Consider the following 230,686-nt stretch of genomic DNA (forward strand, 5'->3'; position numbering starts at 1 on the left):
ACTTGCATGTGTAAAGCATGCCGCCAGCGTTCAATCTGAGCCAGGATCAAACTCTTCAGTTTAATCTCTGTTTTGTCATCCGCTTTCGCAGACAACGTGTCGCTCACTCAAAATACTGACCGTTACTCATTGCTGAGCAACGTATTTCTTTTGTGTGAACATTTGATAATTTAAGCATTCAGCAACCGCTGACGCGGCTGCCGGCACTTCATCAAACGCCCACACTTATCGACTGTTGATTGTTAAAGAACTGTGTTCGGTACTGCCTTGCTGCGTTTGCGAATCGTTGTGTTCGTCAGCAGCAGAGAAGCGAGATTATGCAGTGTTTCGTTTAATCCGTCAACTCTCGTTTTCGCAGACACACAACAGATTTCAAATCTTGCCAAGATAACCATCTGATTCGCTTGGCTTTTTTGTGTGCTGCAAAAGCAGGACGCGAACTATAGCAAACCGGCAGGCGCCGTGCAAGCCCGTAAATTATTCGCCGTACTCGGCTTTCACGGCCAGCGCCCGCCGCAGCGCCGTCTCCGGATCGAGCCCCGCCATCAACAGGTTGATGATTTCCTGCTTGTCCGCGGCCCTCACCTGCGCGCATGCGGGACGATGGGAGCTGTAGTAAGCATACCAGGCCACATCGGCCGGCCGTTCCTGGCGCGGCTTGAAGCGCTTCGGCACGGCGGCGCGCGCTGTCGCGGCATAGACAGCCAGTTTCGCGTCGATACCCGACCAGTCGAAATCGGCTGCCGCGCGCCGTTCGGCATCCCAATCGCCGCGATACGCTGCCCTCGGCCGCATGGTCGCCCCGCTCACGGCGAGGCAGGCCAGGTCCGGACAGGCGTTCGCCTTGCAGAAAGCCTCGACAAACAAGAGCTTCACGCCGATCCCGACCGGCACTTCGCGCCCGAGCGTCGCATCCTTCGGATACATCGCGCGTCCCAGGGTCAACAAGTCGGCATAGGCGATCGGCTGGCCGCCGGCGGACTTCGCGTGCCGAACCAGCGCTTCGACCAGGCGCACGCCGACCTCGACATCGGTCAGGGTAAAGGTGAAGGCCTCCACTTCAGTTCCAGCGCCCGGCCGCGCCGCCGACGCTGTAGCGGCCCGCGCCCAGCAGCGCCAGCGCGAGTGCGCCGCCCAGGTACATGCCCTGCAGTTCGAGCTGCCAGCCGCCCTGCTGGTTCACCATGAAAAACTGGCTCGTATGCACCAGCAGCAGGGCGACGATCATATTGATGACCAGGACCAGCGCCGCCGCCCGGGTGAAGACACCGAACAGGATCAGCAGCGGCGCGATGACTTCGCCGACGTAGACGCCGTAGGCGAATACCGCCGGCAGGCCGGCCTTCTCCACCATGCCGACAATGAAGCCGATGCCGCCCATCAGTTTGGACACGCCATGGAACAGGATCAGGACGGCGAGGATGACGCGCAGGACCAGCTTGCCCAGGTCCTCGTAGTGGTGCAGCGAGACGTTTGTGTTTTCCATGATGGCTCCCTTGTTCAGTCAACGGTGCGGTTGCGTACATACAGTATGCACGCGGATGAGTTCATGCAGCGCCACCGACGGCGCTTCCCATGTCGAGCTGCCGGCCGAGCCAGCGCTGGAAGTCGGCGATCATTGCCCCGTCCAGCGCATGGCCGGCGGCATATTCGCTGTAAGCCAGCGGCACGCCGAGCCCGGTCAGCAGTTCACGCGACTGCTGCGCGAAGTGGAGGCCCAGCGTCTGGTCGTGCACGCCATGGCTGACGAAGGCCTCGAGCCTGGCAAGCGCCGGCCCGTGCTGCACCTGGGGCAGCACTTCGGCCAGGATGCGGCCGCTCAGCACACCGAAGCCGGCGACGCTCGCGGGCGCCGTCAGCCCCACGCTGGCGCTCATGATGCCGCCCTGACTGAAGCCGGCGATCCAGATCCGCGCGGGATCGACGCCATGGTCGTCCGGCAGGCGGCCGATAAACTCGAGCAGCAGCGCGCGGGAGCGTTCGGCCTGCGCGGCGTCGATGACCGGTCCGGACGGCGTGAAGCGCACCTGGAACCAGCCGAAGCGCCCCGGCGCCATGACCAGCGGTCCGCGCAGCAGGACGACGGTCAAGCGCGGATCCATCTGCCGGGCCAGTTCGATGAAGCCGGTTTCGTTCGAACCGACGCCGTGCAGGAGCAGCAGGCAAGGCGCTTGCGCGCTTGCCGCCGGCGCCGGACGGATACGGTATGCCAGGCCAGATACCGGCTCGGTCAATACTTCATTCAATGTGTCGCTCATCCTGTTCTCCTCATTCGAAGGCATAGGCGTCCATCGCCAGCACGCCATGCTCGAAGCTGGCGTGCAGCTGGGTCGTGCGCGCATCCGGTCCGGCCGCGCCCATCGCCACGAACAGCGGCAGCAGGTGTTCTTCGGTCGGATGATTCTGCGCCGCGAACGGCGCGATGCGGCGATAGTCCAGCAGCGCGGCGCCATCGCCGCTTTCCAGGCGCGCCTTCATCCACGCTTCGAATTCGCCGACCCAGTGCGGCACCGGGGCATCGATGCCCTGGCCGCGGAATTCGTACAGATTATGCGTGAGCGATCCCGAGCCGACCAGCAGCACGCCTTCGCTGCGCAGCGCGGCCAGCGCGCGCCCGATGCGCTCATGCTCGGCCGGACTCGCGCCATGCACGATCGACAGCTGCGCGACCGGGATGTCCGCCTCCGGATACATCAGCGTCAGCGGCACCCATGCACCGTGGTCGAGTCCGCGCTGGGGGCTGCGGCCGACCGGAATGCCCTCGGCTTCGAGCAGCGCGGCGGCGCGCTCGGCAAGCTCGGGGGCGCCCGGCGCCGGATAGCGCATCTCGAACAGCGCACGCGGGAAACCACCGAAGTCGTGGATGGTCTCGGGGTGCTGCGCCAGGCTAACCGCGGGACCTCCCCTGGTTTCCCAGTGGGCCGAGACGAGCAGGATGGCCTTCGGGCGCGCCAAGGATGCGCCGAGCGTTTGCAGGAAACGGCGCGCCGGACTGTCCTGCAGCGCCAGCATCGGCGAGCCATGCGAAAGAAAGATGGTGGGAAGTGAAGACATGTCGAAGCCTCCTTGATGAACATGCCCCATCTTATTACCTGCAGCGGTCGAAATAAACAGCCACCAAAGCGTTTAACTGTCTCGAAAATCGGAACAATCCACGCTCACTGCTCCCAGGGCGGCGCTGCAAACGCCTCGACCAGGAAATCGATCAGCAGGCGCACCTTCGGCGCGACGAATTTGCGCGACGGGTAGACCGCATGGATGCCCAGCTCCAGCGAGCGGTATTCGGGCAGGATCTCCCGCAAGGTCCCTGCGGCCAGGTCGGCGCCGACGATAAAGCTCGGCTGGAGGATGATCCCCTGGTGCTGCAGGGCGGCCGCGCGGCAGGTATCGCCGCTGTTGGTGCGCATGCGCGGCGCCACCTTCACCGACACCTCGCCGTCCGGCCCCGTGAAGCTCCAGTTCTCACCCGCCGAAAACAGGCTGTACGAAATCACGTCGTGATGCAGCAGGTCTTCCGGATGGCGCGGGGCGCCGCGCGCCTGCAGGTACTGCGGCGAGGCGCACAGCACCATCCGGGTGGACGCCAGCTTGCGGCCGACCAGCGAAGACGCCGGCAGCTGGCCGATGCGCACCGCCAGATCGAAGCCTTCCTCGACCAGGTCCGCGACGCGGTCGGACAGGGTGATGTCGATCGACAGCTTCGGATGCCGCGCCAGGAAGACCGGCCACAGCGGCGCCAGGTGCATCAGTCCGAAACTCACCGGCACGTTCACCTTCAGCAGGCCGGTCGCCTCGCCGCTGCGCGAAGCCGCTTCGGCCTCGGCCTCCGAAAGCCTGTCCAGCAGCTCGCGGCAGCGCGTGTAGAAGATCTCGCCCTCGGTGGTCGGCGACAGCTTGCGCGTGGTCCGGTGCAGCAGACGGACGCCGAGCCGCTCTTCCAGCTCGCCCACGTAGCGCGACACCGCGGCCTTGGACATGTCCAGCGCCCGCGTCGCGCCGACGAAGCTGCCCGCCTCGACGACGGCGGCGAATACCCTCATTTCCTGGAACCGGTCCATTGCCCTCCCTTGCTATACTCAAGCCCATGACCCCTCGCATCCTCTCCGCTTTCACGCCGGCCGGCAAGCTGCGCGCCGCCGTCAACCTCGGCAATCCGATCCTCGCCAGCAAAGGCGAAGACGGCGGCGTGCGCGGCGTCTCGGTCGACCTGGCCGGCGAATTCGCGCGCCTGCTGGGGGTGGAACTGGAACTCGTGGTGGTGGATGCGGCGGGCAAGTCGGTCGACGTGGTCGCCGCCGAACAGGCGGACATCGGCTTCTTCGCCATCGATCCGGTGCGCGGCGCGAACATCGCCTTCAGTGCGCCCTATGTGCTGATCGAGGGCTGCTACCTGGTCAAGGACGATTCGCCGATCAGGGCCAACGAGCAAGTCGACCAGGCCGCCAACCGCGTCGTGGTCGGCAAGGGCAGCGCCTACGACCTGTACCTGACGCGCAGCCTGCAGCATGCGCGGATCGAACGCTCGCCGACCTCGCCGACCGTGGTCGACACCTTCCTGGCACTGGGCGCGGAGGTCGCGGCGGGCGTCAGGCAGCAGCTGGAAGCGGATGCGCGGCGCTTCGGCGGCCTGCGCCTGCTCGATGGCCGCTTCATGGTCATCCAGCAGGCCATGGGTACGCCGAAGAGCCGCGGCGGGGAAGCCGCCGCCTTCCTGGCCGACTTCGTCGAGCGCATGAAGGCGAGCGGCTTCGTCGCCGACGCCCTCGCCCGCCACGGCATCGAGGGAGCGTCGGTGGCGCCGGCCGCCGCCTGAGGCTACAGCGCTTCCTTGACGTGCGGGATGCCGTGGTCCTCGTAGACCGAATACACGGCCGCCAGCATGTTCTGCAGTTCCGGCGAGCGGTCCATGTAGCGCACGCTGAACAGGATCGGCGAGAACGCGTGCTTGTCCTCCAGCGTCCGGTAGAAGACATTCCGGTGCCGCATCCCCTGCACGCTCTCGGGCACGATCGAGATGCCCTGCCCGGCGGCCACCAGGCCGATCGCGATCTGCAGTTCGCGCACCTCCGTCACGTGGTCGGGCGTCAGGTTGGCCTCGTTGAAGGCCGCCAGCACCTGGTCGGCAAAGCTCGGGCGCGGCGCCTTCGGATACACCAGCAGCGGCTCGTGGATCAGCTCCGTCAGCCGGATCCCGCCCTCCCTTTCCCCCAGCCGGTGGCCGGCTGACAGCGCCACCACCATCCTTTCCTCGCGCAGCAGGATGCGGCGGATGCTCGGGTCCTCGCTCTTCAGGCGCCCGAAGCCGACGTCGATCCGGCCTTCCTTCAGCGCCTTCAGCTGATCGACCGTCGTCATCTCCTGCAGCGTGACCTCGACTTCCGGATGCTGCTCGCGGTAGCGCCGGATGATGTCCGGCAGCAGGCCGTACAGGGTCGAGGCGACGAAGCCGACCGACAGCGTGCGCTCCAGCTTCCCGACCCGCTGGGTCATCGCCTTCAGGTCGCGCACCTGGTCGAGCAAGGGCCTGGCATGCGCCAGGAAGAACTGGCCGGCCTCGGTCAGGCGCAGGGGCCGCGACCCCTTTTCGATCAGCTCGACCCCCAGGGTTTCTTCCAGTTGCTGCATCTGGCGGCTCAGCGGCGGCTGGGCGATGTGCAGGCGCTCGGCCGCCCGCGTGAAGTTTCTTTCTTCCGCTACCGCAACGAAGTAACGAAGATGTCTCAGCTCCATATCTATACCTTTTGAGTATTGAGGTGATACCAAAACGGTGTTGGACGACCGTCGTTTGGGGGAATATCGTGTTATCACCGTAACGCATTATATGCAGAAAATATGATTCAACATATCGAAACCTTTCTGGTCGACGTGCCGACGATCCGGCCCCACAAGCTGTCCGTCGCGACCATGAATACGCAGACCCTGGTGCTGGTACGGGTCCGCTGCGCAGACGGCATCCAGGGCTGGGGCGAAGCCACCACGATCGGCGGCCTGAACTACGGCGAAGAGAGCCCGGAAAGCATCAAGGTCAACATCGACACCCATATCGCTCCGCTGCTGATCGGCATGGACGCGACCCGGCCGGCCAAAGCCATGGCGAAGATCCGCAAGATCATCCAGGGCAACCGCTTCGCCAAGTGCGCGCTCGAGACCGCCCTGCTGGATGCCCAGGCGCGCCGCCTGAACGTCCCGCTGTCGGAACTGCTGGGCGGCCGGGTGCGCGACGCGCTGCCGGTGGCCTGGACCCTGGCCAGCGGCGACACCGCCAAGGACATCGCGGAAGCCGAGCACATGCTGGAGATCCGGCGCCACCGCATCTTCAAGCTGAAGATCGGCCTGCGCAGCGTCGACGACGACGTCCGGCACGTACTGGAAATCAAGCGTGCGCTCGGCGACCGCGCCAGCGTGCGGGTCGACGTCAACCAGGCCTGGAACGAATCGGACTCGGTGCGCGGCATCGCCCGGCTCGAAGACGGCGGCATCGACCTGATCGAGCAGCCGGTCAAGGCGTACAACACCGCCGCGCTGGCCCGCCTCAAGCAGCGCTTCGACGTCGCCATCATGGCCGACGAAGCCCTGCACGGCCCCGACGATGCGATGGCGCTGGCGCGCACCGACGCCGCCGACGTCTTCGCGGTCAAGATCGCCCAGTCCGGCGGCCTGCTGCCGGCGCTGGAAGTCGCGACCGTCGCCCGCCTGGCCGGCGTCGGCCTGTACGGCGGGACCATGCTCGAAGGCGGCATCGGCACCGCGGCCACCGCCCACGTCTGCGCGACCTTCGCCGAGCTGGCCTGGGACACCGAACTGTTCGGCCCCCTGCTGCTGACCCAGGAAGTGCTGCGCGAACCCCTGGTCTACCGCGACTTCATGCTCGAAGTGCCGAGCGGTCCGGGCCTGGGCGTCGAAATCGATACCGACAAGCTGCGCAGTCTGCAGCGTCAATAAGGCAGGGCTAGTAAAGGAAACCACCATGTTGTTCCATGTACGAATGAACGTCAATTTGCCGGTATCGATGCCGGCCGACCAGGCGGCGCGCCTGAAGCAGGACGAGAAGGCTCTCGCCCAGCAGCTGCAATACGATGGCAAGTGGCGCCACCTGTGGCGCATCGCCGGGCAGTACGCCAACGTCAGCATCTTCGACGTCGACAGCGTCGACGAGCTGCACACGCTGCTGACCTCTCTTCCGCTGTTCCCCTACATGCAGATCGAAGTGATGCCGCTGTGCCGCCATCCGTCCTCGATCCGCAGCACCGACCAATAAGCCAACACAAAGGAGACCTGAAATGAATCACGCAGATATCGAAACCCTGGCCAAAAACTGGGTCGTGGACGCCGCCGACCGCCCCGCCAACCCGCGCGTGCAGCAAGTCGTGCTGCGCCTGCTGGGCGACCTTTGCAAGGCGATCGAAGACCTCGACATCAGCCCGACCGAATTCTGGCACGGCGTCTCGTACATGTCGGCCGCCGGCGCCGCCGGCGAACTGGGCCTGCTGGCCGCCGGCCTGGGCCTGGAGCGCTTCCTCGACATCCGCGCCGACGAGGCCGAGCAGAAGGCCGGCCTGGAAGGCGGCACGCCGCGCACCATCGAAGGCCCGCTGTACGTGGCCGGCGCACCGGAAAGCGTGGGCTTCGCCCGCCTCGACGACGGCAGCGAAGAAGACAAGGGCGAAGTCCTGTTCATGCAGGGCACCGTGTTCGACCAGGACGGCAAGCCGATGCCGGGCGCCAAGGTCGAGGTCTGGCACGCCAACCTGCTGGGCAACTACTCCTTCTTCGACCAGACCCAGTCGCCGTTCAACCTGCGCCGCAGCATCGTCACCGACGACCAGGGCCGCTACCAGTTCCGCTCGATCATCCCGGTCGGCTACGGTTGCCCGCCGGACGGCACCACCCAGGCGCTGCTGAACCAACTGGGCCGCCACGGCCAGCGCCCGGCGCACATCCACTTCTTCGTCAGCGCGCCGGGTCACCGCAAGCTGACCACCCAGATCAATATCGACGGCGACGAATACCTGTGGGACGACTTCGCCTTCGCCAGCCGCGAAGGCCTGGTGCCGCCGATCGCCCGCATCGACGATCCGGCCCAGCTCGACGCCAAGCGCGTCGCCAAGCCCTTCGCCTCGATCGACTTCGACTTCCGCCTGTACCGCGAGACCGAAGCCGCGCCGAGCACCCTGGTCGACCGCGTGCGCGCCGCCGCCTGAGGAGCCATCATGACGACCATCCCCATCGTTCCGGTCGACGCCTTCAAGCCGAAAAGCCTCGACGACTACCTGGTCGAGGATGCGGCCACCGGCGACCACCGCCTGCACCGCAGCGCCTTCACCGACGAGGCCCTGTTCGAACTCGAGATGAAGCACATCTTCGAGGGCAACTGGGTCTACCTGGCGCACGAGAGCCAGGTCGCGAATGTCAACGATTACTACACGACCCACATCGGCCGCCAGCCGGTGTTCATCGCCCGTAACCGCAACGGCGAACTGAACGCCTTCGTGAATGCCTGCAGCCACCGCGGCGCCCAGCTGTGCCGCCACAAGCGCGGCAACAAGGCGAGCTTCACCTGCCCCTTCCACGGCTGGACCTTCAACAACAGCGGCAAGCTGCTGAAGGTGAAGGACCCCGCGGAGGCCGGCTATCCGGAGTGCTTCAACAAGGAAGGCTCGCACGACCTCAAGAAGCTGGCGCGCTTCGGCAGCTACAAGGGCTTCCTGTTCGGCAGCCTGAACCCGGACGTGGCGCCGCTCGAGGAATTCCTGGGCGAGGCCGGCAAGATCATCGACATGATCGTCAACCAGTCGCCCGAAGGCCTGGAAGTGCTGCGCGGCTCCTCGACCTACACCTACGAGGGCAACTGGAAGCTGCAGGCCGAGAACGGCGCCGACGGCTACCACGTGACCGCGGTGCACTGGAACTACGCGGCCACCACCAACCGCCGCAAGGAAGAGCACTCGCACGGCGAGGACAAGATCCGCGCCATGGACGCCGGCAACTGGGGACGCCAGGGCGGCGGCTTCTACGCCTTCGAGCAGGGCCACATGCTGCTGTGGTCGCAGTGGGCGAATCCCGAAGACCGGCCGAACTTTGCACGCCATGCGGAATACGCCGAGAAGTACGGCAAGCCGACCGCCGACTGGATGGTGGGACGCTCGCGCAACCTGTGCCTGTACCCGAACGTCTACCTGATGGACCAGTTCAGCTCCCAGATCCGCGTGTTGCGCCCGCTGGCGGTCGACAAGACCGAGGTGACGATCTACTGCATCGCACCGAAAGGCGAGTCGGCGGAGGCGCGCGCCCACCGCATCCGCCAGTACGAGGACTTCTTCAACGTCAGCGGCATGGCGACGCCGGACGACCTGGAAGAATTCCGCGCCTGCCAGCAGGGCTACCAGGGCGGGGCCATGCAGTGGAACGATATGTGCCGCGGCGCCGGCCACTGGATCCAGGGCGCGGACGAGGCGGCCAAGGACATCGGCCTGGCGCCCGTGATGAGCGGCGTACGCACCGAGGACGAAGGCCTGTACACGGTGCAACACCGCTACTGGCTGGACGTGATGAAGCAGGCCTTCGCGCACAAGCAGGCATCGGCAGCACAAGCACAAGCGCAGGGAGAAACGAAATGAACGCCGCCGTGAACGTGATCGCGATGCAGGACATCCTCGCCTTCCTCTACCGTGAGGCGCGCCTGCTGGACGACGAGCAGTGGGACGACTGGCTGGAGTGCTACGCGCCGGACGCGCGCTTCTGGATGCCGTCCTGGGACGACGACGGCACCCTGGTGCAGGACCCTGAGCGCGAGATCTCGCTGATCTTCTATCCGAGCCGCCAGGGACTGGAAGACCGCGTGTTCCGCATCAAGACCGAGCGCTCCAGCGCGACCATTCCGGACACCCGCACCAGCCACAACATCGCCAACGTCGAGCTGGAAAAGGTCGAGGGGGCGGTCCACACGGTGCGCTTCAACTGGCACACGCTGAGCCACCGTTACCACACGAATTACAGCTATTTCGGCATGTCGCGCTACGTGATCGATTTTTCCGGTCCGCAGCCGAAGATCCTGGACAAGTATGTCGTACTGAAGAACGACTACATCAACCAGGTCATCGACATCTATCACATTTAAGTACAGGAAGCAGGAGCCGGTCATGAGCCATACGATCGCACTGCAGTTCGAAGACGGCGTCACGCGCTTCATCAGCTGCAATCCCAACGAAAAACTGTCCGACGCGGCATACCGCCAGAAGGTCAACATCCCCCTGGACTGCCGCGACGGCGCCTGCGGCACCTGCCGCGGCCACTGCGAGTCCGGGCAATACGATATGCCGCCCGACAGCTACATCGAGGATGCGCTGGAAGAGAAGGACGCGGCCGCCGGCTATGTCCTGGCCTGTCAGATGCGTCCCACCTCGGACTGCGTGGTCCGCATCCCGGCGACCTCCGCCGCCTGCAAGACCGGCGTGAACGACTTCCCCGGCAAGCTCGCCGGGGTCGAGCAGCTGTCGTCCTCGACCATCCGCTTCTCGGTGGCGCTGGACGACCCCGAGCAGCTGGACTTCCTGCCGGGCCAGTACGTGAACGTGACGGTGCCCGGCACCGACCAGACCCGCTCCTACTCGTTCAGCTCCGCCCCCGGCGCCCCGCATGCCAGCTTCGTGGTGCGCAACGTGCCGAACGGCCTGATGAGCAGCTGGCTGAGCGGCCAGGCGCAGCCGGGCCAGCCGATCTCCTTCACGGGTCCCTACGGCAGCTTCTACCTGCGCCCCGTGCAGCGTCCGGTCCTGATGCTGGCGGGCGGCACCGGCATCGCGCCCTTCCTGGCCATGCTGGACGTGCTTGCCGCTAAGGGCTTCGCCCATCCGGTGCGCCTGGTGTACGCGGTCACCCACGACCACGACCTGGTCGGGCTGGAGCAGCTGGATCGCATCGCGGCCAGCCATCCGCAGTTCGAGTACGTGACCTGCGTGTCGAGCGAGGCCAGCAGCCATCCGCGCAAGGGCTACGCCACCGCCCACGTCGATCCGGCCTGGATGAACGGCGGCGACGTCGACGTCTACCTGTGCGGCCCGGTGCCGATGGTCGAGGCGGTGCGCGGCTGGCTGGGCAGCACCGGCATGAGTCCCCACAGCTTCCTCTTCGAGAAGTTTTCCGCCACCAGCACAGCAGGAGCCGCAGCATGATCCATCCCGACCGCTTCAAGAATCAGGTGATGATCGTCACCGGCGCCGCCCAGGGCATCGGGCGCGGCGTGGCGCTGGCCGCCGCGCGCGAAGGCGCCCAGCTGGTGCTGGCCGACCGCTCGGCGCTGGTGCACGAGGTGGCCGAGGAAGCCGCTGCCTTCGGCGCCCAGGTGGTGACGGTCGAAGCCGACCTCGAAACCTGGGCCGGCGCCGCCGCCGTCGTCGAGCGTGCGCTCGATGACTACGGCCGCGTCGATATCCTGGTCAACAATGTCGGCGGCACGATCTGGGCCAAGCCCTACCAGGAATACGAAGAGGCGCAGATCGAAGCCGAGATCCGGCGCTCGCTGTTCCCGACGCTGTGGTGCTGCCGCGCCGTGCTGCCGGCCATGATCGAGCGCCGAAGCGGGGCCATCGTCAACGTCTCCTCGATCGCCACGCGCGGCATCTACCGCATCCCCTACTCGGCGGCGAAAGGCGGCGTCAACGCGCTGACCGCCAGCCTGGCGATGGAGCACGCCGGCGACGGCATCCGCGTGAATGCGGTCGCCACCGGCGGCACCGAAGCGCCGCCGCGGCGGGTAGCACGTAATCCGGCGCCGCTGAGCGAACAGGAACAGGTGTGGTACCAGGGCATCGTCGACCAGACCAGGGCGTCGAGCCTGATGCAGCGCTACGGCAGCATCGACGAGCAGGTTGCCGCGATCCTGTTCCTGGCCTCCGGCGAGGCTTCGTACATCACCGGTACCGTGCTGCCTGTCGGTGGCGGCGACCAGGGTTGAGGAGACGACATGCCATTTGTACGCATCAATGACGCACGCCTGCACTACCGTACCGACGGCGATCCGGCGCGCCCCTGCCTGGTGTTCTCGAACTCCCTCGGCACCGACCTGGGCATGTGGGACGCCCAGGCGGCGGCCCTTGCCCGCGACTTTTTCGTGCTGCGCTACGACACCCGCGGCCATGGCGAGTCGGAACGGGGCCGGGCCCCGCTCGGCCTCGCCGACCTTGGACGTGACGTCGTCGGCCTGCTGGATGCGCTCGGAATCGACGAAGCCCATTTCTGCGGCATTTCGATGGGCGGCCTGACCGGGCAGTGGCTGGGCATCCACCAGCCCGGGCGCATCGGCAAGCTGGTGCTGGCGAATACCGCCGCCTGCATCGGCACGGCCGAGGGCTGGAACGCACGCGCCGAACTGGTGCGGCGCGAAGGCATGGCGGGCGTGGCCGACGGCGCCGCGGCGCGCTGGTTCACGCCGGCCTTCATCGAGCGCGCACCGCGGCTGGTGGACAGCATGACGGCAAGCCTGCGCGCGCAGGACCCCGAGGGCTATGCGCGCTGCTGCGAGGCGCTGGCGCAGGCGGACCTGCGCGCGGCGGTGAGCGCGATTCCGGTGCCGACGCTGGTCGTGGCCGGCGCCCAGGATCCGGTCACGACCGTCGCGGATGGGGAGTGGTTGTGCCGCCAGATCCCCGGCGCGCGGCTCGAGACCGTGCCGGCATCCCATATCTCGAACGTCGAAGCCGAATCGGCATTCACGCGCGTCCTTTCGGCCTTCCTGGGCGCCTGAACCGGCGCCCTGTCATCAAACCCCTTGACGCGGCAGCGAGGCGCACAGCCTCCTTGCCGCTTTTTTTGCGCGTGCTTCAGAAGCTGTGGCGCAAGCCCGTCATCACGCCGTTCTGGACCTTGCCCGGCGCGGTCGTGCCGCCGGCGTCGAGCGCCACCGCCGCGGCGCCATGGTTGTCCATGCGCCCCACGCCCGCGTAGACGGCGCTGCGCTTCGACAGCGCATACATCAGGCGCGCCACCAGCATGTTCGTATCGTCCGCCGAACCCTTGAGGTTGCGGCGCGCCGCCTGCGCATCCAGCGTCAGGCGCCCCGTCAGCGGCACGCTCGCGCCCAGGTAGTAGAGATCGGACTCACTGACGCCGGCGGCGGCGAAGGTCTTGCGATCGATGACGCCGGCGCCCAGCTTGACCGTGCCCAGCAGGGCATAGCCGTTGACGGTCGCCCGGCGGTCGTAGTTGTCGCTGCTGGTGAGGCCGCCGGCGGCGCCCGTGTTCCCGTACAGCTTGTCGTAGGTCGCGTTGATGCCGATACCGTTTCCGTCATAGCCGAGCAGCGCGGTGGTCTGGCGGCAGGCCCTGGCATTGCCCGGCACTTCGCCGGCGCAGCCGGTAGCCGACGGGCCGCCCGCCGCCGAGCCGTCGCGCCCGAAGCTCCAGGTTGCGCCGACACTGAACCCATGGAAGCTGCCGAGATAGCCGATGGCGTTGTCGCTGCGGGCGTTCGGCAGGTAAAGGTCGATGCTGTTGATCGAAAACAGGTTCGGCCCGAGCACGTCGCTTTTCGCCGTCGCCAGGTAAGTCATGTTCAGGATGCGGCCCAGCTGCAGCGTACCCCATTGCCCGCGCAGCCCGATCCAGGCCTGGCGCCCGAAGACGCGGCCGCCCTGCCCCAGCACGCCGGTGTCGGGGTTGAAGCCGCTCTCCAGCGTGAACACCGCCGCCAGCCCGCCGCCCAGGTCTTCGCTGCCGCGAAAGCCGATGCGCGAGGGCAGGCTGCCGGTCAGCGAAGGCATCTTCGTCACCGAGTGGCCGGCGGCATCGACCTTGCTCATGTGCGCCAGCGCCGCATCGACCAGGCCGTACACCGTTACCTGGCTCTGGGCCCGGGCGCCGCCGGCCGCGAAAGCCGATGCCAGCGCCATCGCGATTGCCGTGCCGCGCACACTGTTTGCTGCATTGTTCATCCATGTCTCCTTGTGACTGTTCAGGCTTCGGACGGATCGGCCAGCGCGCCTTTGCCGATGGCGGGCACGGCGGAGGCGGACTTGCCATGACTGATCAGGGCGACCGATACCGCGGCGATGAGCGCCGGGATCGCCATCGCAATGAAGTTCTGCTGCAGCGGCAGCGCCATGCCGACCAGGGTGCCGATCACGATCGGCGCCAGGATCGCGCCGCTGCGGCCGACGCCGGACGCCCAGCCGATGCCGGTGGAGCGGATCGCGGTCGGGTAGAACTGGCCGGCGTAGGCATAGGTGACGATCTGGGTGCCGATGGTCGACGCGCCCGCCAGGCCGACCAGCAGGAACAGCACCGGGGTCGGCACCGGGTAACCGAGCAGCGAGATCGACACCGCGGCCAGCGCATACATCCCGACCAGCACGTGCTTGATGTGGAAGCGGTCGGCCAGCCAGCCGCCGCCCACCGCGCCGATCACCGCGCCGAAGTTCAGCACCAGCACGAAGGTCAGCGCCGAGCCAAGGCTGTAGCCGGCGCCGGCCATCAGCTTGGCGAGCCAGGAGCTGAGCGCGTACACCATGAACAGGCACATGAAGAAGGCGATCCAGAACATGGCGGTCGAGAAGCCGCGGCCTTCCTGGAACAGCTTGCCGATCGGCGCGCCCTCGGCGCGGTCGGCCTGCGCGACCTCGAAGCGGTCGCCCGGCGCCGCACGGTAGCCGGGCTCCATGCGCGCCAGGGTCTGCTGCAGTTCCGCGAAGCGCTGCCGCTTGACCAGGAAGGGCATCGATTCCGGCAGGTTTTTCAGGATGAAGGGAATCAGCAGCACCGGCACGCCGGCCGCCAGGAACACCGACTGCCAGCCATGGTGCTCGATCAGGCCCTTGCCCAGCAGCGCCGCCAGCATCCCGCCCACCGCGTAGCCGCTGAACATCAGCGTCACCATGGTGGCGCGGATCTTCTTCGGCGAGTACTCGGTCATCTGGGCCACCACGTTCGGCATCACCCCGCCGATGCCGAGCCCCGCCAGGAAGCGCATGAGGCCGAATACATAGGGGTCGCTGCTCATGCCGGCGCCCGCGGTGAACACGCTGAACAGCGCCAGGCAGATGACGATGGCGAGGCGCCGGCCGATACGATCGGCGATGGTGCCGAGGAAGATCGCGCCGAACATCATGCCGAACAGCGCCGAGCTGACCATGAAGCCGGCATTCTGGGCGGTGACGCCCATCTCCTTCATGATCGAAGGCAGCGCGATGCCGGCCACCGCGAGGTCGTAGCCGTCGCAGATGATGATGAGGGCGCACCAGGCCAGAATGCCGGCGTGGAAGCGGTTGAACCTGGCCCCGTCGGCCAGTTTGTGAATGTCGATCTGTCGCATGCTTGCTGTCTCCTTGTGGTTGATGTTTTAGGTCTTGTGCAGGATCCGGTAGGCCGCCAGCCCGATGACGATGCCCCAGAAGGCAGCGCCCAGGCCGAGGAAGCTCATGCCCGAGGCCGTGGCGAGGAAGGTGATGAGGGAGGCTTCGCGGTGGTCCTCGGCCGCCATCACGCCGGCCAGGTTGGTGCCGATCGCGCCCAGCAGCGCCAGGCCGGCGAGGCAGGCGATCAGTTCCGCGGGCAGGGCCGCGAACAGCATCACGATCGAGCCGCCGAACAGGCCCGCCACCAGGTAGAACAGGCCGTTGGCGATGCCGGCCACGTAGCGCCGGCCCGGATCCTCGTGGGCGTCGCGGCCCGTGCACATGGCCGCCGTGATGGCGGCGATGGCGATCGTGATGCCGCCCGCGAAGGCCACCAGCAGCGACACCAGGCTGCTGGCCACGATCACCGGGCGCACCGGCGTCGCGTAGCCGGAAGTCCTCAGCACCGCGATGCCCGGCAGGTACTGGCCGGTCAGGGTGACCAGGACCAGCGGCAGCGCCAGGCTGAAGGTCGAGCGCCAGCTCCAGGCCGGCGCGATGAAATGCGGGACCACGAGTTCGACTTGCATCGCGGAGAAATGGGTCGCGCCGAGCAGCCAGGCGAGCAGCGCACCCGCGGCCATCAGCAGCACCACGCTGTAGCGCGGCAGGCAGCGCTTGAACACCAGGTAGGCCGCGATCATGCCGAAGGCCAGCGCGGGCAGCGAGCCGGCGGCCCTGAAGGCGTTCAGCCCGAACGGAACCAGGATCCCGGCCATCATGCCGCTGGCGATGCCCTTGGGGACATGGGCCATGATGCGCTCGAGGGAACCCGACAGGCCGATCAGCAGCAGGATCAGCGCCGCGCTGAGGTAGGCGCCCACGGCCTCGTTCAGCGAGAGCCCGGGAAACAGCGTGATCAGGAGCGCCGTCCCCGGCGCCGACCAGGCGGTGATGATGGGCGTGCGCAAGCGCCAGCTGAGGAAGATGCCGGCTGCGGCCGCGCCGATCGAGATGCCCCAGACCCAGGACGCGAACATGGCGTTCGGCATATGGGCCGCCTGGGCCGCCTGGAAGAAGATCGCGAGCGGTCCGGCGAAGGACACCAGGACCGCGAGGAAGCCGGCGGCCACCGCCGTCAGCGACCAGTCCGACCACGGCCGGCCAGGCGTCCGCCCGATGGCAACAGGGTGATGCATATTGTCTCCACTCTTGTAATGTCGCTGTCCGGCTGATGCCGGCTTCTGCGTCATTGCAGAGTAGATAAGACCCACGGTGGCGTCCAACACCGAATTGGTATCCCGTCAATACCCAGGAGGTATCAGGCAAAGCTATACTGGATCCTTTTGACCGAAGCAGCGATGAACACCAACCCAGCACTGGAGGCGATCGAGCGTCTCGACCGGATCGCCGTACGCCACGACATCGAACACGAGGGACGCGTCATCCGCTGGCGCGAATTCGGGACCGGCGAGCCGCTGGTGCTGCTGCACGGCGGCCACGGCTCGTGGATGCACTGGATCAGGAACATCGAGGCGCTGTCCGCCTCGCACCGCGTGCTGGCGCCCGACCTGCCCGGCTATGGGGATTCCGACGCCCTGTCCACGGAGCTCGACTTCGACGGCCTGCTCGATACGCTGCAGGGCTCGCTCGGCAAGCTGCTCGGTCCCGGCGCGCGCTTCGACCTGGCGGGGTTTTCCTTCGGCGGCGTGGTCGCCGGTTGCCTGGCGCAGCGGCACCGGGGCGTGCGCAGGCTGGCCCTGCTGGGCGCGGTCGGCCATGGCCTGCGCCGCCGCCAGAGCGCCGCCATGCTGGCCTGGCAAGGCATCGCCGATGAAGAAACCGTGCTCGCGCACATGCGCCACAACATGGGCGTGCTGATGCTGCACGGCCCCATCGATCCGCTCGCGCTCGAGGTCCACTACCGCTCCTGCCTGCGCACGCGTTTCCACAGCAAGAAGACCTCGCTCGGTCCTGCCCTGGGCAAGGCCCTGGAACAGCTGGCGATCCCGGTGCTGATGGTATGGGGCGAACACGACACGACCGGCGATCCGGCCGAAGTCGGCCCCATGTGGCAGGCCGGCCGCGCCGAACGCCCCTTCGAGATCATCCCCGCAGCCGGGCATTGGGTGCAGTACGAGGCGGCGGATGCGATCAACCGCCGCCTGCTCGACTGGTTCGCGCCGCGCTGAAAGAAATTACCGGGACAAGACAGCCGGCACGCTGTCCAAGCTTTCTGCAGGCACCTTTGCCAATGCCGACAGAAAGGAAGAGATCATGAAAACCAGGCGTGTTCTTCGCTTGCAGCTTGCCGCCGCGATGGCGATCGCCTCCGGCGCCGCGCCGGCCTGGACCTGCGAGCAGCCGCTCAGCTTTCTTGGAACGATCGTGCCGGCGCAGAGCCCGGCCGACGAGGTGATCGTCATCACCGATGGGACCCGTTATGTGAACGTGACCGGCGGCACGACGGTGCGCTTCCTGTCGAACGGGCAGGCCTTCACCTGGAGTTTCCAGACCGGCGGCGCGCGCATCATGCCATTCGACCTGGGAAGGATCGCCCCACGCGGTTTCCTGAACCACCGCGTGGTGACGTATGTGGCGGATGATCCGCTCTACCTTGGCTGAACGATATCAGCCCAGCAGGCCCCACTCCTGGACGGTCCTGCGTTCGATGATCCGGAAGACGAGGTTTTCGGCCAACAGGACGGCCTTCCCTGAGGACGCCTCATACGCCGGTTCGGCCGTGATCCCGATCATGCAATAACAACAAGACATCAGATCACTTTCTTGATATGTGGGACAGAGCGGTGCCATTTCCCACCGCTGGTTCGCACTTCCGCTACCACGTCCCCATGAACAGGCAGCGACTCGGGCTGTCCTCTGCCCGGCTCGACAAAAAATCTGCGCAACTACGGCTTGCCAAAGTCGATAAGCAGTTGTAGGATGTCTGACGACTTGACGGGAAACCGTCGTAGCACTGACCCACACCCCCATCAATATTGGAGCCGCCATGAATCCGCAAGAGTTGAAACAAGTTATGTCCTCGGGCCTGCTGTCCTTCCCGGTCACCGACTTCGACGCCGAGGGCAACTTCCGTCCCTCGACCTATGCGGAGCGCCTCGAGTGGCTGGCTCCTTACGGCGCCAGCGCCCTGTTCGCGGCAGGCGGCACCGGTGAGTTCTTCTCGCTGACCCCGCAGGAGTTTTCGCAAGTGATCAAGGTTGCCGTCGACACCTGCGAGAATTCGGTGCCCATCCTGGCCGGCGCCGGCGGTCCGACCCGCATGGCCATCCAGTACGCCCAGGAAGCCGAACGCCTTGGCGCCAAAGGCCTGCTGCTGCTGCCGCACTACCTGACCGAAGCCAGCCAGGAAGGCCTGATCTCCCACATCGAACAGGTCTGCAAATCGACCAGCCTCGGCGTGGTCGTCTACAACCGCGCGCAGTGCCAATTGACCCCGGCTTCGCTGGAAATCGTGGCCGACCGCTGCCCGAACCTGATCGGCTTCAAGGACGGCCTCGGCCAGATCGAGCTGATGACCCAGATCTGGCGCCGTCTCGGCGACCGCCTGACCTACCTGGGCGGCCTGCCGACCGCGGAAGTGTATGCATCGGCCTACAAGGCCTTGGGCGTGCCGGTCTACTCCTCGGCCGTCTTCAACTTCATGCCGAAGCTGGCGATGGACTTCTACCACGCGGTCGCCAACGACGACCACGCCGCCTGCAACCGCATGCTCGACGAGTTCTTCCTGCCCTATCTGGAAATCCGCAACCGCAAGCATGGCTACGCGGTCAGCATCGTCAAGGCCGGCGCCCGCCTGGTCGGCCGCGACGCCGGTCCGGTGCGCGCGCCGCTGAGCGACCTGAACCCGGCCGAATGCGACATGCTGCACAAGCTGATCGTTGCGCAAGGCGCGCAATAAGGAGCCCGGCATGACGATTCAAGGTGAAATGATCATCGGCCGCCGCGTCGTGCGCGGCAGCGCCGGCAGCCTGCGCGCCTTCAACCCGGCCACGCGCGCCGAGATGGAACCGGCCTTCGGCCTGGCCACCGCTCTGGAGGTCGAGGCCGCCTGCGCGCTGGCCGAGCAGGCCTTCGATGCCTACCGCAACGTGTCGCTGGAGCGCCGCGCGCGCTTCCTGGAAACCATCGCCGACCGCATCATGGACATCGGCCCGGCGCTGGTGGAGCGCGCCAGCCAGGAATCCGGCCTGCCCGCCGCCCGCATCGAGGGCGAACGCGGCCGCACCTGCAACCAGCTGCGCCTGTTCGCCAAGGTCGTCCGCGACGGCCACTTCCTGGAAGCGACGCTGGACTCCGCCCTGCCCCAGCGCACGCCGCCGCGTCCGGACCTGCGCATGCGCAAGATCGCGCTCGGCCCGGTCGCCGTGTTCGGCGCCTCCAACTTCCCGCTCGCCTTCTCGGTGGCCGGCGGCGATACCGCATCCGCGCTGGCGGCCGGCTGCCCGGTCGTGGTCAAGGCCCACAGCGCCCACCCGGGCACCTCGGAACTGGTCGGCAAGGCCGTGCTTGCCGCCGCCATCGAATGCGACATGCCGGAAGGCGTGTTCTCGATGCTGATCGGCGAAGGCCGCCAGGTCGGCCAGGCCCTGGTCGCCAACCCGGCGATCAAGGCGGTCGGCTTCACCGGCTCGCGCCAGGGCGGCATGGCCCTCGTGCACACGGCGAGCGCACGCAAGGAACCGATCCCGGTGTACGCCGAGATGAGCTCGATCAACCCCTTCTACCTGCTGCCGGGCGCACTGGCGGGCAACACCGCCAAACTGGGCCAGGGCTTCATCGACTCGCTGACCATGGGCGTGGGCCAGTTCTGCACCAACCCGGGCCTGGTGATCGGCCTGGCCGGCGCCGACTTCGACGCCTTCCGCGCCGCCGCCGCGCAGGCGCTGCAGGCCAAGAGCGCCGGCACCATGCTGACCGCCGGCATCCACAAGGCTTATACCAGCGCAATCGAGAAGCGTTCCGGCATCGTCGGCGTGGAACTGGTCGGACAGGGTTCGGCCGAAGGCCAGGGCTGCGCCGCCCAGGGCGCGCTGTACCAGACCAATGCCTCGACCTTCCTCGCGAATCCGGACCTGGAAGAAGAGATCTTCGGCCCGGCCTCGCTGATGATCGCCTGCCGCGACGAAGCCGAACTGCTGGCCGTGACGAATCACGTCGAAGGCCAGCTGACGGCGACCGTGCATGCCTCCGCCGCCGACCGGCTGCTTGCCGCGAAGCTGCTGCCGGTCCTGGAACGCAAGGCCGGCCGCATCCTGTTCAACGGCTACCCGACCGGCGTCGAAGTCTGCCACGCGATGGTGCACGGCGGCCCCTTCCCGGCGACCTCCGATACGCGCTCGACCAGCGTCGGCGCGACCGCGATCGAGCGCTTCCTGCGCCCGGTGTGCTACCAGGACCTGCCGGCGGACCTGCTGCCGGAAGCCCTGCGCGACGACAATCCGCTCGGCCTGACCCGCATGGTCGACGGCCAGCTGCAGGTGGCCGGCTAAGGCCAGTCAACCAGTCTCCAACTATCTTCCTCCAAAAGATAGCTCTTTGCCCGCCTCCCGGCGGGCTTTTTTTGGGCTGTGCCGCAGCGCGCGCCAAAGCCCGCCTGCCGCCAGCCCGGCCAGCAACATCGGCAGGCTGTTCGGCTCGGGCACCGGCGGCGCGCCAATCGGGTCCAGCAGCACGGGCCGGCACAGGTCCTTCGTGCGGCAGGCGTAGCCGAAGATCTGCTGCGCGTCGTTGATGCCGATGGCCACGGCGACGGTCCAGCCCAGCGCGGGATCGAGCAGCGCGTTTATGTCGAGCAGCTTCCCATCCGTGTACAGGAAGCCGTGCCTGGAATCGATGTCGTCGCTGAAGGTCGAGTAGCCGACCACTTGCCCGAGATTGTTGATGTCCCAGGCCCCGGTGTAGCGTCCGCCGAAATCGCCGAGCATGTTCACGACGCCGTTCGTGTAGAGGAACGAGTGGGCGACCTCGGCGGCGTCCACGATGGCGCCGATGATCTGGTCATGGTCATTGATGCCCTCGGCCACGCTGCGCACGCCGCCCAGATCGCCGAGATCGGTCATCACGCCGTCCCGATAGAAAAAAGCGTGCCGCTGCGACTCGTCGCCGCCGAGGTTCGAGGCGCCCACCACATGCCCTGCCTGGTTGATGCCGCTGCCATACGAGAAATTGCCGCCCAAGGTGCCCAGGTCGCGCATTCCGCGATCGTCGGCCAACATGGCGTGGGTCTGCCCGGTGCCGGTGGTCGCCGATCCGGTCACCTGCCCGGCGTTGTTGATGCCGAGCCCAATGCTGGAACTGCCACCGGGAAGCGTGCCGAGGTCGCGCATCGTGCCCTTGGCGTAGACGAAAGCGTGACCGGCGCCGGAAGCCGGCGACGCGTCGCCGGTGACCATGCCCCTGTCGTTCAATGCATAGCCAAAGCTGCGCGTGCCGCCCAGGGTGCCGAGATCGCGCACATCGCCGTTCGTGTAGAGAAAGGCGTGCGAGCCGCCAGGGACCGGCATCACGCCGGTGAGCTGCCCGGCGTTGTTGATGGCGCTGCCGTTGAGCCACTCGGGCAGGATGGTGATGGTGTACAAGGGCCCGGCTTTTGCCGAGAGCGGACTTCCCATGAGCACGGCCAGGAATGGGATGGCGAACCAGGTGCGCAGGTGCATGGCGGTCTCCCGATAAAACCTGCCTGCCATTTTCTTCTCATCGCCGGTGGACCGCCAGCGCTTTCTTTTACCCCCTGGCTGTGCCTTTATAATTTCCGACATGTTCGAGCTTACCCAACTTCGTTGTTTCGTCGCCGTGGCCGAGGAACTGAATTTCAGCCGGGCCGCGGAGCGCCTCGGCATGACGCAGCCGCCGCTGAGCCGCCAGATCCGGCTGCTCGAGCATCACGTCGGCGCCCAACTGCTCGAGCGGAACAGCCGTATGGTCCGCCTGACCAGCGCCGGCAAGTCGTTCTTCAACGAGGCAACGCGCATCCTGCGCATATCGGAAGAAGCGGCGTTCTCGGCGCGCCGCGCCGCCAAGGGCGAACAGGGAACGCTGGCGATCGGCTTCACCTCGGCGTCGGGCTACAGCCTGCTGCCGGAAGTCGTGCAGCGCCTGCGCGAGCGCTCGCCGGGCATCTCGCTGACCCTCAAGGAGCTGGTCAGCACGGCGCAGGTCGAGGCCCTGAACGCCGGGGAGCTCGACCTGGGCCTGATGCGCCCGCATACCGTGAACGGCGAACTCGAAAGCGTGCTGCTGGCGACCGAATCGCTGATGCTGGCGATCCGCGAACGCGACGCCGGCCAGTGGCCGCTCGAGCCCAGCTTCCAGGACCTGCACGGCAAGCCCTTCATCATGTATTCGCCTTACGAAGCGCGTCCCTTCTACCAGATGCTGAGCGAGCGCTTCGCCAGTGCCGGCGTGGCGCCGGAGTTCGTCGAACACATCGGCCAGGTCCACACCATGCTGGCCCTGGTGCGCGCGGGCGTCGGCGTGGCGCTGATCGCCGAAGGCGCGGCGCGGCTGAAATTCGACGGCATCGTGATGCGCAAGATCCCGACCGCGCCGGTGCAGATGGTGTGCGCCTAGCGGCGCGACAACGACAATCCCGTGCTGGACCTGTTCAAGCGCGAGATCATGCCCGGCTTCCACCCTGCCGATCCATTCAATTATTGAATAGGCCGCGTCACTCTTTGGTTTGGTTATGAATCGCTGACGACATATGATTTGTCGAGCAATTCAACAACCATAATCACAGGAGACCCTTGTGGAACAAGCACAAGCCATCAGGACCGCGGCAGCGGCCAAAGTCCAGACCCGCACCCGCTGGACGATCCTCGCCATGCTGTTCGTGATCACCACCATCAACTACGCCGACCGCGCCACGATCTCGATCGCCGCCCCGGGCATCAAGAAGGAACTCGGCCTCGACGCCATCCAGATGGGCTTCGTGTTCTCGGCCTTCGCCTGGTCCTATGTGCTGGCCCAGCTGCCGGGCGGCTGGCTGCTCGACCGCTTCGGTTCGAAGATCACCTACTTCTTCAGCATCTTCCTGTGGTCGGTCTTCACCATGCTGACCGGGACCGCCGGCTTCTTCGCCGGCGGCGCCGCGGTGTTCATGCTGTTCGCGCTGCGCCTGCTGGTCGGCGCCGCCGAAGCGCCCTCCTTCCCCGGCAACAGCCGCATCGCATCAAGCTGGTTCCCGACCAACGAGCGCGGCCTGGCCGCCGCCATCTTCAACTCGGCCCAGTACTTCGCCACCGTGCTGTTCGCGCCGATCATGGGCTGGCTGGTCCACTCCTACGGCTGGCACAGCGTGTTCTTCGTGATGGGCGGCCTGGGCATCGTGATGGCCTTCGTGTGGCTCAAGGTCATCTACGGCCCGAAGGACCACCCCTCGGTCAGCCAGAGCGAACTGAAATACATCCAGGACGGCGGCGCCCTGGTCGACCTCGACGGCGCCTCGAAGGCCCCGGCGCAGGTCAACACCTTCGCCGCCATCAAGGAACTGCTGGGCAACCGCATGCTGCTGGGCGTGTACATCGGCCAGTACGCCATCACCACGCTCACCTACTTCTTCCTGACCTGGTTCCCGGTCTACCTGGTGCAGGAGCGCCACATGACGATCCTGAAGGCCGGCTTCGTGGCGTCGGTGCCGGCGATCGCGGGCTTCCTCGGCGGCGTCGCCGGCGGCTGGCTGTCGGACCGCCTGGCCAAGCGCGGCTACTCGCTGTCGGTGTCGCGCAAGGTGCCGATCGTGCTGGGCATGCTGATGTCGATGAGCATGATCGCCTGTAACTACATCGAGACCGACATGCTGGTCGTGGCCGTGATGTCGCTGGCCTTCTTCGGCAAGGGCGTCGGCGCGCTGGGCTGGGCGGTGGTGTCGGACACCTCGCCGAAGGAAGCCGGCGGCCTGTCGGGCGCCTTGTTCAACACCTTCGGCAACACCGCCGGCATCACCACCCCGATCGTCATCGGCTACATCGTGCAGGCCACCGGCTCCTTCTCCGGCGCGCTGGTCTTCGTCGGCGCCAACGCGGCCCTGGCGATCGCCTGCTACCTGTTCATCGTCGGCGACATCAAGCGCTTCAGCCTCTCCAAATCGCTGATCGCGAAGTAAAGCAATCCTCATAGCTATCAAGGAAGTACACATGACACCCTACGTATCCGGCGCTCCCGTCGTCACCGCGCTGCGCGTCGTTCCCGTGGCTGGCCGGGACAGCATGCTGCTGAACCTCTCCGGCGCCCACGGCCCCTGGTTCACCCGCAATATCGTGATCCTCAAGGACAGCGCCGGCAATACCGGCCTGGGCGAAGTGCCGGGCGGCGAGAAGATCCGCCAGACCATCGAGGACGCCAAGCCGCTCATCGTCGGCAAGACGCTGGGCGAGTACAACAACATCCTGAATGCGATGCGCCGGACCTTCGCCGACCGCGATGCGGGCGGGCGCGGCAACCAGACCTTCGATTTGCGCACCACCATCCACGCCGTCACCGCGGTGGAGTCGGCCCTGCTCGACCTGCTGGGCCAGTTCATGAACGTGCCGGTCGCCGCCCTGCTGGGCGAAGGCCAGCAACGCGACGCCGTCGAGATGCTGGGCTACCTGTTCTACGTGGGCGACCGCAGGAAGACCGATCTGGACTACCGCAGCGAGCCGGACGCCGGCAGCAGCTGGTTCCGCCTGCGCAACGAAGAAGCGCTCACGCCCGAGGCCGTGGTGCGCCTGTGCGAAGCGGCGCGCGAGCGCTACGGCTTCAACGACTTCAAGCTGAAGGGCGGCGTGCTGAGTGCGGACGAAGAGATGGAAGCCATTGTCGCGATGCACGAGCGCTTCCCGGACGCGCGCATCACGCTGGACCCGAACGGCGCCTGGTCGCTGAAGGACGCGATCCGCGTGTGCCGCGACAAGCACGGCGTGCTGGCCTATGCCGAAGACCCCTGCGGCGCGGAGAACGGCTTCTCGGGCCGTGAAGTGATGGCCGAGTTCCGCCGCGCCACCGGCCTGCCGACCGCGACCAACATGATCGCCACCGACTGGCGCCAGATGGCGCACTCGATCCAGCTGCAGTCGGTCGACATCCCGCTGGCCGACCCGCACTTCTGGACCATGCAGGGTTCGGTGCGCGTGGCCCAGCTGTGCGAGATGTTCGGCCTGACCTGGGGCTCGCATTCGAACAACCACTTCGACATCTCGCTGGCGATGTTCACCCACGTCGTCGCCGCCGCGCCCGGCAAGGTCACCGCGATCGACACCCACTGGATCTGGCAGGACGGCCAGCGCCTGACGAAGGAGCCGATGAAGATCGAGGGCGGCAAGATCCGCATTCCGTCGAGGCCGGGCCTGGGTATCGAGATCGACGAGGCCGAGCTGGAAAAGGCGCACCAGGCGTATAAAAACATGGGCCTCGGCGCCCGCGACGACGCCGCCGCGATGCAGTTCCTTATCCCGAACTGGACCTTCGATAACAAGAAGCCCTGCCTGGTGCGCTGAACCGGCCGCCCGACTTCCCGCGCTATGCCTGCCACGGCGTCTTCGCAGCCTGCGAAGACGCCGTACTCACATCTCCTCCGCAATCCCTCAATGTTTTTCCGCATCCAATGAAGAAGCTCACCGTCCGGTTCAGCCTCATGGCGACCCTCGCCCTGTTTTCCGTCATGCTCCTGCTGGGCGCGTTCGCCGGCATCGTCACGCTGCAGCGCGCCGACCAGGCGATGTCGCTGATGCATCGCCTCGGCGCCGAAACGCAGGCCATCAACGACGTCTACAAGGACACCACCCGCACGCGCTCGGCCATGATCCGCGCCTATGCCGAGGCCAAGGAACAGGGCAAGCCGACCTCCACGAGCACGGCGATCGACAGCGCGCTGGCCAGCCACACCCGCTCGACCAGGGCTTTACAGGCCTTCATCGCGGGCGAGCCGGCCGGCGCGACCGGGCTGCAGCTGCGCAAGGACCTGGGCGAGGCCGCCCTGCGCCTGACCGGATCGCTGGACCAGGCCATCGCGGCCCTGAAATCGGACGACACCGCGGCCTATGCCGAGATCAACGCCAGACAATTGACGCCCGAGGGCGCGGCCTTCTCCACCCTGCTGGACAAGTTCCAGAAGCGCCAGACGGCGCTCGCCGAGGGCCTGGTGGCGCAACGCCGCGCCGAGTACGGCCTGGTCCTGTGGCTGGTCGGCGCCGGCATGCTGGTGTCGCTCGCCCTGGTGCTGGGCGCCCACCTGTTCCTGAAGCGCGCCGTCATCGCGCCGCTGGAAGACGCGGTGGAACTGCTGGGCCGGGTGGCGCGCGGCGACCTGACGGCGGACGTGGGTGTCCGCGGCGAGAATGAAATCGGCCGACTGATGCGCAGTATCGCGCAGATGCAGCAGAGCCTGGCCGCCATCGTGTCCAGCGTGCGCAGCAGCGCGCAATCGATCGGGACCACGGCGCGCGAAGTCGCCGACGGCAACGCCGACCTGTCGGCCCGGACCGAAAGCCAGGCCAGCGCGCTGCAGCAGTCCGCCGCGTCCATGGAAGAACTCACCGGCACAGTCCTGCAAACGGCCGGGAACACGCTGCAAGCCAGGGCGCTGGTGGAAGCGGCATCGGAAGCCGCCACCGCGAGCGGCGCCTTCATGCGCCAGATGATCGAGACGATGGGCGCCATCGACGCCTCGTCGCACAAGGTCGCCGACATCATCGAGGTCATCGACGGCATCGCATTCCAGACCAATATCCTGGCCTTGAATGCGGCGGTGGAAGCGGCCCGCGCCGGCGAGCAGGGCCGCGGCTTTGCGGTGGTGGCGGCGGAGGTGCGCACCCTCGCCCATCGCAGCGCCGGCGCGGCCAAGGAAATCAAGCGCCTGATCGATGCCTCGGCCGAGAAGATCGCCTCCGGCGGCCAGCTGGCCAGGGAAGCCGGCAAGTCGACGGGCCACATGGTCGAACGCGTGCACCAGGTCGCCGGCATCGTGGTCGGGATCGCCGACGCCAGCCGCGAGCAGAGCACGGGGATCGCCGAGGTGAACCGGGCGATCTCGCAGATGGACGAGGCGACCCAGCGCAACGCGGCGCTGGTGGAACAGTCGGCCGCCGCCACCGAGGCGATGCAGGCGGAAGCCGATCAGCTGCTGGACGCGGTGAGCGTGTTCAGCCTGGCGGCCCGGCACGGCCGCGACCAGCTGCGGCTGCCCTATCAGCGCGTTGCCTGAGGAGCGGCCACGACCCGCTCCTTGATGATGCCGCGGTACACGAGGAAGGTGGCGATCAGGCTGATGGCGCCGGCGGCCGCCATCCAGAAGCCCGGGGCCGCCTTGTCGCCGGTGGCTTCGATCAGCCAGGTCGACACCAGCGGCGTCATGCCGCCGAACAGCGCCGTCGCCAGGCTGTAGGCCAGCGAGAAGCCGGTGGTGCGCACCTGGACCGGGATGATCTCGGTGAGCGCGACGATGCAGGCGCCGTTGTAGCTGCCGTACAGGAAGGACAGCCAAAGTTCGATCATCACCATGTTGCCGAAGCTCGGGTTGGCGATCAGCCAGGACAGCGCCGGATAGGCGGTGAGCGCCGCCAGCGCCGAGCAGACCGCCATCACCGGCCAGCGTCCGATGCGGTCCGAGAGCGCGCCCATGACCGGCAGCCAGATGAAATTCGAGACCCCGACGCACAGCGTCACCAGCAGGCTCTCGCCGGTGCTCAGCTTGAGCACGCTCTTGCCGAAGGTCGGCGTGTACACCGTGATCAGGTAGAAGGCGACGGTGGTCATCACCACCAGCATGGTGCCGACCGTGACCAGCGGCCAGTTCAGCGCCATGGTGCGCATCATCTGGCGGAAGGTCGGATGGCTTTTCCGCGCCAGGAAGGCCTCGGTCTCCTGCAGCGAACGGCGGATATAGAACACTACCGGGATGATCGAGCAGCCGATGAAGAAGGGAATGCGCCAGCCCCAGTCCGCAATCGCATCCTTGGGCAAGGCGTTATTCAGGCCGTAGCCCAGCGCCGCGGCGAATATGACCGCGACCTGCTGGCTTGCCGACTGCCAGCTGACGTAGAAGCCCTTGTTGCCCGGGATCGCCATCTCCGACAGGTAAACCGAGACGCCGCCCAGTTCCACGCCCGCGGAAAAGCCCTGCAGCAGGCGCCCGACCAGCACCAGCAGCGGCGCCATCAGGCCAATCGTGGCGTAGCCGGGGACGAAGGCGATCAGCGCCGTGCCCGAGGCCATGATCCCGAGCGTCAGCACGAGGCCCTTGCGGCGGCCGATGCGGTCGATGTAGCTGCCCAGGAAGATCGCGCCCAGCGGACGCATGAAGAATCCGGCGCCGAAGGTGGCGAAGGTCATCATCAGCGCGGCGTATTCGCTCGTCGCCGGGAAGAAGGCCTTGGCGATCTGGTGAGCGTAGAAGCCGAACAGGAAGAAATCGTACATCTCGATGAAGTTCCCGCTCGTCACCCGGATGACGGCGCCGAGCTTCGACGGCGCGCGCGCCGGCGCGGATCCGGAATCGGATGTGGATGCCGCGGCGGCGGGCGCCATCTGGTGGACCTTGGCGGTGGATTGGCTGGACATGATGACCTCTCAGGTAAATCTCAGGTAAATCTCGGTAAATCAGTGGGTGGCCGTCACCGGCTCCAGGCCGGTGGCCTCGATCGCGCCCGCGTTGGCGGGCGACGCCAGGTAGCGCAGCAGTTCGCGCGCCGCTTCCGGATGCCTGGCGCCGCGTACCACGGCGCCGGAAAACTCCGTCTTCAGCTGTACTTCCTGCGGCAGCAGGCCGACGATGTCGATGCCTTGCACCGGCTTCAGTTCGCTGCGCTGCTGGCAGCCGAAATCGGCGTCGCCGTGGGCGACGATCTCGCCGACCGGCGTGGCCGGGATCTGCGCCGCCTTGCCTTCCATCTGCTGCCGGATGCCGAGCTTGTCCAGCAGCTGGTGCTTGATGTACTCGCCGCTCGCGCTGTCGGAATACGCCACTTTCTGCGCATGCAGGAAGGCGCTGCGCAGGCCGTCGACGGTGCCGATGTCCGGCTTCGCGCTGCCATGCCGGACCGCGCAGGCGATCGGCGAGTTGGCGAGGATGACCTTGCTGCCGGGTTCGAGCTTGCCCTCGGCCATCAGCTTGTCCAGCGCGTCGCCGACCATGATGACGACGTCGATCGGCTCGCCGCGCGCCAGGCGCGCCGGGATCGCGTTCTTGGTCATGCCCATCGACGGGCCCCATTCGGACACCAGGTGGTTGCCGCTCGTATGCTCATAGGGACCGGCCAGGTCCTTGTAGGCCTGGGCGAAGCCGCCCGAGCTGACGACGCGCAGGTCGGTGGCGTGGGCTGCGGCGCCGGCCAGCGCCAGCGCGCCGATTGCCGCCATGGCTGCGTGTTTGAAGGAAGGTGCTTGCATCGTGTTCTCCTTTGTCTTTGGTCTTTAGAATTTTTCCATCAGGCCGAGCGTCAGGCCCGAGCCGTGCCGGTCGTTGGGGCGCGACGCCGTCAGCCCGGCGGCGTCGCCGCGCCAGGTGGTGTAGTCGGCTTCCGCATAGGCGGTGGTGCGCGGCGCCAGCGTCTTTTCGATGAACAGGAAGGCGCGGTCGAAGCCGTCGTCGCCGAAGCCGGTCGCTTCGCGCCGGACACTGTACAAGGCCGTGGTGACCAGGACGTCGGACCAGGCCTTGCGGCTCACGCCGGCGGACAGCACGCGCTGGTGCACGGTCTTGTTCGGCCCGGTGTCGGCCACGTTGCGGGCGATGTTGGCCTTCAACTGCCAGGCCGCGAGCCGCAGCGCGGCGCCGAGCGTCCAGGCGTCGAGCGGCAAGCCCTCGCGGCTGCGGAACTGCATGGTGGCGCCGGAGACGGCCCAGTCAGGGCGCCGGTAGGCCAGCGCCACGCCGTGACTCGACGAGGCCGCCGCGTCGCCCGGCACTTCGCCGAAGGAATACGCGGCGCGCGCCTGCCAGGGGCCGGCTTCGGTGCTCAGCTTGACGGTGTTGTCGAGGCGGTAGAAATTGTCGGCGTAGCCGCTGGGACCGTATTCGCGGCCGAAGGCGTGCGTGCCGAAGGCGGTATTGCTCAGGCCCGCCACGTTGATGTTCGGGTTGAAGCTGGCGTAACGCTTGCCGAGCGGGTCGACCGGGACCAGGGCATCGGACAGCAGGTTCGCCTGGCGCCCCACCGCCAGCGTGCCGTAGGCGTTGGCAAGGCCGACCAGGGCCTGGCGGTCGAACAGACGGTCCTTCTTGGCCGAGGCGCCGGTGTCGGCGTTGATGCCGCCTTCGAGCCGGAACAGCGCTTTCCAGCCGCCGCCCAGCGACTCCTGGCCCTTGATGCCCCAGCGGCTGGTGTTGTCGATGCCGCTGTTCACGGCGGCCGCATGGTCGGACGAGGGGGTATTGTTGGGGCTCAGGCCCGTGGTGATGCGCAGGCCGGCATCGACGATGCCGTACAGGTCGACGCTGCTCTGGGCAAGGCAGCTTCCGCTCGCGATGAGCGAGGCCGCAAGGACGCTTAATTGGCGCACATTGTCTCCTTTGGTTTTTTATGCGCCAATCATCGGTCAAATTGTATAATCTGAGAATTGCAATTTTTCCGCCGATTATTGCGTCATGCGCATCAATTACGACATTCATGACTTGCAGGCATTTGTCGCGGTCGCCGAACGCGGCAGCTTCCGCCAGGCAGCCAACGACCTGTTCCTGTCGCAGTCCGCGCTCAGCCGGCGGGTCGAGAAGCTGGAGGAAGCCCTGGGCGTGAAGCTGTTCGAGCGCACCACCCGCCGCGTCCAGTTGACCAACGTCGGCCAGACCTTCCTGGTGAACGTGCGTACGGCGCTCGACGGCCTGGAGGACGCGGTGCTGGGCGTGGCCGATCTGGCCGCGCACCGTACCGGCTCCGTCACGCTCGCCTGCGTGCCCTCCGCCGTCTGGCATTTCCTGCCGGACGTGCTGACGCGCTTCAGCGCGCGCTTCCCGCGCATCCGCGTGCGCGTGCATGACGAGAGCGCGCAGGACGTGCTGAACCTGGTGCTGGCCGGCGAAGCGGACTTCGGGATCAACTTCACGGGCGCGGAAAACCCGGAGATCGAGTTCCAGCCGATCTACGTGGAGAACTATGTGATGGCGATGCGGCGCGACCACCCGCTGGCGAAGCGCAAGTCGCTGAGCTGGAAGGAGACGGTCGAGGAACGGTATATCTCGGTCGCCAAGTCGAGCGGCAACCGCAGCGTGATCGACGCCGCCCTGGCCGGGGTCGAGAAGCACCCCCTCATCCTGTGCGAGGTCAACCACGTCTCCGGCGTGCTGGCCCTGGTCGATGCGGGCATGGGCGTGGCCGCGGTACCCGGCCTGTCGGTGCTGCCCGGCGGCCCGGACGGCATCGTCGGCGTGCCGCTGGTGAACCCGGAAATCAAGCGCACGCTCGGACTGATCAGCAAGCGCGGGCACAGCATGCCGCCCGCCGCGCGCACGCTGTTCGAGATGCTGGCGGAAGCGCTGTTGAAGCGGGCTTAGAAAGGAGTAATACAGTGAAGTACCTTGGACAGGCGAGCATCACCAGGCTCGCGCTTGCCAGTACGTGTCTGGTGTTATCGACCCCGGCCGTCTCGGCGGAAGACGGGCCGCAAGCGACCGTCAGCAGCTTCAAGTTGGATGGCGCAGTGCGATTCTGGCTCGAGTCGCTCAGCTGGAACGACCAGCGCAAGGGCGCGTTCGAATTCGACACCGCCCGCCTCGGCTTCAAATACGACGACGGCCGCCTGCTTGCCGCGGGACGCGAGCGCTACTACCACTACACGAGCCGCCAGACCGGCGCCGACAAGGGCGCCGACATGCTGTTCAACGAATACCTGTGGGCGGGCTACCGCTTCGCCGACAAGAGCGAGTTGCACCTCGGACAGGATCGCATGTCCTTCGGTCTGCTGCCCTACGCCTCGCATAATTTCTTCTTCTCGATGGCGTATTACGCCGGCTATGAAGACACCTACGCCACGGGCGTCGGTTACACGCGCAAGGACGGCGGCCTGAGCACGAGCCTGGCCTTTTATCCGTCGGACGGCCGCCATCTGCTGTCGTGGGCCTCGGATACCACGGTGCTGGACGGTCTCGATTCCGTCCGCTACAGCAACCATCTGATGCGTAGCTACGGCCGGGAGGAGAAGGATACGGCGGTCGCCCGCCTTGCCTATGCCTTGCCGCTGGCGGGCGGCAAGGCCGAAATCGGCGCGTCCCTGCTGCGCGGACGCCTGGCCGCGGCCAATCCGGCACTGGCCAGCGGCGTGCGCGATGCCGGGGCCCTGCACTTCTCGGGAGAATTCGGCAGGCTCGGGCTGCAGCTGGAAACGATCCGGTACCGGAACAAATTCGCCGGCAATGGCTCGGCCGCGGGCGCCTGGTCGGGCGCCTGCGACAATGACTGCGTCATCATCGGCGCCTTCGGCTTCACGAACCGCCTGGCAGCCAGGGGAAATATCGACATCGCCAACCTGAGCTACAAGATTCCCGGCTCGCTCGGCCCCTTCACCGATTTCGTGCTCTATAACGACTGGAGCCGCCTGCGCAAATCCGCTGCCGGCTACGCCGACAGCTACCAGAACGTGACCGGCCTGCAGCTCGTTTCAGGAAAATGGGTGGTCCTGCTCGACCTTGCACGCGGCACGAATCAGCCCTACCTGTCGCCGGTTTTCGGCGATGCGCTGGCGGCCGGCGGCGGCGCCAGATCGTCGGGGCGCCGTTTCGATATCACCTTCGGCTACTATTTCTAGGCGATGCGCTGGCCGATGCGCTAGCCGAGCCGCTTGAGGCGCTGGCCGAGGATGCCCCAGCGGCATTCGACGCCGTCGACGCTGCCGCACAGCGCCCAGCCGGTGCCGATCTTCTCGACCGTGACCGGGCTTTCGATTTCGCGCGCCAGCTTCTCGGCCCAGACGCTGGCCGCGCCGCGGCCCTTGAACAGTTCATTGCCTTCGTAGATGACCGTGGCGTCGAACACGGGGGTGGCGAAAATCGTCATTGCTTGGCCCTTGCCTTGTGTAGTTTCTTGTAGCTGTCCATCAGGCGATGATGCCTGTCGAGGCCTTCGAGTTTCATGCTGGTCGGCGTCAGGCCGTGGAAGCGGACGCTGCCGTCCACCGATCCCAGCACCGCATCCATGCGCGGATTGCCGAACATGCGGCGGAAATTCGGCTCGTAATCGCTCAGTTCCATCTCGTCGTCGAGCACCACTTCCAGCACCGCGCTCAAGGCCTGGTAGAACAGGCGGCGCTCGACGGTGTTGTCGTTGTACTGCAGGAAGGCGCCGACCAGTTCCTGCGTTTCCTCGAACTGCTGCAGCGCGAGATTGATCAGCAGCCGCAGTTCGAGCACGGTCAACTGGCCCCAGTCGGTGTTCTCGTCGAACTCGATGCCGATCAGGCTGGCGATGTCGCCGTATTCGTCCAGCTCATTGTTTTCCAGGCGCTCCAGCAATGCGGCCAGGGCGTCGTCGTCGAGGCGGTGCAGGTTCAGAATGTCTTCGCGGAACAGCAGCGACTTGTTGGTGTTATCCCAGACCAGGTCTTCGACCGGATACACCTCCGAATAACCCGGCACCAGGATGCGGCAGGCCGTGGCGCCCAGCTCGTCGTACACGGCCATGTACACTTCCTTGCCCATGTCTTCGAGAATGCCGAGCAGGCTTGCCGCTTCCTCCGCGTTCGCGTTCTCGCCCTGCGCGCTGAAATCCCACTCGACGAAATCGTAGTCGGATTTCGCGCTGAAGAAGCGCCACGACACCACGCCGCTGGAATCGATGAAGTGCTCGACGAAGTTGTACGGCTCGGTCACGGCTTCGCTGGCGAAGGTCGGCGGCGGCAGGTCGTTCAGGCCTTCGAAGCTGCGGCCCTGCAGCAGCTCCGTCAGGCTGCGCTCCAGCGCCACCTCGAAGCTCGGATGGGCGCCGAAGGACGCGAACACGCCGCCGGTGCGCGGATTCATCAGGGTCACGCACATCACCGGATACTGCCCGCCCAGCGAGGCGTCCTTGACCAGCACCGGGAAACCCTGCTCTTCCAGGGCCTGGATGCCGGCCACGATGCCCGGGTATTTCGCCAGCACTTCCTGGGGCACGTCGGGCAGCGCCAGCTCGCCTTCCAGGATCTCGCGCTTGACGGCCCGCTCGAAGATCTCGGACAGGCACTGCACCTGGGCTTCGGCCAGCGTATTCCCGGCGCTCATGCCATTGCTGGCGTAGAGGTTTTCGATCAGGTTGGACGGGAAATACACGGTCTCGCCATCCGACTGCCGCACATAGGGCAGCGCGACGATGCCGCGCTCCACGTTGCCCGAGTTGGTGTCATACAGATGCGAGCCGCGCAGTTCGCCCTCGGGGTCGTAGACCGCCAGGCAGTACTCGTCGAGGATCCCGGGCGGCAGCGCATCGCCAGGCCCGGGCTGGAACCAGCGCTCGTCCGGGTAATGCACGAAAGGCGCGTTGGCGATCTCTTCGCCCCAGTAGGCGCCGGCATAGAAGTGGTTATTGCTGATCCGCTCCAGGTACTCTCCCAGCGCCGAGGCCAGCGCGCTTTCCTTGGTCGCGCCCTTGCCGTTCGTGAAACACATCGGCGAATGCGCATCGCGGATATGCAGCGACCACACATTCGGCACGATATTGCGCCACGACGCGATTTCGATCTTGATGCCCAGGTCCGCCAGCAGGCCGGACATGTTCGCGATGGTCTGCTCCAGCGGCAGGTCCTTGCCGGGGATATAGGTGCGCGTGTCGGCGGAGGGCTGCAGGGTCAGCAGGGCCTGCGCATCGGCGTCCAGGTTCTCGACCTCCTCGATCACGAACTCGGGGCCCTGCTGCACCACTTTCTTGACCGTGCAGCGCTCGATCGAGCGCAGGATGCCCTGGCGGTCCTTCTCGGAGATATCCGGCGGCAGCTCGACCTGGATCTTGAAGATCTGCTGGTAGCGGTTTTCGGGGTCGACGATATTGTTCTGCGAGAGGCGGATATTCTCGGTCGTGATATCTCGTGTATTGCAGTACAACTTCACGAAGTAGGCTGCGCACAGCGCCGACGAGGCCAGGAAGTAGTCGAAAGGGCCCGGCGCCGAGCCGTCGCCCTTGTAGCGGATCGGCTGGTCGGCGATGACCGTGAAGTCGTCGAACTTGGCTTCGAGACGCAGCTTGTCGAGAAAGTTGACTTTAATTTCCATCGAAGAAACTCTTGCTTGATTTAAGTAGCCGCTATTATCCGTTGTTTCGGAGGTGCGGCATAGGCCGGCGTCCGCCGCCGAAATGTGGCAGGATTCTCCAACACTTAGCGTTTGTGCAAGCGGAGCGGAACGAGCCATGAGCCAGATCACCCACCTTGTCGGCAGCCGGACCTATACCTTCGCCGGCCTGCGCGACTTGCTGGCGAAGGCCTCGCCGGCGCGCGCGGGCGACTACCTGGCCGGCGTCGCCGCCGGCAGCGCCGAGGAAAGGGTGGCGGCGCAGATGGCCCTGGCCGACCTGCCGCTCACGACTTTCCTGAACGAGTTGGTGGTCCCATACGAGACGGACGAGGTGACGCGCCTGATCGTCGACGGGCTCGATCCCGTGGCTTTCGCGCGGATCCGCCACCTGACCGTCGGCGCCTTCCGCGACTGGCTGCTGGGCGACGACGCCGACGGGCACGCGCTGGCGGCGATCGCCCCCGGCGTCACGCCCGAAATGGCGGCCGCCGTCTCGAAGATCATGCGGATCCAGGACCTGGTGCTGGTCGCAAGCAAGTGCCGCGTGCTCACGCGCTTTCGCAATACCATCGGCCTGCCCGGCACCCTGTCGACGCGGCTGCAGCCCAACCATCCGCTCGACGACGCTTCCGGCATCGCGGCCAGCCTGTTCGACGGCCTGATGTACGGCAGCGGCGACGCCGTCATCGGCATCAATCCGGCCACCGACAACGTAGAACAGGTGATCACGCTGGTCGGGATGCTCGACGAGATCATCGCCCGCTACGCGATTCCGACCCAGTCCTGCGTGCTCACGCATGTGACCAACACCATGGCCGCCATCGAACGGGGGGCGCCGGTGGATCTCGTGTTCCAGTCGATTGCCGGGACCCAGGCCGCGAACGCCAGCTTCGGCATCGACCTGGCGCTGCTGCGCGAAGCGCGCGAGGCCGCCCTGTCGCTGCGCCGCGGCACGCTGGGCGACAACGTGATGTACTTCGAGACCGGCCAGGGCAGCGCGCTGTCGAGCAACGCCAACCACGGCGTCGACCAGCAGACCGTCGAAGCGCGCGCCTACGCGGTGGCGCGCGCCTTCCAGCCGCTGCTGGTGAATTCGGTGGTCGGTTTCATCGGCCCGGAGTACCTGTACGACGGCAAGCAGATCATCCGCGCCGGCCTCGAAGACCATTTCTGCGCCAAGCTGCTCGGCCTGCCGATGGGCGTCGACGTCTGCTACACCAACCACGCCGAGGCCGACCAGGACGACATGGACGTGCTGCTGACGATGCTGGGCGCGGCCGGCTGCACCTACGTGATGGGCGTTCCCGGCGCGGACGACATCATGCTGAACTACCAGACCACATCCTTCCATGACGCCCTGTACGCGCGCCGCGCGCTCGGCCTGACGCCGGCGCCGGAATTCCACGCCTGGCTGCGCGACATGGGAATCTTTACTGGCGACGGGCCGGCCACGCTGGGGCGCTCGGTGCCGGCGGCGTTCCAGCGCGCGCTGCAGCTTCCCTGAAGGAGACGACATGCAGGACCTGGACCCATGGCAGGCCTTGCGGCAGCTCACCGCCGCCCGCATCGGCCTCGGGCACACCGGCATCAGCCAGCCCACCCGCGCCCAGCTCGAATTCCAGCTGGCGCATGCGCGTGCGCGCGATGCCGTGCACGAGACCCTCGATACCGGGACCCTGCATGCGGCCCTGACGGAAGCGCTGGCGCAGGCCTGGCCGGACCAGCCCGCCCCGCTGCTGCTGCACAGCGCGGCGGCGGACCGCCATGTCTACCTGCAGCGGCCCGATCTCGGGCGCCGCCTGAATGCGCCATCGCGCGAGCGCCTCTGCGCCCTGGGCGACGACACGGCGCAGGAAGCGCCCCCTGACCTGGCGCTGGTGGTCGCGGACGGCCTGTCGGCCCTCGCCATCAGCCGGAACGCCGCGCCCTTCCTGCAGGCGCTGGGGATGCGCCTGGACCGGTCGGCATGGCGGCTCGCGCCCCTGGCGATCGTCGAGCAGGGCCGCGTGGCGATCGGCGACGAGATCGGCGAACTGCTGGGCGCGAAGATGGTGGTGGTCCTGATCGGCGAACGGCCGGGCCTGAGCGCGCCCGACAGCATGGGGCTGTACATCAGCTGGGCGCCGCGGGTCGGGCTGACCGACGAGCGCCGCAACTGTATCTCGAACGTCAGGCCGGCGGGCCTGGGCGTCACTGAAGCGGCCGACAAGCTTTGCTGGCTGCTCGGCGAGGCGCGCCGGCTGCAGCTGACCGGCGTCCGGCTCAAGGATGAGACGGGGGCCGGCAGCCCGCCGCTGGCTGCCGAGCGGCGGCCTTTCCTGCTTTGACGATGCCTCTCCCGGTAGACGCCCGGCCGGCAAACCTCAGTCCATCTCCTCAGTACATCTCCACCGCCGCCGCCTTCACCGCACGCAGCAGCAGGTCGGCGCCCGGCGACAGCAGGTGGTCGCGCTGGCGGATGATGCCGAAGGCGTCCATCTTGCAGGGCAGCTCGATGGGCAGGATGCGCATCACGTTCAGGGAGGCGTAGTACTGGGCCACCTCGAGCGGCATCACGTGCAGCGAATCGGTCTGCTGCAGCAGCGCAGTGATGATCAGGAGCGCCGTGGTGTCGACCACGTTGGCCGGCGGCTCCAGTCCCGCCCTGCGGAACATCATGTCGAAACGGTAGCGCAGGATGCTGCCGTGCGGCGGCAGGATCCAGGGCAGCGGCGCGATGTCCTTCAGCGCCAGCGTCCCGCTTGCCTGGAGCAGCGGATGGCCGGGGCGCACGACCGCGCAGGCCGGCTCCTCGGTCAGCTCTTCGTAGATCAGGCCCGTCGTGTCGATAGTGTCGAAGATGCGGCCGATCATGAAGTCGAGGGTGCCGTGCTGGAGCTTGTCGAGCAGGACGTTGCTGGCCTCGAGCTGCACGCCGATGCGCAGCAGGGGCGCCTCTTCCTTGACCCGCGCGATGGCGCGCGGCAGCAGGGCCATCGCCGGCGTCATGATCACGCCCACCTCGACCTGGCCCGTCAGGCCGGCCTTCAGGGTGACGATGTCGTCGTGCGCCAGCGCCAGGCTGGTGAGCGCCATGCGCGCGTGGCGGATCATGGTCTCGCCGTAGATGGTCGGCTCCATGCCGCGCGGCAGGCGCTCGAACAGCTTCACGTCCAGCATCTCCTCCAGGTCCTTGATCTGCTTGGACGCGGCGGGCTGGGTCATGTGCAGCTCGTCGGCCGCACGGTGGATGTTGCGGTAGTCGTCGAGGGCGATCAGCAGCAGGAGTTGGCGCGTCTTCAGGCGCGCCTTGAGGAACCAGTTGGGGTTGGGCGTATCCATCAATACATCATATCATTCTGGATAGCATCACTTGCACATCGGCGAGGGGTTGGCGGCCGGGCCCTGTGCGGTCTGCGCAACCGGCAGGATGCTGCCGTCCGGCCCGTAGTGCAGCTCCTCGACCGCCACCGAACGGCGGAACTCGCCGCCGCCGGGCAGCTTGCCGTTGTGGTAGAAGATGTAGGACTTGCCGTTGAAGTCGACGATCGCCTGGTGGATGGTCTTGACATTGCTGTTCTGCTCCATGATCACGCCGCCGAAGGACCAGGGTCCGGTCGCACTCGGGCCGCTCATGTACACCGTCTCTTCCGGGAATTTGCGCGAATACGAGAGGTAATACTTGCCGGCGTGCTTGTGCAGGTAGGAGGCTTCGGTAAAGGCTTCCAGGCCCACCGTGTGGATCGGGCCGTCCAGCTCGATCATGTTGGCCTTCAGCTTCGCGTACTTCATCACCGTGTTCCCCCAGTACAGGTAGGCCTGGCCGTCGTCGTCGACGAACACGGCGGGGTCGATGTCGTCCCAGGCGATCGGGGTCTCGCGGGTCATGTCGTTGGTGACCAGGGCAGAGCCGCGCGCATCGACGAAGGGGCCGGTCGGGCTGCTCGACACCGCCACGCCGATCGCCTTGCCGGGAATGGTCTTGTGGTCGACCGTGGTGTAGAGGTAGTACTTGCCGTTGCGCTTCGTGATGTCGCTCGCCCAGGCATCGCGGCCGGCCCAGGCGAAGATCGTGTACGGCACCGGGTCCGGATGCTCGGTCCAGTGCTTCATGTCGCAACTCGAAAAGACGCGCCACTCGTTCATCAGGTAGTCCTTGCCGCCCTCCCTGGCTTCGTCGTGGCCGACATACAGGTAGACGCGGCCATTGTCGACCAGGGCCGCGGGATCGGCAGTATAGATCTTGCTGGTGATGGGATTCGCGGCCTGGGCGAGCGCGCTCACGGCCAGCAGCAGTGTTGGCAAAAGCGCCGGCAAGGCATGTTTCAACATAGGGTCTCCAATTTCTTCATTATTTTGCGCGTCCGCCCATCACCCGCTGCACCACGCAGAAGACGAACAGCAGCGCGCCGATCACGATCCTGGTCCACCACGAACTGAGCGTGCCGTCGAAGGCGATCAGGGTCTGGATCGCGCCCAGCACCAGCACGCCCGACAGGCTGCCTGCGATATAGCCGTAGCCGCCGCTCAGCAGCGTGCCGCCGATGACGACCGCGGCGATCGCATCCAGCTCGATCCCCTGCCCGTGCAGGCCGTAGCCGGACAGCATATAGAAGGAGAACAGCAGGCCGCCCAGGGCCGCGCAGAATCCGCTCAGGGCATACACCGCCACGCGGGTGGCGCCGACATTCAGTCCCATCATCGCCGCCGACTGCTCGTTGCCGCCGACCGCATACACTGCCCTGCCGAAGGCCGTGAAATGGGCCAGCCAGACCGCCAGCAGCAGCACCACCAGCGCGATGATGGCGCCCGGCGACAGGAAGCCGCCCAGGAAGGGCACCTGGGTTTGCGAGAGCGCCACGAAGAAGGGCTGGTCGATGGTGATCGACTGGATGCTGATCAGGTAGCACAGCCCGCGCGCCAAGAACATGCCCGCCAGGGTGACGATGAAGGGCTGCAGCCGGAACAGGTGGATCACCAGGCCCTGCGCGGCCCCGAAACCGGCGCCCATCAACAGCACCGCGGCGATCGCCAGCGCCGGGTGCCAGTGCGCGCTCTGCAGCAGCCAGGCCGTCACCATGGTCGACAGGGCCAGCACCGAGCCCACCGACAGGTCGATGCCGCCCAGCAGGATCACGAAGCCCATGCCGATCGCCAGCACCAGCAGGAAGGCATTATCGATCAGCAGGTTGAAGATCACCTGCAGCGACAGGAAGCCCGGATAGGCCGCGCCGCCGATCCCCAGCATGGCCAGCAACAGGACCACCGTCACCATCGAGGTGAACCAGGGCGCCGACGAGATCCCGCGGGCGCCGCTTGCCATGCCATTCATGCCGGCCTCCTTTTGATGAGCTGCTTAAATTCCCCCGACTGCGAGATGCAGACGACGAACACGACGATGGATTTGACGACCATGTTCACCTCGGGCGGCACGCCCAGCGAGTAGATGGTGTAGGTGAGCGTCTGGATGATCAGCGCGCCGACCATGCTGCCCACCAGGCTGAATTTGCCGCCCGCGAGCGAGGTGCCGCCCAGCGTCACGGCCAGGATCGCATCCAGCTCCAGCAGCAGGCCGGCGTTGTTGGCGTCCGCGCTCTTGATGTTGGAGGTAATCAGCATTCCCGCCAGCCCGGCGCAGGCGCTGCAGAACACGTACACGAAGACGATCAGCGTGGCGGTGCGCAGGCCGGCCAGGCGCGCCGCCACCGGATTGATGCCGACCGCCTGGATGAACAGCCCGAGCGCAGTCTTCTTCATCAGGATCATCGTCAGCGCGAACACCGCCGCCACCACGTACAGCGAGAACGGCAGGCCCGCCAGGTAGCCGCTGCCCAGGAAGAAGAAGGGTTTGTAATAGACGGTGACGATCTGGCCGTCGGTCAGCAGCTGCGCCAGGCCGCGCCCGGCCACCATCAGGATCAGGGTCGCGACGATGGGCTGCAGCTTGACGCCCGCCACCAGCACGCCGTTCCACAGGCCGCACAGCAGCGCCACGCCCAGGCCCGCCGCCAGCGCCATGCCCATCGGCGCGTCGACGGTCGCGCCGCCGATCAGCATCGCCGCGACGGTGCCGGACAGCGCGACCACCGCGCCCACCGAGATGTCGATGCCGCGGGTGGCGATCACCAGCGTCATGCCGAGCGCCGCCAGCATCAGCGGCGCCGCGCGGTTCAGGATATCGACCAGGGCGCCGTACAGGTGACCATCCTTGAGTTCGAGACGGAAGAAGCCCGGCACCAGGATGCTGTCGACGAGCAGCAGCACCAGCAGCGCGGCGACGGGGCGCAGCAGCGGGTGCTGGAGCAGGACGGTCTTCATCGATACGGCGGGTTCTGCTGCCGGCTTGGCGAGCGTGGGATCGACACGTGCGTTCATGCTGCCTCCCCTGCGGCTTCTCCCGCCGTGTCTCCCGCGATCACGCGCAGCACCGAGGTCTCGTCGAGCTCACCGCGCCGGTATTCGCCGCAGGCCCTGCGGTCGCGCATGACGACCATCCGGTCGGACACGCGCAGCACTTCCGGCAGCTCGGACGAAATGAACAGAATCGACATGCCCTTGCGGCACAACTTGCTGACGTAATCCATGATCTCCTGCTTGGCGCGCACGTCGATGCCGCGCGTCGGTTCGTCGAGGATGAGCAGGCCCGGCTCGGTGGCCAGCCAGCGCGCCAGAAGCACCTTCTGCTGGTTGCCGCCCGAGAGCGAGCCGATGGGCGTCTCGATGCTGGCGGTCTTGATGCCCAGCCAGCTGACATAGTCGGTGGCCAGCTGCTGCTGGCGTTTGAGCGGAATCGCGCGCCACAGGCCGAGGCGCGCCTGCAGCGCGAGGATCAGGTTCTCGCGTACCGACAGCGGCAGGATCGCGCCCTCGTGCTTGCGGTCTTCCGAGCAGAAAGCGATGCCCTCGGCGATCGCGTCGCGCGGATTGGCGAAGCCGACCTGCCGGCCGTTCACCTCGATATTGCCGCCGTCCGCCTTGTCGGCGCCGAACAGCAGGCGCGCGGTTTCGGTGCGGCCCGAGCCGAGCAGGCCGGCAAGGCCCAGCAGCTCGCCGCGGTGAAGGTCCAGGTCGACCGGCGCCAGCACGCCCTTGCGCGCGATCCCGCGGGCGCGCAGGAAGACCTCGCCGATCTCGGCCGGCCCGTTTGCCTGCGCGCCGCCGTCCGCATTGTCGGCATCGGCATCGGCCGGCGCGCCGATCATCCTGTTCACCAGACTGAGGCGCGACAGCGCGGCACAGGGATATTCGCCTTCGCGCTCGCCATTGCGCATCACGGTGATGCGGTCCGAGATCGCATACGTCTGGTCGAGGAAGTGCGTGACGAACAGGATCGCCATCCCCTCCTCGCGCAGCCGGCGCAGGACGCCGAACAGGGTCTGCACCTCGGCCTCGTCCAGGCTGGAAGTCGGTTCGTCCAGGATCAGCACCTTCGACTTGCCGAGCAGCGCGCGCGCGATCGCGACCATCTGCTGGATCGCCAGCGGATACTCGCCCAGCGGCCTGGCGACGTCGACGTCGATCTGCAGTCGCTGCAGCAGATCGAGGGCCTGGCTGCGCATCGCGCGCCAGTCGACCATGCCGAAGCGGCGCGGATAGCGGCCGATGAAGATGTTCTCCGCCACCGACAGGTTCGGGCACAGGTTCACTTCCTGGTAGACGGTGCTGATGCCCAGGTTCTGCGCTTCCTGCGTGGAGCGCGGGCGGATTGCCCGGCCGTCCAGCAGGATGCTGCCGCCGTCGGGCTGGTAGACGCCGGTGAGGACCTTGATCAGCGTGGACTTGCCCGCGCCGTTCTGGCCCATCAGCGTGTGGACTTCGCCCGAAAAAAGGCGCAAGCCTGCGTCCGACAGCGCCTTCACCCCCGGGAACTGCTTGTGAATGCCCGTCACCTCGAGGACGGGCGTCCGCATTGTTGAACTGAGGTCGACCATGGCCGACTCAGTATTTGCGGGTCGGGAACACCTTGGCCGCGAGCTCGGCCGGGAACACGCCTTCCTCGACCGTGATGCGCTTGGCGACCGGCTTGCCGGCGGCGACCGCCTGCGCGGTCTGCATCAGGGTCGGGCCGAGCAGCGGATTGCACTCGACGGTCACGTTCAGCTTGCCCTGCTTCATGGCCTCGAACGCGCCGCGCACGCCGTCGATCGAGACGACGACGATGTCCTTGCCCGGCTTCAGGCCGGCCTCCTCGATCGCCTGGATCGCGCCGATGGCCATGTCGTCGTTGTGCGCGAACAGCACGTTGATGTTCTTGCCCTCGGACTTGAGGAAGGCTTCCATCACTTCCTTGCCCTTGGCGCGGGTGAAGTCGCCGGTCTGCGAGCGGATCACCTTCAGCTTCGGATTGCCGGCGATGGCCTCGGCGAAGCCGGTCTTTCGGTCGGTGGCCGGCGCCGAGCCGACGGTGCCCTGCAGCTCCACGATGTTGAGCGGCTTGTCGCCGTTCTTCTTCGCATACTCCAGCAGCCAGCGCCCGGCCCGGCGGCCCTCTTCCACGAAGTCGGAGCCGATGAAGCTGACGTACAGCGAGGGATCGCTGACCTTGACCGCGCGGTCGGTCAGGATCACGGGAATCTTCGCATTCTTCGCTTCGCGGAGCACGGTCTCCCAGCCGGTTTCGACCACCGGCGAGAACGCGATCACGTCGACGCGTTGGGCGATGAAGGAGCGGATCGCCTTGACCTGGTTCTGTTGCTGCTGCTGGGCGTCGGCGAATTTCAGGGTGACGCCGGCCTGTTTGGCGGCGTCCTTGATCGAGGCGGTGTTCGCGGTGCGCCATTCGCTTTCGGCGCCGACCTGGGAGAAGCCGATGGTCAGAGGCTTCGCGGCCTGGACGGGGATGATGACGGCGGCGCATGCGGCGGCTGCGACCGCGGCCAGGAGTGTCCTGCGGGTTGGGAGGGGCATCACTTGTCTCCGGTATTGTTTTGTGTGCCCATGGTATGACGGATGAGGGATGCTCATCCAATCAATTTTTTGGCGGTTGCGATACGCGTTTTGACATCAAAACTCCGAGACCGACGAGCAGGGAGTTAATTACCTGTTAGAAATTCGGTAAAATCGCTGTCCCCGATACCTCGACCGTGAATCGCAGGACCTCTAGCGCAAATGGCAACACAAACACACAAGGGCATGCTTCACCTGATTTGCTCCACCCTGACTTCCTACGGCGCCGGCCGCGGTCCACGGAAGGATGAGCCCATACTCATCAATGACCCTGATTGCAAACTGGCACTCAACTATCTTTTGAGGCATTACGGCATTTTCTTTTTACATCCTGAGCCCGAATATTGCTCGCCACGAGCCAAGGCCGAAAAAGATCCGTCCTTACGCACGCGCGAACACGTGATACCGATAGCGGAACTGATGAAGGTACTCATGCGTAGAGCCGCCGCTGGGCAGGACGTATCGCCTGCCTATCTCGTCAGGTTCCTGAGCAAGTACCTGATCACCTGTCGCATCCACAAAGAGGAAAACAAACGCTTGACCCAAGCCAAGTTTGCAGAGGCAATGCCGCCCGATGCCGTGCTGGCTAACGATGAATTCGAAGTCTGGGCGCGCTACGACCACGCCAAATGCCGGATAGAGCGCGATAAAGCCGACGCTTGGATACGCATTACCAAAAATGGCAAACAAAAGCAGATCGAGCGGCCAGACATGTCTCTGTAGCCGGCCGGACGATCGGCGCAACGAACAAAGGCGGCGACATGGCCGCCGAGCTGTCAGCGCAGCAGACGAAGGCCGTACAGGCCACCCGCCACTGAGCCGGCTTTCGCGACGAATTTAACGTCCAGCTTGGCACTACCGGTCTGTATCAAGGCTGGCGGCAGCGCATAGTCACGGGTGTAGAACTCCTGCGCCTCGTCGCGCGGCAGTTCAAGCTCCGCAATGCGCTCTCCGTTCACGACAATATCGAACTTGCGCCCACCATCCGCCCGCGCAAAGCTGAGCCTCAGGACCCTGGCCTCACGCTTCGGATCGTTCAGCTGGTAGCTGAACCACCGGGTCGCATGCCGCCAATGTCGCCCGGCGTTGACGCCAGCCTCCGCCCCCTCCCCCTTGAAGAAGTGATCCGACTCCGGCTGCTGCTCCCCCGGCGCCACCTGGTCGATGGTCCGCGCATCCAGCGCCAGCCGTTCGGTTTCCCTGGCGGCCGTCTCCGACCGCATGCGCGCGTAATCGCCCGGCGTCGACTGTGGAAAGTAGACCGCATAGCGCGCGTCGTGCAGGCGGAAGAAGGGAATGAACTCGGTCATCGGCCCCGCCCCGCCCTGCACCAGCCCCGGCGCCGTGAAGGTCAGCGGCTTGCCCTTCACCGGCCTGAAGCGCCGCATGAAGTCCTTGCGGTCCGAGACGAAGGTCGGCGCCGACTCCAGCGGGCAGACCTGGCCGGAGGCGATGTGGCCCATGCGCGAATCGTCGGCCAGGAAGTTGAGCTTTTCACCGGCGAAGGGATTGGTCTTCGCTGCCAGCACGATGGGGCCGTGCATGACGGCGTAATAGTTCGATTTGTCCGGCATCTGTTCCAGGTGCGTGCGCATTGGCAGGCTGACCTCGACCCGGTCGCCCTTGCGCCAGGCGCGGGCTATGCTGACGTAATCGCCCGGCTTGCCCGACGCCTTCACCAGGCGGCCGTTCACGCGCAAGACGAGCTTGCCGCCCTCCACCCAGGCCGGATACCGGATTTTCATCGTGAAGCGCGCATCGCCGTCCACGGTGATGCGCGTGTCCGCCTGATCGGGAAAGTTGTTGGCCTGTGTGATTTGCACACCCTTCTCGCGCCACTGCAGCGTCGAGGGGATGAACAGGTTCACGAACAGCGCATCCCTGTCGTGCGCATAGATGAATTCGCCGTACTTGGCGTGGCTCTCGATGCCCGAGCCGACGCAGCACCACATCGCCTGGTCCACCTGCGAATACACGCGGTAGTGATTCGGCCGCATCGGCGTGAAGTAGACGAAGCCGCCCGTGCCCGGATGCTGCGAGCCGAGGATGTGGTTGTAGAGGGCGCGCTCGTAGTAGTCCGCGTACTGCGCCTTCTCGCTGGAGGCGAACAGCATTTCGGTCAGCTTCAGCATGTTATAGGTGTTGCAGGTCTCCGGCCCCTCGACCTCGTTGATCATGGGGCTGAAGTCCTGGGCGTCGTGGAAGTGCTCCTTGACGCTGTTGCCGCCGATGGCGACCGTGCGGTGCTCGACCACCGTCTGCCAGAAGAACTCGGCCGCCTGTTCCATGTCCCGATTGCCCGACAGGTCGGCGATGCGCTTGAAGCCGATCACCTTCGGGATCTGGGTGTTGGCGTGCAGGCCGCTCAGCCTGTCCTCGCTTTTTTCCAGCGGCTGCAGGATCCGCTGGTCGGAGAACTTCAATGCCAGCCCGAGGTAGCGGGCGTCGCCGGTCATCTGGTAAACGTCGGCCAGCACCTCGTTCATGCCGCCATGCTCGCTCTTCAGCATGGTCTGCATCTGCTCGTCGCCGAGCTTAGCCGTCAGCCGCAGCGCCCAGTCGGACAGCTCGACCAGCATGGCGCGCGCGTCCTCGTTGCCGCCGTAGCGCCAGGCGTCGCGCAGGCCGGCGTAGATCTTGTGCAGGTTGTACCAGGGGACCCACTTGCCGTTGACCGAGAAGTTATCGGCATGGAGCTTGCCGGCGGCGACCTCGCGCCAGGCGGCGCGGCCGCCGGGGATGCCGCCCAGGTAGCCGCGCATCTCACCTTCATTGTTCGCCTGCTGCGCACGTTTCAGCTCGGCGACGAAGTAGTCGAGCTGCCGCTTCACCTCGGCGTCGCCGGTCGACGCATACATCAATGCGAGCGCGGACAGGTAGTGGCCGCCCATGTGGCCGTCCAGCCCCGTCGATTCCCAGTTGCCGTAGCTGGGCTGCTTCGGCGCCAGGCCGGCTTCGCGCAGGAAGGGCGCCAGCAGGCGGTCCGGTTCCATCGCCATCAGGTAGTGCAGGTCCGTCGCCTGCGCCTCGAGGAAGGGACTGGGCCCGAGGCGCACGTCGCGCAGCGGGAACAGGTCGGCGGCCTGCGCGGATACTGCGCCGAAAACCAGTAGCAGCGCTGCGATCCGCGTCATGTTCATGGGACTTGCTTGCTGACGTAGCGGTTCAAATCCGCCGGGTCGACGATCGGCCAGCCAGCCTTGTCCCACTTCATCTCGAGCAGCTTCAGCTTCTGCTTGTACTTGTCGGCAGTCTCGTAGGCGTGCAGCACCAGCCAGTCGCGGCCAGAGAAGGTGTAGGCGCTGTTGTGGCCGAGGCCGTGCCAGTCCTTGTCGCCTTCGATCACGAGCGAGCCGCCGCCCTGCGCCATGTCCTTGCCCTGGCGGTCGAGGTAGGGCCCGGTAACCTCCTTCGCCCGCCCCACCACCACGTGATAGGTGCTCTTCGGCCCCTGGCAGCACAGGCCCCAGGACGTGAACAGGTAGTACCAGCCGTTCTTCCTGAAGATGAAGGGGCCTTCGATCTGCGCCGGGCCGGCTTCCTCGTCGGGCGTGAAGGCCGGGCGCTCGCGGCGCGCGATGGTGCGCCATTCCTGCGGTTCGGCGATCTTCGTCCAGCTCGGGTCGAGCTTCACCAGCTTGATGCCGGTCCAGAACGAACCGAAGGCCATCCAGCCGTTGCCCTTGTCGTCCTCGGCGACGTTGGGGTCGATCGCGTTCCACAGGTCGCGGCCCGGCACCGACTGCAGCACCATGCCCTGGTCTTCCCAGCGGTAGTCGGGCGCGCGCGGATCCAGCGTGGCGTTGCTCGTGACGCCGATGCCGGAGGTGTTCTTGCCGAAGCCGGACACCGAGTAGTACAGCAGGTATTTACCCTTGTGGTACTGGATGTCCGGCGCCCAGATATGGTCGTTGAAGGTCGGCGCGGCCTTCTTCGCCCAGCTGGGCTGGCCGGCGAACACGCGGCCTTCGGGTTTCCAGTTCAGCATGTCGGCCGAGCTGTAGAAGCTGATGCCGGGGCCGGTGCTGAACAGGTAGTACTTGTTGCCTTCCTTTGCCATGACTGGGTCGTGGACGCTGACCTGGGCCGCTTGCGCCGCGCCGCACAGCGCGAGCGCGGCCAGGCAGGAGGCGTGTAATGACACGCGCGCCATGTCAGCCCTCCACCGCGAACACCATCACGGCCTTGGCCGGCACCTTGACGGTCAGCTTGCCGCCGGCGGCCTGCGCGCTGAACGGCGCCGGCTTGATGGCCTGCGGCTTGTCGAAGGTGTTGTGCGCGTCCATCGCCTCCGCGGTCAGCACCTGGCCGGCGACCTTGCCGATGGCCTGGCCCGGCACGTCCAGCGTCACATCGGTCGCTTCATGCGGGTTGGTGTTGACCAGGGCGACGTAGACCTTGCCGTCCCTGGCGCGCGCGGCCGAGGCGCTGATGCCGGGGACACCCTTGCCGTTCACGCTGTAGGTCGTGTTGTTGGCCAGGGTGAGCGGCAGCGCGGTCGCGTCCTGGAAGGGCACGTACATCTTGTAGGCGTAGTAGGTCGGCGTCAGCAGCATCCGGTCCTTGTCGGTGATGATCATGGCCTGCAGCACGTTGACCATCTGCGCGATGTTGGTCATGCGGACGCGGTCGGCGTGCGCATGGAAGATGTTGAAGTTGAGGGCCGCGACCACCGCGTCGCGCAGGGTGTTACGCTGGAACAGGAAGCCCGGATTGGTGCCTGGCTCGACGTCGTACCAGGTACCCCATTCGTCGACGTAGAAGCCGATTTTCTTCTGCGGGTCGTTCTTGTCGAGGATGGCGACGTTGCGCTTGATGTGGTCGTCGATGCGCAGGGTATTCGACATGGTCGAGAACCACTCGCTTTCCGGGAAGCCTGTCGCGGCGCCCTTCTTCTCCCATTTGTCGGTCGGCAGCGTGTAGTAGTGGAAGCTGATGCCGTCGGTGCCCTGGCCGGCTTCGCGGCTCAGCGTCTCGGTCCAGCTGCTGTCGTTGTCGTTGCCGCCGCTGGCGATGAATTTCGGGAGCCTTTCCGGCGGCGCCTTCAGGAAGGCCTTGTAATGGTTATAGAGATTGGCGTAGTAGGCCGGCTTCATGTTCCCGCCGCAGCCCCAGGCTTCGTTGCCGATGGCGAAATAGGCGACCTTGAAAGGCTGCGGATGGCCGTTCTTCGCGCGCAGCTCGGCCAGTGTCGACTTGCCTTCCGAGGTCATGTACTCGATCCACTCGGCCATCTCCTGCGGCGTGCCGGTGCCCAGGTTGCCGTTGACGTAGGCGTCCGCACCCAGCAGCTCGACCAGGTCGAAGAACTCGTGGGTGCCGACCGCATTGTTTTCCGGGACGCCTCCCCAATTGGTGTTCACCTTCACCGGACGCTTGCCGCGCGGGCCGATGCCGTCCTTCCAGTGGTACTCGTCGGCGAAGCAGCCGCCCGGCCAGCGCACCAGCGGCACGTGCAGCTCCTTCAGCGCGCCGACCACGTCCTTGCGCCAGCCCTTGGTGTTCGGGATCTTCGATTCCGGACCGACCCACAGGCCCTCGTAGATGCCGGTGCCGAGGTGCTCGGCAAACTGGCCGTAGACGTTCTTGTTGATGACGGCGCCGGGTTTGGACGTGTCGACGGTCAGGCTCACCTGCGCAAGGGCCGGCAACGCGGCGAGCATGGCGAGCGCGAGGATCGAGGGTTTGAACACTTTCATGCGGGTCTCCATTTTTTATTCGATGTCTGGATGGGTGATGCGGGCTGCCAGGATTGGCTGTCAGGTCCAGCCGGCATCCACCACGAAGTCCTGCGCCGTGCACATCCTGCTGTCATCCGCCGCCAGGAACAGCACCATGGCAGCGACATCTTCCGACATCAGCTTGCCCGGCAGGCACTGGGCGCGCCGGATCTCGGCTTCGCCGTGCTCGTCCAGCCACAGCTCGATCTGGCGCTGGGTCATCACCCAGCCGGGCGTGACGGTGTTCACGCGGATGTTGAACGGTCCCAGGTCGCGCGCCAGGCAGCGGGTCAGGCCGGTGACGGCCGCCTTGGTGGCGGCGTAGATCGGGTAGCCCGGGTTCTTGGCGTGGAAGGACATCGAGCTGAAATTGATGACCGAGCCGCCGCCGCGGCGCTTCATGCCTTCCAGCGCCGCCTGGACCGTGAAGAACATCGGGCGCTGGTTGATGGCGATGCGTTCGTCGTAGTAGCCGACGCTGACATCGCCGATCTGGTGGCGCTGGTCGTTGGCGGCATTGTTGACGATCACATCGAAGTCGCCCAGCAGGGACGCCAGCTCGGCCATGGTCTGCTGCAGCGCCGGGATGTCGGTGATGTCGCAGCGGCGGAACAGCGGCGCCGTCTGCCCCGCTTTCAGCGACTGCGAAAGACGCGCCACCAGCGCCTCGCTGGCGTCGACCACGATGTCGACGAAAGCCACCGCCGCGCCCTGCTCCACGAAGGCGGCGACGATCGCTTCGCCGATCCCGCTGCCGCCGCCCGTCACGAATACCCGCTTGCCTTCCAGGCTGCCATACTTGGCCAACTTGCTCATACCCTCTCCCTTCATTTGCCGAGCGCGCCGTCGATGCGCCGCCAGATACCACGCGGATTATCGTCCCGCAGCACCGCCGGCAGCAAGGACTGCGGCAGGTTCTGGTAGCAGACCGGACGCAGGAAACGGTAGATCGCGCCGGTCCCGACCGAAGTGCTGCGGCCGTCGGCGGTGGCCGGGAACGGGCCGCCGTGCACCATCGCGTGCGTCACTTCGACGCCGGTGCCGAAACCGTTGACCAGGATGCGGCCGGCCTTGCGCTCCAGCGTCGGCAGCAGGGTTCGCGCCGCGTCGACGTCGCCGCTGCCGTCGACCATGTGCAGGGCCGCGGTCAGCTGGCCTTCGAGGCGCTCGGCCACGGCGCGCATGTCGGCGACGTCGCGGCAGACCACCAGCAGCGAAGCCGGGCCGAAGATCTCTTCATGCAGTTCGCCGCGCGCCAGGAACTCGCTGCTGGAGACGCGGAACAGCGCGGCGTGGCCCTGGTGCTCTTCGTGCTCCAGGCGCAGCAGGGTCGTCACCGCGTCGTGGCCGTGCAGCGCATCGACGCCGCGGCGGTAGCTCGACGCGATGCCGGCCGAGAGCATGGTGGCCGGCTGGGTCTCGTTCAGCGCGGCGGTGGCGGCGGCGCAGAACTGCTCCAGGCCCTCGCCTTCGATCGCCAGCACCAGGCCGGGGTTGGTGCAGAACTGGCCCACACCCAGCACCAGCGAGGCGGCGAAGTCCTTGCCGATCTGGGCGGCCTGCGACTTCAGCGCTTCCGGCAGCAGGAACACCGGATTGATGCTGCTCATCTCGGCATACACGGGAATCGGCTGCGGACGCTGCGCCGCCACCGCCATCAGCGCGGTGCCGCCGGAACGCGAACCGGTGAAGCCGACCGCCTGGATTGCCGGATGCGCCACCAGGGCCTGGCCGATGCCGTTGCCGGTGCCGGTCAGCAGCGCGAACACGCCGGCCGGCAGGCCGCACTGCTGCACCGCCCTGACCACGGCGCGCGCCACCAGCTCCGAGGTGCCGGGATGGGCCGAGTGGGCCTTCAGCACGACCGGGCAGCCGGCGGCGAAGGCGGAGGCGGTGTCGCCGCCGGCCACCGAGAAGGCCAGCGGAAAGTTGGAGGCCGCGAACACGGCGACCGGGCCGACGCCGATCAGGCGGCTGCGCAGGTCGGCGCGCGGCGGCGTGCGCTGCGGCAGCGCCGGGTCGATGCGCGGATCCTGCCACGAGCCTTCGCGCAGCAGCGCGCCGAACAGGCGCAGCTGGCCCACGGTGCGTCCGCGCTCGCCCTCGATGCGGCCGCGCGGCAGGCCGGTCTCGAGCATCGCGCGCTCGACCAGTTCGTCGCCCAGCGCCAGGATCTGCTCGGCGCAGGCGTCGAGGAAATCGGCGCGCTCGCTGTCCGAGGTGGCGCGGAAGCTGTCGAAGGCGGCGCCGGCCAGCTGGCAGGCGCGGTCGATCTGTTCGTGGTCGACCATGTGGAAGGCCGGTTCCAGGTGCGCGCGCAAGCCCGGGTTCCAGGCCTTGAAGGAGCCGCCCGCGCCCTGCTCGGGCTGGCCGCCGATCAGTGCTTCGCCGGTGATTGTGGTGCTCATAAGGTCTTCACTTTCGCAAACTGGGTGTCGTGCACCGCCAGCCGGTTGCGCAGCGCCGGGCCGAACTGGGGCGAGGCGATCTCGAAGGTCTCGCCGGCCGCGACCTGCACCTTGTCGGCGAAGCTCAGCGTCGCGGTGCCGAAGAAATGGATGTGGATGTCGCCCGGGCGCTTGAACAGCCCGTACTTGAAGTGGTGGTATTCGAGGTTGGCGATGGTATGCGACATGTTCTGCTCGCCGGAGACGAAGGCCTTCTCCCAGCGCACCTTGCCGCCCGCGTCCAGCACGCGCGAGACGCCTTCGACGTGCTGCGGCAGCTCGCCCACCAGCAGGGCCGGGCCGAGGCCGCAGTTGCGCAGCTTCGAGTGCGCCAGGTAGAGGTAGTTCTGGCGCTCGGTCACGTGGTCCGAGAACTCGTTACCGAGCGCGAAGCCGAGGCGCCACGGCTGGCCGTCGTCGCCGATCACGTACAGGCCGGCGATCTCCGGCTCCTCGCCGCCGTCCAGCGAGAAGTCCGGCATCTCGAGGTCCTGGCCGCCGGCGCGCACGATCGAGCCGTCGCCCTTGTAGAACCATTCCGGCTGCACGCCCGGCGTGCCCGCTTCCGGCTTGCCGCCTTCGAGACCGAGGCGGAACATCTTCATGCTGTCGGACAGCGATTCGACCTCGCCGCCGATCTTCTTGTGCATGGCGTCGCGGGTGTCGGCGCTGCCCAGGTGGGTCAGGCCGGTGCCGGTGACATAGCAGTGGGCCGCGTCCGGATGGTCGAGCGGCGCCAGCAGGCGGCCCTCAATGGCGATGGCGTCGAAGGATTCGGCCTCGCCGACGGCGGCGGAGGCGTCGGCCAGTGCAGCCAGGCCGTGGCCGCGGGCGATCGCGGCGCAGGCCAGCTCGAGGGTCGAGGCGAAGCCCTGGATCGGGGTGACGGTGTCGTCGTTCAGGATGCCGACGCGGCGTGCGCCGGCGGCGGTGGTGTACTGGATGAGCAGCATATTCTTTGTCTCCTTCGTTTATGGTGCAACGCAGTGATCAATGCGAGTGTTTTGGCACGGCCGAGCCGCGGCAGCCGACCAGGAAGTCGAAGTCGCAGCCTTCGTCCGCCTGCAGCACGTGGTCGAGGTAGAGCCCCTGGTAGCCGGTCCGTGCAGGCGGCTTGTGGCTTTCGGCGCGGTCCGCCAGGCGGCTCTTGATCTCTTCGTCCGGCACGTCCAGGTGCAGGCGGCCGTTGGCGCAATCGAGCTCGATGAAGTCGCCGTCCCGGACGATGCCCAGCGGGCCGCCGGCCATCGCTTCCGGCGCCACGTGCAGCACCACGGTGCCGTAGGCGGTGCCGCTCATGCGGGCGTCCGAGATGCGCACCATGTCGGTGATGCCGCGCGCCAGCAGCTTGGGCGGCAGGCCCATGTTGCCGACTTCCGCCATGCCCGGATAGCCCTTCGGTCCGCAGTTCTTCATCACCATCACCGAGTTTTCGTCCACCTCCAGGTCGGGGTCGACGATGCGCTGCTTGTAGTGGTCGAAGTCTTCGAACACGACGGCCTTGCCGCGGTGCTGCATCAGGTGCGGCGATGCGGCCGAGGGCTTCAGCACGGCGCCGCGCGGCGACAGGTTGCCGCGCAGGATGCAGATGCCGCCGTCGTCGATCAGCGGGTTGTCCAGCTTGCGGATCACCTCGTCGTTGTAGATCGGCGCATCCTGGTTGTTCTCCCACAGGGTCCTGCCGTTGGCGGTGAGCGCGTCCTTGTGCGGCAGCAGGCCGGCTTCGCCCAGGCGGCGGATCACGCCCGGCAGGCCGCCCGCGTAATAAAACTCTTCCATCAGGTAGCGGCCCGATGGCAGCAGGTCGACGATGGTCGGGGTGCCCTTGCCGATCGCGGTCCAGTCTTCCAGCTCGAGCGGCACGCCGACGCGGCCGGCGATCGCCTTCAGGTGGATCACCGCATTGGTCGAGCCGCCGATCGCGGCGTTCACGCGGATCGCGTTCTCGAAATTCTCGCGCGTCAGGATCTTCGACAGCTTCAGGTCTTCGTTGACCATCTCGACGATGCGCATGCCGGACATGTGGGCCAGCACGTAGCGGCGCGCGTCCACTGCCGGGATCGCGGCGTTGTGCGGCAGCGAGGTGCCCAGGGATTCGGCCATGCAGGCCATGGTCGAGGCGGTGCCCATGGTGTTGCAGGTGCCGGCCGAGCGCGAGTGGCCGGCTTCGGCGGCCAGGAAGTCGTGCATCGTGATCTGGCCGCCCTTGGCCTGCTCGTGCAGCTGCCAGACGGCGGTGCCGGAGCCGATGTCCTTGCCGTTCAGCTTACCGTTCAACATCGGGCCGCCGGTAACCACGATGGTCGGCAGGTCGACGCTGGCGGCGCCCATCAGCAGCGCCGGGGTGGTCTTGTCGCAGCCGACCAGCAGCACCACGCCGTCCATCGGATTGCCGCGGATCGACTCTTCGACGTCCATGCTGGCCAGGTTACGGGTCAGCATGGCGGTCGGGCGCAGGTTCGATTCGCCGTTCGAGAACACCGGGAATTCGACCGGGAAGCCGCCGGCCTCCAGGATACCGCGCTTGACGTGCTCCGCCAGCTTGCGGAAATGGGCGTTGCAGGGGGTGAGTTCGGACCAGGTATTGCAGATGCCGATGATCGGCTTGCCCTGGAATTCGTGATCGGGGATGCCCTGGTTCTTCATCCAGCTCCGGTACATGAAGCCGTTCTTGTCCTGGGTGCCGAACCACGCCGCGGAGCGCAGCGTGGGCTTCTTTTTTGTATCGGACATGGTGTCTTTCCTCCGTGTTATATGGAAGAAAGTCTAAGGTGCTGCCAGATAACTTTCCAATCAATTTTTAGCGCTTATCGATATCGTTTCAGGTATCGATATAGGCGCCGCCAAAGCGCTGTTCGGGCAGGCCGCGCACGTCCAGCGCATGGGCGAACACGCCGCCCGAGCCGGGCGCCGCCGCCAGCGCCTGCGGCGCCAGGCCGGTCGTGGCCGAGCTCACGTACAGTACGTTCAGGGCCGGGCCGCCGAAGGCCGGGCAGGTCGGCTGCGGGGCCGGCAGCGCCAGCACGCGGTCGACGCGGCCGTCGGGCGTGAAGCGCACCACCTGCCCGCCGCCCCAGCGCGCGTTCCACAGGCAGCCTTCGGCGTCGACGGTGGAGCCGTCCGGGTCGCCCGGCGCGGCGTCTGCCGGCGCAAAGACACGCAGGTTCGCCACGCCGCCGCCGTCGGCCGGATCGTAATCGCAGCAGCGGATTTCGCGCGTGGCCGAATCGCAGTAGTACATGGTGCGGCCGTCCGGGCTGAAGCAGATGCTGTTGGCGATGGCGACGTCGCCCAGCGGCAGGCGTTCCAGCCGCAGGTCGCGGTTCAGGCGGTAGAAGCCGCCGATCGGCGCCTTCGGATTCTCGGCCTGGTTGAAGACGCCGAACACGAAGCGGCCCTGGCGGTCCACGCGGCCGTCGTTCAGGCGGGTTCCCGGAAGGTGGGCCTCGACCTCGCAGATGCGCGCCAGTTCGCCGGTCGCCAGGTCGAAGAAGGACAGGCCGGACGCCAGCGCCAGCAGCAGGCGCCCGTCGTCTGGCGTCAGGGCCATCGAGCACAGGCGCTCGGGCAGCGGCCAGCGCTCGAGCAGGCCGCTGCCCGGGTCGTGCGACCACAGCTCGCTGTTTTCGATATCGGTCCACAGCAGGCGTCCGCTGCGCTCGTTCCAGATGATCCCTTCGCCCAGCACATTGCGGCCGTCCACCACCAGTTGCATCATCGTCTTTATGGTTCCACTGAAAATTTGAAGCGCGATTCGGTCGCGTAGGTCCGGCCCGGACGCAGGATCGTGTCCGGGTAGGCAGGCTGGTTCGGCGAATCCGGGAAGTGCTGGGGCTCGATGCAGAAACCGCTGCGCAAGGCGTAGCGGCGGCCGCCCTTCCCCGCCAGCGAGCCGTCCAGGAAGTTCCCGCTGTAGAACTGCACGCCCGGCTCCTGGGTGAACAACTCCAGCACGCGGCCGCTCTCCGGGTCGCGCACCCGCACCGCGCGCCGCATTGCGCCACGACCAGCGCCGCCGTTCAGCACCCAGCAATGGTCGTAGCCGCTGCCGTGGCGCAGCTGTTTGTCCGGCTGGCCGATGCGCTCGCCGATGGGGCGCGGCTGGCGGAAGTCGAAGGGGGTGCCGGTGACCGGGACCAGGGGGCCGAGCGGGATCAGGCCGGCGTCGACCGGCACGAAGCGGTCGGCGTCGATGAGGATCTCGTGCTGCAGGATGCCGACGTCGTCCGGTACCGGGTCGCCGGCGGCGCCGCGCAGGTTGAAGTAGCTGTGCTGGGTCAGGTTGACCGGGGTCGGCCGGTCGGCCGTGGCATGGAAGCGCACCACGATCTCGTTGTCTTCGCTCAGGCTGTAGCGGACGGTGGTATCCAGATTGCCCGGGTAACCCTGCTCGCCATCGGCGCTGCGGTGGCGCAGGACCAGGCTGTCGCCTTCGATGGCGGACGCCCACAACAGCCGGTCGAAGCCGGGCGCGCCGCCGTGCAGGTGGTTCTCGCCATCGTTGCACGCCAGTCGGACCGGTTTGCCGTCGAGGACAAAACGACCCTTGCCGATGCGGTTGCCGTAGCGGCCGATCAGCGCGCCGAAGTACGGGCTGTCCTTCAGGTAGGGCTCGAGCGTGTCGAAGCCGAGCGCGACGTCGTCGAGGCGGCCGTCACGGTCGGGCACGTGGATCGCGCGGATGATGCCGCCGAAATCCAGGATCTTCACGACCATGCCGCTGCCGTTGGACAGCGTGAATTCGCTGACCGGGGCGCCGCCGGGCAAGCTGCCGAAGGGCGCCTGGCTGATTTGCGTGCTCACGTAAGAGCCGCCTCAGAGAGTGGAAGGACGGCCGAACACCGGCATGCCGCCCTCGTCCCAGCGCAGCGGCTTGACGAAGGTGTGGCGGTCGGGATTCCACAGCGGATCGCCGACGATCTCGGTATAGGTGCGCGCGTGGTAGACCAGCATCACGGTATCGCCGTCCTCGGCGTAGGTGAAGCTGTTGTGGCCCGGTCCGTAGATGCCGTGCTCGTAGCAGGTGCGGAATACCGGTTCCCTTGCCTTGGTCCAGGACGCGGGGTCGAGCAGGTCGGCGTCTTCGCTGGCGTAGAGCAGGCCCATGGCGTAGTTCTCGTCGGTCGCGCTGGCCGAGTAGGAAATGAAGATCTTGCCGTTCCGACGCAGCACCGACGGTCCTTCGTTGACCCGGAAGCCGCGGGTCTCCCAGTCGAACTCCGGCTTCGACAGCAGCACCGGCTCGCCGTCGATCTGCCAGGGCGTCTTCATCTTGGCGATGTAGAGGTTGGAATTGCCCTCGATCGCCCTGTCCTTCTGGGCCCACAGGTAGTACAGCTCGCCCTTGTGCTGGAAGGTGGTGGCGTCCAGGCAGAAGCTGTCGATGCCGGTATCGACCTGGCCCATGAACTCCCAGCTGCCCTCCAGCGGATTCGCATTCGTATTGCGGATCGCGTACATGCGGTGCTGGAACAGCTTGTCCTTGATCTCGCGGCTCGGCGCGGCGGCGAAGTAGACGTACCAGGCGCCCATGTTGAAGTGCAGCTCGGGGGCCCAGATCAATTCGCTGTAAGGGCCCGAGTCCGGCTTCACCCAGGCGTCGACCGTGGGCGCCGTGGCCAGGCCCTCGATGGTGGCGGCCCGGCGCAGCTCGATGCGGTCGTATTGCGGGACCGACGCGGTGAAGTAGTAGTAACCGTCCGTGTGCTTGTAGATGTACGGGTCGGCGCGTTGTTCGATGAGGGGAGTAATCAAGGTTTCCATCATTTTTTCCAGGGTGGGCACACCGTGCCCACCAATGCATGCGGTTTATCGGAGTCAGGTGTGCGCGGCCAGGCGCAGTTCTTCCTTCACGGTCCCGTAATAGGCATCGCTGATCCGGTACTTGAACATCAGCGCCCCCATCAGGAAGTGGAAGAAGCCCGGGATCACGGACAGCATCAGCGCGATGCCCTGCAGCGCGAGCTGGCTTTGTTCCTGGTTGGGCTGGTAGCCGAAGTAGCTGAGCAGGATGCCGACCATGCCGCCCGCGACCGCCATGCCGGCCTTCTGCGCCACCGAGATGCCGCCGAAGGCGAAGCCGGAGACGCGCTTGCCGGTCTTGACCTGGCCATAGTCGATGGTCTCGGCGATGGCGGACCAGAACACCGGCGCGTGCAGGTCGACCACCAGCGAGAGCGCGAAGTACAGCGCGAATGCCGTCACGGTATCGCCGGGCTTGACCAGCAAGAAGATCATCACCGACAGGACGGCCACCACCAGCTGGGTGTAGCGGAACAGCTTGACCTTGCAGTAGAACTTGGTGACCCAGGTCGACACCACCATCGCCAGGATCGCCGCCGCGACGCCGGTCGACAGGAAGGCCGAGACCACCGCGGTGTCCCCGTGCAGGTAGTACTTGGCGTAGTAGACCGCGACCGAGCCGCGGATCACGTAGCCGACGGTGCCGGTCACGCAGGCGCCGCACAGGACCAGCCACTGGTCGTTCTTCAGCAGCACGCGGACCTGCTCGCCGAGCGGCTGGCGCACGACCTTGTGCACCACGCGCTCGGTGGTGGTGAAGAAGCAGAACAGGAACAGGACCACGCCCAGCACGGCCATCAGCGCCATCGCCGCCTGGTAGCCGGCGGCCGGGTTGCCGTTGCCCCAGCGGTTCGCCAGCAGCGGCACCACGATCGTCACCATGAAGGCGCCCACCTTGGCCAGGAACAGGCGGTAGCCATTGGCCGACAGGCGTTCCTGCGGGTCGGCGGTCAGGGCGCTGGGCAGCGAAATGTAGGCCACACCCACGCCCGAGGTCATCACGGTCATCAGGATGTAGGTCGAATAGGCCCAGACCATCTTCGCGTGGTAGCTCCAGTCCGGGGTGCTGAACACCATGAACACCGAGATCCCGTAGGGCACGGCGAGCAGCAGCAGCCAGGGGCGGTAGCGTCCCCAGCGCGTGAGGAAGGCGTCGGTCATCTGCCCCACCGCCAGGTCGGAGATCGCGCCGATGATCTTGACGACCACGAACAGCAGCGCCAGGTCGGTCGTCTTCAGGCCGTAGATGTCGGTGTAGAAGAAGGTAATGATCAGCATCATCGACGAGATCACCACATTGAGCGCCATGTCGCCGGCGCCGAAGCCCACCTTTTCGAGGGTGGAGAGTTTCTGGGTTTGGGTTTGCATACGGACTTCCTTCAACGGCAAGGGCGCCGCCCGCTCGTCACCCGCGCGGCACCCTGTCTCCTAGGTCTTTGTTATGTTTTTTACGTCGATCCGGCATGACTTTTTCACATGCTCGGCGGTATCTTAGGAGCTGGACCGAGATTAATCCAATCATATTTCTTGGGGCTTCGATATCGTTTTCCGTATGGGTCCAATCCCGTATCCAGCCGCCCCTTTCTCCCGCCTGTCCCGACACCGTCTTCCCTTTGCGAAACGGGCTTTTGCAGCAGTTCATGGCACGCGGCACCTTGTCGGCCTGCCTGTCAGGCGCCCTGGCTGATACCGAAACTGATATGGAAAACCCAGAAAAAATCATTGGATTGATTATCGGGGGATCTCTACCATGCTTTCAGAGCAATACAGTTTTAGAAGAAAATTCCCATAACTAGAAACACAGGAGATGTATGAAATCGCAACTACCTGCACGTCCTTTGGCCTTGAAGCTGACCGTGACTGCGCTGATGGGCGCCGGGGTGCTCAGCAGCGCCTCGGTGTGGGCGCAAGCCGCGGCCGAAACGACGGCGCTGCCGGAGGCCTCGACCGTGGTCGTCACGGGCGTCAAGGCATCGCTGATCAAGAGCCTGGCGATCAAGCGCACCAGCGACCAGGTCGTGGAATCGGTCGTTGCCGAAGACATCGGCAAGCTGCCCGATAATAACGTCGTCGAAGCGCTGCAGCGCGTGACGGGCATCCAGGTCACCAACCGCGCCGGCGGCGAAGTCGGGACCCTGTCCATCCGTGGCCTCCCCGACGTCGAAACCACCTGGAACGGCCGCAATATCTTTACCGCGTCCGGCACGCAGGTCGCGCTGCAAGACATTCCCTCGACCCTGGTTCGCCAGATCGACGTTTACAAGACGCGCGACGCCAGCCAGTTGGAAACCGGGATTGCAGGCCAGATCGACGTCAAGTCGCTGCGGCCCTTCGATTTCAAGGGTCCGAAAGTATCGCTGTCGGCGCGCGAAACCTATCTCGATCCCGCGAAAAAGGCCAATCCGCAGCTCAGCGCCATGTTCAGCAACCGCTGGCAAACCGGCATCGGCGAAGTCGGCGCCCTGGTGAATCTGGCCGATACCAGGACAAAGTACCGCAATGAAAGCGTGACGCCGGGCGCCATGGTGCCGTTTGCCAGCCCGAACGCCGCCGAAGATGCCCCAGGTTATACGCCCTTGCAGCGCATCTTCGACAACAGTATCTGGACCCCCGGCACCCATACCGGCTTGCCGATGGCAGCGGGTTCGACGCTGAATTTCAACGGCAAGCCTTATCCCTATTACCTGGCGCGTGACGCCGTCTTCCAGAGCGACGTCGAGGGGGAGCGAAAGCGTCCTGCCGCCAATATTGCCCTGCAGTGGAAACCGAACATCGATTCGGTTTATACCTTCGAATCGATGTACAACGGTTATCGTGATAAATCCTTCAACCGCCTGCTGTTCAGCTTCGTCGACTGGTGGGGGGATCTCGGCAGCAACCCTGCGGGGACGATGACGACCTTCCCGGGAACGAACGTCATCAAGTCCCGCCAAGTCAATAACGTCTATGGCTTCAACAGCGGCGACTACACGACGTCGGCAACCGACTCCCGTATTTACGCCCTGAACGGCAAATGGAACCTTGGCGATCGCCTGAAGCTGGACGGCGATCTGTCCTACCAATCCAGCAGCTATCACTCGGAATTCACCGCCACCCGGATCGATCGCGTCGCACCGTCCATCAACGTCGACTTCAATGACGGCGGCAACAACACGGCCTTCCATTTCAACAACGATGCCGACCTGGCCAACCCGGCCAAGTGGAATGTGGCGCAGTTCTACGATAACGCCAACCGCAACCAGGGCAGCGCCACGACGGCCAACCTGACGGGCGTCTTCGATGCCGACTGGGGTGCGCTGCAGACGCTGCACTTCGGCGTGCGCTTCGACGACCGCAAGGCCTCGGAGGCCAACCGGACGCAATCGAGCGCCTTGAACCGCAACCTCGCCTCGCTGGGTCCGGAATACTCCTCCACCAACGCCAACTTCGGCAAGGCCATCTCGGACGTTCCGCGCTCGTGGGTGGAACCGAATGCCTACTACATCCGCGACCATATCGACGACTGGCGCAAGCTCTTCAACTCGGTCGATCCGAACTTCATGACGACGGACCAGCTGAGCCTGCAGAAGACCTTCGAGGTCGATGAAAAGACGACCAACCTCTTCCTGATGGGGAATACCCAAAACGAGCTGTTTGGCCATCGCCTGCGCGGCAACTTCGGCGTGCGCTACGTCAAGGTCAAGACCGACATGACCTTCTACAAGGTTGATGCCAGCACCAAGGCGGTCACGCCGTCCAGTGCCAGCAAATCGACCGGCAAGTTCCTGCCCAGCCTGACCCTGATTTACGACCCATCCAGGGACATCGTGACGCGCTTCAACTATGGTGAAACCCTGCGCCGTCCGAACTTCGGTGACCTGAATCCTGTCCTGCAGCTCGGTGACGACGTGTCGAAGGTCGGTTATGGTTCGGGCGGCGGCGGCAATCCGGACCTGAAACCGACACGCTCCAAGAACTTCGACCTGACGGCCGAGTGGTATTTCCAGAAGGACAGCGCACTCTACGGCACTTTATTCAAGCGCAACATCGACGGACTGGTCGTGGGCTTGCGTCACAGGGTCCACGTCGATCCGGCGAACGACCCGTTCCGCAACTCGACCTCGGGCGGCGACCATACGAACGGCTACGACTACGTGGTCAACTCGCCGGTCAATGCCTCCAACGGCAAGATCAGTGGCGCCGAGCTCGGCTTGATCTACTTCCCGAAGGGGCTGCCGGGCCTGCTGGACGGTCTGGGCTTCCAGGGCAGCTTTACGCACCTCCACTCGTCGCAGAATGTGCCCGACGCCAACGACGCTGGCGTCATCGTCTCCCAGCTCGAGACACCGTTCTTCGGCGTATCCGACAACTCGTACAACGCCACCCTGGCTTACGAAAAGGGTCCGGTCAGCGCACGCTTGTCCTATGTCTGGCGCTCCGGCTTCCTGGCGGGCAATGAAGCCGCCCTGTTTGCAAATCCGATTGGTATCTGGCGTCATCCGGAAAAGAGTATCGACATGCAGATCTCTTACAAGATCAACGAAAACATGACGGTCGATATCAGTGGCGTCAACCTGACCAACGAGATGCAGCAGCAGTACTACCACTTCGGCGACGCGGGTAACGCACAGGTGAGCAATTTCGGTACGGTCCAGATCGGACGTTCGGTCTCGGCTGCCTTGCACTGGAAGATGTAAGCCTCGACGGCCAGGAAGTCCCCGCTGAACGCAAAAGCCCCGGTCTCGGTATGAGAACCGGGGCTTTTGCGTTTCCAGATATACGAAAAATCGATATCCGAAGCCTTCAACAGCTGATTGGCTTTGCGCCACCGCCGACTGCTAATATGAGCTTTCCTGAACGGCCCCGAGCACCCATGACGACGAATGCAAGCCTGAACCACGCCCAGCGCATTCCGCTGGCCGCCGAGATCCATTCACGCCCCTTCCTGAAACTGGAGGCGCCCGAGGCGCTCACCCACCTGGCGATCTTCCCGGCCGGCGAGTCCGGCTCGCGCAGCAGCCACTACCCCAGCCAGCACGCGCTGCTTGCCCAGCTGTGCGGGCACTTCGGGGTGGCGCCGCCGCATGCCGGGGCCAATCACTTCTTCCACGACTTCGGACGCTTCCGCCTGAAGTGGGAATGCCATACCGAGTTCGCCACCTACACCTTCACCGAAAAGCGCGTCCCCGATCCCGGGACGACGGCGGCGGACAGCTTCGACCGCGTGCCGCTCGCGCACCTGCCGCAAGCCTGGATCGCGGCCCTGCGCGGATCGCTGATGGCGGCCGCGCACGTGGTGCTGGAACGCGGCGCCGCCGATCCGGCCACGCTGCAGCAGAACTTCACCGGCATGCTGGCCGGCGCCCGCGTGATGCAGGGCGGCGAGCTGTGGACCGATTTCGCGATCCAGCCCGACGGCTTTTCGCGCTTCGTGCTGCGCGACGTCGACATGCGCGCCCAGCAAGCCGGCCGCCTGGCCCAGCGCGTGCTGGAAATCGAGACCTACCGCATGATGGCGCTGCTCGGCCTGCCCGTCGCGCGCACGGTGGCGGCGGCGCTCGACGACGTCGAGGCCGAACTGGCCACGCTGGCCGAGCGCATGGTGGCGGGCGGCGCCTCCGCCGCCGCCGAGCAGGACCTGCTGGGGCAGATCACCCGCCTGGCGGCGCGCCTGGAAAAGCTGTCGCTGAATAACGGCTACCGGCTGTCGGCATCGAAAGCCTACTACCGGCTGGTCAGGGCGCGCATCGAGGAGCTGCGCGAGACCCGCATCGAGGGCGTGCCGACGGTGGACGAGTTCATGGAACGGCGCCTGACGCCGGCGATGAACACCTGCGAAGCGGTGACGGCGCGCCAGGAAGCGCTCGGGCGCCGCATCGCCAACGTCAACGACCTGCTGCGCACGCGGGTGAGCATCGTGCAGGAGGAGCAGAACCGCCAGATCCTGCAGTCGATGGACCGGCGCACGGCCCAGCAGCTGCGCCTGCAGCAGGCCGTCGAAGGACTGTCGGTCGCGGCAATCTCGTATTACGTGGTCGGTTTGCTGGGCTATGCGGGCAAGGCCGCCAAGGCACTGGGCCTGCCGCTCAATCCCGACCTGGCGACGGGCGCGCTGGTGCCGCTGGTGGCGGCCGCGGTCTGGCTAGGGCTGCGCCGGATGCACAAGCGCATGCACCGGCCCGTGGTCGGCGACCGGCACGCCGAAATCGGGCATGCCGTCCTGCCGCCATGAGATCGGCTGCGCACGCACGGCGCGGTTCGGATCGCGCAGCGGGTCACCCACGATATCGCGGTAGTTGCGCGCGTGGTAGACCAGGATGTCGGTCCGGCCGTCCGGGGTGGTCGTGAACGAATTGTGGCCCGGTCCGTACTGGCCGTTGGCCGCGCTGCTCGCGAAAACCGGCGCACGCGACTTCGTCCACGAGGCCGGATCGAGCAGGTCGGCGCCATCCTGCGCGACCAGCATGCCGAGGGCGTAGTTCGCATCGGTGGCGCTGGCGGAATAGGTCATGAACACGCGGCCATGCTTCAGCAGCACGGCCGGCGCTTCGTTGACGTCGAATCCTGCTTTCTCCCACGCGTACTCCGGCGCGGTCAGCAAGGCCGCCCGGCCGGCGATCGACAACGGCGTATCCATCCGGGCAATGTAGACCGCCGTCATGTGCCTGGCCGCGCCGGGGGGACGCTGCGCCCACGCCAGGTAGCGCTGCCCTTTCGAGGCAAAGGTCGTCGCGTCCAGTGCGAACGACTCCCATCCGGTCCTGAGCTGTCCGCGCTCGACCCACTTTCCTTCCATCGGATTCGCGGCGGCGTTCTCGAGCACGTACAGGCGCACATCGAAAGGCGCGTCGGCGCGGCCGGCGGTGAAGTAGAGATACCATCTGCCCTCGATCCGGTGCAGCTCGGGCGCCCAGATGTTCGCGCTCATCGGCCCATCTAGGTGCTTGCGCCACACGGTTTTCGCTTCGGCTTTGCCAAGGCCGTCGAGATCGCGCGCGCGGCGCAGCTCGATGCGGTCGTATTCGGGGACGGTGGCGGTGAAGTAGTAATAGCCATCGGCGTCCAGCGTGACCTGCGGGTCGGCGCGCCGGGGGACGAGCGGATTGGCGAAGTCCGGGGATGCGGCGGCGGAGAAGCACACGGCCAGCAGGAGCGGCGCGGCGCGGGAGGCAATCGTCATCGGGTGGTCCGGGAAAGAGTGATCGATCCGTCATGGTAGGAAGACGCGGCGGATCCGGCCAATCACTTTTCAGCGGCTTGCGATACCGTTTGAGGCATGGCTGATAAAATGCCGGTTGAAGACAGATCACGAACGGCACAGTGCCGACAGCAGGGAGTGCACATGAGCGACTTTGGGCCAACCGACGAACGATTGCGCAGGGTCGCCACCCGGATGCCGGGCTTTGCCCTCGAACCGATGCGGCTGGTCCGGATGAGCTATCAATTGCAGAAGGGCCTGCGCGACACGACCAACGCGGTCTTGAAGAAGTACGACCTCGTCGACACCAGCTATACCGTGCTCGCGATTCTTTACGGCAGTGCCGACGAAACCTCGACCGCCACGGAGCTGAGCGAGGCCTGCCATGAAAAACCCGCCAACCTGACCCGTGTCTGCGACGAGCTTGTCGCAAGAGACCTGATCCGGCGCAGCCCGAAGCCGGGCGACCGGCGCGCCGTCATGATTTCCCTGAGCGAGCGCGGACGCGCCCTTGTCGAACAGGCCTTGCCCGAGGTATCCGCGAAGCTCGCCGCGATCTACGCCGATTTTCCGGCGTCCGACCTGGAACGAATGGGTGTCCTCTCCTTGCAACTGCTCGGCAGGCTGAACGACCAGGCCTGAGCCGGACGCCAATGCCCGGCAGGCAGCGTCATCAGTTTTATCTATCGCGGACATCACCAACAACCATTGGACGAATTTGCTGCGACGCAGCAACATAGCTCCTGTCTCCTCTATTCTCCTCCAAGAATAGATTCAGCCCGCTCCTGCAGCGGGCTTTTTTTTTGCGCGCGCTGGCTCCGGGCGCGCATGGTCCAAGCCACCCTTTCCCTGTAATTGCACGCGCTATTACAAATGGTTTCGACTGAAACGTTTACAAACTTTCGCGTGCGCGCCTCAGCAAGTAGTCTAATGGGCTCGGCAGCAGTCAGCGTTCTTGGCGGCATCATCACGGCCGGCCGATCGCACAATTTCACACGGAGTCTTCCTTGTCCGAATCAAAAGTTCCCCAACCGGAGACGGTCATCAAAATCATCGGCGTAGGCGGTGCGGGCGGCAACGCCATCAGCCATATGGCCTCCTCCGGACTGTCCTCCTTCGAATTCATCTGCGCGAATACGGACGCGCAAGCACTGTCGAACACCCAGGCCGAGAAACGAATCCAGCTTGGCGAAAGCGGTCTTGGCGCCGGCAGCGACCCGATCGTCGGCCGCGAAAGCGCGACGCGCGAGCGCAGCCTCATCGCCGATGTGCTGAAGGGCGCCGACATGGTCTTCATCACCGCCGGCATGGGCGGCGGCACCGGCACCGGCGCCGCACCCGTGGTCGCCGAAGTGGCGCGCGAGCTGGGCATCCTGACCGTCGGCGTGGTGTCGAAGCCCTTCGATTTCGAAGGTCCGCGGCGCATGCGCGTGGCCGAGGAAGGCATCGCGACGCTGGCGCGCTGCGTGGACTCGCTCATCATCGTCCTGAATAGCCGCCTCGAAGAAGTGCTCGGTGAGGACATCACGCAAAAGCAGGCCTTCGCCGCAGCCGACGAGGTGCTGAGCAAGGCGGTGACCGGCATCGCGGAAATCATCACCGTGCCCGGCATGATCAACGTCGATTTCGAGGACGTCCGCACCGTGATGCGCCAGACCGGCATGGCGATGATGGGCACTGCCCAGCACACCGGCGACGACCGCGCCGTCAAGGCGGCCGAAGAGGCCATCTCCTGTCCCCTGCTCGACGGCTCGAACCTGCGCGCCGCGCGCGGGGTGCTGGTCAACATCGCCGCTTCGGAGGAGACGCTGAAACTGCGTGAAACCAAGCTGGTAATGAACACGATCTGCACGCAGACCAACGACGAGGCCATCATCAAGTTCGGCGCGGTCTTCGACGAGTCGCTGGGCGACGCGATGCGCGTGACCGTGGTGGCCACCGGCCTGAACCGCCCCAGCGACTTCGCGCTCGGCTCGCGGCGCACATCGGTGTCGCGGCTGGGAACCCAGGCGCAGTCGGTGCTGCGCCAGAGCGGTTCGCAGGGGCCCGTGCGGCCGGGTACGGCGACGCGGCAGCTGGCCTCCTAGACCGGGTTCACGCCTTGTCCTGCGAGACCGCTGCGCGCACGGTCTCGCGAAACGCGCGCGGCGACCTGCCGTAGCACTGGCGGAAGCGCCGCGTGAAATAGCCCTCGTCGGCGAAGCCGGTCGCGTGGGCGACCTCGGCGATCCGCATCCGGGTGTTGGTCAGCAGCTCCTGCGCCCGCTCCATCCGCCGTTCGGTGACCAGCTCGGTAAAACTCTTGCCGATTTCCTTTTTCAGCAGGTGCGCCAGGTAATTGGGCGACAGATAGGCTGCGGCGGCCGCGTCGGTCAGGCACATTTCCTGGGACAGGTGATCGCGAATGTAGCGCGAGACGCGTAACAACGCATCGCGTCTTCCGCTCGAATTGGTGCGCGCGGTCGCCAGGCGCAGGAGTTCGGTCTCGTGGCGGCGGCAGGTCAGGCCGATCAGCTGCAACAACTTCCCGCGCAGGATTTCCAGCGAACCGAAGCGCCGTTCGCGGTTCTCCGCGATCATCTGGTCGAGCAGGCCAAGCAGATGGTCGCGGTCCCGCCCTTCCTCGACCACGAAATCGAGGTACTCCTGGTACAGGAAGGGCGCCAGCTCCGGCACGCGCGAGACCGGCACGTCTTCCAGGTCAAGCGGATCGACGTCCAGTTCCGGGCGCAGGAAGCGCTGCGCGAAGTTGAGAACGACGAAGCGCGATCCTGCCGGCAGCGGCACCAGGTGCACGCGGTAGGGCAGCACGAAGGTCAGCGTCCCGGGACGCAGCGGACGCACGGAACCGCCGATGGTCTGCTGCGCCGTGCCCTCGAGCGTCACCATGATCTGGAAATAGTCGTGGCGATGCGGTTGCGTCAGCGGCGCCCGCACGTTCTGGTCGCGGATGTCGAACTCGCGGTGCGCGCTGCGTTCCTCCATCGCATAGGTTTGCACCGCGCCCGGCGCCACCACTCTCTGGTCCATGGTATCTCCCTGGAGGCCGCTTACTGGGCTGTCGCCTGTTCGGGCCAGTCGGCGATGTAGGCCTTGAGCATCGCATTCTCGAACTTCTGCAACTCGTTCTGGCTGCGCATCACGTCGTGATACGACACCACGCCGAGCAGCTCCTTCCCGTCGAGCACCGGAATGTAGCGCTGGTGCTGCTCCAGCATCAGGTCGCGCAATTCGTCGATGTCCATGCCGGGCCAGGCCACCGCCGGGCGCTTGACCATCACGTCCGCGGCGCGCAGTTCCGCAACCGGCGGCGTCGGGCCGGTCCGCGATTCGATCTGGCGCCGCGCCAGCACCTGCAGCACCTCGCGGAACGTGATGATTCCCGCCAGCTCGCGGCCGGCCATGACGACGACCGAACCGATGTCTTCCTGCGCCATCGTGATGACGCATGCGGACAGGCGGGTATCGGGGGTCACGGTGAACAGGGCGTGGCCCTTGGATTTCAGTACAGAGGCGACTTCCATGATCGATCACTCCTTCGACGACGATAAACAACGATGAAGCGGCGCGGGCTCAGGCCGGGCATGTTCCCGGTGTGCGCGCCGCCGCCACTGCCGATCCTTCCTTCTTCTGCGTCAGCGGCACGCCGTGGCGCACCGCCGTCATCTCGGCCAGGATCGAGACCGCGATCTCGGCCGGGGTGCGGCTGCCGATGTGCAGCCCGATCGGCCCGTGCAGGCGGCCGATCTCGTCCTGCGACAGGTCGAACAGCGCCAGGCGCTGGCGACGCTGCGCCGTGTGGGCGCGCGAACCCAGCGCGCCGACGTAGAACGCCGGCGACTTGAGCGCCTCGATCAGCGCCATGTCGTCCAGCTTGGGATCGTGGGTCAGCGCCACGACGGCCGTGTGGGCGTCGGGTTGCAGCGCCAGCACCGCGTCGTCGGGCATGCCGGACAGGTATCGCACGCCGGCGGGCAAGGCCTGCGCCGCGTATTCGTCGCGCGGGTCGCACACCAGCACCTGGTAGTCGAGCGCCTGCGCCATCTGGGCGAACGCGCGCGAGAGCTGGCCGGCGCCGATCACCAGCACCCGCCAGCGCGGTCCGAACAGCGTCACCAGGCGGCCGCCGTCGAACTGCATCACGTCGCCGCGGCTGGCATCGGCCAGCGTGACCGCGCCGCTCTCCATGTCGAGGGTGCGCGCCACCAGCCGCTGGGCGGCGGTACGGGCCAGCAGCTCGGCAATCCAGCCGGGATCGCCGAGCGGCTCCGCCACCAGGCGCAGCGTGCCGCCGCAAGGCAGGCCGAAACGCGCCGCCTCCTCCTTGCTCACGCCATAGGTGAGCAGGGCCGGGCGGGCCGGACGGTCGCCGGCGCGCATGCGCGCGATCAGGTCATCCTCGACGCAGCCGCCCGACACCGAGCCCGCCACCAGGCCGTCGTCGCGCAGCGCCAGCAGCGCGCCGGGCGGACGCGGGGCCGAACCCCAGGTGGCGACGACCGTGTACAGGGACACCGCATGACCGGCCCGGCGCCACGCCAGCGCGCTTTCGAATACTTCCATGTCAAGGCTTTCCATCTGCCCGCCCTCCTCTAGTCGACCGCCTTGACCATGTCCTCGATCACCTTCTTGGCGTCGCCGAACACCATCATGGTCTTGTCCATGTAGAACAGCTCGTTATCCAGGCCGGCATAGCCGGATGCCATCGAGCGCTTGTTGACGATGACCGTGCGCGCCTTGTAGGCCTCGAGGATCGGCATGCCGGCGATCGGCGATTTCGGATCCTTGGCGGCCGGGTTCACCACATCGTTGGCCCCCAGCACCAGCACCACGTCGGCCTGGCCGAACTCGCTGTTGACGTCTTCCATTTCGAACACCTGGTCGTAAGGCACTTCGGCCTCGGCCAGCAGGACATTCATATGCCCCGGCATGCGCCCGGCAACCGGATGGATCGCGTACTTGACGCTGACCCCCTTGTGCGCCAGCTTCTCGGTCAGCTCCTTGAGGACGTGCTGTGCGCGCGCCACCGCCAGGCCGTAGCCCGGCACGATGATCACGCTCTCCGCATTGCCCATCACGAAAGCGGCATCGTCGGCCGATCCCGACTTGACCGGCCGCTGCTGGACGCCGCCGGCGACGGCCGCGGCGGCTTCGCCACCGAAGCCGCCCAGGATCACCGAGAAGAAGGAGCGGTTCATTGCCTTGCACATGATGTACGAGAGGATCGCGCCGCTCGAGCCGACCAGCGAGCCGGCGATGATCAGCATCGAGTTGTTCAGCGAGAAGCCGATGCCGGCCGCCGCCCAGCCCGAGTAGGAGTTCAGCATCGACACCACCACCGGCATGTCGGCGCCGCCGATCGGGATGATGATCAGCACCCCCAGCACGAAGGCGATGGCCGTCATCAGCACGAAGGGCATCCAGGCCGGCTGCTCGCCCGGCGCGAGCACGAAGGCCAGCCCGGCGCCGAGCATGACCACCGCCAGCGCCAGGTTGAGCATGTGCTGGCCCGGGTAGCGCACTGGCGCGCCCTGGAACAGGCGGAATTCGTACTTTCCCGACAGCTTGCCGAACGCGATCACCGAGCCGGAGAACGTGACCGCGCCCACGAAGGTGCCGATGAACAGTTCGATGCGGTTGCCCAGCGGGACCGCCGCGGCGTGGCCGGCGATCCCGAAGGCCCAGGGCTCGGCGACCGCCGCCACCGCGATGCACACCGCGGCCAGGCCGATCAGCGAGTGCATCGCCGCCACCAGTTCGGGCATCTTGGTCATCTCGACGCGCCGGGCGAGGGTGGCGCCGATGCCGCCGCCCGCCAGTACGCCCAGCAGCACGAGCCACAGGCCGCGCCCGCTGCCGCCCGCGTCGAGCTGCAGCTTCATCATCAGAACCACGGTCGTGACGGCGGCGATCGCCATCCCGCCCATGCCGAAGGCATTGCCGCGCCGCGCGCTGGCCGGGTGCGACAGTCCCTTGAGCGCCTGAATAAAGCACACCGAAGCAATCAGGTAGAGCATGGTCACCAGGTTCATGCTCACGAAAGCGAGATTGAAGGCCGGGTTCATGCTTTCGCTCCCGCCGCGGCGCCGGCCGGCGCGCCCGCCCCGGCTTCGGTCTTCGCGACTGCCTTCGGCTCCTTCTTGCGGAACATCGCCAGCATGCGCTGGGTTACCAGGAATCCCCCGAACACGTTCACCGCGGCCAGCGTCACGGCCAGCGTGCCCATGGCCTGGCCGAGCGCCCCTTCGGTCAACCCGGCCGCCAGCATGGCGCCGACGATGACGATCGCCGAGATCGCATTCGTGACCGCCATCAGCGGCGTGTGCAGCGCCGGGGTGACGGTCCAGACCACGTGGTAGCCGACGTAGACCGCCAGCACGAAGATGATGAGGTTGATGATCGTGTGACTGATTTCCATGATGGCCTCCTAGTGTGGTTCGACCGTGCCGTCCGCGCACAACAGGCAGGCGGCGACGATGTCGTCGTCGCGGTTCAGGGCGAAGCGCCCTTCCTTGTCGAGCACGAGCTTGAGAAAATCGAGGACATTGCGCGCGTACAGCGAGGAAGCGTCGGCCGCGAGCAGCGCCGCCAGGTTCGGCTCGCCGACGATGTGCACGCCGTACTCGGTCACGGTCCGGTTCAGCTGCGACAGCGCGCAGTTGCCGCCCTGCTCGACCGCCATGTCGACGATCACCGAGCCCGGCTTCATCGATTCGACCATCGCCTGCGTGACCAGCAGGGGCGCCTTGCGTCCCGGGATCAGGGCGGTGGTGATCACGATATCGGCCTGCCTGATGCGTTCAGCCACCAGCGCCGACTGGCGCGCCAGCCAGGACGGCGGCATCGGGCGCGCATAGCCGCCCGCACCTTGCGCGATGTCCCTCTCCTCGTCGGTCTCGAAAGGCACATCGATGAATCTTGCGCCGAGCGACTCGACCTGCTCCTTGACGGCCGGGCGCACGTCGGAGGCTTCGATCACCGCGCCCAGGCGCTTTGCCGTGGCGATCGCCTGCAGGCCGGCCACGCCGGCCCCCATCACCAGCACGCGCGCCGCCTTGACGGTGCCGGCGGCGGTCATCAGCATCGGCATGAAGCGCTGGTACAGGTTGGCGGCCAGCATGACGGCCTTGTAGCCGGCGATGTTCGCCTGGGAGGACAGGACGTCCATCGACTGCGCCCGGGTGGTGCGCGGCGCCGCCTCGAGCGCAAACGCGGTCAGGCGGGCATCGGCCAGGCGCGCGACGTTCTCCTCGTCGAAGCGGCCGAGCATCCCGACCAGCACCGCACCCGGCCGCATCATGCGCAGCTCGGCCGGGCTCGGGGACACCACCGTCAGCACCAGGCCGGCGCCGTAGGCCTCATGCGGCTCGCCTATGCGCGCGCCGGCCTGCCGGTACATCTCGTCGGTGACGCTGCTGGCCAGCCCCGCGTGCGACTCGACCACCACCTCATGTCCGGCGGCCACCAGCTTCTTGACGGTTTCCGGCGTCGCGGCAACACGCCGCTCTCCCGGCCGCGTGGCGGCAGGAATACCTATCATCATGTCTGTCTCCCGATTGTTCGAGCGGTGCTACCGATCGTTGCGCTTATCCTCGCCCCGCAGGAAGTCGAAGTCGCAGCCCTGGTCGGCCTGCAGCACGTGTTCCATGTACAGCTTGGCGTAGCCGCGCGCCGGCTTCGTCGGCGCCGCCTGTCCGGCATTCGCCGCGCGGCGTCGCGCCAGCTCCGCTTCGTCGACCAGCAGGTCGATGCAGCGGTCCTTCACCGACAGCCGGATACGGTCGCCGTTGCGCACCAGGCCGAGCGGCCCGCCCTGGCAGGCTTCCGGCGTCACGTGCAGGACGATGGTGCCGAACGCGGTGCCGCTCATGCGCGCGTCCGAGATGCGCACCATGTCCTTGACGCCGGCGCGCGCCAGCTTCAGTGGAATCGGCAGGTAGCCGGCTTCCGGCATCCCGCTGCCGCTGGTCGGGCCGGCGTTCTGCAGCACCAGGATGTCGTCGGCGCTCACGTCCAGGTCGGGCGAGTCGATGCGGTCGGCCAGGTCCTGCAGCGAGGAGAACACGACCGCCCGTCCTTCCTTCTCGAACAGCTTCTTGTCGGCCGCCGAGCGCTTCAGGATCGCGCCGCCAGGCGCGAGCGACCCGAACAGCGCCACCAGGCCGCCCTCCGGCTCGATCGGCTCTTCGCAGGTGCGGATCACCCGGCGGTCGGTCCACAGCTCGCGCTCGGCGTCCAGGCGCTGTTCCAGCGTTTCGCCGGTGACGGACAGCGTGTCCAGGTGCAGCAGCGGACGCAGTTCGCGCAGCACGGCCGACATGCCGCCGGCGGCGTGGAAGTCTTCCATGTAGTTTTCGCCGGTCGGCTTCAGGTTGACCAGCACCGGTGTGGTGTCGGACAGTTCGTTCAGGCGGCGCAGCGGGATCTTGATGCCGAGCCGGCCGGCGACCGCGGTCAGGTGAATGATGGCGTTGGTCGAGCCGCCCAGCGCCAGCAGCACGCGCAGCGCATTCTCGACCGACTTTTCGGTGATGATCTGCGATGGCCTGATCGGCTTGTGGATCAGCTGCACCGCCAGCGCGCCGCTGGCTTCGGCGGCGCGCAGGCGGTCGGCGTGCACCGCCGGAATCGCCGCGGTGCCGGGCAGCGACATGCCCAGCGTCTCGGCGATGCAGGCCATGGTGCTGGCCGTGCCCATCACCGCGCAGGTGCCGGAGGTGGTGGCCAGGCGACCCTCGACCTGGTCGATCTGCTGGCGGCTGATGCGGTCGCCGCGGAAATCGGCCCAGTAGCGGCGGCAGTCGGTGCAGGCGCCCAGGCGCTCGCCCTGGTGGCGGCCGGTCATCATCGGTCCGGTCACCAGCTGCACCGCAGGCAGGTCGACCGAGGCCGCCCCCATCAGTTGCGCGGGCACGGTCTTGTCGCAGCCGCCGATCAGCACGACCGCATCCATCGGCTGGGCGCGCACCATTTCCTCGACGTCCATCGACATCAGGTTACGGAACATCATGCTGGTCGGATTCAGGTACACCTCGCCCAGGGAAATGGTGGGGAAGTCGATCGGCAGCGCGCCCGCCGCCAGCACCCCGCGCTTGACCGCCTCGACCAGCTCGGGCATCGAGCGGTGGCAGTTGTTGTAGCCGGACGGGCTGGTGGCGATGCCGATGATCGGCTTCTTCAGCAAGTCGGTCGAATAGCCCATCGACTTGAAGAACGAGCGGCGCAGGTAGAGTGCGAAGCCGCGGTCGCCGTAGTTGGTCAGGCCACGCCCCAGTCCATGCTGCTGGTCTTCGGCGCCGGGATTGATCTTTTCATCCATCTTTGTCTCCTTTTACAGCAGCCGGGTCTTGATGAACTTGGGTTCCAGGTAGTCCCTGATCCCGAGCGCGCCGCCTTCGCGACCCATGCCGCTTTCCTTGACGCCGCCGAAGGGCATCTCGGCGCTGGCGATCGCCATGTCGTTGATGCCGACCATGCCGGCCTCGATCGCTTCGCTGGCCAGGGTGGCCGTCTTGAGCGAGCGCGAGAACAGGTAGCTGGCCAGGCCGTAGGGCGTCGAGTTGGCCAGTTCGATGGCCTGGTCGAAGCTCGAGAACGGCGCGATCGGCGCGATCGGCGCGAATGGCTCGTGCTGCATGATGGCCGCGTGCTGCGGTACATCCTTCAGGACGGTCGGGCTGAAGAAGAAGCCCCTGTCCATGCCCGCGGGGCGGCCGCCGCCGGTCATCAGCGTCGCGCCATGGCCGAGCGCGTCCTCGACCAGGCGCGCGGCATTGTCGAAGCCGCGCCGGTTGGCCAGTGGCCCCATCTGGGTGGCCGGGTCGAGGCCCGGGCCCAGCCTGAGCCGGCTGGCCGCGGCCGCGAAGCCTTCGCAGAAGCGTTCATAGAGGCTGTCGTGGACGTAGTAGCGGGTCGGCGATGCGCACACCTGTCCGCAATTGCGGAACTTGAAGGCGGCGCAGGTGCGGATCGCGTGCTCGACGTCGGCGTCCTCGAAGACCAGCACCGGCGCATGGCCGCCCAGCTCCATCGACACCTTCTTGATGCCCTGCGCGGCCAGTTCCAGCAGGCGCCGTCCGACCGGCGTGGAGCCGGTCAGCGAGGCCTTGCGCACCACCGGCGAGCGCAGCAGGTATTCGGAAATGAAACCGGAGTCGCCGGTGACCAGGTTGAGGGCGCCGGCGGGCAGGCCGGCATCGATGCAGGCCTGTACCAGCGCCATGCAGGAGCCGGCAGCTTCGCTGGCGGGCTTGACGATCACGGTGCAGCCGGCCGCCAGCGCCGCCGCAATCTTGCGCGCGGGGAGCAGCGCCGGGAAGTTCCAGGCCGTGAAGGCGGCGACCACGCCGACCGGCTGGTAGCGCACCGCCATCCGCACGTCCGGTTCACGCGCCTCGATCGACTGGCCGTAGATGCGCTTGGCTTCCTCGGCGTACCACTCGAACTGCTCGGCCGCCGCGCCCACTTCCCCTTGCGCCTCGGCCACCGGCTTGCCGGTCTCGGACGACATCAGCACGGCGATCTGCGCGGCGCGGGCGCGCAGGTGCCCGGCCGCGCCGCGCAGGATGGCCGAGCGCTCCCATGGCGAGGTCGCGGCCCAGCTGCGGAAGGCGCGCCGGGCCGCGTCCAGGGCGGCGTCCAGGTCTTCCTGCCGCGCCACCGGAATCACCCCGACCGCCGTCTCGGTGGCAGGATCCAGCACCTCGCGTACGCCGCCGCCGGTGGCGGCGCGCCAGACTCCATCGATGTACAGGCCGTAATCGGCATACAGGCCAAGCTGCTCGCGCTTCATGCGTCGTCTCCTCTTTTCTGGTGACTCCATTAAACCGCGCCGGCCCAGCCGCAACAATGTCGCCAAATGTGAAACTCTGGGACTATCCACCGATCCGCCGGGCACGCGTTCCGCCCGCCGCAAAACGAAAAAGCCGCCTCGAAAGGCGGCCCGGACGGCGACGCGGCAACCGGCGACCGGCTACAGGCCCAGCGTGTGGTAGCGCGCCTGTACCTCGTCCACCCAGTTGCCGACGTTCCAGGAACCATAGGCCCCCATCCCCGCAAGCGGATCCTCGCCGGCATACACCGGCACGTGGACCACCGACAGGCCCGGATGCGCATGCGCCGCGCGCAGCGCCGCCGCCAGCTCCTCGCGCGTGGCGCCGCCCCACAGCGCGCATACGCCCTGCACGCTCGAGCACAGCCGCACGTAGTCGACCGCGACCGAGTCGCTGGTGCGGAACTCGCGCCCGTACTGGGCATGCTGCAGGCTGCTGATCGCGGCCATGCGCCGGTTGTCGAAGATGACGATCATGCCGCGGGTGCCGTGCTCCACCGCGTCGATCAGGGCTTGCGGATTCATCATGAACGAGCCGTCGCCGGTGAAGGCGATCGGATACGCGGGCCGCTGCGCCAGGCCCGCCGCCACCATGCCGCTGGTCGCGAAGCCCATGTAGGAGGCGCCGGTTTCCGTGAAGGTCTGGAACGGCGCGTCGTCCTCGACGATCTGGAAGCCGTTGGCCTGGACGTCGCCGGCGTCGAAGTACTTGACGGCGCCGACTTCCCTGGCGAAGTCGTCCACGGTCTTGATCGCCACCGGCTGGGTCAGCACCGGACGCTGCCAGGCGGCGTCGGCCAGCGGCGGCGCGTCGAAGCGCTGTTTCGAGAACGCCAGCCATTCGGCCTTGCTGGCGGCGCAGGCCTGCAGCCATGGCGCGTGCTGTTCCGGCGGCACCGCGCCCACCGCCTCGGCGAGCTGCCGGACGACCGCGCCGATGTCGCCGATCAGCGCCAGCGTGCGGTTGTAGTGGGTGGCGTCGAGCGGGTCGCCATTGATGTTGACGACCGCCCGGACCTGCGGGTAGCCGGTGCCGGAGCAGTCGGCCTGGCAGACGGCGCGGGTGCCGATGGCGATCAGGAGGTCGGCGTTCTGCATCGCGAAGTTGCCGCTGATCGAGCCCTTGCTGCCGCCGACGTGCATATTCTGCGGATGCCGGTGCGGCAGCACCCCGGTCGAGCCGGGCGACAGCACCACCGCCGCGCCGATGCGCTCCGCCAGCGCCCGCAGCTCGGCTGCGAAACGGCGCGAACCGCCGCCGGCCTTGATGACGATCCGGCGCGCGTCGCGGATCAGCGCGGCGGCCTGTTCCAGGTCCTGGCTGTCGGCCAGCGCCTGGCGCGGCAGCTTCATCCGCTCGGGCAAGGCGGCCAGGTTGAGCGCCAGCGTGGCCGGCTGGGTGTTGATCGGCGCCAGCAGGAAGAAGGGACCGGCCTTGTAGGGGTCGTGCACGGTCTGGGTGCCGCGGCGCAGCGCGTCGCGCAATGCCTCGGGCGTGTGCAGCACGTAGGATTCGCCCAGCAGCGCGGCCATCTGCCCGTAGATGCCCTGGCGGCGGCGCGGAACCTGCTGCATGTTGTAGCCCTCGCCATGGGTGGTCTCGTCGCCATAGATGTGATAGACGCCCACGCCGTTCGACGCGGCCGCCAGCGCGCCGGCCATCGCCTGCAAGCCGCCCGGCCCGATCGAGGTGACCACCGCCGGTGTCTCGCCGTACTGCCAGGCCAGTGCGGTGGCCACGTGGGCCATCGCCACTTCGTTGCGGAAGTTGAAGGTACGCGTCACGCCGGCTTCGTCGTACTGGCGCAGCACCTCGCCGATGTGGGTCGAGCCGTGCCCGAAGATCGCCAGGTACTTGGTGACGCCCTGCTTGAGCAGGCCAAGGACCAGGCCTTCGGCCAGGGTCACCTGCATGCGCGCCGGCAGGGTCCCGGTCGCGAGCGCCGCTTCCAGACCGCCGGCGGCCGCGATGGCCCGGGCGCGCTCGAGGGTCGCGTCGATTTCCGCCAGCCGCGCCGTGCTCGCGCCGCCTACACTGAATGGTTTGTTCATGCTGGTGCCCGCTCCGTAATTTTCAGGGTCTGTTGACGGCCTTTGTGACGCAGCGCCTCCAGCACGCGTTCCGGCGTGGCCGGCAGCGTCCTGATGCGCACGCCGACGGCGTCGTAGATAGCGTTGACGATCGCCGGCGCGGTCGGCACCATGGCCGGCTCGCCAATGCCCTTCACGCCCAGCGGGTTGTTGGGATCGACCTCCTGGATCAGCACCGAGGTCACGTGCGGGACGTCGAGCGCGGTCGGCAGGATGTACTTGGCGAAGCTCGGGGTGGTGGTGACGCCATCCTTCTGGCTGTACTCCTCCATCAGCGCGTGCCCGACCGCCATCACCACGCCGCCTTCGATCTGGCCTTCGACGCCGCGCGGATTGATCACCCGGCCGATGTCGTGCGCGGCCCAGACGCCCAGCACCTGCACCTCGCCGGAATCGGTGTCGACTTCGACCTCGGCGATCTGGGCGCCCCAGACATAGGACTTCCATGGCGTCGCATGGCCGTCGGCCGGATCGAGCGCCGTGTGCTGCGACGAGTACAGGCCGCTGCCGACGATCACGATGCCGTGCTCGAACTTGAGCGCGTGCACCGCCGCCGACATCGTGCACTCGTGGCGATTGTGCGGATCGTCCGCCCAGCAGCGTCCGTGGCGGGCGTGGATGCGCTCCGGCGCCACCTCCCAGCGCCTGGCCATCGCCTCCCTGAACTTGGCCATCGCGTCGCGGCAGGCCAGCGCCACCGCATTCGAGATCATGTAGGTCTGGCGGGTCGCGCCCGCGTGCGCGGCCTCCGGCACGCGCGCCGTGTCGTTGTCGCCCAGCGTGACGTCCTCGGGCGTGACGCCCATCTCGTCGGCGGCGACCTGGCACAGCACCGTCAGGATGCCTTCGCCCAGTTCCGTCACGCCGGTCATCACCTTGACCGTGCCGCCGTCATCCAGTTCGACCCAGGCGGCGGCCCGGTCCATCGCCGCCGTGCGCGCGATGCCGTACCAGCCGCAGGCCATGCCGCGTCCACGCTTCTTCATTGCTCCACCTCCTGCGCCTGCTGTTGCTGGACCTGCGGCCCGGCCGCCCTGGCCTCGTGTTTCGGCAGGCGGGCGCCCAGTTCGCATGGTGCGCGGGCGCCGGCCAGCCCGAGGTCGCGGCGCTGCTGCCCGAGCGCCTCGCGGTGCGGGACGCCCGGCTCCCATTGCGCGGCCTCGGCCGCGCCATCGATGCACTTCAGGAGCGCGACCGAACGGACGATATCCTGCTGCGTGTGCGTGTTGGCGCCGTCGCGCATCGCGTTGACGCGGCGCAGCTCGATCGGATCCATCTTCAGGTGTTCGGCCACCTGGTCGAGCATCGCCTCGGTCGCGAACTCGGACTGGAAGGCGCCAAAGCTGCGGAACGCGCCGCTCGGGGTGTTGTTGGTATAGACGGCGATCGCGTCGACCCAGACATTCGGGATCCGGTATGGACCGGGGCCGAGGATCGAGGCCTTGTTCATCACCGCCGGACTGGACATCGCGTAGGCGCCGCCGTCGGCCAGCATCTTCATTTCGCTGGCGACGATGCGGCCATCCTTCATGACGCCCATCCGATACCGGATCGTGAACGGGTGGCGCTTGGCCGATACGGCGAGCGATTCCTCGCGCGTGAACACCAGCTTGACCGGGCGCCGGGTCTTGATCGCGGCCAGCGCCAGCATGCCCTGGTAGATCATGTCTTCCTTGCCGCCGAAGCCGCCGCCGATCGCGCTCATCACCATGCGCACCTTGTTGATCGGCCGGTTCAGGATCGTGGCAAGCATGTGGCGATGGTGGGTGATGTTCTGGCTCGGCGAATGCACCACGACCGTGCCGTCCGGATCCAGCCAGGCGACGCCCGCCTCCGGCTCGAGGTAGGCGTGCTCGATCGCCTGGGTGCGGAACACGTCTTCGAACACATAGTCGGCCTGCTGGAAGCCCTGCTCGACGTCGCCCTTGCGGATCCTGGTGTGCTTGCACAGGTTGCCCGGGTAGGCCTCGTGTAGCTGCGGTGCGCCCGGACCGATGGCTTCCTCGGGGTCGAACACGCCCGGCAGCGGCGCGATGCGCAGCTTGATCTTCCTGATCGCCGCGCGCGCGATGGCCGGACTCCCGGCCACCACCGCGCAGATCTGTTCGCCGGTATGGCGCACCACGCCGCGCGCCAGCACCGGCTGGTCGTGGTAGAACACGCCGAAGCCGTCCTTGCCTGGCACGTCGTCGCAGGTGATCACGGCTTCCACGCCCGGCATCGCGCGCGCCTCGGACACGTCGAGCAGCTCGATGCGCCCGTGCGGCACGGGGCTCCTCAGCACCTGCATGTGCAGCATGTTCGTGAGCGACATGTCGGCGGCGTACTGCAGCCGGCCGGCGACCTTGGAAGGCGCGTCGAGCCGGCGATAGCTGGCCCCCATGAAGTCGCCCTCGACTTTTTCCTCGTCCAGCGCGGCCGGCGGCCTGCTGCCGTTCAGGACGTCGCGCGCCAGTTCGACCGCCTCGAAGATCTTCTGGTAGCCGGTGCAACGGCAAATATTGCCGGACAGGCCCTCCTTGATCTCGTCCAGGCTGGCGTGGGGATTGCGGCGCAGCGTCGAGGTCGCGGCCATCACCATGCCCGGGATGCAGAAGCCGCATTGCGAGGCGCCGGTGCGATGAAAGGCCTTCTGCAGCACGGTCAGCTCGCCGCTTTCGTGGTCGGCCAGGCCCTCGACGGTGTCGACCTTGCAGCCTTGCGCCTTGGCGGCCGGGGTCAGGCAGCTCTTGATCAGCTTGCCGTCGACGAACATCGAGCAGGTGCCGCATTCGCCGGCCCCGCAGCCTTCCTTGTTGCCGGTCAGGTGCAGCTCGTCGCGCACGAAATCGAGCAGGCGCAAATGCGGCTCGCAGCGCTTTTCGACCAGACGGCCATTGACCGTCATGCTTATTCTTGCTTCATGCATGGGATACCTCCTCGCCGTGTCCGGCATCGCGCGCGACCGCGAAGCCGCACTCCTGCAGGGCGTTGACGATGCCCCGCTCGACAAAGTTGACCAGCACCTCGCGCCGGTATTCGACCCGGCTGCGCGAACGCACATGGTGTTCGGCCATCTGCGCCGCATCCGCGATCAGCTCGGCGCCGATCTCGCGCCCCGCCAGCAGGCGCTCGACTTCCGGCAGGCGCATGGCCACGGGACCGACCGCGCCGATCGCGATCCGCACGTCGTGGAAGCGGACGCCGCTCGCATCCAGCCGCGCCAGCACGGCCAGGCAAACCGTCGAGATCACCAGCGAGCGGCGGTGCCCGACCTTCTCGAACGCGGTGCCGTAGGCGCCCGCGGGCTCGAGCTCGATGTGGCCCAGCAGCTCGCCCGGCGCCATCGCGGTCTTGCCGGGGCCCTGCAGGTAGTCGGCCAGCGCCAGCGTGCGCGACCTCGGCTCGCCCGCCTCGTGGCGCCACAGCGTCACGCTCGCGTTCTGGGTGAGCAGCGGCGGCATCGCGTCGCCGGCCGGCGAGGCGTTCACCAGGTTGCCGCCGACCGTCGCCTGCTCGCGGATCTGGTCGTCCGCGAACCAGATCGCGCAACGGCGCAGCACCGGTGCGTGCTGCAACAGCAGCGGGTGGCGCAGGAACTCGGCGATCGTCGTGTTGGCGCCGATCCGCAGGCGTCCCTGCTCCATCCGCACGCCGGACAGCGGAGCGATGCGGGTGACGTCGACCAGGGCCTCGTAGTGCACGTCGCCGGCCCGCCCCTCGCGCGCCCAGGTGAACAGGTCGGTCCCGCCCGCGATCACCCGGGCCCTGTCGCCGTAGCGCGCCAGGTGCGCGAACGCTTCGTCCAGGCTCGCCGCCGAAATGTAGTTGTCCCAACTAAGCATAGTCTCCGCCATCCTCTCCGTTGCCAGCCCTGTTGCCTGCCTTAGTGCTTCATCGTGACCACGACCTTGATCGCATCGTCGATGCGCTCGCGCGCGTACCGGAGCGCAGTCGGCACCTCGTCCAGCGGGAAGGTGTGCGTGTGGATCAGCTTGGCCGGGAAGCGGTTCATGCCCATCAGCGAGGCGGCGCGGTGGGTGGCGCTCTTGCCCTCGCCGCGGATGCCGAACACGTAGATGTTGTTGCGCACCAGGTAGGCCACGTCCACCGGCACCGGCTGCTGCGGGAAGGCGGCCAGGCAGATGCGTCCGCCGCGCTTGAGCATGCGCGCGGCGTCGTTCATGGCGTTCGGCGCGCCCGAGCATTCGAGCACGTAATGGGCGCCGCCGCCGGTGATTTCGCGCACGCGCTCGACCGCGTCCTCGTGCGTGACGTTGATGGTGTGGTCGGCGCCCAGCTTGCGGCCCATCTCGAGGCGGTTGTCGCGGGTGCCGGTCAGGATCACCTGGTCGGCGCCCAGCGCCTTGGCCACGCCCACCCCCATCAGGCCGATCGGACCGGGGCCGGTGACCACCACCGATTGGCCGGCGATCAGGCCGCCCAGCACATCGAGTCCGTACATCGCGGTGCCGGCGGTGACGATCAGCGTCGCTTCCTCGTCGCTCATGTGGTGCGGCACGTGCACCATGGTGTTGATGTGATTGATCGCGTACTCGGCAAAGCCGCCGTCGGTCGTGAAGCCGTTGGCGCGATGCCCCTTGTCGACCTCGCCGTAGTTCTTGCCGTAGTTGAGGCAGGAGGTGTACATCCCTTCGCGGCAGCGTTCGCAGCGGCCGCAGCCGGCATGCACTTCGACCGCGACCCGGTCGCCGATCTTGTACTCGTCGACGCCGTGCCCCAGCTTGACCACGGTGCCCATGTACTCGTGACCAGGAGTGAAGCCCTTGTTGAACGGCAGCCCGCCCCGGATCTGCGCCGGCGGCCCATGCTTGATGATCTCGAGGTCGGTGGCGCACACCGCGATCGCATCGATACGCACCAGCACCTCGGCGGGACCCGGCTCCGGCACCGGTTTCTCGACCAGGGTCAGTTCGTCGGGGGCGCCGAGCACCCACGCCTTCATCGTTGCCGGAATCTGGTAACGGTCATCGTGCCCGGCCTTCGCCTGGGTCGCTGCGGTTTGCTGGGGCGATTCCAATACTGCTGCCATGATCATGCTCCTCTATTGATGTGAAATGTCGTCTCCGTCCGTCAGGCGCAGCTTCGCATGTCCGGTAACGTCATTAAATCCCGGGCGGCATATCCCCGACAATGCAGGCAAGTGTGCAAGTCTGGGACAATCCACCGATGTGATTCCCGGGTGGCCGTGCCGCGGCGCATGCATTGCACCGGCACGAAAAAAAACCGCCTCGTGTGGAGGCGGCTGTCGAACACGGCGCGGACTCGCCGCCACCGTTCAATGGTGCTGCGCGGCGGAGACGGCGTGGGCCGGCACGGGCTTGGCCGTCACCTGCCCTTCCGGCATCCCGAACAGGACCAGCCCGGCCGCGATGATCACGGCACTGAGCACGGTGAGGATGCTGCCGATCTTGAACAGGTCCTTGAAGCTGAAATAGCCGTACGCATAGGGCAGCACGAACGACGGGCTTTCGGTGACCAGGATGAAGTGGGTGGAGGCCGCGAAGCCGGACGCCATCGCCAGGGCCAGCACCGGGAAGTTGTGCTGCTGCGCATAAGCGATGACGAAGGGTGCATTCACGGCCGCCGAAGCGCCGAAGCTGGAGAAGCCGAGCGAATCGATGGCGACCAGCACCGTGACGGCGAAGGGCTGCAGCCACAGCGGCAGCTCGGCCATCGGTCCGAGCGCGCTCTGCGCCACCCAGGTCGCCAGGCCGCTCTCCTTGGCCGCCATGCCGAGCGTGAAGCCGCCCACCACCAGCAGCAGCGCGCCCCACTCGATCCCCTTCTCGATCGGGCTCCAGGACTCGAAGGCGCCCAGCCGCGGCACCGACAGCAGGCCGAGGATGATGAGCGAGACCAGGGAGATCGGAAGCTTGTTCCAGTCGCCGCTCAGCCAGAGGCCGGCGCCGAGCACGAACACCACCATCGTCGTGACCTCCGCGCTGCTCCAGCGGCCCATCTCGCGCAGCTCCTCCCTGATGCGCTCCTTACCGAAGGGCAGTTCCTTCATTTCGGGCTTGAACATCTTCAGGATCAGGAAATAGGCCACCGCCGTGATCGCCACCGCGATCGGCGTTCCCAGCAGGACCCAGTCGAGGAAGGAAACGTGAATGCCGGCGTTCTTCGTCAGGAAGCTCATCGTGATGATGTTGGCCGTGACGCCCGAGGGCGTGGCGATCCCGCCGAGCGTCGAGCCCAGCATGATCGTCATCATCAGGCCCCGGCCGAAATTGCTCTCGCCCGGCTTCACGTTGGCCGAACGCAGCAGGCCGACGCTGATCGGCAGCATCATCGCGACCACGGCCACGTCGCTGAGGAACATCGAGGCGATGAAGGAGACGCCCATGTAGATCGCGAGGACCGGCTTGACGCAGGTGCCGGACAAGGACAGCAGCAGGTAGGTTACGCGTTTGCCCAGGCCCGAGCGGGTAAATGCCACGGAGAGCGCGAGCACACCGATGAGGAAGGGAACGAAACTGTCGCCGAAGGCCTGGCTCATCGACTTGTTCAGGTCGATGATGCCGACTGCGTGCAAGAGCACCGGCAACATCATCGCCGTGACCGGTACCGGCATGGCTTCCGTGACCCACCACACCACGGCGACGCTCATCACGCCGAGGGTCAGCATCGCCTGGTGCGGCATGCCCTCGGGCGCCGGCAGGAAAAAGGATAAGGCAAGCAGCGCCCACCCCAGCATGAAAAACAGGCATTTGCGGTTCGCTGGGCGGTGCCCGGCTTCACCGCTGAGCGAACTTACTCCGGGCTCCGTTGCAGTCAGCATGTTGTCTCCTAATGTTTTATTTCCTCAGGCAGCGAATTCTTTCTTGAATTCGTGCGTTTCCGGCATCGCATCTGCAGTGCTTTTTATCCGGGGATGCAGCGAATCCAAAGTATCACTGCTGTCGACGCAGTGAACAGGGACAGGATTGTCGAGTATCGGGAGTTTCAGGCTTTTTGGCCGACGCGCTGACCTATGGTGAGTAGAGACATTGCCTACCTTCAGTTTTCTCTGTCTGAAGACAACTTTTACCTTGAAATTCGGACCTCATGGCCGTGGCAGTCGGCGCCGGGCCGCGGTGATGTCAGGATTCGAGGTGGACGGCTGCGCGCACGCTTTCACGGTACTGGCGGGGCGTCGTGCCGAACCATTGCCGGAATCGGCGTGTGAAGTAGCCTTCGTCGGCGAATCCGGATGCGTGGGCGACGTCTGCGATGCGCATTGGCGTATTGGCGAGCAGTTCCTGCGCGCGCTCCATGCGCCGTTCCGTGACCATGTCGGTGAAGGTCTTGCCGACCTCGTTCTTGAGCAAATGCGCCAGGTAGTTCGGAGACAGGAATGCCGCCGCTGCCGCTTCCGTCAGGCTCAGTTCGCGGGACAGGTTGTCGCGAATATAGCGCGCCACGCGCAGCAATGCCTCGCGGCGGCCGGCCGAGCGGGTCTTCTGGCTGGAGAGCTGCAGCAACTGATCGCCATGACGGCGGCAGGTCAGGCCGATCACCTGGAGAAGCATGCCGCGCAGAATTTCAAGCGAGCCAAAACCGCGCCGCGAGTTTTCCTCAATCATTTGCGCGAGCAGTGCCTCGGTATCGGCAAGGTCTTTCCCCTCCAGCAGGAAGTCCGTGTACTCCTGGTACAGGAAAGGCGCCAGCTCCGGCACCCGCGACACCGGGACATCCTCCAGGTCGAGCGGATCGACGTCGAGGTCGGGACGCAGGAAGCGTTGGGAAAAATTGATGACGATAAAACGCGAACCGGCCGGCAATGGCACCAAGTGGACGCGGTAAGGCAGCACGAAGGTCAGCGTGCCGCGCCCGACCGGACGCACCGCGCCGCCGACCGTCTGCTGTGTTTCGCCCTCGAGCGTGACCATGATCTGGAAAAATTCATGGCGATGCGGCCGCGCGAGGGGCGTTCGAACGCTCTGGTCGCGAATATCGAATTCGAGATAATCCGCACGCTCACCCATTGCGTAGGTGTGCACCGTGTCGTTTGCGTGGGGAGATCCGTACGTGTCCGGCATGGATGAGTTCCGAAACGGCAGTGGCGAGCTGGCCTGCTATGCCGGCATTCCTGCGTCCGCTGTGCCGGTAAAGCATGCCTCATCGTTCATGTTAATTCCATATCGATGCTACAACATGTGTGATGGGACTGCAATCCGATCCTTGCAACTATGTGTTTCCACGGCACAGAAACCGAAGCTTACCGTACCGCAGTGTTGCTGGCGCTGCCAGCGCATCTTGACCTTTCTCTGGCATGACGTCCTACGCGCAGACGGCCCAGTGATCCCTTTGCTGCGGCGCACCATCGTGTGACACTGGCGCAAAGGGTCAAAGACTCAGCGCTTACAAGGAGTCGCATATGCTAAGTACGATGTTGGACGCATGGTCGTCCCTCGCCCTCACGCCATTCGTTCCCGCCGCCTCACAGGACGCCGGCGATTTCATTTCAGGCCGTTACGACGGCGACGCCAGATCCCTGCGCTACAAGCTGTTCATCCCCAGCGGCTACGTCGGCGCCCCGCTGCCGCTGCTCGTCATGCTCCATGGCGGCGGGCAGGACGCAAACGACTTCGCCCTCGGCACCGGCATGAACGAATTGGCAGAAGAATATGGATGTATCGTGGCCTATCCCGAACAGTCGTCCGACGCCAACTGGAGCCGATGCTGGAACTGGTTCGACGACGCCCACCATCATCGCGGCCGCGGAGAACCCGCCCTGATCGCCGGCCTTACGCTAAAAGTCATGGCGGACTACGCGGTCGACAAGAGGCGCGTGTACGTTGCCGGCCTGTCCGCGGGAGGCGCGATGGCGATCATCCTCGGCAGGACCTATCCCGAGCTGTTCGCCGCCGTGGGCTGCCATTCCGGCCTGGCCCATGGCAGCGCCACCGATCGTTATGCCGCGGTGCTGGCCATGCGCGACGGCGGCATTCCGCAAGCGCCGGTACATGAAGCGCCCCAGCCCAGCGTGCCGATCATCGTCTTCCATGGTGACCTGGACTTCACCGTGCACCCGAAAAACAGTGCCGCCGTGGTGCAGCAAAGCGTCGACTGCTATTCGGCGCAGATGCCGCACAGGCAGGCAGCGCTGTCGTCATCGACAGAAACCGGCAACGCCGCCGGGCGCGGGTTCACCCGGCACGTTCACAAGGGACACGGCGGGCGCATCCTGGCCGAACACTGGACCGTCCACGGTGTCGGACATGCCTGGTGCGGCGGCAACCGGCGCGGCAGCTATACCGAGCCGACCGGTCCCGATGCCAGCAGGGAAATGCTGCGGTTTTTCCTGCGGCAGCGGAGGAGCGAGAATGCGCCAGGGGTTCGCGCCTGCGGCATGCTTTCCTAGCGGGCGCAGACATGCGCTTGCTGTACCAGGCTCGGGAGTATCCGACAAATGGCTTAAACGAAAGATGACCCTCCTCGATGGAAGATCATCCGGTTTATGCCAGGCTCATGATGCTTTGATGATGCCGATCTCGGCGAGGAGCCCGGCCGCAGTAGCATAGGTCTCTCTCGATGTATCTCTTCCGCGAACCAGGCCTGGACTCTCCGACAAATCATCAGGACCCGAAAAATGCAGGCCCAGCACATCGGCGGGTCGCCTCGTGAAGCGGGCAACACGGTCGAGGGAGGCACCGGAGACGTTTGCTACCAGAACCGCGCTTGGTTTGCCAATTTCGTCCAGCCATCGAAAGAACTTTTCCCGAACTTCCGCTTCGATATGCATCACTTCGATGATGAGATCGCAGTCTTTCAGGTGATGAAACTTCACGGTGGCGGAAAACAGCGCAAGGCGCCTATCGCGCTTGTCTTCAGCCAGCGTCCCGCTCTTCACCGAGGTTTCATAAGCCGAGCGAAGCAGCGCCAGCCCCTGATCAAGCGTATCCCTCTTGTCAAAAACCGTTACCGGGATGTCGGCATTGAGCACGCCTCTGGCGATGCCGATGCCGATGCTGTTCGCGCCGATGATCCCTACGCGTCCAACCGAGCGCATGATGTCATTGGCAGGGTGCTCGCCATGAACTGCGGTTTCGCGTACGGGCCGGATATGCAGGTCGGCGTGGATATGGTGATGATCGCCCGAACCGCCGCCCGTCACGTCATCGCTTGCCGGGACAAGCGCGTGACTGCTTCCCGGGATCGTATTTGCATTATTCATTTTCACTCCAGGATTTGGTTGAGGATGTGGACGCCGCGATCGGCCGACGTCCAATCTCGCGTGCCGTCAGAACTGATTCATGGTGTTGTGTTTTCCTCCGGCCTTCAGCGCCGCTTCCCCGCTGAAATAGTCCTTGTGATCGTCGCCAATGTCCGAACCCGACATATTCTGGTGTTTGACACACGCAATTCCCTCCCGGATTTCCTTGCGCTGCACACCCGCCACATAGCCCAGCATGCCCTGGTCACCGAAATAATCCTTTGCGAGCTTATCCGTCAACAATGCAGCGGTATGGTAGGTCGGCAGCGTAATCAGGTGATGGAAGATGCCGGCTTCGCGCGACGAGTCGGCCTGGAAAGTGCGGATCTTCTCGTCCGCAATTCGCGCCAGCTCCGAATCATCGTATTCAGCGCTCATCAGCTTGCTTCGCTCGTAGGCACCGACATCCTTGCCGTCGGCTTCCATGCCGTCGAACACCTGCTGACGGAAGTTCAAGGTCCAGTTGAACGATGGGCTGTTGTTATAGACCAGCTTTGCGTTTGGAATGGCTCTGCGGATCTCCTTGACCATGCCGCCGATCTGGCCGATATGAGGTTTTTCGGTTTCAATCCATAACAGGTCGGCGCCATTTTCGAGGGAAGTAATGCAGTCCAGGACACAGCGCGCTTCACCCGTTCCCTCCCGGAACTGGAACAGATTGCTCGCAAGGCGCTTGGGGCGCACGAGCTTCCCTCCCCTGTTGATGAGCACGTCGCCATTTTTCGTCGACTCCGGCCTTACTTCTTCAGCGTCCAGAAAGGCGTTGTACTGGTCGCCGAGATCGCCGGGTTCGCGCGTATAAGCGATCTGCTTCGTCAGGCCTGCGCCGAGAGAGTCGGTGCGGGCGACGATCACGCCGTCGTCCACGCCCAATTCGAGAAAGGCGTAACGGACGGCGCGGATCTTGGCAAGGAAGTCTTCGTGCGGTACGGTGACTTTGCCGTCCTGGTGACCACACTGCTTCTCATCGGACACCTGGTTTTCAAGTTGAATACAGCAGGCGCCCGCCTCGATCATTTGTTTGGCCAATAAGTAGGTGGCCTCAGCGTTACCAAAACCGGCATCGATGTCCGCGATGATGGGCACCACGTGGGTTATATGATTGTCGATCTTTTGCTGGATGGCTTCGCGGTCGGCGCCTGAAGCATCATCCAAGCGGCGGAATAGATCGCCGAGCTCGCGCGCATCGGCTTGGCGCAAGAAGGTATACAGCTCCTCGATCAGTGCCGGGACCGCGGTCTTTTCATGCATCGACTGATCCGGCAGCGGGCCAAACTCCGAACGCAGGGCCGCAATCATCCATCCTGACAGGTAGAGGTAGCGACGATCGGTACTGTTGAAATGTTTTTTGATCGAGATGAGTTTTTGTTGACCGATAAATCCGTGCCAACATCCAAGGGACTGCGTGTACTTCGATGGATCGGCGTCATAAGCAGCCATATCTGCACGCATGATCGCGGCGGTATAACGCGCAATGTCGAGGCCAGTCTTGAATCGGTTCTGGGCGCGCATCCGCGCTACAGACTCGGGATTGATTGCGTTCCAGGCACTCCCATATTTTGCTTTCATACTGGAAATTGCTTCGATATCGTTTTGAAACTGAGGCATTTATTACTCCTGATAGGCGAAAAAAAGCGTAGTCGGCACAGGTATCTTGCGCAAACCTTATGCATTAATAATACGCAGCTGTGCTGCGTCGCCCCACGTCAATGCGCGGAGAACAATTGAAAATAATCCCTATTATTTTCAAGGAGTTGAGTCATTCATTGCACAATGCGAAAACGCTTATCGCAGAGCAGCATATTTTATTTGCTGCTTCGCAGCGTGGATTTTGTAATGTGGAATCCGATTTATGCTCGTGAAAAGCAATGTTCTGCCCTTCAGTAAGTTTCTGGAAAAAATCGGATATCGTCGCGCACCTCTACCTTGCAGAGGAGGGCATCGTTAGCGGCGCCAACCGCGTGTGCTCGACAGTCGCTCCGTTGTGATCCAGGCAAGCGACAGGGACGCCGAAGACACGCGTGGCCTAACCCACAATTTCGGACTTCACATGTATAGAAAAGGCATGTCGCAGCTGTCTTGCGCTCGATCAGCCGGCCGGCGTTACCGGAACTGCCCAGTCCAATGGCGCAGGCCATCCGACATCGTGCATTACTGACGGCGCACGAGGTGGACGACCTGTCATGCCTGGCGTTCGCCGGGGGCATGTTGGGCGTCGCGCGGCATGCTGAACCTGTGGGCGCCCGCCTGCGCTGCCGCATCCATGCACGGGACGTCGCATCATCAACCTGTTTCCCGCGCAAGTCACGGCGCTTACGCCTGCCGATACTGCAGCCGATGTGCTGGTCCGCTTATGGGTTGGCCCGACAGCGACCCTGGCGCGCATTAGCGCACGGTTCAACCGCGAACTCTGCATCGCGTCAGCGCGTCGGGTCCGGGTCCAGCTCAAAACTGTTGCATTGCTGGGGTAACCAGAACCCGTCGTGGCGACGATGAAGGCAGCAGGATCGCGGTCATGAAGACATGGGCGCTGTCATTGACACTCCTGCCGCATCATGTCCATGCGATGCTGGCGCATCCCAGGCGACATGCCTTGCATGTTCCGGTCCATCATCGCCTGGCGCGCCTGCTCGTTCGGCGCATCGCGCAGGCTTCGGTACATCGCACACATCGACTCCTTGTCCATGTGCTGCATTCCGCCAGCTGCCTTGCTATCCCCCATCATCGGGCAGCCCGCCTGGCTCGCTGCCATGCCCGCGCCCATCATTCCGCAACCTGCATCGCTACCGGTCATTGCGCTGCCCGCCATCCCGCCCTGTGCGGAAGACGAGCCAGGCACGCCTGGGGCCGCCGCGCTCGCGGACTGCCGCGAGTAATGCCGTGCGGGATCCTGGTCGCTGGGGGGCGTCGCACAGGCGACAAGGCTGGCTGCCGTCATCAGCCCGACAAGACTGCGGATCGACGGGAGAGTTCTGCTTGACATGATTGCGTTCCTTTCTCGAGCACCGGTACCTTGACCTGCGTGCGTGCGTGCGTGCGTGCGTGCGTTAGCGGATTGTTTCATCAGCGCGCCCAGCTGACCGGGTCATCGGTGACGTTCATGTCGGTCCTGGCGCCGCATAATACCGGCGACCCATGCGAGCATTCTTTCGAGCGTCATTCTGGCCTCGTCAAGGTTTTCGCTCAGCTGGCTCGGCTGGCTCGGCAGTCCGGGGCTTTACGACGACCGGGCCGGCGCAAGACCCAGCGTGATGCGAGCAGCAGAAGCCCTCCGCTCCAGAGCAAGCGCGCGGCCGGTTCGGGCACCGGGCTGAGCAGCGCCCACTCGCACGCGTACTGGATATCGGTTCGGCAAGCCAGGGATACGATCTGGCGCTCTTCGTTGATGGCGCTGGCGCCCGTGATCTCCCAGCCATCGGGCTCTACGAGCAGGGTATTCACGTCGACCAGTTTACCGTCGATGTAGATGAAGCCGTGGACCGTATCGCCCCGCCCGGTGGTACCGGAGCCGACGATGTCGCCGCGCTCGTTGATCGACAGCGCGGAGGTGACGTCGCCGCCCAGATTGCCGAGGTCCTGCAATCGGCCATCCTGGTAGACGAAGGCGTGGACGCCGCCCTCGCTCGAAGGGGCCCATTCTCCCACGACCTGGTCGGCATTGTTGATGTCCCAGGCGATACTGTTGGCGCCGCCGATCTCCAGCGCATGCATGGTGCCCTTGCTGTACTCGAAGGCATGCGGACTATTTGTCACGCCCCCGGCGTCGAGCACCCTCGAGGCGCCGACTACATGGCCGGCATCGTTGATGCCGTAAGCGTCGCTGCTGTCGCCGCTGAAAGCGCCAAGGTCCGTCATCTTGCCGTTTGCATACAGGAAAGCACGCGGCTTTAGAGGGTCATTGCCAAAGGATCCCGCCACTTGGCCGCTTGCATTGATGGCGCGACCGATGCTGGGAACGCCGTCCGGCCCGCCAAGGTCCTGGATCTGGCCATTGTGGAATATCGCGGCGCGCGACTGGCCCGGCCCAAACTGGTGCTCGCCGGTGACCTGGCCCGCGTTGTTAATGGCGGACGCGAAATCGCCCGGCGTGCCCAGATAGCGAAAAGCTTCCGGCGCGCCCGGCGTCCACACGGTCGCTAAACGATTGTGGTTGGCGTCGAAGATGTTGCCGGTTATCTGGCCAAGGTCGTTGACGCCGCCGACATGATCGAAGCGCGGAAGCAAAGTCATCTCGTAGGCCAGATGCTGGGCGTCCGCGGCCGGGGCCGCGAGCAGCAGCGGCACGATCAGGAGCGTGAACATTGAATGGCGCAACATGGTCGCTCCCTGTCGTCTGATCATTGGCAGCGCTTGTGCAAAACCTCAAGCCATGCGCAGTCGGCTTTCCCGTATCTCCCAATCTAGCAAATCGCGGAAGTATTGCGAGGTTCATGCGATCTCTTGTCTCGCACGAGCAACTCGACATCGCCACGATCCACGCCATTTTGCTGGATTGAAGACATCAGCGTGAGGACAAGTCGATCACACAGCCAGCTAGAGCCAGCCTTCGTGAGTGCGAGGTACATGATGTCCGTGACCCAGACTTTGTTTGGCTCGGTCGCATCGAATTTGCGCTGCACATGGTTGGACGCCACGACAGCAGGCGCGCCATCGCTCTTGTACTTGCGCTTGGCGCAGCCGGTTCGAGATCGAATTCCTTCGCTGCGCATCAGGCGATCGACCCGGTTGATCCCGCAAGAAAAAAGCCCCTGAAATCAGGGGCTTGGATTAGTTGATTTGCGTGGGCTTGCCAGCTGCTGCCGGGCTGGGAATCATTCCCACTCAATCGTCGCCGGCGGCTTCCCCGAAATATCATAGACAACGCGATTCAAGCCGCGAACCTCGTTGATGATGCGATTCGACACCCGTCCCAGCAGGTCGTGCGGCAGATGCGCCCATTGCGCCGTCATGAAGTCCAGGGTCTGCACCGCGCGCAGCGCCACGACGTACTCGTAGGTGCGCCCGTCGCCCATCACGCCCACCGATTTCACCGGCAGGAACACGGCAAACGCCTGCGACGTCGCCTCGTACCAGTTCACAGGCGCCTTGCCGGCGTCGATGCCCGGCACCATCGGCGCCACGAACGGCGTATTGCGCAGCTCTTCGATGAAGATCGCATCCGCTTCACGCAGCAGGTCCGCATACTCGCGCTTCACTTCGCCGAGGATGCGCACGCCCAGGCCCGGACCCGGGAACGGGTGGCGGTAGACCATGTCGTGCGGCAGGCCCAGGGCCACGCCCAGCTTGCGCACCTCGTCCTTGAACAGTTCGCGCAGCGGCTCCAGCAGCTTCAGGTTCAGGGTTTCCGGCAGGCCGCCCACGTTGTGGTGGCTCTTGATGGTCTGGCCCTTCTTGCCCTTGCCGGCCGATTCGATCACGTCCGGATAGATCGTGCCCTGCGCCAGCCACTTCGCGCTGGTCAGCTTCTGCGACTCGGCCTGGAACACCTCGACGAATTCGCGGCCGATGATCTTGCGCTTCTGCTCCGGATCGGTCACGCCGGCCAGGTGGCCCATGAACTGCTCGGAGGCGTCGATGCGCAGCACCTTCACGCCGAGGTTCTTGGCGAACATGTCCATCACCATCTTGCCCTCGTCCTTGCGCAGAAGGCCGTGGTCGACGAAGACGCAGGTCAGCTGGTCGCCGATGGCGCGGTGGATCAGGGCCGCGGCCACGCTCGAGTCGACGCCGCCGGACAGGCCGAGGATGACCTCGTCGGTGCCGACCTGGGCGCGGATCTTCTCGACCGCTTCGCCGATGTAGTCCGGCATGTTCCAGTCGCTCTTGCAGCCGCAGATCTCGTGCACGAAGCGGCCGATGATGGCTTCGCCCTGGGTCGTGTGGGTGACTTCCGGGTGGAACTGCAGGGCGTAGAAACGGCGCTCTTCGTCGGCCATCGCGGCGACCGGGCAGGAATCCGTCGAGCCCATCAGCTTGAAGCCTTCCGGCATTTCCAGGACCTTGTCGCCGTGGCTCATCCAGACCTTCAGCATGCCGTGGCCTTCGTCGGTGACGAAGTCGTTGATACCGTTCAGCAGCCTGGTATGGCCGCGGGCGCGCACTTCGGCGTAACCGAATTCGCGCACCTTGCCGTTCTCGACCTTGCCGCCCAGCTGGGCCGCCATGGTCTGCATGCCGTAGCAGATGCCGAGCACCGGCACGCCCAGTTCGAACACGGCCTGTGGCGCGCGCGGCGAGTCGCCCTCGAGGGTCGAGTTGTGGCTGCCCGACAGGATCACGCCGGAGGCGCCGTAGTTGCGGACGAAATCGTCGCCGATATCGTAGGGATAGACTTCGGAGAACACGCCGGCATCGCGCACGCGGCGCGCGATCAGCTGGGTAACCTGGGAACCGAAGTCGAGAATGAGGATTTTGGAATGCATAGGGTCTTCTGATGGCGAATACAAAAACGCGGCCTTTAGTATCAACTGCGGGCCGCGTCTTGGGGATCTTTTACTCGGAGCGGTAGTTCGGCGCTTCCTTCGTGATCTGCACGTCGTGCACGTGCGATTCACGCATGCCGGCCGAGGTGATCTCGACGAACTCGGCTTTCGCGCGCAGCTCTTCGATGGTCGCGCAGCCGCAGTAGCCCATCGACTGGCGCACGCCGCCGACCAGCTGGTAGATGATGGCCAGCACGCTGCCCTTGTAGGCGACGCGGCCTTCGATGCCTTCCGGGACGAACTTGTCGGCCTTGCTCGAGGCTTCCTGGAAGTAGCGGTCGGCCGAACCTTCGGCCATCGCGCCCAGCGAACCCATGCCGCGGTAGCCCTTGTAGCTGCGGCCCTGGTACAGGATCACTTCGCCCGGCGCTTCTTCGGTGCCGGCGAACATCGAGCCCATCATGACGGTGTGGGCGCCGGCGGCCAGCGCCTTCGAGATGTCGCCCGAGAAGCGGATGCCGCCGTCGGCGATGCAGGGCACGCCCGTGCCTTCGAGGGCTTCGGCGACGTTCGAGATCGCGGTGATCTGCGGCACGCCGACGCCGGCGACGATACGGGTGGTGCAGATCGAGCCCGGGCCGATGCCGACTTTCACCGCGTCGGCGCCGGCTTCGACCAGCGCACGCGCTGCCGCCGCCGTGGCGATGTTGCCGCCGATGACGTCGACTTGCGGATAGGTGTCCTTGATCCATTTCACGCGGTCCAGGATGCCCTGCGAATGGCCGTGGGCGGTGTCGACCACCAGCACGTCCACGCCAGCCTTCACCAGCAGTTCCACGCGTTCCTTGTCCTTGTCGCCCACGCCCACTGCCGCGCCCACCAGCAGCTTGCCCTGCGCATCCTTGGATGCGTTCGGGTGTTCATGCGACTTCAGGATGTCCTTCACGGTGATCAGGCCGCGCAGTTCGAAGTCGTCGCCCACCACCAGCACGCGCTCGAGGCGGTGCTTGTTCATCAGGCGCTTGGCTTCGTCGAGGTCGGCGTCGTCCTTCACGTAGACCAGCTTTTCGCGCGGGGTCATCTTGCTGCGCACTTCGGCGTCCAGGTCTTCCTCGAAGCGCAGGTCGCGGTTGGTGATGATGCCGACCACCTGCTTGCCTTCCACCACCGGGAAGCCGCTGAAGCCATGCTGGTGCTGGAGCGCGGTCACGTCGCGGATCTTCATCGTCGGCGGCACCGTGATCGGGTCGCGCAGCACGCCGGCCTCGAAACGCTTGACGCGCGCCACTTCGCGAGCCTGGTCGGCGGGACGCAGGTTCTTGTGGATGATGCCGATGCCGCCCTCCTGCGCCATCGCGATTGCGAGGCGGGCTTCGGTCACGGTGTCCATCGCGGCGGACAGCAGCGGAATGTTCAGCGAGATATTCCGGGTCAGCTTGGTGCGCAGGGACGTGTTGGCCGGGAGGATGTTGGAGTAGGCCGGGACGAGCAGCACATCATCGAACGTGAGTGCTTTCTGAAGAAGACGCATAGTTTTATTTCCTATAGGCGCAAAAGCGAATTATACAGAAACTCCAATAAAACTTCTTCAGGCGGCCAAAAAAAGGCCGGAATGGTCTCGAAACCCATCCATTTGGCGAAAAACCACGGCGATTGACAGCGCCTGCGAATCATGGCGAAATCAGGTAAGTGATTACGCAAGGAAATACGATGAAACGACAATGGCCGCGCCTGCTGTGCGCGGGCGCCCTGGCCCTGACCTCCCTCTTCGCCCATGCCCAGTACAGCTGGATCGACGACAAGGGTACGCGCGTGTTCTCGGACCGCCCGCCGCCGCCCGGCACGCCGCCGGCGCGCATCCTGAAGACACCGCGCGGGCTGGAACCGCGCGAACCGCAGCCCGAGCCGGCAGCGCCGGCCGAGAAACAGGCTGCGCCGGACTGGAAGCAGCGCGAGACGGACTACCGGAAGCGCGCCGAGAAACGGAGCAAGGAAGAGGAGGAAGCGCTTGCCGCGAACAAGGCGCGGGCCGCCGAATGCGATACGGCGCGCGTCGAGCTGGCGCGCTTGAATTCAGGCGCGCGCCTGGTGCGCATCGACAAGAACGGCGAGCACGACTACTTGTCGGACGAGGAACGCGCGCAGCGCCAGGAAAAGGCGCGCCGCCGGCTGGCGCAATGCCCTTGATGTAGGGTGGCATCCTATGCCCACGCGTGGGCGCCGGCGATGTGCAGACGTCACGCGTGGGCACGCGGTGCCCACCCTACGCGTTCTGCTTCTTCGCCGCGCGCTTGCGCCGCGAATCCTTCGGATCGGCCACCAGCGGCCGGTAGAGTTCGATGCGGTCGCGGTCGCGCAGCACCGTGTCCAGCGTCTTCTTCTTGCCGTAGATGCCGACCGGCTGGGTCACCAGGTTGATCTCCGGGAAGCGCGCCAGCACGCCGCTGCCTTCGATCGCCTGGCCGATGGTGGCGCCGGGCGCGACGCGCATCGGATGGATGAATTCGTCCTGCGGCGTGGCGTACACGACGTAGACCTGCAGCGCATCCGCCAACTGAGCCATATCAGACGCCATATACCTGCTCGGCACGCTTGCAGAAGGAATCGACCATGGTGTTGGCGATCATGCCGAACACCGGTCCCACGATCTGTTCCAGGATCACGCTCGAGAACTCGTACTGCATGTCGAAGTCGATCTTGCAGGCGTCGGCGCGCAGGGCCTTGAAGGACCACACCGCTTCCAGCATCTTGAAAGGTCCGTCGACCAGGTGCATCTTCATCTGGGTCGGACGCTGGTTGTGGTTGGAGGTGGTAAAGCTCTGCTTCACGCCATGGAAGTTGATTTGCAGGGACGCGGTCAAGTTGTCCTCGGTCCGTTCCAGGAGCTTCACGCCGCTGCACCAGGGAAGAAACTTCGGATAATCTTCAACCTTCGCAACGAGGTCGAACATTTGCTCGGCGCTATAGCCCAAGAAAACTGATTTGTGCACTACTGCCATTTGTCAGCCGTTTGTTATGATGTTGGATTAACAGTAGTTTAACCGACGCGCGCATTTTAGCTATTTCATGAGCATTATTGATAATAAGAAAGCCTTTTTCGACTACTTCATCGAAGACCGCTACGAGGCCGGCCTGGTCCTGCAAGGCTGGGAAATCAAGGCGATCCGCGAGGGCCGCGTCCAGATCAAGGAAGCCTACGTCGTCGTACGCAACGGCGAGCTGTTCCTGTTCGGCGCCCACATCAGCGCCCTGACCGCCACCTCCGCCTGGAGCCATCCGGAAGCCCTTCGCACCCGCAAGCTGCTGCTGCACAAGGCCGAGATCGAGAAGCTGGTCGGCAAGGTCGAGCGCTCCGGCTACACCCTGGTGCCGCTGAACCTGCACTTCAAGGGCGGCCGCGTGAAGTGCGAAGTCGGCCTGGCCAAGGGCAAGAAGCAGCACGACAAGCGCGACACCGAGCGCGACCGCGACGCCAAGCGCGAGATCGAAAAGGCGATGAAGAACAACCGCCGCTGAGCCGCGGACGGGCGCGCGCCGGCCGGGCCGCCGGCGTGCAGGAATCCCAACATTTCCTGGCCCGGCATGTGTGGATGCACTACACTGGCGATCAAAACATTTTTGACACTGCCGCGCATGCACGACCCCGCCAATTCGCCCAGCACCCCTCCGACCGAACCCGGTGTCGTGCCGAGCACGATCGACTTCCCGGTCGTCGGCATCGGCGCTTCGGCCGGCGGATTGCCGGCGCTGCTGCGCTTCTTCGAGAACATGCCGCGCCATACCGGCATGGCCTACGTGGTCATCCTGCACCTCTCGCCCAAGCACAAGAGCTCGGCCGACCAGGTGCTGCAGCGCGCCACCCGCATGCCGGTGCTCCAGGTCCTCAATCCGGTGCAGGTCCGGCCCGACCACGTGTACGTGATCCCGCCCAACCGCCACCTGACGATGGTCGACAGCTACCTCGGCCTGACCGACCTGGAGCGGCCGCGCGGCAGCCACATCGCGATCGACATCTTCTTCCGTACCCTGGCCGAGGTCCACCGCGAGCGCGCGGTGGCGATCGTCATGTCGGGCACCGGTGCCGACGGCGCGGTCGGCCTCACGAGGATCAAGGAACAGGGCGGCCTGACGATCGCGCAGTCGCCGGCCGACGCCGAGCACGAGGACATGCCGGACGCCGCGATCCGCACCGGCGCGGTCGACTTCGTGCTGCCGGTGGTCGACATGCCGCAGAAGCTGATCGAGCTGTGGGAGAACGCGCGCGTCATCGAGATGCCGGCCGTTGGCGACGGCGAGGAGCAGATCGCGCACACGGTGCGTGCGGAGCTTGCGGAACAGGCGGAGGAAGCGCTGCAGCGGGTGATCTCGCTGCTGCTGAACCGCACCGGCCACGACTTCAAGCAGTACAAGCGCGCCACCGTGCTGCGCCGGATCGAGCGCCGCATGCAGGTGCGCGGCGTGCACACCCTGCCCGACTACCGCTCCCTGCTCGAGGGCGACGGACGCGAATGCAGCGCGCTGCTCGACGACATGCTGATCGGCGTGACCAACTTCTTCCGCGACCGCGAAGCCTTCGAAGCCCTCGAGCGCGAGATCATCCCCGAACTGTTCAAGGACAAGGGCCCCCTGGATGAGGTCAGGGTCTGGACGGCGGCCTGCTCCACCGGCGAGGAAGCCTATTCGCTGGCGATGCTGCTGGCCGACCACGCCGCCGACATGCCCCAGCCGCCGCCCTTCCAGGTGTTCGCCTCCGACATCGACAGCGGCGCCATCGCCCAGGCCAGGGCCGGCAACTATCCGTCCTCGATCATCACCGACGTCGCGCCCAGCCACCTGCGCCGCCATTTCACCAAGGACAACGACCGCTACCAGATCCGCAAGCCGATCCGCGACCGCATCCTGTTCGCCGCCCACAACGTGCTGCGCGACCCGCCGTTCTCGCGCCTCGACCTGGTCTCCTGCCGCAATTTGCTGATCTACCTGAACCGCGAGGTCCAGGCGCGCGTGCTGGAAATGTTCCACTTCGCGCTGAAGCCGGGCGGCTACCTGTTCCTGGGCGGCTCCGAGTCCGCCGATTCGGTAGCGGACTACTTCGTCCCGGTGGACAAGAAGAACCGCATCTACCGCGCGCGCCAGACCGCGCGCACGCCGGGCTCGGGCACCCACCTGCCGAGCCATGTCAGCCGCCTGCCGGAATCGATCCAGCGCCCGCCGGTGCGGCGCCAGTTCTCCTACGCCGAGGTGCACCAGCGCGCGCTGGCGCGGTCGGCCCCGCCCTCGGTGGTGCTCGACAAGGATTTGAACATCGTCCACATGACGCAGCAGGCCGGCCAGTTCCTGCGCATGGGCGGCGGCGAACCGTCGCGCAACGTGCTGGCGCTGGTGCTGCCGGCGCTGCGCCTCGAACTGCGCGGCGCGCTGTACCAGGTCCAGCACGGCAGCCCGGCCGTCGAATGCCGCCCGATCCCGGTCGAGATGCACGACCGTGCGCCGGTCATCGGCATGAAGCTGCGCGCCTTCCATGACGACGACAGCGCGGAAGATTTCGTGCTGGTCCTGTTCGACGAAGCGGCGCCGAATGCCGAGCCGGGGACGGCCGGGGCGCCGCGCGACGACCTGGTCCTGACCCAGCTCGAGGCCGAGCTGCAGCGCACCAAGGAGCAGCTGCAGGAAACGATCGAGCATTCCGAGATCTCGACCGAGGAGCTGCGCGCCTCGAACGAGGAACTCCAGGCAATCAACGAAGAGCTGCGCTCCGCCACCGAGGAACTCGAGACCAGCAAGGAAGAGCTGCAGTCGGTGAACGAGGAGCTCATCACCGTCAACTACGAGCTCAAGGTGAAGGTCGAGGAGACCGGCAAGGCCAACGACGACCTGAACAACCTGATCGCCTCGACCGACATCGCCACCATCTTCGTCGACAGCATGCTGCGCATCAAGCGCTTCACGCCGCGCGCGACCGACATCTTCAGCATCATCGCCTCCGACCTCGGGCGCTCGCTGCTGGACCTGACCCACCGGCTCGACTACGAGCAACTGGCCGACGACGTCAACGCCACCTTCGTGACCCTGCGCCCGGTCGAGCGCGAAGTGCGCAGCGACGACGGCAGCTGGTACATCGTGCGCCTGCTGCCCTACCGCACCACCGAGGACCGGATCGAAGGCGCGATCCTGACCTTCTTCGACATCAGCGCACGGCGCCAGGCCGAGGAGCTGGCGCGCGCCAGCGAGGCGCGCATGCGCATGGTGGCTGAAAGCGCCAGCGACTACGCCATCATCACGATGGATGCCGAGGGCCGCGCCACCAGCTGGAACCGGGGCGCCGAACGGATGTTCGGCCACACCGAGACGGAAATGCTGGGCCAGACGCTGGAGCGCCTGTTCACGCCGGAAGACCTGGCGGCCGGTGCGCGCGAGCAGGAGATGGAGCGCGCGCGGAAAGACGGTCGCGCCGAGGACGAGCGCTGGCACCTGCGCAAGGACGGCAGCCGCTTCTACGCCAGCGGCGTCACCAGCCCGCTCGGCGCGAACGCGGAATACGGCTACGCCAAGATCGCCCGCGACGAGACCGAACGCCAGCGCCAGACCAGCGAGCGCGACGAGGCGCTCAGCCACGAACACCAGGAGCGTACCGGCGCCGAGCACGCCGCGGCGATGAAGGACCAGTTCCTGGCCATCATGTCGCACGAGCTGCGCCAGCCGCTCAACATGATCAGCATTAATGCCGACCTCTTGTCGCGCATGGCCGAGGTGCGCGCTGCCGCCACCGCCCTGCGCTGCACCGAAGCGATCCGCACCTCGGTTCTCAGCCAGGCCAAGATCATCGAAGACCTGCTCGACCTGTCGCGCATCCGCACCGGCAAGCTGGCGCTGCACGTGGCGCCGCTCGACGCCGGCAAGACGGTCGGCGCGATCGTCGACGTCGCGCGCGCCGACCCGTCCGCGCGCGGGCTCGAGATCGCGGCCATCGGCCTGGATGCCGGGCTGGTCGTGATGGCGGACGCGGTGCGCTTCGAGCAGGTCGTCATGAACCTGCTCAGCAACGCGGTCAAGTTCACGCCCCAGGGCGGGCGCATCGAAGTCCGGCTCGGCCAGGAAGACGGCGCCCTGCGCCTGGACGTGATCGATACCGGCCAGGGCATCGCCCAGGGCGCCCTGTCGAAGGTGTTCGAGATGTTCGGCCAGCCGAATTCCGTCACCACCCGCGCCAAGGGCGGCCTCGGGATCGGCCTGGCGCTGGTGCGCGAGCTGGTCGCCCTGCACGGCGGCCGCATCGAGGTGCGCTCGGACGGCATCGGCAAGGGCGCCTGCTTCTCGGTCTGGCTGCCGCTGCTGGAACAAGGGCATGGCCAGCCGGCCGGCGCGCCCGCCGAACACCAGCGCGACGTCGCCGGCCTGCGCATCCTGCTGGTCGACGACGTCGAGGACGCGGTACTGGTCATGAAATCGCTGCTGGACATGTACGGCGCCGAGGTGCTGGTCGCGACCAGCGCGCGCCAGGCGCTCGAGATCCTCGCCCGCGCCGAGGTCGACCTGCTGGTCTCGGACATCTCGATGCCCGAGATGGACGGCTATGCGCTGCTGCGCGAAGTGCGCAAGCTGCCGCCCCACGCCGAGCTGCCGGCGGTGGCCGTGACCGGACTGGCGCGCGAGCAGGACATCGCGATGGCGCGCCAGGCGGGCTTCTCGGCCCACCTCGGCAAGCCGCTCTCGGTGGACCGCCTGCTGTCCATCATTCCGGGACTGATGCGGCGCCCCGCGGCGCAGTGAAGGCCGCGTCCGGCGTCCTCCGTCTCAGCGGAAGTACGGCGGGACGTTGGCGGCGATCTGCGCGAATTCCTTGTCGCTCAGCGGCAGCTTCCTGAACGCTTCCCAGGATTCGCGCGGGCGCAGGTTGTCGCCCTGGGCCGCGTCGGTCCCGTACAGCACCCTGCCCGTCCCGACCTGGCGGATGGTGTCCGCCACCAGTTGCGCCAGCTCCGGCCCGATGTCGCGGTCGACGATCGAGGCGACGTCGAACACCAGCTTGCGGGTGCGCGGGTCGCGCCGGGCGACCGCCGCGGCCAGTTCGGCCATCGCCGCGCGCGCCGGCGGATCCTCGTAGCCCGGACCGCTGCCGGCGAAGTGCGCCACCTGCACCGTCACGTCGGGCGCGGCCGGCAGCAGCTGTTCAATGAAGATCTTCGCCTGGCGCGCGCCGTAGGGCCGGCCCTTGCCGATGCTCGCGCGCAGGTGCACCACGATCGCCATGTGCGCCGCGTTGGCGGCGGCGAACACCTCGCGCAGGCGCGCCACATGGGCGGGGTCGTCGAGCTGCACGTCCGAATTCCCGAAGTGGAGCTTGATGCCGCGCGCCGTGCCGGCCTGGCCGCCGCAGCGTTTCAGTTCCCGCAGCGCGTAATCCTTCAGCGGATTGAAGCTGCAGAAGGCGAGCAGGCGGTCCGGATAACGCGCCGCCTGCGCCGCGGTCCAGTCGTTTTCCGCGCGCACCATGCCGGCTTCGTCCGCCACCTGCACGCCCGGCTTGCCGAACTGGTAGGCGATCGACAGCAGGGTCGCCTTGCGGATGCCGGCCGCGTCCAGCAGGGCGATCAGGTCTTTCGCGTCGAGCGGCCGCAGCGTGGTCGCCGGACCGGCGAAGGCGATGTCGCGGGCGCTGAAGATGTGCTGGTGGTAATCGCCGACCGGCGCCTGCGCCGCGCTTTGCACCTGGGCGGCGGCGCCGCACATCATGGCGGCCAGGACAAGACTGCGTGCAAGCGACTGCATGGCGGACTCCGGTCGGGAAAAGTCCAGTCTACCGGGAGCGCCGCCGCTCCGCCAGGCCCGCCAGCAACAGCGCCAGCCAGCTGCCGGCCAGGCCGACCGTGACGCCGCAGGCCAGCCTGAAGGCGCTGCCGAACAGCAGCGGCGCGACCAGGCCCGAGACCAGGGCGAAGGCCATCATCTGGATGAAGGCCAGCATCGACGCGGCCAGGCCGCGGTTGTCCGGGAACAGGCCCAGCGCGCCGACCTGGATCGCCGGCATCGCCACCGCCAGGCCGAAGGTATACACCATCAGCGGCAGCACGGCCCAGGGCACCGCGACCGCGGCGCCGGCCCAGGCGGTATAGCCGACGTTCAGCACGCAGGCGAGCAGCATCAGGCCGAAGCCGATCGCGCGCATGCGGGCGGGCGCGTGGCTGGCGGCACGCTTGCCGCCCCAGGCCGAGCCGATCACCATGCCGCTGATCAGCGGGATGAACATCCAGGCGAAGGCGGTCTCCGGCAGGTGCAGGATCTCCATCACGAAGTTGGCGGCCGAGCCGATGTACAGGGACAGGCCGCCGAAGGCCAAGCCCACCGACAGCGACAGCAGCAGGAACTGCGGATGGCCCAGCACCTTCAGGTAGTTGCGGGCGATGGCGCCGCCGTGGAAGGCATGGCGTTTCTCGGGCGGCAGGCTTTCCGGCAGCAGGCGCCAGCACAGCAGCAGCATCGTCGCGCCGAACAGGGCCAGGAACACGAAGGTGGCGCGCCAGCCGAAGCTCACGTGCAGCCAGCCGCCCAGCACCGGGGCGATGGCCGGCGCCAGGCCGAACACCATCATGATGTGGGACATCATCTTCTGCGCCTGGGCGCCGCTGAAGCGGTCCTGCACGATGGCCTGGCCGATCACCGAGCCGGCGCCGGCCGACAGGCCCTGCAGCGCGCGGAAGGCCAGCAGCCAGCCGAAGCTGGGCGCCAGCGAAGCGCCGACCGAACCGAGGGTGTACAGGGCCAGCGCCACCAGGATCACGGGCCGACGGCCGAAGGAATCGGACAGGGTCCCGTAGAACAGCATCATGAAGGCGAACGTGAACAGGAACACGCTCAGGGTCTGCTGCACCGCGACCGGCCCGACCTCGAAGGCGCGCCCGATCGCGGGAATGGAAGGCAGGTAGGTATCGATCGCCAGCGCACCCACCATACCCAGGCAGGCCAGGATCACCGTCAACAGTCTTTGCATCTACATCGCCTTCCGTTTGCTTGAAAAAACCGAAAGGCGGATTGTAGCGACAAACGCTCAGGGTCGGTACAGGGACATCCCGAAGCGCTCGGTGCGCGGCATCCAGTTGCCCTGGTAGTCGGCCGACACCAGCACCCGCTCGGCGCGGCCGATCAGCAGCTTGCGCGGCACCAGGCCGATCATGCGCGAGTCGGCGCTGTTGTCGCGGTTATCGCCCAGCATCAGGTACTGGCCTTGCGGAATCCGCAGCGGCCCGAAGGTGCGCGGCGCCACCAGGTCCGGCAGCACCTGGATGTGGCGGCGTCCGCCCTTGCCGCCGGCGATCGTCTCGGACAGTTGCAGCGCGCGCAGCGTGGAACCCTGCACCGAGTCCAGCGATTCCGCCACCATGTCGTAGTCGGCGCCCTTGCCGTTGATATACAGGCGCTCGTTGCGCATCTCGACGGTGTCGCCGGGCAGCGCGACCAGGCGCTTGATCAGCAGGGTGCCGTCCTTCGGCGAACGGAAGGTGACGATGTCGCCGCGCGCCGGCTCGCCCATGTGGGCCAGCACCACGTCGGTCAGCGGCACCTTCAGGTCGAAGGCCATGCGGTTGACCAGCACCACGTCGCCTTCCAGCAGGTTCGGATGCATCGACGCCGAGGGAATCGGATTCCAGTCCGCCACGGCCGTACGGAAGACGCCGAACAGGACCAGGAAAGCCAGAAAGCCTTTATTGTTGCGCACGAAGTTCTTCACAGCGGGACTCCTCGGTTTGATGTCATCTGCTTTATACGCCGTATTGATTGGCAGAAGCTTAATAGAAGATTAAAGGGGATGTATGCATGCGGCGCTCGTGTGGGCACGGGCGCTACGAATGTGGCGAACGGGCGGGCTTGACCATGTGCCAGGCGCCGACCAGCACCGGCACGCCCAGCGCGGCCACCGACACCAGGTCCCACCAGCCGTCGCCCAGCAGCCCGGCCACCAGTCCGATCGCGGTCAGGACGCCGAGCAGGATCGGCATGCCCCACAGGGCGCGGAAGGCGGGCGTCATCGGCGCTCTCCTTCGCCGGCCAGCGCCGGCCGCGGCGCGGACTTCGGTGCAGTTGCCGCCTTGGTCCTGGCGGCGCGGCCGCGCTTGAACCACAGGTACAGGCCGCTGCCCAGCACGGCGATCGTCGCCAGGTCGAGCAGCGCCCACAGGAACTTCATGCCGGCGCCACCGTAATCGCCGAAATGCAGCGGCTGCGACAGCAGCAGCGTGCTCAGGTACCAGGGCAGCGTGCGCTGGTCGGTGACCTGGCCGCTGCCGGCGTCGATCAGCACCGGCTTGTACAGGCGCGAGGTCAGCGCCTGGTCGCCGTGCATGTACACGCCGTAATGGTGGGCGCTCGCGAAGGGCGTGCCGGGGAAGGCGATGAAGCCGACCCGCATGCCCGGCTGCAGCGCCTGGGCGCGCGCCACCGACTGCTCCATCGAGGCCAGTGTTTTCAACGGCGGCCGGCCCCGCATCTGCTCTTCCTTGGGCTTGACCATCGCCGCGATCTCGGTCGACTGCCAGTATTGCAGCAGCACGTCGGCCAGCGTGTTGACGACGCCGGTCGCGCCCACTACCAGGGTCCATACCAGGGTCACGATGCCGAGCAGGTTGTGCAGGTCCAGCCATTTCAGGCGCGCGGTGCGGCCGTGGCGGACGTCGCCGAAGGCCAGCTTGCGCATGAAGGGCGCGTACAGCACCACGCCGGAAACGACCGCCACCAGCAGCAGCACGCCCATGAATCCGAGGAAGAGCTTGCCCGCCACGCCGGCGAACAGGTCGACGTGCAGGTGGAACAGGAAAGCCATCAGCGCCCCGCCCTCGATCGGCGGCTCGGCCACGTATTGCGCGGTGCGCGCGTCGATCGCGATCGAGACGAACTGGGGATCGGTCGGATTCGCGCCCATCGTCAGGAACCAGAGCGCCGGCTCATCCAGCTCCTGCGACATGTACATCATGATCTTGTCCGGGTAGCGCGCCTGGCCGGCGGCGATGACCTCGTCGAGACTCGCGCGCGGCGCCGCAACGGCGGCCTGCGCGGCCGGCAGCGTCGGCGCTTGGACCTCGTTGCCCAGCAGCTGGCCGATCTCGTGGTGGTAGATCAGCGGCAGTCCGGTCAGGCAGAGCAGGAGCATGAAGGCGGTGCAGACCAGGCTGCTCCATTTGTGGATCCAGGACCAGCGGCGGAGGGAGACGGGAGACATGGCCCAGATAGTAATAGTTCTCATTTACGAAATCAAGCACGATGGATATAATGAGAATTATTCTCATCAATAGTCGACGCACCATGACCATGAAACTGACCCCGCCCGCCCTCGGCGCCCTGCTGTTCGCCGCCTCCTTCGCCCAGGCCCAGGAGGCCCAGTCCGGCGCGCAGCCGGCCATGCCGACCGTCGTGGTGAGCGCCTCGGCCGACGCTTCGGCCCAGGGCCTGCCGGCGGCCTACGCCGGCGGCCAGGTGGCGCGCGGCGGCCGCCTTGGCCTGCTGGGCAATGTCGACATCATGGACACGCCCTTCAACGGCACCAACTACACCCAGGCCCTGATCCAGGACCAGCAGGCGCGCAGCGTGGCCGACGTGGTCCAGAACGACCCCTCGGTGCGGGTGGCGCGCGGCTTCGGCAACTTCCAGGAACTGTATGTGATCCGCGGCTTTGCCGTGAATTCCGACGACATGGCCTACAACGGCCTGTACGGCCTCCTGCCGCGCCAGTTCGTGGCCTCCGAGCTGCTCGAGCGCGTCGAGATCTTCCGCGGCGCGAACAGCTTCATCAACGGCGCGGCGCCGGGCGGCGGCGGCATCGGCGGCTCGGTCAACCTGGTGCCGAAGCGCGCCCCGAACCGCGACCTGAGCCAGGTGACGGTGGGCGTGGAATCCGGCGGCCAGGCCTACGGCGCCTTCGACGTCGCACGCCGCTTCGGCGACGGCGACCGCGCCGGCATCCGCGTCAACGCCGTGCGCCGCGACGGCGACACCGCGGTGGACCGCGAATCGCGCGAACTGAACGTGCTGTCGGTGGGGATGGACTACCGCGGCGACAACTACCGCCTGTCGGCCGACGTCGGCTTCCAGGAACACCAGCTGGACCGCGCCCGCCCGAGCGTCACGGTCGGCGCCGGCCTCGCCGTCCCGAGCGCGCCGGATGCGAGCCACAATTTCGCCCAGCCCTGGACCCGCTCGCTCGAGCGCGACACCTTCGGCACGCTGCGCTTTGAGGCCGACCTGGCCCCGAACGTGGTCGGATGGGCCGCCTTCGGCGCCCGCAACGGCAGCGAATTCAACGCCCTGACCACGACCACCACCACGGATAATGCCGGCGGCCTGAACATGGGCCGCTTCGACAACCAGCGCAACGACCGCACCCGCACCGGCGAGATCGGCGTGCGCGGCGAGCTGCGCACCGGCCCCGTCAAGCACACGATCAGCGCCAGCGCCTCGGCCTTCGAGATGAAGTCCTTCAACGCCTACGGCCTGAGCGACTTCGCCGGCTGGTCGACCAACCTGTACCGCCCGGTCGACGTGGCCGCGCCCTCGCCCACCTTCTTCACCGGCGGCTCGATGGCGAACCCGCTGCTGACGCACAAGGCGATCCTGGGCAGCTACGCCATCGCCGACACCATGGCGCTGCTGGACGACGCGCTGCGCGTGACGGTCGGCGTACGCCGCCAGCGCATCAAGGACACCAGCTACGACTACAACACCGGCGCACAGAACGCCGGCTACGACGAAAGCGCGAACACCCCGGTGGCCGGCATCGTCTACAAGCCCTTGACAAACCTGTCGCTGTACGCGAACTACGCCGAAGCCCTGCAGCAGGGCCCGACCGCGTCCGGCTTCCCCGTGGTGCCGGTCAACCAGGGCCAGGTCTTCGCGCCCTACACCTCGCGCCAGAAGGAAGTCGGCGTCAAGGTCGACAGCGGCAAGCTGGGCATGAGCGCGGCCGTGTTCACCACGTCGCAGCCGCTGAGCGGCATCCAGGATCGCGTCTTCGGCATCTTCGGCGAGCAGCGCAACCGCGGTCTGGAACTGTCGGTGTTCGGCATGCCGATGCACGGCCTGCGCGTGCTGGGCGGCCTGACCCTGCTGGACGCCGAACAGCGTCGCACCGCCGGCGGCGTCAACCAGGGCAAGGATGCGATCGGCGTGCCGCAGACCCAGCTGAACCTGGGCGCGGAATGGGATATCGCGCGGGTTCCGGGCCTGTCGCTGAACGCGCGCGTGCTGAGCACCTCGAAGCAGTATGCCGACGCCGCCAACACCCAGCGGCTGCCGTCCTGGACCCGTCTCGACCTCGGGGCCAACTACCTGACCCGCGTCATGGACCGCGACCTCACCTTGCGCGCCCGCGTCGACAATGCCTTCGACCGCAACTACTGGGCCTCGGCCGGCGGCTATCCGGGCGCCGGCTACCTGGTGCTGGGGGCGCCGCGTACGGTGAGCGTGTCGGCGACGGTGGATTTCTAAGGCCGGAGCTCGTCCTTCAGCGCGGCCATCGCCATCTTCTCCACCAACCCTGGGGCGAGCAGTTTCATCAGCCGCCCCAGCTTGCCCTTCGCCGTCATCACGACCTCGCGCTTGCGCCGCTCCATCCCGTCGGCGATCAGGCGTGCGCATTCCCGGACCGTCATCGCGCCCTCCTCGCGCAGGCCGCTGCTGCCCGCCTCCCGGCCCAGCGCATTGAAGCCGCGGTAGCGGATCCGGGTATCGACCACGCCCGGATAGGCGATCGTCACCGACACCCCGGCGCCCTTCAGTTCCGCGCGCAGGGCCTCGAAGAAGCCGGTCATCGCGAACTTGCTGGCGCTGTAGGCGGTGCGCCCCGGCACGCCGACCAGGCCGGCCAGCGAAGACACCGCGACGATCCGCCCCCGCGCCGCTTTCAGCCAGGGCAAGGCCGCCTGCGTGCACCACACGCTGCCCCACAGGTTGATGCGCATGAGCTCTTCGTACCAGCCGAGATCCGGCACCTCCTCGAACAGCGCGTGCGCCGAGCGGCCGGCATTGTTGACCAGCATGTCGATGCGGCCGAAGCGCCCGGCCGCGGCGGCGATGAGATGCCGGCACTGCTGCTGGTCGGCGACATCGGTGGGCACCGCCAGCGCCTGCGCGCCGAGGGCCGCGCACTCGCCGGCGACCTGCTCCAGCTTGTCGCGGTCGCGCGCGGCCAGCACCAGCGCGAGGCCCGCCCCGTCGCGGGCGGCCAGCTGGCGCGCGAGCTCGGCGCCGATCCCGTCCGAGCCGCCGGTGATCACCACCACCCGCATCAGCGCTCGGCCTTCACGATCTGCAGCGCGCTGGCGATCAGGCCGCTCATATTGCCCAGGTCGGCCGGTACGATGATGGAGTTGTTGGTCTTGGCCAGGTTGCCGAAGGCGCGCACATACTCTTCGGCCACGCGCAGGTTGACCGCGTCGATGCCACCGGGGCTGCGGATCGCCTCGCCCACCTGGCGCAGGGCGGTCGCGCTGGCGTCGGCCAGGGCCACGATGGCGGTCGCCTCGCCCTGGGCGCGGTTGATCGACGCCTGCTTCTCGCCTTCGGAACGGGCGATCGCCGCCTCGCGCTCGCCGCTGGCGATATTGATCTGTTCCTGGCGCCGGCCTTCGGAGGCGGCGATCAGCGCGCGCTTCTCGCGCTCGGCGGTGATCTGGCGCTGCATCGCGTGCAGGATCTCGGCCGGCGGGGTCAGGTCCTTGATCTCGTAGCGCAGCACCTTCACGCCCCAGTTGGCCGCCGATTCGTCGATCGCGTTCACCACCGTCGTGTTGATGTGGTCGCGCTCCTCGAAGGTTTTATCCAGCTCCATGCGGCCGATCACGGAACGCAGCGTGGTCTGGGCCAGCTGCGTGATGGCCTGGATGTAGTTCGAGGAACCATACGACGCCCGCATGGCGTCGGTCACCTGGAAGTACAGGATGCCGTCCACCTGCAGCTGCGTGTTGTCCTTGGTGATGCAGACCTGGGGCGGCACGTCGAGCGGGATCTCCTTCAGGCTGTGCTTGTAGGCGATGCGGTCGATGAAGGGCACGACGATGTTCAGGCCGGGCGCCAGCGTCGCATGGTACTTGCCGAGCCGCTCGACCACCCAGGCATGCTGCTGGGGCACCACGTTGATGGTCTTGATGACGAACACCAAGGCAATGATGAAGATGACCAGCGCCACGGTACCGAAAGAGAATTCCATGAGCATCCCTTATAGATGAGTTGTTATGTGAAGCAAATCTTATGGATGGGACGCCGCATTGGCCACCACCAGCCGGCTGCCCAGCACCTCGACGATGCGGAACTCCCCGGCCTGCGGCGTCGCGCCCTGGCCCAGCTCGACATCCCACAGCGCGCCGCGGTACATCACGCGCGCGCGGCCGTTGTCCCAGCCCGGCACGGTGACGCGCTGGCCGATGTCCATGTTCACGTTGCGGTCGCGCGAGGCGTCGTGCTTCGCCGGACGGCCGAAGCGCGAGCGGTGCAGCAGCGCGGTCGCCAGCACGCCGATGGCGGCCGCGGCGATGGTCTGCACCGGCCCGCCGGCCCCGGCCAGCGCCACGACCCCGCCGACCGCCAGTCCGATGGCAATCATCAACAGGTAGAAGGTCCCGGTGAACAGCTCCAGGATCACGAGCACGCCGGCTGCCACGAGCCAGCCCATCCAGTCAGCCATGGTTTTCTCCCAAAAAGTCAAAAACCCCCGCCTCCCGGGACGGGTGACGAGGGTCAAACCTGTTCTGTGTCGTATCGATGATAAATGACTTGAATAGACAATTCTCTACATCCAGTCTACCGTTTCTGGACAGAGAGTCAACATCGAGTGCTAAAACCAAGATGGGAGTAGGGTTTTTCACCGATTTTTGATACCATAAGGCAATCTTCCGTTTCCTTCCCGTCTTCTTTCCATGTTGATCGTCGTAAGCCTGCTGCTGGTGACGATGGCTTTGTCCGCCGTCATGCTGCTCGTGCTGTCCTCGCTGCGCGATAGCGGGGCCCGCGGCATCCGCGAATGGTTCGCGGCGAACGCGATGGCGGTGGTGGCGATGCCGCTGTTCGCGGCGCGCGGCGCGCTGCCCGACGTGTGGTCGATCGAGGTCGCGAACACCCTGCTGCTCGGCACCACGGTGACGATGCTGGCCGGCTACCGGCGCCACCTGGCGCTGCCGGTGCCCTGGCGGCGCCTGGGCGCCACCGTCGTGCTGGGCCTGTTCCTGATCCTCGTGCTGCACCATGGCGTCGATTCGGTGGGCGGCCGCGTCGTCGCGATGTCGCTGCTGCACGCGACCCTGTGCCTGGAAATGGGATTGCTGCTGTCGCCGCAGCTGGGGCGCACCAAGCGCCGCTACCCGGTCCTGTTCACCGTCTGCGCCGCCTATGCCAACGCCGGCCTGCAGATCGTGCGTGCGCTGGTCTACGGCGCCCAGCTGGGCGGCGCTTCGATGCCATGGGAAGATGCGATCCTCAGCATGGTCTTCTTCTCGGCGGGCGCCCTGTCGCTGCCGGCGCTGACCCTGGGCGCGGTCATGATGGCGAACGGCGACCTGATCGCCCGCGCCCGGCATGCGGCCGACCACGATCACCTCACCGGGGCCTGCTCGCGCCGCGCCTTCTTCGAGCTGGCCGCGCGCGAGCAGGCGCGCACGCTGCGCCGCCGCAGCCCGCTGTCGCTGCTGCTGTTCGACGTCGACCACTTCAAGCGCATCAACGATACCCACGGCCACGCCACCGGCGACCGCGTGCTGGTCGATATCGTCGAGCGCACCGGCGCGGTGGTGCGCAGCATCGACATCGTCGCCCGCCTGGGCGGCGAGGAATTCGCGGTGCTGCTGCCCGACACCGGCGCCGACACCGCGCTGCCGGTGGCCGAGCGCCTGCGCCACGGCCTGGACCGTTCGGCGGGCGACGGCGGCATCGGCTATACGGTCAGCATCGGCGTCGCCACCCTGCTCGCCGGAGAGACCATCGAAGGCATGCTGTCGCGCGCCGATGCCGCCCTGTACGCGGCCAAGGCCGGCGGACGCAACCTGGTGGTCGACGCCCGCGCGCTGCCGGCGCCGGCGCAAATGGCATAAACGGTATATCGGAAACGACCCATGCCCACGCTCGTCAAATACGCGGCGCTGTTCGCCCTCACGGCGCTGGCCGAAATCGTCGGCTGCTACCTGCCCTGGCTGGTGTTGAAGGCGGGCAGGAGCGCCTGGCTGCTGGTGCCGGCCTGCGTCTCGCTGGCGCTGTTCGCCTGGCTGCTGACCCTGCATCCCAGCGCCGCCGGCCGCACCTATGCGGCCTACGGCGGCATGTACATCGCGGCGGCCCTGCTGTGGCTGCGCTTCGTCGACGGGGTCGCCCTGAGCCGCTACGACCTGCTCGGGGCCGGCCTGGCGCTGGCGGGGATGGCGGTGATCGCGCTGCAGCCGCAGGGCTGAGGCAAAAAGAAAAACCCCCGCGGGCCCGAAAGCCGGCGGGGGTTCCTTGCTCAGGCGCCGATTACATCGCCGCCAGCTTCTTCCAGGTATCGATGACCGAGTCAGGGTTCAGCGACATCGACTCGATGCCCTGCTCCACCAGCCACTGCGCGAAGTCCGGGTTGTCCGAAGGACCCTGACCGCAGATGCCGATGTACTTGCCCTGCGCGCGGCACGCCTTGATCGCCAGCGAGAGCATGGCTTTCACGGCCGGGTCGCGCTCGTCGAAGTCCTTGGCCAGCAGCTCCATGCCGGAGTCGCGGTCCAGGCCCAGGGTCAGCTGGGTCAGGTCGTTCGAGCCGATCGAGAAACCGTCGAAGTACTGCAGGAACTGCTCGGCCAGGATGGCGTTGGACGGCACTTCGCACATCATGATGACGCGCAGGCCGCCTTCGCCCCCACCTTCGCCGCGCTTGAGGCCGTACTTCGCCAGCAGGGCGATGACCTTCTCGGCCTGGCCCAGGGTGCGCACGAAGGGAATCATCAGCTCGACGTTGGTCAGGCCCATCTCTTCGCGCACGCGCTTCATGGCCATGCATTCCATCTCGAAGGACTCGGCGAAGTCCTCGGCCAGGTAGCGCGCCGCGCCGCGGAAGCCCAGCATCGGGTTTTCCTCGTCCGGCTCGTAGCGCGAGCCGCCGATCAGCTTCTTGTACTCGTTCGACTTGAAGTCGGACAGGCGCACGATGACGGGCTTGGGCCAGAACGCGGCGGCGATGGTCGCCACGCCTTCGGCCAGCTTGTCGACGTAGAAGGCTTTCGGCGAAGCGTGGCCGCGCGCAACCGACTCGACCGCCTTCTTCAGGTCGTTGTCGATGTTCGGGTACTCGAGGATGGCCTTCGGGTGCACGCCGATGTTGTTGTTGATGATGAACTCGAGACGCGCCAGGCCGACGCCGCCGTTCGGCACCGACTGGAAGTCGAAGGCCAGCTGCGGGTTGCCGACGTTGAGCATGATCTTGGTCTTCAGCGGCGGCAATTCGCCGCGCACTTCTTCCGACACCTCGGTTTCCAGCAGGCCGTCGTAGATCTTGCCCTCGTCGCCTTCGGCGCAGGACACGGTCACGAAAGTGCCGTCCTTCAGGACATCGGTGGCGTCGCCGCAGCCGACCACCGCCGGCACGCCCAGCTCACGGGCGATGATCGCCGCGTGGCAGGTACGGCCGCCGCGGTTGGTGACGATCGCGGATGCGCGCTTCATGACCGGCTCCCAGTTCGGGTCGGTCATGTCGGCCACCAGCACGTCGCCCGGCTGCACGCGTTCCATCTCGGACGGGTCGTTGATGACGCGGACCGGACCGGCACCGATCTTCTGGCCGATCGCGCGGCCGCTCGTCAATACGGTGCCGGTGCCCTTCAGCTTGAAGCGCTGCTGGGCGTCGCCGGCCTTCTGCTGCGACTTCACGGTTTCCGGCCTAGCCTGCAGGATGTACAGCTTGCCGTCGCGGCCGTCCTTGCCCCACTCGATGTCCATCGGGCGGCCGTAGTGCTTCTCGATGATCACCGCGTATTTCGCCAGCTCGACCACTTCCTCGTCGTTCAGCGAGTAGCGGTTGCGCAGCTCGACCGGCACGTCGACGGTCTGCACCGAACGGCCAGCCTTGGCTTCCTTGGTGAACTCCATCTTGATCAGCTTGGAGCCGATGTTCTTGCGGATGACCGGCTTCTTGCCCAGCTCGAGCATCGGCTTGTGCACGTAGTACTCGTCCGGGTTGACGGCGCCCTGCACCACGGTCTCGCCCAGGCCGTAGCTGGAGGTGATGAAGACCACGTCCTTGAAGCCCGACTCGGTGTCGATGGTGAACATCACGCCGGCCGCGCCGGTGTCCGAACGGACCATGCGCTGCACGCCTGCCGACAGCGCGACCTCGGCGTGGGTGAAGCCCTTGTGCACGCGATAGGAGATGGCGCGGTCGTTGTACAGCGACGCGAACACGTGCTTCATGGCTTCCAGCACGTTGTCGATGCCGACCACGTTCAGGAAGGTCTCCTGCTGGCCGGCGAAGGAAGCGTCCGGCAGGTCCTCGGCGGTGGCCGAGGAACGCACGGCGAACGACACTTCGGTGTCCGAATCGGCGACCAGGCGGTCGTAGAAGGCCTCGATTTCCTGCTGCAGGCGCGGCTGGAACGGGGTCTCGACGATCCACTGGCGGATTTCGGCGCCGGCCGCGGCCAGGGCGCGCACGTCGTCGACGTCCAGGCTTTCCAGTCGCGTGGCGATGCGCTGGCCCAGCGAAGGGCCACCGTCGGCGCTGTGGCGCAGGAAGTCACGGAAGGCGTCGGCCGTGGTGGCGAAGCCGCCCGGCACGCGCACGCCGGCTTCGGCCAGCTGGCTGATCATCTCGCCGAGCGAAGCGTTCTTGCCGCCGACCGACTCGACGTCGGTCATGCGCAGGTTTTCGAAAGAAGCAACGTAGACGCTCTCGCCGCTTGCTGCCGGGTCGTGTGTCTTCAATGCTGCAGTAGACAGGTTAGTCATGATGAAACACCTTTTTTGATGATAGGGAACCTTTCGTGGCTTGTCTGGCCGGCGGGGCTTTCTTGTTATTCTGGCCGCCGTGCAGCACAATCCGTACATCCGTTGCCGAGCATTTTAACCTGCGTTTGTGCATCGCACCGTGCAACGGCTGCAACTTCGTCATCATATTAGCAAAAAGGCACCATGACTCCCTTGAGCACCCCCGTCAATCCGAATGCCGCGCGCACCGTGTTCTTCGTGTCCGACGGCACCGGCATCACCGCCGAAACCTTCGGTCACGCGGTGCTGAGCCAGTTCGAAATGCGGTTCCGGCAGATCCGCCTGCCCTTCATCGATACCATGGAGAAAGCGTACGATGCGGCGCGCCGCATCAACGACGTCGCCCTGTCCGACAACCAGCGCCCGATCGTGTTCTCGACCCTGGTCAAGCACGACCTGTCGGCCGTGATCCGCGCCGCCCAGGGCATGCACATGGACCTGTTCCAGACCTTCGTCGCGCCGCTGGAGCAGGAACTGGGCGTGAAATCGACCCACACCATCGGCCGCATCCACAACGTGGTCGACAGCGAGGAATACAAGAGCCGGATCGAGGCGATCAACTTCTCGCTGGCCCACGACGACGGCCAGTCGCACAAGAACCTGGCCGATGCCGACGTGATCCTGGTCGGCGTGTCGCGCTCGGGCAAGACCCCGACCAGCCTTTATCTTGCAATGCAATATGGAATCAAGGCCGCCAACTATCCGCTGATTCCGGACGACTTCGAGCGCGGCAGGCTGCCCTCGGCCCTGCCGCAGTTCAAGCACAAGCTGTTCGGCCTGACGATCACGCCGGAGCGCCTGGCCGAGATCCGCAACGAGCGGCGCGCCGGCAGCAAATATGCGTCACTGGAAAACTGCCGCTACGAGGTCAACGAGGCAGAGACGCTGATGCGGCGCGAGGGGATCCGCTGGCTGTCGTCGACGACCAAGTCGATCGAGGAGATCTCGACCACGATCCTGCAGGAGATCAAGCCGGATCGGCGGGAGTATTAAGAGAGGGGTCAGAGTCCGGTGTTGGTTTTAGAGGGACTCTGACCCCGGTGGTCAGTGGCGGCTTGACGGCGGCACGCGGCGGCCGCGTAGCGAAGTTGAGCCGCCACTACCCACCGGGGTCAGAGTCCCTTTAAAAGCAACACCGGACTCTGACCCCTCGTTAACCCCTATTAAAAGAAATGCCGCCAGTCTTCCAGCCACCCCGGAAACGCGCTCGCCTCCATCGGGTTGGCAATGTGGTAGCCCTGCGCATAGGTGCAGCCCAGCCCCTGCAGGAAGTCCCAGTCCTGGCGCGTCTCGACGCCGACCGCGACCGACATGCGGTCCAGGCTGTGCGCCAGGCCGAGGCAGGATTTCAGCACCGTGCCGAGCGGGCGCTTCTTCGAGGCGCCGTCGACGAAGGAGCGGTCGATCTTCAGCTCCGAGAACGGAATCCGCGCCAGCAGCTGCAGGTTGGAACGGCCGGTGCCGTAGTCGTCGATCGCCAGGCCGAATCCCATCATGCGCAGGCGCACCAGGCGTTCGATGAAGTCGACATCGAATTTCAGGATCGACGATTCAGTGATCTCGAAGCTCAGGTAATCCGGCAGCACGCCGTGGCGCTTCATGCAGGATTGAACCTGGCGGATGAAGTTCGGATTCGCCAGCGTCTCGGCCGCCAGGTTCAGCGAGATCGAGATCGGGATCCCCTGGTCGTGGTACTGGCGGCAGCGTTCGACCGACAGCTCGATCATGGTCCAGTCGAGGAAATCGATCCGGTTGTTCTGCTCCAGCGCGTCGATGAAGGCGGCCGGGCCCAGCACGCCGTGCTCCGGATGGCGCCAGCGCGCGAAGGTCTCCAGGCCCTTCACCTGGCCGGTGGCCAGCTCGATCTTGGGCTGGAAGAAGGGTTCGAACTGGCGCTGCTGGAGGCCGACGCCGACTTCGGCGAAGCTGAAGGCCGGCGAGCTCGCGCCCGCGCGCGGACGTGCGGGCGGCTGGAAGTTGTCGAGCACGGCCTTGAGCTTGGCGCTGGTGACCGGCTTGGCCACGGTACCCAGCAGGTCGACGCCATAGGCCTGGGCCAGGGTCTCGACCGAGAACAGGACGCCGGCCGGCTGGGCGCCGATCACGATCAGGCGCACGCTCGACTTGAGCGCGGCGATCGCGCGCAGCAGCTCCAGGCCGTCCATGCCGCCCAGGGCCAGGTCGACGACGGCGACGTCGATCTTCGGCGTGAAGCCGGCCTGCAGGGTGCGCAGCGCGGTCGGGCCGTCGGGCACGTCGGTGACGCGGCTGGCGCCGAGCTGGCCGAGCGCCTCGATCAGCGCGCGGCGCTGCACCGGTTCGGCTTCCGCCACCAGAAAATGTAGGTTCTGTAACGCTGACTGCATCGTGTCCATCTTGACTCCCTTGCCCAAACGCAAGAGTAACCCGTGCGGCCGGTGCCGTCTATGCCCGTTGCTGCCGTTGCTGCCGCAACTGCTCGAAAAAACACACTGCGGCGCAGGCGGCGACGTTCAGGGACTCGACCTGGCCGGCGTGCGGCACCGCCACGCGGCGGCTGGCCAGGTTCAGCAGGGTATCGGACACGCCCTGCCCTTCGTGGCCCAGCACCCAGGCCACCGGGCCGGCCAGTTCCACGTCGTACAGGCATTCGGCGGCATAGCCGCTGGTCGCCAGCACCGGGATGGCGGCCCCGCGCACCAGGGCCGCGAGGTCCACGTTCTCGTAGATCTCCAGCACGAAATGGGCGCCCATCGCCGCGCGCAGCACCTTGGGCGACCAGCAGAAGGCGGTGCCCGGGCTGCACCAGACCTGGCGGATCCCGGCTGCGCCGGCGCTGCGCAGGATCGAGCCGACGTTGCCCGGGTCCTGGACGCCGTCCAGCAGCACCGCCGATTCGGCCAGCACTTGCGGCGCCTGCGGCGACGGCGTATCGACCACGAACACCAGGCTGACGCCGTGCTCGACCTGGCTGATGGCGCCGAACAGCGCCTCCGGCAGCGCCGTCACGGGACCGCGCGCCGCTTCGACGCGCTCGACGATGGCGGCGACTTCCGGATTGGCCAGGGCGTCCTCGGACACCACGCAGTGCGCCGGCAGGCCACGCAGGTCCAGCCACGACTGGCACAGGTGCACGCCGTCCAGCAGCGAGCGGCCGGCCTTGCGGCGCGCCTGCGAGCTGGTGGCGAGCTGTTTCAGGTCCTTGTAGAAGGGGTTGTCGCGCGAGCTGACGGTCTTCATGCAAAATCCAGAAGATCAGCCTGCAGCAACGCGCGCACCGGCGCGAAGGAACGGCGGTGCACCGGGCACGGGCCGTGCAGGCGCAGGCGCTCCAGGTGCAGCGCGGTCGAATAGCCCTTGTGCTGGTCGAAGGCGTACTGCGGATAGGCGTCGTGCAGCGCCACCAGGGCGGCGTCGCGCGCGGTCTTGGCCAGGATCGAGGCGGCCGAGATGGCATGCACCTTGTCGTCGCCCTCGACCACGGCGTGGGCGCGGATCGGCGCCATGAGCTGCGGACAGCGGTTGCCGTCGATCAGGGCGATGGTCGGCATGGTGGCCAGCTGCTCGACCGCGCGACGCATCGCCAGCATGGTCGCCTGCAGGATGTTCAGGGTGTCGATCTCGAGGTGCGAGCACTCGGCGACGGCCCAGGCCAGCGCCCGCTCCCTGATGATCGGCGCCAGCTCGTCGCGGCGCGCCTCGGTCAGCTTCTTGGAATCGCGCAGTCCCTCGATCGGCCGTTTCGGGTCGAGGATCACGGCGGCGGCATAGACCGGGCCGGCCAGCGGACCGCGCCCGGCCTCGTCCACGCCGCAGACGATGTCGACGGTGGTGAACGGGCGGCCGCGGGTGGGCAGGCCGGGATAAAAATCGAACTTCTTCTTGCTCATCTCTTCAATCCAATGACTTCGAGGACCGCACGGCTGCTCTCCTCGGCACTGTTGCGCAGCAGGCTGTGGTGCATGTCCAGGAAGCGCTGCTGCAGGCGCGTCCGGTTGGCCTCGTCCGTCAGCTGGAACCAGACCGCATCGGCCAGCTTGTCGGGCGTGGCCGCGTGCTGCAGGAATTCCGGCACCACGAACTCGCGCGCCAGGATGTTCGGCAGCCCGATCCACGGCAGGTAGCCCATGTGACGCATGATCTCCCAGGAGGCGCGCATGACCTTGTACGCGATCACCATCGGCTTCTTGTACAGCGCCACTTCCAGGGTCGCCGTGCCGGAGGCCGCCAGCACCGCGTCCGCCGCGGCGATCGCCGCGTGCGACTGGCCGTCGATCAGCTCGAGGGGGACGTCGGACAGCCCGGCTTTCGCCACCAGGTCCATAAAATACGCCTTCTGGCGTTCGCCCGCCATCGGCGCGATGAAGCGGACGCCCGGGTCGCGCCGGGCCAGCAGCTTCACGGCGCCGGCGAAGGGCTCGGCCAGGTACTTGATCTCGGCCATGCGGCTGCCCGGCATCACGGTCACGAGCTTCGCATCGGCCGGAATGCCGAGCTGGCGGCGCGCGCCTTCGACGTCGGGCGCCAGCGGGATCTGCTCGGCCAGCGGATGGCCGATATAGGTCGCCGGTACGCCGGCCTTGCGGTAGATCTCTTCTTCGAACGGGAAGATCAGCAGCATGTGCGAGACCGCGCGCTGGATCTTCTTGATGCGCCCGCCGCGCCAGGCCCAGATCTGCGGGCCGACGAAGTGCAGGGTCGGAATCCCGGCGGCGCGCAGCTGCTCTTCCAGCCCGAGGTTGAAGCCGGGGTAGTCGGCGCCGATGAAGGCGGCCGGCCGCTCGGCGATCAGGCGGTCGCGCAGGCGGTTCTGGATGCCCTTCAGTTCGCGGTAGCGGGGAATCACTTCGAACAGGCCGCGCACGGTGAGGGTGTCCATCGGCACGCTTGAGACCAGCCCCTGCTCCAGCATGCGCGGTCCGCCGATGCCGCTGAAGCGTACCTCCGGCAGGTGCGCATGCAGGCCCGCCATCAAACGCGCGGCCAGCATGTCGCCGGAGACCTCGCCGGCCACCAGCGACAAGTGGACCGGGGCGCTGTTCTCAGCGGACGATGCCACGGGTGGAGGTAACGAGGAAGTCGAGCATGGCCTGGATCTGCGCGGCGCCCTCGCCGCCCTCGGCCGCCTCCTCCGCCATCTGCGCCTTGGCTTCTTCCAGCGTCTTGCCGGAACGGTAGATGGTCTTGTAGGCCGCGCGGACGGCGTTGATCTGCTCGCGCGTGAAGCCGCGGCGCTTCAGGCCTTCGATGTTCACGCCGTGCGCCTCGGCCGGGTTGCCCGACACCAGCACATAGGGCGGCACGTCCTGGGTCAGGCTGGTGTACATGCCGATGAAGGCGTGCGCGCCGATCTTGCAGAACTGGTGCACGCCGCAGTAGCCCGACAGGATCGCCCAGTCGCCCACGTGGACGTGGCCGGCCAGCTGTGCATTGTTCGAGAAGATCGTGTTGCTGCCGACCTGGCAGTCGTGCGCCAGGTGGACGTAGGCCGAGATCCAGTTGTCGTCGCCCAGGCGGGTCACGCCGGCGTCCTGGGTCGTGCCCAGGTTGAAGGTGACGAACTCGCGGATGGTGTTGCGGTCGCCGACTTCGAGGCGGGTCGGCTCGCCGGCCCACTTCTTGTCCTGCGGCGCCGCGCCCAGCGAGGCGAACTGGAAGATCCGGTTTTCCTTGCCGATCGTGGTGTGCCCTTCGATGACGACGTGCGGGCCGACCACGGTGCCGGCGCCGATCTGCACGTGCGGACCGATGATCGAATACGGGCCGACCTCGACCGAGCTGTCCAGCCGGGCCTTCGGATCGACGATCGCGGTCGAGTGAATCCTGCTCATCACTGCCCCGCGCCCGCTTGACCGGATTCGTTCGCGCGGATCGTGCACATCAGTTCCGCTTCCACCGCAACCTTGCCGTCGACGCTGGCCTGGGCCTTGTACTTCCAGATGCCGCGCGAGCTGCGCAGGATCTCGACGTCCATCTTCAGCTGGTCGCCAGGCCCGACCGGACGCTTGAAGCGGCAATTGTCGATGCCGACGAAGTACACCACCGAGTTCTCGTCCGGCTTCACGTTCATGGTCATGAAGGACAGGATCGCCGCGGTCTGGGCCAGCGCCTCGACCATCAGCACGCCCGGCATCACCGGCTGGTGCGGGAAGTGGCCGTTGAAGAACTCCTCGTTCACGGTGACGTTCTTGATGGCGGTGATGGTCTTGCCCAGTTCATAGTCGACCACGCGGTCGACCAGCAGCAGCGGATAGCGGTGCGGCAGGTATTCCTTGATCTGGGTAATGTTCAGGGTCTTGGAAGTGGTGAGCGATTCAGTCATTTTTGTTCTGTGTTGTCTGTCAGGGTTTTGATTTGCTTTTCCAGCGTGCGGATCTTCTCGCGCATCGAAGACAGGTTGCGCACGATCGCCGCGCTGCGCTCCCACTCCGAATTCTTGGCCAGCGGGTAGAAGCCGGTGTACTGGCCCGGCTCGAGCACCGAGCGCGACACCATGCTGCCCGAGGAAATATGGACATTGTCCGCGATTTCCAGGTGGCCCAGCACCATCGCGGCGCCGCCGAAGGTGCAGTTCTTGCCGATCTTCGCGCTGCCCGCCACGCCCACGCAGCCGGCCATCGCCGTGTTGGCGCCGATATGGCAGTTGTGGCCGATCTGGATCTGGTTGTCGAGCTTGACCCCGTTCTCGATGATGGTGTCGGCCAGCGCGCCGCGGTCGATCGTGGTATTGGCGCCGACGTCGACGTCGTCGCCCAGGATCACGCGCCCGGTCTGCGGAATCTTGATGTAGACGCCGTTCTCGCGCGCGAAGCCGAAGCCGTCGGTGCCGATCACGGATCCCGAATGCAGGATGCCGCGCTTGCCGATCCTGCAGCGCGCGTGGAAGGTCACGTTCGCGAACAGGTGGCAGTCCTCGCCGATCTCGGCGTCGGCGCCGACGAAGCAGCCGGCGTCGATCACGGCGCCCGCCGCGATCGTGGCGCCCGCCTCGACCGTCACATGCGGGCCGATGTGGGCGCCCGGGTCGACGCGCGCGCTCTCGTGCACGCTCGCGGACGGGTGCACGCCCGGCGGCTTCGGCGTTTCTTCCAGCGCGGCGAAGTACTGAGCGACGCGGGCGAAGTAGGCGTAGGGGTTGGTGGTGACGATGCGCGCGCCCTCGTAGGTGGCGGCGACGGTGGCGTCGTCCAGCGGGGCGACGATCAGCGCCGCCGCCCGGCTTTGCGCCGCCAGTGCGCGCAGTTTGCTATTGCTGAGAAAGCTGATGTGCGAAGCGTCGGCGCTGTCGAGGGGTGCGATGCCCTGGACCGCGAGGTCCGGGCTTCCCACCAGCTGTCCACCGAAGCGTTCGACCAATTCACCCAGTCGAGTGCCCATCTGGTCGTTCCGTTAAAAAATGAGAGGTAAAGGCATAATGATACGCCGGCCGGGCGCATCCGTCCGGCCGGCGTTCGATTGAAATCCTGGCGCTTATTTGTCGAGCAGCTTGAGGATCTTGTCGGTGATGTCGATGCGCGGGCTGGACCAGATGGCCTCCTGCAGCACGACGTCGAGGTGTTCCTGCTCGGCCACCTGTTCGATCAGCTTGAAGGCTTTCTGGGCGATCGCCGAGCGCTCTTCGTTCTTCCGCTGCAGCAGGTCTTCATTGAATTCGCGCTGCATGCGCTGGACGTCCTTTTCCATGTCCAGCAGCTCGCGGGTGCGGCGGGTGCGGTCGATGTCGTTCAGCTTCGGCGCATCCTCGTCGAACTTCTCGCGGGCGCTCTTGAAGCGCTTGACCATGTCGTCGACCTGCTTCTGGCGCTTGGAGAATTCGGCCTGGATCTTCTCGTCCGCCGCCTTCGCCAGCCTCGATTCGGTCATCAGCCTTTCGGTGTAGATGAAACCGATCCGGCCGGTCGGCGCCTGGGCCTGCGCCTGCGCACTCGCGTGCAGCAGCGCACCCGCGCAGACGGCGGCCAGCGCCAGGGTCCTTGGCAACGAGACTAACGATTTATTCAACATGATTCTCCGAAATCCTTGTCAGAAGCCGGTGCCCATCTGGAACTGGAAGCGTTCCAGGCGGTCGCCCGGCTTGGCGTTCAAGGGCTTAGCATAACTCAACTTGAGCGGACCCACCGGGGAAATCCACGACAGGCCGATACCCGCCGAGTAGCGCAGCTGGTCGAGGCGCATGCGCTGGCCTTCCTGGTAGACCTGGCCGCCGTCGGCGAAGGTGAACCAGCGCAGCGAGCGGTCGGTGCCGCTGCCCGGGAACGGGAACTGCAGCTCGGCGTTGCCGATCACGCGGCGCGCGCCGCCCAGGGCGTCCAGGGTGAACGGGTCGACCAGGCCCAGCGAGGAACTCTCGTAGCCGCGCACCGAACCGATGCCGCCGCCGTAGAAGTTCTTGAAGACCGGGTAGGCATGGCCCTGCAGGCCGCCGCCGATGTCCAGCTCGCCCTTCAGGGCCAGCGTCATCCAGCGCGTCAGCGGACGGTACCACTGGTGTTCGTAGATGGCGCGGTAGTACTTGGCGTCGCCCAGCAGGTCGATCTCGAGGTTGGCGCGCTGGTAGCGGCCGCGGGTCGGCGTGACGGCGCTGTCGCGCGAATCGCGGCCCCAGGCCACGGTCAGCGGGATCGCGTTGGTGGTCGCGCTGCCGATACCGGTGCCCTTGGTCGCCGGGTCGGCCGCGTTCTGCTTGACGAATTCCTTGTACAGGGTCGGCGAGCTGCTGTCGGTTTCCAGCTTGGTGCGTTCGAGGCCGGCGCCGAAGTACACGGTGTCGGTCTCGGAGAACGGCACGCCGAAGGTCAGGTTGCCGCCCATCTGGCGCACGGTGTAGGAACCGATGTTCAGCGCCGGCGGACGCGAGGTGCGCAGGTAGAGCTGGAAGGCGCGCGACACGCCTTCGTCGGTGAAGTACGGGTTGGTCTGCGCGAACGAGATCGTGCGGTTGTACTTGCTGGTGTTCAGCTCGACGCCGACCGTGTTGCCGCTGCCGGCGAAGTTAGCCTGGGTGACCGAGGCCGTGAAGGTGAACTTCTCGGCCTGCGAGAACGCGCCGCCGATCATGAAGTTACCGGTCGGTTTTTCGGTGACCGCGATGTTGACGTCGACCTGGTCGGTGGTGCCCTGGGATTCCGGGGTCTCGACGGTCACGTCCTTGAAGTAGCCGAGGCGGTCGACGCGGTCGCGCGACAGCTTCACGCGGTTCGGGTCGTACCACGAGCTCTCGAACTGGCGGAATTCGCGGCGGATCACTTCGTCGCGGGTAATGGTATTGCCCGAGATCGTCATGTGGCGCACGTAGGCGCGCTTGCCCGGGTCGACCATGAAGGTGAACGCGACTTCGTGCTTGGCCTGGTTGATGTCCGGGTTGGCGTTGACGTTCGCGAAGGCGTAGCCGAAGCTCGCCAGGCGCTCGGAGATGCGCTTGTTCGAGGCTTCCAGCAGTTCGCCCGAATAAGTCTGGCCCGGACGCAGCAGGATCAGCTGCTTCAGTTCTTCGGCGCGGCCGAAGGTCTCGCCTTCCAGCTTGATGCCGGTGACGGTGTACTTCTCGCCCTCGGTGATGTTGATCGTGAGGTAGATTTCCTTCTTGTCCGGGGTGATCGCGACCTGGGTCGATTCGACCGTCGCTTCCAGGTAGCCGTGGTTGGCGTACCAGGACTTGATCGCTTCCAGGTCGCCGGTCAGCTTCTGCTTGGAATACTGGTCGGCCTTCGAGTACCAGGTGAACCAGCCCGAGGTGTTCAGCTGCAGCAGTTCGCGCAGCTGCTTGTCGGAGAAGGCCTTGTTGCCGATGATGTTGATGCCCTTGATCTTGGCGACATCGCCTTCGTCGACGTTGAACATGATCGTCACGCGGTTGCGCTCGATCGGGGTCACGGTGGTGGTGATCTTCACGCCGTACAGGCCGTGCGACAGGTACTGGCGCTTCAGCTCCTGCTCGGCGCGGTCGACCGATGCCTTGTCGAAGATCTTGGTTTCGCCGACGCCGATTTCCTTCAGCGCCTTGACCAGCATATCCTTCTCGAATTCCTTGGTGCCGGTGAAGTCGACGCTCGAAATCGCCGGACGCTCTTCGACCAGCACCACCAGCACGCCGTTCTCTTCTTCCAGGCGCACGTCCTTGAAGAAGCCGGTTGCATACAGGGCCTTGATCGCTGCGGTGCCCTTGTCGTCGTCGAAGGTTTCGCCGACGCGTACCGGCAGGTAGCTGAACACCGTGCCTGCCTCGGTGCGCTGGATGCCTTCGACCCGGATGTCCTTCACCACGAAAGGAGCCACGGCGGAAGCGTGGCCGGCGCACAGGGCCAGCACGGCGGCGCCGATCAGACTGCGGCGGGAAGGCATGGCGAAGCGGGGCAAGGCAGGACGATCAGAGTGTAATTTCATTGCTTAGGTCAATGGGTCAGTCATTTGGACGAACTTCGTATTCTGCGCCGGGTATCAGAACAGCCGCACCAGGTCGTTGAAGACGGCGAGCGCCATCAGCATGAGCATCAGGCCGAACCCCGCGATCTGCGCGATCTCGCCGATACGTGCGGACAGGGGGCGCCCGGTTAAAACTTCCAGCGAATAATACAGCAATTGGCCGCCATCCAGAACGGGAATTGGTAACAGATTCATTACACCCAGGCTCAGGCTGATGAAGGCCAGCATCTCGATATAGGTCGCAAAGCCGGCGCCGGCGGCCTGTCCGGCGACGCCGGCGATGGTGATCGGACCCGACACGTTCTTCAGCGAGACTTCGCCGGTCAGCATCTTGCCGATCATCTTGAGGGTCGTCACGCTGCCGTCCCAGGCCCGTCCGGCGCCCTTGGCGACGGCCTCGAGCGGACCGGCCTTGACCGTCACCATCTCGGGCGCCTGCGCCACCATCAGCTTGACGATGCCGGCGCCGCTTGCCGGATCGCGCTCCGGCGTGATCGGCAGGCGCAGCAGCTGGCCGGCGCGCAGCACGTCCAGCTGCAGGGTGCGTCCGGCGGCGCCGCGCACGGCCTCGATGAAGTCGATGCCGTCCGTGACCGGCTTGCCGTCGATCGCCACCGCCAGGTCGCCCGGCTGCAGGCCGGCGCGGGCCGCGGCGCCGCCCGGGATCACCTTGTCGACCGCCGGCCGCGGGCGCCACATCTGCATGCCGAGCTGCTTCATCACATCGACGTCGCCGTCCGGATTCAGGCGCGCCATGGCGGCGGCCGGGATCACGGCGCGGTAGCTGCCGCCGCCCTGCCCGTGCAGGGTCAGTTCGGCGTCGCGCTTGTCGAGGGCGGCGCGCACGATCTCCCAGCGCAGGTCGCCCCAGGCCGTTACCGGCTGGCCATTGACCGCGCTGACGCTGTCGCCGCCGCGCACGCCGGCCAGGTAGACCGGGGTGTCCGGCTGCATGGCGCGCAGGCGCGTGCCCGGCTCTTCCTTGCCGGCCATGAACAGGCCCGCCATCAGCAGGATCGCCAGCAGGAAGTTGACTGCCGGCCCGGCGGCGATGATGGCGATGCGCTTCCACACGTTCTGGCGCGTGAACTCGCGCGCTTCCTCGCTGGCGTCGACCGGGGAGGTAGCAGGGTCGCGGCTGTCGACCAGCTTGACGTAGCCGCCCAGCGGCAGCATCGAGACCGCCCATTCGGTCTGGTCGCGGCCGATACGGCGCGACCACACCACCCTGCCCATGCCGATCGAGAAGCGGCGCACCTTGACGCCGCACAGGCGCGCCACGAAGTAGTGGCCCAGTTCGTGGATGATGATCAGCGGTCCCAGGCCAAGCAGGAAACCGATCAGGATATGGGCGAGCATGGCGTCAGGTCCGCGCGAGGGTAGCGACGATCCGGCCGGCGGCCTGGCGCGCATGCGCGTCCTGGGCCAGCACCGCCTCGATGCTGGAGGCGGCGCCGTGCGGCTCCTCGTCCATCACGCGGCGCAGCACGCGGTCGATGTCGCGGAAACCGATGCGGCGATCGAGGAAAGCCTGCACCGCGACTTCGTTGGCGGCGTTCAGCAGCGCCGGTGCGGTGCCGCCCGCGCGCAGGGCGTCGAAGGCCAGGCCCAGGCAGGGGAAGCGTTCCAGGCTGGGCGCGTGGAACTCCAGCGCCGCCATGGCGGTGAGATCGAGCTGCGCCACGCCGGAGGCGATCCGTTTGGGGAAGGCCAGCGCGTGGGCGATCGGGGTGCGCATGTCGGGGTTGCCGAGCTGGGCCAGCACCGAACCGTCCACGTAGGACACCATCGAATGGATCACGCTTTGCGGATGGATCACCACCTCGATCAGTTCGGCAGGCGCGCCGAACAGCCAGTGGGCCTCGATCACTTCCAGGCCCTTGTTCATCATGGTGGCGGAGTCGACCGAGATCTTGCGGCCCATCGACCAGTTCGGGTGCTTGCAGGCTTCTTCCGGCGTCACCTGCTCCAGGGTCGCCACCTCGCGCTTGAGGAAGGGGCCGCCGGAAGCGGTGAGCAGGATCTTGGCCACGCCGGCCGCGCCGGGCTGGCGGGCGTAATGGCTCGGGAGCGACTGGAAGATCGCGTTGTGCTCGCTGTCGATCGGCAGCAGGGTCGCCTTGTGCTCGCGCACCGCGTCCATGAAGAGCTGGCCGGACATCACCAGCGCTTCCTTGTTGGCCAGCAGGACCTTCTTGCCGGCGCGGGCGGCGGCCAGGGTCGGCGCCAGGCCGGCGGCGCCGACGATGGCGGCCATCACGGTGTCGGTGGCGCTGCTCGCCGAAATCTCGCACAGGGCCTGTTCGCCCCAGGAGACGTCGGTCGGCAGGTCGGCGATCAGGCCGGCCAGGCGCGCGGCGGCCTCGGGCGAGCCGACCACGGCGCGCGCCGGGCGGTGAATGCGGCACTGGGCCGCAAGCTCGTCGACGCGGCTGTGCGCGCTCAGCGCGTGGACTTCGTATTTGTCGGGGTGGCGCCCGAGCACGTCGAGGGTCGAGGCGCCGATCGAGCCGGTGGCGCCCAGGATGGTTACGCGTTGCATGGGGAACCTCTTAAAGCCTGGAGCCGATCAAGGCTGCGAGCGGCAAGACAGGGATCAGGGCGTCGATCCGGTCGAGGACGCCACCGTGGCCGGGCAGCAGGTTGCTGCTGTCCTTCATGCCGGCGCGGCGCTTGAGCTGGGATTCGAACAGGTCGCCGACGACGCTGGCGGCGACCATCAGGACCAGGATGGCCAGCAGCGCCGGCCAGCCGAAGCTGGCGGCGACGCGCGCGGCGAAGGTGTCGGCGAAGGCCGCGCCGCCGAAGCGCACCGAGAGTGCGCCCAGCACCAGCACGGCGATGCCGCCGCCGATCGCGCCCTCCCAGGATTTGCCCGGCGAGATCGAGGGCGCCAGCTTGCGCTTGCCGAAGGCCTTGCCGGAGAAATAGGCGCCGATGTCGGCCACCCAGACGATCGCCATCACCGACAGCAGGAACAGGGGCGAGTGCGAGAACAGCACCACGATGGCGACGAAGCAGCCGAAGATCGCGAAGCCGTAGACCAGGCTCAGCAGGGTATTCGAGGGACTGCCCAGCGGCGGCAGGCCGAACTTCAGCGAGGGCGCGAAGCGGGCGATCCACAGCGCCAGGCTGAGCGCGGCCCAGAAGGCGGCATTCATGTGCCCGCTCAGCATCGAGGTGGCGAACACCGCGGTCCAGACCAGGGCGATGATGTGGGCGCTGGCGGTGCCGGGATTGAACAGCCGCACGCATTCCCAGACCGCGGCGCCGAAGAACACCGTCGCCACCACCGCGAACGCCGCGAAGTTATTGAAATACAGGACCGGCAGCAGGACTGCCAGCAGGACGATTGCGGTGATGACGCGGGTTTTCAGCATCAGCTTTTCTTTGCCTTGTTGGCGACCTGCTCGCCGGTGCGGCCGAAGCGGCGTTCCCGGTTCTGGTAGGACGCGATCGCGGTATCGAGGGACTCTGGCGAGAAATCGGGCCAGAACGCGTCGGTGAAATACAGCTCCGAATACGCCAGCTGCCACAACAGGAAATTCGAGATGCGCTCCTCGCCGCCGGTGCGGATGAACAGGTCCGGCTCCGGCGCATAGGCCATCGCCAGGTGCGGCGCCAGCATCTCTTCGGTGTACTCGGTGACGCCCGGATTGGCCGCCACCATCTTGCCGGTCGCCTGCATGATGTCCCAGCGGCCGCCATAGTTGGCGCACACGGTCACGGTCAGGCGGGTATTGTTGGCGGTCTTGCGTTCGGCGTTGGCGATCATGTCCTGCAGCTTGGGATCGAAGCGCGACAGGTCGCCCACCACCTTCAGGCGGATGTTATTGGCGTGCATCTTCGCGACTTCGCGCTCGAGCGCGGTGACGAACAGGCCCATCAGGTAGGACACCTCTTCGGCCGGACGGCGCCAGTTTTCCGAGGAAAAAGCGAACAGCGTCAGGTACTCGACGCCGCGCTCCACGCAGGCCTCGACGATCTTGCGCACGGCATCGACGCCCTTGACGTGACCGGCCACGCGCGGCAGCAGGCGCTTGGTCGCCCAGCGGCCATTGCCGTCCATGATGATGGCGATATGGCGCGGCACCGCCGGCGCGTCGGGAACTGCGGTGGTCGAACTTTTGAAAATCATAAATCTGGCCGGAATCGGCGGTAAAAACGAGGCGCCGGCACGGGCGAACCCGGCCGGCGTGCACGGTAGCAAAGGCAGGCGCAAGGGCGCCCTGCCCGCGGCTTACACCGTCATGATTTCCTTCTCTTTGTCGGCAACGAGCTTGTCGATGTCGACGACGGCTTTGTCGGTCAGCTTCTGGATCTCGTCCTGGGCGCGGCGCTCGTCATCTTCCGAGATGGCCTTGTCCTTGATCAGCTTCTTCAACTGTTCATTGGCGTCGCGGCGCACGTTACGCACGGCGATCTTGGCGTCTTCGGCTTCCGACTTGGCCAGTTTGACCATTTCCTTGCGGCGCTCTTCGGTCAGGGCCGGGGTCGGCACGCGGACCATGTCGCCGAAGGTCGACGGGTTCAGGCCGAGGTCGGAGTCGCGGATCGCTTTCTCGACGGTGCTCAGCATCTTCTTTTCGTAGGGCTGGACACCGATGGTGCGGGCGTCGATCAGCGTCAGGTTGGCAACCATCGGCAGCGCGGTGGGGGAACCGTAGTAATCCACCATCACATGGTCGAGGATGCCGGTGTGGGCGCGGCCGGTGCGGACCTTGGCCAGGTCGGCCTTCAGGGTTTCGATGGACTTGGCCATCTTGTCCTGGGCATTTTTCTTCACGTCAGCGACGGACATGCTGCTCTCCTGTTTTTGCTAAATAACGAATTTTAAACGTGTACCAGTGTACCCTCGTCTTCACCCATGATCACGCGCTTGAGCGCGCCGGGCTTGACGATCGAGAACACCTTGATCGGCAGCTTCTGGTCGCGGCACAGGGCGAACGCGGTGGCGTCCATCACCTGCAGGTGCTTGGCGATCGCTTCATCGAAGGTGATCGACTCGTAGCGCGTAGCGTGCGGATCCTTCTTCGGATCGGCAGTATATACGCCATCGACCTTGGTTGCCTTCAAAACAATCTCGGCCGAGATTTCGGAACCACGCAGCGCGGCTGCGGTGTCGGTGGTGAAGAAGGGATTGCCGGTACCGGCGGCGAACACGACCACCTTGCCTTCCTCGAGGTACTGCAGGGCTTTCGGGCGCACATAGGGCTCGACCACCTGCTCGATGCCGATCGCCGACATCACGCGCGCGGTGATGCCCTGCTGGCGCATGGCGTCGGCCAGGGCCAGCGCATTCATGACGGTGGCCAGCATGCCCATGTAGTCGGCGGTCGCGCGGTCCATGCCCTGCGCGCCCGGCGCCACGCCGCGGAAGATGTTGCCGCCGCCAATCACGACTGCCAGTTCCACGCCCAGCTTCGACACTTCCGCGACGTCGGCGACCATGCGCTCGATGGTGGCGCGGTTGATGCCGAACTGATCGTCGCCCATCAGCGCTTCGCCAGACAGTTTGAGAAGGACTCGTTGGTAGGCGGGTTTGGTCATGAATGGGCTCCTGGATGTTAGATGATTCGAATTCGGGTACAACTGATGCGGCGGCGTCCGGGCTCATGACCTGGACGCCCCTGCAAAAACGGGCCTTTCGGCCCGTCTTCTTTATCTACTGCTGATTACTGCTTGGCTGCGGCCATCTGGGCTGCAACTTCCGCTGCAAAGTCGTCGACTTTCTTCTCGATGCCTTCGCCCACCACGTACATGGTGAATGCCTTGACGCTGGCGTTGTTCGCCTTCAGCATCTGCTCGATGCTCTGCTTGTCGTTCTTCACGAAAGCCTGGTTGAACAGCGACACTTCCTTCAGGTACTTCTGCACCGAGCCGTCGATACGCTTGGCGACGATCTCTTCCGATTGCGGCTGCTTGCCCGCGGCGACAGCGGCGTCCGCGTCTTCCTTGGCTTTCAGCTGGGCAACCGAACGCTCTTTCTCGATCAGTTCGGCCGGCACTTGCTCGGACGACAGGGCGACCGGCTTCATCGCGGCGATGTGCATGGCGACGTCCTTGCCCACTTGCTCGTCGGCGCCGTCGTAGTCGACGATCACGCCGATGCGCGCGCCGTGCAGGTAGGAAGCCAGCTTGCCGGTGGTTTCGAAGCGCTGGAAACGACGCACGGTCATATTCTCGCCGATTTTACCGATCAGTGCCGTACGCACGTCGTCGAAGGTCTTGCCGTCGACCGGCAGGGCGGCCAGGGCAGCGACGTCGGCCGGGTTGTTCTCGGCGACCAGCTTGGCAGCCAGGTTGGCCATGGCCATGAATTCGTCGTTCTTGGCGACGAAGTCGGTTTCGCTGTTGATTTCCACCAGCGCGCCGATGTTGCCGGCAACGTAAGCCGTCACCACGCCTTCGGCGGTGATGCGCGACGCTGCCTTCGAAGCCTTGCCGCCCAGCTTGACGCGCAGGATCTCTTCGGCACGGGCCATGTCGCCTTCGGCTTCGTTCAGTGCCTTCTTGCACTCCATCATCGGGGCATCGGTCTTGGCGCGCAGTTCGCCAACCATCGCTGCAGTAATCGCTGCCATGTCATTTCTCCTAAATAGGTTTGTTCTTGCTGAATCTGCTTGCAAAAAAGGGCGCTCGATACAGGCTCGGCGCCCCTTTTCTTACTCCGACGGGCTCAACACCCGTCAGGCATTATGCTTGCTCGGAAACTTCGACGAAGTCGTCGCCAGCCTTGGCCGCCTCGACGACCTCGTTGGTGGCGTTGGCGCGGCCTTCCAGGATCGCATCGGCGACGCCGCGTGCGTACAGGGTGATGGCCTTCGAGGAGTCGTCGTTACCCGGGATCACGTGGGTGACGCCTTCCGGCGAGTGGTTGGTGTCGACCACGCCGATGACCGGGATGCCCAGCTTGCCGGCTTCGGTGATGGCGCCCTTGTGGTAGCCGACGTCGACGACGAAGATCGCGTCCGGCACGCCGCCCAGGTCCTTGATGCCGCCGATCGACTTCTGCAGCTTTTCCATTTCGCGCGAGAACATCAGGGCTTCTTTCTTCGACATCTTCTCGACGTCGCCCGCTTCGATCATGGCTTCCATGTCCTTCAGGCGCTTGATCGAGGTCTTGATGGTCTTGAAGTTGGTCAGCATGCCGCCCAGCCAGCGCTGGTCGACGTACGGCACACCAGCGCGCTGGGCTTCAGCGGCGATGATGTCGCGGGCCTGGCGCTTGGTGCCGACCAGCAGGATGGTGCCGCGGTTGGCAGCGATCTGCTTGATGGTTTTCATCGCATCCTGGTACATCGCCATGGTTTTTTCCAGGTTGATGATGTGGATCTTGTTGCGATGACCGAAGATGAACGGTGCCATTTTCGGGTTCCAGAAACGGGTCTGGTGGCCGAAGTGAACACCGGCTTCCAGCATTTCGCGCATAGTAACGGACATTTGATTCTCCAGGGTTATGTCTTGAATAACGGCCAGTACACCTGTGACAGGCACCCTTGCAGGCCGCATTCGCGATTCAATAAAAAGAGGTTTTTGACAACCTTTGCTCGATACGAACACGAGCAACCCGAGATTCTAGCGGGATTCGCCCCCGATTTCAAGTTCATACGTGCCGCGCGATCACATATAATGAATAGATATCCAATCGCAGAATCCAGAATCCGCATCACAGGAATATCATGTCCATCACCATCAAGACCCAAGAAGAGATCGAAGGCATGCGCATCGCCGGCCGCCTCGGCGCCGAAGTGCTCGACTACATCACGCCTTTCGTCAAGCCGGGCGTCACCACCGGCGAGCTCGATCGCCTCTGCCACGAATACATGGTCCAGGTACAGGGCACCGTGCCGGCGCCGCTGAACTACGCGCCGCCGGGCTACCCGCCGTTCCCGAAGGCGGTCTGCACCTCGGTCAACGACGTGATCTGCCACGGCATCCCGGGCGACAAGGTGCTGAAGGCCGGCGACGCCGTGAATATCGACGTCACCGTCATCACCAAGGACGGCTACCACGGCGACAACAGCCGCATGTTCCTGCTCGGCGAACCCTCGATCCAGGCGCGCCGCCTGTCGGAAGTCACCTATGAATGCATGTGGCTGGGCATCAGCAAGGTCAAGCCGGGCGCGCACCTGGGCGACATCGGCCACGTGATCCAGCAGCACGCCGAGAAGAACGGCTTTTCGGTGGTGCGCGAATTCTGCGGCCACGGCATCGGCAAGGTGTTCCACGAAGAGCCCCAGGTGCTGCACTACGGCCGTCCGGGCACCGGCGAGGAACTGGTGGCGGGCATGATCTTCACGATCGAACCGATGATCAACGCCGGCAAGCGCGACATCCGCGAGATGCCGGACGGCTGGACCATCAAGACCAAGGACCGCAGCCTGTCGGCCCAGTGGGAGCACATGATCCTGGTGACGGAAACCGGCTACGAAGTGCTGACCACCTCGGCCGGCACGCCGCCGCCGCCGGCGATCGTGCTGAACACGGACGCCATCCCCGCCTGATCCGCACGCCCATGTCCCGCGCCGCCATCGACCAGCCCCACGTCCAGCACCAGGTGCAGCTGCGCCAGCGCCTGAAGGACGAGCGCCAGCACATCATCGACGACTTCCGTGCGAACGGCAAACCCGAGAAACTGCTGCGCGGCCTGCGCCACAGCGTCGACGGGGTGCTGGCCGACGCCTGGCAGGCCGCCGGCCTGCCGGCCGGGACGGCGCTGGTCGGGGTCGGCGGCTACGGCCGCGGCGAGCTTTTCCCCTACTCCGACGTCGACCTCCTGATCCTGCTGGGCGATCCGCCCGATGCGCTGACCCAGGCCAAACTGGAGCAGTTCGTCCAGCTGCTGTGGGACCTCGGCCTGGAAATCGGGCACAGCATCCGCACCGTCGACGAGTGCATGAGCGAGTCGGCGGCCGACATCACCGTGCAGACCAGCCTGCTGGAAGCGCGCCTGGTGAGCGGCAGCCAGCCGCTGTTCGCCGAACTGCAGCGGCGCTACGCCGAGGCGATGGATGCCCAGGCCTTCTTCCACGCCAAGACCGCCGAGATGCGGCTGCGCCACGCCAAGTACGAATTCACGCCCTACAGCCTGGAGCCGAACGTCAAGGAAAGCCCGGGCGCGCTGCGCGACCTGCAGGTGATCCTGTGGGTGGCCAAGGCCGCGGGACTCGGCAACTCCTGGACCCAGCTGGCGATCCGCGGCCTGATCACGCGCCAGGAAGCGCGCCAGCTGATGGAGAAGGAATACGCCTTCAAGGACATCCGCATCCGCCTGCACCTGCAGACCCGGCGCCGCGAAGACCGCCTGGTGTTCGACGTCCAGACCGCGATCGCCGAGACCTTCGGCCTCAGCTCGACCGGCCAGGGACTGGAAGCGCGCCGCGCCAGCGAATACCTGATGCAGCGCTACTACTGGGCCGCGAAGGTCGTGACCCAGATGAACACCATCCTGCTGCAGAACATCGAGGCCCAGCTGTTCCCGCAGGATTCCCGGCCGATGCCGATCAACCCGCGCTTCAACGAAGTCGGCGGCTTCATCGACATCGCGCTGGATGACACCTTCCAGGCCGAGCCGTCGACGGTGCTGGAGATCTTCGTGCTGATGACCGAGCGGCCCGACATCAAGGGCATGACGGCGCGCACCATCCGCGCGCTGTGGCATGCGCGCACCTTGATCGACGAATCCTTCCGCGCCAACCCGGTCCACCGCGCGCTGTTCCTGCGCATCCTGCAGGCGCCCCGCGGCATCGTGCACGCGCTGCGCCGCATGAACGACATGGGCATCCTCGGCCGCTACCTGCCGAACTTCCGCCGCATCATCGGCCAGATGCAGCACGACCTGTTCCACGTCTACACCGTCGACCAGCACATCATGATGGTGGTGCGGAACATGCGCCGCTTCACGATGACGGAGCACGCCCACGAATACCCGTTCTGCAGCCAGCTGATGGCCAACTTCCGCGACCGCTGGCTGCTGTACGTCGCCGCGCTGTTCCACGACATCGCGAAGGGCCGCGGCGGCGACCATTCCGAACTCGGCAAGCAGGACGTGCTGGAGTTCTGCCGCGACCACGGCGTCTCGCAGGGCGATACCGAGCTGGTGGTGTTCCTGGTCGAGCAGCACCTGACCATGTCCCAGGTCGCGCAGAAGCAGGACCTGTCGGATCCGGACGTGGTCAAGGCTTTCGCCGGCCTGGTGCGCGACGAGCGCCACCTGACCGCGCTGTACCTGCTGACCGTCGCGGACATCCGCGGCACCAGCCCGAAAGTGTGGAACGCCTGGAAGGCCAAGCTGCTGGAAGACCTGTACAAGATGACGCTGCGGGTGCTGGGCGGCGAGCCGCACTCGGCCGACCGCGAGCTGCGCGCGCGCCAGCAGGAGGCGCTGGCCACGCTGCGCCTGTTCGGGCTCGGCCCGCAGGCCCACGAAGCGCTGTGGAAGCAGCTCGACATGGCCTACTTCCTGCGCCACGACGCCTCCGACATCGCCTGGCAGACCCGCTCCCTGCACGACAAGCTGGGACGCGACACGCCGGTCGTGAAATCGCGCCTGGCGCCGATCGGCGAAGGCCTGCAGGTGACGGTGTACGTGAAAGACCAGCCCGACCTGTTCGCGCGCATCTGCAGCTATTTCGACCGCAAGAATTTTTCGATCCTGGACGCCAAGATCCACACGACCCGGGACGGCTACGCGCTCGACACCTTCCTGATCACGGACGAGCACTTCGCCAACAGCTACCGCGACATCATCAGCCTGATCGAGCACGAGCTGTGCCAGGTGCTGACGCACCAGGAAGCGCTCAGCCCTCCCCTGCGCGCGCGCCTGTCGCGCATGTCGCGCAGCTTCCCGATCGTGCCGACCGTCGAGCTGCGCCCGGACGAACGCGGCCAGTTCTGGCTGCTGTCGATCGCCGCCAACGACCGCAATGGCCTGCTGTACGCGATCGCCAGCGTCCTGGCGCGCTACCGCATCAACCTGCACACCGCCAAGATCATGACCCTGGGCGAGCGCGTCGAGGACGTGTTCCTGATCGATGGGCAGGCGCTCAACAACCAGCGGGTGCAGGTGCAGCTCGAGACCGAGCTGCTCGACGCGCTGAAAATTTAACCAACGTCGTCCCCGCGAAGGCGGGACCCAAGTTTGTCGGCGTTCACATGGCGCGCGCAGAACCTGGGTCCCGCCTGCGCGGGGACGTCGGCTTTTACGCTTTGAATCATGACCGAACCCGTACGCCTTTCCAAACGCATGTCCGAAATGGGCCTGTCCTCCCGCCGCGAAGCCGATGACTGGATTGCGAAAGGCTGGGTCCGGGTCGACGGCAAGGTCGTCAGCGAACTGGGCAGCAAAGTGCTCCCGCACCAGAAGATCACGGTGGAGCGCCAGGCCGCGGCCGAACAGTCGAAACGCGTGACGGTGCTGATCAACAAGCCGGTCGGCTACGTCAGCGGCCAGGCCGAGGATGGCTACAAGCCGGCCGTGGTCTTGGTCAAACCGGAGAACCGCTGGAAGGACGATCCCTCGCCCGAGCAGTTCCATCCCACCCAGCTGCGCTCCCTGGTGCCGGCCGGGCGCCTCGACATCGATTCGGTCGGCCTGCTGGTGCTGACCCAGGACGGCCGCATTGCGCGCCAGCTGATCGGCGAGGACACGGCGATCGAAAAGGAATACCTGGTGCGCGTGCAGTACACGAAGCCGGGCAAGCTGCCGGACGCCGAGCTGAAGAAGCTGAACCACGGCCTGTGGATGGACGGCAAGCCGCTGCTGCCGGCCAAGGTGCGCTGGCAGAACGAAGACCAGCTCAGCTTCACGCTGAAGGAAGGCCGCAAACGGCAGATCCGGCGCATGTGCGACATGGTCGGGCTGAAGGTGATCGGCCTGAAGCGGGTGCGGATCGGCCGCGTCAAGCTGGGCGACCTGCCGCCGGGGCAGTGGCGCTACCTCGGGGCGGACGAAGGTTTTTGACCTAGGGCGGCCCCCGCCCACCCCAGGTCAATGCGGCCGTGCCTGCATCCGCGTCCACGGATCCAGCACCCGCAACTCGTCCAGCACCGTGCGCGGCCCTTCGATGCTGCCGCCGCTGTCCTGGTCCCATTCGAGCTTGAGCTTGGAGCGGCCCTTGCGCAGGTCGACGCGGGCGTATTCGATCCAGGCGTCTTCGCCGCTGTATTCGTAGGTCGTGATCCAGCCTGCGCCCAACAGCGCCTCGACCGTCTGGCGCAGCGCGAAGGGGGGCAGCCCCTCGATCGTACCGGGCTCCAGCTTGGGATCGCCCAACACGGACAAATACCTGACAAATTGTGAAATCCACGTCATCGCTGCCTCCCAACACGGGTTGACGTGATTTCAGTCTATCAGCGGGATTCCGGCTTTGACGTTAGCTAACGCACCATGCATAAAAAATGCAGGGCGAATGAAAACTCCTGGAAATTCTTTCCATCTGCAATTAATTTGCATTAAATCAGGATCCCGTGCAGCTCCTCCAGGCTCACCGGCTTGGTCAAATGGTGGGTAAAACCGCGGTTGCGGGTCTGGCGCCGGTCCGAATCCTGGCCCCAGCCGGTCAGCGCGATGATGCGCATGCTGGCGAAACGTTCGTCCTGGCGCAGGCGGCGCGCGACCTCGTAGCCGTCCATGCCCGGCATGCCGATGTCGAGCAGGACGCTGGACGGCAGGAAGCTTTCCGCCATCGACAGCGCGGTGCGGCCGTCGTAGACCACGCGCACCTCGGCGCCGTCGGCCTCCAGCAACAGGCCGAGGGTATCGGCGGCGTCGCGGTTGTCGTCCACCACCAGGATGCGCTGGCCGGCGAACGGCGCGTTCGGCCGCGACTGGTCGATGCCGCCGCGCTCCATGCGCGCATCGTCCTGCGGCGCCAGCGGCAGGCGCACCAGGAATTCGCTGCCCATGCCGCTGCCGCCGCTGTGCGCTTCCACGCTCCCGTGGTGCATCTCGACCAGGCTGCGCACCATGGTCAGGCCGATCCCCAGCCCGCCCTGCCCGCGCCCGACCGCACGGTGGGCCTGGGCGAACATGTCGAACACCCGCCCCAGCGATTCCTCGGGGATGCCGATCCCGGTGTCGCGCACCGAGGCCAATACCATCCCATCCTCGCGCCAGACGTCGACCCAGATGCGGCCGCCCGCATCGGTGTACTTGGCGGCGTTGTTCAGCAGGTTGGCGAACACCTGGGTCAGGCGCACGCGGTCGGCCAGCAGCACCAGCGGCTCCTCGGGCAGGGCCACCGCCAGCTGGTGCCCGGCGCGCTCGATCGCCAGCTGGCTGGTCTCGACCGCGCTGTGCACGATCTCGGCGATGGACACGCGTTCCAGCCGCAGGTCGATCTTGCCGCGCGTGATGCGCGAGACTTCCATCAGGTCGTCGACCAGGGTGACGATCTGGCGCACCTGGCGCCCGACCATCTCCACCACGCGATCGGACTGGCGCCGTCCGTCCGGCCGGCGCATCAGCTGTACCGCATTGCTGATCGGCGCCAGCGGATTGCGCAGCTCGTGCGCCAGGGTCGCCAGGAACTCGTCCTTGCGGCGGTCGGCCTCGCGCAGCGCTTCCTCTGCCTGCACGGCGCCGGTGATGTCGAGCGAGATGCCGACATAGCCGCGGTGCTGGCCATCGCCGGAATACCAGGGCGCGGCATGCGATTCGAACCAGCGCGCGCTGCCGTCGCGCGCCGGCACGCGGATCCGCTGGTTGTAGGCGGCGCGTTCGCGGACGCCTTCCGACACCGCGTACAGGTAGGCGTTCATGTCGTCCGGTTGGACGATCGCGCGCCAGCCGCCGGCCTCGCCGGCCGGGCCGCCATCGTCGGGGCCGCGCTGGTTCAGGTACATCAGGTCACCAATCGGGTCGAACTGGTAGATCAGCGCCGGCGAGGCGTCCGCCAGCGCGCGGAACCGCGCCTCGCTCTCGCGCAGCGCATCCTCGGCGCGCTTGCGCACGGTGATGTCGTGGAACAGGATGGCCACGCGCGGCGCGCCGCTGTCGCCGCCGACCGGATACACGAAGAAATCGAACCAGCTGTTCAATGCATCGGCGAAGCACTGCGAGCGGCTGCTGACGCCGGTGCGCGCGACCTGGGCGCAGGCCTCCATCCAGCACGGCTCGTGCTCGGGACGGACCTTCAGCTGTCCCGGCCCGACGTAATGGATGCTGGTCATGCGCACCGCCGCCGGATTCGCCTCCGAATACGCCAGCCCGACCGCGTGTCCGTGCTCGTCGAACTGCACGGTGGCCAGCAGGAAGCCTTCGTCCATGGCCTCGAACAGCATGCGGTAGCGGCGCTCGCTCTCGGCCAGCGCGGCCTGGGTGCGGCGCCGCTCGTCGATGTCGATGTTCATGCCGAACCACTTGCGCAGGCTGCCGTCCGCATGGAACAGCGGCGCGGCGCGCACATTGGTCCAGCGCCAGCCGCCCATCGCCACGTGCACGCGGAATTCCATATTGATCGCGCGCCGCATCGCCAGCGCCGCGCGCCACTCGCGCTGCACGTACTCGCGGTCGTCCGGATGGACGGCGTCGAGCCAGCCGCGGCCCAGCGAGGCCGCCTCGCGCTGCCCCGTGTAGGCGCACCAGCTGGGCGACGGCACGACGAAATTGCCGTCCGCATCGGTCTCCCAGACCGCCTGGCCGAAACCCTCGACCAGGGCACGGAAGCGTTCCTCGCTGTCGGCCAGCCGCGATTCGGCATCCTTCAGTTCGCTGACGTCGAGGATGAAGCAGACGCAGCGCGCATGCACGCCCTCGCCCGAGATGCGGGCCGGCGCATACAATCCCCACCAGCGGCTGCCGTCCTTGCGCACCATCTGCTTGGTGTAGGGGCGCGTGACACCGATCTCGCGCAGCTCGTAGATCGAACGCAGGGTCGCGTCCCAGAATTCCGGCACCGTGATCTTCTTCCAGTGATCGACCACGCGCAGCTCGTCTTCGCTATAGCCGGTCATGCGCTGGTAGGCCTGGTTGACGTCCTGGACGGTGCCGTCGAGGTCGAAATACAGCACCCCGACCGTGCTGATGCTCAGCGTGGCGTCGATCAGGGCCTTGTGCTCGCGCAGCAGGCGCTCGGCGGCGCGGCTTTCCTCGACCTCGCGCTCGAGCGACTCCTTGCTTTCGAGGACGGGACGCAGGCGCTGCTGGAGCTCGCGTTCGAGCCGCTCCGGATCGGGGTTGCGCAGCGCCCCGCGCGTCTGGTGCGCGGCGGCGGCGAAGCCGGCCAGTTCGCGCAGCAGCTGCAGGTCATGGGCGTCGAAGTTCGCGCCGTCGCCGTCGAGCATGGCCATCAGCGCGCCGGCCGGATGGCCGCGCACCCGCCACGGCACGCCGAGAGCTTCGCCGACCCGGGCGCCGGCCGCGCGGACCGACTCGAATTCCAGTTCCGGGCGCGTGAACAGCACCGCGCCGTTCGCGAGCACGCTGGCGCCGCAGGGGCAGGCCTGGATCGGAAAGCGCTTTCCCACGTGGCCTGCCAGACCTCCCGCCACCGCGCACCAGCAGACTTCGTCGCCATCCGGCCCCGGTTCGCGCACCGCGATCACCACCGAACTGGCGCCGCACAGCACGCGCACCGCCTCGGCCACCCGCGGCAGCTGCAGCTCGGGCTCGTCGGCAAGGGACTGGGCCAGGCTGGCCAGCGCGGCGCGCTCGGCGACGGGGTCGCGTTTCTGCAGATGCATCCCGCGCCTCTGTAACAGCGCCGTAATGACGGCGTCGTCGCGGTATCCGACAGCGGTATCTGTGCTGGAATCGGCCATAAGCACCTTTGTGGAAATTCTGTGAGAATTGGTAGTCCACGTGCGAAGCCCAAGATTACTTTACATTCCGATAATCTCCAACGGATTTCTGTCGTGCCCGCGCCCGCCTGTCCGCCGGCAGGCGCGCGGCGCGGCGGCCGCCAGGAATGCGCCGACGCCGCCGTAAGCGGGTGGCATTGTCCACGACAAATGGGAGCGATACCAAGAGAATGAAACAGCGGGATCTTTTCCGCGCCGGAGCGAGCGCATTCTTTCGTTGCAAATAAGCACTCAACGCACCAGGTCCAGCTCCCCGACCGCGCGTTCAAGATCTTCCAGGCGCACCGGCTTCTTCAGGTGGCGGTCGAAGCCGGCCGCCAGCGCGCGCCGTACATCCTCGGCCTGGCCGTAGCCGGTCACCGCGACCAGCCGGATCCCGCCCTGCTCCGCCAGCGCGCGCGCCACCTCGTGGCCCGAGATGTCGGGCAGGTCGATGTCGATGAAGGCCACCTGCGGCAGGCAGCGCCCGGCCAGCCGGATCGCGCTGCGCCCATCGGCCGCGCTGCTCACCGCGCAGCCGCTCGAGCCCAACAGCGCGCACATCATCTCGCGCAAGTCCTCGTTGTCCTCGACCACCAGCACGCGCAGGCCCTCCAGGGACCTTGGCGCGAGCGGCGCGGCGTCAGGCACCGGCGGCGCCTCGGCAGCGAGCGGCAGGCGGATCGTGAAGGTGCTGCCGCATTGCGCGCCGCCGCTGTGCACCGCGACCGTCCCATGCTGCTGCTCGACCAGGGACTTGACCACGGCGAGGCCGATCCCGAGCCCGCCCTTGGTCCGGTTGACCACTTTGCCCTGCACGAACACGTCCCAGATGCGCGGCAGCAGTTCGGCGTCGATGCCCTTGCCATCGTCCGCGACCACCAGTTCCGCCATGCCGTCCCGCTTGCGCGTGCTGACGCGGATATGGCCGCCGGCCTGGGTGTACTTGGCGGCGTTCTCGACCAGGTTGCCGATCACCTGCTGCAGCCGGGTCGGATCGCAGCAGGCCCACACCGGTTCGAGGTCGAGCTCGACGTGATGCTCGGCGGTCGCGCCCTGGGTCTGCAGGGTCAGCGCGGCCTCGCGCACGGCGCCGGCGAGGTCCAGCGGCGTCAGCGCCAGCACCACCTTGCCGCTCAATACGCGGTTCGCGTCGAGCAGCTCGTCGACCAGGTGCGCCAGGTGGCGGCTCTGGCGCCCGATGATCTGGTGCGCGCGCTCGGCGGCGGTCCCGCCCGCGCCCATCTGGATCAGGGCGATGGCGGAGCTGATCGCGCCCAGCGGATTGCGCAGCTCGTGGCCGAGCATGGCCAGGAATTCATCCTTGGCGCGGTTCTGGGCTTCGGCCACGCTGCGCGCGGCCTGCACCTCGGCCAGGTGCTTGCGGCGCCCGGTCTCGGCCTTCTGCAGACGCCGCGAGACCGCGTGCAGCACCTGCTGCAGGCTGTTCAGTTCTGCGATGCGCAGGTCGGCCGGCGGCGGCAGCCAGCCTTCGGCCATGCCCTCGGTGGCGGCGCCAAGGTATTCGGTGGCGGCCAGCAGGCGGCGCGCGAACAGGATCGCCCCGGCCAGCGCCAGCACCACCGCGCACAGCAGGGTCGCGGCGATCAGCGAGACGGCGTGCGCGGCGGTGGTTTCGAGTTCGCCGACCGGCACGGCGATCACGGCGGTCCAGCCGGACAGCGCGGAGCGGGCCAGCACGGCCGCCGTCGGCACGCCATCGTGCCCGACGACGTCGGTGCGGGATGCGCCCGCGCGCACGGCGCGCAGCAGTTCCGGCTGGGCGCGCAGGCCCACCTGGGTGTCCCAGGACTGGTTGCGGGCGAGGGTTGCGCCCTCGCGGTCGAACACCGCCACTTGCCAGCCCGGCGCCACGTCGCGCGGCAGCAGGCTGTTCAGGTGGCGCGCGTCGAACCACTGGTCGAGCAGGACCCGGCGGCCGTCGTCGAGGGTCAGCGGCAGCTCGACCGAGATCACGTACTTGTGGGTGCTGCTGCCGACAATCAGGTTCGACACGGTCGGGCGGTTCCGTTCGAACACGGCGCGCACGCGCTGCAGCGTGCCGGGCGCCGGCGCGGGGATCGGCTGGCCGAGGGGCAGCGCCGTATTGAACAGCTGCCGGCCGTCCTCGCTCAGCACCGCGGTCTCGCGGCGGGTGCCGGCATTGGCGGCGCGCGCCTGCCTGTAGAAGTCCGGGAAATTCGCCTGCGTCAGGCGGCCCGAGGTCTGCAGCGCCTGGCCGGTGGCGATCGCGGCCGTCAATTCCTGGTCCATCGCCAGTACCGAGGCGCGCGCCAGCTCCTGCATGCCGCGCAGCACGGCGTGGCGTTCGGCGTCCAGCAGCAGCTTGATGGCGACGCCGGCGCCGACGATCATCGGCAGGAAGACCGCGGCGGCGAGCAGGCTCAGGTGGGTGCGCACTCTCATGGTGTCGATTGGTCCTTGGTTGAAGGAAGCGTCTTCGAAGCAACGTTCCATTTTATATTCAGCAAGTTTTTTCATGCCGCACGACAGGCGCCAACACGGCGGAGCCTGTCTTGACAGTTGCCGCGGCCTGTTTTTCGAGATTGCGCGATGGGCCGGGCTCGCGTAGCATCCCGGCATTGCTGTGCCCACAAGGCGAGCATCCGAGAATCCGGGAGACCCATGAAAACCGAAACCCTACCCCTACGCTACACACAAACCCGTTCCTTCCTCACCGTCGCTCTGATCGAGCTGTGGGAGCGCTTCGGCTACTACGGCATGCAGGCGCTGATCGTCTATTACATGGTCGAGCGCCTCGGCTTCGAGGACAGCCGCGCCAACCTGGTCTGGAGCGCGGCGGCCGCCCTGATCTACGTGGCCCCGGCAATCGGCGGCTGGATCGGCGACAAGGTGCTGGGCACCAAGCGCTCGATGTACCTCGGCGCCATGGTCCTGACCGTCGGCTACGCGCTGATGGCGGTGCCGACCGAGAGCACCCGCTTCCTGTTCTGCGCCCTCGGCGTGGTGGTGGTCGGCAACGGCCTGTTCAAACCGAATACCGCGAACCTGGTGCGCAAGATCTATGAAGGCGACGATTCCAAGATCGACAGCGCCTTCACCCTGTATTACATGGCGGTGAACGTCGGCTCGACCGTCTCGATGCTGGCCACGCCGTGGATCAAGGATTACGTGAACGCCACCTACGGCAACAACCTGGGCTGGCACGCCGCCTTCGCGGTGTGCAGCGTCGGCCTGGTGCTGGGCCTGCTGAACGTGGCCCTGATGCGCGCCACCATCGCCCACGTCGGCAGCCTGCCGGACGAGCGCCCGCTCCAGGTCGGCAAGCTGCTGGCCGTGCTGGGCGGCGCGGTGGTGGTGGTGTTCGGCTCGGCCGCGATCCTGGAAAACCAGGCCCTGGCCCGCGCCTTCGTCTACGTCGCCGGCCTGGTCGTGCTCGGCATCTTCGTGCACCTGATCCGCAAGAGCGAGCCGAGCGAGCGCGCCGGCCTGATCGCGGCCCTGGTGCTGACCCTGCAGACCGTGTTCTTCTTCATCTTCTACCAGCAGATGTCGACCTCGCTGTCGCTGTTCGCCCTGCGTAACGTCGACCTCGATTTCAGCGTTTTCGGCGCCCACCTGTGGACCTGGTCCCCGGCCCAGTTCCAGGCCCTGAACGCGATCTGGATCATGGTGCTCAGCCCGGTACTGGCCTGGGCCTACTCCTTCGCCGGCCGCACCGGCAAGGACCTGTCGATCGCCGGCAAGTTCGCGCTCGGCTTCGCCGCGGTGGCGGCCGGCTTCTTCGCCTACGGCGTGGCCGGCGTGTTCGCGGTGAACGGCATGACCTCGTCGTGGGTGATGATCGCCGGCTACGGGCTGTACTCGCTGGGCGAGCTGCTGGTGTCGGGCCTGGGCCTGGCGATGGTGGCGCGCTACGTGCCGGCGCGCATGAGCGGCTTCATGATGGGCGCCTACTTCGTCGCCACCGGCATCTCGCAATACCTGGGCGGCGTGGTCGCCAACCTGGCCAGCGTGCCGAAGGACGTGGTCGACCCGGTCCAGACCCTGCCGATCTACACCAGCCTGTTCAACAAGCTGGGCATGGGCGCCGTTGCCTGCACCGTCATTGCGCTGATCGCCCTGCCGCTGATGCGCAAGCTGACCGCGAGCCATCAGTCGCACCAGTAAGCGGCCGGTTCCGGCCACCAGAGCGCGCCCTTGTGGCGCGCTTTTTCGTTGCACGAACGAAACAAGGCCTTTACAGGCATTCTGTTGCACACGGGAAATCTGCTATAGTTCGCAGCACTACCGGGCCCAGCACCAGCCCCGCTTCAACCACCGGCCCGCGCTCCCGGCCCTTACAGTTCCGATCCATGCCAATCTTCGACAAACGCGGATTCGTCCTGCTTGCGTGCGCCCTTGCCTTCCATGCGCGCGCCGAGACGCGCAGCTACAACTTCTCGCCGGTTAACCAGTACAACCTGAAGGTCTCGGCCGGCTTCTGGAATCCGATCATCCGCTACGTGTCGGCGAAGAGCGGCGTGCGCCTGAACCTGAAGCTGGGCCGCACCTCGGCCGACACCACCAGCTACGTGCTGGCGCGCGAGGTCGATTTCGCCTTCACCAATCACCTGTTCAGCCCGGACCGCGAAAAGATGGGCTGGACCGTGTTCGGCCGCCGCGACGCGCCGCCGGTGGCGGGCCAGATCGTGGTGCCGGCCGGCTCTTCGGTGAAGAGCCTGGCCGACCTGGCCGGCGCGACCGTGGTCTTCCCCGGCCCGGAAGCCCTGGTCGCCTACAAGGCGCCCTACGCCGAGCTGCTGCATCGTAAAATCCCGGTCAATGTGGTATTCGCCGGCAATATGGATGCCGCCTTTACCCAGCTGCTCGCCGGCAAGGCCCGCGCGGCCGGTGCGAATTCACAGCTGGTCGGGAACTACAGCGGACGCGAACACAAGGACTTCCGCGTGCTATGGAGTTCGGCGCCATTCAACGACCTGGCGCTGATGGCTTCGCCGCGCGTCCCGGCCGCCGACCTGCGTGCCGTCGCCAAGGCCTTCCTCGGCATGCACCGCGATCCGGAAGGCCGCCGCATCCTCGACGCCGCTTCCGAACTGGTGAGCGCGCCGCAACCGGTCGGCTTCGTGCCGGCCAGCGACGCCGACTACGCCAGCTACCGCGCCTTCTACGCCGGCGCCCCGATCAACCTGCGCTGAACCGCCACGTGCCCACCATGCCCGCGCGCCTGCCGGATTTGCGTCCGCCCCTCCTGCGACTGCTCCCGACCTCGCTGCTGCCGCGTTCCCTGGTCGGCCGCGTGTTCGCCGTGTTCAGCCTGACCATGCTGGTCTTCCTCGGCACCGGCATGGGCCTGTTCTTCCGCTACCAGTTCCTGCAGCACGTCGACGAGACCCAGGATGTCGCCCTCACCCTGATCGAGGTGGCGGCCCAGAACATCGAGGACAGCGTAGTGATCGGCGATTACGACACGGTCCAGCGCACCCTCGGCAAGATGTTGTTCCAGTCGCCGTTCAAGAGCGCCGCCTTCATCGACGTTTCCGGCGGCGCCCTGCGCGTGCAAGCGCCGCCGGTCGAGCGCGCGCCTGCGCCCGGCTGGCTGAGCGCACTGATCGCCTCCAAACTGTACGAGGTCAACCGCGTCGCCAGCGTCGGCGGCCGCGACTACGGCGTGATCCGCCTCGAATTCGACGCCGACAAGATCGCCTCCCAGCTGTGGGCGCTGGCGGTCGAGACCGCGACCTTCGCCTTCGTCGCCTTCGCGCTCGGCCTGGCGCTGATGCGCACGCTCCTGAAACGCTGGTTGGCCAACCTGGGCCGCCTGCGCTCCTTCGAGGACGACGTCGCCGCCGGCCGCATCACCGCCGAAGCGGACCTGCACGCCGACGCCCCGACCGAGATCCAGGAAGCGATCCGCGCCGTCAACCGCGGCGCCGCCAGCCTGCGCGTGCAGTTCGGGCAGCGCATCGATTCGCTGACCAACTCCCTCATGCAGCACAAGAACGCGGTCGACCAGGCCGCCATCGTGAGCGAGGTCGATACCGCCGGGCGCATCCTCGGCGTCAACGAACTGTTCGAGCGCAGCTGCGGCTATTCGCGCGCGCAGGCGCTGGGCCGCGAACTGGCCGAGTTCGGCCGCCCGGCCGGCAACGGCGCGCCCTGGAGCCCGTCGCCGCAGGTCTGGAACGGCGAGGTCGTGGTGCGCGGCCGCGCCGGCCAGCTGCAGTGGTACCGCACCATCGTCCCGATCTTCGACGCCGGCGGCAGCATCGAGCGCTACCTGTGCATCGACATCGACATCACCGCGCGCAAGGAATTCGAGCGCGCGATCGTCGAGAACGCCAAGCGCCAGACCCTGATCGCGGAACTCGGCCGCAAGGCGCTGGCCGCCAACGGCCTCGAGGAGCTGTTCGACGACGCCGTCCAGGCCGCGGCGCACGGCCTCGGCACGCCTTGCGCGGCGCTGTTCGAATCCGGCGCGGACCGCCAGCTCACGCTGCGCACCGGCGCCGGCCGCCTGACCCAGGCCGCCGGCCTGCAGATCGGCTGCCCCGGCGATCCGCTCGCCGGCGTCACCGCCTCGGCCCTGCGGCCCTGGTTCGCACCGCTGGCGGCGATGCATGGCCTGCGCGCCGGCCTGGACGCCGGCGTCGGCAAGTTCGGCGTGCTGGGCGCCTACACCGACCTCCCGCGCCGCTTCGAAGACGAAGATGCGGTGTTCCTGCGCGGGATCGCCAACATCCTGGCCACCGCGGTGGAGCGCCAGGACGCCAGGGATCGCCTGACCTACCTGGCCCAGTACGATTCCCTGACCAACCTGCCGAACCGGCGCCGCCTCGGCGCCTGCCTCGAAGACGCGATCGCCAGGGCCGGCCGCCACGGCCACCGCGCGGCCGTGATGTTCATCGACCTGGACCGCTTCAAGAACGTCAACGACATGCTCGGCCACAGCGTCGGCGACCAGCTGCTGGTGCAGGCGGCGGCGCGCCTGGAAGCCTGCGCGGGCAGCGACAACGTGGTGGCGCGCCTCGGCGGCGACGAGTTCGCGGTGGTGCTGCCTTACCTGGCCAGCAACACCGACGCGACCCACATCGCAGGCCGCATCATCGAGGCGCTGGCCCAGCCCTTCCACCTGCAGGGCCAGCAGCTGTTCGTCTCGGCCAGCATCGGCATCGCCAGCTATCCGGAGAACGGCGCCAGCGCCGAGCAGCTGCTGAAGAGCGCCGACACCGCCATGTACGGCGCCAAGAACGGCGGCCGGAATACCTACCAGTTCTACTCGAAGGCCCTGCACGAAAGCGCGGCGCAGCGCCTGCAGCTCGAGTCGCAGCTGCGCCAGGCGCTGGAACGCGGCGAATTCCTGCTGCACTACCAGCCCAAGCTCGACCTGGCGAGCGGCGCCATCAGCGGCTTCGAAGCCCTGCTGCGCTGGAAGCATCCGCAGCGCGGCCTGGTGCCGCCGCTCGAGTTCATCTCGATCCTCGAAGATACCGGCCTGATCCTGCCGGTCGGCGAATGGGTGATCGCCGAAGTCTGCCGCCAGCTGCGCAGCTGGGAAGCGGCCGGCCTGCCGGCGCCGCCGGTGGCGATCAACCTGTCGGCGCGCCAGCTCCAGCACGCCGACCTGGCCGCCGCCGTCGAGCGCATCGTCGGCGATGCCGGCGTCGATCCGGCCCTGCTCGAATTCGAACTGACCGAATCGATGCTGATGGCCGACCCGGAAGCCGCGGTGACGATCCTGAAACGCATCAAGGCGCTCGGCATGCGCCTGTCGGTGGACGACTTCGGCACCGGCTACTCCAGCCTGGCCTACCTGAAGCGCTTCCCGCTGGACGCGCTGAAGATCGACCGCACCTTCGTGCGCGACCTGCCGGACGACCTTGATGACGCCGCCATCACCAAGGCCGTGATCCGATTGGCGCACAGTCTGAGCCTGAAGGTGGTGGCCGAAGGCGTCGAGAATATTGAACAGCTGCGCGAACTGGAGAACTACGACTGCGACGAGATCCAGGGCTATTACGTGAGCCGTCCGCTGCCGGCGGCGGACTGCGCGGGCCTGCTGCTGCGCGAGCAGCCGGCCGCCGCTTAATTTAGAATAGCGGGATGCCAGAACATCAGAACCCCAGCGCGCTCGCTGCCCGCGCACTCCAGGTAGCCTCCCGTGTCGACGCCATCGAGCCCTTCCGCGTCATGGAAATGGTCAAGCAGGCCGCGGCCATGAGCCGCGCCGGCATCGACGTCATCAGCATGAGCGTCGGCGAGCCCGACTTCACTGCGCCCGAGATGGTCACCAGCGCCGCCATCGAAGCGATCCGCGGCGGCGCCACCCAGTACACCGAATCGCTCGGCCTGCCGGCCTTGCGCGAGGCGATCGCCGGCCACTACGACCGCGCCTACGGCCTGAAGGTCGATCCGCGCCGCATCGTGGTCACCGCCGGCGCCTCGGCCGGCCTGCTGCTGGCCTGCGCCGCCCTGGTGGCCGAAGGCGACGAAGTCCTGATGCCGGATCCCTGCTATCCCTGCAACCGCCACTTCGTCAGCGCCTTCGGCGGCAAGCCGGTGCTCCTGTATTCGAGCGCCGCGGAACGCTACCAGCTCACGGCGGCCCACGTGGCCGAGCATTGGACCGACAGGACCCGCGGCGTGCTGGTGGCCTCGCCCTCGAACCCGACCGGCACGTCGATGACCGTGCCGCAGGCGCGCGAACTGCTGGGCGCCGTGAAGCAGCGCGGCGGCTTCGCCATCGTCGACGAGATCTACCAGGGCCTGTCCTACGACGACAAACCGGTCAGCGCCCTGGCGCTGGACGACAATGTCATCACCGTGAACAGCTTCTCCAAGTACTTCAGCATGACCGGCTGGCGCCTGGGCTGGCTGGTGGTGCCGGAGGCCCTGGTGCCGGTGATCGAGAAGCTGGCCCAGAACCTGTTCATCTGCGCGCCCACGATCGCCCAGCATGCCGCCCTGGCCTGCTTCCGCGACGACGCCATACAGATCTTCGAAGAGCGCCGCCTGGAATTCCAGCGCCGCCGCGACTTCCTGGTGCCGGCCCTGCGCGAACTGGGCTTTGCCGTACCGGTGATGCCGGACGGCGCCTTCTACGTGTACGCGGATATTTCGCACCTGCCGCACCGGCATGCGCGCGACAGCACGGCCTTCGGCAAGGCGGTGCTGGAAGACGCGCATGTGGCGATCGTGCCGGGCGACGACTTCGGCTTCGCGGCGCCGGCGCGGCACGTACGCTTTTCCTACGCCACCAAGTACGAACGCATCGAAGAAGCGGTGCAGCGCCTGGCGCGGCTGCTCGGCAAATAACCCTTCCTCAGGAGCGCTGGACGCCGGCGCCTGAACCGATCAGGGGCAGCAGCGCCTCCAGCCCGACCGGCTTGACCAGGTAATGGTCGAAGCCGGCTTCGATGCCGCGCGCCTGGTCTTCGGCCTGGCCGTAGCCGGTCAGCGCGATCGCCAGCGGCCGGGTGCCCCCCATCGCTCCGCGCACCGCGCGGATCAGTCCCAGGCCATCGAGGCCCGGCAGGCCGATGTCGCACAGGATCACGTCGTAGGGCCGCTCGAGCGCCGCCGCCAGGCCGCTGCGGCCGTCCAGTGCCGTGACCACTTCATGCCCCTCGTCGCGCAGGCAGGCCGCCAGCGTGGCGCAGGTGTCGGGATTGTCTTCCACCAGCAGCACCCGCTTGCGGCCGCCGGTGACGGCCACCCGGGCAGGGCCGCGGTCGACGCTGCGCGCGCCGGAGCGCGGCAGGCGCACCGTGAAGCAGCTGCCCTGGCCGGCGCCGCGGCTCTCCGCCGTCACCGTGCCGGCGTGCATATTGACCAGGTTGCGCACCACGTTCAGGCCCACGCCCAGCCCACCCTCGGAGCGCGCCAGCGAGCGCGGGCCCTGGGTGAACAGGTCGAAGATATAGGGGATGATCTCGGGCGCGATGCCGTTGCCGTTGTCCTCGATCATGACCTCGACCTCGTCGGCGCGGGCGCGGGCCGCCACGCGCAGCATGCCGCCGTCGCCGGTGTACTTGGAGGCATTCGCCAGCAGGTTGGTGAACACCTGGGTCAGGCGCACCTGGTCGCCCTCGACCACCACTGATTCCGGCGGCGACTCCACCTGCAGGGTCTGGCGGCGCTCCTGGATGCAGGGCTGCATGGTCTCGACCGCCTGCTGCAGCACCTCGGCCAACAGCAGCGGCTGGGTTTTCAGGGTGATCTTGCCGCTGCTGATGCGGGCGGCGTCGAGCAGGTCGTCGAGCAGCTTGGCCATGTGCTCGACCTGGCGCCCGATCACGCGCGCCAGCTTGTGCGACTGGGGCGTGGCGTCCGGGCTGCGGCCCAGCAGCGACGCCGCCATGCCGATCGGCGACAGCGGATTGCGCAGCTCGTGCGCCAGCATCGCCAGGAATTCGTTCTGGCGCCGGTTGGCGGCCTCGGCGTCTTCCTGCAGATGCTGGGCCTGGACCGCCGCCACCACCAGGTGCTCGTTGGCCTCGCGCAGCTCGGCGAGCTGCTCCTCGAGGCGCCGCTTGCCGGCGGCGGCGGCGCGCAAGGCGTCGACTTCGCCTTCCAGCATCCGGATGCGGCGCAGCAGGTATTCCTCAGGCAGGGCGGCGTGCAGCGCTTCGTGCGTACTGGCGCGCTGTTGCGAGGCCGTCATGTCGTCGTCTTGCGGTTCCATTTCGTCCTCATCCATACGCCAGCCGTCAGTCGCGCCGCTTGGCGTGCCCGGTCAGCAGACCGTCGTATTCGCTCGGCCGGGCGTCGACCTCGATGCCGGCGTCGGTGATCCGGTATTCGCGCAGGTCGCAGCTGTGGTCGCAGCCGCGCACCTTCACTACCGTCATGATCTTGTGCAGCGCGCCCTCGAGTTCGACAAAGCGCAGGGCCACCACCGCGTCGGTCAGGAAGGACAGCGCACTGGGGCTGAAGCGCAGCCCGGAAAAGTCATCCTCGAAGCCGACCGTGACCAGCGCCGTCACGCCGCGCTTGGCCAGCGCGGACAGGGTCCGGAACACGGCCAGGCGCAGGTCGGCGCGCACCTCGGGGGCAAGGTAGAGCTCGATCTCGGACAGCGAATCGATCACCACCCGGGTGGCGCCGGTGCGCTCGATCGCACACAGCAGCGCGTCCAGCAATTCCTCGACGCTCAGCGACAGCGAACGGCTCTCGACCACCACGACCTGGCCGGACTGCGCCAGCGCGGCCAGTTCGGCATTGCGCAGGCGCGAGGTGCCTTTTTCGAAGAACACGGCGACGCCCTTCTCGCCCAGCGCGGCGCCGGCCAGCAGGAAGCGGGTCGCGAGGATGGTCTTGCCGACCCCGGTCGGGCCGCTCACCAGCATCGTGTGGCCCTGCGGCAAGCCGCCATGCAGCATCGCGTCCAGGCCGGCGGTGCCGGTCGGGATGCGGCGCGGATTGGTGTCGACCGGCGCCCCCGGCAGGCGGTCGTCGGCCAGCGGCGGCAAGATGCGCGGATAGACCCGGATGCCGTCGTCGGTGATGCGCATGGTGTGCAAGCCCGTCATATGGGCCTGGCCGCGCATCTTGTTGATGCGGGCCTTGCGCAGCACCGCGTCATCCTCGCTCGCCTGGATCAGCGTGATCATGCCGTCGGCCACGGTGATGATCGGATTCGCCTCGACGTCGGCCTGCGAATACTCGCCGATCAGGAAGGTCGTGGCCTGCCAGGTCGCCATCCGCGAACCGAGCTCCTGGATGAACTGCTGCAGGTCGGACAGGCCTTCGTTGCCGCTGCGCGCGGCCTGCATCACCGAGCGGAAGGAATCGACGAACACGAGGCCGGGGCCGAAGTCCTCGACCTCGCGCATGATGCGCTCCAGCACGCCGTTGAAATGGCCGGCGCGCAGGTCGTCCGCCAGGTTGACGTAGCGGATGCAGGGGCCGACCTTGGCCATCTCGAAGAAGGAGAACTGCTGCTGGTAGCGCAGCATCTTCAGCGGCGGTTCGCCCAGCACGGTGAAGAACAGCGCGCGCCGTTCGGGACCGGCCAGCGCGAACATGATCTGGTGCGCCAGCGTGGTCTTGCCGCTGCCGGGCGCGCCTGCGATCAGGGTGAAGGAATATTCGGTCAGGCCGCCGCCGAGGAGGACATCGAGGCCGGGAACCCCGGTCGCCAGCATTCCCAGGCGTACTTTGTCGGTCATTTACTTGTGCTCCTGTACATCTTCCGGTCCGTCCTGCTCCGGGGCTGTTGCATGTGCGAGGAGCCGGGCCGTGAGCGCCTCGCCGATCAGCGTCGACAGCTGTCGGGTGAATGTGTTCAGCAATTCCGCGTTGGCGATGTCGGCCATGGCGCGTTCGGCGCCGGCCAGGTCGCGCTCGAGCTCGCTCAGCAGTCCGTCGATCGACTTGCGCGCGGCATTCACGCTCAGCCATTCGTAACGGACCGCCATCGTACGCAAGGCACGGCCAAACAGCGCGCAAAACCCGCTCTCGCCGATCAGGGCCACCAGTTGGCTACTGATCCGGCGCCACGGGCGCAGCCGATCAACGGACGAGCCTGCTTGGCCCGCCGGACCGTCATTGCTGGATGGTTGCCGCTTGTTCTCGTCTCTTTCCATGCAGGTCAACTGGATTTATCTTGTGCGGCACCGCCGAGGCGGCCAAGGCATGTGGACACATTATAAACGGGATCGTGTCATGAAACCTTGTAATGTCGTGACAATATTTTCTTGTCACGTGCGGCGCTGCGGGCTGCTACCATCGGTATTTCCTACAACAAAAATCGAGCCGCATCATGCCAGACCGCCGATTCCATGCCGCCAGCCTGCTGGCAGCGACCCTGATTGCCGCCGTCCCCACCGTCCATGGCGCACCAGCAAGCGCCTCAGCAAGCGCAGCGTCCGCCGCCCCGGCGGTGCGCGAAGCGCCCCTGCGCGCCCACCTGGCCTTCCTCGCCGACGACCTGCTCGAGGGGCGCGGCACCGGCCAGCGCGGCGGCGAACTCACCGTGCGCTACCTGGAGACCCAGGCCGCCGCCATCGGCCTGCAGCCGGCGGCCGGCAAGGGCTACCGCCAGAAGGTCGAGCTGGTTGGCCAGAAGACCCAGCCCGGCAGCGTGCTGCGCTTCGAGGCCGGCGGCAAGACCATCGAGACCGCCTTCGGCAGCGACGCCGTGTACGCCAACGCCGATGGCCAGCCTGAAACGCGCCTGGATGCGCCGGTCGTCTTCGTCGGCTACGGCATCGATGCGCCGGAAGAAGGCTGGAACGATTTCCAGGGTGCCGACGTGAAGGGCAAGCTGCTGGTGGCGATGGTCAATGACCCGCAGCCGACCGGCGCCGAGCCGAACCGCTTCGGCGGCAAATCGCTGACCTGGTACGGCCGCTGGGCCTACAAGTTCGAGGAAGCGCTGCGCCAGGGAGCGGCCGGCATCCTGCTGATCCATACCACGCCCTCCGCGTCCTATCCGTGGAGCGTGCCGGTGAACAGCTTTTCGCACGAGCAGTTCCACCTGGCCGGACCGGGCAACGCCCTGCAGGGCTGGATCAGCGAAGACATGGCGCGCACCCTGTTCAAGGCCGCCGGCCAGGACCTCGACGTCCTGCGCGCCCGCGCCGAGGTCAAGGGCTTCCGGCCGGTGCTGCTGTCCGCCAGCGCCCACGCCCAGGTGAAGAGCACGGTGCGCCAGGTGGCCGAGTACAACGTGGCCGGCATCGTGCCGGGCAGCGACCCGAAGCTGCGCGACGAGGCCGTGATCTATTCGGCGCACTGGGACCACCTCGGCATCGACACCGAAAACGGCCAGCCCGACCACATCTGGAACGGCGCCATCGACAACGGCTCCGGCACCGCCGCCATGCTGGCGATGGCCCAGGCCGCGGTGGGGCATCCGGCGCGCCGCACCCAGATCTTCCTGTGGCCCTGCGCCGAGGAGCAGGGCCTGCTCGGCAGCCTGGCCTACACCCGCGCGCCGCTGTGGCCGCTGGCGAAGACGGCCGCCGACCTGAATCTCGACAGCATGAATTTCGTCGGCCCGACGCGCGACATCGGCGTGCCCGGCGCCGAGCGCAGCTCGCTGTTCGGCACCTCGCGCCAGGTGGCGCAGGCGATGGGGCTGAGCCTGGCCCCGAGCGTGCCGGACCTGGGCGGCGCCTACTTCCGCGCCGACCACTTCAGCTTCGCCAAGGCCGGCGTTCCGGCCTTCAACGTCGGCTCGGCCGTGTTCTCCGGCGACGGCAGCTTCGCCTTCGTCCACGATCCGGCCGCTTCCTCCAGCCGCATGCACGCCTTCACCAAGGACTACCACCAGGTCAGCGACCAGTACGACCCGGCCTGGGACCTGTCGGGCATGGTGCAGCAGGCCCAGTTCACGCTGAACCTGGGCTATGCGGTGGCGAATGCGCCGGCGATGCCCAGCTGGCGCGCGGGTGAGGCCTGGGCTAAAGTAAAACGCTGAGCAACATGAAAACAGTGCCCATCATATTTCCCCGCCCGGCCGCCCTGCCGCTCCTGTTCGCCCTCGCCGCCCTGGCGCCCGGCGCGGTGGCGGCCACCACCGCCGACGCCCGCTTCCAGGCCATCTACCAGCAGGAATGGCAATGGCGCATCGCCCAGCGCCTGGCAGACGACGAGGACCTGCCGAAAGGCGTGCACCCCGAACTGCCGCACGTCGACGCCGCCACCCAGGAAGTCCGGCGGCAGTACTGGGAGGGCGTGCTGAAGCGCCTCGACGGCATCGATCCGGGCGCGCTGTCGAAGCCCGAGCGCATCAACTACGCCGTCTACCGCGCACAGATCCAGGCCCTGCATGAAGCCCAGCGCTTCCGCGAATACGAGCAGCCGGTCAACGCCGACAGCGCCTTCTGGACCGACATCACCTACGCCGCGCGGCGGCCGTTCAAGTCGGCGCAGGAATACCGCGACTACATCGCCGAGCTGCGCGACATGCCGCGCTACTTCCGCGAGCAGCTGGCGAACATGCGCGCCGGCCTGGCGCGCGGCTTCACGCCGCCGCGCGTGACACTCAGCGGGCGCGATGCCCCGCTGGTCTCGGTCGCCGAAGCGAAAGCGCCGCAGGACACCATCTTCTACACGCCCTTCAAGGAGATGCCGGCGGCGATCCCTGCGGACGAACAGGCGCGCCTGCGCGAGGCGGGCGTGGCCGCGATCCGCGACAGCGTGCAGCCGGCCCACGCCGAGGTGCTGGCTTTCGTCCGCAGCGACTACTTCCCGAAGGCGCGCACCGCCTTGGCCGCCGAGAGCCTCCCGGACGGCAAGGCCTACTACCAGTCGAAGATCGTCGAGTACACGACCACCTCGATGACGCCCGAGGAAATCCACCGCATCGGGCTGTCGGAAATGGCGAAGATCCGCGCCGAGATGCAGCAGGCCATGGTCGACGCCGGCTTCAAGGGCGAGCTGCCGGCCTTCCTGGCTTTCCTGCGCAGCGATCCCCGCTTCTATGCAAAGACCCCGGACGAGCTCCTGATGCGCGCGGCCTGGATCGCCAAGAAGTTCGACGCCAAGGCCGGCCAGTTCTTCGGCTACCTGCCGCGCCGCCGCTTCGCGATCGTGCCGGTGCCGCCCGACCAGGCGCCCTACTACACCTCGGCGCGCGGCGGTCCCGGCGTCTACCTGGTGAACACCTACAACCTGCCGGCCCGCGCCCTGTACAGCCTGCCCGCGCTGACCCTGCACGAGTCGGCGCCGGGCCACGCCTTCCAGATGCCGGTGGCGCAGGAACAGAAAGGCGTGCCGCCCTTCCGCAGGGCCTATATTTCGGCCTACGGCGAAGGCTGGGCGCTGTACTCGGAACGCCTGGGCAGCGAGATGGGCATCTACGAGACGCCCTATGAAGTGTTCGGCATGCTGAGCTACCAGGCCTGGCGCGCCGCGCGCCTGGTGGTCGACACCGGCATCCATGCCAAGGGCTGGACCCGCGCGCAGGCGCAAGCCTACATGCACGACAACACCGCCCTGTCCGAGCACGAGATCGAAACCGAAGTCGACCGCTACATCTCCTGGCCGGGCCAGGCCCTGTCGTACTACCTGGGCGAGATGGCGATCATGAACGCGCGCCGGAAGGCCGAGGCGGCGCTCGGGCCGAAGTTCGACATCCGCGCCTTCCACGATACCGTGCTGCAGCTCGGCTCGGTGCCGCTGCCGGTGCTGGAGGCGCGGATCGACGCCTTCATTGCGGAGGGTGGGAAGTCGCCCTACGCGGGCCTGTGAAGCTCAGGCGGCCTCGCCCACCATGCGCCTGAGCACCTGGGCGTAGCCGCGTTCCAGCGGCGCGCCGTGCGCATACGCTCCCTGCTCGCGCAGCCAGCGGTGGAAACGCGGCAGCTGCCAGGCCGGCACCGCCGGCACCAGGTGGTGTTCGAAGTGGTAATTGACGTAGTTCGGCGCCACCGTCAGCCGTTCCCACCACGAGGCCAGCACGGTGCGCGTGTTGCGCCAGATGTCGGCCTCGCGCGTGCCCGGCAGCGCGCCGTGCTCGGCGGCGTTGCGGATGCGGCTGTACAGCATGTAGGTGCTCAGCCAGGCGACGGGCCACACCAGATACACCACCCCATGCCCGGCCGCCGCGCAGGCCGCGAGCATCAGGCCGTTGGCCAAGACGCAGCGCCAGCTGTTGCGCAGCAGCGTGCGCGCACTCAGCACCCGCCGCGCGCCGGCGTCGCCGGCACGGTAGCTGTAACCGCTGCGCTGGTCGGCGCTCGCATACAGCACCACCAGCGCGGCGAAGGCGCGCAAGCCCGAGCGGCCGCTCAGGTCACGCAGCAGCTTGCGCCGCAACGAGGCGCGGCTGACCGGATAGTGTTCGTAGTTCGGCAGGTCCGGATCGGCCGCCGTGCCCGCATTCTGGTGATGGGTGAAGTGATAGCGCCGGTAGATCCCGAGCTCGACGAACATCGGCGCGGCGCACAGCCACTGGCCGAGCCATTCGTTGAGCGCCGCGGTCCTGAACAGCGAACGGTGCGCGGTCTCGTGCATCAGGATGCCGAGGCCGAGCTGGCGGCCGCCCAGGACCAGCAAGGCGACCGCAACCGTCAGCGGATTCGCCCGCCACATCACCAGCCCGAAGCAGGCCGCGATCAGGGCCCAGTTAAAGGCCAGCATGCGCCATCCCGCCAGGTCGGACTTCGCCAGGAAGGGACGGATCTGTTCGCGCGGCAGCGGCTGGCGCCAGTCGAGGGCCATGGCGCGTCCCGTTACTCGAACAGCTTGAGTTTCAGCTGCACCGAAATGCCGCCATACAGCCGGTCCTTGTAGCTCGGGATAATGCCGACATTGACGCCCACGCGCTTGTATTCATAGGTGACGGTCGGGACCACGGCCGGGAACCAGCCGCCTTCGCGCATGTGCGGATAGCCGTTGAAACCGGCGATCGCCGCGCCCAGGCGCAGCGGACCCAGCGCATACGGCTGCCAGATCACGCCGGCATAGTTCGAGTACGCGCGGTCGCTGTTGACGAAGCGGCCGGCGGCGGCGGACAGGGTGTCCGTGAAGCGGTATTCGAGGCCGAGGCCGCGGTTGCCGCCGTTCAGGTCGCGGTTGCGGTTGAAGTGGTAAGTCGCGAAGCCGCTGTCGATCCACAGCTCGCGCTTGGGTACGGCCTCGATCCGGTGGAACAGCGGCTCGCCGGCGGCTGCGTCCTGGGCCCGGGCCGCGCCGATGGCGGAAAACGCCAGCGCCAGCCCGGCGCTAATGACAAGCTTGTTCAATCGTCTGCCTTCGGATCGAGATAGGGGAACATCACTTCGGTGAAGCCGAAGCGGGAAAAATCCTTGATACGCATCGGGTAGAGGATGCCCAGCAGGTGGTCGACCTCGTGCTGCACGACGCGCGCGTGGAAACCGTCGACGTCGCGGCTGATCGTCTTGCCGTATTGATCGACGCCTTCGTAATGCAGGCGCGTATGGCGGGGCACGCTGCCGCGCAGGCCGGGCACCGACAGGCAGCCTTCGAAGCCCTCTTCCATCTCGTCGGACAGCGGCGTCAACACCGGGTTGATCAGCACCGTCTCAGGCACCGCCGGCGCATCCGGGTAGCGCTGGTTACTGCCGAAGCCGAAGATCACCAGCTGCAGGTTGACGCCGATCTGCGGCGCGGCCAGGCCGGCGCCGTCGACCGCGTGCATGGTCTCGAACAGGTCGGCGACCAGGGCATGCAGCGCGGGGGTGTCGAATTCGTCTACCTTCTCGGCCACCCGCAGCAGGCGCGGGTCGCCCATCTTCAGGATTTCGCGGATCGTCATCTCATCACCTTACGGGTTCTGTCCACGCAACTCGGCCAGGAACTCGGCGAAGCCGGCGGCGGTTTCCGGGTGCTTCAGGCCCATCGCCGTGGTCGCCTTCAGGTAACCGAGCTTGGAACCGCAATCATAACGCTGGCCGGCGTAGCGGTAGGCCAGCACGCGTTCGTGCGCCATCAGCGAAGCGATGCCGTCGGTCAGCTGGATCTCGCCGCCGGCGCCGGTGCCGATGTTTTCCAGGTGCTCGAAGATCGAACCGGACAGCACATAGCGGCCGACCACGGCCAGCGTCGACGGCGCCTCGTCCGGCTGCGGCTTCTCGACGATGCCCGAGACCAGTTCGAGATCCGGACGATAGGGGCTGGCGCTGACGATGCCGTACTGGCGCGTATTCGCGCGCGGCACGTCCTGCACCGCCAGCACGCTGCACTTCTCGTAGGTGTACAGGTCGGTCATCTGGGCCAGCACCGGCTTGTGGCCGGGCGCGCTGTCCATGAAGTCGTCGGCCAGCAGCACCGCGAAGGCTTCGTTGCCGACCACCGGACGCGCGCACAGCACGGCATGGCCCAGGCCCAGCGGCTCGGACTGGCGGATGTAGATGCAGTTGACGCTCTTCGGGATCACGCCTCGCACCAGCTTCAGCAGTTCTTCCTTGCCATGCGCCTCCAGCTCGGCCTCGAGCTCGTAGGCCTTGTCGAAGTGGTCCTCGATCGCGCGCTTGTTGCGGCCGGTGATGAAGATCATCTCGGTGATGCCGGCGGCGACCGCCTCCTCGACCGCGTACTGGATCAGCGGCTTGTCGACGATCGGCAGCATCTCCTTCGGCTGCGCCTTGGTGGCCGGCAGGAAGCGGCTGCCCAGGCCGGCGACCGGAAATACGGCCTTCTTGATTCCATTCATCTGTTACTCCAATCTGTTTACTTCGGCAGCAGCGCCAGCAGGCCTGCCTCGTCGAGCACGGCGACGCCGAGACTTTCGGCTTTCTCCAGCTTGCTCCCGGCTTCGGCGCCGGCCACCACATACGAGGTCTTCTTCGACACCGAGCCCGACACCTTGCCGCCCGCGGCTTCGATCAGGGCGCCGGCTTGGTCGCGCGACATGGTCGGCAGCGTGCCGGTCAGGACGAAGGTCTTGCCGGCCAGCGGCCCTTCGTCGCCGGCGGCGGCCTGTTCCGGCAGCAGCGCCAGCAGCTCGCGGCGCAGGTCGGCCAGCGCCTGCACGGTCGCGCGGTGGCCCGGCGCCGCCATCCACTCTTCGAGCGAGGCCACGATGCTGTCCGGCAGGCCGAACACGCTGAAGATCTTCAGGTGCGCGAGCTCGTCGAGCGTGCGACCGTCCGCCAGCAGCTGGCGCGCGCGCGGCTCGGTCAGTTTCGGGATGTCGAGCGCGGCCAGCAGCTTGACCTCGTCGAGGCGCTCGCGCAGCTGGGCTTTCGGCGCATGTTCGCCCTGGGGTTCGACGCCGGCCGCCAGCAGCGCATCGAGCGCGACCTGGTTCTTCGGTTCGGCGAAGAACTCGGCGATCGCCTCGGCCACGGTGCCGCCGATGTCGGGCAGCACGCGCAGCAGCGCGGCCGGCGCGCGGCGCACCAACGCCAGGCTGCCGAGCCAGTCGGCAAGGGTCTTGCCGGTGGATTCGCCGACGTGGCGGATGCCGAGCGCGAACAGCAGTCGCTCGAGCGGCGGCCGCCTGCTGGCGGCGATCGCGGCCAGCAGGTTGTCGGCCCACTTGGTGGCCACCTTGCCGTTCTTGACAGTTTCGGGCGTAGTGCCGTCGCGCTCGTCGGCCAGGCGCTTCATCTGCAGCAGGTCGTCGAGCGTCAGGCGGTACAGGTCGGCCACGCCGTGGATCAGGTTCGCTTCGACCAGGCTGTCGATGTAGCGGTCGCCCAGGCCTTCGATGTCCATCATGCGGCGGCCGGCAAAGTGGCGGATCGCTTCCTTGCGCTGGGCCGCGCAGGTCAGGCCGCCGGAGCAGCGCGCCACCGCCTCGCCCTCTTCGCGCACGACGTGCGAGCCGCACACCGGGCAGGTCTTCGGCAGTTCGTAGGCGGCGGGTTCGGGCTGCGGACGGCGCTCCAGCACCACCGCCAGCACCTCCGGGATCACGTCGCCGGCGCGGCGTACGATCACGGTGTCGCCCACGCGCACGTCCTTGCGGCGCACTTCGTCCTCGTTGTGCAGGGTGGCGTTGGTGACGGTCACGCCGCCGACCGACACCGGCGTCAGGCGCGCCACCGGCGTGATCGCGCCGGTGCGTCCCACCTGCACGTCGATCGCCTGCACGGTCGTCAGCGCTTCCTCGGCCGGGAACTTGTGCGCCAGCGCGAAACGCGGGGCGCGCGAGACGAAGCCGAGCCGCGCCTGGTCGGCGATGCGGTCGACCTTGTAGACCACGCCGTCGATGTTTTCATATGTTTTTTTTCGGGAAACTACGGGCGCCGCGAGCGTTGACGCGCTATTGCGCACCCGATAGTGACCCGTTTCCAAAAGCACTGACCCCTGCATTACGGATAACTTCTTCCAAAGAAATACAACGAAAGGTACGCCAACCGGATCGAACCGCCGAAGGCGGCTCGTTTTGCGAAGCAAAATTCGACCGGAGACAAGCGCCGTATGGCGCGCGTCAGAGCGAACCAACGGCTGTGAACAGATCCACTAGAGCAACGCATTCTATCATCTACTACTTGATGTAAGAAATCATCGAGCAACATCTACAAGCATATTTATTGAGCCCCCGTCCCTATCTTCCCCTCTGATTTAGGTTTTATCATATCGAGCCATTGTTCTTCGGTCAGCACAGTTAATCCGAGTTCTCGCGCCTTTTTCTCTTTAGAACCTGCCCCGGGCCCCGCAATTACTAAATCCGTTTTTTTCGAGATTGAGCCTACTACGTTGGCGCCTAGCGCCTCGGCTTGAGCCTTCGCTTCGCTACGCCCCATGCTTTCTAAGGAACCAGTAAATACTACCGTTTTACCCGACACTGCAGACGATGCTGATGCAGGTGCTATATCTAAAACCGTCACTAATGGGTCTTTATCGCCGATCAGCTTGTTTAGAATTTCTTTATTATGTGGCTCTGCTATAAATCCGAGTATATCATCGACCATGCTGGCTCCTAGACCGTGAATCGAAACTAACTCTTCATAGGCCTCTGACTCAGCTGAAACTGAAGCGTCTTCTAGAGATTGCCTCCAACGCCCGACTGACTTATAGTGTTTTGCAAGGGCATGGGCGGTAGCCTGACCGACCTGATGAATTCCGAGGGAGTAAATAAAGCGATCAAGCGAGATCGACCTCGACCTTTTGATTGACTCAAAAAGTTTTGATGCTGAGATGTCACCCCATCCCGCCCAATCGCTGAGCGATGGGAAATCGCTGCCATTACGTTCTTCCAATGTGAAAATGTCGACAGGCGTCCTTACGACGCTTTTACGGTAGAACAACTCGACATTCTTTTCCCCGAACCCCTCGATATCGAATGCGTTCCTCGACGCAAAATGTCGTAGTCGCTCGATTGCTTGAGCAGAACACACTAGCCCTCCTGTACAGTAGCTATCGGCTTCGTCGGCTTCCCTTATAATGAGACTGTCGCAGACGGGGCAATGGCTGGGGAAACGATACGGCGAACTTTGTTCGGGCCGAAGTTCTCGGACAATAGAGACGATTTGCGGGATCACGTCGCCTGCCCGTTGGACGACAACCGTATCACCTATCCTAACATCTTTTCGCTCAATCTCGTCAGCATTATGCAGTGTTGCGCGTTGAACGATAACTCCACCAACGTTTATCGGTTTCAAGTGAGCGACGGGGGTTACTTTGCCGGAGCGACCTACCTGGCACTCGATATTCTCGACTACCGTTTTCGCTTTTTCTGGCGGAAACTTCCATGCCACTGCCCAGCGAGGCGACCTGCTAACGAATCCTAATCTGCTTTGTAAATCTAAGCGGTTCAACTTTAGGACTGTCCCGTCGATTGAAAACCCAAGCGACGATCGTGTCTGCTCCACCTCCTCATAGTAATCAAATAGATCCTTTAGTGATGCGTCTGTTATTGTGACTAATCTACTCGGTTCGTTTAGCAGAAACCCCCATTGCTTGAACTTGTTACGAGCTTCCCACTGGGTATTTGCGAATGCGTCCGAGACTTCGCCCCAAGTATATGCAAAAAAATGCAGTGGGCGCTCTCTTACGATGGTCGAGTCGAGTAGACGTACGCTCCCTGCCGCCGCGTTCCTAGGATTTGCGAAGACTTTTCCGCCAACGTTTTTCTGTTGCTCATTGAGTTGAAGGAAACCTTGGTCGGTCATGTATATCTCACCTCTGACCTCTAGTACTTCGGGCCAGTCGGTACCTGCTAGCACTTGGGGTATGTCGGCTATTGTCTTGACGTTTTCGGTGATGTCCTCGCCGACTTGGCCATTGCCGCGTGTGGCCGCTGAGATAAGGCGCCCTTGCTCGTACCTAAGTGAACATGACATCCCGTCAATCTTTAATTCGCAGACTACGTCAATTGGAACGTCTGGACTTCTCAGTTCGATAAGGAAGTTACGTAAGCTTTCGACCCATTCCTCGATGTCATTCGTGGTGAAGGCGTTGGCAAGGGATAACATAGCGACGCGGTGGGATACTTTTTTTGCTGTTGCGGCTGGTTCGACGCCGACCTTTTGGGATGGGCTGTCGCTCCGTACGAGCTCCGGGAACCTCGCTTCAATCGCATTGTTGCGATTCCTCAACGCGTCGTATTCAGCGTCTGTCAGCTCAGGATCGTCTGCTTCGTAGTATTTTTGGTCGTGATAAGCAAGCAGCTCTGCGAGCTCTCGTAATTCGCTTACAGCCTCTTCTTCAGTTAATGCGGCCACTGCGCGTTCGTAAAGAGAAGTACGGTCTCTTGCCATTTTTTATTCCTGTTAGCTTTGGTCAGTCTTGGTATTTAGGCGACGTATGCGCTCTCTGATGTTCTGGTTACGTTTTAAACATATAGGGATGCTGGCGATACGAGTCGATAGTCACGTACTAGTACGTGCATTCTTGTTTGTTTGGTTTATCCGGAAATGTCCAAATGTTCGTGGGCATCGAGTAGATCGGGTTCGGTGTCCTGCTGACGTGTCGTGGTGGCGGGAACGAACTGTCGCATATGATACCTTAGACGGTTAACTTCGCCGAATTAGCTAACATATGGCCTAATCCAGCGCACTCAGCATTTCCTACTTTGCGGGGCGTTATCAAACGTCTAACCAAACGCCTTACCTCGGGTATTCGACGTCAAGATGCTTACGCCGAGGCGGTCGGCAACATCGTAAGCCGCATGACCGCATTCGGTCACTTGCTTGACCGGTGCAATGTTGAATTGGTCCGCGTACCTGTTTCCACTCATAATTTCTCCTTAAGCCTAGAATTATGGCTCAGGATTGTCTATGAAACCGTAGTGGATTCAGGACTAGGTATCCAGTGACTCGCTCCACTCACTTCCCAAAACCCAGCTAAGCGCAGACAAACGACCACTTAGCAAACCCCATTCAAAGTCGTTCCAGCCGAGATTTTCCATGTCAAACTTATCTTCAATACGCTTAGCTGCCTTTTTCGCATCAGCTAGGATTTTTTCCTGACCAGGCCGTAGTGCCTCCTCACCTGTCTCAAGCCGGTAAAGCCAGTTCTGGTGACGATTCCACCAAACCTTCTCCCAGAGGTCATTGTATTCGTGAAGAATCGCAGAGTCGTTACGACGAAGAATCATTGGCCAAAAGTCGCCGTCTTCCTCGTCAGAAGGTATCCACTCAACCTTGTCGCCCTCCTCGGTGTAACCAATCCGATGCCCATTCGGACCTGTTTCTCCTGGCTTCACTGGATCAACCGTCTGAGCAGCGTCGCGTTGAATGCCCCGGACAGGGTGCTGGGCCGAAAATTCCTTGTTTAACTCACGCAGTTTTAAAACGAAGTCATGGTCAAATCGAGCGATTTCAATGCCAGCCTCTTGAAGTCGTAGCTCGCCAAGTCCACGAATGGTCTGGTTCGGATCGAGCGTACCGATTACTACCCGCTTCAGCTGACGTGCAATCACCCTATCCGTACATGAAATCTTCGGGTGGTTCCGATGAGTACATGGCTCAAGAGTGGAATACAACGTTGCACCTGTCAGATCCACATCAGCGAGCTTGCGCTCAAGCAACGTATATTCTGCATGCTCACCGCCGTTAAGCTCACCCCGGTAGGCAGTTGCTAACACTATCCCGTCCCGTACTACGACCGCGGCAACCTTTGGCGAAATCTTACCCTCTTCACTTACACACTTGCCGGCAAGTTCAACAGCAAGCTGCATCAAAGCTCGCTCTAGAGACTGACGTACAAAGGTTCCCTCTACCATTTGATTACCCTAGCCCAATCTTTTTCAACCACACAGACGCACCCTCTAGCTGCTGCCAAAACTGCATCAAAGACATTTAGTGGTGGGATTTTACCGTATTGGTGGCGCCGTCACTTTTGTAAGGGAGCACGTCAGGATCGGGACCCCCATTACGAGCGTGCCAAGTAAGCCAATTAGCTTGGGCCAGCTACCTACCGCCAAGCAGTCCGCAGGGGCCAGCGGCAATCCACCGAACTTAAGAGCAGAGGTCATCAGCATGGTTTCTGAGTCATCGATTTGTGCGGCTTTGGTCGCATGAGCCTGGGCCTGGATTTCACGATTCCTGGGCGATGCGAATAGGTCCGGCTGGCGATCAATTGTAGGGCCTGGAGCAGTCGTGCTCCGATGTTGGTGCCGAGCAGCAGCGCGGGCAGCAATGGTTTCAGGATCGAGTGCGCGGCGGCACGGTTGATGCGCCGTGTCGGCGCCAGCGACGCTGCGCGCAGGGCCGATTCCGAGGCCAGGGACTGCAGGTTGTCGCAGACGATTTTCGCCGCGAAATCGTGCATCGCGGCCTGCTGCGACAGGCCGGAGACGTGCTCGAGGTTGAGGCGATGCTTGAGGCGTTTGAAGGCTTCTTCGATACGCCAGCGTTGATGGTAGAGATCGCCGAATTCGGCGCGCGGGAATTCGTCCCGGTCGAGCAAATTGGTCATCAGCACGCGTACCTTGCCGGTGCTGGAGACATGCCGGATCAGGCGCACCGTTTGCGCCGTTGCCGGACATTCGTAGTCGATGGCGTCGCGCCGGTCCGGCGCCGCCAGCGCGACGATCCGCTCGTCCTCGCTTGATCGCAGGAAGTCGCGCACGCATGCGAAGCCGGCGTTGCCGGCCTTCTCGACGCGCATGCAGAAACCGATGCCGTGGGCGTTGAGCGCGGACACCAGCCAGCGTGATGGATAGCCGCGATCCATCAGCAGGACGTCCTTGTCGGACAGGCGGTCGAGGTGCTGGAACAGCATCTGGCGCTCGCCTTCGTGGACGCTGTGCAGGGACGCGGCGAGCATCATCTCGGCGCCGGGCAGGTACAGTCCGAAGGCGATCTGGTCGGTGCTGGCGGCGCGCGACGTGGCTGGCGCGGCGCGCGAAACGCAAGGTCGAGGCGTCGGCGGCGACCAGTCGCCGGCCGTGCCAGCGCGGCACGAAGCCATCGGCGTCGGCGCGCTCGACGAGCCAGTCGTTGAGCGCCGGAATGGCCGTCGTGGACAGCTTCGCGCGGGCCTTGGCGAAGGCCTGTTCGGAGACGTGGTGCACGAGTTGAGCCTGTTCCTTGAGGTGGGCGAAGAATTCGTCGAGCTCGGTCTGGACACCCTTGCGCATGCCGCTGAGCATGACGGCGACCAGCGTCGGCAGCGGCAGCTTGCGTCTGCGAACGAAGGCGTCGCCAGCGTCGGCGTGGCAGGCCAGGTTGCGAAATTGTGGCGAGTGCAGGAACAGGGAAAACGCGGAGAATAAGGACGGTAACGACATGGCGGCCAATGAAGATCAAAACGATCTTCATTGGCCGCCGCCCTGCTCGAGAAACCCCTCGCAACCAGGGCGGCGGCCGCGCGAAGCGGCTGTCGTGTCAAGAACTAATTGAAGCCGGCGGCGGCGGAATGAGCCGGACGCTTAAGTTCGGTGGATTGGGGCCAGCGGCGCCGGCGCTCGTGCATGGCAAGAAGGCCAAAAAGCAGGAGCTTGGCTTGACGAGATGATGTCTTGTTCAGCTAAGGCGACTAGGATGTTATCGGGATTGCAACACTGATAGCAAAGGGACCGCATGGAAAACCGTTCGCGCAGGGCGTCAATGTCGGCCCGAATAGCGGCCGTAGTCTGAGCATTGTCGAGCATGGTGGCCTCCCGAGTGCTAACGTAATACTACGTAAAGCGTAGGGACCTGGGCGCCCTGCTCCTGAATTCTGACATTACTTCTATAATGTCAGCTATTCAAAGCTGAGGTCGCCTCTGGCTATCTGGCATCACTCGGCATCGTAATTTTCTCGATGACCGGCCTTAGACCTTTACCGAACGAAGGCAGCATCGCGCTGCACGAAAGGCTGGGATTCCGCAAGGCCGCCCATTTCTCGGAGGTCGGCATGAAGTTCAGGTGCTGGATCGACGTGGGCTACTGGGAGCTCAGGCTCAGCAAGTAAGAGCACGGGGCACGTTCTCCCCTACCCTACAGCTCTCCGATCACAAGCTTCAGTTGCTGCAGCCGCTCCTGATTGACACAGTAGCAGATCCGCTGCACATCCGACGAGCCCTCAATCAACCCTGCTTCCTTCAAGATTGAGACATGCTGGGAAATCGTCGACGGCGCCAGGGGCAATACATCCGTCAGCTTCCCGAAGTAGCATTCGCCATAATCGATCAGGTGGCGGAGCAGCTGGATACGTGCAGGATGCGCGAGTGCCTTGCACATGCGTGCCAGGTCATCGGCATCGATGTCGGTATCACGCACGCGAGGCGTAGTTGGGGGACAGCAGGACTTTGACATAGATTTGTTCGTTGTTTGACGAACGCAGAATAGACCTCAGGAGATACCTTTGTCAAAAGCTTCGACGTACTGCCCCGGTGGTTCAGTGGCCACCGCTCGAAGGTAGAAGGCAAGCGAAGCCACAGACATGGCTAGCAGCACGAACAGCAGTATCAAAGGACCGCTGTCGTAACGCAGGATTGCTGCCGCAGCGAGCGGCCCAGCCGCCTTCGAGAGGAGCGACGGACCTGCGATCGCGCCGGAGATTGCGCCGTAGTTCTCGCGGCCGAACAGCGCCTGAGGGACCGAACCACGCACGATGGTCAGGATGCCGTTGCTCAAGCCGTAAAGCACGCAGAAAGAGGCCGCCGCCCAGGCCTGCGAACCAAACAGCACGAGGACGAGCAGGGCTGCCGGGAGCATGGAAAACGTCAGCTTGCCGACCGTTTGCGGCGGCGTATTCCGCCCGAGCGTCATCTCTCCAATACGCCCCGCAACCTGCATTGGGCCGATCAACGTGGCCAGCATGACCGCCAGCGTCGCAGATGCGCCCAAGTGGCCGAGCAGTGGGATCAGGTGGACCGACATGGCCGAGAAAATGAATGCATTGGCCGAGAATGCCAGTGCCAGCATCCAGAACGCTTGGTGCCGCAAAGCTTCCGCCAGGGTGTGGCTCCGGGGCGCACCGACTGGATCCCTCAACTTGCTGCGGGCCGGATCGGTGCCTAGCCAGAGATGAAGCGGCACACAGATCAGAAGCTGTATGAGCCCGTACAAAAGGTAGGTGTCGCGCCAGCCGAGCATCGTATGCAGTTTGGCGCTTAATGGCCAGAACACCGTGCTGGCAAAACCGCCGAACAGCGTCAAGGTCGAAATCGCTTTTCTGGAGCCAATCTCGAGCTTGCGGTTGATCGTTGCGAAAGCGGCCTCGTACAGCGTGAGTGCCATCGCGACGCCGATGAGCGTCCAGGCGACATAGTAGGACGCGACACTGGTGCAGCGGCTGAGCCAAACCAGCCCAAGAGTACACAGCAACGAACCTGTCGCCATCACGTAGCGCCCGCCGTAGCGGTCCAGCAGGATGCCCGTTGGCGTAGAAGCCAATCCTGCAACGAGCAAGGCCCATGAAAAGGCGCCGAACACCAGTTCCGGCGCGAGCGCCAGATCACGCTCGATATCGGGGGCCACTATGGTGAAGGCATAGTAAAGCGATCCCCAGGACAGGATCTGGGTGACGGCGAGGATGCCAATGGTCTTCGATGGCTGTTGCACGCGAGGCTCCAGGTTCGCACCGCCGGCTCGCACCGGCGGCAGTTCATTCGATCAGGCGCAGCAGCTCGTCTTGGCCGCCGCACTGCAGCCGCAAGCGTCGGACGGAGACTGTGCTGGAACGCAGCAGCTCGCGGCCTGCGCCGCCGGGACTCCGCAACAGGAAACCACCGGCTCGGATGCAGCATCGTCGTAAGCCAGCCGCGTATTGCACACGCCCGTTTCCGGCAGGTCGAGCTGCACGTCGTCGGCCGCGGCCATATCGCCAACAAGAGCTGCGACCACGGACCGCACCTGCTCGTACCCTGTCGCCATCAAGAAATTAGGGGCGCGGCCATAGCTCATCGCACCGACGGCGTAGTAGCCGGGTTCCGGGTGGGCTAGCTCGTTGTGTCCGTGCGGACGAACGGTGCCGCAGCTGTGCTCGTTCGGATCGATCAGGGGCGCCAGCGCATCGGTGCTCTCGAGCCACGGGTCATGGCGCACGCGCAGTTCGCGGGTCAGCGCGAGGTCGGGTCGCGCCCCGGCCGTGCAGACAATGCGGTCGATCGCGTCGATCATCGGCGCGGCTCCGCCGACCGGCTCTCCGGTCACGCGAATACGGCCGTCGACTTCTTCCAGCTGTTCGATCCGGAAGTTCTGGCACAATTCTAGTCCACCGGAGTCACGCAGGGCCTTCAAGCGCAGCCCGAGCTGGCCGCGTGCCTGCAAGCCATCGGCTTCGCCGCCGCCGAACACCCGGGTCAGGTTGCTGCCGCGGGTTGCCCACACGATGCTGGTTTTCGGAGTTTCCTCGGCTAGTTGCGCGAGCGCGAGCAGACTTCCAGCTGCGGAGTGCCCTGCCCCCACGACCAGCACTCGCCGGCCCGCGAAGCGTTCGCGCGCGCTTCCAAGGACGTCAGGCATGCCGTAGTCAATCCGCGCTGCCAGTGCCGCCTCACCTAACGCGGGGATGCCATCGGCACCCAGGGGATTCTGGTGCGACCAGGTGCCGGTAGCGTCGATCACGGCACTGGCCAGGTACTGCCGTGTCCCGTCCGCCGTTTCTGTGCGGATCAAGAAGGGTGCGGCCTCACGGCGCTTGGTCTTGACCTTGTCGAAGCCGACGCGTGTGACGGCAATGACGCGCTGCCCCAGCAGCAGCTTGGCCGCAATTGCAGGCGTCGCTGCGAGCGGAGCGAGGTAAGCGTCAAGTAGTTCGCCGGCGGTCGGCAGCCCGTCGTCCGGCGGCGCAGTCCAACCGTGCTGCTGCAGGAGGCGGCGGGCCGCCTTGTCGACGTTGTATTGCCAGGGCGAGAACAGGCGCACGTGGCGGTAGGTGGCCAGGTTGGCGCCTACCTCGGAGCCAGCTTCCAGAATGAGCGGCGTCAGGCCTCGCTCGATCAGGTGCGCAGCCGCCGCCAGGCCTACGGGACCGGCTCCGAGCACCGCCACCGGCAGTTGTTGTTCTTCCTTACTATTCATTCTTGCTCTCCTCGTCTAGTCAGGCAAAGTTCTGTTGGGCCGCAGCCAAACCTCGGCATTTCCTATTTCGTCGAATTACGAATGCATGGGCGCAGCGATAAATCCGGACGCGCTCCTCAACCGCTTATTCGTTAATCGACGAATATAGAATATCGTCGTTGTCATCAAACGGTCAAGATGTTTCGATATATTTGGAAGTGTCGTATCAACCAACCGAACAGGTCGAGACCGCCATGACTGACAACAGGGTTTTCAACGTACTATTTCTTTGCACCGGCAACTCCTCGCGCAGCATTATTGCCGAGGCCATTCTCAACGCCACCAGCGCTGGCCGGTTTCGCGCCTACAGCGCAGGAAGCCATCCTGGCAGCTCGGTGCATCCCTTTGCGATCGAACAGATTGAACGGCTCGGCTTCCCCGTCGAGGGCCTGCGCAGCAAAAGCTGGAATGAGTACGCAGTTGCCGATGCTCCGCACATGGACTTCGTGATCACGGTATGCGACAAGGCCGCTGGCGAGGCGTGTCCCCGCTGGCCAGGGCACCCGATCACGGCGCATTGGAGCTTCGAAGATCCAGCAGCATTCGTGGGGAGCGACCAGGAGCATCGCCAAGTCTTTGCCCGCACATGCCGCGAGATCAAGAATCGCCTCGACATCTTTTCGATGCTTCCATTTGCGACCCTGTCGCGCCTGGCGATCCAGAACGAACTGACCGCCATCGGTCGCTCGGACGTCCCGCTCTTGTGAAGGCTTGCCGCCCAGGCATCAATTCCACTATACTGGAATTATCAAATATTTGGATGAGATCATGGATACGAAACCCGCACTTGCCGCGCTTGCCGCCCTCGCCCAGGAATCAAGGCTGGCAACCTTCCGCTTGCTTGTGCAGGCCGGCCCTGCAGGACTTTCAGCAACGAAGATTGCCGAAGCACTCGGCACGCCTCCCTCATCGCTTTCCTTTCATCTGAAAGAACTTACCCACGCCAATCTGGTGATTCCGCGCCAGGAAGGCCGTTTCATCATTTACGCAGCGAACTTCGACACGATGAATCAGTTGCTGGGCTTCCTTACCGAGAACTGCTGTGGCGGCAATCCTTGTTCGCCAACGAATGGCTTGGGATGTGAGCCCATCGCTTCCAGCCAGACAAGCTAATTTCTACGCTTATTTCTTCTCAACCAAAGGTCTACCGTGAACGTACTTTTTCTTTGCACCGGCAATTCGTGCCGCTCGCTCATCAGTGAAGCCGTCTTCAATCATCTGGCGCCCGCCGGCTGGCACGCCATCAGCGCAGGCAGCCAACCGACCGGCAAGTTGAACGACAAGGCGCTCGCCCTGCTCGCCAGCAAAGGCATCTCCACGGAGGGCTATTACAGCAAGTCCTGGGATAAGCTTCCCGTCACTCCTGACCTCGTGGTAACGGTGTGCGCCAGCGCCGCCGGCGAAACCTGCCCGGCCTACCTCGGCCCCGTGCTTCGTACGCATTGGGGTGTCGAAGACCCGAGCCACGTCGTTGGCACCGAAGAGGAAATCGACGCCGCCTTCGAAAAGGCCTACGCGATCCTCCGCGCGCGTATCGAAGCCTTCCTCGCCCTGCCGCTCGAGGAGTTGAAATCCGACCGCGCGAAGTTCAAGACCGAACTCGACCGCATCGGCCATATCGGCGCCTGAACGCCACCTTCCGTTACGTCAGCCGGGCCATTGCCCGGCTTGTCCATGTGCCCGTCGCTCCCTGAAAGACTTCCGTGCTGATCGCATTTCTCATTTTCCTAATAACCCTCACCTTCGTCATCTGGCAGCCTCGCGGCCTCGGTATTGGCTGGAGCGCCGCCGCGGGCGCAGCCGTGGCCCTGCTCGCGGGCGTCATCCACGTCAGCGACATCCCGACCGTCTGGCATATCGTCTGGAATGCCACCGGTGCGTTCGTGGCCGTCATCATCATCAGCCTCCTGCTCGACAAGGCAGGCTTCTTCGAGTGGGCTGCGCTGCACGTGGCGCGTTGGGGCGGCGGCAGCGGCCGGCGCCTGTTTGTGCTTCTTGTCTTGCTGGGCGCGGCCGTGGCCGCGCTGTTCGCCAACGATGGCGCGGCGCTGATCCTGACGCCCATCGTCATCGCCATGCTGGTCGCCTTGCGGTTTTCGCCGAAAGCCACGCTGGCCTTCGTAATGGCGGCCGGTTTCATCGCCGACACTGCCAGCCTGCCGCTGGTCGTGTCGAACCTCGTGAATATCGTCTCGGCCGACTATTTCAATATCGGCTTTGCGCGCTATGCCGCAGTGATGGTGCCAGTCAACCTGGTGTCGGTAGCTGCGACGCTTGCCGCGCTTGTCTGGTTCTTCCGAAAGGACATCCCCGCCGACTACGACCTGGCGCAGCTGAAACGCCCGGAGGAGGCCATCCACGACCGCGCCACCTTCGTCACCGGCTGGTGGGTGCTGGGCATGCTGCTCGTCGGTTTCTTCTGGCTTGACGAAGCCGGCATCCCGATCAGCGCCGTGGCCGCGGTTGGCGCAGTGCTGCTGCTGGCTGTCGCTGCGCGCGGGCACCGGATCTCGACCCGCGAGGTGCTGCGCGGCGCCCCATGGCAGGTCGTCGTGTTCTCGCTAGGGATGTACTTGGTGGTCTACGGACTGCGCAATGCCGGGTTGACGGACTACCTGACCGCCCTGCTCAACCGCTGCGCCGAGCATGGCGTGTGGGGCGCAGCGCTCGGCACCGGCTTCATCACTGCCATCCTGTCGTCGATCATGAATAATATGCCGACCGTGCTAGTGGGCGCGCTGGCAATCGACGCCACCACTGCACAGGGCGTTGTGCGCGAAGCGATGGTGTATGCAAACGTGATTGGCGCTGACCTCGGGCCAAAGATCACGCCCATCGGCAGCCTCGCCACGCTGTTGTGGCTGCACGTGCTGTCGGCAAAGAATATCCAGATCTCCTGGGGCTACTACTTCCGGATCGGTATCCTGCTGACCCTGCCGATCCTTCTGGTGACCCTGAGCGCGCTCGCCCTGCGCCTGAGCTGAGAAAGGACCGAACATGGACAATGCACTGGACGTCACGATCTATCACAACCCCGATTGCGGCACCTCGCGCAACACGCTGGCACTCATCCGCAATGCCGGCATCGAGCCAACCGTGATCGAATACCTGAAGAACCCGCCCGACCGCGCAACACTGGTGGACCTGATTCAGCGCGCAGGCCTGCAGGTTCGCGGCGCCGTACGCGAGAAAGGCACGCCATTCCTGGAGCTCGGCCTGGATAATCCAGGGACGACGGACGAGCAACTGATCGACGCGATGCTCGCGCATACGATTCTCATCAACAGGCCTTTTGTCGTCACGCCGGTTGGTGTCCGTCTGTGCCGTCCGTCGGAAGTCGTGCTGGACATCCTGCCTGTGCCTCAGCGTGCTGCGTTCTCGAAAGAGGACGGCGAAGCTGTCGTCGACGAACAAGGAAGCCGAATCAAATGAGCAAAATCCCGAATCTCCCCAATATCAAGCCGGAGCTGCTGGACCAGCCTACGCTCGAGAAGCTCGCCCCGGTTGGCGACCTGAGCCACCCTCCTCGCATCCTGATGCTATACGGCTCGCTGCGCGAACGCTCTTTCAGCCGCTTCCTGACCGAGGAGGCGGCGCGCATTCTGGAGCAATTCGGCGCAGAGGTGAAGATCTTCGATCCGATGGAACTACCGATGGTCGGCAGCGTACCCGAGACGCATCCGAAAGTGGTCGAGCTGCGCGAGCTGTGCCTGTGGTCTGAAGGCCAGGTCTGGTGCAGCCCCGAGCGCCATGGCGCGATCACCGCGGTGATGAAGAACCAGATCGACTGGATCCCGCTGGAGATGGGTGCGGTCCGGCCGAGCCAGGGCCGCACGCTGGCGGTGATGCAGGTCTGCGGCGGTTCGCAGTCCTTCAACGTAGTGAACACCCTGCGCCTGCTGGGGCGCTGGATGCGCATGTTCACGATCCCGAACCAGTCCTCGGTGCCGATGGCCTACAAGGAATTCGACGACGAAGGCCGCATGCGGCCGTCCGCATACTACGATCGCGTTGTCGACGTGATGGAGGAGCTCTTTAAAATCACGCTGCTGATGCGGGGCCGCACCGATTACCTGACGGACCGCTACAGCGAGCGGAACGAGCGTGCGCTCAACGCGATCAACCGCCAGATCGAAAAAATTTGAACGGCAGGGCTAGCTTGGCGCCGGCAGAGCTCTTACCGGCGGCGAAGCATCACCCTCTTGACCAGCCGGAGACGATAATCGCCATGCCGCACAAGGCGATCGCTGCGCCGGCCCAGTCCATAGTCGACAGCTTCACGCCGTCGACCACGCGTAGCCATACCAGTGCGGTCGCAACGTAGACGCCGCCATATGCCGCATATACGCGACCGCTGGCTGCCGGGTGCAAAGTAAGCAGCCATACGAAGAGCGCTAGGCTTGCTGCAGCCGGGGCCAGTAGCCAGATCGAGCCGTTCTTACGTAACCATAGATATGGCAGAAAACAGCCGACGATTTCTGCAATTGCTGTGGCAATGAATAACAGGCCGGTCTTCCAAATCATTGATATTTCCTTTCGTTTATCTGGACTCTTCAGCCTTGCATGCCCTGTACTAAGCAAGCTCGCAGTGTCCTTTCAGCAAATGTCGAGCCTCGGCAAAGACGCGTAAGCCTCGCCGCAGCACCGTGGTCGGCTTCCAACTGATTTCAGCAGAAATCAGTCATCGATCAGTGCCTGGATTATTGGGCAACTTGCACCGGGATGCTCACTGTCACAGCGGGATACCATCGTTGCGAGTGCTGTTTTCATTGCAAGTAGATCACTTAATTTAGCTTCTACCATAGCGAGCTTCTTTGCTGCCAGGTCGCGGGTACTGGCACAGGCCTGCGAGCCTTCCAGCTTGAGCAGGCTCGCGATTTCATCGAGCGTAAAGCCAAGGAGCTGTGCCCGTTTGATGAATCGAATCCGGCGTACATCCTCGCTGCCATAGGTGCGGTAGCCGCTGTACGGCCGCGCCGGCTCATCGATCAGTCCACTTCGCTGATAGAACCGGACCGTCTCCACATTCACACCGGCGGCGCCTGCCAATCGGCTGATCGTCATTTTCTCTGTCATGCACTTGACTCCGTATATGTGTACGGAGTTTATCCTGTTTTTTGAGTAAAACCTGTTTGGAGCGAGCATGGCAATTGGAACGAAGGGATCGTTGGCTGCAGGAGTGTTGGCGGCACTTGGCGCCTCGGCATGTTGCGCCGGTCCGCTCATCTTCCTGCTGCTCGGCATCGGCGGCGGCTGGGCATCTAGCCTGATAGCGTTCGAGCCCTATAGCCCCTACCTCACCGCGCTGACAGTAGTTTTTTTAGGAGCTGCCTTCTACAACTTGTACCTGCGTCGGCGCGCTTGCGCACCTGGCGACGCCTGCGCCGCTGACCGTGTCCTCAGGAACCAGCGCATCATGCTCTGGCTCGTTGCCTCCCCCATAGTACTACTGCTGACCTTTCCCCTGTACGCCCCACTGTTCTATTAAAAGGATTTCCCGATGCGTATTTCTACATTCGTCGTGTCCGTGTTGCTGAGCGGAGCGGCTTTCGCCGGCACCTCCGAAATGCTTACCCTTAACGTGCAAAACATGACCTGTGCCGGCTGCCCCATCACGGTCAAGAAAGCGCTTGAACAAGTTCCTGGCGTGAGCGAGGTGAAAATCGATTTCGAGCACAAGACGGCTACCGTGCACATGGATACGGACAAAGCCAACGTCTCTATGCTGACCAAAGCGACGGCTGACGCGGGATTCCCTTCGACTGTCAGGAAGTGATGCAATGAGCGAGGCAATTTTAGAGTCGACGCTGACCTGTCCGCACTGCGGGCACAGCAAACGAGAAACCATGCCGACTGATGCATGCCAGTTCTACTACGAGTGCGAAGACTGTGCCGTCGTTCTGCGGCCAAAGGCTGGTGACTGTTGCGTCTTTTGCTCATACGGCACGGTGAAGTGTCCGCCGATTCAACTGGAGCGCCCCTGCTGTGGCTAACGTACGGCTTTTTGAGCTTCGGTATTGCTGAATTGCAGTACTTTCCTGCAGTTCCGAGTTGGTGCGAGTACGAGCGGGGCTTGCACCAGAATCACCATCAGCCGCGGATTCATCCGGTCGGATAGGATTATGTCGGCGACAAGCGAGGATGCCGCGCTAGGAAAGCCGGCCACACCGGCACCAGGTGCATGATCCCGAAAGTGACAAGCACGTTCACCTTTCACGCTGTGCGGCGCCACAGGTATACGGCGAGCTACTAATCGAGCTCGCCGACGTCGCGCGAGATGGCCGCCTTAGGGCATGTCCAGCCCATCGGCGGCGCCTGTGAAGCTGCAAAGTCAGCAGCCATACGAAGACTGCCGGGCTTGCCGCGGCCGCGAAAAATAGCTAGATCGGGCCATTCTTGCGGAGCCGTAAATATGGCCGAAACAGCCAACGATTTCCACCATAGCTGCGGCAATGAACAACAGGCCGATATTCCAGATCATAAATTATCTTTCGTCTACCAGATTCATCACCTTACATACATGCTCGAACTACGTAGCTGCGTCTTTTGATAAGCATTGACTCAGGAGTTTCTACTGAATTCGTGGCGATCCACTCTCATAATTTTTAGGTTGCAACGCACGTTCTACAAGCTCGATCAGAATGTGGATGACCTTAATATGGAGCTCTTGTACACGGTCGGCGTATTGGCCCGCACTGGTGCATATGCAGATGTCGGCATGGTGTTCCAATTGCGACTGAGTGCGTCCAGTCAAACCAATCACCTTCATCCCCTTGGCTCTCGCCGCCTGGGCCGCAAGGACCACTGAAGGGCTGTTGCCGCTCGTACTGATGGCAAAAAGAATATCTCCCGCGCTACCGTTACCCTGGACGAAACGGGCGAAAACCTGCTCATAGCCGTAGTCGTTGGCAACGCAACTGATATAGCTCGGATCACTGATCGCGACTGCCGCCATTGCAGGACGGTCATCACGGAATCGCCCGGATAACTCTTCCGCCAAGTGCATGGCGTCACACATCGAGCCGCCATTTCCACACGAAATCACGCGGCGTCCATGCTCCAACGCTTCGATCAGAAGGCTGGCGCTGGCCTCGATATTGCCTAGTTGCGTAGTGTTATTGATGAGGCGGTCCAGCGCATCGCGTGCCTCGACGAGATTGCCCTTGATGTAGTCGATCATTCCTTCTCCTTCGGTGTTCGATAGACGTTTCGGGTACCGTCAAATCAGCATGTCGATGATAAACAGTAGGATGAAGCCCAGAAAAAACATTGCAGTCTGCACCGGTGTCTCGATTTCCTCGTGAGCCTCGACCAACAGTTCTTCAGTCACCAAATACAGCAATGCGGCCACGCCAAAAGCGAGCATGGCGTCTACATAGACCGGCGTGACGGAACTTAATAGAATTGCGCCGGCTGCAGCACCGATCAGTAGTGCCACAACGAGCATTGCGGTCGTTCGTATGATCATGGACCTGGCTCTTCCCGCGCTGCGAAGCGAGGTCGCACAGGAGACACCCAAGAAAAGCAGCTCGAGTACCAGCCCCACCGTCAGCAGCAACCCCTGTTTTTCTCCTGCCGCAAAGGATAAGCCAATCAGTGTGCCATCCAAACCGACGTCCACACCCATGGCCGTGACCAGGCCGCGCGTACTGCGCTCGCCTTCCGCCTTTTCCGCGCGGTCGCCAATCCATTTCAGCGTCAGCATCAATGCCACGCCGAGCGAGAAGCCAATCAAGGTTGGCCACGGCATCCGGCGATGCATCAGGTCGGGAAGCAGTTCGACCGCGAGAACACTGAACACCGTGCCGGCTGCAAAATGCTGCACACTACTGCGCAAGCCTGCGCTGGGCTCGCGTATGGCCGCGATGACGGAGCCGACCACGATGGCGACAGCCGGAAACGCTGCATACGTCAACACCTTCAGTAGCAGCCCAGTCATGACGAAACCTTAGGAGATTCCGACGACTTCGTGCCAGGAAAGGTGTCGGCATTTCGCTCGGCGTGTGCCGCGGGTTCCGGCCCATCGCTTGTTTTAGGCGTTCCCGGATAGGCCAGCAGGCGCAGCGCATTGATTACGACGAGCAAGGTCGACCCCTCGTGAAAGAGAACCGCGGTGCCGATGTTAAGGCCGAAAATCGTCGCGGGGATCAATACCGCGACTACGCCAAGGCTCACCCAAAGGTTCTGTTTGATCACCCTTCTTGTACGCCTCGATAGCCCGACAGCGAACGGCAACTGGCTGAGGTCATCGCCCATGAGTGCGACGTCGGCCGCCTCGAGCGCGACGTCCGAACCGGCGGCGCCCATGGCGATGCCGACTGTTGCGTTGGCCATTGCCGGGGCGTCGTTGACGCCATCGCCAACCATCGCGACCTTGCCGTGGCGCTCACGCAAGGCCTTGATGGTCTCGACCTTTTGCTCCGGCATCAGGTCGCCTTTGGCCTCGGTCAGGCCAACCGTGCGTGCGACGGCGTCGGCGACCTGCTGGTTGTCACCGGAGATCATCACCAGGCGTTCGATTCCCAGCTCACGTAGCTGGGCCATCACAGCGGTCGCGGCCGGGCGCGGCGTATCCATTACGCCAATCACACCGAGGAATCGGTCCCCTTTTAGCACAACCATCGTGGTCCGGCCTGACTTGACCAGGCTGTCGTTGGCGTCGACTAGCTCAGTTGGCAATTTCATGCCATCCATTTCGCTGAAAAACACCGGCTTGGCGATGTACGTCTTCTCGCCATCGACCACCGCCTCGACACCCCGGCCGGTGATACTGCGGACGTCGTCGGCTTGTACAACCTGGCCGCCAGCCTGCAGCCGTTGCTGTCCGCCTTCCACCAGTGCCGTGGCCAGTGGGTGGTCACTATGCGATTCGACGGCCACGACCACGGATAGCAACTCGGCTTCGCTCGCCCCACCAGCCGTCGTCACATCGGTGAGCTTGGGACGTCCCTCGGTGAGGGTCCCGGTCTTGTCGAAGGCGATCGAACTAAGACTGCCGAGATTTTCCAGGGGACCGCCACCCTTTACCAGGACACCGCTGCGCCCTGCTCTCGCGACGCCGGACAGGACGGCACTCGGCACCGAGATAGCAAGGGCACACGGACTGGCCGCCACCAGCACCGCCATCGCCCGATAAAAACTGTCCGAAAATGATTCGTCGACGACGAGGAATGCGAGCATCAGCAGCGCTACCAGCGTCAGGACGACGGGGACGAAAATGCGTTCGAACTTGTCGGTAAACTGCTGGGTGGGCGAGCGCTGGGCTTCGGCTTCGGCAACCATCTGGACGACCCGCGCCATGGTCGATTGCGACGCCAGTCGCGCCACCATCACTTCGATCGCGCCGGCCCCATTGATGGTACCGGCAAACACCCTGTTGCTTGCGTCCACGCGGTCGAACGCAGCGATCGCCGCCTGCCCATCCTTTACGGCGACTTTATCGACCGGAACGCTTTCACCGGTTACCGGCGCCTGATTCACGCTGGACGTACCCTTCACCACGACGCCATCCGCCGGCAGCCGTTCGTTTGGCTTTACCAGCACGACGTCACCGGGCTTGAGCGTTTCGACCGGAACCTCCTCAGTGCCTTCGCCACGCTTGACCAGAGCTTTCTCGGGTGCGAGTTCCGCCAAGGCTTCGATTGCGCGGCGCGCACGCCCCATGGCGAAGTGTTCCAGCGAGTGGCCGAGGCTGAACAGGAAGAGCAGTAGGCCACCTTCGGCCCATTTACCCAAGGCCGCCGCGCCGACTGCCGCTACCAGCATCAGCGTATCGATTTCAAAACGGCGCTCACGGATGTTCTCGATGGCTTCTTTCGCGGTAAAAAAGCCTCCGCAGAGGTAGGCCCCGACATACAGCGCCAGCGATACCCAATCCGGAGCGGATCCGCTCCGCTCGACCAGCCAGCCCGCCAGGACGAAGACGCCGGCAAGGACAGCAAAAATTAATTCGGTATGTTCGCCAAATATCCCGCCGTGTGAATGCGCATGTCCCGCGTGTCCATCCTGATCGCCATGAGCATGTCCCTTCCCTTCTTTTTCGTCATGCTCATGATCGTGGCCGGCATGGTCGCCATGCTCGTGTCGATGGCCACCATGCGTGGGCAGTTCGGTAGTGCTATTCGATTGAGTGATTTTTTCGGTAGGTGCAGCGTCGCTGGCCAGCGCCGCGCCGAGCGACCGTATCCGTTCTTCCAACGCCTTCTGCGTGATCGCAGAGCGCTCGTACTCGATACGAACAGCCCCAGACGGAGATACTTCCGCTTCCAACACACCTGATATCCGGCGCAACCGATCAGCGAATAGCCTGGCGCTCCGGGCATGCAGCGGCACTGGTGTGCGACCGATGTAATGCGCAAACTGTTCCGTCAAGCGCGCTCCGATCGCGCTCACCAGTTCGCGTAATCTCGACACGTTGATCACTGCGGGATCGTAATGCAGGCAGAGAACAGGTCGCGCATTCTCAAGCGTTTTCATATGGACGTGCTCGACACCCGGGCGCCCCTCAAGCAGACCGATCAGCCGATCAATGCATGGGTCGTTCGGATCGTCTATCTCTGGGAGTACCAAAGGCAGCTCCAGTCGTACTCGCTCGGCAGTTTTCATATCGTCACCTTTTGTCGATGCTAGAAGTATGGCGTCCAGCTGTTGCCCGGTCCGTGCAGAAGCGCACCCAATCGTACTCATGAATTTGGTCGATGCATTACCTCTTTCCAGGCGGCAGGGATGTTTCTAACTACCGCGCTTGAAGTTGGACGTTTACGTTAATGTGCATTCTTCATGACGATAATTTCGGGGGCAATGACGTCTAGCCTGGCTAAACGCGGGAAAGGCAATGAGACTACTGCGAAAACGCGCTCAAGCTGTATGGGCGCTTGGCAACATAACAGTTGCGATTGGACTGGCAGCGCTACCGGGCGCGGCAAGGTCGGCGCCTCCACCCTCTGCGCCACCGATTATTGCCCTCGCGTTCGATGATGCTAGCGGTGGGCTTTGGAAGGCAACGTCCAGATCTCTTGCTTTTAGCCCGGACGAGGGGCGCACATAGAAGCCTGTGGCTCTGCCAGCTACGGCGCAAGGTAATATCGTCTCACTCACGATTTCGGCGGGCCGCGCCAAAACGATCTATGCCGCAGTCGTGGGTTCGGGTGTGTTCCACAGCCACGATGGCGGACGCACTTGGCTGGCGCGCAATCAAGGGCTGTCCAACGGCGACGTTGCGACCTTGGCCGCGCACTCTACCCAAGCCCGAACCGTATATGCCTACGTTGTTGGGAAAGGCATTTTCACTAGCCGGGATGCCGGCGCAAGCTGGAACCTGGTTGATCACGGCCCCGGCGAATCGGTCGCACAACTTGCACACTCGAGAACGCCAGGCGGAACCGGGACCGGATGGATGTTTGCGGCGACACGCAAGGGAGTGCGTCGCGCGATGGATTGTTTTTGTGGATGGCACAAGGCCGGCAAAGTCGAACTGAACTTCCACCTTGTGGCCAGCGATACTGGCTGACGGGAACGTGTGTACGCCGCCGCGCGCGAAGGATTTTTCATTAGCCAGGATGGCGGCGACCATTGGATCCGGATGCGGTCACCAGTTGCACCGATTACCGCGCTCGCCAGCACACCGTCCGGCCGGCTGTACGGGGCCATCAACGGTATATTGATCCGAAGCGAAGACCGCGGCGTCACCTGGGAATTTATTGCCAAGTGACCTGCGCAGGCCGCGTTTCCTTGTATTGAACCTACGTCTGTTACTTTCGCCTTTTCTTGCGTACTGGCCGCACTACTTTTCCGCGGCTGCCGCCGGTTCTGGAGCCGCGCTTGTTGCGGCGTTCAATCCAAAGAAAGAAAATCAGCAATGCCAGCACACCGCACAATGAAACTGCAATCGCAATAAGAATCGTCAGGCCATGAAAATCCGCGTGCGGATCCATACTGTGTTTCCTCTACAGGTTCAGCTGAGTTTCAGGAAGCTTGGTTGTGCGCCGCAAGCAAAGAGCCAGCGACGCACACTCTATATGCCCTTACACCGGTACCCGAACCGGCTCCGCCTTGATGTCCGCCACGTCATCACTTCGGTGCGTCAGCCGGTACAAGAGTGGCAGCACCAGAAGCGTCAGCGCGGTCGACGACAGAATGCCGCCGATAACGACTGTAGCCAGAGGACGCTGCACCTCGGCACCGGTACCGGTGGCCAGAGCCATCGGCACGAACCCCAGTGAAGCGACCAAGGCCGTCATCAATACAGGCCTGAGCCTGGTCAGGGCGCCATGGCGAATCGCCTCCTCAAGTGGCATGCCGCCCTCTCGCAGCGACCGGATGAAGGAGATCATCACCAGGCCGTTGAGCACTGCGACTCCGGACAGCGCGATAAATCCAACCGCTGCCGAGATAGACATCGGGATGCCACGTAGCGTCAAAGCAAGCACACCGCCGGTCAGCGCGAACGGAATGCCCGTAAATACCAGCAACCCATCCTTGACGTTATTAAACATAACGAAGAGAAGCGTGAAGACCAGGAACAGCGCCAGGGGCACCACAACCTGAAGGCGTTGCGTGGCCGACTGCAACTGCTCGAACGTACCGCCCCAGGTCGTCCAGTAGCCGGACGGGATCTTCACGCTCTTTTGAATCGCGGCCTCTGCCTCCGGCACAAAGCTGCCAATGTCGCGGCCCTGCACGTTCGCGCTGACCACCACCCGGCGCTTGCCGTTTTCGCGGCTGATCTGGTTCGGTCCCGGGGCAAACGACAGCGTGGCAACCTCGCCCAGCGGGATGAAGGAAGCTGTTCCGTCGGGTGAACTTGACGGACGCGAGATCGGCAGCCGCTTGAGCGCATCGAGGTCGGCGCGCAGCGTTTCCGGCAGGCGCACCGTAATGTCGAAGCGGCGGTCGCCCTCGAATACGGTTCCCGCTTCACGGCCACCGGTGGCAATGGTGAGCGTTTCCTGGACATCGTTGATGTTCAGGCCGTACCTGGCCGTCTTCTCGCGATCGATCTGGACCGTCAGCATCGGCAGGCCTCCGGTCTGCTCGACCTTGACTTCGGTTGCACCCGGCACGCGTCCGAGCACCTCGGCGATCCGCTGACCCGTGTCGGCGAGTACGTCCATGTCGTCGCCGAACACCTTGACAGCCACGTCGCTGCGCACGCCCGAGATCAGCTCATTGAAGCGGAGCTGGATCGGCTGCGAGAACTCATAGCCATTGCCTGGATACTTCTCGGCCTCTTCCTTGATTGCGGCAATCAGCTCGTTGCGGCTCTTCTTCGGCGCCGGCCACTTGTCTTCGGGCTTAAGCATGACGTAGCCGTCCGAAATATTCTGAGGCATCGGGTCCGATGCGATCTCCGCCGTACCTGTTCGCGCAAAGACCCGGTCGATCTCCGGGAACTTGGCTTTCAGCCCAGCCTCGAGGCGCTTCTGCATGTCCAGCGACTGCGTGAGGCTGGTCGCAGGGATGCGCAGCGACTGCAGTGCGATATCGCCTTCGTTCAGGCTAGGCACGAACTCGCTGCCCAGACGCACCGCCAGCAAACCCGACAGCACGACAAGCACGATTGCGCTCGTGACGACCAGGGCGCCGTTGCCCAGCACTCTCTCGAGCATTGGCGCATAGCCTTGGCGCGCCCAACCCATCAGCCGGTTCTCCTTCTCGGCAACGCGTTTGCCGATGAAGAGCGCGACCGCGGCAGGAACGAAGGTAATCGACAGGATCATCGCGCCGAGCAGCGCCGCCACGACGGCGAAAGCCATCGGGTGGAACATCTTGCCTTCCACGCCGGACAGGGCAAAGATCGGCAGGTAGACGACCATGATGATCAGCTGCCCGAACAACAACGGACGGCGCGATTCGCCAGCCGCCGCGAACACCTCATGGAAGCGCTCACTCAGTGTCAATTCGCGCCGATGGTGTTCCTGGGCGTGGGCCAGGCGGCGCACGCAGTTCTCGACGATGACCACGGCGCCATCGATGATGATGCCGAAGTCCAGTGCGCCAAGGCTCATCAGGTTCGCACTCACCTTGTACGTGACCATGCCGGTAAAGGTGAACAGCATCGCCAATGGGATGACCATCGCGGTAATCAGCGCCGCACGGAAGTTACCGAGGAAAAGGAACAGGATGACGATAACCAGCACCGCACCTTCGAGCAGGTTTTTCTTCACCGTCGCGATCGCCTTGTCGACGAGTACGGTCCGGTCGTACACCGGCACCGCGTGAACGCCCGTCGGCAGTGTGCGGTTGACCTGGACCATCTTGTTCGCAACCGCCTGCGCGACAACCCGGCTGTTCTCGCCGATCAGCATGAACACCGTACCGAGCACGACTTCCCTACCGTTCTCGGTCGCGGCGCCAGTGCGCAGCTCGGCGCCCAGGCCTACCTCGGCGACGTCGCGCACGCGGATCGGCACACCGCGAACGTTGTTCAGTATCGTGTTGCGAATGTCGTCGAGAGTACGCACCTGGCCGGGCGCGCGAATCAGCAGCTGCTCTCCGCTTCGCTCGATATAGCCGGCGCCGACGTTGCCGTTGTTCTGCTCAATGGCCGCGACGACGTCCTTGAGCGTCAGGCCGTAGGAACTCAGCTTCGCAGGATCCGGCGTGATGTGATACTCCTTGGCGAAACCGCCGATGGAGTTGATCTCGGTGACGCCGGGCACCTGGCGCAACTGCGGCTTGATGATCCAGTCCTGGACTTCGCGCAGGTCGGTCGGCGTGTACGGCGTGCCGTCCGGCTTTTTCGCACCCGGTTCACTCTCGACCGTCCACAGATAGATTTCGCCCAGGCCGGTCGAGATCGGTCCCATCATCGGCGAAACACCCTGCGGAAGATTTTCCCTGGCCTCCTGGATGCGCTGGTTGACCAGCTGACGGGCAAAATAGATGTCGGTGCCATCCTTGAAGATTACGGTCACCTGGGACAGGCCGTAGCGCGAGAGCGAACGCGTCTGTTCCAGGCCCGGCAAGCCGGCCATGACGGTTTCGATCGGGAAAGTGACGCGCTGCTCGACCTCGAGCGGCGAATAACCGGACGCCGAGGTGTTGATCTGGACCTGGACGTTGGTGATATCAGGCACTGCGTCGATGGGCAGCTTCTGGTAACTGTAGACGCCGATTGCGGCCATGCCGAACACGCCCAGCATGACAAGCCATCGGTGCTCGATGGCGAAGCGAATAATGCGATCAAACATGGGGCAGCCTCCTGTCAGTCTTCATGCTCGGCGCTGCCCTTGCCCTGCTCAGCTTTCAATACGAAGCTGCCGGTCGTGGCATACTCAGCTCCCGGCTCCAGCCCGGAAACGATCTCGACGAACTTACCGTCGCTGGCGCCCAGGCTCACGTTTTTCTCCTGAAAGCCCTGGGGAACGCGCACGTAGACGATCGATTTGCCATTCTCCGTCTGAACGGCGTCCGCGGCGACTGCCACGGGAACCTCACGCGTGCCGCGTGCCATGTTGACGTTGACGAAGAGTCCCGGACGCCACGCCAGCTTGGGGTTAGGCAGAACCACGCGCGCATTCGCCGAGCGGGTTTCTTCGCCAAGCAGCGCACCAACGTAGCTCACCTTGCCGGTTGCCGAAGAGTCCGATGCGGTCGATTTCACGGTGGCGATTTCGCCAACGCGGATCGCTTCCAGATCCTTTGCCGTCACCACAATGTTGACCCACACCGTGGAGAGGTCGGACAGCAGGAAGACATTGGTATCCTCTTTGACCATTTCCCCTTGCGTGATGTGCTTCTCGACGACGACGCCGTCGAAGGGCGCACGCAGGACATACCGGTTCAGCTGGCCACCCGAATTACCGGCGCCCAGCGCGGTAAGTTTCGAGTTCGCCGTCTGGGCAGCGATTTCCGCTTCGCGAAGAGCCTGTTGAGCCTGCAGGTAATCCTGCTCGGCCGAGATCTTGTCCTCCCACAGCTTCTTTTCGCGCTCGTACGTCACCTTCGCCAGACCGAGGCGCTTTTGCGCCGCCAGCGCGGTGCTGCGCAGATCGGCAAGCTCCGGGCTCGAGATCACGGCCAGTACCTGGCCCTTCCTGACGGTCTGCCCGAGGTCGGCAGAGACAGACTCGGCCACACCTGCCACCCGAGGCACCACGTGTGCCGTCCGGTCTTCATTGAAACGTACTTCGCCAGGCAACTGGACGACGTTGCCGATGGTCGCAGGCGCCGCCTTGGCAGTGGCGACGCCTGCGGTACGAATCTGTTGCTCGGACAGCACGATCAGGCCGCTACTGGCTTCCGCGTGCTCTTCTTTCTTTTCTTCTTTCGAAGCGCCGGCCTGCTCGGTATGCGCTTCCTGCACGCCTTCAGTCTGCCCGTCTTTTTTCCAGAAAATGATGGCGGCGCCGAGCAGAATGCCGACGAGTACGACGCCCAGAATGGACTTCCGGGACTTTTTATCGATATTGAACTTCATGTTGAGATTCCTGTGGAATTACTTGCTCTGGTCCGGCCTGAGCTGGACATAGCGCCCGAGGTCGGCTACCGAGCGGTAGCGATCGGACAGCGCTCGCAAATATTGGGCGCGCGTCTGGAACAGGGTTCGCTGGGCATCGAGCACATCGAGGAAGCTGAATTTGCCGGCCTCGAAGCCTGTTACCGCGGCGTCATAGGTGGTTTGCGCGACTGGAAGGATGTCGGCCGTAATGCTGGCGATTTCCTGCTGCGCCAACTGGGCACGCTGATAGGCCTCGCCTAGCGCCTGGCTCACACGCAGGCGTTCGGCATCAAGATCGCTGCGCGCTTTGTCGGTGCGGCGCAAGGCGGCCAGCATGTTGCCCTGATTACGGTTGAATAGCGGCAGTGGAACCGATACGCCGAGGACGGCCTGGTTATGGCCGATCTGGTTATCGCGCTGGCTGCCAACGGTAACCGTGACATCCGGCACACGCTGGGCGCGTTCAAGCCGCACCTGGGCCTCTTCACGCTCGACCTGCTCCCGGGCCCGGCGCAGTTGCGGTCCTGCTTCAAGCTGCTGGCGTAGCGCGTCCAAGGGTGGCAATGCCTGGACGTCACCAGCCGGCCGCTCCAGCGACAGCTGCCCTGCTTCGGTGCGGCCCCAGAGTGCGCCAAGCCGCTGCTTGGCCAGGCTTAACTCGGATGACGCTTGCGCCAGTTCGAGCCGCACGCCCGCTTCTGCGACCCTTGATCGCGATTCTTCGATGGGTGAAATGCGGCCCGCGGTGACGCGCTTGGACGCAACGAGGGTGGCCTTTTCGGCGACCTGCACCGATGCCCGTGCGAGCTCCCGGCGTTCCTGGGCGATGAGCGCATCGAAATAGGCGGAGGTGACATCGGCACGTAACTGCGCTTGCGCAACCGCGACGTCCTGAAGAGCCACCTGCCGCTCCCGCTCCGCCACATCGACGCGCGCCGAGCGTTTGCCACCCAATTCGAGACGCTGGTTGATCTGAACGGTTTGTGTCCGGTTAGCACGATCCATGCCCTCGCGTAGAACGGAGAGTTCGGGATTGGCGATGAGACCGGCCTGCGACTTGGAAGCGTCCGCGATCGCGACACTTTGCGTAGCAGAACGCAGCGTCGGATTCGACGTCAAAGCCAGGCGTATTGCCTCGTCCAGGGTGGTGACTGTCGCCGTGGCCGATGGCGCCGGCGCATAGGGACGTGCGCTTACTGAAATTGTTTGCTGATCACTTTGCTGTGCAGCAGCTGCGAGCAACGGCATGGACAATGCCGCGGCCCCCAACAGGATGAAACTGGGTCGCATGGATAACTCCGAAAATGAAAACGAAGGTCATCCGGCGGCGGCATGGCAGGACCAGGGCTGCATCAAGCGCCCAAAGTCAGTCTGTCAAATCATGGAAAATATGGCTCCGCCGGATCTACGCGGCGGAATTCCATTGGGGCCGTTCAGGCGGAGAAGTGCAGATGGAGGACAGCGGGACGATATCCGTATCCGGAGGAGCGCTCGCCCATTGCAGATAGAGCGGCGCATCATGCCATGTATCGATCGCTACCGTAGCGTGGTGACACGATGCGCAGTGCGCGTGCACAGCGAACTTTTTCACCACGGATGGAGCATCCTTGGCAGCGACTGGGAACTCGTCACCATCCTCGATGTGCTGGTGGTGGCCGAAGTGCTGCGCTGCGCGGCCTGTCTCGTGCATGCAATACGCAGCCACCGTCGTCCAGCTGAACTGGAGGGCGATAACTGCGGCAATGATGTACACGAGGCGACGGACCATGGCCGGAATATAGCATGGACTGGCAATGGCCTGCCAGCCGGTCCGCGTGCCGCCGTCACGTGTCACCCTGTGCAACATGCTGATTAGGCCCCCTTGGACGAGCCTGCAGCCTGGCGAAACCGCAGCAGCCTGAGCCCGTTGAATACGACTAGCAGACTCGCGCCGACATCGGCAAAAACCGCCATCCACAGCGCAGCCAGCCCGAACAGCGCAAGCGCAAAAAAGACCGCTTTGATCCCAAGCGCAAGAACGATGTTCTGTACCAGGACGTGGCGCGTCTGCTTGCTCAGGCTGACAAAGGCCGGCAGCTTTTGAAGGTTGTCGTCCATCAGCGCGACATCGGCTGTCTCGATCGCGGTATCGCTTCCGGCCGCGCCCATTGCGAATCCGATCTTTGCCCGGGCAAGCGCCGGAGCGTCGTTGATGCCGTCGCCGATCATGCCGACCGCGCCATATTTCGCTTCCAGTGCCTCGACAGCTTCGAGCTTTTGCTCAGGCAGCAAATCAGCATGCACCTGGTCGATTCCCACCTGGCGCCCGATCTGCTGCGCGGTCGCAAGGTTATCGCCAGTGAGCATGACAGGCGTAACCCCGAGCGCCTTCAGCCGCTCGATCGCGGGGATGGCACTGCCGCGCAGGACGTCCGCGATCGCGATCACGCCGATCAGGCCGCTTTCGCTGGCCAGCAGCACGGCGGTGCGCCCGGCAGCTTCCTGTTCCGCCAGGTCCTCGCGCACGGCATCGACATCTACCCCATGCTCGGTCATCAGGCGTTGGTTGCCCAGGTAATACTGGACGCCGCCGATGACCCCGCGCACGCCGCGGCCGCCCACAGATTGGAACCCCTGCACACGATGCAACTGCGTACCTGGCCTGACCGCGGCCACGACGGCCCGCGCCAGCGGATGGTCGGAATTGGCATCGAGACTCGCAGCGATTTCCAAGAGTTCGTCGCGCGAATGGTTGGACACCGTGGCAACGGCGACCACCGCTGGTCGACCTTGTGTCAAGGTACCGGTCTTGTCGAGCGCGATCGCCTTGAGCTTGTAGCCGGCCTCAAGAAACTGTCCGCCCTTGATGAGGATGCCCTGCTTCGCTGCCGCCGTAAGCCCGCTCACCACGGTCACCGGCGTCGAGATCACCAGCGCACACGGACAGGCAATCACGAGCATCACCAGGGCCTTGTACAACCATTCATGTACCGGCTGATGCCACAGCAATGGCGGCAACATGGCGACCAGCAGCGCGGCCACGACGACTGCCGGCGTGTAGTACTTGGCGAAAGTATCGACGAAGCGCTGCGTCGGGGCTTGGTTCTGCTGCGTCTCCTCGATGACGCGAACGATTTTCGCGAGCGTACTGTTGCGGCGCTGCATCGTGACGCGGACTTCGAGCAAGCCGTGCTCGTTGATAGTGCCGGCGTAGACAGCGTCGCCGGGCTTTTTGGCCACTGGCATGCTTTCGCCAGTGATGGGGGCCTGGTTCACCGACGACTCGCCTTCGATGACTTCGCCGTCGACCGCGATCCGCTCGCCCGGCTTGACCAGCACGATGGCGCCCACATCGATGCGATCTGCCTCGGTGAGCCGCCACTGCCCATGCTCGTCGCGTACATTGGCCTCATCCGGTGCCAGGCGTAACAGGCCGTGAACCGTGCCCCGGGCACGATCTAGCGACATGGCCTCGATCAGCTCGGCAATCGCGAACAGGAAAATCACCATCGCCGCTTCCGGCCACTGGCCGATCAGGACGGCGCCGACGACTGCGAGGCACATCAAGAAATTGATGTTGAGGGTAAGCGTCTTGAGCGCTACCCACCCTTTGCGCAGCGTTGGAATGCCTGCCGTGAGGATGGATATCAGGGACAAAGCAATTACAGGCGGGGAGGATTCGGCCGTGCCTTGCCACGCGAGCACCTCCGCCGCGACGGCGCACAGGCCAGCCACTCCCAGTCCCGCCTTCTGCAAAGGACTGAGTGCCGCCTCCTCTGCGACGACCGGCGCCGGCGCGCTCTCATCTACGACAACCGCTTTCATGCCGATGCTGTGTAGAGCTTCGGTAACCGGTTGTACGGATCGCAGTTCGTGCATGACGTCCAGCGAGCGGCCCATCAGGTTAAAACGCAAGTCCAGGATCCCTTGCATGCCGTGCAGCTTTCGGCGGATCAGGCCTTCTTCCGACGGACAGTCCATGTTGGCGATACGGTAGGTGACGGTCTTTCCTTCAGAGGCCGGCACAGCGGACGGCATAGGAGCAGACGGCGAGCATCCGGATGCCTTGCCGGCGGCGTTACATGTCGTTTGGCTAGGTTCACTCATAGGCGTATCAATCAATAAAGCGATATTGCGATCGGATTGGGACATGGCTTCTGCCGCGTCTTCCCTTATGCCTGGCAGTTGACACCCTGTAGCAGCTACAGAGTCAAGGGAAAATTCGTGAAAAACGGTGGGGATGGGTCAATTTGAAAAGCTGATGAAATGCGCTGTTAACCCGGCTTCGACAAAAAGGTCTCTTGCATCAGCTTAGCAAGCCGGAATTTTGATGATATGGTGCTCTACTCCCCTAAGAAACGCTTGGGCTCAGCGGGATAGCTCATTCAACTGCTTCAGGATCTCGCAATCCTTGGCCTCGCGTGCGGAATCGCAGGAACTACGCAAGCTGGAAAGTTGTTGCCGCAAAGATTGCATATCTGCAATCTGGCGATCAACCTCCCGAAGATGTTCATCGACCAAGTCATTAACTCCGTCGCATGATTTTTCCGGATGATCTTGGAAGCCGAGCAGGATCTGCACCTCATCCAAGGACATGCCAAGTGCTCGACAGCGCCGGATGAACTGTAAGCGCTCCGCATGAATGGTATCGTACAGGCGATAGTTTGCCTCCGACCTGATCGGTGCCGGAAGCAGTCCTTTTTGCTCATAGAAGCGTATCGTTTCAGGCTGGCAGCCAGCTCGCCTCGCGAGTTCACCAATTCGCATACCCATTCAGACTCCCGCAAACCTTGTAGTAAGTATAGGCATACTAACTCATACCGCCATTGTGGGTGTCAGACGCAACGGAACGAAAAACTTGGTTAGGGACGGAGGGTGTCAGGTTGAGGTCATAGGTGTGGCTGCAAGGGCGTCAGGAAATTCTCCAATGGATTCTATGCTGACGCTGTTTGAGCGGCATGCCTGACGCCGGGCTGAAGCGTACTTCAACTGGACAATCCAAACCCGGCGATGGCTTAGCGTGCTGTTTTTTCCTTTTTCCGCGCCTTCGCTCTGCCCTTCGTGGGGGTATAAGCCGGAACCGCCGAAAATTCCGTGAGGTAGATTTACGTCGATTTCGAAGTAACGGGAAACCTCTTTCGAAGGTCGGCGCGCCGCTGGGAGCCGTCGAGCTGGTCCCTTTGTAGCCTGGCCGTACCGGCTCATGCGGGGTTCGATTACCCCAGCATGCCGTGAATCCGCCGCAGCCATCCGGACACCTCCCCAGCGGCGTCGATATGCGCGAGCCGCTCCGAGGTCATCCTTGAAGCCGCCTCGCGATTGAGGCGCTTCTTGGCAAGGCCCACCTTTTTGTCAAGCGCCTTCGCGTCGGCTAGGACCTGGGCCCATGGCTTCGTACTTTCGGACGCGCGGTGGACGGCCTCAGCCACTTTCAGGGGAACGTCGCAGGTGTCAGTGAAGGCGATGGCGATCCCGTCCAGTCCTTCCGTGATGGCGTCGGCGTGCAGGTAGTTCTCGAGCTCCCGCTTCGCGGTGATTGCAGCCCATGACCCATCCTTCCGGGCGTTCACCGCGTCACATTCGAGCTGATATTTCGGCGGTACATCGTCGTCGCGGTCGTAGAGATGGACCTCGGGGATGCCTAGCTTGCTCAGGTAGTGTTTGGCCACCCAGTGCTTGAGGGAGCCCCCCCCGAGCGGCACGAGAGCCACCCGGTTGTCGGCAGTGAAGTCCACGGCGTCGGGCACGCTGGGCTTGAGCATGGCGCTGACGCGTTCCAGGAACTCGACGTCGTTCGATCCCTCGACGAAGACCAGGGCCTTCACGCGCTGGTCCGGCAGTACGCCCAGCTCGTTGGCGATGGCGGCCAGCTCACTGTCGTCGCACTCGGAAACGGATGCCGTCCCGTCCTCCTGCCTGCGTACGCAACGGAGGCTGTCGCTTGGAAGGAGGCCGGCTAGGCCGGGCGTGTGTGACGTTACCAGAACCTGCGTATTCTCCTCGATGGCGAGTTCCTTGAGCGCTCGGACGAGTAGTCGTTGGTTTTCGGGATGCTGTGAAGTCTCTGGCTCCTCGATGGCGTATATGACGCTCAGCGCCCCCTTCTCCCTCCGCCGCCGCTCCGCTTCGGCTCGGAAGAAGTTGAGCAGGATGAGGCGGCGCACGCCGCTTCCGCGCTTGTTGATCGGGATGCCGTTGTCACCGATGAGGCCGAACTTGAAGGCATTATTCAACTTCGGGTCTGCCTTGAAGAACGGCTTGAGCTCGCTCGCAAGTCGGCTGTCCATCTCGTTGAGCTTCGAGAGCGTTCGGCTTGCCACGTCCTCTGCCCTTGCGCGTACAGCGTTCTCGATCTTCTTGAGGTCGGCCTCCATTTCCTTCAGGGCTTGCGCAATGGCGAAGCCAAGCGGGTTTTGGACTTCTTCGTCCCCGTCCTGGCTCGCCCGGTCGGAACGGAAGAGGGCGTACATCGGCAACTGCGGCTTGATTTGCTCCCATACCTTCTTGGCCTCTTCCTTGTCGAGGGGGACGAGCTTGCGCTCCGGGGCCAACGGGCTGCAGGTATCGCGTATGGCCTGCCGCATACTCCCGTTGACCGAGAGGTTTACGGTCGTATCGCTAATGCCCAGCTTCTTGATGCGAGCCTTTAGGTCAGAATTCTTGAGCGAAAGAATGTCGGCCGCGTCCGCATGGGTCGGATGTAGCGCCGCCGCGAAGACGGCCTCTTTCGGCGTCTTCGCCGATGAGTCCCATACCTTGATGATCTCGAGCTCGCCAGCCTCGTTCAGCAAATGTTCGGCAGCGAGTGAGGTGTTGGCCGCCGAATCAAGGACCAGGGCAGCGGGAAGCTCCGTAAACGCGCAGCCGATGCGAATGTCCGCCGCATTTCCGTGCACGCAGGCGTCGCCCTGTTCGGGCTTCCCGTCGTTGAAGAATATCTCGAGGGCTTCCAGGATGGTCGATTTGCCGGCGTCGTTCTTCCCGATAAACGCGGTCAGGTCCTCGTCGATCTCGATCCTTGTTGGCTGGCAGTAGCCACGGAAGTTCTCAAGAATCACTGCTGCAAGTTTCATGGCACCCCCCTTATTTATTTGATATTCCGTAGATTACCGGAATATTGACGAAGTGCAATTACTAAAATGATGCTGCGCCGAGAGACACCCATCGGGAAATCAGGGGAAACGGAAAACTCGGGGCCGGCTTACAACCCTTCATGACTTAACCCGGTTTTGCGCTCCGTTGCACCTGAAACCCCATTGTCTGCGTGAGTTCACCTTGGCCCGTTAGCCAAGGACCACCAGAGGACCTAGCCGGTCCTATTCGCGACGACAAGGCCAACGGCGACGTCGACGCGACAACAATCCGGGCAATCATTGTTCTTCGACAGAAAAGTTAAAGTATAATGATTCTCATTTAGCGTTACTTCCGTTTATACTTATTATGCGTTTGTCTACAAAGTTATTCCGTTGGCTTCTTACGGTGCTAATGGTCGTTGGATCTGGCCTATCGCTAGCAGAAAATGCTCCATCGACGAGCCAAGACCAAGCCAAGCAGATCTGGCAACTGCTCGACTACCTCGCGGTAGACTATGGTAAAGCTGTCCAGAATGGGCAAATCGCCAGCGCAGACGAATACCGAGAAATGCAGGAATTTGCCCGGGAAGCTTCGCGTCAACTGGAAGGCTTACCGCCGACATCGTCGACGAAAGCTTTGCGTGACGGGACTGGGGAGTTACGCACAGCCATTGCGAACAAGGCCCAGGCGAGTGTCGTCGCTGAGCAGGCGCGCCACCTTGCCGATGCTCTATTGCTTGCTTATCCGGTGCAGACGACACCGACGAACACCCCCGACATCAAACTTGGAGGGCGGCTCTACGCAAATCAATGCGCCGCTTGTCACGGCATTAGTGGTCGCGCCGATGGCCCGTTAGCGTCGCAACTGAACCCGCCTCCGATCGCATTCGCGGACCACACCCGTGCCCGCGAGCGCAGCGTCTTCGCTCTGCAGCAAATTATTACCCGCGGCGTTCCCGGTACATCAATGCCCAGTTTTGCAAAACTCACGGATGACGATCGCTGGGCACTTGCCTATTTCGTCTCGACGATGTCGTACACCAAGGCCGACCGTGACGCAGGCGCAAAGCTTTGGGCGGAACAGCCTGCATTGCATGCGGCCGTGCCAACACTTGGCGCCTTGGGCCAAAGTTCGGAAGCGGGACTGGCCAAGCACTTGGGCGATGACACGGCACGTTCCTTGTTGGCCTTTCTGCGCAATTCGCCAGAACTCATGACTGCTTCATCTGCTGATTCCTTAGCACTGGCTAAGGCACACTTGAAGCAAAGCGTTACAGCGCTTGGTGCCGGGAATCGCGCGGAGGCTTCACGGTTGGCATTGTCAGCGTACCTCGACGGCTTCGAACCTGTCGAACCTGCGCTTGCGGCGAAGAACGCAGAACTGTTTCACGAAGTCGAGAACTTGATGGGGCAGTTCCGCAATGCAGCCGCCGCCGGGCAACTGGAGCAAGCCCGTCAGATCGAGTCCAAATTGCAGAACCGACTGGATACCGCCAACGAAGCGCTCTCCGGGACCAATGATCCGATGTCGACGTTCCTCGGTGCCCTGACTATTTTGTTGCGAGAAGGCCTGGAAGCACTGCTGGTCGTAGTCGCGATGCTTGCGTTTCTCAAGAAAGCGAACCGGAAGGACGCCCTACCCTATGTGCACGCTGGCTGGATAACGGCGTTGGCCATGGGTGGATTCACCTGGGCAGTCGCAACCTATCTCGTCAATGTTAGCGGCGCCAGCCGTGAAATGACCGAAGGGTTTTCTGCAATTTTCGCTGCGGTCGTGCTGCTGGCAGTTGGTATCTGGATGCACCAGAAGAGTCTCGCGGGACGGTGGCAAGCCTATGTCCAGCAAAAGCTGTCAGCAGCATTGAACGGAAAATCGATGCTGATGCTATTTTTGCTTGCGTTTGTAACGGTCTATCGCGAGGTTTTCGAAACAGTTCTCTTCTATGCAGCTTTGTGGACGGAGGAAAACGGAGGCTACCTGCTGGCCGGCCTGGGGTTGGGCATTGCCATTTTGGCCGGCATCGCCGCAATCCTGCTGCGTAGTTCAGCCCGGCTCCCAATCAGTCAATTCTTTGCTGCTAGTTCGGCACTTGTCGGCATCCTTGCGGTTGTGTTGATCGGCAAAGGTGCCGCAGCACTGCAAAAGGTCGGCCTGATTCCGGATACGCCGGTATCGCTGCCACGCATCGAGGTACTGGGGGTCTACCCGTCACTGCAGCCTATCGCTGCGCAACTACTCATCCTGGTGGTCATCATTGCCAGCATCACCTACAACCTGAGGTCACAGCCACGCCGTGCTTAAGGGGGCGATCAATTCCGCTTGGATACCAAGTCAACGGTAAGCCCAAGTCTGCACAGTGCGTGGACTGTCTTGATATTCGCCTGACAATTTGCTTGATCTAGGAGCCGCAGGTTGGCCTTCCCCCACCACGACGGACACTTTCGATAGGTATGATGTCCCTATCGGAGGTATTACATGGCACGTGAAAGACGAGTATTTTCAGAAGAGTTCAAGCGCGAAGCAGTCAAGTTGGTAGGCCAGCCTGGTGCGAGCAAGGCGGCAATAGCCCGTGACCTTGGCATCGGCGCCAACTTGCTGGGACGGTGGTGCCGAGATGCTAACGTTGATGTAGAGGTCGCAGTCGGGCACGAGAAGGTATCGGCTCAAGAATACGAGCGTATGCGGCGCGAGCTGGCGAAGGTCAAGACGGAGCGCGACATATTAAAAAACCGCCCCACACGGTCGCCCGTGGCCCTCATGAATAGAAACTTCAGAGGCGTACACTGGATGCACGCAGAGACCGTGACCGAACGCTTTTTGGAGGCATAGACCCCGTCAAAAAACCTGGTCCAGGGGAAGCTGCGGACTCATATGTGGCGGCACCACTTGGCGACCCCGTTTAGGAAGTTGATCAAATCCGAGTCCCCGTCCTGCGCCTGACTAACCAGGAGGTGGTCCATGTCCGATGAGCGCTCACGATCCAAGCCCAGCGGGCTGCCGATCATTCATCCCTTCGCGGCCGGTATCGATATCGGTTCACGATTCCACGTCGCCGCCGTCAGCCCGGATCTGTGCGATGAGCCGGTCCAGACATTCCAGGCTTTCACCAGCGATCTGGAACGCATGGCCAACTGGCTAGTCGCAACCGGAACGAAAACGGTTGTGATGGAATCGACCGGCGTGTATTGGGTTGCGGCCTATGAGGTACTTGAGTCGCATGGGCTGGAAGTTATCTTGGCCAACGCCCGCGAAGCGCGTGCCGTCCCTGGCCGAAAGAGCGACGTCAACGATGCCCAGTGGTTGCAGCGTCTCCATGCCTGCGGACTGCTGCGTGCCAGCTTCCGTCCCGGCCGCGATATCGCGGAATTGCGTGCTTACCTTCGCGCGCGCGAAAAGCACACCGACTATGCCGCCGCGCATATCCAGCACATGCAGAAGGCGCTGACCTTCATGAACATCCAGCTCCATCACGTCATTGCCACGATTACCGGCGTCACAGGCATGAGGATCATCCGTGCCATTGTCGCGGGCGAGCGTAATCCCGATGCGTTGGCTGCGATGCGCGATGTGCGCTGCAAGGAAAGCCTGGAAACCATCCGCAGTGCCCTAGTTGGAAATTACCAGCCCGAGCACGTGTTCGCGCTGAAGCAGGCGCTTGCCCTCTACGATTTCTACCAGCAGTGCATCGACGAATGCGACGCTGAAATTGAACGCACCGTGGCTGGTCTGAATATCGGAAAACCAATACCGGATGCGCCACTGCCCAAGGCCAAGCACCGCAGCAAATTGCCGAGCGATCCAAAGTTTGACGCGCGGGCCGCCTTGTACCAGCTTACTGGCACTGACCTGACACAAATCCACGGTGTCGGCCCATTTTTGGCACTACGCTTCATTGGCGAATGCGGCACGGACATGAGCCGATGGCGCACCGCGAAACACTTCACCTCATGGCTGACACTGTCACCCGGCTGTAAAATCAGCGGCGGCAAGGTGCTGTCGGCGCAAACGCGTAAGACCAGCAGCCGGCTCACCGTTGCGATTCGGCTGGCAGCTGTGACCGTCGGGCGCAGCAACACCGCACTCGGCGCATTCTACCGACGCCTCGCGGGACGCATTGGCACGGCCAAAGCGGTGACAGCTACCGCCCGCAAAATTGCGGTCCTGTTTTATAACGCGATGCGATATGGGATGGATTACCGGGACCCGGGAGCGGACCACTACGAACAGCAGTATCGTGACCGCGTCATCAAGCAGCTGCATCGTCGTGCCGCGCAGTTCGGCTTTGCTCTGCAACAGCAGGAATCGACAGCCAACGGGTGAGTTTCTTAGGAAGGCGCTCGGCTACTTCGCAGCCGACCTCAAGTGAAGTACGGCTTCATCGCCAAATATCGAACCATCTGGCCAACGCGAACGATGTGCCGACTATTCGGCGTATCAAGCAGTGGTTTTTACGATTGGCTTGGACGGCCGACGAGTGCTCATGAGCGCGAAAATGCCGAACTCCTCAAGGCAATCAAGGATAGCCACGAAACCAGCGATGGCACGTATGGTTCGCCGCGCGTAGTGCGGGACCTCATCGATGCTGGTTTCTCCTGCAGTGAGAATCGTGTGGCGCGGCTGATGAAAGCTGCTTTCATCAAGGCCCGTCATAAGCGACGTCGAGCACCAGGACAGCTTGACTCCCCTGTCCACGCCATCGCGCCGAATCTGCTGGACCGGCAGTTTGAAGCCACAGGGCCGAATCAAAAATGGGCCGCGGATTTTACCTACGTGTGGACTGGCGAAGGCTGGTTATTCGTCGCTGTAGTCCTCGACCTGTACTCGCGGCGTGTAGTAGGTTGGTCGATGCAATCGACGATGACGGCGCAGCTCGTAATGGATGCACTGATGATGGCTATTTTCCGTCGCGGCCGTCCTCGTGCCGTGCTGCATCATTCAGACCAGGGAGCGCAATACACCAGCGAAAATTTTCAGCGGCTACTCGAATCCCACGGCATCGTTTGCAGCATGAGCCGTCGCGGTAACTGCTGGGACAACGCTGCAATGGAAAGCTTCTTCTCGACGCTAAAGACCGAGCGCCTTAGCAAAAAGCACTACCAGACCAGAGATGATTTACGGGCAGATGTGTTCGACTACATCGAAAGGTTCTACAATCCACGCCGGCGTCATTCCACTATCGGCTACATCAGCCCGATACAGTTTGAAAATCTAAAATGCGCCTAACGGAAGTGTCCGTGACGATGGGGGAAGGCCAGGTCGAATTCACTTAGGCTTGGACAGAATCTGCTGAATAACCGGAATCTTCCCGTCCTTACAGTCAGCCGGAGAAACTTCGACCTTATCGTGCAGTGCCAGTTTTAGGCCAGGAGGGACGATGGCACTCACATAACGGTAACTCCGATAATGCGAGATCTGGACCTCTACAAAGCCCCCGGTCGAAAGCTGGTCCGGAGGTAGTCCTTTAAGACATTTTGGTGTATCTGCATTCAGCCTCTGAACTGAATAGAGGTCTGTCACGTACCCGGATCTCCCGTCTGGCTTTATCAAAGGCGGAGACGCTGTACAACCGACGACTCCAAACACGAAGATTGGCGCTAGGGACAACAAGGCAAAATTTTGTTTCATGTTTTTCTCCGGTTACGCCTTTATCAATGAAGAAAGCGGTCCCACCTCAGGCATTTCGATGTTCAGCGCAGTTGCAAGATGCGGCGGGCGCCATTTAAAACGAACAGGCCGATGGCAATGCCGATGACCAGGTCTGGATAGGACGAACCAGTCCAATTCACCAGAGCGCCGGCAACGATCACCCCAAGGTTAGCCAGCACATCGTTCGCGGAAAAAAATATAGCTCGCCTTCATATGAGCGCCGCGGTCACGCTTCTTCGCGATGAGTACCAGGCAAGTTACGTTCGCCGCCAGAGCAACCAGACCGATACCCATCATCAGGACGGACTGCGGTTCGCTACCGTAAAAAAAGCGCCGGGCGACTTCGCTGATCGCGCCGATCGCCAGAGCTATCTGCAGCCAGCCAGCGATATGAGCCGAACGGGTCTTCAAATGGGCAGCCCGGCCAACGGCATACAAGGCCAAGCCATAGACGGCCGCGTCAGCGAACATATCGAGTGAGTCGGCGATGAGACCCGTCGACTGCGCGATCAACCCGACCAACAGCTCGACAACAAACATGACGCCATTAATCGCCAACAGCAGGCGCAATGTCCGGGCCTCGGCAGCATCTTCGTCAGTCGACTGCCGTGATTGGCCCCGACCTTCCGTGGCCTGGCTGGTACCGCGCAAGCAGGCTCCCAGCTTGAGTGGCACGAGGCGATTTAGAATCTGATCTGCCGAACCGGTATGCACAACCTTCAGCTCCCTGTTCTGCAAATCGAACGACATCGACTCTACCTGTCCATCATCGCCGAGTGCCATCCGGATCAGGTTCTCTTCCGAGGCGCAGTCCATCTTCGGGATAGAAAAAACGCTTTCCGATCGGGTTTCGTTCGCGGGCGGAGCATCGATACCTACCGATGGCCGGGAATCATGCAGCACAGCCCCCAGGTTCAAGGGCCGCAGGCGACTCAATATCGTGTCCGGCTCCCCTTGGTGGATCACGGTGAGCTTTCGCTTGCCCAGGTCGAACGCCAACGATCGGATTCCGACCACATTGCCGAGAGCCATACGGATCAGGTTCTCTTCGGACGGGCAATCCATCTTAGGAACAGAAAAGGTACTTTCCAGGTTAGGCGTTGTGTTGGTCGACATCGCTTACTCTTCTTTCAACAGGTTATCCTGGGCTCTGAAAATAGAGCCTTATGTGAATGTGCCGCTATCGGTCCGCTCCCGAGGCCATCATTCCTTTTGCGAAATAGCCGGGTTGGACGCTTCCGTCACCGCATGCGCAGCTGCAGGACGGGCAAACCGAGCACAAAGGGCTGGCAAGACGAACAGGGTCAGCAGGGTCGCGGAAACGAGGCCGCCGATCACCACCGTGGCGAGCGGTCGCTGGACCTCCGCGCCTGCCCCGGTGGCCAGTGCCATCGGCACGAACCCGAGGGACGCGACCAGCGCAGTCATCATGACCGGGCGCAGACGCCTTATCGCCCCCTCGCGTACCGCACGGTCCCACGGCATACGTGCCGCAAGGTCATCGATTGCGCTCACCATCACAAGGCCATTCAATACCGCCACGCCCGACAGCGCGATGAAGCCCACCGCAGCCGTGATCGAAAATGGCAGCCCTCGCAGCCACAGCGCGGCCACGCCGCCAACCAGGGCCAGCGGGATCCCTGTGAAGATAATTGCCGTCTTGCGCCAGGAACCGACCGCCGAGTACAGCAGGGCCACGATGAGTGCGAAACAGAGCGGAACGACGACCGCCAGGCGCGAGCGTGCACGTTCGAGGTTTTCGAACTGCCCTCCCCACTCCAGCCAGACCCCTGCCGGAAGACGCACTTTCGATGCGATCCGGGCCTGCGCCTCTTGCACGACGCCAGCGATGTCGCGGCCACGCACGTTGGCCTGGACGACCACGCGGCGCTTGCCGTTCTCGCGGCTGATCTGGTTCGGTCCCTTGGCCGTCACCAGCGATGCGACCGATCCGAGCGGGACGAACCCTCCCGCAGGCGTCGGAATCGGCAGCTGACTCAACGAGTTCAGGTCCTGCCTGGCCGCATCCGGGAGTCTTACGACGACCTCGAAGCGTCGGTCACCTTCATACACCACGCCAGCATCCTGTCCGGCGAGCGCCGCCGACAGCGTGCCATACACGTCCTGGGCGCTCAAGCCAACCCGTGCCATGGCGTCCCGGTCCAGCCTTGCATCCAGAAGCGGAAGGCCGGCGACCTGTTCGACGCGCACATCGGCTGCACCTTGCGTCGCCCTTAGCTGGGCGGCGATCTGCTCGGCGGTTTGCGTCATCGTCGCGAAGTCGTCACCGTACACCTTGATGGCGATGTCGCCGCGGACACCGGCCAGCAGTTCGTTAAAGCGCATCTGGATGGGCTGCGTCAGCTCATAAGTCTGGCCCGGCAGGCTTGCGACGGCGTGTTCGATCTTCTCGACCAGCTCTGCCTTCGGCATGCGCGGGTTCGGCCATTGCGACCGATCCTTCAAGATGATGAAGGTGTCGGTGCCGTTCGGAGGCATCGGGTCGGCGGCCAGTTCGGCGGTGCCGGTCCGGGAAAAGACCAGTTTGACCTCGGGCAGCTTCGCGACCGTCTTCTCGATGGCGAATTGCATCGACTGGCTCTGGTCCAAGGACGTGCCAGGAATACGCCAGGCTTGCAGCAGGACGTCTTTTTCGTCCAGCGTCGGAAGGAATTCCTGCCCGAGGGTCGTGAACAGCAGCAGGGCCAATCCAAACGCGCCAATGCCGACGCCCCCCGTCAGTTTCGGCCGGGCCAAAGCGCGGTCCAGCGAGGACGCATAGCGCGTGGTCGCGGCGGCCACAAACCGGTTTTCCCGCTCTTCGACCTTTTTGGACAGCCATAGCGCGATGACGGCCGGTACAAAGGTCAGAGACAGCACGAATGCAAACGCGAGCGCCAGGATGACGGTCACCGCCATGGGCATGAACATCCGGCCTTCGACACCCTGGAAGGTCAGCAAGGGGACGTACACCAGCATGATGATGGCCTGGCCGTAGACGCTGGGGCGGATCATTTCACGTGCAGCGACAGCGACCGTCTCCAGCCGCTCGGCTTTGTTCAGCACGCGGCCGGCCTGATGCTGCTGCTCGGACAAGCGCCGCAGGGCATTCTCGACAATAATGACTGCGCCGTCGACGATCAGCCCGAAGTCGAGCGCGCCGAGGCTCATCAGGTTCGCGGTCACACCGGCACGCAGCATGCCCATCGAAGTCAGCAGCATCGTCACCGGAATGACTGCCGCCGCGATCAGCGCCGCGCGGATATTGCCGAGCAATGCGAACAGCACCGCGATGACAAGCAGCGCACCTTCGGCCAGGTTGGTCGCGACGGTCGTGATTGTGGCGTCGACGAGCCGCGTTCGGTCGAGGACCGGCCTGACGACCACGTCGGCCGGCAAGGACCGGGCGATCTCCTTGAGACGTGCATCGACTGCAGCGGCGACCGTACGGCTGTTTTCCCCGATGCGCATCACGGCGGTTCCGATCACGACCTCCCGGCCAGCCTCCGAGGCAGAGCCAAAACGTACCGCATGACCGACACCGACCTGCGCGACCTGGGAAACCAGGATGGGCGTGCCGTTGCGTGTGGCGACGACGATCTTGCCCAGTTCTTCGAGCGTGGTTACCCGCGCGTCGGCGCGCACCGTCAACGCCTCGCCGTTACGTTCGACGACGCCAGCGCCCGAGCTGGTATTGTTGCGCTCCAGTGTCTCGGCCAGGGTGCCCAGGTTCAGGCCCGCGGCAGCGAGCCGCTGCGGATCGGGCATAACCACGTACTGCTTCACATAGCCGCCCAGCACATCGACACCAGCGAGGCCCTTGGTTGTCTTGAGCTGCGGTGCCACGATCCAGTCCTGGACCGTTCGCAGATACGTCGCCTTCTCGATGTCGCTGCGCAGCCGCGTTCCCTCTGGCGTCACGTAGCTGCCATCGGCCTGCAAACCGCTCTTGGCTCCCGCCTCATGCTTGTCCGCGAATTCAACGGTCCACATGTAGATGTCTCCAAGGCCAGTGGCCACCGGTCCAATTTGCGGCGATACGCCAGCAGGCAAGTCCCGCTCTGCAGATCGCAAGCGCTCTGCGACTTGCTGCCGGGCGAAGTAGATATCCGTCTTGTCCGCAAACACTGCCGTCACCTGGGCAAAGCCATGGCGCGTCAGCGAGCGGGTCGATTCCAGTCCCGGGATTCCCGCGAGTGCCGTCTCGATCGGGAAGGTCACCTGCCGTTCCACATCGGCAGGCGAAAGCGCCGGCGCAGACGTGTTGATCTGTACCTGGACATTGGTAATGTCGGGCACCGCGTCAATCGGCAGGCGCGTCAGGGCGACCGCGCCGACCAGTGCTGCCAGCAGGGTCGCAAACAGGACCAGCCAGCGGCGGGTGACGGAGAATGTAACGATGCGAGCGATCATTGCAGGCGCTCTCCCCAGGGGTTTGGTGACCTCGTATCAATCGTCATCGCCGGCACCTTCACCCTTGCCCAGCTCCGCCTTCAACACATAGCTGTTAGCCACGGCGACACGCTCCTCCCCGGCCAGCCCGGACAGGACCGTGACGTAGTTGCCGTTGGCAGGACCGAGCACGACATGCTTGACGGCGAAACCTTCGTTCGTGCGCACGAAGACCGAAGGCTTGTCCTCGATCGTCTGGACTGCATTCTGCGGTACGGCAAGCGCAGCTTTACCGCTCGCATGTTTCATTACCACCGACGCACGTACCGTCTCGCCGACACGCCAGACGCCCTGCGGGTTTGGTAATGTCGCCAGGGCTTGTACCTGCCGGGTCGTGGCATCGATCACCCGCGAGACAAAAGCAATGCGCCCGGTGCCATTACGCGTGGAAGTCACGACATCGACCGGCGCACCTACCTGGACACGACTTGCATCGTCGGGAGACAAGGCCAGCTCGACCGACACTTCGGACAGGTCGGCAACCCGGAAGAGTTCGGTATTCGGGCCAACCACATTGCCAAGCGCAGCCTGGCGAGCGATCACGTAACCTTTGATGGGCGAGCGCACGACCAGGCGGTTCAACGGTCCGCTGCCGCTGCCTCCCACAGCCGCCAGGCGCTGCTCAGCAAGGCGCAAGCGCGCCTGCCCATCGGCAGCCGCAGCCTTGGCGGCGATATAGTCCTGCTCCGCCGATACCTTCTCGCGGTACAGGCGCTCTTCACGCTGCAGGGTTGTTCGCGCCAGGTCGCGTTCCCGTCTTGCCGCTTCCAGGTCTGCCTTGAGCTGGGCCGCGTCTCCGCTTTCAATGACCGCGAGCACGTCGCCACGTTGCACCGGCTCCCCGAGATTCCGGTGCAGCGCCGTGATCCGTCCGCCGACCGACACCGCCACCACCTCGGCACGAGACGGGCTGGCTTCAATCGTCGCCGGCACCTCGATCGAATCGGCGAAGATCTGGCGTACCGGTGCGACCTCGATGTTAGATGCGGCGATCTGCGCATTGGACAGGCGCACGACGTCAGACTCGCGTTTCTCACCCGCCTCGCCTTTCTCGGCCTGTTCGCCTTTTTCTGCCGCCTCGTCCTTGCCGGCCGCTTCGGCTTTCTCCGGCTTTTTCTGCCCGCTCGGGCGTTCCGCTTGCGCACGCGGCTCGGCGCGCTCCCGAGGTGCCTCAGGCGTCTTTGAGCAAGCGGTCAGGCATAGCAGGCTGGCGTAAATCAGGGGACGGTAAAACGTGGGCATCAATCAGTCCTTAGAGATGGGGTCGAAGCGGCCGACCAGTCGGGCGAGGCGGGCACGAGCATCATGGAAGGCGGCCAGTGCATCGATGGCGGCTTCTTGTGTTTGCGATAATGAGCGCTCAGCCTCGATCAGGTCGAGTTGCGAGAACTTGCCCTCGGCGTAACCGATGCGGGCAATACGCGCAGCTTCACGTGCAGCAGCCAGCTCGGGGCCATTGGCAGAGGCGGCGCTTGCCCTGGCATTGGCGACGTCAGCGCGGGCAGCATCCAGGCTCTCGGCGATTTCCAGCTCAACCGCTTGACGATCGGCTTCTGCCTTTGTCAGCTCGGCGCGGGCACGGGCTACCTCGGCATTGCCGCGGTTGAACAGCGGAAGCGGAACCGACAGCGCGAGCACCGCCGCGGTGTCGTTGGTCTCCTTCAGCCGACGTGCGCCGGCGCTGACCGTCAGGTCGGGAATGCGAGCACGGCGTGCGGCATCCACTCGCGCGTTGGCGGCGGCCACCTGGGCATCGGCTGCGGCCAGAGATAAGGACGCTCCCGACACTTCGCCCCCGGCCTGGGCGCTGGTGTCATCGAACCAAGGCGCCACGACCACCAGCGGCTCTGTCGCACCGATCAGCCGTGCCAGAACAGCTTGCGCCACCTTTGCCGCTCGCTGTGCGCGTTCCGCCTCAACGTCGGCTCTGATCCGCTGGGCGGACGCGCGCTGTTCGTCGATCGGGGAAACCTTGCCGGCGCCGACGCGCAGGCGAGCAACGCGTTCAGCCTGCGCGGCCAAGTCGCGCCGTTCCTCTGCGGCCTTGGCGCGGCGTTCGCCTGCCACCGCAGCGATGAATGCCTGGGTAATTCGTAAGGTCAGATCCACTCTGGCAGCGTTTACCCCAACCCGCGCCGTGGCTTCTTCAGCCTGCGCAACTCGAGTACGGGCCGCGCGTTTGCCACCCAGCTCCAGGGGCATCGAGACGGAGAAGGTGGTTTCGCTCTCACCGAATCGAGCGTACCGGCCGGTGCCGAGTACGTTTTCGGCCTCGACCGATAAAGTCGGGTTTGGTAGCAACCGGGCAGCCTGTACCGCCGCCTCGGACGCACCGACGCTGGCTTCCGCGCTACGAAGGCCAGGCGCGGTTTCCAAAGCACGGGCAATCGCTTGGCTTAACGTAAGCGTGCCTGCGGATGTACTCAGTCCGGAAGAATTCTGAGCGTACAACGGCGTTACGGGCGCAAGCGACGCCGTGAAGAGCACTACGGCAGCGAGATAGGCACTGTGTGGAAAGCGGATGGCCATGCAAAACCTTTTGCATACGTGTATCTCCACTTTATAAACGCTGTAGTAGCTAGAAGGTCAAGTGATCCGCCCTAAATCTTCTAGACACCAGACAGCCGTTGAGGTCAGGATTTGTCTAGCGAACTGGAGAATTCCACCCATCAAATCGCTCCCTGAAATATTGAAACGCTCGTTTATCAACAAGACGCTTGACCCTCTCATCATGGAAAGGTTTAGAGTGAAAACTCACTTTATCAGGAGGTAAATTATGTACGAGCTTCAAGTCGAAGGGATGAGCTGCGGCGGTTGCGTTCGGAGCGTGACGAAATCCGTGCAAACGGTAGATGGCAACGCCAAGGTCGAAGTCGACCTTGCAAGTAAAACTGTACGTGTCGACAGCCAAGCGAGTCTCGACGAGGTGAGGTCGGCAATTGCAGATGCTGGTTATCCCGTCAGCGCAAGTGTAGCCATCTAACAGTCAGGCGAGGCGGGCCATTGAGCTCCGCCTCGCCTGAAGCAGCAGGGATAAGCAGTCACGCAGACATGTGCTTGCAAGCCAGATCATCGAGAATCGGGCAATCCGGTCGCTCGTCGCCATGGCAATTGTTGGCGACGTGCCGTAACTGGTCCCGGATCGACTGCAGCTTCCGGATGTCGTCCTCCAACTCGGCAATATATCCCTGCGCCAGCTGCTTCACGTCCGCACTATGCCTGCCGCGGTCCTGCCACAGGCTCAGCAACGTTTTAATTCGCTCTATCGAAAACCCGAGGTCCCGCGAGCGTTTGATGAACCGGAGCGTTTGCACGTCCTTGTCCGTGTATTGCCGATAACCGGAGCCGGTCCTACTCGCGGCGGAGATCAGGTCGATACTCTCGTAGTACCGAATCATCTTCGCGGTCACCCCCGACGCCTCCGCAGCCTGCCCGATATTCATTGCTTTGCTCCCTTTGCAAACGCCGGCTGCCACCGGCGTAGCAATAGCGCGTTCGACACGACAGAGACGCTGGAAAACGCCATCGCGGCGCCGGCAATCACCGGGTTGAGGTATCCCATCGCCGCCAGCGGGATCCCGATCAGGTTGTAGATGAAGGCCCAGCCGAGGTTCTGCTGAATCTTGCGATAGGTCTTCTTCGAGATGTCGATAGCGTCGGCCACGAGCGCGGGATCCCCGCGCATCAACGTGATACCGGCGCTGTGCATCGCCACGTCGGTTCCGGTCGACATTGCGATGCCGACGTCCGCCGAGGCGAGCGCGGGCGCGTCATTAATACCGTCCCCCACCATCGCCACCCTCTTCCCGCCCGCCTTCATCGAAGCGACGATATCCGCCTTGTCCGCCGGGAGCACCTCTGCGTGGAAATCATCGATCCCGACAGCCGCGGCGACCGATCGGGCGCTGCCGGCATTGTCACCCGTCAGCATGACCGCTGAGACACCCATGTCGCGCAGCCGCTGGACGGCTGTCGCGGCAGATGACTTTACGGTGTCGCCGAAGGCCAGCAAACCCATCAATTCGAATGCGGTTCCCTTTTCTACTGCGAGCCAGGAAACCGTGCGGCCCGAATCTTCATGGCGCTTCGCAACGTCCTCCATACCAGTAGTCTGCAGTCCGATTTCTTGTAGTAGTCGTCGGTTACCGAGAAACACGGTTGCCCCATCGACGTCCGCGAACACCCCGCGTCCTGGCAGCGCCTGTGCGCCCGACGCGGCAAGCGGCTGGATGTCCTGACGTTTGGCTTCGGCCTGGACCGCGCGTGCCAGCGGGTGGTCGCTGTACTGCTGGACCGCGCTCGCGAGCGCGAGCACTTCACGCTGGTGCCGCGCGCCAGTCTCAATCGCCACGATGGCTGGCTTTCCTTCCGTGAGCGTACCGGTCTTGTCGAACGCCACGACATCGAGCGCATGGGCGGTCTCGAGTGCTTCAGCGTCCTTGATGAGGATGCCGTAACGTGCCGCGACTCCCGTCCCAGCCATGATCGATGTCGGCGTGGCCAGGCCAAGCGCGCAAGGGCAGGCGATCACTTGGACGGCGACCGCGTTGAGCAAGGCCTGCTGCCAGTCACCGGTCAGCAGTCCCCAGGAGAGGAAAGTCGCCACAGAGATCAACAGCACGACGGGCACGAACACGGCGCTCACCCTGTCGACAAGGCGCTGTATGGGTGCTTTCACAGCCTGTGCGTCCTCGACCAGTTTGATGATATGCGACAGCATCGTGTCGCTGCCGACGGCACTTGCAAGCAGGACGAGCATTCCCTCTGCGTTGACTGCGCCACCGGTGACCACGTCACCGACGGTTTTGGTCACGGGGAGGCTTTCGCCCGTCAACAGTGATTCGTCGAGGTGGCTGCTGCCTTCGACGACGGTGCCGTCGACCGGCACGCGATCGCCCGGCCGCACGACCACTTGGTCGCCAACGCGCACCTGGGCGAGCGGCACGACAAGGTCGCGCCCATCCCTTCTGACGATCGCTTCCGTCGCGCGCAGCGATTCCAGGGCCCGGAGCGCGGCGACCGTCTGGTGTTTAGCGCGCGCTTCCAGCCATTTGCCGAGAAGAACCAAGGTGATGACGACCGCGGAGGATTCGAAATACAAGTGTTCCATGCCGCCGTGGTTGCGATGCGCGACGAGCAGGTAGACCGACAACGCAAAAGCGGCGCTGGTTCCCAAGGCGACCAGCAGGTCCATATTGCCTGACCGGGCGAGCAATGCCCTCCAGCCTGCCTTATAGAAGCGGGCACCGAGCCAGAACTGCACGGGCGTCGCCAGCAGCAGTTGGAGCCAACCCGGCAGGCTCCAGTCGTAGCCGAATGGCATGCCGAACATCGGCACGATCAAAGGGAGACTCAGCAGCGCAGACGCAGCGACGGGCCACCAACCAGGCAACCGGCTGTAGGGCTCTGGCTTGGTTACGGCGATATCATTGAGTAGTGCCGCCTCGTAGCCGGCTTTCGCCACTGCGGCAATGAGGCGATCGGTCGGAACGCCGACGGCCGTCACCTGTGCCCTTTCGGTAGCCAGGTTGACCGAAACCCCTGTTACGCCGGGCACCTTGTTCAGCGCCCGTTCGACCCGGCCCACGCACGAGGCACAGGTCATGCCGGAAATCGAGAGCGATACGGTATCGCTGGGCACCTCGTATCCCGCTTTCTCGACGGCGGCGTACAGCGCAGTGGCGCCGACCTCCGGGGCAACGCGCACACTCGCCTTTTCGGTGGCCAGGTTGATGGAGGCGCTGTCCACCCCCGGGACGGACTTCAGCGCCTTCTCGACACGGCCCGCGCACGAGGCGCATGTCATGCCCTCGACCTTGAACGTGATGTCGATAAGGCTGGCCTTTTCTTCGATGCTTGTATTCATCAGGTTTCTCCAGTAGTGAATACAGGATAAACCTTCCAACGATGTCAAGGTCAAGCACGATTTTTGACGTTCATGAGCAAGCTAATATTGAGGTGTAGCGTGAGACTGGCTACCTGGTACACCGTGATCAAATCGACAGCTTAATTCTTGCCAATCAGCTTATAAGAACCTCTACCGCGTATGCCTCAAATAGCCTAATCACACCAAAAGTGTGGCAAAAAAGCGAACAGCTTTTGTACCAACTGGATATTTACAATGTTTAAGATATTCTAGCCGAGCAGTATCTCGATGTATGTATTTTCAATTCGTCTAAATAATGAGAGGGAATTGTTATGCGGAAAAAGATATTCAAGCGCCTGGCACTCGCGGCTGCCATTGGCGTAGCAGTGCCTCAATCGCTAATGTCGCATTGGCGAATCATGCGTGGGGCACCTACCACTGGGCGCGCACAACGCCCCAGTTCACGCTGAAGCTCGGCAACAATCTGACGACTACTGCCTGGTCGGCGCGCTTGACGCAAACAGCCAGTGACTGGAACGCGGGCAATACTCCAGTCCTCACAGCGATCTTCGCCGGTAGCACTAGTGCCCGGACTTGCAAAATGGTTGCGGGCACGACCCAAGTCTGCAATGCATCGTACGGTAATAACGGCTGGCTTGGCCTTGCATCCATTAACCTTAGCGGCGACCATATCACGCAAGGTACGGCCAAGATGAACGACACATACTTCAACACGGCTACCTACAACAACGTCAACGAACGCGAGCACGTGATGTGCCAGGAAGTGGCGCACACCTTCGGCTTGGGACACCAGTCTGAGGATGGTAGCTCGCAGAACTCATGTATGGACTATTTCTCCAACACGGGCTCGAATGCCGGCAGCACCGTGAGCACCAAGCCGAACGCTCACGATTTCTCCGTTCTGAACACGATCTACGCCCACCTCGATTCCACTACCACCGTCGCGGCGACACCGGGACCGGTCGTCGCCGCGGCAAAAGGTGGTGTCGACGTAGACATCAGCGACGACCCTGCCAGCTGGGGAGCGCTCATTAAGCAGTCCGCCAACGGCCGCAGTTCTATCTATCAACGCTTCAATCAGGACGGGTCGGTTACTCTCACCCACGTGTTCTGGACTAACGAAGCGGCAGCAAACTGTCCAAGTTGCGACCATCGTCGCAATTTCCGGTAATGCGCGTCGATTCTCCGAAGGCCTGAAACCAAGGTTAGGGTGAGGCTCGCCTCACCCTTTTTTTCGTTCGAAAATACGGCGCACTTTTCCACGGCGGAAAGCTAGGACCGTTCGCTGCCGTGAGGTCCTACTTCACCTTCCGCGACGACCAATGGAAGTGTGTGACGACCCACCCATCACCTTTCTTCTCGAGAACGGCAGTCTCTGTTCCAAGCATGTGAATCGCAGCGCCGTTATATGTGCCTTGCGTTTCAGTCTCCTGAATAACGACCGCGAGATCGCCAGCGATATGCTCGTTGCCTTTCAAAACTTTTCTGCTCGCGCCCTTCGCGAAGGCAATATCGGCTGGAAGATGATGCCCCGCGTATTCGTCCTTGGACTGCTCGACATGGCCGCTCTCGAAAATAAGCACCGTCGGGCTGAGCAGCGATAGCGCTTTGGCCGTTTCACCATGCGCGACAGCTGCGTGATACGCGCTGACGACCTCGGTCGGACTGGCAGCGAAGACAGGAAGTGAGACCGCAGCGAAAAAGGCGAGGCAGAACAGCTGGCGCATTAAAGCTCCTTGAAGGGTAGATTGCAGTTGTGACATTACACCAGAGAAGAGGCCGCATCTCAAGCGCTGCGGCTGCCCGTCCCTGTGAATGTAGCGCCTTCACACCGCCAGCCTCCCGCAGACCATCAAGGCCGTACTATGCCAACGCGCGCAAAAAGCTGCGCCTTCAGCCACTGCCGCACGCGAGGCGTGTTTGATTCAAAAGGCAGATAGAACAGGTAAGCGCCCACTACAAGCATCAGATACATTCCGGCGTAGATGAGGTAGTGAAGCATGCTATGAGGCGACAGTTGGCCGATGCCGAACACCGACCGGAGGGCATATCCCATTACAAGGATCATCGGCACATGCAGCACGTACAGGGTGAAGGAGAAGTTTGCGAAGAACCGGCCGGTGCGGTCGATGGCGTAATGCTGGAAGGCGCGCTCCGAATTTAATTTGTTGAGAAAGCTTCCGCCGACGAGCCAACCACTGAGCACGAAAAAGACGATCACCGCCAGATAGGCGAAACCACTGCTGAACGCCAGACCCAAGAACAGCAAGGGAGGCTTTTCGACTGCGGAGAAGCCTGGGTATTGCAGGGCACGTAGGTGCGCTGCGGCCACCTGAAGTGCAGCAAAGCCTCTCAGCAGCGAAATCACCATGGAATGCCAATGGTCCTCCTTCAGATTGGTTTTCTCGAGAATCGTAATCTTCGGCATGACAGCCCTCACTTTGTGAACGGATCCGGGTAACGATATAACCCGGCCGTTAAGGGCATCATGACCAGTCCCAAGCCGGATTGCAGCTACAGTACCGCTTGAGCTCGACCTGTCCGCCAAAGGCAGTGCCTTGATGCATTCTCTTGATTTGCGGTACCATATGAAGATCATGCGTTCACTCTTCCGCCTTCTCCTGTGGCTCTCGATCACGGTGCTGTCCCTTCAGGGCAGCGCCGGGATGGCCGCTGGGAAGCTTGAGCGGCCTGCGCATGAAACGATGGTCATGACCGGTCACCACCACCAAAGCGCCGGGCAGACCGACGCGGAGCATTGCAGTGAGTCCGGCTCGAAGGTGGCCTCGTCACACGCGAAGTGCGCTACCTGCGTAAGCTGCTGCGTTGGCGCCGCTGCGCCGCCAGCTCTGCTGCCGCCTCTCCATGTACCGCCATCCGCTTCCTCGATCCATGCTATTGCGGAAGCCGCGATGACCTCCATCGTCCCCTCGGCCCTCGAGAGACCGCCACGTTTCGATTTCGTCTGATTTTTCGGGCGCGCTAGGGGCGCGCATCCAGGGCTGTTGGTCCGGCCCTCAATTCAATACGAAACAATCCATGAAATTTTCACACCTGCTGCTCCTCGCGGCTGGCGTGCCGCTGCTCGCTTCCGCACAAGCGCAGCAGGCGATGCCGGCCGCAGCGGACGCGAATGCGCCTGTTACACCGTTGCAGTACCAATCCGTCTTCGCCGGTAGCGTCAGGTCGAAGGAGGCTCCGCAGCCGCCCGAAAAAGGCTGGGTTCGCGCAAACCGCGCGCTCCTCGACGAGGAAGCGACATTCCCCATGTCGGGCGAGCAGTCCACAGCCCCCGTACCGCAGAAGACCACTAAAACGGTACCAGCGCACGACAAGCACAAACACGAAGGAGTGCACCAATGAACCCAGCTGTACGACCAGGCCTGCGCAGATTGGCCGTTGTGGTTGGCGCCACACTGCTCGCAGGCTGCGCGAGTTTTTCCCAGGATGGCGGACTCGACGACGTCGCCCGGATGACGCAAGAACGCATCGCCCAGTCGGCGCCGCTAAAACGCAACCAAGACGCGCGTGCCGAAGTATCTGCTCTGCTCTCCAAGCCGCTCTCCGCCGATGCCGCAGTACGCATCGCCCTGCTCAACAACCAGGGCTTACAGGCATCTCTGGCCGAGCTCGCAATCAGCGAAGCGGACTTCGTCCAGGCCGGCCGCCTGCCCAACCCTGGTTTCAGTTTCGGCCGAGTGAGTGGCGGCGGCGAAACAGAAATCGATCGTGGCCTGTTTTTCAACCTGGCTGCGCTCGTTACTTTGCCAGCCCGTAGCCGGATCGAGAGCCAACGCTTCGAACAAGCCAAGCTGCAGGCAGCAATGCAGGCCGTGTCATTGGCCACCGACACGCTTAAGGCGTATTACTCGGCAGTGGCGGCGGCCCAGGCATCGGCCTTCGCAGACAAGGTGCGAGGATCGGCCGAGGCGGCGGCCGAGCTTGCCGCGCGCATGCGGTCCACAGGCAACTGGAGCGCGTTGGACGCTGCGCGTGAACGCGCCTTCTACCAGGACGCGCTGACGCAGCAGGCGCAGGCGCATCTGCAGGCGACGACTGCACGCGAGGAGTTGATCCGCCTGCTGGGCCTGTGGGGGCCGTCCCTCGACTTCACCTTGCCAGATCGGTTACCCGACCTGCCTCCCCAGCCGCGCCAGCCCGCAAACGCCGAAACCGATGCGCTGTCGCAGCGTCTCGATGTCCTTATCGCGCGCCAGGATGCACGGGCAACGGCCCAGGCGCTCGGGTTGACCCGTGCGACCGGCTTCATCAATGTTTTCGATGTCGGGTATGCCAACAAGAGTACGACCGGCGCGCCGCGCGAAAAAGGTTATGAGGTTTCACTGGAGCTGCCGCTGTTCGACTGGGGCGGCGCGCGCGTGGCGCGTGCGCAGGCGTCTTACATGCAGGCGGTCCACCGTACCGGCGACATTGCTGTCAAAGCGCGATCCGAGGTGCGTCAGGCATATGCCAGCTACCGCACCACCTACGACATCGCCCGCCATTACCGCGACGAGGTCGTCCCCTTGCGAAAGCAGATCGCCGATGAAGTACTGCTCCGGTACAACGGCATGCTTGCCAGTACTTTCGAGCTGCTCATCGAGTCACGCGAGCAGCTTGCTGCGGTCAACGCCTCGATCGCAGCGCAGCGCGATTTCTGGATCGCCGAAACTAATCTTCAGTCCGCCATGAATGCTGGCGGCAGTATTGAATCGAGGACAGCACAATGATTTCCCGTCGAGATTTTTTTAAGGGTGCCGGCGCCGTCGCGGTGAGCACCGCCGCAGTCAGCCGTGTGGGCGCAGCTTCGCTGCCCGAGGCGATGGTTATGGACAATGCGAAGACTCATGTGCCGCCATTGCCCGCGACCGGCCGCCCATTCAACCCGGTCGTGACCCTGAACGGATGGTCCCTGCCTTGGCGAATGAACAATGGCGTGAAGGAGTTCCACCTAGTGGCCGAACCGGTCGTGCGCGAGTTCGCTCCCGGCATGAAGGTCAACCTGTGGGGCTACAACGGCCAGTCTCCGGGCCCGACGATCGAAGTGGTCGAGGGTGATCGCGTACGCATTTTCGTGACAAATAAACTGCCGGAGCACACCAGCGTGCACTGGCATGGGCAACGCCTGCCGAATGGCATGGATGGTGTGACCGGGCTCACCCAGCCAGGTATCCCGCCAGGCAAGACCTTCGTCTACGAGTTCGTGGCGAAACGTCCAGGCACCTTCATGTACCACCCGCACGCCGATGAGATGACCCAGATGGCGATGGGCATGATGGGCTTTTGGGTGACCCACCCGAAAGACATTGCGCGCTTTGCCGTCGACCGCGACTTCGTGTTCCTGCTCAGCGCCTACGACGTCGAACCCGGCAGCTATACGCCAAAGGTCAACACCATGCTGGATTTTAATCTCTGGACGTTCAACAGCCGGGTATTTCCAGGCATTGACACCATGCCGGTTCGCCAGGGCGACCGCGTGCGTATCCGGGTGGGAAACCTGACGATGACGAACCATCCTATCCACCTCCACGGCCACGAGTTCGAAGTCACGGGTACCGACGGCGGCTGGACGGCGCCCGGATCACGCTGGCCAGAGGTCACGACCGATGTGGCGGTCGGCCAGATGCGGGCAATCGAGTTTATCGCTACCGATCCTGGCGACTGGGCTTTCCATTGCCACAAGTCGCACCATACGATGAATGCGATGGGCCACAACGTGCCGACGTTGATCGGCGTCGACCATCGCGGCATCGCCGAAAAGATCAACAAGATCGTGCCGGACTATATGGTTATGGGTGACAAGGGCGGCTCGATGGGCGGTATGGAAATGCCGATCCCAGAGAATACCTTACCGATGATGACGGGTGACGGTCCGTTCGGCGGCGTCGAGATGGGCGGCATGTTCACCGTGCTGAAGGTGCGCAAGGACCAGAAGCGTGGTGATTACACCGATCCCGGCTGGTACAAGCACCCGGCTGGAGCGGTCGCCTACGAATGGACTGGTCAGCTGCCCGAGCCTGTGCGCAGCAGCAATGCTGGACGCAGTCTGATGCCAGCGACAAGTAAGCCTAACGTTGAACTGCAGGTGCGTAAACCCTCTGGGAATATGGAGCACTAAGCAGCACGACGTTGTTTTCGCATGTACTAGCGGCGTTCCAGTTCCATGGAACGCCTCGTGCTGCGGCGCTATTTGGCCAATTGTTTTACGGCCAAAAGTGGATCTTTGGACGTGTTTTTGTTGCAGAGCGACGAATTTCCTTCGCGTCCTTGAGCGTCTCAGGTTTTGTTCTGGACTCGACTTCGTCTTTGCCGAGCGAGAATCGGCGGTACATTTAGAGCGTGTAGACAAAATCAACTTTGATAAGCGAGTCTGTTGAGTAGCATGCGCGCCTTTATCAGCCAAACCCAAGCGGCCGAGACAGCGAGTTTGCAATCGTGATGCATCACCGTACGACGCCAGCGTTCAGTCCACGCGTGGGTTCGTTCGACGACCCAGCACACGGACAGGACCATGAACCCGACTTTGATAACCGCAGTTGGCTCAGGTGCCGTCTTGGGATCATGCAGCGTTCCGATCGCGCTGTTATCTAAGAACCTTCCATGATCCACAGCAAGCGGTTATAACGGCCGTCCAAAATAATGCGGTGTCGCTGATCAAGCCAAAGAGATGGGTCAAGATCGTTCAGGACAACAGCTACTTTGGCCGCTTCTTCGCTATCGGCCGTACACCTTTTACACGCTTAGTGGCGTTGCGAGACTTGCGCTTTCTCTCCCGTCGAAGCCACAAAAGAAAAATAAGCACCGTCGCCAAAACGCAAGCTGACACAGCTAGTCCAAGAAGAATCGTTAGATTGTCGAAATCCTCCGGCGAGTGCATACTGGTCTCCCTTCTACTTACTTCCACTGCACTTTACAGCGTCGATCGGACGTGATGTAGGGTCACGTCACCAAATGACCTGCGCTGGCACCTAGGCTGCCCCAGTCAAACGATTGTCAGGTCGGCAGCTGCAATTCGAAGGCGGTTTCACCGTCAGCCGACTTGACGCTTGTGCCCCCGCCGTGGGCACGCATGATCGAACGCGTGATCGCCAGTCCCAGTCCGGCCCCTTCCGCGTCCCGCTTACGGGAGGCATCGGCACGGTAAAAGCGTTCAAAGAGGTGTGGCAGATGCTCCGACGGAATGGTCTCGCCGGTATTGCGGACGATAATGCTTGCCACACCTGCTTTCGGCCCAGCCAGTTCAATGGTAACGCGCCCTCCTGCAGGAGTGTGGCGACAAGCATTCGACAAGAGGTTGCCGATCGCTCTCCTGAGCATGAGGCGGTCACAGGTCGCGTGCACTGCTCCTTCCACCTCGAGTGCAATTGACTTTTCTTCTGCCAGCGCCCCGTAAAACTCGATGAGCGCCTCCGCCTCCGCACGCAGGTCGACGCGCTCTCGTTCGGGAACCAGCAGGTCGTTGTCAGCCTTTGCCAGGAACAGCATGTCGGCAATTGTGCGTGACAGCCGTTCATACTCTTCAGCGTTAGAAGCGAGAACGTCTCGGTAATCGTCACCGCTCCTCGGCTGCGCGAGAACCACCTGGGTCTGGGTTAGGAGATTGCTGACCGGGGTGCGCAGTTCGTGTGCAAGGTCCGATGAGAACTCGGTCAAACGGCGGAAGGAATCTTGTAGCCGCTCCAACATCTGGTTCACTGCTTGTGCGACTTCCGCCAGCTCTACCGGAATAGCGGCGACCGGCACGCGACGGTCCAGGCGCTCCGCCGTAATCTTCGCCGCATCACGACTGATCCTGCGCAGCGGCGCCAGCCCGCTGCGCGCGGCAGCCCAGCCCAAGACGCCGCTGGCAAATGCCGCGATGCCGACTGTGATCCACAGAGCGTCTTGGAATGAAGCCATGAACGCCTGATGGTGGTGCAGGCTGGTAGCGACCTCCACGACGACGCTTGGCCCACCTGCCCCTCCGAGAGCAGCGTGACCTGATAACAGGCGCAAAGAGCGTCCATCGCTCCCCGTCACCAGCCGCAGCGCATCCGGCGTGGCGCCGACCGTTCGTTGCCCAAGCAAGTCGGCCTCGTCGCTCCCATACAGGAGCTGGCCATCGGCACTGCTGAGACGGACAATCAGTTCATGCTCCCCGATCAACGCCGCGTCGAGCCGCTGCCGTAGTCCATTCACCTCGGCCGGAGAGCGTATCTCGGCCAGCGCGTGTCTTACAAGTTCAAGTTTCCCGTTGAGCTGTTCCTTGTCCAGCTCAACGAAGTGCTGCTCGACCAAACGGCCAACGACGACGCCGAGGACCAGTAGGACCGCGCCGGAAACGGTCGCGAATAGAAGCGTCAAGCGGAGAGTAAGCGACTTGCTTGCCAAGAGCGTCACGCGTTTGTCTCCAGCACATACCCCATGCCGCGCACAGTACGAATCAGCTTGAGCTCGAACCCATCGTCGACCTTTGCTCGCAGGCGTCGTATCGCGACCTCGATCACGTTGGTGTCGCTGTCGAAGTTCATGTCCCAAACTTGGGAAGCGATCAAGGAACGGGGCAATACTTCGCCCTGCCTGCGCAGCAGCAGCTCGAGGAGCGAAAACTCTTTCGAAGTGAGGTCGATCTTCTGCCCCGCACGCGTGGCGCGCCGGCGCAACAAATCCAGTTCGAGGTCGGCCGCGCGCAGCGCTTCCGCTTCCTTGCCTTTTGCACCGCGCCGAAGCAGCGTGCGGACGCGCGCCAGCAGTTCTGAAAAAGCGAAAGGCTTGACCAGGTAGTCATCGGCGCCCAGCTCGAGCCCCTTGACGCGATCCTCGACGTCGTCCTTTGCGGTTAGAAAGAGCACGGGCATCTCTTTGCCCGCCTGGCGAATGCCATGAATGATCTGCCACCCGTTCATCCTGGGCAGCATCACGTCGAGGATCGCCAGGTCATACGGCTGCGTGAGCGCCAGATGCAGGCCATCCGTTCCGTCTCGCGCAAGGTCAACGACAAAGCCCGCTTCGGTCAGGCCCTGCCGAAGGTAGTCTCCCATTTTCAGCTCGTCTTCGACGATCAAAAGCTTCATTTGAATACCGCATCAGTTAAAGGGAATGGCAGTGCATTTTGCCTGTGGCGCGGCGGCCCCTCTGATCCTGACAAAAATGTAATCCGCGTGTCAGGATCAGGTTAGGGGCGCCCCACCCCTTGGATTATGGCGCGTCCATTACGAAACTGTAAGGATCGGGTCACCTTGGCGTTGGGTAGGGGGCGATACGATGGCTGCATCTGTTGACGAACCTGGACTTAAACAAAAGGAGTTTGAAATGAAGAAGTTGATCGCCACCGCTGTTCTTGCCACCGTGTCGGCCACGGTTTTCGCATTTGGTCTCGACGGCGTTAAACAGTCAATTCCGCTGAAAGAAGGTTCCACCGTACACGTCTTTGAGAACGGTAAGATGGCGATGGAGGACAAGTTTGGCCGCGCAGTCTATATGTCGGATGGAGAAGTCATGGAAACCAACGATGGCCAGAAGATTACCATGCACGGCAATGAAGTGGCGCGCCTGTACCTGCTGCTGAACGACGACTACCACAATTAAGGGCCGGTTGCCGTCCACATCAGTAATCCGTTGATCGATTTTTTTAAGGAGCTGAAATGACTCGCTATTTCAATTTGCTTGCTTCGGTTGCCGTTTCCTCGGCGCTCTTCATGGCCGGAGCCAACGTCAACGCCCAAGCGCAAGAACATGCCGGCCACGACATGGCAAGCGCTACCCCGAATTCCGCCGATACGGCGTTGTCCGTTGGCGAGATCAAGAAAGTCGACAGGGACACCGGGAAACTAACGATCAAGCACGGGGCGTTGACTAACCTGAACATGCCTGGGATGACAATGGCGTTCAAGGTCCAGGACCCCTCGATGCTCGATCAGGTCAAGGCCGGTGACAACATCCACTTCCGTGTAGAAAATCTGAACGGAAGCCTGACCGTAACCAAGCTCGAGACCGCTAAGTAAACCCGGCTAACGCTGCGGCGGCCCCGCCCAACCACCGGGGCCGCCTCTCAATAACTCACTTCTTTCGACCGACACCTAAATGCCCATCAAACATATCCTGCTTGCCAGTACCTTCGCGATCGCCGCCGTCACCACCGCCGGCGCCCAGGCGCACGCGAAACTTGAATCCTCCGAGCCGCAAGCGGCCGCCACGCTGGACAATGCGCCGAAGGAGATTAGGCTCAAGTTCAACGAGGCACTCGAGCCCGCGTTCAGCAAGATCAAGCTGACCGACGCCAGCAATACTGATGTGCCTTTGGCGGCCGCGAAGGTCGATGGGGCCGATGCCAGAACGATGATGGCCCCGGCGCCGGCCCTGCGTGCCGGCGTGTACCACATCCAATGGTCGACCATGACCCATGACGGTCACAAGGCAAAAGGCGAGTTCGCCTTTACCGTCAAATAACGCTTGCACTTGACCTGAAATTCTCCGTAGGCCTGTATTGTTGGGTCAGGCGAGGCAATTTTGCCTCGCCTTTTTGACTCTTCGCCGCGTCTTACTGCAAGTCCGACCGCATAACGCTTGAACTGACCAAGCGCTCCCACCGAGGGGGGATTCCACGGTTCGTCGGGCGGCACGAAAACGTTCATTGTGGCCAAAGTTCTGCCGAAGAATAACCGCGTTCCAGTTCCCGTGGCAGCGCCTGCTTCGCGAACAGCGGCTACTTGTTCGGGTGCTTTTGCAGCCAGGAGTCGAACTTCTGGATGTCCTTCTGTTGCGATGCGATGATTTTCTTCGCTTCCTTGACCATCTCTGGGTTTTTGCCGGATTCAGCTTCGACTTTTGCCATGTCGATGCCAGCCTGATGGTGGGCACGCATCATCATCGCGAAATCGCGGTCGATGTCGCCGGACATCTGCATGTCGTTCATCTTCTTTTGGTTTTCTTGCATAGTCATATGCATTTTCATGGAACTATCAGAAGCCGTCGACTTCATATCGTGTTGCATGCCTGCCATCGATTGAGCAGACGCTGCTGTCGCGCTAGCCAAAGCAGCCGAGGCTACCAGGATGCCGGTAACCAGTAAGCCGATGAGGGAGTTTGTGCGGGAAACGGGTTTAGTTTTCATGTTGCCTCCGATGGTTGATAAGGAATGGTGCACTACAAACAGAGCACGATAGTCCGCGAACTTACCGGCGTACCTAACACAAATCACAACGTGCAATGTCTACAGGATATGTTACTTGGGCTTTTCGTCTGTGCGCTAGCAACCAGAACCAGAAATGACACGGTGCCAAGTTTCCTATGTCTCCACAACATCTCAAGACCATGCCGCGGCAAGCAGTACCGTTTGTCGTTACCGGTGCCTCGTTTTCTCAGGGGTAAAACTTGCGACAACGACGTTGCAGAGGAGGATATTTAACCAATGGAATTTATCTCGCCTGAAGTTTTAAAAATGCCACTCTCGCAGAAAAAGCACTAGTAGGCCGCCAGCGTCTTAATGCGACATTGTGCGCATCCTCAAATGAAGCAGTCGCTGAAGAATTTACAATTTCCTACGCAGCGACGAGCACATTATTGCAGTTCTCGGAGGCTAAGCTGCGATCCCGACCATTGGTTTAGGTGTGTGATTCGTAAATCACGCGCGCTCTTGTCAGACGCGGAGACCATGAGGACACTGGATATGAAGGGCCGGTTCGCCACCTTTTTGCTTTGCTCACAGTGGACAAGTGCCATCATTGCGTTAATGTATCACGTCAGGTTTCTGCTGTTTGTCCCGTATGATGCCGTGGAGGCCAAAAACGTTCTCTCAAAGGCCTTTTATTTCATTACTGGGCTAGATCATGAATCGTTCGCAGTTTTTTTTCTTGTCGATGGAATCGTGACCGGACTCATCATGCTCGATAACCGATCAGAGAAAATAATAAACCACGTAGTCGTTCCGCACCGGTTAGCTGAAATCTATCGAGTTGCCCTACCGGGCATCATGCTTGGAGCGGTCTTGGACGTAATTGGCGTTCGTTTCTTTAATTGTTCCGCCGTGTACACGGGCTTTCCCCAATTAAGCAAACTATCGCTTACCTACTCTTCAATGCTTGGAAAGCTGTTCCTGCTACAACCCTTTATTGTTCCTACCTTTGGAAGCAACAGCACGCTCTACCTGCTGTCCTACCTTTTTTGGTTCCTTGTTTTGTTCATCATTTTCTTATATACAGTACGGCTTCGCAGGCCGTACGGACAATACACGCGCGGATTGCTGTTCGTTGCGACGGTCGCGGTCATGTCCAACAAATTTCTAATGTGGTTTTCTATTTGGCTGCTTGGCATTGCAGTTGTCGTGCTAAGCGGGGTGCGTCGTTTAAAACCGTCTGTCCTTGGATCGATTGCGTTGTTTCTCGGTGCATTAATCACTTCAAGGCTTATCGTTTTCCATATGGATGCGATTCTTCCACCCGGCGCTCACTGGGTCGTTGAGTATCCCTACTTTCTTGTCGCTGTAAGTTTCGCTATTGTTGCCTGTGCATTGTATCCCGTGACAAAACAGGAAGAAAATCCAGACGTTTTTTCATCACCATCATGGCCGGCGGTGTCAGCCGGGTCAGAGAAGCAGCTTCATTCACCTTTTTTTGCCATCTTCCAGTAGCCATGCTGCTTGTTGGAGCCTGTACGTCGCTATTGCATATGCCGCTCATGCAGCAACCGAATTTGCTGCTGTATCTTGAATTCACTGGGCTCATCATTATCTGCATAGGCGTTATTACGCTAATCTCATGTGGAATATCGGTCATCACAGCTGTACTCCCATTCAAACGTCGGCGAACGCTCGGGCCGAACTAACACGTGCTGCGTCAGTTCGCCATCGACATCATTTCGTCGTGGACCGGCTCACCTCGTGAAATCGTAATTGCCGATGACTTTTGACTCTGTTAATGTTTGAAAGTCAGCCCTCGCGAATGACATGCCATAACGCCGGGCTCCGCGGTTATTTTTCCCCACCATGTTGATGCGCTGTCGACTCACCACCCGTCAGTAACTGCTGAGTGTTGACCAGGGGAGTTTTTGGCATCGTGTTCCATCGATTCCATTTCCTCATCTGGCGGGGCTTTGGCCACGATTTCGCGGTAGGCTTGCGCATCCAGGTCGGGCAATTTGGTCACAAATGCGACTATGCTCCAGATCGTCGCGTCGTCATGACCGGTACCCCAAGCTGGCATTGCACTCATCTTGATCCCATGCTTGGTTACCCAAAAAGCGACGCGTGGATCGATACGGACCTTGGAAAGGTCGGGCGGACGAGGATACAGTCCGGGCCTGATCTCAGAACTGCTATTGCCAGGTGCCAGATGGCACTGCGTGCACATGGCCGCGTACTGACCAGCGCCTTTTAGAATCAGCTGCTGATCGGTGAGGTTGGGCACCTTTATCTCGGCCGCACGTCGCTCGATAGAACGTTCACGCAAAGTTTCGATGACTGCTGTGGTCAAGCTCCAGTGCGGGCGATCGGCACCGATGTTATACCAGCCAGCGTAGATATAGATTGCTGCGATCATGAGGCCGAATACTGCAGCGCCAACCAACAATGCAATGGGTCGGGCTAAACTTTTCATAGTAATCATAAGTCGATCAGGTATGCTCAATTGCGTTACTTCTGCAATTTTTCAGGTTGAGGATAATTACAAATATGGCGCCGGTTTCTAGTCAAACGGCGCCACACGCCTCGCTACTACAGGCTTGGCGGATCAGAAGTCCTGGTCCTTGCGCTTGTCCCCGGTGGCCGGCACGAAGCCGCAGTCCGAATATTTTTTACAGAGCATTTCACGCATGTCATTGATACCATTCTTCTGGGTCACGACGATGTCCTCGCAATAGCGCTGCAGCTCTCCGTGCGAGATGTCGCTCTTCACCTGGCAGGACAAGCTCGGCGACAGCGCGCTAAGGTGATGGTTGCTGAACGAGCGCAGGAAAGTCTGATTGAACTGGGCGCCGGCCGGAGTACTTTCGAGCATCGCAATCATGCGCTGACCGTCAGGTGTCAGCTGAGGCTCGTGCTGCATTCCGTACCACTCGCGCAGCATGCGCTGCGCTTTCATGATCTCTTCCCGCTGGGTACGATTCGCCTGGCGCGACATCGAGCGGATCTGATCGTCGCTAGCCTTGGCCATGGTTGCGGCGTAGCCCGGAGTGGGCGACGTGCCCTCGCCCGGGTTGTTGACTGGCGCGTTACGTTGCGTGTCCGTCCCGGCCGCCAGTTCGGTCATCCGCAGTGCCGAGTAATGGTGATCGATGATGAAAACGAGGTAGTTCTTTTCAAACGTGGCGGTCGCGCCGCGGCCCGGGCCGTTGGCGGATGCCGCGCCAGCGATCGCTGCCAGCGCCAAACCGGCGACGGCGCGCGTGGCGAAGGTGCGGAAGCGCGAGGCCGGCGCTGCGGCTTGCGTGAAATCCAGATAGGGTCGGTTCATTTTTCTCTCCTGTTTGGTTGTCATGCCAGTTTTACGCCACAGTCGTCGTCTGCCGCGATCGCCCCTTGCGTCGCCGTGCCAGCACCGCAATCCCAAGTCCCCCCACCAGCATCGACCAGGTTGCCGGCTCGGGCACCGCAAGTACGACGTTGTTGGCGGTTGCCCAGTACACAGTGCCGTCGTTTTCCATGTTCTGGAAAGACACCGAGCTGAGCGGGTGGTCGGACAGAAACGCGACGAACGAGTTCTGTGAAGCATTCGACAACGTAAACGTCTCGCTGTCCGCACCCGACACGGCACTCAGCACGACGGTGCGGTCCGGCATGAAAGCGCCGAACGAGTCGGTACCGAAGAAGTTCCCGCCGAAGCCGAAGACGCCGGACGAGAACCCGTTGAAGGTGATGACGTCGCTGGACATCGTCCCGCTCAGCCAGATGTCACTACCAGCTCCCGACGGATAGAAGCCACCATCGCTGGTAGCCGCGCTTACTTGGTAGCCGTAGGGACCCGCCATGCGCTTCAAGGGGCCGGCCGTTTCCGTCATCGTCAGGTCGTCGAAGGTGTCGGTGGCGGAGCCCGACACCGCCTTGAGAAAGGCCGCCCGGTCCGTAAAGACCGTGATGTCTGCGTGTGCGGCGGTTGCCGCCATCGTGACGGCACAACCGGCAACCAGCTTACGTGTGAAGGCTAGTGTGGATTTCATGTTGCAGTTCCTTTCGTATTCGCCATACCCGCTTCCTGCGGGACCGGCGTTGTTATTGCGAACGCAAACTCAACGAGGTTCCTGCCGCGAATGTTCAGGCTGCGGTACCCGCCCTCATTTTCCGGCACTCTTCCGCACAGCGCCGGCATGCGGCGGCACAGTCCTGGCAATGCTGCATCTGGTGTTTGGCGCACTCGTCGCCGCATGCCTGGCAGACTTGGGCGCAGAGCTGGCAAAGTGCGCCGGCAAATTCACTGCCCCGTGCCATGAAGGCGGCAGCCAGACGGCAGATCTGGGCACAGTCCATATCGAGCGCTATGCAGCGTGCCATCATCTTGACGTCGTCTTCCTGCAGGCAGGCCGTGGAACACATATCGCAGGCGTCGGCGCAGGCATTGCAGGCTTCGATACACGATTGATACTGTTGTTGCATGATGTTCTCCTTGAATGGTTTGGAATTGCCCCTTGAAGACACCCTTTGGAAAGCGCAGGACGGATCATGGCCGCCCTGCTTTTTGATCAGAACCAGGCGCGTACGCCAGCGACGATCTGCGTGCTCTTGTTTCGCTCTCCTTGCGCCCGTGCGTAATCAGCGGTGCCGCCGAAATTGCGGGACCAGGTCACGCCAATGTACGGCGCGAACTGGCGCCGGATCTCGTAGCGCAGGCGCAGTCCAAGCTCCATATCGGACAGGCCGCTGCCCAGTCCCCTGGCCGGGTCCGCCTTGCTGTAGAGGTTGGCCTCGATCTCGGGCTCGAGAATCAGCCGTTGTGTGAACAACAGTTCGTATCGAACATCAAAGCGCCCGGCGAGTCTTCCACCGGACCAGTAGGCGGTGGCCGTCGTGTCGAACCAGTAAGGCGCCAGGCCACGGACACCGAAGGCCAGCCAGTTGCGTGAATCGCCGCCGCCGGTGTCATGGCGAACCCCAAGCTGGGTGCTCCAAAAGGTGGCGAAGGTACGGTCCCACAGGGCCTCCGTGCGCATGGACTGCAGCTGGCCGCCACGCCGCTCGCCTTCGGCTTTGAACCATGCCTTGTTATAGTCGTTCCCGTACCATGCTTCGGCGTCGAGGTTCTGGCCCTGCTCGCCGTCGCCCTTGGCGTATTCGAACTTGTCGAGCAGGACCCGGCCGAAGGGCATCTCGTCGTGCATTTCGTTGCCGGGCAGGTTCCTGAAGGTCGTTCCTTCGGCATAGGCGTCCGGGTTACGTGCGTCCGGCGGTGGACTGCCTCCCTGCATCGGGCCCATCTTCATGCCCTGATCCGTGCCGCTCATCGAATGCGCCATGCCGGCCATACCCTGTTGAGGCGACGTCGTTGCGCTTTGGGTCGGCTGACCGCTCGCATGGTTCATCTGAGAGTGGTCCATCTGCGACATGTCCATTTGGGGCGGCCCTGCCTTGGGCTGGTTCGTTTGGGTCTGGCCCATCTTCGAATGGTCCATTTGCGCATGGTCCATCTGCGACATGTCCGTTTGAGGCTGCTCCGGCTTCGGCTGGGTCGTTTGAGGCTGGTCCATCTTCGAGTGGTCCATTTGCGAATGGTCCATCTGCGACATGTCCATTTGGGGCGGCCCTGCCTTGGGCTGGTTCGTTTGGGTCTGGCCCATCTTCGAGTGGTCCATTTGCGCATGGTCCATCTGCGACATGTCCATTTGGGCCTGCTCCGCCTTGGACTGCTCCGCTTTGGATTTCGCCTTCTTCGGCTTTTTCGTCTTAGCCTTGTTTGTCTTAGGCTTATCGATCTGGGACTGGTCCATTTGTGAATGTCCCATCTGCGAATGATCCATTCCCTCCATTGACCCGGACTGACTCGTGCTCGATGTTTGGCCAGTCCCAGCATTTTTCGATGGGTCGCTTGCCTGAGCAGACGCAATGCCTCCCGTCGCGAGGCTCAGGATTAGCAGCGCGCCGATTGAATGTCTTTTTGTCATTCCGGTTTTCATGAGACGACTACCTCCCTGAACATGCCTGCTTCCATGTGGTACAGCAGATGGCAGTGATACGCCCAGTGACCAGGGGCGTCGGCCGTCACGCGATAGGTAACGCGCTGGGCTGGCTGCACGTTAATGGTGTGCTTGCGGACCAGGAACTCGCCGGTTGGAGATTCGAGCTCGCTCCACATGCCATGGAGATGGATCGGGTGGGTCATCATCGTATCGTTCACCAGCACGATGCGCAGCCGCTCGCCCTGCCGAAAGTGGATGGGCTTCGATTCCGAAAACTTCTGGCCGTCGAACGACCACATGAAACGGTCCATGTTGCCCGTCAGGTGCAGTTCGATGTCGCGCGTCGGCGCCCGGTCGTCGATCGGCCCCCCGATGGTGCGAAGGTCGGCATAGGTGAGCACCCGCCTGCCGTTATTCCGAAGGTTGACCCCTGGATCGTCCAGGTTGGTCCTCGGCATGTCGACGTGCATGTCGACGCCGGGCCCATATTCTGTACGCGCGTGCGTGACCTTGGGCGGCATGCCTTGCGCCATCGGCATAGTACCGGCATCCCCGTGACCAGCGTGCTGCATCGGCATTTGCATTTGTCCACCGTTCATCGAGCCATGGGACATTCCCTGCATGTTCTTCATGCCATCCATCGACTGCATGTCGTGTTGTGACTTTGATTCCTTTCCCTGACCAGATACGGCTGCGCTCTGGTCCATACCGGACATCTGTCCCATGCCCTGCGTATGGCTCATACCCTGCATGTCACCCTGTCCCTGCATTTGGCTCATGTCCATGCCGCCCATGCCCGGCATCGACATCGCGCCCATCATGTCCTGCATGGCCAGCCATTGCGGCGGATCCATTTCCGGCACCGGGGCCGACATGCCCGATCGCGGTGCCAGCGTCGCCCGCACGAAGCCGGAGCGCCCGATCGACTGGGCGAAAATGGTGTACGCCTGGTCCATGGATGGCTCGACCAATACATCGTAGGTCTCGGCGACAGATATCCGGAACTCGTCCACCGCCACCGGCTCGACGTCCTGTCCGTCCGCCGAAATGACCGTCATCTTCAGACCTGGAATCCGCACGTCGAAGATCGTCGTTGCCGCTCCGTTGATGAAGCGAAGCCTGACCTTCTCGCCTGGCCGGAACAGCGCGGTCCAGTTCTTGTCGGCAGGCGCCCCGTTGATCAGGTAAGCCATCGACACGCCCAGGTTGCGGCTTGCGGCGACATCGCTGAAGTCGGTTGGCAACATCCGCATCCGGTTCCACATCTTCCGCTTGTCGACAGCAGCTGCCAGGCCGTTCTGGCGAACGTCGCTGAGGAACTGGTCAACGGTCGGCTGATTGGTGTTGAAGAAGTCGCTCATCTTCTTGAGCTTACGGAAGACCTTGGCTGGGTCGCCATCGACCCAGTCCGACAGCATAACGACGTATTCTCGGTCGGCCTTGACCCGCTCACCATTTTTCGGCTCGATCACAATCGCCCCATACAGGCCGCTCTGCTCCTGGAAGCCGGAATGACTGTGGTACCAGTAAGTGCCGCTCTGCTTCACCGGGAAGCGATAGACAAAAGTCTGCCCAGGAGGAATGCCAGCGAAGTTGATGCCGGGCACCCCGTCCATTTCGTTCGGCACCAGAATACCGTGCCAATGGATCGAACTCGTGACCGGCAATCGGTTCGTCACGCGCAGCGTGACCGTGTCGCCCTCGCGCCAGTACAGGATAGGCGCTGGTACCTGGCCGTTGACGGCGGTAGCGACCTGGTCCGAACCTGTGAAATTGACCGGTGTGGGCCCGATTTCCAGGTCGAATTCGGTGCCGCGTAAAATCGGCTGTGGCGTCTGGCTAGCGGCCAGTAGCCTCGCAGGCGCTAGGCCGCCCAGTGCTGCGGCGGCCCCTGCACCCTGCAAGATCCGCCGTCGCCAGCGATTCACAGCGTTCTCCCCAACAACATATTGCTGCATGAAGTTTCCCCTTTAATGATGTGACGAATTCGTT

Annotated in this window: 198 protein-coding genes, 1 rRNA gene and 4 pseudogenes (2 of these 203 running past the window's edge); 71 read left to right on the top strand and 132 right to left on the bottom strand. The window is 64.3% G+C overall.

Features of this window, described 5'->3' with window-relative positions; genetic code table 11:
- The 6 genes from AM586_RS03705 to AM586_RS03730 form a co-directional block, all read right to left on the bottom strand.
- A 16S ribosomal RNA gene (locus AM586_RS03705) occupies positions 1 to 62 on the bottom strand (it extends 1,471 nt beyond the left edge of the window).
- Between the two features lie 415 nt (positions 63 to 477).
- Positions 478 to 1,059 (bottom strand): hypothetical protein, encoded by a 582-nt coding sequence (locus AM586_RS03710; protein WP_052233863.1) that lies wholly within the window; start codon positions 1,057 to 1,059, stop codon positions 478 to 480.
- A 1-nt stretch (position 1,060) separates the two neighbouring features.
- A complete protein-coding gene (locus AM586_RS03715; protein ID WP_052233862.1) occupies positions 1,061 to 1,486 on the bottom strand; it encodes a DoxX family protein in 426 nt (141 codons plus the stop codon).
- Positions 1,487 to 1,547: 61 nt separating this feature from the next.
- The gene (locus AM586_RS03720) at positions 1,548 to 2,258 is read right to left on the bottom strand and encodes an alpha/beta hydrolase (RefSeq protein WP_052233861.1); all 711 of its coding nucleotides are present in this window, start codon (positions 2,256 to 2,258) and stop codon (positions 1,548 to 1,550) included.
- 10 nt (positions 2,259 to 2,268) lie between these two features.
- Complete coding sequence (locus tag AM586_RS03725) at positions 2,269 to 3,054, bottom strand: dioxygenase (RefSeq protein WP_052233860.1); 786 nt, start codon at positions 3,052 to 3,054, stop codon at positions 2,269 to 2,271.
- A 104-nt stretch (positions 3,055 to 3,158) separates the two neighbouring features.
- Positions 3,159 to 4,058, bottom strand: coding sequence for a LysR family transcriptional regulator (locus AM586_RS03730; RefSeq protein WP_052233859.1), 900 nt, complete (start codon positions 4,056 to 4,058; stop codon positions 3,159 to 3,161).
- Positions 4,059 to 4,084: 26 nt separating this feature from the next.
- Here AM586_RS03730 and AM586_RS03735 point away from each other — a divergent pair, with 26 nt between their 5' ends.
- Positions 4,085 to 4,813, top strand: coding sequence for an ABC transporter substrate-binding protein (locus AM586_RS03735; RefSeq protein WP_052233858.1), 729 nt, complete (start codon positions 4,085 to 4,087; stop codon positions 4,811 to 4,813).
- A gap of 2 nt (positions 4,814 to 4,815) precedes the next feature.
- On the opposite strand, the gene AM586_RS03740 is transcribed toward AM586_RS03735, so the two are convergent.
- Positions 4,816 to 5,730, bottom strand: coding sequence for a LysR family transcriptional regulator (locus tag AM586_RS03740; protein ID WP_052233857.1), 915 nt, complete (start codon positions 5,728 to 5,730; stop codon positions 4,816 to 4,818).
- Between the two features lie 102 nt (positions 5,731 to 5,832).
- Here AM586_RS03740 and AM586_RS03745 point away from each other — a divergent pair, with 102 nt between their 5' ends.
- Genes AM586_RS03745 through pcaD form a run of 8 tightly spaced genes read left to right on the top strand, consistent with a single transcriptional unit; the run spans position 5,833 to position 12,742 of the window.
- Entirely contained in the window at positions 5,833 to 6,942 is a 1,110-nt protein-coding gene (locus AM586_RS03745; protein ID WP_052233856.1) for a muconate/chloromuconate family cycloisomerase, read from the top strand.
- 25 nt (positions 6,943 to 6,967) lie between these two features.
- Entirely contained in the window at positions 6,968 to 7,258 is a 291-nt protein-coding gene (gene catC / locus AM586_RS03750; RefSeq protein ID WP_052233855.1) for a muconolactone Delta-isomerase, read from the top strand.
- Positions 7,259 to 7,280: 22 nt separating this feature from the next.
- Positions 7,281 to 8,201, top strand: coding sequence for a catechol 1,2-dioxygenase (gene catA, locus AM586_RS03755; RefSeq protein WP_052233854.1), 921 nt, complete (start codon positions 7,281 to 7,283; stop codon positions 8,199 to 8,201).
- A 9-nt stretch (positions 8,202 to 8,210) separates the two neighbouring features.
- Positions 8,211 to 9,617, top strand: a complete 1,407-nt coding sequence (gene benA, locus AM586_RS03760) for a benzoate 1,2-dioxygenase large subunit (protein ID WP_052233853.1) — start codon at positions 8,211 to 8,213, stop codon at positions 9,615 to 9,617.
- Positions 9,614 to 10,117 carry a benzoate 1,2-dioxygenase small subunit gene (gene benB / locus AM586_RS03765; protein WP_229411147.1) on the top strand — a complete coding sequence of 168 codons (504 nt, stop codon included), beginning with the start codon at positions 9,614 to 9,616 and terminating at the stop codon, positions 10,115 to 10,117. Before benA ends, benB begins: the two co-directional genes overlap by 4 nt.
- A 22-nt stretch (positions 10,118 to 10,139) precedes the next feature.
- Positions 10,140 to 11,171, top strand: coding sequence for a benzoate 1,2-dioxygenase electron transfer component BenC (gene benC / locus AM586_RS03770; protein ID WP_052233852.1), 1,032 nt, complete (start codon positions 10,140 to 10,142; stop codon positions 11,169 to 11,171).
- On the top strand, positions 11,168 to 11,953 hold the full coding sequence (locus tag AM586_RS03775; RefSeq protein WP_052233851.1) for a 1,6-dihydroxycyclohexa-2,4-diene-1-carboxylate dehydrogenase: 786 nt from the start codon (positions 11,168 to 11,170) through the stop codon (positions 11,951 to 11,953). The genes benC and AM586_RS03775 overlap by 4 nt, the downstream gene beginning before the upstream one ends.
- A gap of 9 nt (positions 11,954 to 11,962) precedes the next feature.
- The gene (gene pcaD / locus AM586_RS03780) at positions 11,963 to 12,742 is read left to right on the top strand and encodes a 3-oxoadipate enol-lactonase (RefSeq protein ID WP_052233850.1); all 780 of its coding nucleotides are present in this window, start codon (positions 11,963 to 11,965) and stop codon (positions 12,740 to 12,742) included.
- A 76-nt stretch (positions 12,743 to 12,818) separates the two neighbouring features.
- On the opposite strand, the gene AM586_RS03785 is transcribed toward pcaD, so the two are convergent.
- The 3 genes from AM586_RS03785 to AM586_RS03795 are packed head-to-tail and all read right to left on the bottom strand — an operon-like array spanning position 12,819 to position 16,525.
- Positions 12,819 to 13,928, bottom strand: coding sequence for a porin (locus AM586_RS03785; protein WP_052233849.1), 1,110 nt, complete (start codon positions 13,926 to 13,928; stop codon positions 12,819 to 12,821).
- Positions 13,929 to 13,948: 20 nt separating this feature from the next.
- Positions 13,949 to 15,304 (bottom strand): MFS transporter, encoded by a 1,356-nt coding sequence (locus AM586_RS03790; RefSeq protein ID WP_052233848.1) that lies wholly within the window; start codon positions 15,302 to 15,304, stop codon positions 13,949 to 13,951.
- Between the two features lie 27 nt (positions 15,305 to 15,331).
- Positions 15,332 to 16,525, bottom strand: coding sequence for a benzoate/H(+) symporter BenE family transporter (locus AM586_RS03795; protein ID WP_052233847.1), 1,194 nt, complete (start codon positions 16,523 to 16,525; stop codon positions 15,332 to 15,334).
- 162 nt (positions 16,526 to 16,687) lie between these two features.
- Between AM586_RS03795 and AM586_RS03800 the strand changes: the two genes are divergently transcribed.
- Both AM586_RS03800 and AM586_RS03805 read left to right on the top strand, forming a co-directional pair.
- The gene (locus AM586_RS03800) at positions 16,688 to 17,518 is read left to right on the top strand and encodes an alpha/beta fold hydrolase (protein WP_052233890.1); all 831 of its coding nucleotides are present in this window, start codon (positions 16,688 to 16,690) and stop codon (positions 17,516 to 17,518) included.
- Between the two features lie 85 nt (positions 17,519 to 17,603).
- Positions 17,604 to 17,951: a CzcE family metal-binding protein gene (locus AM586_RS03805; RefSeq protein ID WP_162600518.1), complete on the top strand. Its 348-nt coding sequence runs from the start codon at positions 17,604 to 17,606 to the stop codon at positions 17,949 to 17,951.
- A gap of 6 nt (positions 17,952 to 17,957) precedes the next feature.
- Here the strand turns inward: AM586_RS03805 and AM586_RS29050 are convergent, their stop codons facing one another.
- Positions 17,958 to 18,083: a hypothetical protein gene (locus AM586_RS29050; protein ID WP_257791533.1), complete on the bottom strand. Its 126-nt coding sequence runs from the start codon at positions 18,081 to 18,083 to the stop codon at positions 17,958 to 17,960.
- 253 nt (positions 18,084 to 18,336) lie between these two features.
- On the opposite strand from AM586_RS29050, the gene kdgD reads away from it, so the two are divergent.
- Positions 18,337 to 19,248, top strand: a complete 912-nt coding sequence (gene kdgD / locus AM586_RS03810; RefSeq protein WP_052233845.1) for a 5-dehydro-4-deoxyglucarate dehydratase — start codon at positions 18,337 to 18,339, stop codon at positions 19,246 to 19,248.
- A 10-nt stretch (positions 19,249 to 19,258) separates the two neighbouring features.
- Positions 19,259 to 20,839, top strand: a complete 1,581-nt coding sequence (locus AM586_RS03815; RefSeq protein ID WP_052233844.1) for an aldehyde dehydrogenase (NADP(+)) — start codon at positions 19,259 to 19,261, stop codon at positions 20,837 to 20,839.
- A 21-nt stretch (positions 20,840 to 20,860) separates the two neighbouring features.
- On the opposite strand, the gene AM586_RS03820 is transcribed toward AM586_RS03815, so the two are convergent.
- Positions 20,861 to 22,006 (bottom strand): PEP-CTERM sorting domain-containing protein, encoded by a 1,146-nt coding sequence (locus tag AM586_RS03820; protein WP_052233843.1) that lies wholly within the window; start codon positions 22,004 to 22,006, stop codon positions 20,861 to 20,863.
- A gap of 100 nt (positions 22,007 to 22,106) precedes the next feature.
- Between AM586_RS03820 and AM586_RS03825 the strand changes: the two genes are divergently transcribed.
- The 4 genes from AM586_RS03825 (at position 22,107) to AM586_RS03840 (ending at position 27,531) form a co-directional block, all read left to right on the top strand.
- A complete protein-coding gene (locus AM586_RS03825; protein WP_082439629.1) occupies positions 22,107 to 22,919 on the top strand; it encodes a LysR substrate-binding domain-containing protein in 813 nt (270 codons plus the stop codon).
- A 253-nt stretch (positions 22,920 to 23,172) separates the two neighbouring features.
- Positions 23,173 to 24,453, top strand: a complete 1,281-nt coding sequence (locus tag AM586_RS03830; protein ID WP_082439862.1) for an MFS transporter — start codon at positions 23,173 to 23,175, stop codon at positions 24,451 to 24,453.
- A 31-nt stretch (positions 24,454 to 24,484) separates the two neighbouring features.
- Positions 24,485 to 25,825: a glucarate dehydratase gene (gene gudD / locus AM586_RS03835; RefSeq protein ID WP_052233841.1), complete on the top strand. Its 1,341-nt coding sequence runs from the start codon at positions 24,485 to 24,487 to the stop codon at positions 25,823 to 25,825.
- A 107-nt stretch (positions 25,826 to 25,932) separates the two neighbouring features.
- Positions 25,933 to 27,531, top strand: coding sequence for a methyl-accepting chemotaxis protein (locus tag AM586_RS03840; protein WP_052233840.1), 1,599 nt, complete (start codon positions 25,933 to 25,935; stop codon positions 27,529 to 27,531).
- On the opposite strand, the gene AM586_RS03845 is transcribed toward AM586_RS03840, so the two are convergent.
- The 3 genes from AM586_RS03845 to AM586_RS03855 form a co-directional block, all read right to left on the bottom strand.
- Positions 27,516 to 28,853, bottom strand: a complete 1,338-nt coding sequence (locus AM586_RS03845; RefSeq protein WP_052233889.1) for an MFS transporter — start codon at positions 28,851 to 28,853, stop codon at positions 27,516 to 27,518. The two genes, AM586_RS03840 and AM586_RS03845, sit on opposite strands and share 16 nt — an antisense overlap.
- Before the next feature lie 72 nt (positions 28,854 to 28,925).
- Positions 28,926 to 29,714, bottom strand: a complete 789-nt coding sequence (locus AM586_RS03850; protein ID WP_052233839.1) for a substrate-binding domain-containing protein — start codon at positions 29,712 to 29,714, stop codon at positions 28,926 to 28,928.
- Between the two features lie 24 nt (positions 29,715 to 29,738).
- Positions 29,739 to 30,827 carry a porin gene (locus tag AM586_RS03855; protein ID WP_052233838.1) on the bottom strand — a complete coding sequence of 363 codons (1,089 nt, stop codon included), beginning with the start codon at positions 30,825 to 30,827 and terminating at the stop codon, positions 29,739 to 29,741.
- Between the two features lie 85 nt (positions 30,828 to 30,912).
- Here AM586_RS03855 and AM586_RS03860 point away from each other — a divergent pair, with 85 nt between their 5' ends.
- Both AM586_RS03860 and AM586_RS03865 read left to right on the top strand, forming a co-directional pair.
- Positions 30,913 to 31,815: a LysR family transcriptional regulator gene (locus AM586_RS03860; RefSeq protein WP_052233837.1), complete on the top strand. Its 903-nt coding sequence runs from the start codon at positions 30,913 to 30,915 to the stop codon at positions 31,813 to 31,815.
- Between the two features lie 14 nt (positions 31,816 to 31,829).
- A complete protein-coding gene (locus AM586_RS03865; RefSeq protein ID WP_052233836.1) occupies positions 31,830 to 33,065 on the top strand; it encodes a hypothetical protein in 1,236 nt (411 codons plus the stop codon).
- Between the two features lie 20 nt (positions 33,066 to 33,085).
- Here the strand turns inward: AM586_RS03865 and AM586_RS03870 are convergent, their stop codons facing one another.
- Positions 33,086 to 33,313 (bottom strand): hypothetical protein, encoded by a 228-nt coding sequence (locus AM586_RS03870; protein ID WP_052233835.1) that lies wholly within the window; start codon positions 33,311 to 33,313, stop codon positions 33,086 to 33,088.
- Complete coding sequence (locus AM586_RS03875; protein ID WP_052233834.1) at positions 33,310 to 35,499, bottom strand: OsmC domain/YcaO domain-containing protein; 2,190 nt, start codon at positions 35,497 to 35,499, stop codon at positions 33,310 to 33,312. Before AM586_RS03875 ends, AM586_RS03870 begins: the two co-directional genes overlap by 4 nt.
- Positions 35,500 to 35,635: 136 nt before the next feature.
- Between AM586_RS03875 and AM586_RS03880 the strand changes: the two genes are divergently transcribed.
- On the top strand, positions 35,636 to 37,024 hold the full coding sequence (locus tag AM586_RS03880) for an ethanolamine ammonia-lyase subunit EutB (RefSeq protein WP_052233833.1): 1,389 nt from the start codon (positions 35,636 to 35,638) through the stop codon (positions 37,022 to 37,024).
- Positions 37,025 to 37,034: 10 nt separating this feature from the next.
- Positions 37,035 to 37,847, top strand: a complete 813-nt coding sequence (gene eutC / locus AM586_RS03885; protein WP_052233832.1) for an ethanolamine ammonia-lyase subunit EutC — start codon at positions 37,035 to 37,037, stop codon at positions 37,845 to 37,847.
- A gap of 49 nt (positions 37,848 to 37,896) precedes the next feature.
- Here eutC and AM586_RS03890 read toward each other — a convergent pair whose 3' ends face one another.
- The 6 genes from AM586_RS03890 to AM586_RS03915 are packed head-to-tail and all read right to left on the bottom strand — an operon-like array spanning position 37,897 to position 44,406.
- Positions 37,897 to 38,841 (bottom strand): LysR family transcriptional regulator, encoded by a 945-nt coding sequence (locus AM586_RS03890; protein WP_052233831.1) that lies wholly within the window; start codon positions 38,839 to 38,841, stop codon positions 37,897 to 37,899.
- Between the two features lie 27 nt (positions 38,842 to 38,868).
- Positions 38,869 to 39,831: a glycoside hydrolase family 43 protein gene (locus tag AM586_RS03895; protein ID WP_052233830.1), complete on the bottom strand. Its 963-nt coding sequence runs from the start codon at positions 39,829 to 39,831 to the stop codon at positions 38,869 to 38,871.
- Between the two features lie 19 nt (positions 39,832 to 39,850).
- A complete protein-coding gene (gene yjfF / locus AM586_RS03900; protein ID WP_052233829.1) occupies positions 39,851 to 40,831 on the bottom strand; it encodes a galactofuranose ABC transporter, permease protein YjfF in 981 nt (326 codons plus the stop codon).
- Complete coding sequence (locus AM586_RS03905) at positions 40,828 to 41,817, bottom strand: ABC transporter permease (protein ID WP_229411151.1); 990 nt, start codon at positions 41,815 to 41,817, stop codon at positions 40,828 to 40,830. Before AM586_RS03905 ends, yjfF begins: the two co-directional genes overlap by 4 nt.
- A 53-nt stretch (positions 41,818 to 41,870) precedes the next feature.
- Positions 41,871 to 43,430 (bottom strand): sugar ABC transporter ATP-binding protein, encoded by a 1,560-nt coding sequence (locus tag AM586_RS03910; protein ID WP_052233827.1) that lies wholly within the window; start codon positions 43,428 to 43,430, stop codon positions 41,871 to 41,873.
- 7 nt (positions 43,431 to 43,437) lie between these two features.
- The gene (locus AM586_RS03915) at positions 43,438 to 44,406 is read right to left on the bottom strand and encodes an ABC transporter substrate-binding protein (protein WP_052233826.1); all 969 of its coding nucleotides are present in this window, start codon (positions 44,404 to 44,406) and stop codon (positions 43,438 to 43,440) included.
- Between the two features lie 201 nt (positions 44,407 to 44,607).
- Here AM586_RS03915 and AM586_RS03920 point away from each other — a divergent pair, with 201 nt between their 5' ends.
- Positions 44,608 to 45,168: a hypothetical protein gene (locus AM586_RS03920; RefSeq protein WP_156328178.1), complete on the top strand. Its 561-nt coding sequence runs from the start codon at positions 44,608 to 44,610 to the stop codon at positions 45,166 to 45,168.
- A gap of 53 nt (positions 45,169 to 45,221) precedes the next feature.
- Here AM586_RS03920 and AM586_RS03925 read toward each other — a convergent pair whose 3' ends face one another.
- From AM586_RS03925 to AM586_RS03975, 11 genes are all read right to left on the bottom strand, one after another.
- Positions 45,222 to 47,585 carry a glycoside hydrolase family 127 protein gene (locus AM586_RS03925; RefSeq protein WP_307164074.1) on the bottom strand — a complete coding sequence of 788 codons (2,364 nt, stop codon included), beginning with the start codon at positions 47,583 to 47,585 and terminating at the stop codon, positions 45,222 to 45,224.
- On the bottom strand, positions 47,582 to 48,598 hold the full coding sequence (locus tag AM586_RS03930) for an arabinan endo-1,5-alpha-L-arabinosidase (RefSeq protein ID WP_052233824.1): 1,017 nt from the start codon (positions 48,596 to 48,598) through the stop codon (positions 47,582 to 47,584). Before AM586_RS03930 ends, AM586_RS03925 begins: the two co-directional genes overlap by 4 nt.
- A 1-nt stretch (position 48,599) precedes the next feature.
- On the bottom strand, positions 48,600 to 50,144 hold the full coding sequence (locus AM586_RS03935) for an alpha-N-arabinofuranosidase (RefSeq protein WP_052233823.1): 1,545 nt from the start codon (positions 50,142 to 50,144) through the stop codon (positions 48,600 to 48,602).
- A 60-nt stretch (positions 50,145 to 50,204) separates the two neighbouring features.
- On the bottom strand, positions 50,205 to 50,981 hold the full coding sequence (locus AM586_RS03940; protein ID WP_052233822.1) for an SDR family NAD(P)-dependent oxidoreductase: 777 nt from the start codon (positions 50,979 to 50,981) through the stop codon (positions 50,205 to 50,207).
- 11 nt (positions 50,982 to 50,992) lie between these two features.
- Positions 50,993 to 52,573: an aldehyde dehydrogenase (NADP(+)) gene (locus AM586_RS03945; protein ID WP_052233821.1), complete on the bottom strand. Its 1,581-nt coding sequence runs from the start codon at positions 52,571 to 52,573 to the stop codon at positions 50,993 to 50,995.
- Positions 52,570 to 53,565: an AraD1 family protein gene (gene araD1, locus AM586_RS03950; RefSeq protein WP_052233820.1), complete on the bottom strand. Its 996-nt coding sequence runs from the start codon at positions 53,563 to 53,565 to the stop codon at positions 52,570 to 52,572. The genes AM586_RS03945 and araD1 overlap by 4 nt, the downstream gene beginning before the upstream one ends.
- Before the next feature lie 37 nt (positions 53,566 to 53,602).
- Complete coding sequence (locus AM586_RS03955; protein WP_052233819.1) at positions 53,603 to 55,345, bottom strand: IlvD/Edd family dehydratase; 1,743 nt, start codon at positions 55,343 to 55,345, stop codon at positions 53,603 to 53,605.
- An 88-nt stretch (positions 55,346 to 55,433) separates the two neighbouring features.
- Positions 55,434 to 56,330 carry an SMP-30/gluconolactonase/LRE family protein gene (locus tag AM586_RS03960; RefSeq protein WP_052233818.1) on the bottom strand — a complete coding sequence of 299 codons (897 nt, stop codon included), beginning with the start codon at positions 56,328 to 56,330 and terminating at the stop codon, positions 55,434 to 55,436.
- 5 nt (positions 56,331 to 56,335) lie between these two features.
- On the bottom strand, positions 56,336 to 57,415 hold the full coding sequence (locus AM586_RS03965; RefSeq protein ID WP_109370421.1) for an aldose epimerase family protein: 1,080 nt from the start codon (positions 57,413 to 57,415) through the stop codon (positions 56,336 to 56,338).
- Positions 57,416 to 57,427: 12 nt separating this feature from the next.
- On the bottom strand, positions 57,428 to 58,378 hold the full coding sequence (locus tag AM586_RS03970; RefSeq protein ID WP_052233817.1) for a family 43 glycosylhydrolase: 951 nt from the start codon (positions 58,376 to 58,378) through the stop codon (positions 57,428 to 57,430).
- 51 nt (positions 58,379 to 58,429) lie between these two features.
- Positions 58,430 to 59,782, bottom strand: a complete 1,353-nt coding sequence (locus AM586_RS03975) for an MFS transporter (protein ID WP_052233816.1) — start codon at positions 59,780 to 59,782, stop codon at positions 58,430 to 58,432.
- A 272-nt stretch (positions 59,783 to 60,054) separates the two neighbouring features.
- On the opposite strand from AM586_RS03975, the gene AM586_RS27975 reads away from it, so the two are divergent.
- The 3 genes from AM586_RS27975 to AM586_RS03985 all read left to right on the top strand — a co-directional run bounded on the left by AM586_RS27975 (position 60,055) and on the right by AM586_RS03985 (position 64,625).
- The gene (locus AM586_RS27975; RefSeq protein WP_156328177.1) at positions 60,055 to 60,210 is read left to right on the top strand and encodes a hypothetical protein; all 156 of its coding nucleotides are present in this window, start codon (positions 60,055 to 60,057) and stop codon (positions 60,208 to 60,210) included.
- A gap of 15 nt (positions 60,211 to 60,225) precedes the next feature.
- Positions 60,226 to 63,090, top strand: coding sequence for a TonB-dependent receptor (locus tag AM586_RS03980; RefSeq protein ID WP_052233815.1), 2,865 nt, complete (start codon positions 60,226 to 60,228; stop codon positions 63,088 to 63,090).
- Positions 63,091 to 63,266: 176 nt separating this feature from the next.
- Positions 63,267 to 64,625 (top strand): DUF3422 family protein, encoded by a 1,359-nt coding sequence (locus AM586_RS03985; RefSeq protein ID WP_052233814.1) that lies wholly within the window; start codon positions 63,267 to 63,269, stop codon positions 64,623 to 64,625.
- Here the strand turns inward: AM586_RS03985 and AM586_RS03990 are convergent.
- Positions 64,536 to 65,573, bottom strand: a complete 1,038-nt coding sequence (locus tag AM586_RS03990; protein WP_082439630.1) for a family 43 glycosylhydrolase — start codon at positions 65,571 to 65,573, stop codon at positions 64,536 to 64,538. The two genes, AM586_RS03985 and AM586_RS03990, sit on opposite strands and share 90 nt — an antisense overlap.
- Before the next feature lie 162 nt (positions 65,574 to 65,735).
- Between AM586_RS03990 and AM586_RS03995 the strand changes: the two genes are divergently transcribed.
- A complete protein-coding gene (locus AM586_RS03995) occupies positions 65,736 to 66,233 on the top strand; it encodes a MarR family transcriptional regulator (protein WP_052233813.1) in 498 nt (165 codons plus the stop codon).
- Between the two features lie 365 nt (positions 66,234 to 66,598).
- Complete coding sequence (gene ftsZ / locus AM586_RS04000) at positions 66,599 to 67,678, top strand: cell division protein FtsZ (protein WP_052233812.1); 1,080 nt, start codon at positions 66,599 to 66,601, stop codon at positions 67,676 to 67,678.
- A gap of 7 nt (positions 67,679 to 67,685) precedes the next feature.
- Here ftsZ and AM586_RS04005 read toward each other — a convergent pair whose 3' ends face one another.
- From AM586_RS04005 to AM586_RS04075, 15 genes are all read right to left on the bottom strand, one after another.
- On the bottom strand, positions 67,686 to 68,621 hold the full coding sequence (locus AM586_RS04005; RefSeq protein ID WP_052233811.1) for an AraC family transcriptional regulator: 936 nt from the start codon (positions 68,619 to 68,621) through the stop codon (positions 67,686 to 67,688).
- 20 nt (positions 68,622 to 68,641) lie between these two features.
- The gene (locus AM586_RS04010) at positions 68,642 to 69,115 is read right to left on the bottom strand and encodes a CBS domain-containing protein (protein WP_052233810.1); all 474 of its coding nucleotides are present in this window, start codon (positions 69,113 to 69,115) and stop codon (positions 68,642 to 68,644) included.
- Positions 69,116 to 69,164: 49 nt separating this feature from the next.
- Complete coding sequence (locus AM586_RS04015; RefSeq protein ID WP_052233809.1) at positions 69,165 to 70,169, bottom strand: XdhC family protein; 1,005 nt, start codon at positions 70,167 to 70,169, stop codon at positions 69,165 to 69,167.
- 14 nt (positions 70,170 to 70,183) lie between these two features.
- Positions 70,184 to 71,629: an NAD(P)(+) transhydrogenase (Re/Si-specific) subunit beta gene (locus AM586_RS04020; RefSeq protein WP_197416433.1), complete on the bottom strand. Its 1,446-nt coding sequence runs from the start codon at positions 71,627 to 71,629 to the stop codon at positions 70,184 to 70,186.
- A gap of 23 nt (positions 71,630 to 71,652) precedes the next feature.
- On the bottom strand, positions 71,653 to 72,009 hold the full coding sequence (locus AM586_RS04025; RefSeq protein ID WP_052233807.1) for an NAD(P) transhydrogenase subunit alpha: 357 nt from the start codon (positions 72,007 to 72,009) through the stop codon (positions 71,653 to 71,655).
- Positions 72,010 to 72,018: 9 nt separating this feature from the next.
- The gene (locus tag AM586_RS04030; protein ID WP_052233806.1) at positions 72,019 to 73,134 is read right to left on the bottom strand and encodes a Re/Si-specific NAD(P)(+) transhydrogenase subunit alpha; all 1,116 of its coding nucleotides are present in this window, start codon (positions 73,132 to 73,134) and stop codon (positions 72,019 to 72,021) included.
- Positions 73,135 to 73,161: 27 nt separating this feature from the next.
- On the bottom strand, positions 73,162 to 74,910 hold the full coding sequence (locus AM586_RS04035; RefSeq protein WP_052233805.1) for an IlvD/Edd family dehydratase: 1,749 nt from the start codon (positions 74,908 to 74,910) through the stop codon (positions 73,162 to 73,164).
- A 12-nt stretch (positions 74,911 to 74,922) separates the two neighbouring features.
- Complete coding sequence (locus AM586_RS04040) at positions 74,923 to 76,383, bottom strand: NAD-dependent succinate-semialdehyde dehydrogenase (protein WP_109370422.1); 1,461 nt, start codon at positions 76,381 to 76,383, stop codon at positions 74,923 to 74,925.
- Positions 76,384 to 76,563: 180 nt separating this feature from the next.
- Entirely contained in the window at positions 76,564 to 78,474 is a 1,911-nt protein-coding gene (locus AM586_RS04045) for a thiamine pyrophosphate-dependent enzyme (protein ID WP_082439631.1), read from the bottom strand.
- Positions 78,471 to 79,499, bottom strand: a complete 1,029-nt coding sequence (locus tag AM586_RS04050; RefSeq protein WP_052233804.1) for a xanthine dehydrogenase family protein molybdopterin-binding subunit — start codon at positions 79,497 to 79,499, stop codon at positions 78,471 to 78,473. Before AM586_RS04050 ends, AM586_RS04045 begins: the two co-directional genes overlap by 4 nt.
- Positions 79,496 to 81,421 (bottom strand): molybdopterin cofactor-binding domain-containing protein, encoded by a 1,926-nt coding sequence (locus AM586_RS04055; RefSeq protein ID WP_052233803.1) that lies wholly within the window; start codon positions 81,419 to 81,421, stop codon positions 79,496 to 79,498. Before AM586_RS04055 ends, AM586_RS04050 begins: the two co-directional genes overlap by 4 nt.
- Positions 81,414 to 82,337 (bottom strand): xanthine dehydrogenase family protein subunit M, encoded by a 924-nt coding sequence (locus AM586_RS04060; protein WP_052233802.1) that lies wholly within the window; start codon positions 82,335 to 82,337, stop codon positions 81,414 to 81,416. Before AM586_RS04060 ends, AM586_RS04055 begins: the two co-directional genes overlap by 8 nt.
- Before the next feature lie 41 nt (positions 82,338 to 82,378).
- Positions 82,379 to 83,545: a zinc-binding dehydrogenase gene (locus AM586_RS04065; protein WP_082439864.1), complete on the bottom strand. Its 1,167-nt coding sequence runs from the start codon at positions 83,543 to 83,545 to the stop codon at positions 82,379 to 82,381.
- Between the two features lie 246 nt (positions 83,546 to 83,791).
- Positions 83,792 to 85,297 (bottom strand): DASS family sodium-coupled anion symporter, encoded by a 1,506-nt coding sequence (locus AM586_RS04070; RefSeq protein ID WP_082439633.1) that lies wholly within the window; start codon positions 85,295 to 85,297, stop codon positions 83,792 to 83,794.
- Between the two features lie 301 nt (positions 85,298 to 85,598).
- Positions 85,599 to 86,537: an AraC family transcriptional regulator gene (locus AM586_RS04075; RefSeq protein WP_229411145.1), complete on the bottom strand. Its 939-nt coding sequence runs from the start codon at positions 86,535 to 86,537 to the stop codon at positions 85,599 to 85,601.
- Between the two features lie 338 nt (positions 86,538 to 86,875).
- On the opposite strand from AM586_RS04075, the gene AM586_RS04080 reads away from it, so the two are divergent.
- Entirely contained in the window at positions 86,876 to 87,862 is a 987-nt protein-coding gene (locus AM586_RS04080) for a PHB depolymerase family esterase (RefSeq protein ID WP_052233799.1), read from the top strand.
- 105 nt (positions 87,863 to 87,967) lie between these two features.
- Here AM586_RS04080 and AM586_RS04085 read toward each other — a convergent pair whose 3' ends face one another.
- The 7 genes and pseudogenes from AM586_RS04085 to guaB all read right to left on the bottom strand — a co-directional run bounded on the left by AM586_RS04085 (position 87,968) and on the right by guaB (position 96,667).
- The gene (locus AM586_RS04085; RefSeq protein WP_052233798.1) at positions 87,968 to 88,675 is read right to left on the bottom strand and encodes a 3-hydroxyacyl-CoA dehydrogenase family protein; all 708 of its coding nucleotides are present in this window, start codon (positions 88,673 to 88,675) and stop codon (positions 87,968 to 87,970) included.
- A gap of 66 nt (positions 88,676 to 88,741) precedes the next feature.
- On the bottom strand, positions 88,742 to 90,322 hold the full coding sequence (locus AM586_RS04090) for an isocitrate lyase (protein ID WP_060566915.1): 1,581 nt from the start codon (positions 90,320 to 90,322) through the stop codon (positions 88,742 to 88,744).
- A gap of 925 nt (positions 90,323 to 91,247) precedes the next feature.
- The gene (locus AM586_RS04095) at positions 91,248 to 91,697 is read right to left on the bottom strand and encodes a hypothetical protein (protein WP_052233796.1); all 450 of its coding nucleotides are present in this window, start codon (positions 91,695 to 91,697) and stop codon (positions 91,248 to 91,250) included.
- Positions 91,698 to 91,897: 200 nt separating this feature from the next.
- Complete coding sequence (locus AM586_RS04100; RefSeq protein ID WP_162600519.1) at positions 91,898 to 93,031, bottom strand: hypothetical protein; 1,134 nt, start codon at positions 93,029 to 93,031, stop codon at positions 91,898 to 91,900.
- Positions 93,032 to 93,250: 219 nt separating this feature from the next.
- Positions 93,251 to 93,453 (bottom strand): annotated as a pseudogene (locus AM586_RS28720) (IS3 family transposase); the annotation flags it as partial.
- Between the two features lie 72 nt (positions 93,454 to 93,525).
- A complete protein-coding gene (gene guaA, locus AM586_RS04105; protein ID WP_052233794.1) occupies positions 93,526 to 95,136 on the bottom strand; it encodes a glutamine-hydrolyzing GMP synthase in 1,611 nt (536 codons plus the stop codon).
- Positions 95,137 to 95,206: 70 nt separating this feature from the next.
- On the bottom strand, positions 95,207 to 96,667 hold the full coding sequence (guaB, locus tag AM586_RS04110; protein WP_052233793.1) for an IMP dehydrogenase: 1,461 nt from the start codon (positions 96,665 to 96,667) through the stop codon (positions 95,207 to 95,209).
- Between the two features lie 179 nt (positions 96,668 to 96,846).
- On the opposite strand from guaB, the gene AM586_RS04115 reads away from it, so the two are divergent.
- Entirely contained in the window at positions 96,847 to 97,323 is a 477-nt protein-coding gene (locus AM586_RS04115) for a DUF4124 domain-containing protein (protein WP_052233792.1), read from the top strand.
- A gap of 76 nt (positions 97,324 to 97,399) precedes the next feature.
- On the opposite strand, the gene AM586_RS04120 is transcribed toward AM586_RS04115, so the two are convergent.
- Both AM586_RS04120 and AM586_RS04125 read right to left on the bottom strand, forming a co-directional pair.
- A complete protein-coding gene (locus AM586_RS04120; protein WP_052233791.1) occupies positions 97,400 to 97,699 on the bottom strand; it encodes an RnfH family protein in 300 nt (99 codons plus the stop codon).
- A gap of 1 nt (position 97,700) precedes the next feature.
- A complete protein-coding gene (locus AM586_RS04125; RefSeq protein ID WP_052233790.1) occupies positions 97,701 to 98,135 on the bottom strand; it encodes a type II toxin-antitoxin system RatA family toxin in 435 nt (144 codons plus the stop codon).
- A 67-nt stretch (positions 98,136 to 98,202) separates the two neighbouring features.
- Between AM586_RS04125 and smpB the strand changes: the two genes are divergently transcribed.
- The gene (gene smpB / locus AM586_RS04130) at positions 98,203 to 98,652 is read left to right on the top strand and encodes an SsrA-binding protein SmpB (RefSeq protein ID WP_052233789.1); all 450 of its coding nucleotides are present in this window, start codon (positions 98,203 to 98,205) and stop codon (positions 98,650 to 98,652) included.
- Positions 98,653 to 98,769: 117 nt separating this feature from the next.
- On the top strand, positions 98,770 to 102,906 hold the full coding sequence (locus tag AM586_RS04135) for a CheR family methyltransferase (RefSeq protein ID WP_052233788.1): 4,137 nt from the start codon (positions 98,770 to 98,772) through the stop codon (positions 102,904 to 102,906).
- 24 nt (positions 102,907 to 102,930) lie between these two features.
- Here AM586_RS04135 and AM586_RS04140 read toward each other — a convergent pair whose 3' ends face one another.
- The 5 genes from AM586_RS04140 to AM586_RS04160 form a co-directional block, all read right to left on the bottom strand.
- Complete coding sequence (locus AM586_RS04140) at positions 102,931 to 103,905, bottom strand: amidohydrolase family protein (protein WP_052233787.1); 975 nt, start codon at positions 103,903 to 103,905, stop codon at positions 102,931 to 102,933.
- A 28-nt stretch (positions 103,906 to 103,933) separates the two neighbouring features.
- Entirely contained in the window at positions 103,934 to 105,124 is a 1,191-nt protein-coding gene (locus AM586_RS04145) for a multidrug effflux MFS transporter (RefSeq protein ID WP_052233786.1), read from the bottom strand.
- A gap of 57 nt (positions 105,125 to 105,181) precedes the next feature.
- Positions 105,182 to 105,862 (bottom strand): signal peptidase I, encoded by a 681-nt coding sequence (lepB, locus tag AM586_RS04150; RefSeq protein ID WP_052233785.1) that lies wholly within the window; start codon positions 105,860 to 105,862, stop codon positions 105,182 to 105,184.
- A 112-nt stretch (positions 105,863 to 105,974) separates the two neighbouring features.
- On the bottom strand, positions 105,975 to 106,160 hold the full coding sequence (locus AM586_RS04155; protein ID WP_052233784.1) for a hypothetical protein: 186 nt from the start codon (positions 106,158 to 106,160) through the stop codon (positions 105,975 to 105,977).
- Positions 106,157 to 107,347: a PepSY domain-containing protein gene (locus AM586_RS04160; protein WP_052233783.1), complete on the bottom strand. Its 1,191-nt coding sequence runs from the start codon at positions 107,345 to 107,347 to the stop codon at positions 106,157 to 106,159. The genes AM586_RS04155 and AM586_RS04160 overlap by 4 nt, the downstream gene beginning before the upstream one ends.
- 83 nt (positions 107,348 to 107,430) lie before the next feature.
- Here AM586_RS04160 and AM586_RS04165 point away from each other — a divergent pair, with 83 nt between their 5' ends.
- Positions 107,431 to 109,608: a TonB-dependent siderophore receptor gene (locus AM586_RS04165; protein ID WP_052233782.1), complete on the top strand. Its 2,178-nt coding sequence runs from the start codon at positions 107,431 to 107,433 to the stop codon at positions 109,606 to 109,608.
- Here the strand turns inward: AM586_RS04165 and AM586_RS04170 are convergent.
- Genes AM586_RS04170 through AM586_RS04180 form a run of 3 tightly spaced genes read right to left on the bottom strand, consistent with a single transcriptional unit; the run spans position 109,605 to position 111,802 of the window.
- Positions 109,605 to 110,408 carry an SDR family oxidoreductase gene (locus AM586_RS04170; protein ID WP_052233781.1) on the bottom strand — a complete coding sequence of 268 codons (804 nt, stop codon included), beginning with the start codon at positions 110,406 to 110,408 and terminating at the stop codon, positions 109,605 to 109,607. The two genes, AM586_RS04165 and AM586_RS04170, sit on opposite strands and share 4 nt — an antisense overlap.
- Positions 110,408 to 111,328, bottom strand: coding sequence for an SPFH domain-containing protein (locus tag AM586_RS04175; RefSeq protein WP_052233882.1), 921 nt, complete (start codon positions 111,326 to 111,328; stop codon positions 110,408 to 110,410). Before AM586_RS04175 ends, AM586_RS04170 begins: the two co-directional genes overlap by 1 nt.
- A gap of 39 nt (positions 111,329 to 111,367) precedes the next feature.
- Positions 111,368 to 111,802: an NfeD family protein gene (locus tag AM586_RS04180; protein ID WP_052233780.1), complete on the bottom strand. Its 435-nt coding sequence runs from the start codon at positions 111,800 to 111,802 to the stop codon at positions 111,368 to 111,370.
- Between the two features lie 232 nt (positions 111,803 to 112,034).
- Between AM586_RS04180 and AM586_RS04185 the strand changes: the two genes are divergently transcribed.
- Complete coding sequence (locus AM586_RS04185; RefSeq protein ID WP_052233779.1) at positions 112,035 to 113,201, top strand: diguanylate cyclase; 1,167 nt, start codon at positions 112,035 to 112,037, stop codon at positions 113,199 to 113,201.
- A 21-nt stretch (positions 113,202 to 113,222) separates the two neighbouring features.
- Positions 113,223 to 113,555: a YnfA family protein gene (locus AM586_RS04190; RefSeq protein WP_052233778.1), complete on the top strand. Its 333-nt coding sequence runs from the start codon at positions 113,223 to 113,225 to the stop codon at positions 113,553 to 113,555.
- A gap of 61 nt (positions 113,556 to 113,616) precedes the next feature.
- Here AM586_RS04190 and ppsA read toward each other — a convergent pair whose 3' ends face one another.
- The gene (ppsA, locus tag AM586_RS04195; protein WP_052233881.1) at positions 113,617 to 115,983 is read right to left on the bottom strand and encodes a phosphoenolpyruvate synthase; all 2,367 of its coding nucleotides are present in this window, start codon (positions 115,981 to 115,983) and stop codon (positions 113,617 to 113,619) included.
- Positions 115,984 to 116,256: 273 nt separating this feature from the next.
- Here ppsA and AM586_RS04200 point away from each other — a divergent pair, with 273 nt between their 5' ends.
- A complete protein-coding gene (locus AM586_RS04200; protein WP_052233777.1) occupies positions 116,257 to 117,105 on the top strand; it encodes a pyruvate, water dikinase regulatory protein in 849 nt (282 codons plus the stop codon).
- A 170-nt stretch (positions 117,106 to 117,275) separates the two neighbouring features.
- Here the strand turns inward: AM586_RS04200 and AM586_RS04205 are convergent, their stop codons facing one another.
- The 17 genes from AM586_RS04205 to rpsB form a co-directional block, all read right to left on the bottom strand.
- On the bottom strand, positions 117,276 to 118,478 hold the full coding sequence (locus AM586_RS04205; RefSeq protein WP_109370549.1) for an EAL domain-containing protein: 1,203 nt from the start codon (positions 118,476 to 118,478) through the stop codon (positions 117,276 to 117,278).
- Positions 118,479 to 118,536: 58 nt separating this feature from the next.
- Complete coding sequence (locus tag AM586_RS04210; protein ID WP_052233776.1) at positions 118,537 to 119,331, bottom strand: RNA methyltransferase; 795 nt, start codon at positions 119,329 to 119,331, stop codon at positions 118,537 to 118,539.
- Entirely contained in the window at positions 119,328 to 119,981 is a 654-nt protein-coding gene (rnhB, locus tag AM586_RS04215; RefSeq protein WP_052233775.1) for a ribonuclease HII, read from the bottom strand. Before rnhB ends, AM586_RS04210 begins: the two co-directional genes overlap by 4 nt.
- Positions 119,978 to 121,150, bottom strand: a complete 1,173-nt coding sequence (gene lpxB / locus AM586_RS04220; RefSeq protein ID WP_082439636.1) for a lipid-A-disaccharide synthase — start codon at positions 121,148 to 121,150, stop codon at positions 119,978 to 119,980. The genes rnhB and lpxB overlap by 4 nt, the downstream gene beginning before the upstream one ends.
- Complete coding sequence (gene lpxA / locus AM586_RS04225; RefSeq protein WP_052233774.1) at positions 121,134 to 121,922, bottom strand: acyl-ACP--UDP-N-acetylglucosamine O-acyltransferase; 789 nt, start codon at positions 121,920 to 121,922, stop codon at positions 121,134 to 121,136. The genes lpxB and lpxA overlap by 17 nt, the downstream gene beginning before the upstream one ends.
- Complete coding sequence (gene fabZ, locus AM586_RS04230; protein ID WP_052233773.1) at positions 121,922 to 122,413, bottom strand: 3-hydroxyacyl-ACP dehydratase FabZ; 492 nt, start codon at positions 122,411 to 122,413, stop codon at positions 121,922 to 121,924. Before fabZ ends, lpxA begins: the two co-directional genes overlap by 1 nt.
- A complete protein-coding gene (gene lpxD, locus AM586_RS04235) occupies positions 122,410 to 123,468 on the bottom strand; it encodes a UDP-3-O-(3-hydroxymyristoyl)glucosamine N-acyltransferase (RefSeq protein ID WP_052233772.1) in 1,059 nt (352 codons plus the stop codon). Before lpxD ends, fabZ begins: the two co-directional genes overlap by 4 nt.
- A gap of 93 nt (positions 123,469 to 123,561) precedes the next feature.
- On the bottom strand, positions 123,562 to 124,095 hold the full coding sequence (locus AM586_RS04240; RefSeq protein ID WP_052233771.1) for an OmpH family outer membrane protein: 534 nt from the start codon (positions 124,093 to 124,095) through the stop codon (positions 123,562 to 123,564).
- A gap of 18 nt (positions 124,096 to 124,113) precedes the next feature.
- Positions 124,114 to 126,474 carry an outer membrane protein assembly factor BamA gene (bamA, locus tag AM586_RS04245; RefSeq protein ID WP_052233770.1) on the bottom strand — a complete coding sequence of 787 codons (2,361 nt, stop codon included), beginning with the start codon at positions 126,472 to 126,474 and terminating at the stop codon, positions 124,114 to 124,116.
- Positions 126,475 to 126,528: 54 nt separating this feature from the next.
- On the bottom strand, positions 126,529 to 127,872 hold the full coding sequence (rseP, locus tag AM586_RS04250; RefSeq protein WP_052233769.1) for an RIP metalloprotease RseP: 1,344 nt from the start codon (positions 127,870 to 127,872) through the stop codon (positions 126,529 to 126,531).
- Positions 127,873 to 127,876: 4 nt separating this feature from the next.
- Positions 127,877 to 129,055: a 1-deoxy-D-xylulose-5-phosphate reductoisomerase gene (gene ispC / locus AM586_RS04255; RefSeq protein WP_052233768.1), complete on the bottom strand. Its 1,179-nt coding sequence runs from the start codon at positions 129,053 to 129,055 to the stop codon at positions 127,877 to 127,879.
- Between the two features lie 10 nt (positions 129,056 to 129,065).
- Positions 129,066 to 129,893, bottom strand: coding sequence for a phosphatidate cytidylyltransferase (locus AM586_RS04260; protein WP_052233767.1), 828 nt, complete (start codon positions 129,891 to 129,893; stop codon positions 129,066 to 129,068).
- Positions 129,893 to 130,651, bottom strand: a complete 759-nt coding sequence (gene uppS / locus AM586_RS04265) for a polyprenyl diphosphate synthase (protein ID WP_052233766.1) — start codon at positions 130,649 to 130,651, stop codon at positions 129,893 to 129,895. The genes AM586_RS04260 and uppS overlap by 1 nt, the downstream gene beginning before the upstream one ends.
- A 102-nt stretch (positions 130,652 to 130,753) precedes the next feature.
- The gene (frr, locus tag AM586_RS04270) at positions 130,754 to 131,314 is read right to left on the bottom strand and encodes a ribosome recycling factor (RefSeq protein WP_052233765.1); all 561 of its coding nucleotides are present in this window, start codon (positions 131,312 to 131,314) and stop codon (positions 130,754 to 130,756) included.
- A 32-nt stretch (positions 131,315 to 131,346) separates the two neighbouring features.
- Positions 131,347 to 132,063: a UMP kinase gene (gene pyrH, locus AM586_RS04275; protein ID WP_052233764.1), complete on the bottom strand. Its 717-nt coding sequence runs from the start codon at positions 132,061 to 132,063 to the stop codon at positions 131,347 to 131,349.
- Between the two features lie 125 nt (positions 132,064 to 132,188).
- Complete coding sequence (tsf, locus tag AM586_RS04280; protein WP_052233763.1) at positions 132,189 to 133,097, bottom strand: translation elongation factor Ts; 909 nt, start codon at positions 133,095 to 133,097, stop codon at positions 132,189 to 132,191.
- Between the two features lie 112 nt (positions 133,098 to 133,209).
- Positions 133,210 to 133,956 carry a 30S ribosomal protein S2 gene (gene rpsB, locus AM586_RS04285; protein WP_060566917.1) on the bottom strand — a complete coding sequence of 249 codons (747 nt, stop codon included), beginning with the start codon at positions 133,954 to 133,956 and terminating at the stop codon, positions 133,210 to 133,212.
- Between the two features lie 239 nt (positions 133,957 to 134,195).
- Here rpsB and map point away from each other — a divergent pair, with 239 nt between their 5' ends.
- From map to AM586_RS04300, 3 genes are all read left to right on the top strand, one after another.
- The gene (gene map, locus AM586_RS04290) at positions 134,196 to 135,020 is read left to right on the top strand and encodes a type I methionyl aminopeptidase (protein WP_197416427.1); all 825 of its coding nucleotides are present in this window, start codon (positions 134,196 to 134,198) and stop codon (positions 135,018 to 135,020) included.
- A gap of 11 nt (positions 135,021 to 135,031) precedes the next feature.
- Entirely contained in the window at positions 135,032 to 137,623 is a 2,592-nt protein-coding gene (locus AM586_RS04295) for a [protein-PII] uridylyltransferase (protein ID WP_060566918.1), read from the top strand.
- Between the two features lie 108 nt (positions 137,624 to 137,731).
- A complete protein-coding gene (locus AM586_RS04300; protein WP_060566921.1) occupies positions 137,732 to 138,478 on the top strand; it encodes a pseudouridine synthase in 747 nt (248 codons plus the stop codon).
- Between the two features lie 27 nt (positions 138,479 to 138,505).
- Here AM586_RS04300 and AM586_RS04305 read toward each other — a convergent pair whose 3' ends face one another.
- The 3 genes from AM586_RS04305 to AM586_RS04315 all read right to left on the bottom strand — a co-directional run bounded on the left by AM586_RS04305 (position 138,506) and on the right by AM586_RS04315 (position 144,723).
- A complete protein-coding gene (locus tag AM586_RS04305) occupies positions 138,506 to 138,829 on the bottom strand; it encodes a hypothetical protein (protein WP_156328175.1) in 324 nt (107 codons plus the stop codon).
- A gap of 140 nt (positions 138,830 to 138,969) precedes the next feature.
- Positions 138,970 to 142,200 carry a PAS domain S-box protein gene (locus AM586_RS04310; RefSeq protein WP_052233758.1) on the bottom strand — a complete coding sequence of 1,077 codons (3,231 nt, stop codon included), beginning with the start codon at positions 142,198 to 142,200 and terminating at the stop codon, positions 138,970 to 138,972.
- 348 nt (positions 142,201 to 142,548) lie between these two features.
- Positions 142,549 to 144,723, bottom strand: coding sequence for a hybrid sensor histidine kinase/response regulator (locus AM586_RS04315; protein WP_156328174.1), 2,175 nt, complete (start codon positions 144,721 to 144,723; stop codon positions 142,549 to 142,551).
- A 219-nt stretch (positions 144,724 to 144,942) separates the two neighbouring features.
- Here AM586_RS04315 and AM586_RS04320 point away from each other — a divergent pair, with 219 nt between their 5' ends.
- The 4 genes from AM586_RS04320 (at position 144,943) to AM586_RS04335 (ending at position 151,593) form a co-directional block, all read left to right on the top strand.
- Entirely contained in the window at positions 144,943 to 146,448 is a 1,506-nt protein-coding gene (locus AM586_RS04320; RefSeq protein ID WP_052233756.1) for a peptide MFS transporter, read from the top strand.
- A gap of 185 nt (positions 146,449 to 146,633) precedes the next feature.
- Positions 146,634 to 147,476 carry a phosphate/phosphite/phosphonate ABC transporter substrate-binding protein gene (locus AM586_RS04325; RefSeq protein WP_052233755.1) on the top strand — a complete coding sequence of 281 codons (843 nt, stop codon included), beginning with the start codon at positions 146,634 to 146,636 and terminating at the stop codon, positions 147,474 to 147,476.
- A gap of 17 nt (positions 147,477 to 147,493) precedes the next feature.
- A complete protein-coding gene (locus tag AM586_RS04330; protein ID WP_052233754.1) occupies positions 147,494 to 150,367 on the top strand; it encodes an EAL domain-containing protein in 2,874 nt (957 codons plus the stop codon).
- A gap of 14 nt (positions 150,368 to 150,381) precedes the next feature.
- Positions 150,382 to 151,593 (top strand): pyridoxal phosphate-dependent aminotransferase, encoded by a 1,212-nt coding sequence (locus AM586_RS04335; protein WP_052233753.1) that lies wholly within the window; start codon positions 150,382 to 150,384, stop codon positions 151,591 to 151,593.
- A gap of 7 nt (positions 151,594 to 151,600) precedes the next feature.
- Here AM586_RS04335 and AM586_RS04340 read toward each other — a convergent pair whose 3' ends face one another.
- The 3 genes from AM586_RS04340 to AM586_RS27985 are packed head-to-tail and all read right to left on the bottom strand — an operon-like array spanning position 151,601 to position 154,865.
- Positions 151,601 to 152,962, bottom strand: coding sequence for a hybrid sensor histidine kinase/response regulator (locus AM586_RS04340; RefSeq protein ID WP_052233878.1), 1,362 nt, complete (start codon positions 152,960 to 152,962; stop codon positions 151,601 to 151,603).
- A 25-nt stretch (positions 152,963 to 152,987) separates the two neighbouring features.
- Entirely contained in the window at positions 152,988 to 154,448 is a 1,461-nt protein-coding gene (locus AM586_RS04345) for an ATPase domain-containing protein (protein ID WP_052233752.1), read from the bottom strand.
- A complete protein-coding gene (locus AM586_RS27985) occupies positions 154,449 to 154,865 on the bottom strand; it encodes a hypothetical protein (protein WP_156328173.1) in 417 nt (138 codons plus the stop codon). It abuts the gene before it with no gap.
- 176 nt (positions 154,866 to 155,041) lie between these two features.
- On the opposite strand from AM586_RS27985, the gene AM586_RS04355 reads away from it, so the two are divergent.
- Together AM586_RS04355 and AM586_RS04360 are read left to right on the top strand one after the other, a co-directional pair.
- Positions 155,042 to 156,703: a M28 family peptidase gene (locus tag AM586_RS04355; RefSeq protein WP_052233750.1), complete on the top strand. Its 1,662-nt coding sequence runs from the start codon at positions 155,042 to 155,044 to the stop codon at positions 156,701 to 156,703.
- 5 nt (positions 156,704 to 156,708) lie between these two features.
- Entirely contained in the window at positions 156,709 to 158,478 is a 1,770-nt protein-coding gene (locus AM586_RS04360) for a DUF885 family protein (protein ID WP_052233749.1), read from the top strand.
- Between the two features lie 3 nt (positions 158,479 to 158,481).
- Here the strand turns inward: AM586_RS04360 and AM586_RS04365 are convergent, their stop codons facing one another.
- The 8 genes and pseudogenes from AM586_RS04365 to AM586_RS28725 form a co-directional block, all read right to left on the bottom strand.
- Positions 158,482 to 159,450: a fatty acid desaturase family protein gene (locus AM586_RS04365; RefSeq protein WP_052233748.1), complete on the bottom strand. Its 969-nt coding sequence runs from the start codon at positions 159,448 to 159,450 to the stop codon at positions 158,482 to 158,484.
- 11 nt (positions 159,451 to 159,461) lie between these two features.
- On the bottom strand, positions 159,462 to 159,974 hold the full coding sequence (locus tag AM586_RS04370; RefSeq protein WP_307164018.1) for a hypothetical protein: 513 nt from the start codon (positions 159,972 to 159,974) through the stop codon (positions 159,462 to 159,464).
- Positions 159,971 to 160,507 carry a peptide deformylase gene (def, locus tag AM586_RS04375; RefSeq protein WP_052233747.1) on the bottom strand — a complete coding sequence of 179 codons (537 nt, stop codon included), beginning with the start codon at positions 160,505 to 160,507 and terminating at the stop codon, positions 159,971 to 159,973. Before def ends, AM586_RS04370 begins: the two co-directional genes overlap by 4 nt.
- Before the next feature lie 9 nt (positions 160,508 to 160,516).
- On the bottom strand, positions 160,517 to 161,404 hold the full coding sequence (gene galU / locus AM586_RS04380) for a UTP--glucose-1-phosphate uridylyltransferase GalU (protein ID WP_052233746.1): 888 nt from the start codon (positions 161,402 to 161,404) through the stop codon (positions 160,517 to 160,519).
- A 17-nt stretch (positions 161,405 to 161,421) separates the two neighbouring features.
- Positions 161,422 to 162,912, bottom strand: a pseudogene (gene ligA, locus AM586_RS04385) (NAD-dependent DNA ligase LigA); the annotation flags it as partial.
- Positions 162,913 to 163,229: 317 nt separating this feature from the next.
- Positions 163,230 to 165,401 (bottom strand): NAD-dependent DNA ligase LigA, encoded by a 2,172-nt coding sequence (ligA, locus tag AM586_RS04390; protein ID WP_075791955.1) that lies wholly within the window; start codon positions 165,399 to 165,401, stop codon positions 163,230 to 163,232.
- A gap of 542 nt (positions 165,402 to 165,943) precedes the next feature.
- Positions 165,944 to 166,867 carry a deaminase gene (locus AM586_RS04395; protein ID WP_082439639.1) on the bottom strand — a complete coding sequence of 308 codons (924 nt, stop codon included), beginning with the start codon at positions 166,865 to 166,867 and terminating at the stop codon, positions 165,944 to 165,946.
- 251 nt (positions 166,868 to 167,118) lie between these two features.
- Positions 167,119 to 167,916, bottom strand: a complete 798-nt coding sequence (locus tag AM586_RS28725) for a transposase (protein ID WP_229412950.1) — start codon at positions 167,914 to 167,916, stop codon at positions 167,119 to 167,121.
- Positions 167,917 to 167,956: 40 nt separating this feature from the next.
- Here AM586_RS28725 and AM586_RS28730 point away from each other — a divergent pair, with 40 nt between their 5' ends.
- From AM586_RS28730 to AM586_RS04410, 3 genes are all read left to right on the top strand, one after another.
- Positions 167,957 to 168,361, top strand: coding sequence for a hypothetical protein (locus tag AM586_RS28730; RefSeq protein ID WP_229411142.1), 405 nt, complete (start codon positions 167,957 to 167,959; stop codon positions 168,359 to 168,361).
- A 23-nt stretch (positions 168,362 to 168,384) separates the two neighbouring features.
- Positions 168,385 to 168,603, top strand: coding sequence for a hypothetical protein (locus tag AM586_RS04405; protein ID WP_075791957.1), 219 nt, complete (start codon positions 168,385 to 168,387; stop codon positions 168,601 to 168,603).
- A 288-nt stretch (positions 168,604 to 168,891) separates the two neighbouring features.
- Positions 168,892 to 169,041 (top strand): N-acetyltransferase family protein, encoded by a 150-nt coding sequence (locus AM586_RS04410; RefSeq protein ID WP_370662829.1) that lies wholly within the window; start codon positions 168,892 to 168,894, stop codon positions 169,039 to 169,041.
- A gap of 26 nt (positions 169,042 to 169,067) precedes the next feature.
- Here AM586_RS04410 and AM586_RS04415 read toward each other — a convergent pair whose 3' ends face one another.
- The 3 genes from AM586_RS04415 to AM586_RS04425 form a co-directional block, all read right to left on the bottom strand.
- A complete protein-coding gene (locus AM586_RS04415; RefSeq protein ID WP_229411141.1) occupies positions 169,068 to 169,349 on the bottom strand; it encodes a helix-turn-helix transcriptional regulator in 282 nt (93 codons plus the stop codon).
- 72 nt (positions 169,350 to 169,421) lie between these two features.
- Positions 169,422 to 170,636: an MFS transporter gene (locus AM586_RS04420; protein ID WP_052233876.1), complete on the bottom strand. Its 1,215-nt coding sequence runs from the start codon at positions 170,634 to 170,636 to the stop codon at positions 169,422 to 169,424.
- A 51-nt stretch (positions 170,637 to 170,687) separates the two neighbouring features.
- Complete coding sequence (locus AM586_RS04425; protein ID WP_052233743.1) at positions 170,688 to 172,097, bottom strand: FAD-dependent oxidoreductase; 1,410 nt, start codon at positions 172,095 to 172,097, stop codon at positions 170,688 to 170,690.
- 233 nt (positions 172,098 to 172,330) lie between these two features.
- Between AM586_RS04425 and AM586_RS04430 the strand changes: the two genes are divergently transcribed.
- The 6 genes from AM586_RS04430 (at position 172,331) to arsH (ending at position 176,281) form a co-directional block, all read left to right on the top strand.
- A complete protein-coding gene (locus AM586_RS04430; protein WP_052233875.1) occupies positions 172,331 to 172,843 on the top strand; it encodes an arsenate reductase ArsC in 513 nt (170 codons plus the stop codon).
- 61 nt (positions 172,844 to 172,904) lie between these two features.
- Entirely contained in the window at positions 172,905 to 173,249 is a 345-nt protein-coding gene (locus AM586_RS04435) for a helix-turn-helix transcriptional regulator (protein ID WP_075796259.1), read from the top strand.
- 36 nt (positions 173,250 to 173,285) lie between these two features.
- On the top strand, positions 173,286 to 173,765 hold the full coding sequence (locus AM586_RS04440; RefSeq protein WP_052233742.1) for an arsenate reductase ArsC: 480 nt from the start codon (positions 173,286 to 173,288) through the stop codon (positions 173,763 to 173,765).
- A 74-nt stretch (positions 173,766 to 173,839) separates the two neighbouring features.
- Complete coding sequence (locus AM586_RS04445; RefSeq protein WP_052233741.1) at positions 173,840 to 175,120, top strand: arsenic transporter; 1,281 nt, start codon at positions 173,840 to 173,842, stop codon at positions 175,118 to 175,120.
- A gap of 25 nt (positions 175,121 to 175,145) precedes the next feature.
- Complete coding sequence (arsC, locus tag AM586_RS04450) at positions 175,146 to 175,568, top strand: arsenate reductase (glutaredoxin) (protein WP_052233874.1); 423 nt, start codon at positions 175,146 to 175,148, stop codon at positions 175,566 to 175,568.
- Complete coding sequence (arsH, locus tag AM586_RS04455) at positions 175,565 to 176,281, top strand: arsenical resistance protein ArsH (protein ID WP_052233740.1); 717 nt, start codon at positions 175,565 to 175,567, stop codon at positions 176,279 to 176,281. Before arsC ends, arsH begins: the two co-directional genes overlap by 4 nt.
- Before the next feature lie 49 nt (positions 176,282 to 176,330).
- Here the strand turns inward: arsH and AM586_RS04460 are convergent, their stop codons facing one another.
- Together AM586_RS04460 and merR are read right to left on the bottom strand one after the other, a co-directional pair.
- On the bottom strand, positions 176,331 to 176,660 hold the full coding sequence (locus tag AM586_RS04460; RefSeq protein WP_370662830.1) for a YnfA family protein: 330 nt from the start codon (positions 176,658 to 176,660) through the stop codon (positions 176,331 to 176,333).
- Positions 176,661 to 176,813: 153 nt separating this feature from the next.
- The gene (merR, locus tag AM586_RS04465; RefSeq protein ID WP_052233739.1) at positions 176,814 to 177,212 is read right to left on the bottom strand and encodes an Hg(II)-responsive transcriptional regulator; all 399 of its coding nucleotides are present in this window, start codon (positions 177,210 to 177,212) and stop codon (positions 176,814 to 176,816) included.
- A gap of 67 nt (positions 177,213 to 177,279) precedes the next feature.
- On the opposite strand from merR, the gene AM586_RS04470 reads away from it, so the two are divergent.
- From AM586_RS04470 to AM586_RS28735, 3 genes are read left to right on the top strand one after another with little or no spacing between them, the layout of a single operon-like run.
- Positions 177,280 to 177,624 carry a mercuric transporter MerT family protein gene (locus AM586_RS04470; protein ID WP_052233738.1) on the top strand — a complete coding sequence of 115 codons (345 nt, stop codon included), beginning with the start codon at positions 177,280 to 177,282 and terminating at the stop codon, positions 177,622 to 177,624.
- Positions 177,625 to 177,636: 12 nt separating this feature from the next.
- A complete protein-coding gene (merP, locus tag AM586_RS04475; protein WP_052233737.1) occupies positions 177,637 to 177,912 on the top strand; it encodes a mercury resistance system periplasmic binding protein MerP in 276 nt (91 codons plus the stop codon).
- A gap of 4 nt (positions 177,913 to 177,916) precedes the next feature.
- Positions 177,917 to 178,129 carry a GDCCVxC domain-containing (seleno)protein gene (locus AM586_RS28735; RefSeq protein ID WP_075791959.1) on the top strand — a complete coding sequence of 71 codons (213 nt, stop codon included), beginning with the start codon at positions 177,917 to 177,919 and terminating at the stop codon, positions 178,127 to 178,129.
- A gap of 578 nt (positions 178,130 to 178,707) precedes the next feature.
- Here the strand turns inward: AM586_RS28735 and AM586_RS04485 are convergent.
- Genes AM586_RS04485 through AM586_RS04495 form a run of 3 tightly spaced genes read right to left on the bottom strand, consistent with a single transcriptional unit; the run spans position 178,708 to position 182,741 of the window.
- On the bottom strand, positions 178,708 to 179,316 hold the full coding sequence (locus AM586_RS04485; protein ID WP_052233736.1) for an SIS domain-containing protein: 609 nt from the start codon (positions 179,314 to 179,316) through the stop codon (positions 178,708 to 178,710).
- A gap of 39 nt (positions 179,317 to 179,355) precedes the next feature.
- Positions 179,356 to 180,075, bottom strand: a complete 720-nt coding sequence (locus tag AM586_RS04490; RefSeq protein WP_052233735.1) for a ZIP family metal transporter — start codon at positions 180,073 to 180,075, stop codon at positions 179,356 to 179,358.
- Positions 180,072 to 182,741 carry a heavy metal translocating P-type ATPase gene (locus tag AM586_RS04495; protein ID WP_082439867.1) on the bottom strand — a complete coding sequence of 890 codons (2,670 nt, stop codon included), beginning with the start codon at positions 182,739 to 182,741 and terminating at the stop codon, positions 180,072 to 180,074. Before AM586_RS04495 ends, AM586_RS04490 begins: the two co-directional genes overlap by 4 nt.
- Before the next feature lie 913 nt (positions 182,742 to 183,654).
- On the opposite strand from AM586_RS04495, the gene AM586_RS27990 reads away from it, so the two are divergent.
- Entirely contained in the window at positions 183,655 to 183,846 is a 192-nt protein-coding gene (locus AM586_RS27990; RefSeq protein ID WP_156328172.1) for a hypothetical protein, read from the top strand.
- A 40-nt stretch (positions 183,847 to 183,886) separates the two neighbouring features.
- Here AM586_RS27990 and AM586_RS27995 read toward each other — a convergent pair whose 3' ends face one another.
- The 4 genes from AM586_RS27995 to AM586_RS04510 all read right to left on the bottom strand — a co-directional run bounded on the left by AM586_RS27995 (position 183,887) and on the right by AM586_RS04510 (position 189,867).
- Positions 183,887 to 184,069: a hypothetical protein gene (locus tag AM586_RS27995; RefSeq protein WP_156328171.1), complete on the bottom strand. Its 183-nt coding sequence runs from the start codon at positions 184,067 to 184,069 to the stop codon at positions 183,887 to 183,889.
- Between the two features lie 90 nt (positions 184,070 to 184,159).
- Complete coding sequence (locus AM586_RS04500; RefSeq protein WP_052233734.1) at positions 184,160 to 187,327, bottom strand: CusA/CzcA family heavy metal efflux RND transporter; 3,168 nt, start codon at positions 187,325 to 187,327, stop codon at positions 184,160 to 184,162.
- 14 nt (positions 187,328 to 187,341) lie between these two features.
- The gene (locus tag AM586_RS04505; RefSeq protein WP_052233733.1) at positions 187,342 to 188,556 is read right to left on the bottom strand and encodes an efflux RND transporter periplasmic adaptor subunit; all 1,215 of its coding nucleotides are present in this window, start codon (positions 188,554 to 188,556) and stop codon (positions 187,342 to 187,344) included.
- Between the two features lie 18 nt (positions 188,557 to 188,574).
- Entirely contained in the window at positions 188,575 to 189,867 is a 1,293-nt protein-coding gene (locus AM586_RS04510) for a TolC family protein (protein ID WP_052233732.1), read from the bottom strand.
- Here AM586_RS04510 and AM586_RS28000 point away from each other — a divergent pair.
- Positions 189,866 to 190,432, top strand: a complete 567-nt coding sequence (locus AM586_RS28000) for a hypothetical protein (RefSeq protein WP_156328170.1) — start codon at positions 189,866 to 189,868, stop codon at positions 190,430 to 190,432. The two genes, AM586_RS04510 and AM586_RS28000, sit on opposite strands and share 2 nt — an antisense overlap.
- Here AM586_RS28000 and AM586_RS04520 read toward each other — a convergent pair.
- The 3 genes from AM586_RS04520 to AM586_RS04530 form a co-directional block, all read right to left on the bottom strand.
- The gene (locus AM586_RS04520) at positions 190,429 to 192,708 is read right to left on the bottom strand and encodes a cation-translocating P-type ATPase (protein WP_229411140.1); all 2,280 of its coding nucleotides are present in this window, start codon (positions 192,706 to 192,708) and stop codon (positions 190,429 to 190,431) included. The two genes, AM586_RS28000 and AM586_RS04520, sit on opposite strands and share 4 nt — an antisense overlap.
- A 216-nt stretch (positions 192,709 to 192,924) precedes the next feature.
- Complete coding sequence (gene cadR / locus AM586_RS04525; protein WP_075791962.1) at positions 192,925 to 193,329, bottom strand: Cd(II)/Pb(II)-responsive transcriptional regulator; 405 nt, start codon at positions 193,327 to 193,329, stop codon at positions 192,925 to 192,927.
- 443 nt (positions 193,330 to 193,772) lie between these two features.
- Positions 193,773 to 195,629, bottom strand: a complete 1,857-nt coding sequence (locus tag AM586_RS04530; protein ID WP_052233729.1) for an ATP-binding protein — start codon at positions 195,627 to 195,629, stop codon at positions 193,773 to 193,775.
- Positions 195,630 to 196,041: 412 nt separating this feature from the next.
- Here AM586_RS04530 and AM586_RS04535 point away from each other — a divergent pair, with 412 nt between their 5' ends.
- The 4 genes and pseudogenes from AM586_RS04535 to AM586_RS04550 all read left to right on the top strand — a co-directional run.
- Positions 196,042 to 197,931, top strand: coding sequence for a cytochrome c/FTR1 family iron permease (locus tag AM586_RS04535; RefSeq protein ID WP_109370551.1), 1,890 nt, complete (start codon positions 196,042 to 196,044; stop codon positions 197,929 to 197,931).
- Between the two features lie 174 nt (positions 197,932 to 198,105).
- Positions 198,106 to 198,459: a transposase gene (locus AM586_RS04540; protein WP_082439641.1), complete on the top strand. Its 354-nt coding sequence runs from the start codon at positions 198,106 to 198,108 to the stop codon at positions 198,457 to 198,459.
- Positions 198,460 to 198,588: 129 nt separating this feature from the next.
- Complete coding sequence (locus AM586_RS04545) at positions 198,589 to 199,950, top strand: IS110 family transposase (protein ID WP_052233727.1); 1,362 nt, start codon at positions 198,589 to 198,591, stop codon at positions 199,948 to 199,950.
- A gap of 18 nt (positions 199,951 to 199,968) precedes the next feature.
- Positions 199,969 to 200,853: pseudogene (locus AM586_RS04550) on the top strand (IS3 family transposase); the annotation flags it as partial.
- A gap of 464 nt (positions 200,854 to 201,317) precedes the next feature.
- Here AM586_RS04550 and AM586_RS04555 read toward each other — a convergent pair.
- From AM586_RS04555 to AM586_RS04570, 4 genes and pseudogenes are all read right to left on the bottom strand, one after another.
- Positions 201,318 to 202,341, bottom strand: a pseudogene (locus AM586_RS04555) (cation transporter).
- Between the two features lie 138 nt (positions 202,342 to 202,479).
- Positions 202,480 to 205,689 carry an efflux RND transporter permease subunit gene (locus AM586_RS04560; protein ID WP_052233725.1) on the bottom strand — a complete coding sequence of 1,070 codons (3,210 nt, stop codon included), beginning with the start codon at positions 205,687 to 205,689 and terminating at the stop codon, positions 202,480 to 202,482.
- 36 nt (positions 205,690 to 205,725) lie between these two features.
- Positions 205,726 to 206,970 (bottom strand): efflux RND transporter periplasmic adaptor subunit, encoded by a 1,245-nt coding sequence (locus tag AM586_RS04565; protein ID WP_052233724.1) that lies wholly within the window; start codon positions 206,968 to 206,970, stop codon positions 205,726 to 205,728.
- Positions 206,971 to 206,973: 3 nt separating this feature from the next.
- Entirely contained in the window at positions 206,974 to 208,257 is a 1,284-nt protein-coding gene (locus AM586_RS04570) for a TolC family protein (protein ID WP_082439642.1), read from the bottom strand.
- Between the two features lie 247 nt (positions 208,258 to 208,504).
- Here AM586_RS04570 and AM586_RS04575 point away from each other — a divergent pair, with 247 nt between their 5' ends.
- Positions 208,505 to 208,711 carry a heavy-metal-associated domain-containing protein gene (locus AM586_RS04575; RefSeq protein WP_075791966.1) on the top strand — a complete coding sequence of 69 codons (207 nt, stop codon included), beginning with the start codon at positions 208,505 to 208,507 and terminating at the stop codon, positions 208,709 to 208,711.
- Between the two features lie 58 nt (positions 208,712 to 208,769).
- On the opposite strand, the gene cueR is transcribed toward AM586_RS04575, so the two are convergent.
- Together cueR and AM586_RS04585 are read right to left on the bottom strand one after the other, a co-directional pair.
- Positions 208,770 to 209,171, bottom strand: coding sequence for a Cu(I)-responsive transcriptional regulator (gene cueR / locus AM586_RS04580; RefSeq protein WP_052233722.1), 402 nt, complete (start codon positions 209,169 to 209,171; stop codon positions 208,770 to 208,772).
- Positions 209,168 to 211,594 carry a heavy metal translocating P-type ATPase gene (locus AM586_RS04585; RefSeq protein WP_052233721.1) on the bottom strand — a complete coding sequence of 809 codons (2,427 nt, stop codon included), beginning with the start codon at positions 211,592 to 211,594 and terminating at the stop codon, positions 209,168 to 209,170. The genes cueR and AM586_RS04585 overlap by 4 nt, the downstream gene beginning before the upstream one ends.
- Positions 211,595 to 212,195: 601 nt before the next feature.
- Between AM586_RS04585 and AM586_RS04590 the strand changes: the two genes are divergently transcribed.
- Positions 212,196 to 212,786: a hypothetical protein gene (locus AM586_RS04590; protein WP_197416425.1), complete on the top strand. Its 591-nt coding sequence runs from the start codon at positions 212,196 to 212,198 to the stop codon at positions 212,784 to 212,786.
- Between the two features lie 127 nt (positions 212,787 to 212,913).
- On the opposite strand, the gene AM586_RS04595 is transcribed toward AM586_RS04590, so the two are convergent.
- Together AM586_RS04595 and AM586_RS04600 are read right to left on the bottom strand one after the other, a co-directional pair.
- Entirely contained in the window at positions 212,914 to 213,342 is a 429-nt protein-coding gene (locus AM586_RS04595; protein ID WP_052233720.1) for a DUF4440 domain-containing protein, read from the bottom strand.
- Between the two features lie 125 nt (positions 213,343 to 213,467).
- Positions 213,468 to 214,043 (bottom strand): hypothetical protein, encoded by a 576-nt coding sequence (locus AM586_RS04600; protein WP_052233719.1) that lies wholly within the window; start codon positions 214,041 to 214,043, stop codon positions 213,468 to 213,470.
- A gap of 611 nt (positions 214,044 to 214,654) precedes the next feature.
- Here AM586_RS04600 and AM586_RS04610 point away from each other — a divergent pair.
- From AM586_RS04610 to AM586_RS04620, 3 genes are read left to right on the top strand one after another with little or no spacing between them, the layout of a single operon-like run.
- Positions 214,655 to 214,978 carry a hypothetical protein gene (locus AM586_RS04610; RefSeq protein WP_052233717.1) on the top strand — a complete coding sequence of 108 codons (324 nt, stop codon included), beginning with the start codon at positions 214,655 to 214,657 and terminating at the stop codon, positions 214,976 to 214,978.
- On the top strand, positions 214,975 to 216,345 hold the full coding sequence (locus tag AM586_RS04615) for a TolC family protein (protein WP_052233716.1): 1,371 nt from the start codon (positions 214,975 to 214,977) through the stop codon (positions 216,343 to 216,345). Before AM586_RS04610 ends, AM586_RS04615 begins: the two co-directional genes overlap by 4 nt.
- A complete protein-coding gene (locus AM586_RS04620) occupies positions 216,342 to 217,733 on the top strand; it encodes a copper oxidase (RefSeq protein ID WP_052233715.1) in 1,392 nt (463 codons plus the stop codon). The genes AM586_RS04615 and AM586_RS04620 overlap by 4 nt, the downstream gene beginning before the upstream one ends.
- A gap of 875 nt (positions 217,734 to 218,608) precedes the next feature.
- On the opposite strand, the gene AM586_RS04630 is transcribed toward AM586_RS04620, so the two are convergent.
- Both AM586_RS04630 and AM586_RS04635 read right to left on the bottom strand, forming a co-directional pair.
- On the bottom strand, positions 218,609 to 219,994 hold the full coding sequence (locus tag AM586_RS04630) for a heavy metal sensor histidine kinase (protein ID WP_052233714.1): 1,386 nt from the start codon (positions 219,992 to 219,994) through the stop codon (positions 218,609 to 218,611).
- Positions 219,991 to 220,668, bottom strand: a complete 678-nt coding sequence (locus AM586_RS04635) for a heavy metal response regulator transcription factor (RefSeq protein WP_052233713.1) — start codon at positions 220,666 to 220,668, stop codon at positions 219,991 to 219,993. Before AM586_RS04635 ends, AM586_RS04630 begins: the two co-directional genes overlap by 4 nt.
- Before the next feature lie 238 nt (positions 220,669 to 220,906).
- Between AM586_RS04635 and AM586_RS04640 the strand changes: the two genes are divergently transcribed.
- The 3 genes from AM586_RS04640 to copC all read left to right on the top strand — a co-directional run bounded on the left by AM586_RS04640 (position 220,907) and on the right by copC (position 222,043).
- The gene (locus AM586_RS04640) at positions 220,907 to 221,182 is read left to right on the top strand and encodes a CopK family periplasmic copper-binding protein (protein ID WP_052233712.1); all 276 of its coding nucleotides are present in this window, start codon (positions 220,907 to 220,909) and stop codon (positions 221,180 to 221,182) included.
- Positions 221,183 to 221,238: 56 nt separating this feature from the next.
- Positions 221,239 to 221,598 carry a copper-binding protein gene (locus tag AM586_RS04645; RefSeq protein WP_052233711.1) on the top strand — a complete coding sequence of 120 codons (360 nt, stop codon included), beginning with the start codon at positions 221,239 to 221,241 and terminating at the stop codon, positions 221,596 to 221,598.
- 79 nt (positions 221,599 to 221,677) lie between these two features.
- The gene (gene copC / locus AM586_RS04650; RefSeq protein WP_052233710.1) at positions 221,678 to 222,043 is read left to right on the top strand and encodes a copper homeostasis periplasmic binding protein CopC; all 366 of its coding nucleotides are present in this window, start codon (positions 221,678 to 221,680) and stop codon (positions 222,041 to 222,043) included.
- Positions 222,044 to 222,299: 256 nt separating this feature from the next.
- On the opposite strand, the gene AM586_RS04655 is transcribed toward copC, so the two are convergent.
- Positions 222,300 to 222,707 (bottom strand): DUF305 domain-containing protein, encoded by a 408-nt coding sequence (locus AM586_RS04655; RefSeq protein ID WP_229411137.1) that lies wholly within the window; start codon positions 222,705 to 222,707, stop codon positions 222,300 to 222,302.
- Positions 222,708 to 223,247: 540 nt separating this feature from the next.
- On the opposite strand from AM586_RS04655, the gene AM586_RS04660 reads away from it, so the two are divergent.
- Positions 223,248 to 224,222 (top strand): hypothetical protein, encoded by a 975-nt coding sequence (locus tag AM586_RS04660; protein WP_109370424.1) that lies wholly within the window; start codon positions 223,248 to 223,250, stop codon positions 224,220 to 224,222.
- Positions 224,223 to 224,595: 373 nt separating this feature from the next.
- On the opposite strand, the gene AM586_RS04665 is transcribed toward AM586_RS04660, so the two are convergent.
- From AM586_RS04665 to AM586_RS04695, 7 genes are all read right to left on the bottom strand, one after another.
- Entirely contained in the window at positions 224,596 to 225,195 is a 600-nt protein-coding gene (locus tag AM586_RS04665; protein WP_229412951.1) for a cytochrome c, read from the bottom strand.
- Positions 225,196 to 225,318: 123 nt separating this feature from the next.
- Entirely contained in the window at positions 225,319 to 226,041 is a 723-nt protein-coding gene (locus tag AM586_RS04670) for a DUF305 domain-containing protein (protein WP_052234479.1), read from the bottom strand.
- Positions 226,042 to 226,072: 31 nt separating this feature from the next.
- Positions 226,073 to 226,744 carry a PEP-CTERM sorting domain-containing protein gene (locus tag AM586_RS04675; protein ID WP_047826664.1) on the bottom strand — a complete coding sequence of 224 codons (672 nt, stop codon included), beginning with the start codon at positions 226,742 to 226,744 and terminating at the stop codon, positions 226,073 to 226,075.
- A 94-nt stretch (positions 226,745 to 226,838) separates the two neighbouring features.
- Entirely contained in the window at positions 226,839 to 227,177 is a 339-nt protein-coding gene (locus AM586_RS04680; RefSeq protein WP_047826663.1) for a four-helix bundle copper-binding protein, read from the bottom strand.
- 86 nt (positions 227,178 to 227,263) lie between these two features.
- Positions 227,264 to 228,505, bottom strand: a complete 1,242-nt coding sequence (locus tag AM586_RS28745; protein WP_229412952.1) for a copper resistance protein B — start codon at positions 228,503 to 228,505, stop codon at positions 227,264 to 227,266.
- 182 nt (positions 228,506 to 228,687) lie between these two features.
- Positions 228,688 to 230,652, bottom strand: a complete 1,965-nt coding sequence (locus AM586_RS04690; RefSeq protein WP_047826662.1) for a copper resistance system multicopper oxidase — start codon at positions 230,650 to 230,652, stop codon at positions 228,688 to 228,690.
- Between the two features lie 12 nt (positions 230,653 to 230,664).
- Positions 230,665 to 230,686: the end of a DUF4396 domain-containing protein gene (locus AM586_RS04695; protein WP_075791986.1), read on the bottom strand. The gene runs 1,193 nt beyond the window's last position; only the last 22 of its 1,215 coding nucleotides appear in the window; its start codon lies beyond the right edge, outside the window; it ends in the stop codon at positions 230,665 to 230,667.

This window comes from Massilia sp. WG5 (assembly GCF_001412595.2).
Taxonomy (GTDB): Bacteria; Pseudomonadota; Gammaproteobacteria; order Burkholderiales; family Burkholderiaceae_D; genus Telluria.

Coding starts and splice junctions, on each gene's coding strand:
- AM586_RS04670 (WP_052234479.1), bottom strand. CDS start 226,041: ATGAACCGACCCTATCTGGATTTCACGCAAGCCGCAGCGCCGGCCTCG.
- AM586_RS04540 (WP_082439641.1), top strand. CDS start 198,106: ATGGCACGTGAAAGACGAGTATTTTCAGAAGAGTTCAAGCGCGAAGCA.
- AM586_RS04135 (WP_052233788.1), top strand. CDS start 98,770: ATGCACGACCCCGCCAATTCGCCCAGCACCCCTCCGACCGAACCCGGT.
- AM586_RS04305 (WP_156328175.1), bottom strand. CDS start 138,829: ATGACGTGGATTTCACAATTTGTCAGGTATTTGTCCGTGTTGGGCGAT.
- AM586_RS04175 (WP_052233882.1), bottom strand. CDS start 111,328: ATGGAATTCTCTTTCGGTACCGTGGCGCTGGTCATCTTCATCATTGCC.
- AM586_RS04615 (WP_052233716.1), top strand. CDS start 214,975: ATGAACCCAGCTGTACGACCAGGCCTGCGCAGATTGGCCGTTGTGGTT.
- smpB (WP_052233789.1), top strand. CDS start 98,203: ATGAGCATTATTGATAATAAGAAAGCCTTTTTCGACTACTTCATCGAA.
- AM586_RS04425 (WP_052233743.1), bottom strand. CDS start 172,097: ATGAATAGTAAGGAAGAACAACAACTGCCGGTGGCGGTGCTCGGAGCC.
- copC (WP_052233710.1), top strand. CDS start 221,678: ATGCCCATCAAACATATCCTGCTTGCCAGTACCTTCGCGATCGCCGCC.
- AM586_RS04330 (WP_052233754.1), top strand. CDS start 147,494: ATGCCCGCGCGCCTGCCGGATTTGCGTCCGCCCCTCCTGCGACTGCTC.
- AM586_RS03740 (WP_052233857.1), bottom strand. CDS start 5,730: ATGGAGCTGAGACATCTTCGTTACTTCGTTGCGGTAGCGGAAGAAAGA.
- AM586_RS03860 (WP_052233837.1), top strand. CDS start 30,913: ATGCGCATCAATTACGACATTCATGACTTGCAGGCATTTGTCGCGGTC.
- AM586_RS03910 (WP_052233827.1), bottom strand. CDS start 43,430: ATGGTCGACCTCAGTTCAACAATGCGGACGCCCGTCCTCGAGGTGACG.
- AM586_RS03730 (WP_052233859.1), bottom strand. CDS start 4,058: ATGGACCGGTTCCAGGAAATGAGGGTATTCGCCGCCGTCGTCGAGGCG.
- AM586_RS04435 (WP_075796259.1), top strand. CDS start 172,905: ATGGATACGAAACCCGCACTTGCCGCGCTTGCCGCCCTCGCCCAGGAA.
- AM586_RS04185 (WP_052233779.1), top strand. CDS start 112,035: ATGTTGATCGTCGTAAGCCTGCTGCTGGTGACGATGGCTTTGTCCGCC.
- benC (WP_052233852.1), top strand. CDS start 10,140: ATGAGCCATACGATCGCACTGCAGTTCGAAGACGGCGTCACGCGCTTC.
- arsH (WP_052233740.1), top strand. CDS start 175,565: ATGAGCAAAATCCCGAATCTCCCCAATATCAAGCCGGAGCTGCTGGAC.
- AM586_RS04395 (WP_082439639.1), bottom strand. CDS start 166,867: ATGGTAGAGGGAACCTTTGTACGTCAGTCTCTAGAGCGAGCTTTGATG.
- guaB (WP_052233793.1), bottom strand. CDS start 96,667: ATGCGTCTTCTTCAGAAAGCACTCACGTTCGATGATGTGCTGCTCGTC.
- AM586_RS03850 (WP_052233839.1), bottom strand. CDS start 29,714: ATGCAAGCACCTTCCTTCAAACACGCAGCCATGGCGGCAATCGGCGCG.
- gudD (WP_052233841.1), top strand. CDS start 24,485: ATGACACCCTACGTATCCGGCGCTCCCGTCGTCACCGCGCTGCGCGTC.
- kdgD (WP_052233845.1), top strand. CDS start 18,337: ATGAATCCGCAAGAGTTGAAACAAGTTATGTCCTCGGGCCTGCTGTCC.
- fabZ (WP_052233773.1), bottom strand. CDS start 122,413: ATGACTGAATCGCTCACCACTTCCAAGACCCTGAACATTACCCAGATC.
- AM586_RS04570 (WP_082439642.1), bottom strand. CDS start 208,257: ATGGCCATCCGCTTTCCACACAGTGCCTATCTCGCTGCCGTAGTGCTC.
- AM586_RS03775 (WP_052233851.1), top strand. CDS start 11,168: ATGATCCATCCCGACCGCTTCAAGAATCAGGTGATGATCGTCACCGGC.
- yjfF (WP_052233829.1), bottom strand. CDS start 40,831: ATGAATGGCATGGCAAGCGGCGCCCGCGGGATCTCGTCGGCGCCCTGG.
- AM586_RS04645 (WP_052233711.1), top strand. CDS start 221,239: ATGACTCGCTATTTCAATTTGCTTGCTTCGGTTGCCGTTTCCTCGGCG.
- AM586_RS04060 (WP_052233802.1), bottom strand. CDS start 82,337: ATGCTTAGTTGGGACAACTACATTTCGGCGGCGAGCCTGGACGAAGCG.
- ispC (WP_052233768.1), bottom strand. CDS start 129,055: ATGCAACGCGTAACCATCCTGGGCGCCACCGGCTCGATCGGCGCCTCG.
- AM586_RS04145 (WP_052233786.1), bottom strand. CDS start 105,124: ATGCAAAGACTGTTGACGGTGATCCTGGCCTGCCTGGGTATGGTGGGT.
- benA (WP_052233853.1), top strand. CDS start 8,211: ATGACGACCATCCCCATCGTTCCGGTCGACGCCTTCAAGCCGAAAAGC.
- AM586_RS04590 (WP_197416425.1), top strand. CDS start 212,196: ATGGTTGCGGGCACGACCCAAGTCTGCAATGCATCGTACGGTAATAAC.
- AM586_RS28735 (WP_075791959.1), top strand. CDS start 177,917: ATGAGCGAGGCAATTTTAGAGTCGACGCTGACCTGTCCGCACTGCGGG.
- tsf (WP_052233763.1), bottom strand. CDS start 133,097: ATGGCAGCGATTACTGCAGCGATGGTTGGCGAACTGCGCGCCAAGACC.
- AM586_RS04690 (WP_047826662.1), bottom strand. CDS start 230,652: ATGCAGCAATATGTTGTTGGGGAGAACGCTGTGAATCGCTGGCGACGG.
- eutC (WP_052233832.1), top strand. CDS start 37,035: ATGCAGGACCTGGACCCATGGCAGGCCTTGCGGCAGCTCACCGCCGCC.
- AM586_RS04260 (WP_052233767.1), bottom strand. CDS start 129,893: ATGCTGAAAACCCGCGTCATCACCGCAATCGTCCTGCTGGCAGTCCTG.
- AM586_RS04240 (WP_052233771.1), bottom strand. CDS start 124,095: ATGTTGAATAAATCGTTAGTCTCGTTGCCAAGGACCCTGGCGCTGGCC.
- AM586_RS03990 (WP_082439630.1), bottom strand. CDS start 65,573: ATGACGATTGCCTCCCGCGCCGCGCCGCTCCTGCTGGCCGTGTGCTTC.
- AM586_RS04040 (WP_109370422.1), bottom strand. CDS start 76,383: ATGAAGCGCGAGCAGCTTGGCCTGTATGCCGATTACGGCCTGTACATC.
- AM586_RS27975 (WP_156328177.1), top strand. CDS start 60,055: ATGGCACGCGGCACCTTGTCGGCCTGCCTGTCAGGCGCCCTGGCTGAT.
- AM586_RS03725 (WP_052233860.1), bottom strand. CDS start 3,054: ATGTCTTCACTTCCCACCATCTTTCTTTCGCATGGCTCGCCGATGCTG.
- AM586_RS04030 (WP_052233806.1), bottom strand. CDS start 73,134: ATGATGATAGGTATTCCTGCCGCCACGCGGCCGGGAGAGCGGCGTGTT.
- AM586_RS04100 (WP_162600519.1), bottom strand. CDS start 93,031: ATGTTGCGCCATTCAATGTTCACGCTCCTGATCGTGCCGCTGCTGCTC.
- AM586_RS03815 (WP_052233844.1), top strand. CDS start 19,259: ATGACGATTCAAGGTGAAATGATCATCGGCCGCCGCGTCGTGCGCGGC.
- AM586_RS03920 (WP_156328178.1), top strand. CDS start 44,608: ATGGCAACACAAACACACAAGGGCATGCTTCACCTGATTTGCTCCACC.
- lpxA (WP_052233774.1), bottom strand. CDS start 121,922: ATGAGCAGGATTCACTCGACCGCGATCGTCGATCCGAAGGCCCGGCTG.
- AM586_RS04680 (WP_047826663.1), bottom strand. CDS start 227,177: ATGCAACAACAGTATCAATCGTGTATCGAAGCCTGCAATGCCTGCGCC.
- AM586_RS03930 (WP_052233824.1), bottom strand. CDS start 48,598: ATGGCGCGCGTGTCATTACACGCCTCCTGCCTGGCCGCGCTCGCGCTG.
- ligA (WP_075791955.1), bottom strand. CDS start 165,401: ATGGCAAGAGACCGTACTTCTCTTTACGAACGCGCAGTGGCCGCATTA.
- AM586_RS04495 (WP_082439867.1), bottom strand. CDS start 182,741: ATGAAAACTGCCGAGCGAGTACGACTGGAGCTGCCTTTGGTACTCCCA.
- AM586_RS04585 (WP_052233721.1), bottom strand. CDS start 211,594: ATGAATACAAGCATCGAAGAAAAGGCCAGCCTTATCGACATCACGTTC.
- AM586_RS03945 (WP_052233821.1), bottom strand. CDS start 52,573: ATGAGCACCACAATCACCGGCGAAGCACTGATCGGCGGCCAGCCCGAG.
- rnhB (WP_052233775.1), bottom strand. CDS start 119,981: ATGAGCAAGAAGAAGTTCGATTTTTATCCCGGCCTGCCCACCCGCGGC.
- AM586_RS03890 (WP_052233831.1), bottom strand. CDS start 38,841: ATGGATACGCCCAACCCCAACTGGTTCCTCAAGGCGCGCCTGAAGACG.
- AM586_RS04035 (WP_052233805.1), bottom strand. CDS start 74,910: ATGGATGAAAAGATCAATCCCGGCGCCGAAGACCAGCAGCATGGACTG.
- AM586_RS04095 (WP_052233796.1), bottom strand. CDS start 91,697: ATGTCAAGCAGAACTCTCCCGTCGATCCGCAGTCTTGTCGGGCTGATG.
- AM586_RS04140 (WP_052233787.1), bottom strand. CDS start 103,905: ATGCAGTCGCTTGCACGCAGTCTTGTCCTGGCCGCCATGATGTGCGGC.
- map (WP_197416427.1), top strand. CDS start 134,196: ATGTCCATCACCATCAAGACCCAAGAAGAGATCGAAGGCATGCGCATC.
- rpsB (WP_060566917.1), bottom strand. CDS start 133,956: ATGTCCGTTACTATGCGCGAAATGCTGGAAGCCGGTGTTCACTTCGGC.
- AM586_RS03940 (WP_052233822.1), bottom strand. CDS start 50,981: ATGAGCAAGTTGGCCAAGTATGGCAGCCTGGAAGGCAAGCGGGTATTC.
- AM586_RS04490 (WP_052233735.1), bottom strand. CDS start 180,075: ATGACTGGGCTGCTACTGAAGGTGTTGACGTATGCAGCGTTTCCGGCT.
- araD1 (WP_052233820.1), bottom strand. CDS start 53,565: ATGCTGCTCATCCAGTACACCACCGCCGCCGGCGCACGCCGCGTCGGC.
- AM586_RS03720 (WP_052233861.1), bottom strand. CDS start 2,258: ATGAGCGACACATTGAATGAAGTATTGACCGAGCCGGTATCTGGCCTG.
- AM586_RS03840 (WP_052233840.1), top strand. CDS start 25,933: ATGAAGAAGCTCACCGTCCGGTTCAGCCTCATGGCGACCCTCGCCCTG.
- AM586_RS03975 (WP_052233816.1), bottom strand. CDS start 59,782: ATGCAAACCCAAACCCAGAAACTCTCCACCCTCGAAAAGGTGGGCTTC.
- AM586_RS04045 (WP_082439631.1), bottom strand. CDS start 78,474: ATGAACAAACCATTCAGTGTAGGCGGCGCGAGCACGGCGCGGCTGGCG.
- AM586_RS03800 (WP_052233890.1), top strand. CDS start 16,688: ATGAACACCAACCCAGCACTGGAGGCGATCGAGCGTCTCGACCGGATC.
- AM586_RS04545 (WP_052233727.1), top strand. CDS start 198,589: ATGTCCGATGAGCGCTCACGATCCAAGCCCAGCGGGCTGCCGATCATT.
- lpxD (WP_052233772.1), bottom strand. CDS start 123,468: ATGGGCACTCGACTGGGTGAATTGGTCGAACGCTTCGGTGGACAGCTG.
- AM586_RS03925 (WP_307164074.1), bottom strand. CDS start 47,585: ATGAACATGACGCGGATCGCAGCGCTGCTACTGGTTTTCGGCGCAGTA.
- AM586_RS04155 (WP_052233784.1), bottom strand. CDS start 106,160: ATGACGCCCGCCTTCCGCGCCCTGTGGGGCATGCCGATCCTGCTCGGC.
- AM586_RS03960 (WP_052233818.1), bottom strand. CDS start 56,330: ATGATGCAACTGGTGGTGGACGGCCGCAATGTGCTGGGCGAAGGGATC.
- AM586_RS04410 (WP_370662829.1), top strand. CDS start 168,892: ATGACCGGCCTTAGACCTTTACCGAACGAAGGCAGCATCGCGCTGCAC.
- AM586_RS04470 (WP_052233738.1), top strand. CDS start 177,280: ATGGCAATTGGAACGAAGGGATCGTTGGCTGCAGGAGTGTTGGCGGCA.
- AM586_RS03715 (WP_052233862.1), bottom strand. CDS start 1,486: ATGGAAAACACAAACGTCTCGCTGCACCACTACGAGGACCTGGGCAAG.
- AM586_RS04090 (WP_060566915.1), bottom strand. CDS start 90,322: ATGCCTCAGTTTCAAAACGATATCGAAGCAATTTCCAGTATGAAAGCA.
- AM586_RS04180 (WP_052233780.1), bottom strand. CDS start 111,802: ATGGCTGACTGGATGGGCTGGCTCGTGGCAGCCGGCGTGCTCGTGATC.
- AM586_RS04655 (WP_229411137.1), bottom strand. CDS start 222,707: ATGAAAACTAAACCCGTTTCCCGCACAAACTCCCTCATCGGCTTACTG.
- AM586_RS04315 (WP_156328174.1), bottom strand. CDS start 144,723: ATGAGAGTGCGCACCCACCTGAGCCTGCTCGCCGCCGCGGTCTTCCTG.
- AM586_RS04310 (WP_052233758.1), bottom strand. CDS start 142,200: ATGCATCTGCAGAAACGCGACCCCGTCGCCGAGCGCGCCGCGCTGGCC.
- AM586_RS04070 (WP_082439633.1), bottom strand. CDS start 85,297: ATGCTGACTGCAACGGAGCCCGGAGTAAGTTCGCTCAGCGGTGAAGCC.
- AM586_RS04365 (WP_052233748.1), bottom strand. CDS start 159,450: ATGGCCCTCGACTGGCGCCAGCCGCTGCCGCGCGAACAGATCCGTCCC.
- AM586_RS04005 (WP_052233811.1), bottom strand. CDS start 68,621: ATGGACCAGAGAGTGGTGGCGCCGGGCGCGGTGCAAACCTATGCGATG.
- AM586_RS03830 (WP_082439862.1), top strand. CDS start 23,173: ATGCTGTTCGTGATCACCACCATCAACTACGCCGACCGCGCCACGATC.
- galU (WP_052233746.1), bottom strand. CDS start 161,404: ATGAATGGAATCAAGAAGGCCGTATTTCCGGTCGCCGGCCTGGGCAGC.
- AM586_RS04620 (WP_052233715.1), top strand. CDS start 216,342: ATGATTTCCCGTCGAGATTTTTTTAAGGGTGCCGGCGCCGTCGCGGTG.
- AM586_RS28725 (WP_229412950.1), bottom strand. CDS start 167,916: ATGATGCTCGCCGCGTCCCTGCACAGCGTCCACGAAGGCGAGCGCCAG.
- AM586_RS04510 (WP_052233732.1), bottom strand. CDS start 189,867: ATGCGACCCAGTTTCATCCTGTTGGGGGCCGCGGCATTGTCCATGCCG.
- AM586_RS04565 (WP_052233724.1), bottom strand. CDS start 206,970: ATGCCCACGTTTTACCGTCCCCTGATTTACGCCAGCCTGCTATGCCTG.
- AM586_RS04460 (WP_370662830.1), bottom strand. CDS start 176,660: ATGATTTGGAAGACCGGCCTGTTATTCATTGCCACAGCAATTGCAGAA.
- AM586_RS28000 (WP_156328170.1), top strand. CDS start 189,866: ATGGATAACTCCGAAAATGAAAACGAAGGTCATCCGGCGGCGGCATGG.
- AM586_RS03915 (WP_052233826.1), bottom strand. CDS start 44,406: ATGCCCCTCCCAACCCGCAGGACACTCCTGGCCGCGGTCGCAGCCGCC.
- AM586_RS04660 (WP_109370424.1), top strand. CDS start 223,248: ATGAGGACACTGGATATGAAGGGCCGGTTCGCCACCTTTTTGCTTTGC.
- AM586_RS04125 (WP_052233790.1), bottom strand. CDS start 98,135: ATGGCAGTAGTGCACAAATCAGTTTTCTTGGGCTATAGCGCCGAGCAA.
- AM586_RS04115 (WP_052233792.1), top strand. CDS start 96,847: ATGAAACGACAATGGCCGCGCCTGCTGTGCGCGGGCGCCCTGGCCCTG.
- merP (WP_052233737.1), top strand. CDS start 177,637: ATGCGTATTTCTACATTCGTCGTGTCCGTGTTGCTGAGCGGAGCGGCT.
- AM586_RS04635 (WP_052233713.1), bottom strand. CDS start 220,668: ATGAAGCTTTTGATCGTCGAAGACGAGCTGAAAATGGGAGACTACCTT.
- AM586_RS04340 (WP_052233878.1), bottom strand. CDS start 152,962: ATGGAACCGCAAGACGACGACATGACGGCCTCGCAACAGCGCGCCAGT.
- AM586_RS04430 (WP_052233875.1), top strand. CDS start 172,331: ATGACTGACAACAGGGTTTTCAACGTACTATTTCTTTGCACCGGCAAC.
- AM586_RS03905 (WP_229411151.1), bottom strand. CDS start 41,817: ATGAAGACCGTCCTGCTCCAGCACCCGCTGCTGCGCCCCGTCGCCGCG.
- AM586_RS03825 (WP_082439629.1), top strand. CDS start 22,107: ATGTTCGAGCTTACCCAACTTCGTTGTTTCGTCGCCGTGGCCGAGGAA.
- AM586_RS04075 (WP_229411145.1), bottom strand. CDS start 86,537: ATGCCGGACACGTACGGATCTCCCCACGCAAACGACACGGTGCACACC.
- AM586_RS04665 (WP_229412951.1), bottom strand. CDS start 225,195: ATGATTACTATGAAAAGTTTAGCCCGACCCATTGCATTGTTGGTTGGC.
- AM586_RS04595 (WP_052233720.1), bottom strand. CDS start 213,342: ATGCGCCAGCTGTTCTGCCTCGCCTTTTTCGCTGCGGTCTCACTTCCT.
- AM586_RS04485 (WP_052233736.1), bottom strand. CDS start 179,316: ATGATCGACTACATCAAGGGCAATCTCGTCGAGGCACGCGATGCGCTG.
- AM586_RS04080 (WP_052233799.1), top strand. CDS start 86,876: ATGCTAAGTACGATGTTGGACGCATGGTCGTCCCTCGCCCTCACGCCA.
- AM586_RS04050 (WP_052233804.1), bottom strand. CDS start 79,499: ATGAAGAAGCGTGGACGCGGCATGGCCTGCGGCTGGTACGGCATCGCG.
- AM586_RS04600 (WP_052233719.1), bottom strand. CDS start 214,043: ATGCCGAAGATTACGATTCTCGAGAAAACCAATCTGAAGGAGGACCAT.
- AM586_RS04300 (WP_060566921.1), top strand. CDS start 137,732: ATGACCGAACCCGTACGCCTTTCCAAACGCATGTCCGAAATGGGCCTG.
- AM586_RS04405 (WP_075791957.1), top strand. CDS start 168,385: ATGAAGATCAAAACGATCTTCATTGGCCGCCGCCCTGCTCGAGAAACC.
- merR (WP_052233739.1), bottom strand. CDS start 177,212: ATGACAGAGAAAATGACGATCAGCCGATTGGCAGGCGCCGCCGGTGTG.
- AM586_RS03955 (WP_052233819.1), bottom strand. CDS start 55,345: ATGTCCGATACAAAAAAGAAGCCCACGCTGCGCTCCGCGGCGTGGTTC.
- AM586_RS27995 (WP_156328171.1), bottom strand. CDS start 184,069: ATGGATCCGCACGCGGATTTTCATGGCCTGACGATTCTTATTGCGATT.
- cadR (WP_075791962.1), bottom strand. CDS start 193,329: ATGGGTATGCGAATTGGTGAACTCGCGAGGCGAGCTGGCTGCCAGCCT.
- AM586_RS04205 (WP_109370549.1), bottom strand. CDS start 118,478: ATGCAGTCAGCGTTACAGAACCTACATTTTCTGGTGGCGGAAGCCGAA.
- AM586_RS04170 (WP_052233781.1), bottom strand. CDS start 110,408: ATGCGGGTGGTGGTGATCACCGGCGGCTCGGACGGGATCGGCGCCGAG.
- AM586_RS04535 (WP_109370551.1), top strand. CDS start 196,042: ATGGTCGTTGGATCTGGCCTATCGCTAGCAGAAAATGCTCCATCGACG.
- AM586_RS03985 (WP_052233814.1), top strand. CDS start 63,267: ATGACGACGAATGCAAGCCTGAACCACGCCCAGCGCATTCCGCTGGCC.
- AM586_RS04505 (WP_052233733.1), bottom strand. CDS start 188,556: ATGAAGTTCAATATCGATAAAAAGTCCCGGAAGTCCATTCTGGGCGTC.
- AM586_RS03980 (WP_052233815.1), top strand. CDS start 60,226: ATGAAATCGCAACTACCTGCACGTCCTTTGGCCTTGAAGCTGACCGTG.
- AM586_RS04065 (WP_082439864.1), bottom strand. CDS start 83,545: ATGGCAGCAGTATTGGAATCGCCCCAGCAAACCGCAGCGACCCAGGCG.
- AM586_RS03875 (WP_052233834.1), bottom strand. CDS start 35,499: ATGGAAATTAAAGTCAACTTTCTCGACAAGCTGCGTCTCGAAGCCAAG.
- bamA (WP_052233770.1), bottom strand. CDS start 126,474: ATGAAATTACACTCTGATCGTCCTGCCTTGCCCCGCTTCGCCATGCCT.
- AM586_RS04200 (WP_052233777.1), top strand. CDS start 116,257: ATGACTCCCTTGAGCACCCCCGTCAATCCGAATGCCGCGCGCACCGTG.
- uppS (WP_052233766.1), bottom strand. CDS start 130,651: ATGATTTTCAAAAGTTCGACCACCGCAGTTCCCGACGCGCCGGCGGTG.
- AM586_RS03935 (WP_052233823.1), bottom strand. CDS start 50,144: ATGAAAGTGTTCAAACCCTCGATCCTCGCGCTCGCCATGCTCGCCGCG.
- AM586_RS03745 (WP_052233856.1), top strand. CDS start 5,833: ATGATTCAACATATCGAAACCTTTCTGGTCGACGTGCCGACGATCCGG.
- AM586_RS04360 (WP_052233749.1), top strand. CDS start 156,709: ATGAAAACAGTGCCCATCATATTTCCCCGCCCGGCCGCCCTGCCGCTC.
- AM586_RS04325 (WP_052233755.1), top strand. CDS start 146,634: ATGCCAATCTTCGACAAACGCGGATTCGTCCTGCTTGCGTGCGCCCTT.
- rseP (WP_052233769.1), bottom strand. CDS start 127,872: ATGCTCGCCCATATCCTGATCGGTTTCCTGCTTGGCCTGGGACCGCTG.
- cueR (WP_052233722.1), bottom strand. CDS start 209,171: ATGAATATCGGGCAGGCTGCGGAGGCGTCGGGGGTGACCGCGAAGATG.
- AM586_RS03970 (WP_052233817.1), bottom strand. CDS start 58,378: ATGATGGAAACCTTGATTACTCCCCTCATCGAACAACGCGCCGACCCG.
- AM586_RS03790 (WP_052233848.1), bottom strand. CDS start 15,304: ATGCGACAGATCGACATTCACAAACTGGCCGACGGGGCCAGGTTCAAC.
- AM586_RS27985 (WP_156328173.1), bottom strand. CDS start 154,865: ATGGAAAGAGACGAGAACAAGCGGCAACCATCCAGCAATGACGGTCCG.
- AM586_RS03805 (WP_162600518.1), top strand. CDS start 17,604: ATGAAAACCAGGCGTGTTCTTCGCTTGCAGCTTGCCGCCGCGATGGCG.
- AM586_RS03795 (WP_052233847.1), bottom strand. CDS start 16,525: ATGCATCACCCTGTTGCCATCGGGCGGACGCCTGGCCGGCCGTGGTCG.
- AM586_RS04055 (WP_052233803.1), bottom strand. CDS start 81,421: ATGCATGAAGCAAGAATAAGCATGACGGTCAATGGCCGTCTGGTCGAA.
- pyrH (WP_052233764.1), bottom strand. CDS start 132,063: ATGACCAAACCCGCCTACCAACGAGTCCTTCTCAAACTGTCTGGCGAA.
- AM586_RS04210 (WP_052233776.1), bottom strand. CDS start 119,331: ATGAAGACCGTCAGCTCGCGCGACAACCCCTTCTACAAGGACCTGAAA.
- AM586_RS28745 (WP_229412952.1), bottom strand. CDS start 228,505: ATGGACCAGTCCCAGATCGATAAGCCTAAGACAAACAAGGCTAAGACG.
- AM586_RS04560 (WP_052233725.1), bottom strand. CDS start 205,689: ATGATCGCTCGCATCGTTACATTCTCCGTCACCCGCCGCTGGCTGGTC.
- AM586_RS04610 (WP_052233717.1), top strand. CDS start 214,655: ATGAAATTTTCACACCTGCTGCTCCTCGCGGCTGGCGTGCCGCTGCTC.
- catA (WP_052233854.1), top strand. CDS start 7,281: ATGAATCACGCAGATATCGAAACCCTGGCCAAAAACTGGGTCGTGGAC.
- ppsA (WP_052233881.1), bottom strand. CDS start 115,983: ATGACCGACGTCGAGTCGGTCGGCGGCAAGAACGCTTCGCTCGGCGAG.
- AM586_RS04675 (WP_047826664.1), bottom strand. CDS start 226,744: ATGAAATCCACACTAGCCTTCACACGTAAGCTGGTTGCCGGTTGTGCC.
- AM586_RS04575 (WP_075791966.1), top strand. CDS start 208,505: ATGTACGAGCTTCAAGTCGAAGGGATGAGCTGCGGCGGTTGCGTTCGG.
- AM586_RS04345 (WP_052233752.1), bottom strand. CDS start 154,448: ATGACCGACAAAGTACGCCTGGGAATGCTGGCGACCGGGGTTCCCGGC.
- AM586_RS04335 (WP_052233753.1), top strand. CDS start 150,382: ATGCCAGAACATCAGAACCCCAGCGCGCTCGCTGCCCGCGCACTCCAG.
- AM586_RS03735 (WP_052233858.1), top strand. CDS start 4,085: ATGACCCCTCGCATCCTCTCCGCTTTCACGCCGGCCGGCAAGCTGCGC.
- AM586_RS29050 (WP_257791533.1), bottom strand. CDS start 18,083: ATGATCGGGATCACGGCCGAACCGGCGTATGAGGCGTCCTCAGGGAAG.
- AM586_RS04025 (WP_052233807.1), bottom strand. CDS start 72,009: ATGGAAATCAGTCACACGATCATCAACCTCATCATCTTCGTGCTGGCG.
- benB (WP_229411147.1), top strand. CDS start 9,614: ATGAACGCCGCCGTGAACGTGATCGCGATGCAGGACATCCTCGCCTTC.
- pcaD (WP_052233850.1), top strand. CDS start 11,963: ATGCCATTTGTACGCATCAATGACGCACGCCTGCACTACCGTACCGAC.
- AM586_RS03870 (WP_052233835.1), bottom strand. CDS start 33,313: ATGACGATTTTCGCCACCCCCGTGTTCGACGCCACGGTCATCTACGAA.
- AM586_RS04010 (WP_052233810.1), bottom strand. CDS start 69,115: ATGGAAGTCGCCTCTGTACTGAAATCCAAGGGCCACGCCCTGTTCACC.
- AM586_RS04320 (WP_052233756.1), top strand. CDS start 144,943: ATGAAAACCGAAACCCTACCCCTACGCTACACACAAACCCGTTCCTTC.
- AM586_RS04295 (WP_060566918.1), top strand. CDS start 135,032: ATGTCCCGCGCCGCCATCGACCAGCCCCACGTCCAGCACCAGGTGCAG.
- AM586_RS03845 (WP_052233889.1), bottom strand. CDS start 28,853: ATGGCGCCCGCCGCCGCGGCATCCACATCCGATTCCGGATCCGCGCCG.
- AM586_RS04520 (WP_229411140.1), bottom strand. CDS start 192,708: ATGTCCCAATCCGATCGCAATATCGCTTTATTGATTGATACGCCTATG.
- AM586_RS04640 (WP_052233712.1), top strand. CDS start 220,907: ATGAAGAAGTTGATCGCCACCGCTGTTCTTGCCACCGTGTCGGCCACG.
- AM586_RS04160 (WP_052233783.1), bottom strand. CDS start 107,347: ATGTCTCCCGTCTCCCTCCGCCGCTGGTCCTGGATCCACAAATGGAGC.
- AM586_RS04165 (WP_052233782.1), top strand. CDS start 107,431: ATGACCATGAAACTGACCCCGCCCGCCCTCGGCGCCCTGCTGTTCGCC.
- frr (WP_052233765.1), bottom strand. CDS start 131,314: ATGTCCGTCGCTGACGTGAAGAAAAATGCCCAGGACAAGATGGCCAAG.
- AM586_RS03820 (WP_052233843.1), bottom strand. CDS start 22,006: ATGCACCTGCGCACCTGGTTCGCCATCCCATTCCTGGCCGTGCTCATG.
- AM586_RS04500 (WP_052233734.1), bottom strand. CDS start 187,327: ATGTTTGATCGCATTATTCGCTTCGCCATCGAGCACCGATGGCTTGTC.
- AM586_RS04530 (WP_052233729.1), bottom strand. CDS start 195,629: ATGAAACTTGCAGCAGTGATTCTTGAGAACTTCCGTGGCTACTGCCAG.
- catC (WP_052233855.1), top strand. CDS start 6,968: ATGTTGTTCCATGTACGAATGAACGTCAATTTGCCGGTATCGATGCCG.
- AM586_RS04355 (WP_052233750.1), top strand. CDS start 155,042: ATGCCAGACCGCCGATTCCATGCCGCCAGCCTGCTGGCAGCGACCCTG.
- AM586_RS04015 (WP_052233809.1), bottom strand. CDS start 70,169: ATGGAAAGCCTTGACATGGAAGTATTCGAAAGCGCGCTGGCGTGGCGC.
- AM586_RS03785 (WP_052233849.1), bottom strand. CDS start 13,928: ATGAACAATGCAGCAAACAGTGTGCGCGGCACGGCAATCGCGATGGCG.
- AM586_RS04120 (WP_052233791.1), bottom strand. CDS start 97,699: ATGGCTCAGTTGGCGGATGCGCTGCAGGTCTACGTCGTGTACGCCACG.
- AM586_RS03880 (WP_052233833.1), top strand. CDS start 35,636: ATGAGCCAGATCACCCACCTTGTCGGCAGCCGGACCTATACCTTCGCC.
- guaA (WP_052233794.1), bottom strand. CDS start 95,136: ATGCATTCCAAAATCCTCATTCTCGACTTCGGTTCCCAGGTTACCCAG.
- AM586_RS04085 (WP_052233798.1), bottom strand. CDS start 88,675: ATGAATAATGCAAATACGATCCCGGGAAGCAGTCACGCGCTTGTCCCG.
- AM586_RS04190 (WP_052233778.1), top strand. CDS start 113,223: ATGCCCACGCTCGTCAAATACGCGGCGCTGTTCGCCCTCACGGCGCTG.
- AM586_RS03995 (WP_052233813.1), top strand. CDS start 65,736: ATGAGCGACTTTGGGCCAACCGACGAACGATTGCGCAGGGTCGCCACC.
- def (WP_052233747.1), bottom strand. CDS start 160,507: ATGACGATCCGCGAAATCCTGAAGATGGGCGACCCGCGCCTGCTGCGG.
- AM586_RS03895 (WP_052233830.1), bottom strand. CDS start 39,831: ATGTTGAAACATGCCTTGCCGGCGCTTTTGCCAACACTGCTGCTGGCC.